Consider the following 168,500-nt stretch of genomic DNA (forward strand, 5'->3'; position numbering starts at 1 on the left):
CGGTGTGTCAATCCGGCTTGTTAGCCGCCGCCTCCCCCGCCGCCGTCGCCCTGGCCGTAACCATTCCAGTCACCGGCTGGCTGCTGCGGCCCCGGCCCGAAGACGAGCGGAACCCGTCCCGGCGCCGGTGCCGGTGGTGCCGGCGCGGTGGTGGATGGTGGCGCCGCCGGAAGCACGCCGCCGCTGTCGGGCGCCGGAATGCTCATTGCGGTAGCGGGGATCGAGAGAAGCGCGGCCACGACCGCTACTTTTGTAACGCTGCCTCGTAATTCGAATGACGTTATGCTGGTCATCGATCACTCCTTTGTGGTCGCAGGCCGCAATAATTTCACTCACATCGTCGAGTCCACCGATGTGAAGCACGCTGTTCACAACACTTATTGCGCCCGTTACAACAAACTCCGCGCGCGGACAACCGAAAACCGCGCGGTGCGCCTAAATGGGGACGGGCCGGGCAAACAAGCCAGGTCAGGTCCGGCCAGGGCGCCGGTGTGCCATCATGTCAGCGGTGGATCTCAATTTTTCGGTGGTCACACGGCCGGTCGAGCGGCTGATCGCGACAGCGCAGAACGGCCTGGAGGTCTTGCGGCTGGGGGGCTTGGAAACCGGTACCGTGCCGTCGCCGTCCCAGACCGTCGAGAGCGTGCCGATGTACAAGCTGCGGCGGTATTTCCCGCCGGACAGCCGGCCGGGTCAGTCGCCCGTCGGGCCGCCGGTGCTGATGGTGCACCCGATGATGATGTCGGCGGACATGTGGGACGTCACGCGCGACGAAGGCGCGGTGGGGATCCTGCACGCCCACGGGCTTGACCCCTGGGTCATCGACTTCGGCGAACCCGACAAGGTCGAGGGCGGCATGCGCCGCACCCTGGCCGACCACATCGTCGCGCTCAGCCAGGCCATCGACACGGTCCGCGACACCACGGGCAGCGACATCCATCTGGTCGGCTATTCGCAGGGCGGCATGTGGTGCTACCAGGTCGCCGCCTACCGGCGCTCGAAGAGCCTGGCCAGCATCGTCACCTTCGGCTCGCCGGTGGACACCCTGGCCGCCCTGCCGATGGGCATCCCGGCAAACTTCGCCGCGCCCGCCGCGAACTTCATGGCCGACCACGTCTTCAGCCGGCTGGCCATCCCGAGCTGGATGGCGCGCACCGGCTTCCAGATGCTCGACCCGCTCAAGACCGCCAAGGCGCGCGTGGACTTCGTGCGCCAGCTGCACGACCGCGAGGCGCTCCTCCCGCGTGAGCAACAGCGCCGGTTCCTCGAACGCGAGGGCTGGATCGCGTGGTCGGGCCCTGCGATCTCTGAACTGCTCAAGCAGTTCATCGCCCACAACCGGATGATGACCGGCGGATTCGCTGTCAACGGTCAGATGGTCACCCTCACCGACATCACCTGCCCGGTGCTGGCGTTCGTCGGCGAGGTCGATGACATTGGGCAGCCGGCTTCGGTGCGCGGCATCCGGCGCGCGGCACCGGACGCCGAAGTCTACGAATCCACCATCCGCACAGGGCATTTCGGTTTGGTAGTTGGATCCAAGGCGGCGCAACAGAGCTGGCCGACCGTCGCCGAATGGGTGAAGTGGCTGTCCACCGGGGGCGACAAACCCGACAGCATCGAGCTGATGGCCGACCAGCCCGACGAGCACACCGATAGCGGGGTGGCGTTGAGCTCCCGGCTCGCGCACGGCCTCGGGGAAGCCTCCGAGGCGGCGGTGGGGCTGGTGCGCGGCGCGGCCAACACCGTCGTCGCCGCCAACAAGTCCATGCGCACCCTGGCCGTCGAGACGGCCCGCACGCTGCCACGCCTGGTCCGCCTGGGCCAGATCAACGACCACACCCGGATCTCGCTGGGCCGCATCATCGAAGAGCAGGCCCACGACGCGCCGCAGGGCGAATTCCTCTTGTTCGACGGCCGGGTGCACACCTACGAGGCGGTGAACCGGCGCGTCAACAACGTCGTTCGCGGCCTGATCGACGTCGGGGTCCGGCAGGGCGACCGGGTCGGCGTGCTGATGGAAACCCGGCCCAGCGCGCTGGTGGCCATCGCCGCGCTGTCCCGGCTCGGTGCCATCGCGGTGGTGATGCGGCCCGACGCCGACCTGGCCGCCTCGGTGCGGCTCGGGGGAGTGACCGAACTGCTCACCGATCCCCCCAACCTGGAGGCGGTGCTGCGGTCCGACCGTCAAGGGCTGCGGCAGGTGCTGGTGCTCGGCGGCGGGGAGTCGCGGGATCTGCACCTGCCCGAAGACTCCGACGTCATCGACATGGAACAGATCGACCCGGACGCCGTCGAGCTGCCCGGCTGGTACCGACCCAACCCGGGACTGGCCCGCGACCTGGCGTTCATCGCGTTCAGCGCGGCCGGCGGCGAGCTGGTGGCCAGGCAGATCACCAACTACCGCTGGGCGGTCTCGGCATTCGGTACCGCCTCGACGGCCGCCCTGGACCGCCGCGACACCGTCTACTGCCTGACGCCGCTGCACCACGAGTCGGCGCTGCTGGTCAGCCTGGGCGGCGCCGTGGTCGGCGGCACCCGCATCGCGCTGTCGCGCGGCCTGGACCCGACCCGATTCGTACAGGAGGTGCGCCAGTACGGCGTCACCGTGGTGTCCTACACCTGGGCCATGCTGCGCGAGATCGTCGACGATCCCGCGTTCGTGCTGCAGGGCAACCATCCGGTGCGGCTGTTCATCGGTTCCGGTATGCCGACCGGGCTGTGGGGGCGCGTCGTCGAGGCGTTCGCGCCCGCCCACGTCGTTGAGTTCTTCGCCACCACCGATGGGCAGGCGGTGCTGGCCAACGTGTCCGGCGCCAAGGTCGGCAGCAAGGGCCGCCCGCTGCCGGGCGCGGGACGAATCGAGCTGGGCGCCTACGACGCCGAGCACGACCTGATCCTGGAGAACGAGCGCGGCTTCGTGCAGATCGCCGAGCCCAACCAGGTCGGGGTGCTGCTCGCCGCGTCCAACGGCCCGATCGATCCCAGCGCCTCGGTCAAGCGCGGCGTGTTCGCCGCCGGCGACACCTGGATCTCGACCGAGTACCTGTTCTACCGCGACGACGACGGTGACTTCTGGCTGGCGGGCCGGCGCGGCTCCGTGGTGCGCACCGCGCGCGGTCTGGTCTTCGCCGAGGCAGTCACCGATGCGCTGGGTTGCATCAACGGCGTGGACCTCGCGGTGACCTACAACGTGCCCGTGGGCGATCACGAGGTGGCGGCGTCGGCGGTGACGCTGTTGCCGGGCGCCTCGATCACCGCGGCCGACCTGACCGAGGCCTTCGCCAAGATTCCGATCGGCCTGGGGCCCGACATCGTGTGCGTGGTGCCGGAGATGAACCTGAGCGCGACGTTCCGGCCCACGGTCAGTGCCCTAAGGGCGGCGGGGATTCCTAAGGCCGGGCGGCACGTCTGGTACTTCGATGCCGACACCAACCAGTACCGCCGCCTGACCAGCGGCATCCGTTCCCAGCTGACCGGAGCGCAGTCATGATCGACGATGCACTGCTGAGCATCCTGGTCTGCCCGGACGACCGCGGCCCGCTGATTCTGGTGGGCTCCGAACTGTTGTACAACCCGCGGCTGCGGCGCGCCTACCGCATCGAGGACGGCATCCCGGTGCTGCTCATCGACGAGGCCCGCGACGTCGATGACGACGAGCACGCCCGGCTCATGGCACAAGGCCGTCCGGCAGATCCCCGGTGAGGTACCGCTGCAGGTTCGGCGCAATGGTTTGCGCGATCTGCTCTGGCGGCAGCGACGCGAACGGCTCCAGTCGCAGGATGTAGCGCGCCATCACCACGCCCACCAGCTGGGACGCGACGAACTGGACGCGGGTGGTACCGCTTCCCGGCGGATTGTCCACGCGCGGGCCGATTTCCGCGGTGATCACGTCCTCGATGAACGTGCGGAACAGGTTGATCTCCTCGCCGGCCAGGATGGACCGCAGTGTGGCGATGAACGCCGCACCGATCTCGGAATCCCACAGCGGCAACAACATTGACGGGATGCGATGGCCGAGCTCGTCAACCGGCATCTCGCGCAACTGGCCGATGATGTCCATCGGATCGATCGGGATGTGCACGGCCGCGGCGAACAGCTTTTCCTTGGTGCCGAAGTAGTGATGCACCAACGCCGAATCCACCCCGGCCGCCGCGGCCACCGCGCGGATCGAGGTATTGCGAATCCCGTTGCGCGCAAACAACTCCCGAGCGCTGTCGAGGATGCGTTCGCGGGTGCCGGAGTTGCCGGCCGGGCGCCCCCGCCGCCGGCGCCCGGCGCTGGTGGCCGTCATGCTAGGGCGTCCGCCGCCGCAGCGTGGCTGCGGCCAGGCACAGGGCCGCCAGCGCGAAGCCCAGCACCACGACGATGTCGCGCACCGCGACGAATGTCAGTTCCGGGTGCGCACCCACCTGCTGCAACGCCTCCAGCGCGTAGCTGGCCGGCAGCACATTGCTGATCCATTGCAGCCAGTGTGGCATCAGCGCCCGCGGCACGATGATGCCGGCCAGCAGCAGCTGCGGCACCATCACCAGCGGGATGAACTGCACGGCCTGAAACTCGGTGCGGGCGAACGCACTACACAACAGGCCCAGGCCGACACCCAGCACGGCGTTGACGATCGCGATGACGAACACCCACGCCGGGCTGCCGGCCGTGTCGAAGCCCAGCAGCCAGAACGACACGATGCACGCCAGAATCGCCTGCGCCGCAGCGGCGATGGAGAAGGCGGTGCCGTAGGCGATCAGCAGATCCAGGCGCCGCAGCGGCGTGGTCAGAATGCGCTCCAGCGTCCCGGAGGCCCGCTCGCGCTGCATGGTGATCGCCGTGATGATGAACATCACGAACAGCGGGAACAGGCCCAGCAGGATCAGGCAGGCGTTGTTGAACGGGGTCGGCCCACCGGGGCGGTGCGGGGCGTTCTGAAACATGAAATACATCAGGCTGATCACCAGGACCGGCACGAACAGGATCATCGCGACACTGCGGTGATCGGCGATCAACTGGCGCAGGATCCGCGCAGAGGTCGCGGTGTAGCCGCGCAGGCTCAGCCCGCTTCGCGCATGGTGCTGCGCTTGATGATGGACAGAAACGCGTCCTCCAGTGACGTGCATCCGGTGTCCTCTCTCAGTTGGGACGGGGTGGTGTGGGCGACCAACCGGCCGTCGCGCATCAGCAGCAGGTCGCCGCAGTGGTCGGCTTCGTCCATCACGTGGCTGGAGACCAGCAGAGTGGTCCCGGTGCGGGCCAGCTCGGCGAACTGCTCCCAGAGATCCGCGCGCAGCACCGGGTCCAGGCCCACGGTGGGCTCGTCGAGCACCAGCAGGTCGGGCTGGCAGACCAGCGCGCACGCCAGCGACACGCGGGTGCGCTGACCGCCGGAGAGGTTGCCGCACAAGGCGGTTCGGTGATCGGTCAGCCCGACGCGGTCGATGGCGGCGTCGGCGGCCTGGCCGTCGAACCCGTACAGCGCCGCGAAATAGCGGACGTTGTCCACGGCCCGCAGGTCGTTGTAGATGGTCGGGTCCTGCGGGAGGTAGCCGATGCGATGGCGCAGTTCGGCGCTGCCGGCCTCCTTGCCGAGTACGGTGACGGTGCCCTTCGAGATGATCTGGGTGCCGACGATGCAGCGGATCAGTGTGGTCTTGCCGCAGCCGGACGGCCCGAGCAGGCCGGTGATGCTGCCCGTGGCGATCCGGACGGAGAAATCGTGCAGAGCTGGGCGTTTGCCGCGGACGACGCGCAGGTGATCGATGTGTACCGCCGGGTCCGAGGGGCCCGCAATTAATTCATCATGAGATGAACTCATCATGCGATGAATAATCGTCCCGTCGCGCGGGGTTGTCAAGGTCTCTCGAGCAGCTGAGGAGGCTCGAGGATTTCTGGTGCGCTAGTTGAAGCGTTCGCCGGTGGCCGGGCGGCGCTGCGGCAGATGTCCGTGCACGCCTTCGGCGTAGGCGGTCTCGGCGTGCTGCGTGAGGTCGACACCGGTGGTCTCGTCTTCGGCGCTGATCCGGAAACCCATCAGCCGGTCGATGACCTTGCCCAGCACGAAGGTCACGACGAACGCGTAGAGCGCGACCACCGCGATCGCCAGTGCCTGCTTGCCCAGCTGGCCGAAGCCGCCCCCATAGAACAGGCCCTGCGGGCCCGCCGTCATCACCGCCGTGGCGAACAGGCCGATCAACGACACCCCGACCACGCCGCCGACGAAGTGCACACCCACCACGTCGAGCGAATCGTCATAGTTGAAGCGCAGTTTCGCGCCCACCGCGAACGCGCACACGACGCCCGCTGCCAGCCCGACGACCGTCGCGCCGAGCGTGTTGACCGTCCCGCAGGACGGGGTGATGGCGACGAGGCCGGCGACCACTCCCGAGGCCGCACCGAACGTGGTGGGCCGGCCGTCGCGGATCTGCTCGACCGAGAGCCAGCCGAGCATGCCCAGGCATCCGGCGACCAGGGTGTTGAGGAAGATGGCCGCGGCAGTTCCGTTGGCGGCCAACGCGGAACCGGCGTTGAACCCGAACCAGCCGAACCACAGCAGTCCGAGACCGACGAACAGCAACGGCAGATTGTGCGGCCGCATCGCGTCTTTCTTGAAGCCGATGCGCGGCCCGAGCACCAGCGCCAGCGCCAGGGCGGAAGACCCGGAGACGATCTCGACGACGAGCCCGCCCGCGTAGTCGAGGACGCCCAGCTTGGCCAGCCAGCCACCCGGCCCCCAGACCCAGTGCGCGACAATCGAATACACCGCGATCGTCCACGCCGGGACGAAGACCATCCAGGCGGCGAACTTGGCGCGGTCGGCGATCGCGCCGCTGACCAGGGCGGCCGTGATGATCGCGAACGTCAACTGGAACGTGGCGAACAGCAGTTCGGGGACCGTACCGTGGGCGGTGTCGGGGGTGATGCCCAGCATGCCCAAATGGCTCAGGCTGCCGACGAGCCCGCTGCCCCCACCCTCGGTGAACGCGATGGTGTAGCCGACCAGCAGCCAGGCCACCGTGACCAACGGGATGGAAATGAAGCTCATCATGATCATGTTGAGCACACCGGTGGTGCGGACCATGCCGCCGTAGAAGATCGCCAGGCCTGGGGTCATCAGCAGGACCAGTGCGGTGCTGGCCAGCAGCCACGCGGTGGCGGCGGGATCGATCGCATGCATGAGGTGGGCTCCTTCTCGCGGCCCTGAGGTCACGGGACACCGGGATACTGCCATGTTCGGCCTGCCGGTAGGTTCGTTGGGTTCAGAAAAGAGGATTCAGGATCTGATGTGGTCGAGGCTCGAGGACGATTTCGCGAAGGCGCGGCTGCTGCCCAGCTGTTAGTCGACCCGGTCGAGGCCGCGCGCCGGTTACTGGGCGCCACCCTCACCGCGCGCGGTGTGAGCGGGATCGTCGTCGAGGTCGAGGCCTACGGGGGAGTGCCCGACGGTCCCTGGCCCGACGCCGCCGCGCACTCGTACAAGGGCCTGCGCGCCCGCAATTTTGTGATGTTCGGGCCCCCGGGGCGCCTCTACACCTACCGCAGCCACGGCATACACGTCTGCGCCAACGTCTCGTGCGGACCCGACGGCACAGCCGCAGCGGTCTTGCTGCGCGCCGCCGCCATCGAGGACGGCACCGACGTCGTGCGCGCCCGCCGCGGCGAGCTGGTGCACACCGCCGCCCTGGCGCGAGGCCCGGGCAACCTGTGCTCGGCCATGGGAATCACCATGGACGACAACGGCATTGACCTGTTCGCGCGGAATAGCCCGGTGACCCTGGAACTGCACGAACCGCTGACCGCGACGGCCGGCCCGCGGGTCGGCGTCAGCCAGGCCGCCGACCGGCCGTGGCGGTTGTGGCTGCCCGGGCGCCCGGAGGTCTCGGCGTACCGGCGCAGCCCCCGCGCGGCCGCGCCGGGCGCCAGCGACTAGCCGAACCGATCTCGGGTGGAAGGATCTTGGATCATGGGCGACATGATCATCGACGAGCTGGACTGGCGCGGACTGATCGCGCAGTCCACCGACCTCGATGCGCTGACCGCCGAGGCGCAGCGCGGGCCGATGACGGTGTACGCCGGATTCGACCCCACCGCGCCCAGCCTGCACGCCGGACACCTGGTGCCGCTGCTGGCGCTGCGCCGCTTCCAGCGCGCCGGCCATCGCCCGATCGTGCTCGCCGGCGGGGCCACCGGCATGATCGGCGATCCGCGTGACGTCGGCGAGCGCACCCTCAACGAGGCGGACACCGTCGCCGAGTGGACCGAGCGGATCGGCGGGCAGCTGCGGCGCTTCGTCGACTTCGACGAATCACCCACCGGCGCCGTCGTCGTCAACAACCTGGACTGGACCCGCCCGCTGTCGGCGATCGAGTTCCTGCGCGACCTCGGCAAGCACTTCTCGGTCAACGTCATGCTGGACCGCGACACCGTCCGGCGGCGCCTCGAGGGCGACGGCATCTCCTACACCGAGTTCAGCTACATGCTGTTGCAGGCCAACGACTACGTTGAGTTGCACCGGCGCTACGGCTGCACGCTGCAGATCGGCGGCTCCGATCAGTGGGGCAACATCGTCGCCGGCGTCCGACTGGTCCGCCAGCAGCTCGGCGCGTCGGTGCACGCGCTGACCGTGCCGCTGGTGACCGCCGCCGACGGCACCAAGTTCGGCAAGTCCACCGGCGGCGGCAGCCTGTGGCTGGACCCCGAGCTGACCACGCCGTACGCCTGGTACCAGTACTTCTTCAACACCGCCGACGCCGACGTGATCCGGTACCTGCGCTGGTTCACCTTCCTGACCGCCGACGAGCTCGGCGAGCTGGAGCAGGCGACGGCCGAGCGGCCCCAGCAGCGCGCCGCCCAGCGGCGACTGGCTCGCGAACTGACCGTGCTGGTGCACGGCGAGGCGGCCACCGAGGCCGTCGAGGACGCCAGCCGGGCGCTGTTCGGGCAGGGCGAGCTGGACCGCCTGGACGAGGCCACGCTGGCGGCGGCGTTGCGCGAGACGTCGGTCGCCGAGCTCAAACCCGGTGGCCCCGACGGGATCGTCGACCTGCTGGTCGCCAGCGGCCTGTCCGAGAGCAAGAAGGCCGCGCGGCGCACCGTCGGCGAGGGCGGCGTCTCGGTCAACAACGTCCGCATCGACAGCGAGGAGTGGGCGCCGCAGCCGTCCGACTTCCTGCACGGCAAATGGCTGGTGCTGCGCCGCGGCAAACGCACCGTCGCCGGGGTCGAAAAGGTCTAGCCCGTTCGGGGCAGGAACGACGTGCGCAAAACGCGTGCGTGCACAGATCTTTACCTCACCGTGTCGTTGACGTGACCCTCGGCGACCACTGTTGTCACAGTGATTTTTGCGACGCGTGTGCGGTGGACCGTCCTGCCGATTCTGGGGGTGATCACCGGCCTGGTGTCGCTGGCGGCGGTCCTGTCGGCGCCGATCCGCGCCGACATGCTGGGCAACGCCTTCCTGTCGGCGCTGACGAATGCCGGGATCACCTACACCCAACCGACCACCACCACGGCGATGGGACAGTCGGTGTGTCCGATGCTGTTCGAGCCCGGCGGGTCGTTCGACGATGTGACCTCCAAGATGGCCGAGGGCAACGGATTGTCGTACGAGATGGCGGGCAAGTTCACCATCGTCGCGATCGCGACCTACTGTCCGGCGGTGATCGCGCCGCTGCTGGGTAACCGGCTGCAAAGCTAGGCGCGGGGCTGCCCGTATTCTCGGCTGCGTGGTCGACGACAGGCAACGGCAGCGCGGCGAACGGCAGGGGCGGCCGGCATCCGACCGCTGGTCGGGTCCGGGCCGTGCGCGCCCGGCCCAGCCGCAGAGCGGCGCGCGCCGGGATGCCCAGGCCGATCGCGCGCCGCACGACGGGCCGCCGATACCGCCCGGCGTGGAAGCCAAGCAGCTGGCACCCGACATCCGCCGCGATCTGAGCACCCTGGACCGCGCCACCGCCGACGCGGTGGCGCGTCACCTGGTGGCCGCCGGCGAACTGCTCGACGACGACCCCGAGGCCGCCCTGCAGCACGCCCGGGCGGCGCGCGCACGGTCTTCCCGGATCGCCACCATCCGGGAAGCGGTCGGCATCGCCGCCTACCACTGCGGCGACTGGGCGCAGGCGCTCGCGGAGTTGCGCGCGGCCCGCAGGATGGGCAGCAAGTCCTCGCTGCTGGCCCTGATCGCCGATTGCGAACGCGGACTTGGCCGCCCGGAGCGGGCGATCGAACTCGCGCGGGGGCCGGAGGCCGCAGAGCTCAGCGGGGACGACGCCGACGAGCTGCGCATCGTCGCGGCCGGGGCGCGCGCGGACCTCGGCCAGCTGGAGCAGGCGCTCACCGTGTTGTCGACGCCGCAGCTGGATCCGACCCGCACCGGCACGACGGCGGCGCGGTTGTTCTACGCCTACGCCGACACGCTGCTGGCGCTCGGCCGCGGGGACGAGGCGCTGCAGTGGTTCCTGCACTCCGCGGCCGCGGACGTCGACGGCGTCACCGATGCCGAAGACCGGGTCAGTGAACTCGGCTGATGACGGAGCCGAATCACACCAAAACCCTTGCGCAGCAATATGACTGCCTGCTGATCGATCTGGACGGCACGATGTTTCGCGGTCGCCGGCCCACCGAGGGCGCGGTGCAGGCGCTGGCCGAGGTGCGCAGCCGCGCGTACTTCGTCACCAACAACGCGTCGCGCAGCGCCGACGAGGTCGCCGCGCACCTGACTGACCTGGGCTTCACCGCCGTCGCCGACGACGTCGCCACCAGCGCGCAAAGCGCCGCGCGGCTGCTGGCCGGCCAGTTGCCGTCCGGATCGCCGGTGCTGATCGTGGGCACAGAGGCCCTGGCCAACGAGATCACGGCCGTCGGCCTGCGGGCGGTGCGCAGCTACGACGACGATCCGGCCGCCGTCGTGCAGGGTCTGTCCCAGACCATCGGATGGCCGGAGCTGGCCGAGGCGGCGCTGGCGATCCGGGCCGGCGCGCTGTGGGTGGCGTCCAACGTCGACCTGACCCTGCCCACCGAGCGCGGGCTGCTGCCCGGCAACGGATCATTCGTGGCCGCGCTGCGGGCGGCCACCGGTGGCGAGCCTCAGGTCGCGGGCAAGCCGGCGCCCGGACTGCTGCGGGATGCCGCGGCCCGCGGCGACTTTCACGCGCCCCTGGTGATCGGGGACCGGCTCGACACCGACATCGAGGGCGCCAACGCCGCCGAGCTGCCCAGCCTGATGGTGCTCACCGGGGTCAATTCGGCGCGGGACGCGGTGTACGCCAAGCCCGCCCAGCGCCCCACCTATATCGGCCACGACCTGCGCTCGCTGCACGCCGGCGGCGAGTCGCTCGCGGTCGGGCCGCAGCCGGGCTGGCGGGTCGAGGTCGCGGACACGACGATCAGCGTCAGCGGTGACGGGTCGGACGACGGGGACGGCCTGTCGATCGTCCGCGCGGTCGCGGCCGCGGTGTACGGCGCGGCGGGCTCCGACGCGGACTCAGAGGCGCTGCGGATCGAGGCCGCCGACGAGGGGGCGCGCGCCGCGCTGCAACGCTGGTCTTTGGTGCGGACCGACTGACGGGTGACTAGCGTAGTAACGCGATGACTATCGATCCCGATGAGATTCGCGCTGAAATCGACGCCCTGCTGGCCCGGCTTCCCCAGCCCGGGGACACCGAAGACCCCGGGAAGTTGCCGTCGCTCGACGAGCTTGAAGAGATAGCACGCCGCCTGTCCGAGGCGCACGACGTGCTGCTGGCTGCGCTGGAGTCGGCGGAGAAGGGCTGAGTGCGCGGATGTCGCGACGCGCCCGCGTTGACGCCGAGCTGGTCCGGCGCGGACTGGCCCGGTCCCGTCAGCAGGCCGCCGAGTTGATCGGCGCGGGGAAGGTGAGCATCGACGGCATGCCGGCGCGCAAGCCGGGCACCGCCGTCGCCGTCACCGCCGCCTTGACGGTCGCCGAGGACGGCGAACGCGGCTGGGTCTCGCGGGGTGCGCACAAGCTCATCGGGGCGCTGGACGCCTTCGAGATTTCGGTCACGGGCCGCCGCTGCCTAGACGCCGGAGCGTCGACGGGTGGCTTCACCGAAGTCCTGCTGGATCGCGGCGCCACCGAGGTCGTCGCCGTCGACGTGGGATACGGTCAGCTGGCGTGGTCGCTGCGCAGCGACGCGCGGGTGGTCGTCGTCGAGCGGACCAACGTTCGCGACCTGACGCCGGACGCGATCGGCGGACGCGCCGACCTTGTGGTCGCTGACCTGTCGTTCATTTCGCTATCGACGGTGTTGCCGGCGCTGGCTGGATGCGCCGCGCCCGGCGCGGATATCGTTCCCATGGTGAAGCCGCAGTTTGAGGTGGGCAAGGGCCTGGTCGGTGCCGGAGGTGTGGTGCACGACCCGGGCCTGCGCGCCGACGCCGTGCTGGCGGTCGCCGGCCGCGCGGGCGAGCTGGGCTGGCACACGGTCGGCGTCACGGCCAGCCCGCTGCCCGGCCCGTCGGGCAATGTCGAGTACTTCCTGCGGCTGCGCGCCCAGGCCGATCGGCCGCTCGCCGGCGACGAGCTGGTGAGCGCGGTGCGGTGCGCGGTGGAAAGTGGGCCACAGTGAACGCACACGCTGCACGCACCGTGCTGATGGTGGTCCACACCGGCCGTGACGAGGCCACCGAGACCGCGCGGCGCGTGCAGAAAGTGCTGAGCGACAACGGAATCACGCTTCGTGTGCTGTCCGCCGAGGCGGTCGACAAGGGGCCTCTGCACCTGGCCCCCGACGACATGCGCGCCCTGGGTGTCGAGATCGTGGTGGTCAACGCCGACCCGCAGGCCGCCGAGGGCTGTGAACTGGTGCTGGCGCTGGGCGGCGACGGCACGTTCCTGCGGGCCGCCGAACTGGCCCGCAACGCCAACATTCCGGTGCTGGGCATCAACCTGGGCCGCATCGGCTTTCTGGCCGAGGCCGAGGCCGAAGCCATCGATCGGGTTCTGGAACATGTTGTCGCACAAGACTATCGGGTGGAGGACCGGTTGACGCTCGACGTGATCGTGCGCCACGGCGGTGACGTCTCCGTGCGCGGGTGGGCGCTGAACGAGGTCAGCCTGGAAAAGGGTCCCCGGCTGGGCGTGCTCGGGGTGGTCCTCGAGATCGACGGGCGCCCGGTGTCGGCGTTCGGCTGCGACGGGGTGCTGGTGTCCACACCCACCGGGTCAACCGCCTACGCGTTCTCCGCCGGCGGACCGGTGCTGTGGCCGGACCTCGAGGCAATTCTGGTGGTACCCAACAACGCTCACGCGCTGTTCGGCCGCCCCATGGTCACCAGCCCGGATGCGACCATCGCGATCGAGATCGAGGCCGACGGGCATGACGCTCTGGTGTTCTGCGACGGCCGGCGCGAAATGTTGGTCCCGGCGGGCAGCCGGCTGGAGGTAAGGCGTTGCGACACGCCGGTGAAGTGGGCCCGGCTGGACAGCGCCCCGTTCACCGATCGACTGGTGCGCAAATTCCGGTTGCCGGTGACCGGGTGGCGCGGGAACTGACGACTCCAACGCAGGTGCCGACTGAATGCTGACCGAAATCCGCATCGAGTCACTCGGTGCCATCAGCGCGGCGGTCGGGGAGTTCGACCGCGGCCTGACCGTGCTAACCGGCGAGACCGGTACCGGCAAGACCATGGTGGTGACCGGGTTGCACCTGCTCGGCGGTGCCCGCGCGGACGCCACCCGGGTGCGGTCCGGGGCCGACCGGGCGATCGTCGAAGGCCGGTTCACCACAACCGATCTCGACGAGGCCGTGATCGTCAAGCTGGACGACATGCTGGACGCATCGGGCGCGGAACGCGACGAGGACGGCAGCGTGATCGCGCTGCGCTCGGTCAGCCGTGATGGACCGTCGCGCGCCTACCTCGGCGGCCGCAGCGTGCCGGCCAAGTCGCTGGGCGACTTCACCGCCGGGCTGCTGACCCTGCACGGGCAGAACGATCAGCTGCGACTCATGCGGCCCGAGGAGCAGTGCGGCGCGCTGGACCGGTTCGCCAAGGCCGGCCCCGCGCTGGAGCGCTATTGCAAACTGCGCGACGCCTGGCTGTCGGCGCGGCGCGACCTTCTCGACCGCCGCAACCGGATGCGCGAGCTGGCGCTCGAGGCTGACCGGCTGAACTTCGCCCTCAACGAGATCGACGCCGTGGACCCGCAACCCGGCGAGGACGACGCCCTGGTCGCCGAGATCCTGCGGCTCTCCGAACTGGACACCCTGCGCGAGGCCGCGGCCAGGGCCCGCGCGGCCCTGTCCTCGGATGAGGCGGACGGCTCCGGACTCAGCGCGACCGAAAGCCTGGGAAAGGCAAGGGCCGCACTGGAATCGACGGACGACGCGAAGCTGGTGGCGTTGGCCGGCCAGCTCGACGAGGTGCTGACCGTGGTCGTCGACGCGGCCGGTGAGCTGGCCGGCTTCCTGGAGGAGCTACCGGCCGATGCCAGCGCGCTGGAATCAAAACTGGCCCGGCAGGCCGAACTGCGCACGCTGACCCGCAAGTACGCGGCGGACATCGACGGCGTGCTCGCGTGGGCCCGGGAGTCGCGGGAACGGCTGGCTCAACTCGATGTTTCGGAGGAAGGGCTGGCGTCCCTGGCGGCGCGGGTCGACGAGCTGGCGCGCGAATTGGCCCAGGCCGCGGTGGATCTCAGCAACATACGGCGCAAGGCCGCCAAGCGGCTCGCCAAGGAGGTCACCGCCGAGCTGTCCGGGCTGGCGATGGCCGACGCGCAGTTCAGCATCGACGTCACCCTCGACGCCGCGGCGAGCGCCGACGACGCCGCCGCGCTGATGATGCCCTCGGGCGAGCTGGCCCGTGCCGGCGCCGACGGCGTCGATCAGGTGGAGTTCGGCTTTGCCGCGCACCGCGGGATGGACCAGCTGCCGCTGGCTAAGAGCGCGTCCGGTGGCGAGTTGTCCCGAGTGATGCTGGCGCTGGAAGTGGTGCTCGCGGCATCCGCGACGGGCACCACCATGGTGTTCGACGAGGTCGACGCCGGGGTGGGCGGCCGGGCGGCGGTGCAGATCGGCCGGCGGCTGGCGCGGTTGGCGCGCACCCACCAGGTCATCGTCGTGACGCACCTGCCGCAGGTCGCGGCGTACGCCGACGTGCACCTGGTGGTGCACGGCGCGGGGCCGAAGGGGACCAGCGTGGTGCGGCGGGTTGCCGACGACGAGCGGGTGGCCGAGCTGGCCCGGATGCTGGCCGGGCTGGGCGAATCCGACAGTGGCCGCGCGCACGCCCGTGAACTGCTGGATGCGGCGCAGAAGGATGAGATCTAACCGCGAGGAACAAGTAATACAGATGTGACTAATGGGACTCTAGATAACTTATGAGGCTGATGTTACGGCGCGCCTCCCGTCCTCGCCGCAGCTTCGCGGACAGAATCGCCCCCATGAAGATGTCAGGCCTGCTTTCCCGTAACCCCGCCCGGCCGGGCCTCGTCGGCACCGCCCGCGTTGACCGGAACATCGACCGCCTGCTGCGCCGCGTCTGCCCCGGCGACATCGTGGTGCTCGACGTCCTGGATCTGGACCGCATCACGGCGGACGCGCTGGTGGAGGCCGACATCGCCGCGGTGGTCAACGCGTCTCCGTCGGTGTCGGGCCGCTACCCGAACATGGGCCCAGAGGTGCTGGTCAACAACGGGGTGACTCTGATCGACGAGGCCGGACCCGACATCTTCAAAAAGGTCAAGGACGGCTCCAAGATCCGCCTGCACGAGGGCGGGGTGTACGCCGGTGACCGCAGGCTGGTCCGCGGGACCGAGCGCACCGACCACGACATCGCCGACCTGATGCGCGAGGCGAAGAGCGGGCTGTCCGCGCATCTGGAGGCCTTCGCCGGCAACACGATCGAGTTCATCAAGAGCGAGAGCCCGCTGCTGATCGACGGCATCGGCATCCCCGACGTCGACGTCGACCTGCGCCGCCGGCATGTGGTGATCGTCGCCGACGAGCCCAGCGCCGCCGAGGATCTGCGCTCGCTCAAGCCGTTCATCAAGGAGTATCAGCCGGCGCTGATCGGCGTCGGCACCGGCGCGGACGTCCTGCGCAAGGCGGGCTACCGCCCCCAGATCATCGTCGGCGACCCCGACCAGATCAGCACCGACGCGCTCAAGTGCGGCGCCCAGGTGGTGCTGCCCGCCGACGCCGACGGGCACGCGCCCGGGCTGGAGCGGATCCAGGATCTCGGCGTCGGGGCGATGACGTTCCCGGCCGCGGGCTCGGCGATCGACCTGGCCCTGCTGCTGGCCGACCACCACGGCGCCGCGCTGCTGGTGACGGCCGGCCACACCGCCAACATCGAGACGTTCTTCGACCGCACCCGCGCGCACAGCAACCCGTCGACCTTCCTGACCCGGCTGCGGGTCGGGGAGAAGGTGGTGGACGCCAAGGCCGTGGCCACCCTGTACCGCAACCACATCTCGGCGGGCGCCATCGCGCTGCTGGCGATGACCATGTTGATCGCTGTCATCGTCGCGCTGTGGGTGTCGCGCACCGACGCCGCGGTGCTGCATTGGGTCACCGACTACTGGAACCACTTCTGCCTGACCGTGCAGAAGTGGGTCACCTAGATGATCTCGTTGCGTCAACATGCCTTGTCGCTGGCGGCCGTCTTCCTGGCGCTGGCGGTGGGGGTCGTGCTGGGCTCCGGCTTCCTGTCGGACACCCTGTTGTCCAGCCTGCGCGACGAGAAGCGGGACCTGTACACCCAGATCAGCGGGCTCAACGACCAGAAGAATGTGCTGAACGAAAAGCTCAGCGCAGCAAACAATTTCGACACCCAACTGGCCGGCCGGATGGTGCACGACGCGCTGGGCGGCAAGACGGTGGTGGTGTTCCGCACCCCGGATGCCACTGACGACGACGTGGCCGCGGTGTCGAAGTTCATCGGTCAAGCCGGCGGGACGGTGACCGGAACGGTGGCGCTGACGCAGGAGTTCGTCGAAGCCAACTCGGCGGAGAAGCTGCAGACGGTGGTGAACTCCTCGGTGCTGCCCGCGGGTCAGCAGCTGAGCACCAAGCTCGTCGACGAGGGTTCGCAGGCGGGTGACCTGATGGGCATCGCGCTGCTGGCCAACGCCAACCCGGCGGTCCCGGCGGTGGACGACATCCAGCGCAACACCGTGCTGGCGGCGCTGCGCGACACCGGCTTCATCAGCTATCAGGCAACCGATCACATGGGCGCGGCCAACGCCGCGCTCGTCGTCACGGGCGGCTCGCTGCCCCAGGACGCCGGCAACAAGGGCGTCAGTGTGGCGCGGTTTTCGGCCGCGCTGGCCCCGCACGGCTCGGGCACCCTGCTCGCCGGGCGCGACGGTTCGGCGACGGGAGGCGCCGCGGTGGCGGTGACGCGTGCCGACGCCGGGATGAACTCCGCGATCACCACGGTCGACGACGTCGACGCCGCGCCGGGCCGCATCACCGCGGTCCTGGGCCTGCACGACCTGCTCAACGGCGGGCACGCCGGGCAGTACGGCACCGGTCACGGGGCGACGTCAATCACGGTGCCCCAGTAGCGGGCGTGTTAGCCGCGGCACAGCGCGGTGGATGTTAGGGTGGGTTTCCGTGGGTCGGCAGGCCCATCTAGTTATTCGCTAGAACAATTTTCACGCCCTGCCCGTCTTCACGGAGGTCGCCTGTGCGAAAGCACCCGCAATCCGCCACCAAGCACCTCTTCGTCAGCGGGGGCGTCGCTTCCTCGTTGGGCAAGGGGCTGACGGCCAGCAGCCTTGGCCAGCTGCTGACGGCCCGCGGGTTGTACGTGACGATGCAAAAGCTCGATCCGTACCTCAACGTCGATCCGGGCACCATGAACCCGTTCCAGCACGGCGAGGTCTTCGTCACCGAGGACGGCGCCGAAACCGACCTCGACGTCGGCCATTACGAACGGTTCCTGGACCGCGACCTATCCGGCTCGGCGAATGTCACTACGGGGCAGGTCTATTCGACGGTCATCGCCAAGGAGCGGCGCGGCGAATACCTCGGCGACACCGTCCAGGTGATTCCGCACATCACCGACGAGATTAAAGCGCGCATCATGTCGATGGCCCAGCCCGACGCCCAGGGCAACCGGCCCGACGTGGTCATCACCGAGATCGGCGGCACCGTCGGCGACATCGAGTCGCAGCCCTTCCTGGAGGCCGCGCGGCAGGTTCGTCACGACGTCGGCCGGGAGAACGTCTTCTTCCTGCACGTCTCGTTGGTGCCCTACCTGGCCCCGTCGGGCGAGCTCAAGACCAAACCCACCCAGCACTCGGTGGCCGCGCTGCGCAGCATCGGTATCACCCCGGACGCGCTGATCCTGCGTTGCGACCGTCCCGTCCCCGAGCCGCTGAAGAACAAGATCGCGCTGATGTGTGACGTCGACATCGACGGCGTCATCTCCACGCCGGACGCGCCGTCGATCTATGACATTCCGAAGGTGCTGCACCGCGAGGAACTCGACGCCTACGTGGTGCGCCGGCTGAGCCTGCCGTTCCGGGACGTCGACTGGACCGAGTGGGACGACCTGCTGCGCAGGGTGCACGAGCCGCACGAAACGGTGCGAATCGCCTTGGTGGGCAAGTACGTTGACCTGTCCGACGCTTACCTCTCGGTGACCGAGGCGCTGCGCGCGGGCGGATTCAAACACCACGCCAAGGTGGAGCTGGTGTGGGTGCCCTCCGACGACTGCGAGAGCCCGGCCGATGCCGCGTCCGCGCTGGCCGACGTGCACGGCGTGCTGATCCCCGGCGGGTTCGGCATCCGCGGCATCGAGGGAAAGATCGGCGCCATCCACTACGCCCGCACCCGGGGGCTGCCGGTGTTCGGCCTGTGCCTCGGCCTGCAATGCATCGTGATCGAGGCCGCCCGGTCCGCGGGTCTGGCCCAGGCCAACTCGGCCGAATTCGACCCCGAGACGCCCGATCCCGTCATCTCCACGATGGCCGACCAGGTTGACATCGTCGCCGGCGAAGCCGACCTGGGCGGCACCATGCGGCTTGGCGCCTACCCCGCGGTGCTGGAACCGGAATCGATTGTGGCCCAAGCCTATGGCGCCACGGAGGTGTCAGAGCGTCACCGCCATCGCTACGAGGTCAATAACGCCTACCGCGACAAGATCGCGGAGAGCGGACTGAGGTTCTCCGGGACGTCTCCGGACGGCCACTTGGTGGAGTTCGTCGAGTACCCACAGGACGTACATCCATTCATCGTCGGCACCCAGGCTCACCCCGAGCTGAAGAGCCGGCCCACCCGGCCGCACCCGTTGTTCGTCGCATTCGTCGGCGCGGCCATCGACTACAAGGCGGGCGAGCTGCTGCCGGTGGAAATCCCGGAGCAGTCATCGAACGGCATCCAGCACCGGGACAGCGCTGCGCGGCCTATACCTGAGCCCGCGACCCGTGGCTGACCACGTCTTCGAGACGGCGTCATCCGAAACGCTGTACACCGGAAAGATCTTCGCGCTGCGCAGCGACCGGGTGCGGATGCCCGGTGGCAAGGTCGTGACCCGGGAGATCGTCGAACATTTCGGCGCTGTCGCCGTGGTCGCGATGGACGACGACGGCAACATTCCGATGATCTACCAATACCGGCACGCGTTCGGCCGGCGGCTGTGGGAGTTGCCCGCCGGACTGCTCGATGTCCACGGCGAGGCGGCCCATCTCACCGCGGCTCGCGAGCTGATGGAAGAGGCGGGGCTCAAAGCCGAGACCTGGGCGGTGCTCGTCGACCTCGACTCCACCCCGGGCTTCAGCGACGAGTCGGTGCGCGTGTATCTGGCCACCGGCCTGACCCGGGTCGACCGGCCCGAGGCGCACGACGAAGAAGCCGACATGACGGTGGAGTGGTACCCGCTGGCCGACGCCGCCCGCAAGGTGCTCAGCGGTGAAGTCGTCAATGCCATTGCCGTGGCCGGGATTTTGGCCGCCCACGCCGTGGCGACGGGGTTCGTGCAGCCGCGTCCGGTGGACAGCCCGTGGCAGGACAAGCCGACGGCGTTCGCCGCGCGAAAGGCGGCGCGATGACAACGGTGGCGCTGGACACGCAGTTGCAGGGCTACCTTGACCATCTCACGATCGAGCGCGGCGTCGCCGCGAACACCCTGAGCTCGTACAGCCGCGACCTGCGCCGCTACACAAAACACTTGTCGGACCGCGGAATTTACGACCTGGCCAAGGTGGGCGAGAACGACGTGAGCGAGTTTTTGGTGGCGTTGCGCCGCGGCGATCCCGACACCGGGGTCGCCGCGCTGTCCGCGGTGTCGGCGGCGCGGGCGCTGATCGCGGTGCGCGGCCTGCATCGGTTCGCCGCCGCCGAAGGGCTGGCCGAACTCGACGTGGCGCGCGCGGTCCGCCCGCCGACGCCGGGCCGCCGGCTGCCCAAAAGCCTGACCATCGACCAGGTGCTGGCGCTGCTGGAGGGCGCCGGTGGCGAGAGCCCGGCCGATGGTCCGCTGACGCTGCGTAACCGCGCGCTGCTGGAACTCCTGTATTCCACCGGCGCGCGGATCTCCGAAGCCGTTGGCCTCGACGTCGACGACATCGACACGCACGCCCGGTCGGTGTTGTTGCGCGGCAAGGGCGGCAAGCAGCGGCTGGTGCCGATCGGGCGTCCGGCCGTGGCCGCGCTGGACTCCTATCTGGTGAGGGGGCGCTCGGAGCTGGCCCGGCGCGGGCGCGGGACGCCGGGCATCTTCCTCAATGTGCGCGGCGGGCGGCTGTCGCGGCAGAGCGCGTGGCAGGTCCTGCAGGACGCGGCCGAGCGGGCCGGGATCACCTCGGGGGTGTCGCCGCACATGCTGCGGCATTCCTTCGCCACCCACCTGCTGGAGGGCGGCGCCGACGTGCGGGTCGTGCAGGAACTGCTCGGCCACGCCTCGGTGACGACGACGCAGATCTACACCATGGTCACCGTGCACGCGCTGCGCGAAGTGTGGGCCGAGGCCCACCCGCGGGCGCAGTAGCCGCTCAGTCGCCGAGGTAGTCGAGGTAGTCGGACTCCAGCACCAGGTCGGACAGCATCGTCTGGTACTCGACGTGCGCCTTGTGCTCGACGGTGTTGAATCGCTTGCCCTGCTGGCGGTGCATGTACTCGCGGTACTTCGGCGCGCCGGGTATTCGGACGTTGTCGGCGACCACGATCGAGCCCGGGTGCAGCCAGCCGCGCTCCATGATGCTCTTCAGGTCGTCGAGGTAGGCGTCCTTGTCGTGGTCGAGGAACACGAAATCGAGTGTGCCTTCGGCGAATCCGTGCTCGTTGGCCAGCGCGTCCAGGGTGCGCCCGCCGTCGCCGATGGTGCCGACCACGCACGTCGCCCGGTCGGCGACGCCGGCGTGCGCCCAGATCTGGCGGGCGTTGGTCGCGTTGGCCTCGGCGAGCTCGACCGAGAACACCTTGGCCTTCGGGGCGGCCCGGGCGATGCGCAGCGCGCCGTAGCCGCAGTAGGTGCCCAGCTCGAGCGCGAGCGCCGGATCGGCGCGCCGGACGGCGGCGTCGAGCAGCAGCCCCTTCTCGTCGCCGACGTTGATCAGCAGCGATTTCTCGTAGGCGAACTTGTCGATGGTGGCCAGCACGTCGTCGATGTCGCCGGCCCGCGCGTTCTGCAGCACGTACTCGACGGCGGCTGCTTCGCGCCCGTCACCGATCTGGCCGGTGGTGGTGATGTTCTGAGCCCCGGCGGCCATGCGCCAGACCGACCAACGCAGTAGTGGTATCCGTCGCTTCAGGTTCATAGACGCCACGATAGGCCGGTGGCGGTGCCGGGCGGTCAAGCCGCGATGCCCCTCGGAAATTGGTGCTGCTGTGACTGGAGTGAATAGGCTGTCGGGATGTGCGCTCTACCACCGATTTTCCCCCATATTGGCTGGTTAATTGCCTGCGGGTCGCCGAGTTTCACGCGATGAACCCGTTAGACTTTCCGACGATGTTCACCTCCCGAACAGCCCCGCCATGACCGAGCAGCCGGACAACGGCGTCGAGCTCGGTCTGACCGGGCGGCCGCCGCGGGCGATCCCGGAGCCACAGCCGCGCACCTCGCACGGCCCGGCCAAAGTCGTCGCCATGTGCAACCAGAAGGGCGGCGTCGGGAAGACCACGTCGACCATCAACCTGGGTGCCGCGCTCGCCGAGTACGGCCGCCGCGTGCTGCTGGTGGACATGGACCCGCAGGGCGCGCTGTCCGCCGGCCTGGGTGTCCCGCACTACGAGCTGGAAAAGACCATCCACAACGTGCTGGTCGAGCCGCGGGTGTCGATCGACGACGTGCTGCTGCAGACCCGGGTAAGGCACATGGATCTGGTGCCCAGCAACATCGACCTGTCGGCCGCCGAGATCCAGCTGGTCAACGAGGTGGGGCGCGAGCAGACGCTGGGCCGCGCGCTGCACCCGGTACTGGACCGCTACGACTACGTGCTGATCGACTGCCAGCCGTCGCTGGGGCTGCTCACCGTCAACGGCCTGGCCTGCGCCGACGGCGTGGTGATCCCGACCGAGTGCGAGTACTTCTCGCTGCGCGGGCTGGCGCTGCTGACCGACACCGTCGACAAGGTGCGCGACCGGCTGAACCCGAAGCTCGAGATCAGCGGGATCCTGCTGACCCGCTATGACCCCCGCACGGTCAACTCGCGCGAGGTGATGGCCCGGGTGGTGGAGCGGTTCGGGGATCTGGTGTTCGACGCGGTCATCACCCGGACCGTCCGATTCCCGGAGACCAGTGTGGCCGGCGAACCCATCACCACGTGGGCACCGCGATCCACCGGGGCCATCGCCTATCGCGCGCTGGCCCGTGAGTTCATCGACCGATTCGGCGCGTGAACGCGACCGAAACCGGTGAGGCGCCACAGCAGAACGGCTACGGAGCTGGCTTCCAAGTCCGCCTGACCAATTTCGAGGGTCCGTTCGATCTGCTGCTGCAGCTGATCTTCGCCCATCGCCTCGACGTGACCGAGGTGGCGCTGCACCAGGTCACCGACGACTTCATCGCCTACACCCGCGAAATCGGTCCGCAGCTGGAGCTGGAGGAGACGACGGCGTTCCTGGTGGTCGCCGCGACCCTGCTGGACCTGAAGGCGGCGCGGCTGTTGCCGGCCGGACAGGTCGACGACGACGAGGACCTCGCGCTGCTGGAGGTGCGGGACCTGCTGTTCGCCCGCTTGCTGCAGTACCGCGCGTTCAAGCACGTCGCCGAGATGTTCGCCGAACTCGAGGCCACGGCGCTGCGCAGCTATCCGCGCTCGGTGTCGCTGGAAGACCGGTTCACCGAACTGCTGCCCGAGGTGATGATCGGCGTCGACGCCGAGCGGTTCGCCCAGATTGCCGCGATCGCGTTCAGCCCGCGACCCGTCCCGACCGTGTCGGTCGCGCACCTGCATCAGGTCCAGGTCTCGGTTCCCGAGCAGGCCAAGAAGCTGCTCGCCATCCTGGAAGCGCGGGGCCGCGGGAGGTGGGCGACGTTCTCCGAGCTGGTCGCCGACTGCGAGGCGTCGATGGAGGTGGTCGGGCGCTTCCTGGCGCTGCTCGAACTGTATCGGTCCCGGGCGGTAGCATTCGACCAGTCAGAGCCGCTAGGCGTGCTCCAAATCTCGTGGACCGGGGAAAGTCCGGCCAGTGAAGCCTTGGTAGAAGTGCGGGACGAATAAGTGACTGAAGACATGCCGGACGTCGATCTCGAAACGGATCTCGGCGTGGGCATCCCGGACATCGCCGAAGTCGCGCCTATGGAATCGGAGGAACTCGGTTCCGTGCTCGAGGCGCTGCTGCTGGTGGTGGACACCCCGGTGACCGCGGAGGCGCTGGCGTCGGCCACCCAGCAGCCGGTGTACCGGATCGCCACCAAGTTGCAGGAGATGGCCGAGCAGCTCACCGAGCGCGACAGCGGCATCGACCTGCGGCAAAACAGCGAGGGGTGGCGGATGTACACCCGCGCGCGGTTCGCGCCCTATGTCGAGAAGCTGCTGCTGGACGGCGCGCGGTCCAAGTTGACCCGGGCCGCGCTGGAGACGCTGGCGGTGGTCGCCTACCGCCAGCCCGTGACGCGCGCGCGGGTGAGCGCGGTGCGCGGCGTCAACGTCGACGCCGTGATGCGCACGCTGCTGGCGCGCGGCCTGATCACCGAGGCCGGGGCCGACGAGGACACCGGCGCGGTGACGTTCGCCACCACCGACCTGTTCCTGGAGCGCCTGGGGCTGACGTCGCTGGCGGATCTTCCGGACATCGCGCCGCTGCTTCCCGACGTCGACACGATCGAGGACCTCACCGAATCCCTGGACAGCGAGCCACGTTTCATCAAGTTGTCCGGCGGTCGATCGTCCGACCAGTCGCTGACGTTCGACGTGGACCAGGATTGATGGACGAAGCTCAGGGGATCCGGCTGCAAAAAGTGTTGTCCCAGGCCGGAATAGCGTCGCGGCGGGCCGCCGAGAAGTTGATCATCGACGGCCGCGTCGAGGTGGACGGCCAGGTGGTGACCGAGCTGGGTACCCGCGTGGACCCGGACTCCGCGGTGATCCGCGTTGACGGCGCCCGGGTGGTGCTCGACGACTCGCAGGTGTATCTGGCCCTGAACAAGCCGCGCGGTGTGCACTCGACCATGTCCGACGACCGCGGCCGGCCCTGTATCGGCGATCTGGTCGAGCGCAAGGTTCGCGGCAACAAGAACCTGTTTCACGTTGGGCGGTTGGACGCCGACACCGAAGGGCTGATCCTGCTGACCAACGACGGCGAGCTCGCGCACCGGCTGATGCACCCTTCCCACGAGGTGCCCAAGACGTACCTGGCGACGGTGACCGGGTCGGTGCCGCGCGGGCTCGGCAAGAAGCTGCGTGCCGGGATCGAATTGGACGACGGGCCGGCCAAACTCGACGAGTTCGCGGTGGTGGATGCCATTCCGGGCAAGACGCTGGTGCGGGTGACGCTGCACGAGGGGCGCAATCGCATCGTGCGCCGACTGCTGGCTGCCGCGGGATTCCCGGTGGAGTCGTTGGTGCGCACCGACATCGGGCCGGTCTCGCTGGGCAAGCAGCGGCCGGGCACCTTCCGGGCGCTGGCTCATCACGAGATCGGCCAGCTGTACAAAGCGGTGGGCCTGTGACCGACGTGGTGGTGGCCATCGACGGCCCGGCGGGCACCGGAAAGTCCTCGGTGTCAAAGGGATTGGCGCAGGTGCTCGGCGCGCGCTATCTGGACACCGGCGGGATGTACCGGATGGTGACCCTGGCAGTGCTGCGCGCCGACATCGACCCGGCCGACGCCGAAGCCGTCGCGCGCACGGCGGAAACGGTCCAGATGTCGATCGACTATCGCCCCGACGGCGACCGTTATTTCCTTTGCGGAGAGGATGTCTCGATGGAGATCCGCGGTGACCTGGTGACCGGTTCGGTGTCGGCGGTGTCCTCGGTTCCGGCCGTGCGCACCCGGCTCGTCGACCTGCAGCGCGAAATGGCCGAGGGCCCGGGCAGTGTCGTCGTCGAGGGCCGCGACATCGGCACCGTGGTCCTGCCCGACGCGCCCGTGAAGATCTTTCTGACCGCATCGGCCGAGACGCGGGCGCGGCGGCGCAACGATCAGAACGTGGCGGCCGGGCTGGCCGACGACTACGAGGCGGTGCTGGCCGACGTCCGTCGCCGCGACCATCTGGATTCCACCCGGGCGGTGTCGCCGCTGCGGACGGCCCCGGACGCGGTGGTCGTCGACACCAGCGAGATGACCGAGGCCCAGGTGATCTCGCACCTGCGGGACCTGGTCAAGCAGCGAAGCGGAGCGGTGCGATGAGTCAAGACGGCACGTGGAGCGACGAAAACGACTGGGATTCCGTCGAATTCGACCTGGACGAACAGGAGGAGGCCGGCCCGGCGCCCGTGGTGGCGGTTGTCGGCCGGCCCAACGTCGGCAAGTCGACCCTGGTGAACCGGATCCTGGGCCGACGGGAAGCGGTGGTGCAGGACATCCCGGGCGTCACCCGCGACCGGGTGTCCTACGACGCGCTGTGGACCGGCCGCCGGTTCGTCGTGCAGGACACCGGGGGATGGGAACCCGACGCCAAGGGGCTGCAGCAGCTGGTGGCCGACCAGGCCTCGGTGGCCATGCGCACCGCCGACGCGGTGATCCTGGTGGTCGACGCCGTCGTCGGTGCCACCACGGCCGACGAGGCCGCCGCCCGGATCCTGCTCCGGTCGGGCAAGCCGGTCTTCTTGGCGGCCAACAAGGTTGACAGCGACAAGGTCGAGGCGGACGCCGCGATGCTGTGGTCGCTGGGGCTCGGTGAGCCGTACGCGATCAGCGCGATGCACGGCCGCGGTGTGGCGGACCTGCTCGACGCGGTGCTGGCCGCGCTGCCCGAGGTCTCCGAGGTGGCGCCCACGTCCGGTGGCCCGCGGCGTGTGGCGCTGGTCGGCAAGCCCAACGTCGGCAAGAGCTCGCTGCTGAACAAGCTCGCCGGCGACCAGCGTTCGGTGGTGCACGATGTCGCCGGTACCACGGTGGACCCGGTGGACTCGCTGATCGAGCTGGGCGACAAGGTGTGGCGGTTCGTCGACACCGCGGGTCTGCGGCGGAAGGTGGGTCAGGCCAGCGGGCACGAGTTCTACGCCTCGGTGCGCACGCGCTCGGCCATCGACGCGGCCGAGGTGGTGATCGTGCTGATCGACGGGTCGGACCCGCTCACCGAACAGGACCAACGGGTGCTGTCGATGGTCATCGAGGCCGGCCGCGCCCTGGTGCTGGCCTTCAACAAGTGGGACCTGGTGGACGAAGACCGCCGCGAGTTGCTGGAGCGCGAGATCGACCGCGAACTGGTGCAGCTGCGGTGGGCGCCGCGCGTGAACATCTCCGCCAAGACCGGGCGGGCGCTGCAGAAGCTGGTCCCCGCGATGGAGACCGCGCTGGCGTCGTGGGACGGGCGGATCCCGACCGGCCCGCTGAATTCGTGGCTCAAAGAGGTGGTGGCTGCCACGCCGCCCCCGGTGCGTGGGGGCAAGCAGCCGCGCATCCTGTTCGCCACCCAGGCCACCGCACGGCCCCCGACTTTCGTGCTGTTCACCACAGGTTTTCTGGAGGCTGGGTACCGCCGCTTCCTGGAGCGACGGCTGCGTGAGACGTTCGGATTCGAGGGCTCGCCGATTCGGATCAACGTGCGGGTGCGCGAAAAGCGGGGAGCCCGGCGGCGCTGAGCTGGTAGGGGTTTCGGGAGGCTGGCGGTCTCTCCGGGCCAATAGGCGCTTCCGATTTTCGCTGGCACCGCAGCTAGCGCGTTTGTGATTCACCTCATGGTCGCCTGCCGCCCGCCAAGCAAAGGTCGCTTGGCGGGTCGGCCGACCATTTACGGTAGGCTTTCGACCTGCTGCCGGTGCATGCATCGGCGCGCGGGCTGTGGCGCAGTTTGGTAGCGCACTTGACTGGGGGTCAAGTGGTCGCAGGTTCAAATCCTGTCAGCCCGACTTCAGGTCAGAGGCACTTTCTGAGAGTTTGGAAGTGCCTCTTTCCATTGTGTACCGCCTTTGCATACCGCCTTCACAGTCCGAGCGCATCGCCGAGTCCCTTCACCGCGGCCCGCGCGGCGTCATCGCTGGTGTGCCCGTATAGATCGCCTGTGATGCTGATCGACGCGTGTCCGAGCAAGTCGGCCGCGGCTTTAATGTGGACGCCGGACTCCAACCAGCCGACGGCCGCGGAGTGGCGCAGCGTGTGCGCGCCGACGTTCTCCATCCCAGCCTTGCCCGCTGCAATCTCGACGGTGCGCAGTAGGTTGCGCGGGTCGAGCCACCCGCCGGCCTCGGTGGCGAACACGGCGCCCGTTTCGACCCATTGGTCGCCAGCGTGCAGGCGCTCGGCGATCTGCGTCTTGCGGTGCTTCTTCAACTCGGCGATGAGCCCGGTCGTCAACGGGATGCGCCGGCGCGAACGATCAGTCTTCGGCGCCGTCCACGCCAACGCGCCAGAGACGCGCACGACGACGCCGGCCACAGTCAACTCACCCTTGGTCAGGTCGACGTCAGCCCAGCGCAGGCCGGCGACTTCGCCGCGGCGCATTCCGGTTGCCGCGAGGACCAGCACCGCTAGCCGGTACCGAAGCCCGTCCAGATGGCTCAGGAGTCGCCGCACGTCTTCGGTGGACAGATAGCGCGCTTCTTTCGGCGTGACAGCGGGACGCTTCACCTTCGCCGTCGGATTGGCCGCCAGCAGTCCGTCGCGGACAGCGATATCGAGCGCGGCCCGCAGCACCGTGTACACCTGTCGAACGGTGCTGTCGGATAAGTCCTTGCCGCGCAGACGCATTACGAGCGATTCGATGTGGGTCGGCCGAATCTGGTCGAGCCTCAGCGCGGCAAGTTTGGTGTCGCCTTCCAAGTGCTTGCGACACAGATTCGCATAAAGCTCCTGAGTGGTTGCTTTGCGCGACGACGCCGGCAGCGCCGTCGTGCGCCAGGACTCCAACCACGACCCGACCGTCTGCTTATCGTCGCGCGGGGGAGCGCCCTCAGCGATCCGCTTGCGCGCGTCGTTTAGCTTGCCGCGCGCCTCAGCGCGGGTCTTCCCGTACACGCTGAGCCGTTTCCGCTCCCCGTCAGCTGTGGTGTACCTGGTGGACGCTTCCCACAGTCCGTTTGGCCGCTGCCGGTAAGAGCCTTCACCGTCGGCTCGTCGTGTGCCCATAACCGCCTCTCCACAGGTCAAGTGGTCGCACGCAGAAGAATAGTCACGAACACGCGCGCTCGTTCGATTACAGGGGCACGTCTAAGCGGTCTGGTACGGTCGGTGCCACGACCGAACACCGACGCTAATCGAGACTTACAGGCGACACGCTGCTACACAGGCAGATTCGACCGGCGCACCACCCACCGGGAACCCCGGACCGGCCGAGATAGTAGGAGTCGAGACGAACGGCGCACGCCCCGAACCGGGGTCCACCCGCTGAGTCCCGCAACGCGGACTCGCTGAACCGGCAGCCGAGCACAGAGAAGGCCCAAACGGCCTATCTGTAGCTCGGCGTTCCCGTTTCAGAAGGGAATCCCCACCGTGCCGAAGAACCCGAAACTCACTCCCGCGCTGCGAAAGCTATGCACCATCCCCAACGTCTGCGAACAGCTTGACGTCGGCCGTACCACCGTTTACCAGCTGATAAACGACGGCACGCTGCGTCGCGTGAAAATTGGATCGCGAACGCTGATTCCGCAAGCTGACGTCGACGCGTTCGTTGCCGGCCTGCTCGACGCCGCGGCTGTCTGATGATCTACGAACGGAAAAGCCGCCGACCCGGGCAGGTATCGGCGGCTTCGAAGCCCCTGGTGGAGGACTGCCAACAGCATAGCGGCGTGGCCGGCTGGGAACGCCGCCGCCGAGCGGCCCGCCGTGTCGAGCCGCGGGATTGTGGGTGCAGCGATCCGTGGACGCACCGCTGCACCGACCCGTCGCCGTCAGACAGGATGGTCGAAGCTGGCCGGGACGCCGCGTTGCACTTGCTCGCGGATGGCTACGTCCCGCTACTTAAAGCCGATGTCCTGCAATCGCTTTCGCGGCGCGGCGGTGACGATCGAAGGCTCGCCGAGCTCCTGTTCGAAGCGGCCGGCGGCAAGATCGCATGACCGAGGACCTATTGGCTCGGGGCCGGGCGATCGCCGAGCGATTGCAGTCCGAGGCCAGCCAGGTGCCCGCCGTGATTGTCGTCGGTCAGGATGCAGAGACGGTGCAGTTGCCCGAGAACGGGGTGAGCGGTGCCGAGTTCGTGCTGGACGCGCCTGCCGGCATTCCCGCGATTTGGGGCCGTGATAACTCGGTGCTTTGGTCGGCGGGTGAGGCGTTGATGCTGGCCGGCGGGCAAGGGCTGGGTAAGACAACGTTGGCGTTGGCGCTGGTGCGGGAGCTTCTTGGGCTGGGCACCGGCAGCTTGCTCGGGCTGCCGGTCAGCGCCGACGTGGGCCGGGTGCTGTATCTGGCGATGGATCGGCCCAACCAGATTGCGCGGGCCGCGGGTCGGATCTTCGGCGAGGCCGACCGCCAAGTTCTGGCCGAGCGTCTGCACGTGTGGCGCGGACCGCCGACACGTGACCTGGCGGCAAACCCCGGCACGTTGGCGCGGATGGTCGAGTACTACTGCGCGGGTGTGGTCGTGGTCGACAGTCTCAAGGATGCGGCCGTGAGCTTGAGTGAAGATCGAGTTGGCGCGCAGTGGAATCGGGCGCGGCAAAACGTGCTGGCTCTGGGCTGTCAGATGTTGGAGTTGCACCACCCCAAGAAGCGCCACCCTCTCACGCCTCGAGCCGCTCCGTCGGTGGACGACGTGTACGGCTCGACATGGCTGACGTCGGGCTGCGGATCAGTGGTGCTGCTCGCAGGCGAACCCGGCGACCCGATCGTCAGCTTCCGGCACGTGAAGCAACCGGCCGACGAGGTCGGGCCGTACCGGCTGCTGCACGACCAAACGGCTGGCGTGATGACTGTCGACCACGCCGTCGATCTCGTTGCGCTGGTGCGCGCGGCGGGCGTCGACGGCCTGACGGCTAAGGGTGCCGCGCAGGCCATCACGGAGAAGCAGGCGCCCACGCGCGCCGACGTCGAGAAAGCCCGCCGCAAGCTCGATCAGCTTGCTGCAGAGGGCGTGCTGGTGCGCATCGAAGGCAGTCGTGGTGGTGGCGAGCTACGCCAGAGCACTGCGTGGTTTCTGGCCGAGAACCAATCACGCCCCGATCACGAATCCAACGAACCCGCTGGTAGAGACGTCACACAGCTATTCACCAATTCTGAATATCACGCATCAATCACCCCCATCACGAGGGACAGAGCGGTGCAGGACGCGCCGTCACGCAAGCAATCACGCCAATCACGCCATTAGCAATCACGCTCCCACCCACCCCTTGTAGGGGTGGTGGGTGGGAAGCGGTGAACGGACGAAAGGAACCCCGCATGACCGAGCACCCAGGAGCGCTGATCGACCACAAACGGACGGCCTGCTTATGGTCGGCCGGCCGGCCCGACTACTGGGCCGCGGTCTGCGTCAACGCATCCGGCGACGATGTGCTCTGGCTGATCTCCGTCGACGAACTCGATGCCGAACACCCGCGGCACGGAAACGGCGACCAGCCGCACGAACAACTTGGCCCGCTGCCGATCGAGTTCGTGCGCCGGCTCACGATCAGCCGGCGCACGAATCGATGCGGCCGGCGCACACAGGCCGGCCGGCCATGCCGGATCCGGGTACCTGCCGAAGGCCAAGCCTGCGAATGGCATCGTACAAAGGTCGACGGATGACCAACTGGGAACACATGTCGGCGCTCGTTGGTGGAATCCCGGACCTTCGAGCGGCCCGCTGTAAGGGCAGGGCGGATCTGTTCGAGGCGACTGTCGCTGTGCGTCGCATCGACGGTGGATCCAGCAGGAATGAAGTGAACGCCGCCAGAGTGGCCGCTCTGCGGCTCTGCGCCGCCTGCACAGCCTTAGAGCAATGTCGCGCATGGCTGGCCACGCTTCGCCCGACACGCCGGCCGCGCGGAGTCGTTGCCGGTCAGGTGATTACATCTACCGGGCTGCCGTTGGGGACCAGGACTATGAGCACCGCCGGCGCAGTCGCAGCAGACGGAGCGGACTCATGAGCCAACCTGGCCTGACGCGAGTCGGCGGGGTCGTCGTCCTCTCCGGGCCGGCGCTGAAAGAGGCGCGGGATGCTGCCCTGATCGCGGCCAAACATCGCAAACGGTCGGGCATTCCGTATTTGAACTACCAGGCGCTGGCCTGCGAATTTGGCGAAGCTATGGCCGCAGACGGTCACTCGGACGTCCGTTCACCCTCGATCAGCAAAGCTGTGGCCATGGACAGACCTGCGTTGCCGCTCGCCGAAGCGGCTGACCGCCTAGGCATCTCACTCAGGCAGGCCCGCCGAGTCGCACCGCAGCTCGGAGGCGACAAGATCGCCGGCTGTTGGTTCGTCGATGAGACCGCACTAAACGAGCACATCGAAGGAAGGCAATGACCAAACAAGAAATCGCCCGACTCGTCGCCAGCCTGACCGACGACGAAGTCCGGCAACTCCGCGACTTTCTCACCGACACGGAGAACTCTGACTCAAACGGCGTGGAAGCTGGGCAGTTCGCAAAGTCGCTGTTCGGCGGCAGCAATGATTAGCGCGGAAGACTTGCGCGCCAAGCTGCCCCTCGTGAAACGCGTCGCCATGAACGTCGACCGCGCAGCTGTGCAACGCGCAGAGCAGGAACGCGCCGCGCAAGCAACCGCCGAACGCATCGCATTCCTCTATGGCCGACTCTTCGGAAATGTCTCTCTCGGTTCGATAGCGGCGGGTCTTCGCGCCGAGGACGCAGCGCTCCAAGCGTTCGGTGGTGCCGTCGACCAGGCCAACAACCTCCTGCAAGTCGAAATCCTGCGCGTCGCCATCGACAAACGATGGACCTCCGTCGTCAAAGCCTTCATCAAGATCTACGACGGCGAGCACCCCATCGCGGCCACCGTCCAAGAACTCTGGAACCTCACCAACCGCCGAGCCCCGGCATAAACCGACACCGAAAAGGAAACGCACGCAATGTCTCTCGCACAGCTCGAATCCCAGATCGACGACCTACGCAAGCAGGCCGCGAACATTCAGAGCCGATGGGCCCGCACCACCGACCTGCTCGACGCCGACAACAACCTGTCCGAAACCGGCAAGCGCGCCAAGCTCGACAGCGAACACGCCCACTTCAGCGCCAAGCTCAGCGACCTCCGCAATAAAGAGAAGGAGCTCATCGCCGCCAAGCGGCAATCGCTCGAGAAGTTCCTGTTCGGACTCACCAGCGTGACCAGCGACCCCGGCCAGATCATCGCGTACCGCGACGCACAAGACCGAGCAGCGCGACTCACCCACGCCGACGAAGCAGGCCAGGTGTTCGCGGCAGCGATCCGCTCCGACGACAAGACCCTCGCCGCAGCAATACTCGGCCGAGCCCTCGAATCCGGTTGGAGCAGCATCGTCGCCGAGTACATCAAGCAAAACCCAAGCGCCAAAGAACAACTCGACGACCTCGCCAAGCTTCGGGAGTACGACTCATTCGGGGCGAACCTGTTGTACGCCATCCTGAGCCCGTCGCTCGGGCGCGTCTGATCGAGCCATGCCACCTGGCGACCTCGCGCCAGGCGGGAACAGAGATCCCGCTCCGCCCCGCGCCGCCGCGCGGCCAAACACCACGGGGGGTGGCCCGGGGGCAGGTGCCCTGCCGCCCCTCCGGCGATAGGCGACATGCCCTCCCCGGAACTCAACTTTTTTCGTTTTCGACAGAGCAGAAGGGCCCCCTGACGTGACCGAGCTGAAGTTGCGAGCGGTGAAGGCGGGTGAGAAGGCGCCAGCGAAGCGGGCGCCCCGGAAGGTGGTCCCTAGGTCGGTTGTAGCTGCGGCGAGGAGTGGTAATCACCGTCAGTTGCTTGTAGCGCTGCGGAATCGGATCGCTCAAGCGATCGACGATCCGAAGGCCGCGGGTCCGGCGTTGGCGGCATTGATCAAACAGCAGCGAGACATCGCCGCAGAGATTGATGCGATTGATGCGGCTGCAAAGGCGAAGTCGGCCAAGCCGCCGAAGTCGGTAATCGCTGACACCCCGAATGAGGCATGGGACGAAGGAGCGATCTGACATGGAGGGCACTTACTGGCTCACCGTTTTACCGGAGACGTCGAAGCTGCGACCGCAGGTCAAGAAGGTGCTGTCGGGCGTCGATTCCGACGCGGTGATTCGGCCGACGATCGACACCAAGGCGCGCAGCGGTGCCGACAAAAAGGCGGGCCCCGGCGCCGAGTCCCAGATGCGGGGCGGGCTGGGCAAATTGCTTCGTATCGAGGGGCCTGCTCCACCGGCCAGAATGCGGGCGGCGAGATTCAACGCCGACATCGAGGGGGTCGACCCCTGACGTCGGGGTGCCCCGTCACTCAGTCGGCACGGGCGTGTGCCAGCAGGGCGGCTAAGCCTGGCTCGATCTGTTCGTGCTGGAACCCGATGGCTTGTCGACGAAGTTCGCGTCGAGAACGGAGCGACGACGCGGCTCTTGGGTGCGTTGAGGCGCCAAGACAGGTGTCTCGCTTCTCTTGCTCTGAGGTTGACCGGATCATTTCGAGCCGCTCGAGACCGTACAGTGGAACGATCTTGCTGCCGGTTCAACGGCCAGTCAGCCGCGAGAAGGAGGCTTCCACAGAGATGCCGAGGCTTAGTCTCAAGGCGGTCGAGGAGCGAGTCGCTCCACTCGGGAGTCGCGAATCGTATGACCGTGAGTTCATCTTCGATCTGCTGCTGGCCTATGGGAAACCGAAGGGCAACGTTACCCGCCTCCGGAACGGGTCGATCAACGTCGCCGTCGATCCCAAGCATGAAGTCGCCCAGAAGAATGTCGTCTACTTCCGCGAAACTGTCGACGAACCCCTCGCCGACATTGAGGAACTACGTACTGCCCCAGCGGTAATCCGGTACAACCCGCGATTCGTAATCGTTACCGACTACCATGAGCTCGTCGCTGTAGACACGAAGACTGGCGAGAATAAGGTGTTCCCGCTTCGGGATATCGACAAGCACTTTACCTTTTTTCTGCCGTGGGCCGGGATGGAGAAGGCGCAATACACGTCCGAGGCGCACGCTGACGTCAAAGCCGCCGAGCGGATGGGGAAGCTTTTCGACGCGTTGGTCACCGCAAACCCGGATCTGCTCAATCATCCGCACGGTCGGCACGCTTTGAACGTCTTCTTCACACGCCTACTGTTTTGTTATTTCGCCGACGACACAGGCATTTTCGATGACGGGCAGTTCTCATCCGCGGTGGGTTCGCACACCCACGTTGACGGATCGGACGTCGCCGAGTTCTTGACTGATCTGTTCAACGCACTTGACACCGAGCGACCTGAGCACAAGCCGAGTTACCTGTCGGGATTTCCGTACGTCAATGGCCGACTGTTTGAGGTTTCAGGCAGGCACGTTGTGCCCGCCTTCACCAAGTCAGCCAGGGATCTCCTATTGGATCTGGGTGCACTGAACTGGAGTGAGATCAACCCCGACATCTTCGGCTCGATGTTTCAGGCCATCGTTGTCCCCGGAAAGCGATCGGACCTGGGGCAGCACTACACGTCCGTGCCGAACATCCTCAAAACAATCGAGCCGCTGTTCCTCGACGGCCTTAAGGAGCAATTCGACGCCGGGTTTGAAAACGTCAAGAAGCTTGAGGTTCTGCTGGAACGGATCGGCCGGATCAAGGTTTTCGACCCCGCCTGCGGCTCAGGAAATTTCCTGGTCATCGCGTACAAAGAGCTGCGTCGGCTGGAACACGCGATCCTCGAACGCCTCGCCGACCTCAGTGTCAAACACCAGGTGCTTTACGCGGTGTCGAAAATTAACATCGAAAATTTCTACGGCATCGAGGTCGATGACTTCGCCGTCGAAGTCGCAATCCTGTCGTTGTGGATCGCCAAGCATCAGATGAACCGCGAGTTTCAAGAAAAATTTGGCGTTGAGATCCCCCTGATCCCGCTCAAGGAGACCGGGCAGATCCGCGCGGGCAACGCGACGCGGGTCGACTGGGACGGCGTATGCCCTAACGACGGACGTTCGGAGATCTATCTAATCAGCAACCCACCGTATGTGGGGTCGAGCATGCAGACCGATGAGCAGAAGGACGACTTTAACGCGGTATTCGGATCGCGATTTTTTTCAAAGAACCTCGACTACATTTCCCTATGGTTTATCAAGGGCGCTGCCTACATAGCAGGGACTCAAGCCCAGCTAGCATTCGTGACGACTAATTCAGTTGCGCAAGGCGAACACGTAAGCCTTCTGTTTCCCGCCCTGTTTGCGACAGGAGTTGAAATAGGTTTCGCGTACACTTCATTCAAATGGGAAAACAACGCGAAACGCAACGCTGGTGTCACGGTATCGGTGATCTCTCTGCGCAATCCTTCGAGTTCCCCGAAGTACATCTTCACTGACGGACTCCAGATCGAAGCCAAGAACATCAACGGCTACCTTGCAGATGCGGCGAACGTGATCGCTGGGAGGCAAATGAGGCCAATCTCCAAGTCTTTTCCGCCGATGGCTTTCGGATCGAAGCCCACCGACGGTGGAAACCTAATCCTCGAACCTAGCGAAGCAAAAATTCTGCTCAACGAGTTCCCCTCAGCCGGAGAAATCATCAAACGTTATGTCGGCGCAGCGGACTACATACAAGACACTGAGCGCTATTGTCTGTGGATCACGGACGCGAACGCGGACGAGGCCGCGAGAATACCGCCAATCGCTGATCGCCTGCGTATGGTTACAGAGTTTCGACGCCGAAGTAAGGCGCAGAGCACTGTTGATTTTGCAGACCGCGCACATCGGTTCAAACAGGTCGCGTACAAACCTACGGATTCAATTATTGTCCCTAGGGTCTCGTCGGAGCGTCGTGAATACATCCCCATGGGCTACCTCAATAAAGACACGGTCATCAATGACCAAGCATTTGCCGTGTACGACGCTGAGCCGTGGCTATTCGGGTTGTTGACGTCACGGATGCATATGGTGTGGACTCGGGCTGTTGGCGGCAAACTGAAGACGGATTACCGTTATTCGAACACGATTGTCTACAACAATTTCCCGGTGCCGTCACTGTCTGATGCGGTAAAGGAGCGGCTGACGGTGGCTGCGTTACGGGTGTTGGATGTACGTGAATATCACTGCGAGAAGACCCTGGCCGAACTCTATGATCCGGACAACATGCCTGCTGATCTGCGGGCTGCGCATGCCGAGGTTGATGCGCTCGTGGATTCGATTTACTCGGCACGTGGCTACGAGACCGACGAGGAGCGCTTGTCAGATTTATTCGCAAGGTATGAGGCGATGACCGCCGATGAACAGGCGGCGAAACCCGGCAAGGGGGCTAGGAAGTGAAGGGCACGGTAAACGTCGTTGATGTGATGTATGCGCAGACTGGTGCCTCAGTAAACACAGACGCGTCGGGGATGCGAGAGATGCAGCAGCGGGTGTTCGCCAAGCGGGATGCCCAGCATTTGTTGATCAAGGCGCCACCGGCATCCGGCAAGTCTCGGGCGTTAATGTTCGTCGGCCTGGACAAGCTCTACAACCAGGGCCGCAAGAAAGTCATAGTCGCAGTCCCGGAGCGCTCGATCGGGGGGTCGTTCGCCTCGACGAACCTAACCGCGCACGGATTTTTCGCCGACTGGGAGGTCAAACCGGAACGCAACCTGTGCACACCAGGCTCATCCGCTGGGAAGGTCAATGCATTCATCGACTTCCTGCGCAGTTCTGATTCAATTCTCGTGTGCACACATGCGACATTGCGGTTCGCCTTCGAACGCCTGGCCCCCGATGAGTTCAACGGCACGGTGTTGGCGATTGACGAGTTTCATCACGTGTCGGCGGATATCGAGGCCAGCCGCCTGGGTGCGTTGCTGCGCGATGTGATGGCTGGCTCGGACGTGCACATAGTAGCGATGACCGGGTCGTATTTTCGCGGAGATTCGGTGCCGGTACTCTCCGCCGAGGACGAGGCCCGATTCACTCCGGTCACGTTCAACTACTACGACCAGCTTAACGGTTACCAGTATCTAAAGTCGCTGGGCATAGGGCACCACTTCTATCAGGGCCGCTACACGGAGGCGATTGGTCAAATCCTCGATCTGGACAAGAAAACGATCGTGCACATCCCCAACGTGAATTCGGGTGAGTCAACGAAGGACAAGATCGAAGAGGTCGGGTTCATTATCGACACGATTGGTGAGGTCATCGACACCGAGCCCGATACCGGGATCATCCGGATTCGCCGCAACGACACCGCGCAGGTGCTGCGCGTGGCTGATCTAGTCGACGACACCGACCTCAAGAAGCGTGCCGACACGCTGCATTACCTGTCGACCGTGGCCGCCAAAGAGCGTGACGGTGTGGATATCATCCTCGCGTTGGGCATGGCGAAGGAGGGTTTCGACTGGCCGTTCGCCGAGCACGCGTTAACCGTCGGGTATCGGGCATCGTTGACCGAGATTATTCAGATCATCGGGCGTGTGACCCGAGATAGCCCCTGTAAGACGCACGCGCAGTTCACCAACCTCCTCGCCGAGCCCGACGCTGAGCGGGGTGAGGTGACGGTGTCGGTGAACAACATGCTCAAGGCGATCACTGCGTCGTTGCTAATGGAGCAGGTGCTTGCACCGAACTTCACTTTCAAAGCCAAGCGCGGCAATGATGACGCTCCCGAGCCGGGAACGATCAAGATCAAAGGCTTCAAAGAGCCTTCCAGTGAACGGGTTAAGCAGATCATCGAGACCGACCTCAATGATCTCAAAGCCAACATCCTGCAGGATGAAACGTTTGCCAAGGCTGCAGCCGGCAGTGTCGATCCGGAGACAACCAACAAGGTCCTGATCCCGAAGATCATCCGGGACCGCTACCCAGACCTGGATGATGATCAGGTCGAGGAGCTGCGTCAGCAGGTCGTCGTGGACTCGGTGATCAAAAACGGCGAGGTCAAGCAGGTCGGCGACAAACGATTCATCAAGATGGCCAGCACATTTGTCAACATCGACGACGTAAGCATCAACCTCATCGACTCCGTCAACCCGTTCCAGCGGGCGTTCGAAGTGATGTCGAAATCGGTGACACCGTCGGTGCTGCGGATCATCTCCGATGCGATCACTGCCACCCGGGTGGAGATTAGCGAGGAGGAGGCGCTCGCATTGTTCCCGAAGATTCAGAATTGGGTGAAGGTCAACGGGCGCCGCCCGAACGTGCGCTCCGATGATCCCACCGAGAAGCGCTACGCCGAGGGTCTGCTATTCCTGCAACGCCTGAAGCAACAGCGGCTCGCCGAGATGCAAACAGCCGAGAGTGCAAATAGCTCATGAGCGAGAACCACGACTTGCCCCCCGTGGCCGGTGACGCCGATATCCCGGGGATTCTCGATCCGTTCCAGCAATTGATCGACTCTGATGTCGAAGGCCTGCTGGACATGCCCGACAAGCCGCAGAAAGTTACCGCCGGCCAGCGGCTCGAACGGGCTTTCGGTGAGGTTGTGGAATTCCGGCGTGCTCATGGCCGGCCGCCAAGTTCGACTACGCGTGAAATCTCCGAACGCAAGCTCGGCGCACGTCTGGACGGCATCCTTGCCGACGATAAGAAGATCCAGGCGCTGCAGCACCTCGACGAGTTCAGTCTGCTCAAGGTGCCTGAGGCGCCGAGCTCCATCGATGATCTTCTCGACGCCGACCCACTCAATCTGCTTGGCGACGACACCGGCGTTCTGGACATGTCGGGGTTACCAGTCCGGAAGAAGCTTGCACCAGCCGACGACGTTGCCCAGCGGCGAAAAGCAATTGGGTTTGAGGAATTCGAACCACTGTTCAAGCAGAAGCATGTCGAGCTCGCTAACGGCTCGATGCGGTTGGTTCCGTTCCCCGGTGTGGAGTCGATCGTTGAGGGCCGCTTCTTTGTCCTCAACGGTGTGATGCTGTTCATTGCCGAGGTTGGTGAAACCCAACACAAGGTTGTCGGCGGCAAGCCAGAGAAGAAGCAGCGCCTCCGGGTAATTTTCGAGAACGGAACCGAGTCATCGATGTACCGGCAGTCGCTGTCGATACGGCTGCACGAACAAGACGGGCTCGCGGTTGGACGCTCAGAAATTAGCGCTTCTGAGATTGGTGATGCCGACGTCGAAAGTGGATTCATCTACGTGTTGCGCTCTCGAAGTGACGACCCGCAGATCGTAGGAATTGCCGACCTGCACAAGATCGGGTTCTCACGCGGCCCCGTCGACAAGCGGATCAAGAACGCCGTGAAATCCCCGACGTACCTCATGGCCCCGGTGGAGGTCGTCGCGACCTACCGCGTCTACAACGTGCGGGCATCAGCGTTGGAGAACCTGCTGCACCGTATCTTCGCCGAGGCTCGTCTCGACCTAACCCAAATCGACCGGCGAGGCCGCGACTACGACCCTTCTGAGTGGTTCGTGGTGCCGCGCAGCACCATCGATCAGGCGATCACATTGATAATGTCAGGCGACATCGTGCACTACCACTACGACACCGCTACACAGCGCATCGTCCCAAATGCCTAGCAATCCCAACGCACCCTGAAGTCGTCAACGGTCTCGTTCCTTTTGAAGCAAACTCACGCTATCTGTGGCAAGCCCGGATAAGACCTACTGATGGCTGCCCGCGGGCTGCCTCTGAAGCAGCGCATGGACGGCCCAGCTGAGCTAACGACATTGGCCACGGCGGCAACTCCCAGGCTTGGGTATCCTGCCGGGTGGCGGCGAGCACGTCGAGCCGGTGACCGACGGCTTCATGCGCGTCTTTGGATCACGGGTTTCGCGGTAGTCGTCGCGCCGGGTTAGCGCTTCCGTGACGGCCCCTATCCGATGGCTGATCTCACTTCTCGCCCCTCGTACTAGCAATGCCGAGAAGGCTATGCGTGCCCTACGGGAACAGAACTCCGTTTCTGGCATGGGATACACAGCCGCAGACCTGAACGGCCTCATGATGACCCGACGAGTAAGTGCGCGGAATACGGCGGTCTGGCTGAACCTGGCGATCGCAACCCGTATGCGGGCCGGTCGCTGGTCCTCACGAAGGTGTGGATGCGGGGCTACATGCGGATGCTGGCGTCCGTGTCAACAGTTCGCCGCCGGTGGTGCGATATCGGAATCCGCCCAACAGCGGTGAGTGTCGAGGTGACCCCCCGAAGCCGCGAGGTTATGAGGTCCATCTGTGATGACGGGGCCCGCCTAGGGGCGGTGAGTTGGTTCTACGCAATTGTCGGTGCGTCAGCTCTCGTCGTTAATCTTTTCGACGTGGGTTGCCTCGTACGTCGTCTTTGTAACACCTGCATTCGACACTGATGTCTTCATCTCTGCCAGGATCCGCAACCGTGCGCCTGTAGCGATTCCGAAAGTCTGATCATGTGGCAAATTGGAGTGCTTTATGGGAACGGTTGAACCGTCAGACTTTTCGATGAGCCACTGTTGATTCTGCACTGTGCTCACAGTCAGGACGGTCCCTTCGATCGCGACTGGCTGAACATCGAGACTCGACTGCTCGATCACCTTGGCAATGCGGTCGGCGGTCTGAGTATTTAAGCGGACTCGCCGAGTAGTCCGGTGTGGCTGTCTCCATTCCAGGTCAATGTCAAAGCCGTACTTGTGCAGACCTTTTGCGAAGTCCCTGGCGCAGGAGGCCGCGCGGGGACCGAGTTCGGTGATCGTTGACAGGAATGCTGAGTCCGTTGGATCTGGTGGAATCTCGAGGCCCGCGGCTATCAGGTCAATTGTTTTCGCAACTGCTTTGTCAACCTGTTGGTCATCGTCCTCGCTCTTTCTAAATAAGGACGCAAGGCCGTCTCTTGGGTGTACTTCCGCGACAGCCTGTACGCCCGGAGTCAACGTGAAGATCAGAGAGCCTTGAGTTGGAGCTCCGGCTATGAGAAGACGCGTGTTGTTGACGACTTGGGTGCTAGCTTGCCTTCCCAATTCGGTGTCGCCGGCATCCGAAGCTGCAACCGCAGTAGCTAATCTCTGGAAGTTATTGAGTGTGCGTGCCACCTCGAAGAGGGGTGCCGCCGAGCCCACTACGCCAGTCCCACTCAGTCTCAGCGACCCCGATGACGGAAGAGTTCGTGCGACGGTTGTGTCAGCCAACAGCGACTCAAAGCTGAGGCGACCCAGGTCGTCTGCCGTTTGCCACACCGACAAGCCGGCAGACGCTTCTAGGAGTCGTCGCTCTAGGTCTTCAATGCTGTCTTCACTTGAAGCCATCGACGATCACCTCCAAGTACCCGCGCCGAGGCAGCGCATCTGTCCGAACCGCGGGCGCTCCCTTGGGTCCGGTTCTGATTCTGGACCAGAAGTCGTCCCAGTGACCACGGCCGCGCCAATATTCCCAGGTCACAGGGGTCGCGACGGAGGTATCAGGGCAGCAATTCCATGGTACGACGAAAGTATCTACCCTGAGGCCGACAGTGTTCCGCACCGCGTCCTTCTGGGCGAACATCCCAATGACTTGGGCGCTGGCCGGCTGCAGGGCCGCGGTGTTCAGTTTCACGTCTTCGGCCCAGTAAACGCTGTCGATGTCGTCTGGCTCGTCTTTCGAGGTGAAGAAACTACCGCTGAGCCACACGGCGCAGATTTCGACGTGCTGTCGCAGTATGGTGGTCGCCTTTTGCCAGTCGCTCCAGACTTCGGCTCGGCGGTTGCTTTTCCCGTCGACAAATCGAGCCTCGATTTCTCCTACGGTTGCTGGGAAACGGCCGACAGGCAGCAAGTTACTCGTCGCATCTAGCGGTGGTATCAAAATCCCCCCTCGGATCCGCGTCGCGTGATCCGTCCAGACGATTCGGCTGGTACGAACTTACAGTCGGCGCGTCTTCACCGAGATTCGCTTCGGTCACAATTACCGATAGTTGCGACGGAACTTCTACGGATCCACCGCCGGCCTCCTCACCGCCCGCGAACTTTCCGGCAACAAAATCCAGGTGGAGACGACGCCGAAGCAACGATCGTGGGCTATGTGAACATCACCAGCTGTGGCAAAGTCCGACAGCACGCAAGCTAGCGACTGCTGCCGTGTTCGGACGGCGGGTTGGGACTGTGGCCGGCAACCGACCGGCGACGGTAGTCGCGGCCCAGGCCCGCTCACATCACTCCCAGAACGGTCGCGGCGGCGTCGAGCGCCTGGGCGACGCCGGCGAGCGCGCACAAATACCGAGGTGAGCATCCTGCCGGACTGTGGCTCGGGCGGGTAGGAATGCGCGGTCTGTACCGCCATTCATACCGCCATTAGGTCGATTTGACCGCAGCTTTCCGTGGATGTTCGCGGCTGTGTCTATGTGTGGTAATCCGCTGTGCTACAAGGGATATTGCACACATTCGCGGACGCCTGCGTATACCGCCGTTAAGCCTGGGGGTCAAGTGGTCGCAGGTTCAAATCCTGTCAGCCCGACACGTGTCATTTCCCGGGACATCGTTGACAGGTGTCCCGAGACGTGGTCTACACCTAGCCGGTTTTCGGGGCTTTTCCGCATTTGACGCCGCCGGGTTGGTAGTCACGGGTTCCCCTGACGGGCAACGCGATGCGGATCGGAGAGTCCTCGGCGACGTCGTCGTCGGCCACCTGGGCCCGCGCGGCTGCGCCCTCCCGTCCGGATCCCGGCGTGACCGGGCCGAAGGCGCCAACTGAGGGGCACCCCCAGCGGGTCGTTCCCGCCCCGGACCTCCCAGATGACGCGCAGGGCGGAGACGAGCAGCAAGACGGTCAGCGTGGTCAGTGCGTGGAGTTGGACGGTGAGTGGGACGGTCGCAGCCATAACGCCCCCGGCCACGAGCCGGTCGACCATGATCTTGCGGTGGTCGCGCCACCGGTAGGCGACGTCGCCTAGGTAGAACAATGCGACGCCGCCGCTGAGGGCGAAACCGGGCAGCGGGTCCATCGGCTCGTCCGGGTGTCCCACGGCCTTGTACAAGCCGAGGGCGAAGAAGACGATGCCAGTGACCAGCACCAGGTGGAGATAGCTGTAGGCGTCGCGGGCGTGACGGGCCCGGCGAGCCGGGCTCAGCCGCCGCAGCCGCGCGGCGGCGCGGGGGCTCGGCTCGAAGTACGTCCACCACATCCCGGCGGCGATAAGCACCGCCGTCACCACCGCGGCGGCGGTCAGCGGCCGGCCGATGCTGTCCTTCGCGCCCCCACCCGCACTCACGATCGACTCGCCGAGGGCGATGATCACGATGAGACCGTGCCGCTCGACGAAGTAACTCGGGGACACCCGCCACCCGGCGCGCCCGGCGATGAGCGGCCCGCTGAGGTCGACCATCGCGGACGTTAGCCATAGCAGCTCCCGGTATGGCGACGTCATGAAGGCTCCCACGACAATGAGCCCGGAGCCGGCCAGCAGGTAGGGCACCAGCTGGAGGGTGGGTGCGCGGAGCTGCTCGTCTCCGCGCGTCGTGCGGAGGAGCAGCACCACATGAAGCAGCCGGACGAACACGTAGGCGGTCGCGAAGACCAGCGCCATTTTCCCAAAGGCGTTCGGCAGCGCCGTCGCCGCGATGAGCATCGCAGCCATCGCGAAGTAGATCAGGATGCGCGCCGGCGGGTCCGCGTGCTCGAAGGTGTTGGTCAGCCAGGCGTAGTTCTCCCACGCCCACCAGATCGCCGTCAGTGCCAGCGCCCCTCGACCGAATCCGGTCCACGAGACATTCGCCAGCATCAGGGTCGTGACTTCCGACATCGCGTAGACGTAGACGAGGTCGAAGAACAGCTCAAGCGTGCCGACCGTACGGTCCTCGTGGTAGGCCGTCCGCTGGCGCGGTGATGCCCTGTCGATCACCGACCCCTCCCATCCACCCGTGACGTCGGCCGCCGGGCGTCGAATCCAGCGTCCCAGCCCGCGCGCGGTCCGGCCTGGACGCGAAGGCACCGGTCGTCACGGGTCGGCTGGTCCTGCCGGTACGACCGCGCCGACCAGGGCGGTGCTGTCACCGCCCGGCGCACCGCTTCCCGGTGGGGCCGACGCAGAGGTTCGGGCAAACCCATCGGAATTTCGCCAGCGTCCCCGACATAGCGTTAATCACCACGACCAAATCTCTTTAAAGTTTGCAGTTTTCGGACTTGAGCATCCACGCTTCCTTTTCGAGGGCGTCGATGATGGCATGCAGCAGGTCAGCAGTTGACGGATCGGCGGCATCGACCTCGTCATGCACAGTCCGGACGGTGTCGACAACGGCGTAGACGCGAGTGGCCATCATGTCCACCGTTTCGGTGGTGCTGAGTTCGGTTGGCGGCGCGGCGGGCACGGTGGTCGTGCGCGCGACCGTGTCTGAGCGCCCGTCGGGAACTGCGTCAAGGGCGCGCATACGTTCGGCGATCGTGTCACTGGCTTCGCGCGCGGTGTCGACGATGCTGTCGAGTTGCAGGTGCAAGTCTCGGAAGTTTGTTCCGACGACATTCCAGTGCGCTTGCTTGCCTTGGATGTGCAGCTCGATCAGGTCGACGAGTACTTTCTGCAGGTTTTGCGGCAAGCTATCCGGGGCGACGAACCTGCGCACCCGGTCGACGTCACGACGGTTCGTCTGTATTGAAGGTGTCACGGCAATCCCTTTCGCGGCCTCCGACAGCCGCAGTTCGGTGTCATGATGCTGCTGCCGGGGTTTTGGCGAACGCCTTCACGACGGCGGCGCAGAACGCCGGCAGATCGTCCGGCGAGCGACTCGAGATGAGGTTTCCGTCGACGACGACTTCCTCGTCGACCACGTTGGCGCCCGCGTTGCGCAGGTCGGTCCGGACGCTGGGATACGACGTGAGGGTTCGTCCCGCGACGACGCCTGCCTCGATGAGCGTCCACGGGCCGTGACAGATCACCCCGACCGGTTTGCCCGACTCCACGAAGTCCCGCACGAATGCGACTGCACGTTCGTCGATGCGCAGCTTGTCGGGATTCACCGTCCCGCCCGGCAGCAGCAGGCCGCCGTAGTCGTCGATCGACGCGTCGGCGACAACCCTATCGACAGTGAACGTGCCCGCTGGATCGAGGTCGTTGTTGCGCATCTGAATCCACCCTTTACGCAAAGACAACAGTTCGGTCTGCCCACCGGCCTGGTGCACCGCCGCGGACGGATGCACAAGCTCGACCCGTTCCACACCATCGGCTGCAAGGATTGCAAAACGTTTGCCCTGCAACAAATTTGACATTACCTACACTCCTCACACTGCCGCCAGTTGTGATCTGAGTACTACGATGTTGCGACAGAATCGAATTCGTTGCGGGAGTCGACCGCGCGCCGCAGTTCCTCTGCGCGGCAGTGCGTTTCGGCCTCGGCGACCATCCGCTCCTCCTCGCTGTTGTAGGGGGTGAATTTCGCTGATAGTGATGCTCCGCTCCGCGTTGGTGTCCTTGTCGCGTGCGGTCACGTTGAGGATGCCGTTGGCGTCGATGTCGAACGTCACCTCGATGTGCGGTTCACCGCGCGTCGCCGCGCCGGATGTTGCCTAACTTTGGACCGGCCCAATACCCGGTTGTCGCTGGCCATTTCGCGTACCGGCTGGTTAGGCCGGACCGTCGAGATCATCTTCGCGGGACTAGCCAGGACCACACCTACGCGTTCACCGTTTGCTGAGAGTCAGACGTGGTTGGAATGGCTTGCGCGCCGGCCTTCGCCGCGCCGATTGCGATCTTGCGCGGCTTGCTGGCCTCCGACACCGGAACCGTCAAAGTCAGCACGCCATGGTCGACTTGGGCGGTCATCTTGCTCGGATCGAGGTTCTCGCCAAGAAAGAGCTGCCGGCGGAACTCACCCTGCGGTCGTTCATCAACGATCACCTGGTCGCCCTCCTGGCGCAGCGGTTGGCGACGGGCGCTGACCTCGACGACATTGCGTTCGACGGTGACGTCCACATCGTTTTCCGTGACGCCGGGCACGTCGATAGCGATGATGAATTGGTCACCCCTGCGTAAGGCCTCTATGGGCAGGGTATGCGCCGTCCAGGCGCCTGCTACTGCCTGATTGGCCAGCCGGTCAAGGTCGCGGAACGGGTCGAATTGCATCAATGTCATGGCTGGCCTCCTAGGTTGGCCACGTTCGCGGCGGTCGCGCGTCGACGCCACGTAGAATTCGTACCGAAAGCGCGGTAATACGCTCCCCAGAGCAGGAGTCTGGCATCTGGCCGCGGTAGTCGCGTGCACCCAGTGGGTCCGAAATCTGGACCGGGATTCGTCCTCCCAGGACGAGCACCAGAGTGTTGGACGGGCAATGTTGAGCGTCACGCTCACCACTGGGATCGTGTCACTGGTATCGCCGGGGGAGTTCCAAATTATTCGTTAGACAAGCGTGCCGTGACCGTGTTCTTCGGTGTCGTGACCGCGGTTCGTAGCCCGAGACGAATAGCGTTGCAGGAGAGGACGATCCGTTGTGCTCACAGCACGAATCGCGAGTGAAATTTTCGACCCGGTGGGTGGACGCGATAACGCTACTGTTGCGACTCCCGGAGAGGCCGCCGAGCGTGGCGCTTATCCGGTAGTGCTGCGCTGTGACAACGGACCTGAATTGGCTTGCGGCGCAATGGCCGGGTGGTGGGAAGGGCAGGTCGGTGAAGTGCCGGCATTCATCTACCTACATTGACAGGCCGTTGCGCCACGGCAACTGCAGGCTCTATACCGCCCGTGGCGGATTAGGCGACGAGAGCAGCCTGGTGAACTCCACAGGGAGCTGCGACATGAAGTCGTTGAACTCCTTCCGGTCAACCGCCTCCCGCAAGGTCAGCAGCACCGCCTCCACACCGGTCAAAGTCTCGGTCGTGGTCAGCCCAGTGCGGCTGCTGACGCGCAGAATCAGGTCATTCAGGTCGAATCGCCCCGGACCTTTGCTGTTCCATCGCACTGAGTCAACAAGCTCCTCGGGGAGCTGTCGGATCAGGTGCCGTACCTCTCCGGCGCTGACTCGCATCGCCAAGACCTCGAGTACCGCGCGGGTCAGATCGGCTGCCTCCCCCTTCGACAGCATGGCGCGCTCGGCGACGTCGCGATAAAACTCGTGAGCATTCATCGGATCATCTCCAACTCTCCGTTCCACAGGACGGCGGTTTTCTCGGACAATGCCCGCTTCAGCGTTGCGGCGCATCAACCTGTGGCTAGTAAGAGTCGATGGACCACCTGTTCTGGCAGATCGAGACCGCTGCAGAGGCCCTCAGGTCTAGCGGAGCCGACAGTTTTCGCCCCTGTGGGTCCAAGACCGTAGGCAGCGTCGGCGGCAGCATGTCGACGAAGACGGTCATGAAGGAGGTACTCAATGGCTCGAATATTGATCGTGCTCTCTGGCAGCGACCACTGGACGTTGTCAGACGGCACCCGCCATCCCACGGGATTCTGGGCCGAAGAATTCGTCGAACCCCACCGCACCTTCCGCAACGCCGAGGTCGACGTCGACATCGCCACTCCTGGCGGTGTCCGGCCGACCGTCGATCAGGTCAGCTTGGCGCCCGATCGCGCCGGTGGCGAAGAACGCGCCGCCGAGCTTCGTAGCTATTTGAAATCGCTGGAGCACGAGCTCGCCGCCCCAATGTCGGTGGAGCACGCCGCCGAAAACCTGGGCAACTACGACGCCGTCTTCATTCCGGGCGGCCACGGGCCGATGGAGGATCTGCCGGACTGTCGACCGCTCGGCCGAATTCTGGCCGGTCTGTTCGACACGGGACGAGTCGTCGCTGCGGTATGCCACGGGCCGGCCGGACTGCTGGCGGCCCGTCGCGAGGACGGCACCTGGCTGTTCGCCGGCCGACGGCTGACCGCCCTCACAAATGAGGAAGAGCGCCAAGGAGGTCTGGCGGACCGTGCCAAGTGGCTACTGGAGACCCGACTGCGCGAGGAGGGAGCGGACTTCGACCAGGGGCAGCCCTGGAGTTCCCACGTGGTGGTGGACGGGCGCCTTGTCACCGGCCAGAATCCGGCGTCCTCGAAGCAGGCGGCCGAACGCACGCTTGCGGTCCTCATGGCGGCACAGTCCCCGCAGTCGTGACGAGGAAGGAGCCAAGGATGCATGTTCGGTACACGCTGATAACCGCCGACCCTGAACGGATTGACGACGCCATCGCATACCTCGCTTCTGATGGCCGATCGCGCCTTGAGTCAGAACCCGGCGAGAAAGGAATGTCGCTGCAGGTATCTCCCGACCTGGCCGTCGCGGTTCTCGAGTCGTTCTGGGTCTCACACGACGCCATGCGAGAAAGCGAACGCGTAGAGGCCGGTGTCCGCGACGAGGCGATCCGTCTTGCGCTCGGCACCGCCTCGGTCGAACGTTTCAGGAGGGCGAGCGTGACTCGGGTGGGGCGAGAAGAGGGCGGAGCGGGCGTGCGCCACACCGTCTATCAGACGAATCCGGCCGCACTCGACGAGGCGATCGCCGGATATGAAGACACAGCGGTGCCTTGGCTGACGGAAACCGACGGGTTCGTCAGTGCAGCCCTGCTAGTCGATCACCGGTCTGGGAGACAACTCAGCCAAACCATTTGGCGCGACATCGACGCGTTGGTAAAAAGCCGTAGTTCTGCCGCAGCGATCCGGGTGGACGCCGTCGCGGCGACCGACAGCGCCGTAGTCGCACTCGACGAGTACGGGCTCGTGTTTCGGTCGGTCCGGACGGAATGATCGACGCTGCGATGCCGCCAAACCCCGTGTGTCGGTTACCGATCAGCAGGCCTGTCGTCAACTGGGCACCCTTCGTCCGGGTCGGCGGCACAACGCGGTTCATCACGTGCATGGTCGAAGTGACTCCTCATGACCAAGTCGGGCGCCAAGAATCGACCTGCTGGATCGTCTACTGCCGGCGAACGAGTGAATACCCTTGACTCATGGCTAAAGACACAGAAACCCAACACAACACCGACACCCAAACCATCACCGAAAAACAAGGCACCACCGGAAACGACTCCACAGACCTACAGGCGCCCGGAGGCAACCCGGACAACCGCGAAACCGTTCAGAACATGGGCGCACCCGAACTCCGCAATGCCGTGATAGAGCTGTTGACGATCATTGACGATTCCGATGATATGAACGTGGTCGTCACCATCTCCGACGACGGCACTGTCGTCGTCGAGGCTGCCTAGTCCGACGAGCACTCGAGAATCCGATGACTGCTGAACGGCGTGTGTTCGGTGAACCGGATCGCGACTCGGCTTTCGTCGACCCTCGACGTCCAATTCCGCGGAGAATGTTTGAACTGCCGGGCCGAGGTCGGGACTGCGGCCTTTGGGCACAGTGGTAACTGAGAAGCGATGGGACACTCCGCCGCTGCGGCAACCGTTCTCCGCTTTTCGGTAAACGACAACGGAAAAAGGGCAACCATGGCGACAAAGGCATTGCTGGTGCGGCTCGAGGCCAAGCCCGGGAAGGAGCGCGCAGTCGAGCAATTTCTTCTGTCGGCGCTGCCGCTCGTCGAGCAAGAACCAGGCACGAAACCATGGCTTGCGGTTCGGTTCAGTCCGTCGGCGTTCGGCATTATCGACGCTTTCCCCGACGAGGCGGCGCTAGAGGCACATCTTGGCGGCCCAGTTGGAAAGGCCCTCGCCGAGAAGGCCGAAGAGCTGTTCGCCTCGCCACCCGCCATCAGCAATCTGGACGTTCTCGCCAACAAGCTCTGAGGCCGTTGCTGACCCCGCGTATCAGGGTGACCCCAGGATAGGGGCCGCGAATCAATCCGGACGCGATCTGTTAGACACCGCGGGACGACCCCTGATCGCCTCGGGCAAAGGAGAATTGAGGTGTGACACGGATAGATGACGGTCTGGCCGCCCATCTCTAGCCGATCGGACAACATCGTGAACTCGTCCATACCACGCGCACGCGCTGCGGCGGCGATGTGCGTGCTGATTGCCGCCGCCGCGGTAAGCGGCTGCAGCGCCGGACAACAGTCGCAAACCGCCAGGATGGAACCAGCCGTCAACGGCTCCATGGCCAACCTCAATAATATCGCGCTGCGCAACATCCGGATCCGTGCCAAGCAGACCGGCTATGCAGTGCGGCCGGGCAGGACCGTCGACCTGGCGCTGGTGGCCACCAATCAATCACCGGACACCGCGGACGCACTCGTCGCGGTCACCTCCGACGTCGGTGCGGTCACTGTGGTCGGAAACACCGCAATACCGGCCGGTGGCATATTGATCGTCGACAGCCCGGATCGGGTGGACGCCGCGCTGGCAGCGGTAAAACCCGCCAACACTGCCACCGCAAACCTGATACTGACCAAACCGATCAGCAACGGGCTGACTTACGAGTTCACGTTCCAGTTCGCACACGTCGGCGAGATATCCGTCCGAGTTCCGGTCTCGGCTGACTAGCGAAATCGGTGTCACGGCCACAGAGACGCCCAGATGCCGTCGCTGGACACGGGTCAGCGCGATGCGGTCGGGTTGCCCTCGCGCCCGGTGGCGCCGGCCGGAAGCTTTGCGGCGAGAACATCGGCTGTTTCGAATACCGGAGTTTCCTCAAAGAGATGAGCATTGGCTTTGAGCGCTGCGGCCACCTTGCCGGCAAGATGAGCCTGTCTGCCGACCTCATCGGGAAACACCATATACAAACCAAATTCGAGGATCCCGAAGCGAACAGCGAACCACGCAGTAGTGCCCGGTTCTTCCTCGACATCTCCAAGGTTACTGGACAGCAAATCCGCAACCTCTTGCGCCTTAGTAGGCTTAGCCTCGAGCCGCGCGGCCAACGCATATGTGGCCTTCATGATGTGCTCCTGAACTGTGAACTACGTAGGGGCCGTGCCCGTGTTCAGGCTAGGTTGGGCCGGGCTTGGGGAAATCACACCGGCAGTAGCAACTGCTCGCGTCCAATTCGGCCTGCCAGGTCGAACCAGGCTGTGAACGCTTGTTGCACAACGAATTCCACCGCTATGCACTGCTCGCGGCGGATCTGCCGGACCCAGGGGTACCCCGTCACATCGTCGCTGTTCATGGCACATGAGGCCGATTCGGCGCCAAAAATTCACCGCGCCAGACGGAGGCATCCGGCATCTGAGCGAGGCACCATGTCGTCCTGCGATAAGAGGCAACGCTTCTAACGGGCTTGGCGCCATCCGAGCAGCGCAAACCCATTTCCCGGAGGTGAGGACTGACATGAATAACACCGCAGATGACGTCGCTCTCGCGCTGTCACTGGCAGACGAGGCCGAATCGATGACCATGCCTCGGTTCACCGCCGCGGATCTCTACGGAAAGGCGAGGCTGGAGGACACGCCGTTGATCGATGCTTACCGCGATGTCGACGTCGCCCTCCGCAGAAGACTGGCCATCAAGAGACCGCAAGATGCAATTTTCGACGAAACGCTCAGCGTCCCAAAGCTGTTCGCCGGACGACTCTGGGTCATCGAGCCGCTCGACGGCCGGAAGAATTTCATCCGCGGTGTACCTGCTTGGGCGACGCTTATCGCGCTAATGGTCGACGGCGTACCAACCGTGGGAGTCGTCAGCGCCCCCGCTCTGCACCGGCGTTGGTGGGCAGCCGCCGGGCAAGGCGCGTACGCAACGCGGTGGACCGAGCCGGCGCGACGGCTGTCTGTCTCGGCGATCGATGAATTGGGGGCAGCCAGCCTGTCCTTCTCCAGCCTGTCCGGCTGGGGGGTTCTGGGCCTGCGTGAGCGCTTCATCGTTCTGACCGACGACGTCTGGTGGGCGCGCGGTTACGGCGACTTCTGCTCGTACTGCCTGGTGGCCGAGGGGGTCGCCGACATCGCGTTAGCAGCGCAGACGTCGGTCCGGCAGCTGGCGGCCGTCGATATCTTGGTGCGTGAGGCCGGCGGCACATTCACAGACCTGGGGGGTTTCCCCGGACCGCACGGCAAGACCGTCGCAGCAACCAATGGCCCACTACACAATGCGGTCCTTGGCCGCTTCCACGGCACCGCAGCGGTGCGTCAGACGATGTGAGCACGGTGGCGGGTGCACCCATCGGCCGGACATGCGCAGTCATCGCCGTTTCGTTTGGTGCACCGAGAAGTACCCCGGCAGACCAGAAGCATCCGAGACGGCGTTTCTTGCCCTGGCGGGTCGAGGTTGCCCGGGCACGCCGTCAATACACTCGACACATATGGCGACGACGCCACGCGACAAACGGGGCTACCACGCGTTCGTCTTCGACATGGACGGCGTGGTTACCGACACCGTGAAGGTCCACGCCGCGGCGTGGAAAGCCTTGTTCGACGAGGTGCTGGCCCGCATCGGAACGCCGGATCAGCCGCCCTTCGATCCGGTGTGCGACTATCTCGTCTACATCGACGGCCGCACGCGCGAGGACGGCATTCGGGCTTTGCTGGCCGCTCGTGGCATCACGCTGCCGGAGGGCAGCCCGGACGACGGCCCGGAGCGGATGACCGTTCACGGCCTCGCCGAACGTAAGCAGCGGCTGTTTGCAGACGCCATCGCCCGGGCCGGGGTCGCGGTGTTTCCCGATGCCGCCGATCTACTCGCCAAACTTCTCGACCGCGGCATTCCCGCCGCGCTGGTCACCGCGAGCCGCAACAGCCAGGCCGTGCTCGACGGCATCGGCCTGTCGGGCATGTTCACCACCATCGTTGACGGGTCCGACGCCGCGCGGCTCGGGTTGCACGGCAAACCCGACCCGGCGATGTTCCTCGAGGCGGTCGACCGCCTTGGTGTGGAACCGGCCGACGCCGTCGTCCTCGATGACGCCGTCGCAGGGGTAAGTGCCGGAGTCGCAGGCGGTTTTGGGCTAGTCGTCGGAGTGGACCGGACGGGACACGGCGTGCAACTGGCCGACGCCGGGGCACATCTTGTGCTCACCAGCCTCGCGCAGCTCGATGCGGTGCTGCCCGACGGCGGGTACGCCGGCAAGTGGATCGGCGGCGCGAATAAGGGCAGTTCGGACCATTGGCACCTGGTATACGAGGACTTCAACCCGCTGCTCGAAGGGACACGCGAGGCGCTCTGCACGCTCGGCAACGGGTACTGGGCCGCGCGTGGCTCGGTTCCGGGCACCACCGCCGACGGCGTGCACTACCCGGGTAGCTACATTGCACGGGTATACAACCGGGTCACCAGCGCCATCGGCAGGCGGACGATCGAAACCGAACACCTGGTCAACACGCCGGACTGGACGTTTCTGACGGTCCAGTCGGCCGGCGGGCCCGCTCTGCGTCCGGGTATACCGGAAATGCTTTCCCATCACCAAGACCTTGATCTGCGCGCCGGGATGCTGACTCGCATCAACAGGTACCGAGATCATGCCGGACGAACGACGAAGATCACCACGCGACAACTGGTCTCGGTGTGCGAAACACATATCGCCGCACTGGAAGTCACGATCGAGGCCGAGGACTGGTCCGGTGAGGCGACTGTTGAGTCGATCATCAACGGCGCCGTCGCGAACCGCAACGTCGCTGCCGATCTTCGACTCGTGTCGCAGCATCTCGAGCCGGTCGGCTCGACGGTCGTCAACGACAAAACGGTGCGCGTCGAAGTGCGGACCAACCAATCGGGCATCGAGATCGCGATGGCGGCGCGGCATCACGTCGCTCCCGCCGCATCCGTCGCCGACCGGCGGCCGATCGCCGACGAAAGCCGTGCCGGCCACACCTTCACAATTCATCTCCGGCCCGGCGTCCCGGTGACTGTCGAAAAGACCGTGGCCGTGGCGACCTCGCGCGACAGCGCGATCTCGACCGCTGCCCTGGATGTCGACAAGCGGATCGCACGCGCGGGGAGGTTCGATGACCTTCTGGAAGGGCAGCGCACGGTGTGGCGGGACTTGTGGCAGCGGTTCGGCATCGGCCTGGAGGTCGGGTTCGAGCAGGCGCTGGCGCTGAACCTGCACATCTTCCACGTGCTGCAGGTGGTAGTCGCCGCTGACACCGACCTCGATGCGGGCCTGCCCGCGCGTGGGTTGCACGGCGAGGGCTATCGCGGACACATCTTCTGGGATGAACTCTACGTTTATCCGCTGCTAACCATGCGCAGGCCGGAACTGACCCGCTGCTTCCTGCTGTACCGGTATCGTCGGCTACCCGCCGCGCGGGATTTGGCGTGGGCCAACGGTTTTGACGGTGCAATGTTCCCTTGGCAGTCGGGCAGCGATGGCCGCGACGAGACCCCGGCCGAGCTGTTGAATCTCCGCAATGGTCAGTGGATGCCGGACAATTCCCATCGACAGCGTCATGTGGGCCTGGCGGTGGCCTATAGCACCTGGCAGTACTACCAGGCGACCGGTGACAAGGGCTTCCTCGAGGACTACGGGGCCGAGCTCATCGTGCAGGTCGCCCGGCTGTTCGCCAGCATGGCAGTTCATGATCCGGTCGATGACCGGTTCAACATCAGCGGCGTGATGGGACCTGACGAGTACCACGACGGCTATCCGGATGCCCCGGGCCTGGGTGTTCGCAACAACGCCTACACAAATGTGTTGGCGGCCTGGGTATTAGCACGGGCAGCTGACACGGTCGACCTGCTGATCGGCCGCGACTGTGTCCCGCTGTGGCGCCGCCTGGACATCAGGCCGGGGGAGCGCGAGCACTGGCAGCGGGTGAGCCGACGGCTGCGGGTGCCGTTCCACGAAGGCGTGATCAGCCAATTCGAGGGATACGAAGCGTTACAGGAGCTCGACTGGGACGGCTACCGCGAACGCTACGGAAACATCGGGCGGATGGACCTGATTCTACAGGCCGAAGGCGACTCCACGAACAGATACAAGCTGTCCAAGCAGGCCGATGTCGTGATGCTGTTCTGTTTGTTCTCCACCGAAGAACTGCGCGAGTTGTTCGACCAGATGGGTTACTCCCTCGACCCAGAGGTCGTGCAGCGAACGGTGAAGTACTACGAGGCGCGGACGACTCACGGCTCGACGCTGAGCAGGGTTACACACAGCTGGGTGTCAGCCCAGAGCGACTGCGCCCATTCTTGGTCGTTGTTCAAGGAAGCCCTCAAGGCAGACCTCCAGGACACGCAGGACGGAACGACTCGCGAAGGGATCCACCTCGGGGCGATGGCCGGAACGGCCGACATGGTGCTGCGCTGCTACGCCGGGGTCGAAACACGGGGCGACGTCCTTCACCTTCACCCGGTGCTGCCGAGCGAGATCGGCCGGGCGTCGTTCGAGATCATCTACCGCGATCAGCCGGTCGACGTCGAGTTGACCCAGCGGTACGCCCGGATTCGGTTATTGCCGTGCGCGGCCGACCCGATCCAGGTGTGTGTCGAGGGCAGCACAAAGACCCTGGGCCCGGGTCAATCGTGGGCGGTGCATCTTCCCGACCGCTAGCCACCTCGCCCGACACCGCGTTCGGCTGACGGCTGGACCCCGTTTTCACGAACTCGATCGTGAACTGCGCCTCCACGCCGAGTTCCCGTGCCACCCAAATGCGTCCAGGACGGCCCACAGGGCGGCTCGCGGCATGGGTGCTCGCGGCTCGCCCCGGTGGTGGCCTCGATCGAATCCTCCGCTTGTTGATGTCGTTAATTGTGGTGTTGGGAAGCTTGACGATCATGGCCGCCGCCACTCCCGGCCCATGCGCCGCAGCATTTCGAACGCCGAAGAGGGTCCCCACTTGCCGGGCTCATACGGCTCGGGCCGACCGTGCTCGGCCCAGTACTCGAGGACCGGATCGAGTATCTGCCATGACAATTCGACCTCCTCATTGACCGGGAACAGCGACGGTTCACCGAGTAGCACGTCGAGGATCAGTCGTTCGTACGCCTCGGGCGAGTCCTCGGTGAACGCGGAGCTATAAGAGAAGTCCATGTTGACGTCGCGGACCTCCATCGCGGTACCGGGCACCTTGGAGCCGAACCGCAACGTGATGCCCTCGTCTGGCTGGATTCGGATCACCAACGCGTTGTGGCTGAGCTCCTCGGTCATGATCTGGTCGAACGGCAGATGCGGTGGGCGCTTGAAGATCAGCGCGACCTCGGACACTCTGCGGGCCAGGCGTTTTCCGGTCCTCAGGAAGAACGGCACGCCGGCCCAGCGGCGGGTGTCGATCTCCAGCGTGATCGCCGCGAACGTCTCGGTGGTGGACGCCTTGGAAAATCCCTCCTCCTCGTGCAGGCCGCGGATGTATTCGCTGCCTTGCCAGCCAGCGCTGTACTGGCCGCGGGCCGTTGTCTCGTCGAGCGGCTCGGCTAGCCGGACCGCCGAGAGGATCTTGACCTTCTCGTTTTTCAGCTCGCGCGCACTGAATCTGATCGGCTCTTCCATTGTGGTAAGCGCCAGCAGTTGCAGCAGGTGATTCTGGATCACGTCGCGGGCGGCTCCGATGCCGTCGTAGTAGCCGGCGCGTCCGGCGAGGCCGACGTCCTCCGCCATGGTGATCTGCACGTTGTCAACATAATTCGCGTTCCAGATCGGTTCGTACAGCTCGTTGGCGAACCGCAGCGCCAAGATGTTTTGGACTGTTTCCTTACCGAGGTAGTGGTCGATGCGGAACACCGACTCCTCGGGAAAGACTTCGTTAACGATAGCGTTGAGTTCGCGGGCGCTCTGCAGGTCACGGCCAAACGGCTTCTCGATCACCACCCGGCTCCAGGCGCCATCCCGAGGACGCGCCAGCCCGGACTTCTGCAGTTGCTCGCACACCACGGGAAAGCCCTCCGGCGGAATCGCCAGGTAGAAAGCGTGATTGCCGTCGATGCCGCGCTCCGCGTCGAGCTTCTCAACGCACTCAGCCAGCCGGCCGTACGCCGCCTCATCATCGAACGTGCCATGCACGAACGCGAAGCCCTCGGCCAGCCGGTCCCACACCTCCTGGCGGAACGGCGTGCGCGAATACCGCTTAACGGCGTCGTAGACGACCGCGGCGAAATCCTCGTCGTCCCAATCTCGCCGGGCGAAACCGACGAGTCCGAACGTCGGCGCCAGCAGCCCGCGATTAGCCAGGTCGTAGATCGCCGGCATCAGCTTCTTGCGGGCCAGATCCCCGGTGATCCCGAAGATCACCATCGTGCAGGGGCCGGCGATAGGCGGCAGCCGCTTATCGCGCCTGTCTCGCAGCGGGTTAACCCAGGCGGCCGCAGCGGCCGGTGTGGACTTGGTCGATTGGAGGGTCGTCATTTCGCCGCGGCGTCCAGCTGGGCTTGCGTTGCCTTCAGCAGCTCATTCCACGACGCCTCGAATTTCTCGACGCCCTCCTTCTCGAGCACGATGAACACATCGCGCAGATCCACCCCCACCGCCGAGATCTTGTCGAACACCGCCTGCGCCTCACCCGCCCGGCCGGTGACGGTGTCACCCGCAATCACCCCGTGGTCGGCGACCGCGTCGATTGTTTCCTCCGGCATTGTGTTTACGGTGTTCGGCGCGACAAGTTCCGTGACGTACAGCGTGTCGGGGTAGTCGGGGTTCTTGACCCCGGTCGAAGCCCAGAGCGGGCGCTGCACCCGCGCCCCGTCGACCTTCAGCGCATCAAATCGCTGGCCGCCGAGGAACACCTCCTGGTAGGCGGCATACGCCAACCGCGCGTTGGCGACGGCGGCCTGGCCGCGCAGTGCGAGCGCCTCCTCGGTGCCGACCCTTTCCAGCCTCTTGTCGATCTCGGTGTCAACCCGCGAGACGAAAAACGAAGCGACAGAATGGATCTTCGACAGATCGTGGCCGGCTTGGCCGCTTCTAGGCCGGCCAGGTAACCGTCCATCACCGCGCGATGGCGCTCGACCGAGAAGATCAGCGTCACGTTAACCGAAACGCCCTCGGCAAGAGCAGCGGTGATCGCCGGCAGACTCGGCCGTGTGGCGGGAATCTTGATCAGCACGTTGGGCCGGTCGACGACCTTGCACAGCTCGATCGCCTGCAGGATCGTCTTGTCGGGGTCGTGGGCGAGCCGCGGATCAACCTCGAGCGAAACCCGGCCGTCGACGCCGTCGGACGCCTCCCACTGCGGCCACAACACATCACAGGCTTCGCGGACGTCGTCGGTCGTGATAGTCCGGACGGCGGCGTCCACGTCGGCGCCACGTTTGGCCAGCTCGGCGATCTGCTCGTCATACGCGTGGCCTTCCGACAACGCCTTTTGGAAGATCGTCGGGTTGGTGGTGACGCCGACGACGCACTTGGTGTCGATGAGCTCCTGCAAATTGCCGGTGCGCACGCGGTCGCGCGACAGGTCGTCCAGCCAGACAGATACGCCTGCCGCCGACAGCGCCGCCAGGTTGGGATTCTGTGACTTTTTCTGAGTCATCCGGGTATTCGCTTCCTCAGTTGTGCAGTGAACGGCCCGGTCGTGATCTCCACGCCCCTGGTGCGGCCGAACTCTGGGTGGCCCGGTGTCTTCGAGCCACACGTGCGCAGCGCCTCGCGGTCGGACAGTTCGAGCCCAAAGCCACCAAGGAACAGCTGGCGGTAGAGCGTCAGGCTGCTGTGTCCGGCGAACCGGTCGCGGCCCAGCCAGTGCACGTCGCTGGGGTCGTGACGCATCTGCCGCTGAAAGAGCGTGTACGTCAGCGGCGCCAGGCTCATCGGGGTGCCGGGATGGCCGTTGTCGACCTTTTGCACGGCGTCGGCAGCGAGCACCCGGATGGTGTCGACCGCACGCCCCCCAGGTTCTGGTAAACCCGATCGCCGATCAGAATGACGCCGTGGCGGCGGTAGGAACCGATAGAGCGCCGGCCCCGACGTGTGTGGGCCGAGCTGGGCGCTAGACATAGTTCTGGTGCACGTAGCACCAGCGCCACGTCTCTCCGGACTCCATGGACTGCACAATCGGGTGGTCAGTGGCACGGAAGTGCGCGTTCGCGTGGCGCATCGGTGACGAATCGCAACAGCCGACGTATCCACAGGTGAGGCATAACCGCAAATGCACCCACTGCGTGCCGTGCCGCAGGCATTCTTGGCAGCCCTTGTGGGTGCGCGGGCTCACTGGGTTGATGGCGACGACATCGGGATCCATGTGCGTCGAGGTCATTGACGGTCCTCCTTGAGGGTTTGTTCTGCGAGTGATTTATCGAACCTTTTTCCTTGCGCCGCAACGGAAGCACCGGCTCGCGCGAACGGTGAAGCGCTGGAAGGTAGCCGGCGCCTCGTCCACTCTGTCAACGTTGCGTCGACAGCGCGTGCGCCCAGCGGGTGGAAATTGTTGGCCCCAATTCGTTACGCCAGCACGACCATTCGGATCGGGACGCGGCTTTGCGCGCAGGGCCGCGGTGTTCCTTTTGAAAGCGTTCGTTGCAGGCTGGTTCGGCAGCTGTCCACGGGTGCGCGTGCTCTGGCCGAGACGTGCCAGCTCTTGCGGGCAGCCTTTCCCTGGTGCTGAGCGAACGGATCAGACAGCGGCACAACTGCAGTGGCGTGGAGAGCCGGCCGAGCCCTAGGGTGCGGTCCTTCTGCACGCCAATGCGTTTCCCGAGAACGCCTTTCGGAATCGAATGATGTCACCGCACCGGCGGAACGTGCCGGGTGACGGCTGCTCACAAGCCGGCCAGTCCGATCGCGGCGCTGTCAACCTCGGGACGCCGCCGCGCTTCAATCACAAGCCAACCAAGCGCTGGGATCTGCGCTCTCGCCGTACGACGCGGGAGCTAACTGCTTGGAAAGGCGAGCAAATTCTTCGACAATGGTGCTGTAGAACGCGCGCAGCGCGTGCGGCGAGGCTGGCTCGCCATCCAATATGGAGGCGCCGGTCTGTCGCAGGGACCGGATCGTCAGATAGGACGGGAGACTTCGGCCCCGGGCCACACCCGCCTCAAGCAGGGTCCAGGTGCCGTGGCAGACGACCCCGACCGGCTTCCCCAAGCTAATGAAGTCACCGACGAATGAGACCACGCTGTCGTGGCTGGAAAGCTGGTGGGATCTCACCATCCCGGGCAGCAGTAGCAACGCCTCGTAGTCGTCGGCCGACGCGTCGGCCACCGCCCGGTCGACGGTGTACACGCGGCTTGGGTCGAGGTCTTCATCGAGCGATTCGATCTGCCCGGCTCGCAGCGACAACAGCTGCGTCTGAGCGCCCGCTCGTCGCACCGCATCGCCCGACCAGTCTAATTCGGTCTGGCCGACGCCGTCCGCCGCAAGCAGTGCGATCCTCAAACCTTGGAGGCATTCGGTCATCTCGGACTCCACTCGGCAACGAGGTGTAAACGGGGACTTCCCGCTGACAAGCATCGCCGTTGCGGACGTCGATATCCTGCTCCCGACCGAGCGAATATGTCAGTCGTTATTCGCCCCGCCGTGACAGGACGGCCGGATCATCGCGGATTACTTCCCCTTCTGGCAGTCATGTACCGCACGACTTCGCTGCGGGTCAGCCCCATGTAGGCACCCTTTTCGAGAATTTCCTCCACCGCGAAACCCTGGCTCTGCAGGGCTTGAACAAACTTAATCCTGTTCGACGAGTACTTCTGCACCCTCGGCTTGCGGAACTCGCCTTTCGGAACATCGAATCGCGCGTGCTGGCGTTCTCGCTTCACCACAACGGGATCACGTCGGTACTTGCCTTCTCTCATGTCCCGAAGGGCTTTTTGCCCGGCTTCACCCCGGAGGATGACATACTCGGCATTCGTCTTATGCTGAGCAATCTCCGCCACCAGCAGACCTGCGGCGTTGGCGCGAACACACGCTCGCTTGGTGCAGTACGCGAACCCCAATTCGGTTCGCTCTCGGAGGATTTCGTCTCCGCAGGTTACGCATCTCATTTTTGTCCTTCGTCCATCGCGCGCCATCGAAGGCGGCCCATTGAGTAACGATCGGTTACGCCCACTAATTCCCGCTTAACTGTGGCGACACCGTCGTCTGGGAGGTAGACGAAACAGTAACGCGCACAGCGTAATTCGTTCGCGTATCTCTCTCGGGGGTCTCGTCCGCACCCGCAGGTGTGGGGGAGTGGCGGCGGCCACACCAACGTGGCGGAACATCGAGGGATGTCGAGAGTGAGTACCCATCGGCGCCAACGGTCTCGAAGCGAGACCGGGTCGCCCTTTATGCGGTTAGCTTCTTCATGGCCGACATGGAGGCCGGTATGGGCCCCTTGCTGGGCGTGCTACTGCAGAGCCGTGGCTGGAGCACCGGCACCATCGGCGCGGTCATCACCTTGGGCGCTGTTTGGCATGCTCGCTGTCACTCCGGCGGGTGCGCTGGTCGACGCCACCAGCCACAAGCGCGCCTGCGTCATCGTCGTCGGGCTTGGTGCCGTGGCGGGCGCGGCGGTCATCCTGACGTCGCAGCACTTCTGGGTGATCGCCGGGGGCCCAGGCGGTGATGTGCATTTCCGGGGCAACGATCGCACCCGGGATGATCGGCATCACCCTCGGCGTCGTTGGGCAAGCAAGGTTCACGGGTCAAAACGGCCGCAACCAGGCCTCGATCACGCCGGCAACATGACTGGAGCGGCCATCGCCGGCCTGCTGGGCTGGCACTTCGGATTGCTGGTCACATCGACCATCACCTCGCCCGCGGGGAGGCGCTCGCCACCGACCAGCCGCGTATCAAGCCGTTGCGGATCCTCCTCAGGTGCCGGCCGCTGCTGGCGGTAGCAGCAGCGGTGATGTCTCCACCTGGGCAACGCCGCGATGCTGCCGCTCTATGGGCTGGCAGTGGTGGCCACAAACGGCAGACAATGGGATTCGCAACCTCATTCACCATGCTCGGCGGCATTTCGCTGGGATCGCTGATTGTCTGGCTGGGTTCCGCTTCGATGCTGCGCCGCGCCGGCGACAGGTAGCCCGCCCCGTCGGCCGGTTTGTCAGGACTGACATGTGCCGGCGTGAAATGTTAATATGGCGAGAGTTTCGGCAGTAAAGCTGCGGGTATTGCATTAGAAACCCTGGTTTCGCCGGACAAGGCCTCAGTCCTTCGAAGCGTGGCAGTCCGGTGGCTGACCGGGGCGTGGGGGAGGTGCGCGACGCGCGACTGGATCCCGTTTCCCCGCGCCATCCATTCTTAATTCGAGCGGAACGCATACGGCCATGAACGCCAATTCGACGATCGCTGACGATTACGAGCCAACCGACACCCCGGGAGGCCTTGCGGCGCTGACCCGAATCAACTTCCATTCGTTGGATCCCGAGGACATCCTCGCCGTAGCTACTGAAGGGGCTGCGGCCCTGTGCCCGTGCCGAGTCGAGGCCAGCTACTGCACTGTCGACGATGAGATGAAGCTGTGCCCATCCTCTCAAACCGAGCGCCCGAGGCTGACAGACATGCTTCAGCGATCGAGCTGGGAGGGCAGGATCGAGTTGCCCCGGGGAGATTGGGGGTGGGCGTTTCCTCTATGCCATCGGGATGCTGTACAAGGTTGCCTTGTGATCGGCGCCAGTGCCGAGCCCACACCTGATCACCATTTGCTACTGCAGCTGCTCGCACAAAATGCCGGTGCTGCGCTGGCATGCGCCAAGCTGCATCAGCGGGAAGTTGTACGAGCCAGCCAACTCGCGGAGACGAATGAGGTTCTCGCCGCAGCGGTGCATCGGCTGAAGACCCGGACGCATACGCATGAGCTGCTGGAGGCGGCGTTGACCGCTGGCGAGGGCCTGCAAGGCATCGCCGACGCACTTCATCGATTGACGGGACGTCCGGTCTGCATCGAAGACAGGTTCGGCAACCTCCGCGCATGGGCAGGGCCCGGACGGCCACTCCAGTACCCGAAGCCAAAGTACGGCCGGCGCGACACGTTCTTGCGTTCGCTCTCTACGCAGGCTGGTCCGGTGCGCTCCGGGGATCGCCTGTGCGTCCTGATAAAGCCACGCGCGGAGATGCTCGGCGTTGTCGCGCTCGTTGTCCGCGACGACGAGGTCGACGAGGACATGTTGTTCGCCCTCGGGTACTGCAGCAATGTGCTGGGCCTCGAGTTATCCCATCAACGCAACCTCGCGGATCTGCAACTAAATCTGCGCCGCGAACTGGTCGATGACCTGCTGGTGGGCACCGACGAGCAAGGGGCCTACGCCCGCGCCGAGGCGCTGGCTCATGACTTGCGCCGGCCGCACTATGTTGTGGTGATTTACAGCGCGCGGGGGCGCGGCGCCGACATCGCCGCCGCGGGCCGTGCCGCAGCCAGCCTCAACATGAACTACCTGGCGGGCCGCCAAGGACGTCTGGTCGTGTTACTCGTCGACAGTCATCCGGCTCCCGATGCACTGCACCTGGAGGTCAGCAGACAGCTTGGCGACTCGGCGTGTGCAATTGGCATCGGATCGCGCTGTGATAGGCCGGCCGATTTTCCGCAGTCTTTACTTAAAGCCCGGCGCGCGCTCAATGTCCGGATGAACTCGGCCCATCCCTGGGGTTTGTCCGACTACTGCGAGCTGGGGTTCTACCACTTGGTCGATGCGGCGCATACCGCCGGCGTCGTCGACGAGTACGTCCGCCAATGGCTGGGGGTGCTAATGGATTACGACGCCGCGAAAAACTCCGATCTGGTAAATACCTTGAGTCACTATGTCGAGTGCGGCGGTAACTACGACGAATCGGCTGCCGCTCTGCATATTCACCGGAGCACGTTGCGGTATCGACTCGGCCGCATCGGGGACCTGACGCATTTGGACCTTCGCGATGTTGATACTCGCTTCAACCTGCATGCCGCAACGCGAGCCTGGCGCTTCCTTACCGCGGGTACGTGATCGCGCTGTAGTCGAAGCCAATGCGTGGCTTAACTATTCACTGAACGGGGCGCATCGCCCGGTGGCGCCGCTCCTGCTCCGCAAGGGCGAATTCGCCGCTCATTTTCGGGTCTCTGGGGCCAGTTTTCGCCGCGCAGCGGACTGGAATCAAAAGCGAAGTGACACGTTACGGCATCAAGGCGGCATCGCCCGCGCCGGTCAACGACAACGCCGCACCGCCCGCCGCAAGAGCCGGTCGCACCGACCAACGCTTGACCGCCGTTTGCTACCCCTAGTCCGTCCCTTGCACCGGGATCCGAGCGTCGGCTGGATCATCGCGCGCCCAGCCGCTGAAACTCCGTGGGCAGCTGGCTTAATAAGTCATCGAACTCTCCTGGTGTCACCGCGTCGTGAATCGTCGCCATGACCGCGTCCACGGCAGTCTCGGCGGTCTCCGCGTCACGCCCGCTCCGTTCAGCCACTTGGTCGATGAACTCGTCGAAACTGAACGCTTCGGCCTCTTCTTCCGTTGGGAGCAAAGCATCTTGTAGCGGTGAGGGCAGTTGAGCGGCCAGATCGCGCGCCTCGCCACCGCTGATGCGCTCCGCGAGGGTGGTCAAGGTGGCGCGGGTGACCGCCACCGCGTCTCCTGCGAACAGGCCGCTACGCTCGGCCACTGACGAAATGAATTCCTCATATCGCATTTTTCCTCCATGGGTTCCGGCTTCCCATATCGTGCCGAGCCTCGAGCGCCGGTGCATCGTTCTCGGGAGTCGGATTCCGGCGCTGGTAATCAGCCTGGCGGGTGAGCTCACGTCGCGGTGCAGGACGGCATTTATCGGCCCGGCAGGCTCTCCGGCTTTAAAAATCGACGCCCCACGGGGCAGCGATCGGCACACGTGGTGCTGCACAGTAATGGGGCACAACGGCTCCGTGTGGCCGCACGACACCGCCATCGCCGTCGCCGGGCTCGCGAATCACGGTTTTGTCCAAGAGGCTCAACAGATTGCGTTGCGGCTTCTCGACGCTTCCGAATACTTCGGGGGTCGGCTGCCCGAGCTGTTCTGCGGCTTTCTCCGTGCCGAGTTCTCTCGTCCCGTGCCGTATCCGACGTCATGTTCGCCGCAAGCCTGGGCCGCTGCGTCCTCACGCCTGGTGCTGCGCAGCCTGCTCCGCTTCAACCCCGACATTCCGCACGGCCAGGTTCAGGTGTGCCCAATGGCTCCGGGTCGGTTCTTGCCTGTGCGCACAACGTCCCCCTCGCCGGCACACGGATCAGCCTCACTGTCGACGCGGAGGGCGGCGTCGACGTGTGCGACCTCCCCCCGGGGAACCGGCTGGTTACAGCCCAGCCCAGGCATTCGCCCGGTCGCGGTTCGGCGCAGCAGCACGATCAAAGTCACTGAGTTAAGTTGCCTTCGTTGGCAGCTCGTCGGCGTCCCGGCGCTCGGCAATTTGCGCTAGCCGCCAAAGGCATTCACGATTCCGCGGTGCGAATGCCGCCGCTTGGAGGGTCTCGGGCAACCAGCTCAAGGGGCCCGACACCGCCAATTCCGACATTGCGACCTGACAGCCCGCGCCATTATTGCTCAACCGTAACGTGATGCGCGCCTCCGTCGCCGGCCTCACCCGGGCGAACAAGACGAGTTCCTTACGCGGATAGCAGGATTCGACGACGGTCTCGTCGTTGATCACCGCCGGCCAAGCTCCGATGGAGTGCAAGATCCGGGTGCCCGGCGAAGGCCATCTCCTACTCACGGCGCGCGTTCGGCTGTTTCCTACCACCCAGCTGGAATAGGTCCAACCGTCGGCCAGAACATCCCAGACGCGCTCGCGTGTGGCGTCGACATCTCGAGTGACCGTCATGTCGCCTCCGGTTCGAACATCCGACGGCCTTGCTCACAGTCTGTCGAGCGTGGGGAAAAGAAGTTCTCGAACGGCCAGTTGAACGGCTGCCGCTATCGGGATGGCAACGAGCGCACCAACTATTCCGAGCAGCGCCCCGCCGACGAGTACGGCCAACAATGTGGCGACCGCCGGCACGTTGACCGCGCGCCCGATGATCTTGGGTACCAACAGATAGTCCTCGGCGAAGCGGAAGAACGTGTAGAACAACAGAGTTGTGATGGCTACCGGAATGGAGACGGTGAGTGCGACTGCGGCGACGATGACACCGGCGACGCTCGACCCGAACGGGATGAGGTCCAGCAAAGCAACGAGTATGCCGAGCAGCAGCGGATAGGGCACATCGAAGATGACGAGCCAGACGAAGCTGGCCACCCCGGCGATGGCCGATATGACGATGTTGCCGAACACATATGCGCCCACTTTCGCGAACACCTGATCCCCGAGGAGGATCGCACGGGGACGGCGGGAGTGCGGCACGAAGCGGTATAAAGTCGCGCGGATCCGGGGAAAATCGGCCAGAAAGTAGACCGTCAGCACGGCGACGACGACAACGTCGGCTACGGCCCCGAAGACCGTCCTTCCCGCCTTGACGGCCTGCCCGACGACCGACCCTCCGGAGCCGTTGACTGTCTCGGTGATTCGTTGTTGGAGGTGGAAGCGGTCATTGAGCCGGCCGATCCAGGACGAATGGTCCCCGATGTGCTGGATATAATGGGGCGCTTGGTCGGTGAACTCCCGCGCCTGCTGCACCAGCGGGGGAATGGCCGCGGCCAGCGATCCGGCCACCACCGCGATCACTACGAATAGCACCGCGGTGACCGCCGCCCAGCGAGCCACCTTCTTCCCGACCAACCACGACACGGCAGGCTCGAGCCCCAAGGCTACAAAGAAAGCTACGCCAATCAAGAGAAGCACCGACGACACCGCCGCAAGACCGCGTACCGCGCTGTATGTCACCGCGACACCGGCCGAAGCGGTCAGGCCGACGAAGAACGGTGAGTGCCAGTCGAATCGGCGCCCGGGAGGCCCCACGGGCTGATCTGGTGTACTGAGCTGCGCCGCAACGTCTTCGGCATCAGCAATGGGCCCTCCGTCTGTGTCGCGGGGCCCCCGGGTGAAGCTACTTGCTGCAGCCGCGCTCAGCTCCGTCGTGTTGCTCATCGCGTCATTGCTTCGCGCAGTGGACAACTCGGGAGGCCACTTCGCGCAGCGGGGTATTGGTCTTTTGCGAGATCGCTCTCAGCATCGCGAAGGCGCGAGCGGCGTCGACACCGAAGCGTTCCATGATCATGCCTTTGGCTTGCCCGATGACGTCGCGGGTGGCAAGCGCCGCCTTGAATTGACGCTCCTGTTCGTCCTGCATAAGTACGATCGCGGCATGGTTGGCGAGCATCGCGCCAACTGCCTCGCAGTCGGGCCCGAAGGCTTCGGCTCGGAACCCGAAAAGAGTCAACGTTGCCCAGTTGTCACCGGAAATGCCTATCGGAGAGGACAAGACGCTGTGCACCCCGGCGGTGGTCGCGGAAGGCGCAAATCGCGGCCATCGGGTATCGGTGCGCAGATCGTTGCAGCAAGTCGCTTTCTTTGCGGTGATCGCCTCCAGGCATGGACCGTGGCCGGCCGCTTGCTGAGCGCTGTCGAGTGATGAGGTCAGCTGCGATGTCGCTGTGATCGATCGCAGATGGCCGTCTTCGATTATCGAAATTTTTGCGCAGTCGGCGCCCGGTATCAATGCCAATGAGGCACCGGTCAGCTTGCTGAGGGCGTCCTCGACGCCCGCTGTGCCGACCATCGCACTGGCCAGTTTTGCGATCGTCGACTGAACCGCTTTACCGCGGCGCCCGTGGCGCGGTTGCCCGGGATCCGCGAAGTGCCCTACCGCGACCACGGCGAAACCATTTCGGGGGAACCGTCGTGACTCATCCCAAACCATTGCCCCATAGCCGGTTTCGTTGTACCCATTCCTCCCCCGAATTTCCCGACGGGTATTGCGTGACTGCCGTACCACTATGCCAACCGGATTGGAGTTCAAGCGTCGACCCAACAGATCAATAAATCGGAAGCGTCGTCGACCTCGCGGAGCCATTTGTGTCCGAGTCTCGGCGACCCGAGGCGTTAAAAACGCCTCATGCGTCGTGTCGGCTCCGCTCACCTGAAAGGGGGCCCCGACGTGCCGTGGGGCGCTTCATCAGTTAAGAATGTTAACTAAATCCCGGAGGCGTGGACGGGCCGACGCGGGAATACAGTGAGATGACCACGATTGGGAAAGGCAATACGGACCCGATAACTTCGCAGGTGGAGGGCGGATGCGGCGGTGAACCAGGACGGTCAGCGACTTGTCGCGAACCACCTCGACGCGTTGACGTCCCATTGGGCGCAACTAACGGACACGACGGATATCGACGAAGCGACGGAGGCCCTGCGGCCCGCGTTTTTCCCTGTCGCGATCACTCCGAGCGGTACGGGCTCGTTACACATTCGCGTCATGGCCAAGCAGCTGCCGCTGCTCAGTATCGGCTACCTCGACTTCGGTGGTGAGGCGACGATGCGGGTAGCGGACATGCCCGGCTATCAGATCGCTGTCGCAGTGTCGGGTCACAGCCTGACGAATTGGCCCGATGGTCACGCAACCACCGTCACTTCGCCCGGGTCGGCGACGGTCTTCAGACCCGGCACCGACGTCGAACATCTATGGTCACCCGATTGCGGCCAGCTCGGCATCAGGATCGCCCCGGCCGAGCTGACTCGCGAGCTAGAACATTTGCTCGACCGGTCGATTGGTAAGCCCGTGGAGTTCGCTCGTCGGCTGGACCTGACGGACAGGGCGTCGCAAAGTTGGCTGAGCCTGGTAGCGGTTCTGGCGCGAGAGGCCGGCAACCATGCCGGAATCCTCACGAATCCACTCGCAGCCGCGAATTTGCAGCATTTGCTACTTGAGGGTCTACTGCTCACGCAGCCGCACAACTACACGCACGCACTCCGTGAGGATGGTCGGCCTACCTCTGCAGCGACGGTGCAGCAGTCAATCGACTTGATGCGCAGCTATCCGGAATCGGAGTGGACGACCGCGGCACTTGCCCGCGCGACGGGTGTCAGCGCGAGGGCACTGCAGAAGGCGTTCGCCAAGGCGGGCGAGCCGCCGCCTATGACGTACCTGCGCCACTTACGGTTGCAACGGGTCCGGGCCGAGCTCGCTGACGCGTCACCGACACGGCCCTCAGCGGTCACTACGGTGGCAAGCCGGTGGGGGTTCGTGCACCTCGGCCGGTTCGCTCAGCAGTACCGTCAATTGTTCGGTGAACCCCCGTCACAGACGCTTCGCGCGGCGGACCGCTAGCGGTGACGTTGCGCTTCGTCGACCGTCGCAAAGATTTCGAACCGCTCGAGCAGATCGGCGGCTGCGAGAACTCTCGCGATGGGACCGGTCGGCGACATGACCAGGCAGAATGATGTGTCCGACTCTGCCGCCAGCGCCATAGCGCCGACCAGGGCCTCGACAGCGGCATCATCGATGGACGTCGCGCCTGAAAGCTCCAGCACCAGCTGTGCCGGCTCTTGTGTCAATTCGTCGGCGATGGTGCGGGACATCCCCGCGTGTGTTTCACCGTCGAGCTCACCTGTCGCGTAGACGATGCTCGTGGTGTCGGGAAGTCGTTGCACGGTGTACGAGAACGACCCCCCCTCTTGACCTGCTGCGTCACGCTCGCTGACTGACTCCACCTCCCTAGTGCTTCTAGAGAGTCAAGCAAGCCAAATGGTTGTCTCGATATCCGTCGAGCGTCCCGGCGCTGTCCGATCTGCGCCGCACCCCCATCACCAGTGGGTCTCGGTGCTGGTCGGTCGGCTGGGGAGCGGGGGAACAACGTTCTACCCATGACAACGAGGGCAACGGAGTCAATGATTAGCGATGCAAGGCGCCCATGGAGCCGACGGGCGGCCGAGCGGCAACCACTATTTTGGCATCCGCTCATCTGAGGGCCCTCGCTCGCCGGCGCTAGTAGCCCGCATGATTGGCTGCGTTTCCCCGAACATCTCGGAAACCTTTGTGGCGAGGTGAAGGTTGAGGCGCGTCTCCACGTTCTGCAGGTCATGGCCCGAAATGTCGCGGATGCGCCCGAGGCGGTAACGCAGGGTACTGCGGTGAATGTTGAGCGCGCGCGCCGTGTGATCGTAATTCCCTCCGGAATCCAGATAGCGCGCCAGGGTGTTGACCAGTTCGGCGCTTTTCTCCTGGTCATATGCCATGAGGGGGCCTAGCCATTCCGCTAAGAATTCACGAACCTCGGGGCTGTTGTCGCTCGGATCGAGGATTCGGCACACGCCTAGGTCGTCAAAGCGACGGAAACCGTGCCGGCCTACCGAAGCTTTCTGCATGCGCAAGGTTCGTCGGGCCTCTGCGAAGGACCGCGGTAGCTCGGAGGGAGTTGTCGCGACCGACCCGATCGCGATCCACCCACGCCCGTTCCCAACAGCCGTGGAGATCGCACGATACAGAGAACGTGGCTCGGGCAAATCCTCGGTGAGCAGGATTGTCATCGACGGGCGGCGCGCGCAAAGCGGGCGCAAACCGGCGGAGGTCGCCCACCGAGTGGCCGACCGGGCGATGAGGGCGCCGTCGATTTCGGCGCTCCATTGCAGGACCGTCACCCGGTGCGGCCTGCGCAGGTTGTAACCCAGGGCCTCACCCCGGGCATATGCCGTCGCATTATCAGTTCCGGCGAGCAGATCGTCGACCAGATCCCGACTCAGTCGCAATTCCGTTTCTGCGAGTGAGCGCTGATGGGCGAATTCCACTGCCAACACCGCCGCCGCGTATTCCAGCGCGAAGATATCGAGCCGATCAGCCCGGCGCTGCGGATCGTGCAGCACGACGACTCCGAGGAAATCTGCCTTTGCGCGGATAAGGCTGAAGATCCGGTTCCCGCAGTCGCTGTGGTGTCCATGCGATCCTGCGTTGCGAATCACGTCTTCGCGGTTGCCCCCGCCGACCGCCCGATATGCGGTGGGAATCGGCGCGGGCGACCATGCTCGCAAGTTTCCAAACGTGTCCTCGACTGAGACTGTCAATGAGGTCAGGTCGTGCAATGCGTCTGCAATTCCGGCCGCATCCGCTGATCCGGACAGGTTGGTCAGGACCTTATGGATGTGCTCCCGTCGCTCGAGTTCGGCCACGCTGCGTGACATCCGGCGAATCGTCTTCTCGTATCTGTCAGTCAGCTCCCTGAGCTGGATGTGTTGGCGTCGTCCCCTTTCGATGACGTCGGCACTTGCCATCGCGGTGGCCGCCTGCTGCGCGAGTGCTTTGAGCAACACCAACTCGTGGCAGGAGGCGGGATCCTGGGCGCGGACAACCAGGACACCGGTTACGGCATCGGTGGTGCGCAGCGTGATCGCATATCGCCAATTCGAGTCGGGGAGCACGATCTCGTGATCGATGCCCAGGCTGGCGGCGATGGCCGCGTCGAGGGCGCTGTCCAGCGGGCGGTCAGGATCGCTGTTATGGATCAGGGATCCGTCGACCAACCGATAGGCGTTTTCAGTGGAGCACTTGCCCAGGCATTGCACTGCCTCCGCGGCCAATTCCAGTACGGCGTCGGCCGGGCGACCGTCGAACATCAATGAAGACAGAATGAAAACGCCGTACAAGCTTGGAAGCTCGGCACGGTGATCGATGCCCGCCTTCGGTCCTGACGTATCCACAGTCATGGCCCCACCTCGTCATTTCCCGACCTGACATCCCCGCTGTACCCGGGACGGCGCCGGTTCAACCAATAGGGATAAGGGCAAACCATAACCGATAGCCGTTGCGGGACAATCGATCTGAGGTGATGGTGCGCGCGAATTCAGCCCACCGCTGCAAATTGTCGTCATCAATTTAGGCCTCGGAGGGTGAAGAGTCCGGGCGCGATGCCGGTGCGAGGGTGGGATGGTGTCGTTTAGCGACGGAAGGAACTTCCGGAATGGAAAGCGCAGTGCGGAGCGCCAGCCTAGCCACGCAGCCTGTTGCCCAAGCATCCGGAACGGCCACAGTCGGCGGCGGTCTGACCGTCAACCGGCTCGGCTTCGGCGCGACGCCCCTCACGGGGAAGGGCGTGCGGGGCCCGCCCGCCGACCGCGCCGAATGCGTGCCCGTGTTGCGGCGCGCCGTCGAGCTGGGGGTCAACTTCGTCGCAGCCGCGGACTCCTACGGCCCGTACATCTGAGAGGATCCTTCACGAGGTGCTGCACCCCCGCAGCTAAAACGGCGACGCGGGGGGAGGGTCGCCGACCCGGTGTCGCAGTGTTTCCGAGGGAGATTCGCCGAACAGCTGATGATACTGACTGGCGAACCTGCCAAGGTGCATGAACCCCCAACGGCCCGCGACCATCGTCACCGTGACCGACTCGGGTGAGCTAGCGGCAAGTTCTGTGTGGACCCGATGTAACCGAAGCCGCCGCAAGTAGGCCATCGGCGAGGGCTGATCGGACCTCTCAAATGCCCGCTGCAGGGCTCGTGCGCTTACCCCGGTTGCTCGTGCGAGGTCGGCAGTGCTCCAAGGTGTTTCCGGGTGTGCGTGCATCAGATCGATCGCGCGCTTTGCGGCAGTGGAGCTTGCCGCCCCTTCACTTTCAGCCAAGGCCTCGGTGTAATTGTGGGGTTGTATTTGCAGCAGGCCCTGGATCAGCAGAAGCTGCAAGTTCGCCACGGCGAGCCGGTGGTTGAGAAGCCCGCCCGGTTGCCCGGCTTCACGTGCCAATAGCCAGACTAAGCGGTACCAATCGTGTGCAGCGTTGGTGCTCAGGTTGAACTGCCGGGCAAACGAAATCCGTTTGCGCACAGGGCGGTTGAGCATGGCTTCCAGCTGCCTTCGCATCTGCGGTTCAGAAACCTTGAGACAGATCTGACCGCAGTCGCCGGACCAGTCAAGCACGCACGGCGTGCCCGGTGTGAACACCGCGACTGACCCGGTCGTCGTCTTGATGAGCTCGCCGTCACGCCACCGGCTCACCGCCCTGCCTGACAAAGGGGCATCGATGTAATAGGCAGTCACGTCGTTTGCCCGGATGGTGATGTCGGCGCCGAAGCCAAGGTAGCCGGCGGTAAACAGCGGAAGTTGCACCGCATTCATCTGCATGTTCACCGATTTGGTCTTGTTCGGAATCAGCTCGGCGGCGACATAGACGCGGCCTAAGGCATTGGCCGCCTCGTCGACGTCCGTTGCCCGGACCTCAGGCGCCAGGTCGAAGGGTAGCTCGGTCAAATTTCGCTCCCAGCCTGGAGTCAGCGGTTCGTGCCTCCCGCTTCAGTCAAACCAGCATGCTACCGCTAGCCGTACCGGCCTGGACCGCGCAGGGAAACATTCAACGCATTCGTGTACACCTCTGCACCGTGCCGGTCGGCAGAAAACATTCGTAGCAGTGGTCCCGTCAGAGCCAAGTTAATCGAGCAGGAACGCCGGGTTCATCTCCAACCTGCGTGCCTCCGGTTGACGGGAAGCGGACAATTTGGGGCCGCTTATCGGATATCACATGGCTGTATCGGTCCGCTTTGCTACAGCGAGGGACCCGACGCGAGGGGAGGCGACGTGAAAAAACCAGGCTCTGGGGCGGACGACTGCTGGCTGCTTCGGCATCGTGGGTGTCTCCAACGGGGTGATCACCGTAAACGTCAAAGTAAAGCGAATGACATCGCGATAAAGCGTGGCGTCATCGCCCCGGCAAGACGCTGCGTGAGGCCACTGAAGCGCCGACCAACTGATCACGCAAGGTCGGAACCCATTTGAGCAAATACTGCGAGAGGCAGCTTTGAGAACCGCGGTCGTCTACCGAACCCATGCCAAGGCGTTGAAGAAAAAGTGTGAGCAGGCCAACTACGGCGAGCCCGATGAAGTCCAGTTCGAGATGTGCGAATTCACCGATGGCAGAGTGGCGCAACGCTGGCGCGTGGGCGCGCGAAGCTGCGTGTGGTGGGACTCGTTAGAAGATCTCTACGCCATCCATGTCTACGCGCACCCCGATTACGGGACGCGCGTCGAATGGTCAGACGGCTACGTAGAGGAACTATAGCCGTGCCTGGTGCCGGGAAACATGGTGGCGGGCGACTGCAGGCTACCCTGCCGATGAACCGAAAGCCAACGGTGGCAGAGCAGTTTGCTCCGAGGAGATCGTAGACCGAGCAACCAACGCCGGGATCCGCGGCAGCCCGAGCGCGATGACGCGATGGCTGGGTGTCGGAAGGGCTCGCGCCGAATAGTCGGATTTTTGGCGCGGAGCTGTCTCAAGGAGAGAACTCAGCGGGAGGTTTCGGCATGTGATGCGCCGAGCCGAGAGGTGTAGCAGCTCATCTGTCTCGTCGGGCCTATTCAGGCCCCAGCATCTTGTGCTGCAGTGCCGAGTTCTGCGGGGGCCCAGTCGGGCAAGGTTAGTCCAGGCCCGGGTGTTCATCTCGGACCCGACAAACCCTCAGGAGCCAGATATGACAACAGCCAACGAGGACAGAGAGCGCGACTTTCTCGCGAAGTGCATCGCCGACGCTTACCAGATGCTCGACATCATTCCCGGGGTGAATCCCAATGGCGCCGCGCTGGTATGGCTTGCCGATCAGTTCATGCAGGTGCGTCGTCGAACCGAGAGCCAACTTGCGTCGACAGCGTGATCACGGCTGATACCGTCAACCGGATCCTGCGGTTCCATGGACAGGGCCTGCCGGTTGTTTCCCTGTACGCCCGAGTGCCCTGCCAGCCGCAAGGGCGCGTTGTGAGCCTGCGCAGCGAGGTGGATAGTCAGCTGCACGTCATCCGGCCGATGGCCAAGGACCGTAGCCTTGGCCACGACGCCAGGATGTCCATACGCGGTGACATCGACCGAATCATGGATGTCGCGGGGCAGGAACGCTGGCCCCCCGGCGCGGTTGCGCTGTTCTCCTGCAGCGGCCTCGGGTTTTTCGAGGAAGTGATTTTGCCACGACAGGTCCGAGAGCGGGTCATCGTCGACGAAACCGCGTGGGTCCGCCCAATGCTGGCCGTGCTCGACGAGTACCACCGCTGTTGCGTCGCCGCGGTCGACCGAGAGGGTGCCCGCATCTGGGAGCTCTATCGCGACGAAATGCAGGAGCGGGGCACGCTGTCGCTTTCCGCCAAGCCGGTCCGAAACCAGGACAAGCTTGAGGAGCTGACCAAAAGGCACTTCCGCGAAGTGATAACCACGATCGACAAGCTCTACCGGGGAGGCGAATTCGAGCTGTTGATCGTCGGCGGCCATCGCCCAGAACTGCCGCGCTTCCTCGACCTGCTCACCCATGAACTGCGGGGGGTGCTCGCCGGCACCTTCCCGGTCGACGACGACGCGAGGAGCGGCTTTGGCGAGCTCAAACGGCAGGCAATCGCGGTTGTGGACCGCTACGAGCGCGCCGGGGAGGAGCGGATGGTCGCAGAAGTCGTTGAGACGTCGGCTGCTGGGGGTTTGGCCGTGCTCGGCCTTGAGCGGTGCCTGTGGGCCGGCAGCGTTTCCGCCGTCGATCGCCTCTTGATTCAAGACGGCGCGATCGCACCCGGGGTGATCTGCGACCGCGATCACTGGTTGGCCCTCGCGGGCGATACATGCCCACTGTCCGGTGGGCCGGTGCGGACTGCGCCCGACGTGATTGACGAACTCGTGCAGGTCGTCATAGACGATGGTGGCGCCATTAAACACGTCTCCGCCGATACGGCCCTCACGGAGTGTGTGGCCGCGGCGTCGTTGCGGTTTCCTCTTCCACCCGAGCCATGACGGGTCTGGAAGATATTGCACGGATGCGCCCAGCAGGACGATTCTGGGTGGCCAAATTCATCTCGTTGGAAGGAAGCATCGCTGGTTGGCGGCAATCACGATGGCAGGGCGGCATGTTACGAACGAGCTGAGGTGAGCTGCGCCATGGAGAACGAACGGGTTCTCGTCACCGGAGGGTCGGGCTTCGTGGGTTCTCACTGCGTCTTCGCACTGCTGAACGCCGGCTATCGTGTCTGCGCGACCGTGAGATCGGCCGAACGCGAAGCCGACGTCCGAAACATGTTCGCGCATGCTGGCTTAACGCCCGGCGATAACCTCACATTCGCTGTCGCCGACCTCACCTCCGATGCCGGCTGGCCCGAGGCGATCGACGGCAGCGGCTTCGTCCTGCATGTCGCCTCGCCTTACCCACCTGATGAGCCCGCCCACGAAGACGAGGTGATCGTGCCCGCTCGTGACGGCACGCTTCGCGTCCTGCGCGCCGCTCGCGACGCGGGTGTCAAGCGGGTGGTACTCACGTCGTCGTTCGTCGCCATCGGCTGCGGCCACCGCGATGTCGACCGCGAGTTCACCGAGGATGATTGGACCGATCTCGGCGGTGAAGGCATCACTGCCTACGTCAAGTCCAAGGTGCTCGCCGAACGTGCGGCGTGGGACTTCGCTGAAAAGGAAGCCGGCCGAACCGAACTCAGTGTCGTCAACCCGACCGCGACCTTCGGTCCGACGCTCAGCGACGACATTTCCGCTTCTCTGGCGCCGATTCTGACTCTGCTCATGGCAGGGGAGGAGCCGGTATTGATGGCGAACCTCCGGTTTCCGGTGGCTGATGTGCGGGACGTTGCCGACCTCCACCTGCGCGCGATGACGCACCCCGCCGCCGCGGGTCAGCGCTTCATTGCCTGCTGCGATGGCGGTCCCATCACGATGCGACAGGCCGCACATATCCTACGTGACTGGGTGAGCGCCGACTCCGTCGCCGCATCACCTGTCCTCGGTCGGGCCGGGCGACCGTCCAACCGAAAGGCCAAGGCCTACCTAAGCTTTAGCCCCCGAGCAATCGACGAAGCGCTTCTGTCAACCGCAGGAAGCCTCGTCCGTCTCGGGCTGGTGCCAACTCCGTGACCATTTACCTGCCGTTGAGTCGCAGTGAGGCAGTCCTACCTGACTGAACCGAACTAGGCTCGACGGAAACACCTGGCGCGCGTCCTATCAGAGGCCAAAACGGCGACCCCTGAATATGCGGAACGAACCGATGCTCACGCGCAGCGGCGAGAGTTGGAGATGGCTAAGACTTTCGAGAGTATGAGACCGCTATTCTGTTGGCCCGCAAGAGATTTCATTAATGACGCGTCCGAGTACCGTCCGCTCGGGCGAGAAAACCCGCGTCGACTGTGTTCACTTTTGACCACGCGCTTGTGGGATCGGCGGCTTCCGCTGACTAAGCATGGACTCAGTACGTAGCGGGAGTGGATTGTGCGCGCACGCCCTGCTTATTCAGGCTAGTGCACACGGTGTCCAGGCGATCGCGAAAGTGCGCAGCCAGGTCGGCGTTGAAGCCTTCGCGAACCACGATGCGCAACAACGCAATGTCTTCGGCGTTGGCCGGCATGGTATAGGCCGGCACTTGCCAGCCGAAGGCTCGTAGCTCGTGGGAGAGTTCGAATGCCGTAAAGCCGGCGTCGTTGACCACTTCGAATGTCAGCACAGGCACCGCCGAGCCATCGCTGACCAGTTGTAGCCCGTGGATGGCCTCGATCTGCTTGCCAAGCCACACTGCGGTGTCGCGCAGTGTCGACATGATGCTGGTGTACCCGCGGCGACCGAGGCGCAAGAAGTTGTAGTACTGCCCGACTACTTCGTTGCCAGGGCGGGAGAAGTTCAGCGTGAACGTCGGCATCTCGCCGCCCAGATAGTTGACCCGGAACACGAGATCCTCTGGCAGATACTCGTGGCCGCGCCACACCACAAAACCGATGCCCGGGTATGTGAGTCCGTACTTGTGGCCGCTGACGTTGATTGAGACCACCCGGTCGAGCCGGAAATCCCACTGCAGTTGTGGGTGCAAAAAGGGCGCGACGAATCCACCGATCGCCGCATCTATGTGCACCGGTACGTCGGGTCCGCCCGCGCCAGCGAGATCGTCGAGCGCGCTGACGATGTCGGCGATCGGGTCCAACTCGCCGGTGAAGGTCGTGCCCAGGATCGCGACCGCTCCGATGGTGTTCTCGTCGGCGGCCTGCCGCACCTGCTCGGGGGCGACGACGTAGCGGCCCTTCTCGATCGGCAGATAGCGCGCCTCGACGTCGAAGTAGCGGCAGAACTTCTCCCACACGACCTGAACGTTGTTGCCTAGTATCAGGTTCGGGCGGGTGGCATCCTGGTTCGCGGCTTTGCGCGCAGCGCGCCAGCGCCACTTCAGTGCAAGCCCGCCGAGCATCACTGCCTCAGAGGATCCGATGGTTGACACCCCGGTCGCGCTGGCCGGGTCATCGGACGACAATCCGGGGGCGTGGAACAGGTCGGCGACGATGTTCACGCAGCGTTGCTCGATCGCAGCGGTCGCCGGGTACTCGTCCTTGTCGATCAGATTCTTGTCGAACGTCTCGGTCATGAGCTGCTCGGCCTCGGGTTCCATCCAGGTGGTGACGAAGGTCGCTAGGTTCAGCCGCGAACTTCCATCGAGCATCAGCTCGTCGTGGATAAACCGGTACGCGACCCGTGGATCCTGCGTAGCTGCCGGAAGTCGCAGCGCCGGAATATGGTTTATCTCAAAGCGTCCGGTGTATGCGGGCATGATGGCCCCACCGTGGTAATGATGACGCGGTTGAGTCATTGCTGCCTCCTGCATGGCCCGCGGCAGAGCTAGCTGTGAGCGGTTTGCGGCGCCGCTACTCTGATCGTCGCCGTCGAAACCCGCGCTTATGGAGCTAATCCCAGCCGGTGTTTGGCGAGGCGCGCACCAACCTTGGAGGACCGAATCACCCAGGTGTTTGTGCCCCATCGGGTCGAAGCGCGTCCTCGACACGTCGCAGTGTTAGACCAGCTAGGTGCCGTGGCTTTCTAATTCGGTGTCGTGACCGGTGTTCGTAGCCCTTACACGGATGGACCAGGCCCGAGGCGACATCCGTTGTACTGCGAGCACGAATCACGCGTGAAATGTTCGGCCTCGTGGGTGGACGCGACAACGATGGGGATTGTCAGACTGTGTAGTGGGCAATGCAATGGTTCGCAGGGCCCTTGTGACTCCGGAGCCGCCGCCGTCACGCCCAAATGGAGAACATGGTGACCGCTTGACCGACGTGCGGCACGTCTTGGCGGAGCCGCGCTGCCAGCAAATCCTTACCAGACGACCAACGAGGTGCAGAAGTGGTTAACTTGGGACACGCGGAAAAGCCTGAGATCGACACGACAAAATTGTGGCCGCACGCATGGAAAGCAGCGCTGGCGTCGGGGCTGGTAGCAGTCATACTCGGCGTGCTGATTTTGGTGTGGCCCGGCATCTCGATACTGGTCGCGTCCGTGCTATTCGGGGTGTATCTGCTCGCAATCGGCTGCGCCCAGGTGTTCGCCGCCTTCACGTTGCCGGTATCTGCGGGAGGTCGGATTCTACTTTTCATCAGCGCCGGCGCGGCGTTGATCGTTGCGATACTGACCTTTCGACACTTCGGCCAGGCGTATGCGGTGCTGTTGATGGCGATTTGGATCGCCATCGGCTTTATCTTCCATGGCGTCGCGACGACAGTCGCCGCTATCAGCCATCCTGGGATGCCGGCACGCGGGTGGCGGGTCTTCTTCGGCATTCTCAGTCTGTTCGCCGGGATAATCGTGCTCGCGGCACCGTTCACGTCGATCGTCACGTTGGCCCTCGCGGTGGGGGTCTTCCTGATTGTCATCGGGGCGTTCGAGATCATATCGGCGGTCCGCATGCGCGGCGAGGTGAAAAGGGTCCGCGTCCGCGTGAGGCCTGCGACCGGCAATGCGGCGTAAGCCATGACTCGCGGCCCTCAAAGGGTTTCGCGCCTGCCGCGGCGCACACGATCACTGGGTGGACGCCTGGTGGAGGGATTTTGTGATCTAGATGCGCTTGCCGTTGCGTGGGCCAATTTCTCCCGGAATCGGTATCGGCGAAAAAACGACGGCTTCCGGCGTCGGTTGCCGTGAGCAGGTTCCGCACATGGATTGTTGTGAGCGGTTTAACCTGCCTCGGGAGATCAATTGGAAGGCGACGTACTCGTACTGGCAGGTTCAGGCGCGACCTGTTGAGCTGGGTCAAGCTAGTCCGGGCGGTGGAGAGATCACCGAGGAGGTAATGGAATGACCCATCCAACGGGAATTCCGCTGTTCGAACGCTTCTTTCGCTCGGCCGCGGGCATCAAGGTCGATAAGAACGACCTGCGACGGTTCCGCGAGTTTGTCGACGAGGAGATCGATAGCATCGCCATCGCCGGACGCGACGCGGCCAAGTGGAACGGCCGCGACGTCATCGTGCCCCAAGACCTCCCGATCACCAAAGGGCTTCAGGAACGCATGCGCGAGTTCGCCAAGCTCGATGAGGCGGATGAGGTCCGGGACCTATTGCGCCAGGTGGTGCGGCGTCCGCCGGCGGACGTGACTTTTAGCGAGGACACCGAACGAACGTTGCTGGAGCTCTTCGGCGGGTTGAGCATCGCCCTGGCGCGGTCGTTCCGCCTGATTGATCCGACTGTAGAAAACCCGTCGACACAGCACTGGGACCGGGCCTGCGACTTCTTCAGGCTGATCTTCTGAGGCTGAGGCGATCCTGAGCCCAGCCGATGAAAGCGGCACTACAACGTTTCGTGCGACGAAACGTTTGGTGCGACGAAGTGTTTAGGGCAAAACGCGGTCATGGAATCTTAATTGGTGCTCGATTCCGACACCTCGATCTTGCTGTGCTTGGTGGTTTGCGCCTTTGGTACATGAACAATCAACAGACCATGTGCAAGAGAAGCCTCGACGTCATCGGCCCTAAGATCACCAGGCAGGGTCACGCGATACTCGAAATTCCCGATGCGACGCGTGCGCCGCCGCAGCAGACCCTCGCGCTTGCGCTCCTTGACTTCGCCGGTCACGACAAGTTCGTTGCCTTCCAGCTCCACGTCGACGTCCTCGGGGCGCACACCGGGCAGCTCGATCTCGACCACGTAGGCGGCCTCAGTCTCTGACACATCAGCGGCGGGCAACCATGCACCCTCACCGCCGGTACCACCAACTAGCGACTGCACGAGCCGGTCGAACTCGGAATAGATGTCATCAAATCCACGGAATGGGCGCCACATCGTCGGGGTAGCGCCGACACGTCGCACAGGCAGAGTCATAACTGAACCTCCTCATTCGTACCGCTTGTGGTTCTAGAGTGCACTGCCGACACGGATGATCGCGTCGTACTGTCAAGCCGAATCCGGCTCCGCCATTTCACTCTCCGGGTCCAAGCTTTTTCGTGGCCGAACGACCGCGGTGATGGCCACAACGACCTTGCCGTCCACCGGGAAGAGCCGTTACAGCCGCTCCAAAGAAAAGATGCGGCACGCACCGCGCGATCGACTCTCGGTGGAGAGGCCGCCCACTTGAGGGCGCAGCTGCCGGCAAGGTTTGAGCATTAACCCTGCCCAGCGGGGGCGGCGCGCACCTGCCGCCGCGATGGCGGGGTGGGGGTGGAAGCAGTTCTGTGCGGGTTGCGTCCACTCGACACGTTGGTCAATGGTTCTGACGCGTTTGTACCTGTCCGCAAATGACGAAGCAGGCCCTCAGGTTTGGCGATGCCAGGGCGATGAAAATTGCGCACTACTGCCGCAGCCTGGCCTCGACTTCCTATATGGGTGCGTCATGTTGGTGTCTGCTTGCGAATCGGATCACGTCCTGCAGTGGTCGAATTCAATTGTCGCTCCGGCGATCCGGTGCAGTTCCCACATGCGCCGTCGCGAGATCTGTTCGGCCTGCCCGGTCCGTCCGGCGTAGCTGCTAACCCCGGCAAAGCAGTTCAGACCGTTGGTTTTCGGCCCATCGGGAGCATGCGCAGGTAATCCCTGACTGCCAGACTTCGTCAATGGTGGCATTTCTCCGACGTACGAGCGGTCGGGGTGGCGCTGGCGGCACCAATTCGTACTGCGCGCTAGGGGATGTCGCGACTCTTTCCCCCGCCGGAACCTGGTTTGCCGAGGGAACTACCGCAGGTGCAGATGATCTTCGGCCGGTCCGCGTCGGCCAGGGGCTGGATCGGGCGCCTTTGATTAATACCAACGACGGCGAACCCATGGAAACCGCCATTTCGACGATCCCGGTCAAAGGCCGCGTCCACGACATCACCGTGAGCCGCGATGGCGAGCATGCCTATGTAGCCCTATCCAAGTCGGTCATGGTCCTCAACAGCGAGAACCGAGTGGTGGCAGGCATTCCGCTGCCCGATCATGCGACAAACCTGTTGATGGACGCCGATGGCAAACAGTTGATTGTCAGCCGGCGCGGGGGATCGGTGTCGGTCGTCGACACCGACATCTACACGGTCAGAGTCCTGCGAGACTGCGTTGTTTCGGATGTGGTGGTCAGCCCGGACGGGCACTACTTGTACGCTGTCCATCGCCAGACCCCCGATAGAGGGGCCGCTGATTTCGTGACGGCAATCGACATTGCCAGCGAGTCAACAGGTTTCAACATACCCATCGACGACGTCGCCGGACTTGCGCTCAACCCCGCGGGGACGCGACTTTATGCGATTTCCTACGACCGCCGCGCCTACTACCAATATCCGCCGGGCCGCCTAATTATGGTCGATGCTGCCAGCGGTACCGTGGCCGACGCCATCGCCATCGGCGCTTGTCCGGGGTCAGTAACCGTGGGTCCGGACGGCACCTGCCTGTGCGTCACCCACTACGACACGCGTTCGGTCTCGATGGTCAACCTGGCGACCTGCACCGTTAGGACGGTCGGCCTGCGGGACGCTCCGCTCGGCACGGTGTTCACCCCGGACGGCACCCACGTCTATGTGACCAATGAGCATTCACTGACCGTGATCGACACGACGACCACTAGCGCATACGAGCTCGTCGCCGGCGACCTACCCAGAGGTCTGCAGCTCAGCCCCGACGGAAAGCACGCCTACAGCACCAATTTCGGCGACGGCACGATCTCAGTGATCGATACCATCACCAACTCGATCACAGCGACCCTCGAGGTGCTTAGCCATCCCGAGGCGGTGGCGGTCAGCGCAGATGGTGAGCGTGTCTATGTGGGCGACTATTGGTCGCGCGCCGTCGCGGTGATCTCGGTGCCAATGCTGCGCGACCTGCACGGCAACATCTGAGAGGCCACGTCATCGGCATCGCTGTCAGTGGTAAAGACCCGCCAGCGCGACCGGACTCGTTCGGCTGTCGAAGGCACTCGTGCTGTCAGGACGAATTCGTACCTCGGTTTTCAACCCGTCGGGCGCTCACGCAGAGCCAATCCGATTGCAAAGCTAGCTATCTATATGCGTACCGATGTGGCCATGACCCACTCGACTTGCGCGCTCCGAACACTCAAAACTTGAGGAGATGCGATGACTCTGATGCGATTCGACCCGTTCCGGGAACTCGACCGGTTTGCTGACCAGGCACTGACAAGCGCTCGGACGCCGCGGACAATGCCGATGGAAGCCTTCCGGCGTGGTGATCAGTTCATCGTCGCCATCGATGTACCGGGCGTTGCCCAGGACGATGTAGACATCACCGTCGAACGCAACGTCATCGAACTCAGCGCTCGTCGCCAGCCTCTGCGGCAGGCGGGCGACGAGGTGATCATCGACGAGAGGCCGCAGGGCGAGTTCCGTAGGCAGCTTTTTCTCGGGGACAACCTCGATCCGGACAAACTGACGGCGCAGTACGACCGCGGCGTGCTGACACTGACAATTCCGGTTTCGGAAGCGAGCAAGCCCCGCAAGATCCAAATCGGCCGGTCGACTGAAACACCGCACGCAGTTGACGCGAAATCCGAAGTCAAGCAACAGGTTAACGCTTAGGTACTACGATGGCTGACACCACGCACGCGGTGGCCCCGGACGCAGTCCGACCAGATGAACCCGCCCGCCGGGTCATCGCGACCTTCGACAACTATGAAGACGCGGAGCGGGCCGTCGACTACCTTGCGGATCAACATTTCGAGGTAGAGCGGGTCACTGTTGTTGGCCGTGATCTGGAGCTGGTCGAACAGGTGACCGGTCGGATGAACTACGGGTGGGCCGCGCTGCGCGGTGCCGCCGCCGGCGCACTGACCGGGGCATTGATCGGCTGGATCTTCGGCCTGTTCAACTGGTGGTACCCGTTGATCGCGGGTTTGGTGCTGGCTTGCTATGGCGCCATTTTCGGTGCGGTCGTCGGCGCGTTGGCCGGTCTTGTGATGTACGCGTTTCAAGCCGGTCGGCGCGATTTCACCGCCGTGCGGTCGCTGCAGCCCAGGCACTTCGACGTCGTCGTCGATGTCGATCAGGCTGACCGCGCGGCGCAGCTGCTGAGTGGCAGCGCAAACCAAAGGGGCAGGTAATGGCAACAGCAGTAGGAATCGACCTCGGCACGACCAACTCGGTAATAGCAGCCTGGCAGGGCGGCGAGCCGATCGTGATCCCCAACGCCGAGGGAGCCCGAACCACGCCGTCAGTGGTGGCGTTCACCGAAAGCGGTGAACGCCTCGTCGGCCAACTGGCCAGACGGCAATCGATAATGAATCCCAAGGGCACCATCTATTCTGCGAAACGGTTCATCGGCCGGCGCTTCGACGAAATCTCCGAAGAGGCCAAGGCGGTCAGTTTCGACGTCGTCAAGGGCGACGACGATGCTGTCCGCTTCGAGGTACGCGGTAAGAAATACTCGCCGGAGGAGATCAGCGCGCTAGTGCTCCGCAAGCTCGTCGACGACGCCAGCAAGTTCCTGGGCGAGCGGGTCAAGGAAGCGGTGATCACTGTTCCGGCGTACTTCAACGACTCCCAGCGCAACGCCACCAAGGACGCCGGGCGGATCGCCGGCCTGCAAGTGCTGCGCATCATCAACGAGCCCACCGCCGCGGCGCTGGCCTACGGATTGGACAAGAAAGGCCACGAGACCGTGTTGGTCTTCGACCTGGGCGGCGGCACATTCGATGTCAGCCTGCTGGACGTGGGCGACGGCGTGGTCGAGGTGCGTGCCACCGCCGGTGATTCGCACCTCGGTGGCGACGACTTCGACCGCCGACTGGTCGACTACCTGGCCGACGAATTTCAACGCGACAACAACATCGACCTGCGCAAGGATCCGCAGGCGTTGCAGCGCCTGTTCGAAGCGGCCGAGAAGGCCAAGGTTGAGCTGTCCTCGGTAGCGCAGACTCAGGTCAACCTGCCCTTCATCACCGCGGACGCAAGCGGTCCGAAGCATCTGACGACGACCATCATGCGGTCTAAGTTCGACGACCTCACCGCCGACCTGGTGGAACGCTGCATGGGTCCGGTGAAGCAGGCGATGGCCGACGCCAAGGTCACGGCGAACGACATCGACGAGGTCATCCTGGTCGGCGGGTCGACTCGCATCCCCGCCGTCCAGGCTTTAGTCCGTCGCCTCACCGGCGGCAAGGACCCCAACATGAGCGTCAACCCGGACGAGGTAGTGGCCCTGGGGGCCGCCATCCAGGCCGGTGTGCTCAAGGGTGAGGTGTCCGACGTCTTGCTGCTCGACGTCACACCGCTGTCGCTGGGAGTGGAAACCCGCGGCGGGGTAATGACCAAGCTCATCGAACGCAACACCACGATCCCGGCCCGCCGCAGCGAGGTGTTCAGCACTGCCGAAGACAACCAGCCCGCAGTCGATGTCGTTGTGCTGCAGGGTGAGCGTGAGCTGGCGAGAGACAACCGCGCCCTCGGCAGATTCAAGTTGGAGAACATCCGCCCGGCGCCACGGGGTGAGCCGCAAATCGAGGTCACCTTCGACATCGACGCTAACGGCATCCTGAACGTGACGGCAGGGGACAAAGACACCGGCGCCGAGCAGAGCATCACGATCAGCGAGCAGTCGAACCTGGACAAATCCGAGGTGGACCGGATGATCTCGGAGGCCGAGGCGAACCGCCGCGAAGACGAGCAGTTGCGCACGACGGTCGAGGCACGCAACGAACTCGATTCGGTTGCCTACCAGGTAGAGCGGAAGCTGAGCCAGCTGGGCGACTCGGTGCCGCCGCACGATCGTGCGCGTGCCGAGATGCTGATCGGCGACGCGCGGCAGGTGATCAAGGAGGAGGCGCCGCTGGAGCGGGTACAGTCGCTGACGTCGGAGTTGCAGCAGGTGCTCTACGGGCTGCAATCCGCGCCGGCAACTGCGGGAGATGGCCACCCCGGCGGTAACGGCCAAGGTTCGCAGGCAGCTGACGACGACGTGGTCGACGCCGAATTCGACCGGGGCTGAACTGCAGTGGGTACCCCCGCAGAACAGTCGACAACTCCGGAGAACCGCGACGGCCCAGTCGAAACGCCGGGTGCCTCATCGTCGGAACCCGTTGTACCGCAGGGTAACTCGGATATCGAGCTGGCGAGGCTGGAGGATCGCTGGAAGCGCGCACTCGCCGACTTGGACAACCTGCGCAAGCGGTATGCCCGTGAACTCGACCGCGAGCGCAAACTCGAACGCTCCAAGGTCGCCGGCGCGTGGCTTCCTGTCGTCGACAATCTGGAAAGGGCGCTGCACCATTCGGGAGGCGATGCCGACTCGGTCATCGCGGGCGTGCGAGCCATCCTCGACCAGGCGGTGCAGGTGCTGGAGGGCCTCGGCTATCCGCGCGACGCCGAGACGGGTGTGCCGTTCGACCCGGAGCGACACGAAGTGGTTAACGTAACCGACAACGGCGACAGCGCACCGGGAACGGTGCTTGGGGTGCTACGGCCGGGTTACGGAAAGGGATCTCAGCAGCTGCGGCCGGCGGCCGTGGTCGTCAGCGGCCGCGAGGGGTGAAAGCGCCGTGGCGCGTGACTATTACGAGGTTCTCGGGGTGTCGCGCGACGCGACGCACGAGCAGATTCAGCAGGCGTTTCGGACGTTGGCGCGCAAATACCATCCCGACGTCAACTCCGCCCCCGGCGCCGAGGATCGGTTCAAGGAGCTCAACGAGGCTTATCAGGTACTCTCCGATCCCGACACCCGGAAACGTTACGACCGATTCGGTGAAGATTTCCGCCGGGTGCCCGAGGATTACGACGAGCGGGTCGGCGCGGGGTTCGGCGGCTTCCGTGCCGGCGCGCCGTCCGGCACCAGGGTGCGCGTCGGTCAGGGCTTCGGCGGCCGCAGCGGCATCAATATCGAAGATCTCTTCGGTGACTTCTTCGGTGGCGGGGGCGGATTCGGGCCGATTCCCGGTGCCGACCAGCAGGCCGAGCTCGAGCTGAGTGTCGAGGAGGCCTATCGGGGCGGTCAGCGTTCGATCACGCTGGACGGTCGCACTTATCAGGTGACTATCCCTGCGGGGGTGGTCGACGGACAGCGCATCAGGCTCGCCGGCGAGGGCGGCAGGGGCAGCGGCGACGCACCGGCCGGGGACCTGTATCTGGTCGTGCGGATCAAGCCGGATCGCCGGTTCCGGCTGGACGGGCGCGACATCGTGACCGATCTGCCGGTGTCGCCGTGGGAGGCGGTGCTGGGTGCCACTGTTGCTGTCCACACCCCGGCCGGCGAGGCGAAAGTCAAGGTGCCGCCGGGTTCGTCGACGGGCAGGCGGCTGCGGCTTCGCGGCGAAGGGATGCCCAATCCGCATGGCAAATCCGGCGACCTCTACGCCGAGGTCAAGGTTGTCGTGCCACCGAAACCCACGAAGTCCGAACGCGAGTTGTTCGAGCAGCTGGCCACGGTGTCCACGTTCAACCCGAGGAGCGGGCGATGACCACGACGGCCCCATCAGCACGCTACGCGTTGGCGCGGCGACCCGGAATGGATCTGGACACGTTTGCCCGGCGCTCCGGCTTGCACCCCGACACGGTGCGCAGATTCGTCGCGCTGGGGCTGCTGCCTTGTCAACGAATACCCCGCGACCAGCTTGGCTTCGACGCGTCGGCGCTGCGCACCGTCGCCCGCATTCAGCGGCTCCGAATAGGTCTCGGGCTCAACTACGCGGCGATCGGGTTGGTGCTCGACCTGTTGGACCGGATCGAAGAACTGGAATCTGCAGCCCGCCAAAGGAGGACATCGCTGTGGACATCAATAAGCTGACCCAGAAGTCGCAGGAGGCGTTGCAGGAGGCGCAGGCCCTGGCTACCCGGATGGGCCACGTCGAGGTCGACGGTGAGCACCTGCTGTTGGCGCTGATCGACCAGCCGCAGGGCTTGGTGCCGCGGCTACTGGACCAGGCGGGCGCCGACACCGCGGCGCTGCGCGCCGATCTGGAACGTGAGCTCAACCGCCGGCCGAAGGTCAGCGGCCCCGGCGCCGAGCCGGGCCGGGTGTCGATCACCGCGAGGCTGGCCAAGCTTTTGGAAGCGGCCGAACGGGAAGCCAAGCGGCTCAAGGACGAATACGTCTCGGTAGAGCACCTGGTGATCGCGCTCGCCGAAGAGGGCAGTTCCACGGCCAGCGGACGGATTCTGGCGTCCCACGGCGTGACCCGTGACGCGTTCCTCGGGGCGCTGACCACAGTGCGGGGCAACCAGCGGGTCACCTCGGCGACGCCGGAAGGATCCTATGAAGCGCTGGAGAAATACGGCCGCGACCTGGTCGCCGAAGCCCGCGCCGGCAAGCTGGACCCGGTGATCGGCCGAGATGCCGAGATCCGCAGGGTGATCCAGATCCTGAGCCGTAAGACGAAGAACAATCCGGTGCTCATCGGCGATCCCGGAGTCGGCAAGACGGCGATCGTGGAGGGCCTGGCCCAGCGGATCGTGCGCGGCGATGTCCCGGAAGGCCTGCGGGACAAGACAATTTTCTCCCTCGACATGGGTTCGCTGGTGGCAGGTGCGAAGTATCGGGGCGAATTCGAGGAACGGCTGCAGGCGGTGCTGTCAGAGGTGAAGGCCGGCGAGGGTCGAATCCTGCTGTTTGTCGACGAGTTGCACACGGTGGTCGGCGCCGGAGCAACGGAAGGTTCGCTGGACGCGGGCAACATGCTCAAGCCGATGCTGGCCCGCGGTGAGCTGCATATGATCGGCGCCACCACCCTCGACGAGTACCGCAAGCACATCGAGAATGACGCCGCCCTGGAGCGAAGGTTCCAGACGGTGCTGGTAGACGAACCCGATGTGGAGGACACCATCTCCATTCTGCGGGGGCTGCGTGAACGTCTGGAGGTATTCCACGGTGTCCGTATCCAGGACGGTGCGCTGGTAGCGGCGGCGACGCTCTCGCACCGCTATATCACCGACCGGTTCCTTCCGGACAAGGCGATTGACCTGGTCGACGAGGCGTGTGCGCGTCTGCGGACCGAGATCGATTCGATGCCTGCGGAATTGGATGAAATCACGCGGCGCGTGACCCGGTTGGAGATCGAAGAGGCCGCACTCGCGAAAGAGACCGACCCGCCCAGCAAGGCCCGTCTGGAGGAACTCCGCAAAGAACTGGCCGATCTGCGGGCGGAGGCCGATGCGCGGCACGCGCAGTGGGATGCCGAGCGACAGGCGATCCGCCGGGTGCAGGAATTGCGGGGACAGTTGGAGCAACTGCGGCATGAGGCCGAGGAAGCCGAGCGCAACTACGACCTGAACAGGGCAGCGGAACTGCGGTACGGACAGATCAGGGAGCTCGAACGTAAGCTGCAAGCGGCCGAAGACCAACTCAAGGCCAAGCAGGGAGAGCGGCCGCTGTTGCGTGAGGTCGTCACCGCCGACGAGATCGCCGAAATCGTGGCAGCCTGGACCGGGATACCCGTGGCCCGCCTGCAGGAGGGCGAACGCGAAAAGCTGTTGCGGCTCGACGAAATCCTGCACGAACGGGTGGTGGGCCAGGACGAGGCGGTGCAACTCGTCGCCGATGCGGTGATCCGGGCCCGATCGGGAATTCGGGACCCGCGCCGGCCGATCGGCTCGTTCATCTTTCTCGGGCCCACCGGTGTCGGCAAGACCGAACTGGCGAAAACGCTGGCGGCCGCCCTGTTCGACAGCGAGGACAACATGGTGCGCCTGGACATGAGCGAATACCAGGAACGGCACACCGTAAGCCGGTTGGTTGGCGCGCCACCGGGGTATATCGGATACGACGAAGGCGGTCAGCTCACCGAGGCGGTGCGGCGCAAGCCCTACTCGGTCGTGCTTTTCGACGAGATCGAGAAGGCGCACGCCGATGTGTTCAACACCCTGCTGCAGGTGCTCGACGACGGTCGGCTCACCGATGCGCAGGGACGTCAGATCGACTTCCGCAACACGGTGGTCATCATGACCTCCAACATCGGATCGCATTACCTGCTCGACGGCGTCACCGCGGACGGCGAGATCAAGCCCGACGCCCGCGACCGGGTAATGGCCGAGTTGCGCGGACACTTCCGGCCCGAGTTCCTCAACCGGGTTGACGACATCGTGTTGTTCACCCCGCTGTCGATGCCGCAGCTCGAACGGATCGTCGAGCTGCAGCTGGCCGAGCTGCGGGATCGCTTGGCGGAAAGGCAAATTGAGCTGGACATCACCTCGGACGCTCGCCGGATGATCGCCGAACACGGCTACGATCCGGTGTACGGGGCGCGGCCGCTGCGCCGCTACATCGCCCACGAGGTGGAGACCAAGATCGGCCGGGCGTTGCTACGCGGCGACATCGCGGCCGGTGGCAAGATCCGCGTCACCGTGGAGAATGGCGAACTCGCCGTGGCCTATTCGGAACCGGCCCTGGCGGCCTGACGGAGAAGGCGCCATGGAAACAGACATCGTGACATGCCCGCACTGCGGAAAACGCAACCGAGTACCCGCGGCGGCCGCGGGGAAGCCCCGGTGCGCCAACTGTCACCAGTGGCTGCCCTGGATTGCTGCGGCCGGTGACAGGGACTTCGCCGACGTTGCCGAAAAGGCTTCGGTTCCAGTACTTGTCGACCTGTGGGCGACCTGGTGTGGACCGTGCCGCATGGTGAGTCCGGCGCTGGAGCAGCTCGCCACCGAACGCGCCGGACAACTCAAACTGGTCAAGGTCGATGTGGACAAGGCACCGGCGATTTCGCAGCGGTTCACGGTGCAGGCAGTGCCGACACTGCTGCTCCTTGACCACGGGCAAATACTGGCACGTCAGTCGGGCGCCGCACCCATTGCTGCACTGCGTGATTGGCTTGACCAGGCGGTGTCAACGACAACCAAGGAGGCGCGATCATGACGTCGACATTCATCGACCCCGACTTGGCGGCCATCCGCCGTGTCACTCCCAGAACTCCCGACGGCTGCGAGGAATGTTTGCGTCTGCATACCCCGTGGCTGCATCTTCGGCTGTGCCTGAGCTGCGGGCACGTCGGATGTTGCGACTCGTCTCCGATGCGCCACGCTCGCAAACACGCCCACACAGTGGGCCATCCCATCGTCCAATCGTTCGAGCCCGGCGAATCATGGCGTTGGTGTTATGTCCATGAAATCTATGTCTGAGGTGGCTGATGTCTGACGTAACGTCCGTTGAGCCACCGGTCGGGGGCACCCAGGAGTGGGAGGAGACCCCGGACCTGTTCGGTGCATACCCACGGTTGACCGAGGACCAGATCGCGACATTGCTCCCTGGTGGTACCAGGCGGCGTGTCGGCGTTGACGAGATCCTGATTCGCGAGGGGATGCGATCCGACGAGTTGTTTTTGATTTTGTCGGGCAAAGTCGCAATCGTCGCCGATGACGAGTCGGGTGAGAGACAGGTGCTGCGCGTGCACGGACCCGGTAGGTTCCTGGGCGAGCTGGGCGATCTGGAAGGGCAGCCGGCGTTCTACACCGCGATCGTCGTGGTCGAGGGTGAGGTGTTGGCGGTTCCCACCAGCCGCGTGCGTGCTCTCGTCGCCCACGACCAAGTTCTGAGCGATCTGATTTTGCGTGCATATCTGGTGCGCCGTTCCCTGTTGATCGGGCAGGGCGTCGGGTTCCGGATTATCGGGTCGTGCTTCTCGCCCGACACCGCCCGTCTGCGAGAGTTCGCCGCCCGCAACCGATTACCACACCGATGGCTGGATCTGGAACGTGACCCCAGCGCTGAGCGGCTGCTGCACCGTTTCGGCATTCGGCCCGAGGACACGCCAGTGGTGATCTTGGGCACCAGGGTGCTGCGCAATCCCAGCAATGTCGAGCTTGCCCGGTTAGTGGGCCTCACCGTGCCGGACGTAATCAGCGACGAACGCGACCTGATCGTGGTGGGCGCCGGTCCGGCCGGTCTGGGTGCAGCGGTGTATGGAGCTTCGGACGGGTTGCGGACGTCGGCGATCGAGCGAATCGCCGTCGGCGGCCAGGCGAGCACGTCGTCGCGCATCGAGAATTATCTGGGCTTCCCGGCCGGAGTCTCCGGGTCTGACCTCGCCGAGCGGGCGTTCCTGCAGGCCAACAAATTCGGCGCGCGAGTCTCGGTGTCCGCGGAGGCCACCCGGCTGGAATCCGACGGCGGACAGCTCCAGATCACGTTCGCCGACGACACTGTGGCCGTCGGCCGTGCCGCGGTGCTGGCCACCGGAGCACGTTATCGCCGCCTGGCCGTCCCGGGGATCGAAGCGTTTCACGGTAACGGGGTGTATTACGCCGCGACCTATCAGGAAGCGCTGCTGTGTGGTGACGGCCCGGTCGTTATCGTCGGGGCCGGTAACTCCGCCGGGCAGGCGACGGTGTTCCTGGCGACTCACGTTTCGCGGGTGTATCTGCTGGTGCGGGGAGACGACCTGGGCAAAAGCATGTCACGCTACCTCGTTGACCAGATAGTCCAGGAGCCGCGGGTGACGGTCCGTCTCAACACCGAAGTCCGCGAAGTCGACGGCGACGGAGCGTTGAAAAGCGTTGTGGCCGAGAACACTCAGACCGGTGAGCGGGAGTCTATCGAGGCGCGTGCACTTTTCGTGTTCATCGGGGCGGACCCGAACACCGAGTGGTTGGCCGGCACGGTCGCTCTCGACGACCACGGTTTCATCGAAACCGGGCAGGCCGCAGCGAATCGCATTGCCGGAGTCGACGGACTGACCGCGGTCCACCGCCCGGTCTTCTTGGAAACCAGCATGCCCGGTGTCTTCGCCGCCGGAGACGTGCGCAGCGGGTCGGTGAAGCGAGTGGCATCCGCGGTAGGCGAGGGGGCCATGTCGATCCGGCAGGTCAACAACTATCTCATGACCTGAACTCCGCCACCGTAGCCCAGCGAATGGACAACGCTGTCACAGAACCTCGAGCGGGCGAGGCCGGGTAGGCGGCGGGAACGCCCGGTCGAGGGCATGCAGGTCGTCGCGGGTGAGCTCGATGTCGCGGGCCGCGGCGTTTTGCCGAACGTGGGAAGGCGTTCCGGCGCGTGGAATAGCGTTGACGCCATCGTGTTGAAGCACCCAAGCTAGCGCGATCTGTGCTGGAGTCGCATTGTGTTGCAGCGCAATCGGTTGCAGTGCCGGGCATTCCAGCAGCCGGCCCTGCTCAATCGGCGAGTAGGCCATGGGCGGGATCCGATGTTGGGCCAGCCACGGCAGCAGCGCGTACTCCGGGCCTCGGCGGGCCAGGTTGTAGAGGATCTGATTGGCCTGAACCTCATCACCGCCTGGGATGCCCGAAAGTTCGATCATGTCGTCGATGTCGAGATTGCTCACGCCCCAGTGGCGGATCATCCCGTTCTGCTTCAAGTCGGCGAAGCCTTCGATCGTCTCGACCAGCGGGATGCGGCCCCGCCAGTGCAGGAGGTAGAGATCGATGTAGTCAACGCCGAGCCTGACCAGGCTTGCCTCGCACGCGCGAACGGTGCCTACCCGGGTCGCATGGTGTGGCAGCACCTTGTCGACGAGGAAAATTTCGCTGCGCCGTCCGGCGATCGCCTCACCTACCAAGGTTTCCGCCGCGCCATCGCCGTACATCTCCGCGGTGTCGATCACCGTCATCCCCAAGTCGACGCCGAGCCGGATCGAGGCCACCTCCTCGGCCCACCGCGCTGGACTTTCGGCAAAATGCCAGGTTCCCTGCCCGAGGGCGGCGATCTTCTCGCCTGAGCGCAAGGGTATTGACCGAGCTGGGTTCATTGTTCAACCGCCTTGTCGCAAAGGTCCGGGCTGAAAGGGGAAACCACCGCTCCGCCGGATTGACCTATTCTGCTTGCGGCATCACACACCGCACTTCGACCTGAGAGTGCACAACTGCGGGACCAGTGTGGTTCTTCGGGGTCCAGGCGTCATAGCCGGTAGGCGTCCGCCTCGCAAACCGCGCAGAGTGCGCGCGTAGCCCAAAATTTGGCCGGCTAAGGCAATTTCCCGATCGACACGACAGTCACCGTGACAGCCGTGCCGAGCTCATTCTGGGCATGCGAGTCGTGGCCGGCGAACATCGGCGATGACAAGACTAAATGGGCATCCATGTTCGACAGCTGGGCTTTGCCCGCGCTAACCATCGCCGCCCAGCCGGTCCCGTCAACACCGGATGACCCCGTTCGGCCCCATGAGTGGCTGATGACGGCCAACCCGTGGAATCTAGCTACTGCCAGTGGTTTCTACGCCCGTCAGTGACGACTTGCAGGCTGGTCTAGCGTCTCGCGGGGCCACACAGACACCGAAAACTCGACCCGGCAGGACGAAGATGTCAGAGCCACCATCTGAGAGCGTGGGTTGCTGGATGTTGCGCAATCGTCTGCGCACGACTTCGGATTTTCGTTGGGAGAGAACATGAAGGCTGTTGTTTACGAAGGGCCCAGGCACGTCGGCGTCGAGGACGTTCCGGACCCGGTCATCTCAGAGCCCACGGATGTCCTTGTCCGGATCACCACTACCAATATTTGCGGATCTGACCTCCACATGTACGAGGGCCGGACCGCGATGGACACTGGCAGGGTCCTCGGCCACGAGAACCTCGGCGAAGTTGTCGACACGGGATCCGCCGTGACCTCGGTAGCTGTCGGCGACCGGGTTTGCCTGCCGTTCAATATCAGCTGCGGTTTCTGTCGCAATTGCGAGAAAGGGCTGACGGCTTTCTGCCTGACCACCAATCCCGACCCGGACATGGTTGGGGCGGCCTACGGGTTCGCGGGTATGGGCCCGTACAACGGCGGCCAAGCCGAGTACCTGCGGGTACCGTTCGGCGACTCGAACTGCCTGAAGCTGCCCGACGACGCGCAGGAGAAGGAAAACGACTACGTCATGCTGTCGGACATCTTCCCGACCGGCTGGCACTGTACCGAACTCGCCGGACTGCAGCCCGGCGACGAGATCGTCATTTATGGCGCGGGCCCGGTCGGTTTGATGGCTGCCCATTCAGCGATGATCAAGGGCGCGGCCAAAGTGATGATCGTCGATCGTCACCCAGACCGACTGAAGCTGGCCGAACAAATCGGCGTCATCACGATCGACGATTCAAAGGGATCTGCCGTCGAGCAGATCCTGGAACAGACCAAGGGCGCTGGCGCCGACTGCGGTTGCGACTGCATCGGTTATCAGGCCCATGACCCCCAGGGCCATGAGGATCCCTCGATGGTACTCAGGGACCTCGTGCGGACAGTAAAATTCACCGGCGGAATCGGCGTGGTGGGCTTGTATCTGCCACAGGACCCAGGCGCGCCGGACGAAGACCGAAAAAAGGGCAGGATCACCTTCGAAATGGGCCAATTCTGGGTCAAAGGCCAACATATGGGAACCGGTCAGGCCAACGTCAAGCACTACAACCGTGAGTTGCGTGGTTTGATCCACGAAGGCAAGGCCAAGCCATCGTGGATCATCTCTCACGAGCTGCCGTTGTCTGAGGCCCCGAGCGCGTACGAGCACTTCGACGCCCGCGACGACGGTTGGACCAAGGTGGTGCTCAAGCCGCAACTTGCGACGGGTTGATAGGACGGATTCCGATGTTGAACACGTTTCAGGGAAAGTTCGTTGGCGAATCGGGTGCGCAATGACTCTCAATGTGACATCGGTTTCTCTTGACGACGCACAACGAGTGGTTGCCGCGGGCAGGGCCAAAGCCGACGAGATTTCTTCCCCGTCGAATATCGCGGTCGTCGACGTCGGCGGCAACCTTGTGACCCACATTCGGATGGACGGCGCCTGGATCGGCAGCGTCGACATCTCCATAAATAAGGCTTTCACGGCCCGGGCATTCGACCTCGCTACCGATGAGCTGGCGGTCGACGCCGGTCCAGGCGGTCAGTTCTACGGAATTCACGTCTCCAACGGGGGCAGGGTCATGATTTTCGCAGGAGGAATCCCCCTACGGCGTGCCGGCCAGATAATAGGCGCCGTCGGTGTCAGCGGCGGGAGCGGCAAACAGGACCTGGCTGTTGCCGAAGCCGCCGCCGCTGCCCTTTGACAACGCATCTGACCACCGTGCAAGGAGGCCATACTTCAAACAAGGCTCACGAAATGCGCTGCAGCGCATTGCTGTCCTCGTCGCGCACCGTAGATTCTTGTTTGCCGCCCCACGCTTCATCAAGGACGTCGGAGTGCTTGCATCTCCATGAGTTCACGCTTGACCGCGTCGAGCGCCGCATCGCGCCGCCCGCTGGTCATGAGTCGTTTGGTAGCCGCCACGGAGTTCACATCGTGCGTGCTGATCAATGCGGCCGCGGACGAGGCCTGCTCGAGGAGTTCGGCATCCGGAACCACGCGCCAGGCCAGGCCAGTTTCGAAGGCGGCCGCTGCGTCGATCCATTCGCTGGAGAGCATCGCCCACATTGCATCCGCCCACCGCATTCTCGTGGGTAGAAGCGCTGAGCTGCCCGCCTCCGGCACGATGCCCAACGCGGTGAACGGAAACCTCAGCCGGGCGGTTTCCGCGATGAGCACGAGGTCGCAGTACAGCAGCAGTGTGCAGCCGAACCCAACCGCGACCCCGTTGACGGCGGCGAGCAAGGGTTTTTCGAATCTGCCGAGAACGTCGAGAAGTCGCAGAAATTCGTCACCGGCATGCTGTCGCACGGTGTCTGGCGCCGCGGCGTCAAGGAGTGATCGGTCGGCGCCGGCAGAAAAAGCTCGTCCACTTCCGGTCAGCACCACCGCTCGTGCCCGGTCATCGTGGGCGAGACGCTGCAGCGCGACTCCGAGCTCGTGATACCCGGTGCCCGTGAATGCGTTGAGGCGCTCGGGTCGGTCGAATGTCAGCCACGCCACAGCGCCGTCGCGCCGCTCGTGAAGCATGTCAACCATCGGCAGGCCTAGACGCCGGTCGATGCGGCAAGTTCACCATCATGCACTTGGGTCCGCAGGATCATCGGGAAGCTCTGCACGGCGCGAACGCCAGGCGTGAAGTCTAGTTCGATACCGGGTTTGGTGTGGTATTCGGGGATACGTTCATGCCAGACGCGCAGGGCGGTTTGCAGTTCGACCCGAGCGAGGTGTGAGCCCAGGCAGCGGTGCACTCCGCCGCCGAAACTGAAGTGCCGGTTGGCCTTCCGGTCGAGTTGGACGGATTCCGCATCACTGATGGTTTTTTCGTCGGTGTTGGCCGAGCCGAGCATGACCAGCACCTGTTCGCCGGCATGTATGGGGCATCCACCAAGTTCCGTGTCGTGCTTCGCTGCACGTACGACCACCATGACGGGTGTTTCCCAACGCAGTAGTTCCTCGACGATGAAGGGAATTTTCGCATGGTCGCCGGCGATCGCAGCGCGAACGTCTGGATGGTCTGCGAGGTAGCTGAAAAAGCAATCCAGCGACGCCGATACGGTGTCCAGCCCAGCGATGAGAAACAGGAAGCAGATGTCGAGGATTTCGTCACTGGTAAGCCGGTCGTCGTCGACCTCGGCCTCAAGGAACCAGCTCAACATGTCGTCACGGCGCTCGCGCTTGCGCTGCTCGATCGCGGCAGTGAAGTACGCATAGATCGACTGGGCAGTGGCTGCCTGATAAGCGTCGGTGTCGGGATGCCCGAGTGGCTTGCCGACCAACTCTTGCGGCCGGATGATGCCGTCTTTCATCGTCAGCAACGCGGGTAGCTCGTCGAGCGGCAGGCCCAGCATGGTCAGAAAGACCTGGGTGGGGAATGGGACGGAGAACTCCTTGGCGAAGTCGATCTCGTCTCGGCCGATGAACCCGTCGATGAGTTGGTTGACCAGTGTCGCGATCGACGTCTCGAGGGCTTTCATCCGTCGCGGTGCGAACAGCGGGTCCAGGATTTTGCGAAACTTTCCGTGCTCTGGCGGATCGATCTGAAGGGGGATGAGCGGCCGGTGGTTCTTCAGGATTCCGGAAGCCAGCGCCGAGGAGTACAGCGCAGGGTTGTGTAACACCTCGTCCACAAGCTCCCATGTGCTGACTAGCACCCCGATGCCGTCCACGCGCATGACCGGAGCGGAATCGCGCAACATCTTGTATGTCGGCTGAGGATGCCGGGTCAGCTCCGGAGCCGCGAGTAGGCCCAGCCCCGACAAGTCCTGTTCTTGCGTCATTGAGCTTCCTTATCGTCCGGTGCCGCTGGGCAGTGCCCAAGCGACCGTTTGTAGTGGCCTGAAGTGACCAGCGTTGACACAGCCCTTTATCGCCAACCGCACCGGTCGCGCCACCACATTCAGCCATCGAGCCGCGACCCCGTATTTACAAATGGTATTTTTATAGTTGCTCTTGCACAAGTGCACAGTCAACGCCGACAGGACGAGACCATGCCCCGGACGCCCCGCGTGCTGCCGTCCATAGACGACCCCGGCGCGTTCTTCTGGACGTCTGGTGCGGATGGTCGGTTGCGCTTCCTGCGCTGTTCGGCGTGTTCGTATTTCATTCATCCGCCCGCGCCGTACTGCCCGCGGTGCGGCGGCCGCCGTGCCGCACCGGAGGTCGTCGCGGGCCGGGGAAAGCTGTACTCCTACACCGTGAATCATCAGCCCTGGGACGGCGTCGGCGAGGTTTACATCATCGGCGTGGTCGCGATGGATGAGCAGCCCGGTCTTCGGTTGCTGACCAATCTCGTTGACGTCACCGCCGATGACGTCCGCATCGGCATGCCGGTGGAGGTGGTCTTCGAGGATCACGCACCCGTGTACCTTCCGCTATTTCGCCCGGCGGCATCATGACCGCAGCCGAACGCCGAGCCGTCATTTCGGGCATCGGGCAATCGCAGGTGGGTCGGCGGCTGGGGCGCGACGGGCTGGACCTGACCATCGACGCCGCGCTTGAGGCAATTGCGGACGCCCGGCTGACCGTCGCCGATATCGACGGGCTGGCCACCTATCCGGGACGCGTCAACGGTTTCCGCGGGTTCTCCGGTCCCGGCTCACCCGAGGTGCAGGACGCGCTGCGGTTGTCGCTCAACTGGCACAGCGGCGCCGCCGAGGGCCCCGGGCAGGTGCAGGCGCTCGTCAGCGCGGTGATGGCGGTGTCGATGGGACTGGCCCGTCATGTTCTGGTGTATCGCACCGTGACGGAGTCGACGGCCCAGGGCAGCGGGCGTCGCCCGGGTATCGGCGTCGGCGGCAGCGAAGTGGGCGGCCCGCAGCAGTGGCTGATCCCGTTCCGCGCGTATTCGGCGGCGAATTGGCTGGCGCTCTATGCGCAGCGGCATTTCCACGAGTTCGGAACGACTCACGAGCAGATGGCGCAGATCGCCTTGAACGGGCGCCGCAACGCCGCACGCAATCCAAAGGCGGTGTTCCGCGATCCTTTGACCCTCGAGGATTACCTGGCCTCGAGGATGGTGTCGTCCCCGTTTCGGCTGTATGACTGCGATGTTCCCGTCGACGGGTCCACCGCGCTTGTGGTGTCTGTTGTCGAGCATGCGTCGGCCGTAGACCACCCGGTTGCGCGCGTCGACGCTGCGGGGACCGCGCTACGGGGACGACCCTCGTGGGAGCAGTGGGAAGACTTGACCACCATGCCGGCGCGAACTTCCGCTGAGCACATGTGGTCGCGCACCGATTTGCGTCCCGCCGATGTCGACGTCGCGCAGCTTTACGACGGATTCAGCTGGTTGACGATGTCATGGCTGGAGGCCCTGGGGTTCTGCGGTCACGGGGAGAGCGGCCCGTTCATCGAGGACGGCACGCGCATCGCGCTCGATGGCGAAATTCCGTTGAACACCAACGGCGGCCAGCTCTCGGGCGGCCGACTGCACGGCTACGGTTACCTGCATGAGGCGGTGCTGCAGCTGCGCGGGGAGGCCGGGGCACGACAGGTCGCCGGGGGACCGGAGGTGGCGGTGGTGTCCAACGGTGGCGGACCGATTTCAGGCTGTGTGCTGCTGACGCGGCTTGCGTGACCGCCGACTCCGGCTGCCAGGGCTGGCCGCAGGTTCGGTGACGCTCAAGGCGGGCCAGATGAATCGTAGCGCTTGTGCCCGTGCCGCTTTGCGGCTACCGCGGTGCCCGTGGGGGGAGGTTGCGGCGCTGCTGACCACGGCGAACATGCTCACGGCGTCTGGCTCCGGCTTGGGTGAGTGCAAGACACCGGCGCGGTGGCCGGCGCGCAACACCTTGACCAGTGGCTGGGAAAGCAACCAGCGCATCTCCATGATCTCGCTCACCTGATAGGCGCTGTGAACCTCTGGCGTCGTGAAAAGAGCTGTGCGCGAGGCCTTCATAGGTTCGAAGAATTGGTCCAGCAGTCCATCGAGCCACGCCTCGAGCGCCGCCACAGGTCCAGGAGCCGCTGCAATCGCGCGCTCCAATGCTCGCCGCGCCGACTCGCCATCGCGCCGAATGATCGCGGCCAGCAACGCATGCTTGGATTGAAAGTGGCGGTAAAAACTGGTCGTCGACAGTTCGGCCTCGGCCAAGATGTCAGCGACGGACATGTCGGCGAAGCCGTTGCGCGCCATCACGCGCACCGCGGCGTCCATCACCAGGCGACGTTCGGTGTCATCGTCAAAGTGCCGCGGCCGTCCCGCCTTATCGGACTCTCGTGCCGGTGACCTGCTCACCGCGCTTCCTCCTCGGACCTGTTCGCGCGCCGTCCATCGTGGCGGTCTCGGACTAGTATCATCCCTCAATCGCCGACAGTTCGAACCGCATCCGACGGGACGGTGGCGCTGCTGTCCTATTGCTGGAAAGCCTCGGTCGCGACTGTTCCGCCGCCAAGCGGCAAAACGGTTATATCGAAGGTTGAACTGGAACAAGGTTCTGAGGGCGGGCTGAGTTAGGCACAAGCGCGCGAACTGGCGGCCTCCAATTACAACCTGGGTTTCCGATGGTCGGCATGAGAAAGCACCGGGGCCGCCGCCACCCCGCCGCGACCGGGGAGACCCGACTCGCGCTGGACGCGCTGTCATTAAGCGTTGGCTGACGCCCCTAGCCGAAGAATCCGACTGTCGGCTGGGCACCGCGCTCGACCACCCGCACCAGCTTCGCGTTGACGAATTCCTTGATGCCCAGCGGACCGAGTTCACGCCCGTAACCGGAGCGCTTGATACCTCCGAAGGGCAACTGCGGTTCTGAGCTGGTGGGGTAGTTGATCCACACCATGCCGGTCTCCAACCGTGCGGCCAGGTTCCGAGCCCGCTGCTCGTCCTCGCTCCACACCGAACCACCGAGTGCGAAGGGTGTAGCGTTCGCGAGTTCGATGGCCTCAGCTTCGGTTTCGACCCGGTACACCTGTGCCGCCGGACCAAACAATTCCGCACGAAAGGCCGGATTGTCCGGTGTGATATCGGTCAGGATGGTCGGCTGGACGTAGGCGCCGGGGCGGTCGATGCGGTTACCGCCGAGCACCAGGGTGGCGCCGCTGGCGACTGCCTGTTGAATCTGATCGATCAGGTGTTGCGCGGCCTGCTCGGAGCTGAGTGGGGCAAGGGTGGTGGCCTCGTCGGTCGGGTCTCCCGGTCTCAGCGCGACCATTCGTTCCCGCATAGCCTGCAGGAAGCGGTCGTAGAGATCGCCGAGGACGATGAATCGCTTCGCGGCAACGCAACTCTGGCCGCAGTTCGCGACGCGGGCGGTCACCGCGAAGTCCAGCGTGCGCTCGAAGTCCTCATCGTCGAGCACGATGAACGGATCGCTGCCGCCGAGTTCGAGCACGCTCTTCTTCACCTCGTGTCCCGCACTCTCGGCGACCGACTGGCCGGCGGCGTCGCTCCCGGTCAGCGAGACTCCGCGCACCAGGGTGTTCGAGATGACCCTTTCCACCGTGCGACTGGGCACGAGCAGGTTCACGTAAACGCCGCGCGGCAGGCCCGCATCGGTCAGCAGTTTTTCGATGGCGATCGAGCATTGCGGACACTGGCTCGCGTGTTTCAGCACGATGGTGTTGCCGGCGGCGATGTTGGGCGCCGCGAAGCGGGCAGCTTGGTATATCGGGAAATTCCACGGCATGACGCCGAGCAGTACGCCCAGTGGCTCGTAGCGTAGCTCCGCGCTGCCCGCGTCCACGTTGAGCCTTTCGGGCGCAAGTAGCTTCGCCGCGTTTTCTGCATAGTAGCGAAGGATCTCGGCGCTCAGTTTCACCTCGCCGTGCGCTTCGTGACGAAGCTTGCCCATTTCCAAAGTCACCAGGCCGCCGAGCTCGTCGATACGTTCCAGCATCAGGTCGGCGGCGCGGGTGAGCGCGGCCGCCCGTTCGCTGATGGGACGCTCGCGCCAGGACAGGAAGGCCTGGTGGGCGTCGTAGACCGCGTGGTCGACCTGTTCGTTACTCATCGGGTTGAACTCGCGCACCAACTCTCCGTTGGCCGGGTTCACGGTGGCAATGGGTGAACGGTGTTCGATTTTGACCGAATGTGAGTCCATGGTCTCCTCCAGCACTTGCGGGCGGCGTTTCAGCTCGTACGACTGGCCCCGCGTTCCCGACGCGGGGGACTTGATCGCACCTTCAACACCCAATTCGCCATGCTCCCTGCATGGCAGCCGACGTCTTCGAAGTCTGGCAATCCGGTATGCGCGAATCTTGGACCCGGTCATACCTATTTCGCGGTGCGCATTCGTCCCGTCAGCACCACGGCCGAGGGCGGCTCGGCACACGACTTTTCACCTATGTCGGGTTGGTCACGGCGACGTGAAGGTGACGTGCAGAGCATTGGGTCCACGCAGCGTGGTACCGACTTGGCTTGTAATCGTTGACGTATGGGCCTGCGCGGGATCCAGGGCAAGGTCAGGCAAACGCCGCACCAGCAACATCAGTGCGGCGACGAGTTCCGTATTGGCCAGCCAGTTCCCGATACAGCTGTGCGGACCCTGCCCGAAGGACACCGTCGGCATCACGTTGCGGGTGATGTCAAATTCGTCGGGCCGATCGTAGACAGCCGGATCGCGATGCGCGGCATTGATAGCGAAAATCATTGGTGTCAGTGCAGGGATCTCGATCCCATGCCACGTGGTCGCCTCCGGGCATGCTCGGGGGAGCATGCCGACCGCGGGATCCCAGCGCAGTCCTTCCCACACCGCCGGTTGCACATACTTTTCGAGATCGGAGCGCAGAAGGTCGAGTTGCTCGGGATGGTTGAGTAGCGCGGACAACGTATTGCCCAGGGCGAGCATTGTGGTGTCGGCTCCCAGCGGGAACAGCATCCTCAAGAAAGTGTGAATCTCTTCGTCGGTAAGGGTTTGCCCGTCCTCTGCGCTGGCTGTGACCAGCATCGAGATCATGTCATCGCTCGGTTCGCGCCGGCGCTCGGCGAGCAACGGAGCCACATATTCGGTGAACTCCTGAGCCGACCGGGTCGCCCAGCCGGGATCGAACGGGTAGTGGATCATCGCCTGCGCCCAGCGATGAACCTTGGCCTCGTCATCGACGGGAATGCCGAGCAGGCGGCTGATGATCAGCAGTGAATATCGATGGGTGAACTCTGCGACCAGGTCGGCCCTTCCTCGGTCGATAAACCGGTCGATCAACTCATTGATGACAGGTTCGATCACCGGCTGCACGTACTGCTGGACACGATTACGCCGCAGCGGAGCGGACACCATCGCGCGGTTGGCTCGGTGTTCGGTGCCCGACATGCTTAAAACCGTTCTGCCGAACACGGGTTCGGTGGTCATCGCATACATGGGTGCAGCGGGAAACGTGGCCTCGTCTCTAAAGGCGGCCCGGACCAGCTCGTCGGTCAACAACAAAACGGCGGGTACTCCGGCGAACCGGACGATGGCATAGGGCCTGCATTCCCGCAGCCGCGCCAGCACGTCGTGTAGGTCGGGTTGATCATCAAACGCGAAATCGACGTTGTCGATGTCCAAGGTTTGCGCCGCCGACATGAGCCCACCATACAGGCGCCGCAACATTCAACGCAATATGTAGCACGTCGAAGATAGCTATGCTCTAGTACTGTACCGTCGCAGCGGCCAGGCCGGCGGGCGACCATGACCCGTCTGTTCGTCGGGTGGCACTTCGCGTGACAATCATCGGATAATCCGCGGGGGCTTGATTTGTGTTACCTCAACCGGTTTCATGCAAGCCATGACATTCTCACCTGACGAACTTGTCACCGAGTTCTGCGGCCTCTGGGCAACCCCCGACGCTGAGACACTGGCCGGCTATTTCACCGAAGATGCGGTATACCACAACATTCCGATGCAGGCGCTATATGGACGCCCTGCGATCAAGGAGTTCATCGAGGGGTTCACCGCCGCACTCGACGGCATCGACTTCCGAATTCATAGGCAGCTCAGCGATGGTCAGCTGGTGATGAATGAACGCACTGATGTGTTGCTACGCAAGGACGGCGGTGAAATACACCTTCCGGTCGCGGGAATCTTCGAGATCCGGGACGAACGGATCGCGGCATGGCGCGATTACTTCGACATGGGCGCGATCACCAGGGCCTTCAGCTGATACTCAGGCGGAGCTTCTTCTCGCCGGGCGAAAGCGGTGCAATCCAAACCAGATAGGCTTCCGTCGATCGGTTGTCCCTCGCGGCGGCGTCTGCCGAGCGTAGCCTGGCCACCAACTCGCCTCGCGGAGCAACGTGGCGATGGCGGGCACCATTAACGTCCGGACAACGAAAGTGTCCAGCAGCAGCCCACATCCGATGATGAAACCCATCTGCACCATCGTTGCGATGGAACCGACCATTAAACCGAACATGCTCGCCGCAAAGATCAAGCCGGCCGAGGTGATGACCGAGCCGGTGCTGGCAACGGTCCGCAGTACCCCCACCCGGATATTGTTGGCCGACTCTTCGCGAAGTCGCGAGATCAGGAGCATGTTGTAGTCGGCGCCCACTGCGACCAAGATGATGAACGACAACAACGGCACTGGCCAGGTGATGTCATGGTGCAGGCCGTAACGGAATACCAATACTCCCGTGCCCATTGCGGCGGCGTAGTTGAGCACCACGGTGGCGAGCAGGTAGAGAGGCGCGAGAACCGCTCGAAGAAGCGCAACCAGTATCAGCCCCACGATGACCAACGTTGCGATCGCGAGCTTGACGAAGTCGCCGACCATCAGATGTTGAATATCGGCATTGACCGCCGGAAATCCGACCATCGAAACCGTGGCGCCGGCCAGCGACGTGTTGGGCGTCGCAGCCACCGCCACGTCGGTGATCTTGTGCACGAGCGCCATCGCCTCGGCCGTATAGGGATCGTAGTACGACTCGATGGCGAACCGGACGGTCTTGCCGTCCGGTGACACGAATTGGCGAGCGACCTCACCGAGTCGCTTGTCCTGCAGCGCGTTCGGTGGCAGATAGAAACCAGCGGCCGCATCCGATCCTTGGGTGGCACGGGCCGATTCCCGTAGTTGTGCGGCGATCTGACTCATACCGCCCAGCAGCGCGATGTTGCTGTCGGCCAGTGTGTGAACTCCCACCGCAAGCGCCCGGGCACCCGAGGCGAGCCGTCCGATTCCGCTCTGCAGCAGCCGAATCTCGGCCGGAAGACCGGCATTTCTGCCCGCGGCGCCGTTGAAGCTTCGGCCAAGGGTGTCCGCCGCCTCCTGTATCTCCGATATCGTTGGTTCGACCGATAACTCGCCCGTCTTGGCGGTCAACTCATCACCAAGCCCGGCGATCTGATCGAAGAAGCCGCCGCCACGCAGCGCAACTAAGGTCGCGAGGTGTTCGCGTAACGTCATGCACTCCGGCGTACCCGCGCACCAGGGTGCGCCGTCGAGCGTTGCGGCCAGGGGTTCGATCGCAGCGATCGCGTCGGACGCCCGCAGGGCCAACGGTCGCAAGCTGGCGCGGTCCGCAAGAGCCCGATCAATGTTGGGTGCCATCGCATTCAGCTGCTTCAGCGCCGCCCGGTAGCCGTCGACCTGCCCTCCTGATCCTTGCATCCGATCCAACAAACCCGTCATCGGGCCCAAAGCCATTCGCACGCCCGTATCGAGCTTGGTCAGTCCGTCGGCCAACTGATCCGCACCGTCGGTCAGCTGCTTGAGTTGATCTTTGTGGCCTTCACCATCGGTGGCCGCACCACCGAGCTTGTCACCGATTTGGCCATTCTGCCAAGCTAATTCAGCCTGTTGCAGGCGTTGACCGGTTGGCCGGGTCACGCCGACGACCTTCGTCACCCCAGCTATCTGAGAGACGCGGGAGGCCAGCTCCTCGAGATCGGCGAGTCCTGTGCCGGTTCGCATATCCTTCGGCGACTCCACGAGCAGAAAGTCCGTCATCGTCGTGTCCTTGGGGAAGTGCCTGTCCAGCAAGCGGTAGCCCTGGTTGCTGGCGGTGTCGGCGGGCTGCGCTTTGCGGTCGTCGTAACTTATTCGCATCGTGAGGCAAACTGCGGCCAGCGTCAGCAGAACCACCAGACTGATCACCAACAACGGCACCGGCTTGCGGACCACCGTCACGGCGATGCGGTTCCAATAATCACGTGTCCGATCCGCGCGAGGTTCACCGATGCCACGTCTGGCGGCCACTACCAACACCGGCGGCAGCAACGTCACCGTGGCAACAAATCCGACTAGCACCGCAATGGCGCACGCTGGTCCCGACGTCGCAAAAATGTTCAATGTAGCGAATGTCATTGATAGCAAGGCCAATGCGACGGTCGCCGCTGACGCGAGGATCACGCGCCCGATCGTTGCGGTGGCGTGGACGACAGCTTGGTCCGTCGCGACACCCTGTCGTCGTTGCTCGTGATAGCGGCTGATCAGGAAGACCGAGTAATCGGTGCCGGCACCGAGAAGAATGACGGTCATGAATGCGATCGTGAACTGGGAGACTGGCACGCCCGCCTCACCGAGTGCCGCCAGTATCCCGCGCCCGACCGCCAAACTCAGGCCGATAACTAGCAACGGAAGCAGCGCGGTGAACGCCGAGCGATAAACGAGCAGCAGGATCGCGGCGATCAGGGCCACGGTGGCCACCGAGATGAGCAACAAGTCATGGTCGGCGGCCACGATCTGATCGCTCATCGTCGCGGCCGGACCGGTTACTTTGGTGACGGTCCCGGTGCCGCTGAAGGCGTTGGCGGCGACCTGGCGAACCGACTGCACCGATTCGGCCGCCCGGGGGCTGCCCAGGGTCCCTGCGATCCCGACCGGCAAGTACCAAGCTTTGCCGTCACGGCTTGTCGCATGTTCCGCGGTCGCCGGGTCGGCCAGCAGGTCCCGCACCAGCTTCACTCGGTTGGTATCAGCGCGAAGTTTGTCGACCATCACCGAATAACGCTGTCGCACTTGCGGGGTCAGCCCGTCCGGATTCTCCATGGCGACGACCACCGTCGTGGTCGACCCCTCTTCGCCGAACGCCTTCGACATTCGATCCAGCGCCTGCAAGGACGGGATGTTCCGCGGAACCGGGTCCACGGACTGCTGCCGGACGACGGTTTCCAACTGGGGGAACGCCAACGCCAGGACAACCGCCAGGCCCAGCCACACACCGACGACGATTGCCTTGTGCGTCACGGCGAACCGGGCCACGCCGGCCAGGAGGGCGCTGTAGTGGTCGGCGTCGCTGGATTGCGTCATCGCCGTTCGCCGTGTGCCAGACAAAACACGGGCCCGGGCCGGCCCCAAATCGTTAGCGGCCACGCAACCCCCTGCAGCAGTGTCAACGGTCCCGCGCCGCTGCCTACTTCAGCGCGCCTGGACAACATACAACAGTTGGCATTGTCTGTTGTATCGAGGATCGGCGTTGGCCGAGCGATGAGCCATCCGGGGCCACAGGTGCGGCACCGCAATACCAAACGGTCCCAGTTGCGGGTCCAATGTGGCGTGTCCGCGAGCCTCACGCGTAGTCGAACGCCGTTAAGAGTTGAACAAGGATGCGGCTGGCGAGTTTACGGTCACCGCGGCACAGGATCACGGGTCGAACGCATGGTGCGGGACTGCTGTGATCTAGACGCGCTTGCCGTTTCGGTGGGCCAACTTCTCATGGGTCGGTTCGCCCCAGCGATGGATAAGGCCGGAATCAAGGTCGAACATGTCCAGTACCCGCCCGATGGTGTGGTTGACGATGTCGTCGACGGTCGCCGGCCGGTCGTAAAATGCAGGTACTGGCGGAAAAACGATGGCTCCGCCCTCGGTTGCCGCGAGCATGTTCCGCAGATGAATGGTGGTGAGCGGAGCTTCACGCACAAGTAGGACGACGCGTCGGCGCTCTTTGAGGCAAACGTCGGCCGCCCGCGTTAACAGGGTGGTGGTAACGCCAGTGGCGATTTCGGCCAGTGTGCGCATCGAGCATGGCGCGATGATCATTCCCTGCGTCCGGAACGACCCGCTGGCAATGGCCGCGCCCACATCACCGATGGGGTAGCTCACGTCGGCCTTCGCCCGCAGTTCTGCTGCCGTGTAGTGGGTCTCGTATGACCTGGTTATTTCGCCGGCTCGGCTGGTGACCAGGTGGGTTTCAACCCCTGCGGCATGCAACTGGTCTAAAAGTCGGATACCGTAGATGATGCCGGTGGCACCGGAGATCCCGACGATGAGGCGTTTCATCTTGCCGGCAGCCGTGCAATCCTGCTGAGCACTTTGCGCCGCAGGAGGATCCGTTAAATCGGTACGTGCCAACATCTTTGACTCCTCACCGACGGAAACGCCGATAATCGGATCACGGCTAGCGCCGGACACGGGTTAGGCGAGCGACGTGGTTACTCCGGCGGGTAGCCGTAGTTTTGCCAGTTTGCGAGGACCTTTTGTTGCAACGCCTTGGGGTAAGCCGTGGTGAACGAGGCGACCTCGGGCAGGGGCCGTCCAATCGCCTGGGGGTGCATTAGACAGTTGTAGAGTGCCTGCCCGCCCCGGCCGGTGTATTTCTCCGACGAGTCAAGGTAGGCGACCCAGAAGCCGAGTTTGGTCTTCGAGAACAAGATTTCGCCCGAACCCGGATGGCACCGGGTCGCAAACGCCCACACGACCTGGGCAAGGTCGGTGGGGTCAATGTCGTCGCCCATGACCAGAATCTTGGGGAATTGCCAACCCGTGTGTGACGCGAAGATCGTCTGCCCGACGCGGTGCAAAAAATCCTCGACGGACAGGCCGGTATCGTCGTGCCAGCTGTCCGGGACAGTGACCACCATCCAGTGCGTCGCCGAGTCCAGCGGAGTCCAGCACGCGGTGACGGGCAACTGGGCCTTGCGGCACAAATCCAGGCTCTCGGCCGAGATTCCCAAACCCCATATCGTGTGCACGTCCTCCACGGGCCGACCGGGCGCGATCACCGGCAGTATCGCGCGGTTGCGGTAGGTCACGGCGGTCACCGTGAACAGCGGCCACGGCTCCGGCTCGCCCATCGTGTACCCGCCGTATTCGCCGAGTGGGCCTTCCATCGCGGTCTCTGTGTCGGAGATGAAGCCCTCTAACACGATCTCGGCCGTGGCCGGCACCTCGAGGTCGACCGTTTCGCATTTGACGAGTTCGACCGGGGCGCCGGTAAGTTGGCTGACGAAGTCGTGCTCGTTGACATAGGCGGGCATCGGTGCGCCGGCGGCGAGCATCGCCGCCGGAGGCGCGCCGAGCGCCAGGGCCCATGGTGTCGGCTTACCCTCTTGCTTCCACATGCCGTGCACGATGCCGATGTGTTGCTCGGGTATCACGAGGCCGGTGAGGTGGTTGTTATCCACCAGCATGGAGCGGTTCACCGACCAGTTTGTCCATGTGCCATCCGGTGAGCGCACGATATTAACGCCGGCCGTTTGGATGTAGCGGCCGCCGTCACCGTCGTGAATATAGGGGACCGGAAACCGGGTGAGGTCGACGTGCTCACCGAGCATGACGTTCTGCTTGCATGGCGCCTTGTCCCTCGATACCAGAATCGGCGCCAGTACAGGGCGTGACTTCGCCTCAACGTAGGCTTCGACGAGTTCGAGACCGGTGGCGTGTGGGTCGTGACCCATCATCATGGCCAAACGTGCCAAGTAGAGGCCGGGTTGGCGGCTCGTCGCCGCGGGCGCGCCCATCGCACGCAAACCCGGGTCGGCTCCGATCACATTGTTGAACAACGGAGCGGCAGCCTTCGTCTCGGTGGAGTGACGAATGATTGCGCCCATCTCCAGGTTCCAGTCGACGGCTTGGTCGATCTCTTGGATTTCGCCGATGTCCTTGAGCGCTTCGACGTAATCGCGGAAGCTGTTGAAGTGGCGACCGATATGCGCCTTAGGGTCGACAGGCCGCGCGGGATAGGGGGCAATTTGCATCAATGTCATGGCGTTTCCTCGTTGCCGTCCTCGGGGCGCTGGCGAGGTGCCGGTCGTGCTGCGTCTTACCGCACTTGCGGAACAAAGCCCTGAATCACTGTGACAATTTCACGTCGTTAACGCGTGCGCCCGGTGGGTTGAAATTGAGAGTCTTTATTCGCCCTGCGATGACGACCGCTCGGATTGGGTGACGCGCCGACGCGCGACTGCCGCGCTCAGCGCTCCGGTCGCGCCCGTATCCCGAGCCGTGTTCAGTAATTATCAGGCTGTGTCGGCAGCTGCCTCAGCGCTCGTGCTCCGGCCGCAGGCTTGCTACACACTGATCTTCCCGTGGGGTCGTAGCGGTAGCCGTGAATCGCCCTGCTGGAGAATGGCTTTCGATCACAGACCACCATTGGTGCGATGACCAACCCGGTACGTTGGTCGTGGTGCGCCCACCAGGATCAAGGCGCCGGCTGAAGCAGGCCGCCCGGCATCCGCGCACCATCGCCTCGGTGCTTGTGTTGTGGTCCGAGGACCGCCCACGACCGTCGTCGGTGATCGCTGCGGAGGGCGACGCCGCGCTGTGAATTTCCCACCACACGCCCGGCAAGAAACGGTACCCAGACGCGCTGCGGCTGTAGCTCCCGTAATCCCTCGCCTGCCGGCAAGGTGGCGAAGCGCGTTAGTCCCTCTTTTCGGCCGGTGTCGTCCTGACAAGAAGCAATCCCGGTCAACGCAGCGGCGGGTGCCCGAGCGTGCACTAGGTCAGGCAGCGGTGGAATGGCGTCGGGAATCAGAACTTACAGAGTCGCGCCATCAGACTTCGGATGCAAGGCGTTGTTCGCTACGTTGTTGTTGTGCGCGTTACTGCCTCGAAGGGAGATCCGTAGCGAGATGCGAATCGATGTGCGCAGCGGCGGCTGTGGACCTGCCTGCCCGGCGCCGCGCAAGCCGAGGTCAAATAGTGACACCTAGTCGACTCCGGGTCACTGAAAAAGCGGCCCGCTCCGGGACTTGGGGCGATCGCCCCCCGATCGATGACGACCAGGCCCGCAGTCGCCTGCTCGATGCGGCTGAGGCGTGCTATGAGCGGCACGGCGTCAGCCGCACTACGGTCGACGACATCGCCAAGGAAGCCTCAGTGCACCGGACGACGGTGTATCGCTACTTCGGGTCGCGCGACGACGTGCTGGCGTTCGTGTTGCTGCGTGAGTCGGCCAGCGTGATCGAGGGGGCGGAGCAGACGCTGAATGGCAACCGGCCATTCGCCAACCGGCTGCTTGACGCTCTCGATGGTGCGATCGCTGCAGTGGAGAAATCACGGTGGCTGCGTGTGCTGTTCTCGGCGGAAAGCCTCACCATGACAGTGGCCGCGGCGGCATCCACAGCCTTCCGGGATCGGATCCGACAGACGCTGCGACCTTACGTCGATGCGGCGAAGGCAAACGGCGAGCTGCGCGAGCAACTCGATCCCGACGCGGTCGCCGACTGGCTGGTGCGGGTTGCGCAAATGCTGCTGATGGATCACCTCGCCGAGGGGCAGCACGATGCCCGCTTGGACAGGCGCGCGACGTTGCGCAACTTTGTCATCCCGGGCGTCCTCAGCCCCGGCGCTGCCGACACCGCTACCCCGCCGACACGAACGAAGAGGGCAAAGCGGTAGTTGATCATTCGGGGTCGGCCTACCTCGCAATGGCCGCTCGACGCGATGAGAGCATGGGCCGGATGACCACTCACACCTGCATGCGTTGTGGCCTCAAAACCCGCTACTCCTATTGGCGCAACTGCACGGGTTGCGGCTTAGAGACCCGCTGCTCGTACGACCGAGATTGGCCGGATCGATATCAGCAGGCCGCGCTAGCATTCGCGGTGCCCGCGAGGATCGTGAGTCTGAGCGAGAAGCATCCGACGGCCGCGTTGGCGTTGATGGTGCCGGGCTCGCTCATCGCCATGGCCGCAGTCGCCGCGTACCCACTGGTGTTCGTGCCGTTGCTGATCCTGCTCGCCCTGGCCATGGTGGCGTCCGTCCGCTACGAGGACGCCCGCACCCCACCGACGTAAGTAGACCGGGCTAAGACTCGAAGGCCGGAAGAACATTGCCGGAGTCGCGAATCTCCCAGATGCTGGCTTTGCTGATGCCATCGAAGTTGATCTTGTTCAGCGTCGCCCACGAATACGTGAGGTCGATCGCCACCTGAGTCGATGTGTTGCCGTACGGGTCGGTCATCGGGAAGGTGCCTTGCACGTTCACCGCGGACGCGTCCGGATAGGTCGCCTTCGCGTACTTCAGGATGTCGATGGTGTCCAGCCGGGCGCCGTCTTTGATCAGCTGCTCGGTGTAGTTGTCACGAATGGCGAATCGGGCGTTGACCACGTCGCCGTTCGGGCCCGGGGCGGTGGTGAACGCGACGCCCTCCGGTTTCTTGGGACCGGCCGGTGTCGACGGCGCCGCCTCCGTCGGGCCCGCCGCGACCGAACTGCTCGATGGGCTCGAGTGGCCGGCGTTCTTCGGGTCGAAGATCCAGCTTTTGCCCACAAGGATCAGGAGGACGAGGACGCACAGGGCCGCCAGGGCCAGGACCGCCTTCCCGGAGAGGCCCTTCTTCGGCGGCTCCGCGGAGAACGCCCATTCGCTGGTCCAGCTGGTGCCGTCGAAGTACCGCTGCAGCCCGTGGCCTACGGCGGGGTCGGGGTACCAGCCCGGCGCCGATTGCGGCGGGGGCGGCGCCTGTTCAGACGGCATCTATCCATTTTGGTCGTGCCAGACAGATCCGGGCTACCCACCCCGGCGGCCGATCGAGACGCACCATTCAGTCCTCGCGGTCCGGCTCGGTGAGTTCCGGCGCGTTCTCACGGGTCGCCATCCCGCCTTCGCGCCCGTGATCCACCGGACCGGGGCGGCCGCCCTTGGGCTCGTCGTCGTCCCTCTCTGATTGCTTGGCCATCGCAACCTCCTTCGTCGACCGACGGACTACCCGCAGCGTGCAATGTGGAGACCCGGAGGACGCAAACTTCGAGTAAGCCGCTCCGCCAAGCCTAGGCTCTGGACGTCTGTGACGGCGCCGCACCCGCGACGCGCCGGAGATGTGAACGCGAGATGGCCCCGGCGTGACAGATCGGCGTTAGACGCGTCGACTCGTCCGGTGCGGGATATGAATCTAGGCGTGAGCACCCACCATGTGAACCTGACCCCGCAGGAAAGCTCGTTGATCGGTGAGAGTCATCCCGAGGCTCTCACCCGCATGGACGAGAAGTCGCTGAAGGACTTGCAGAGCAGGCTGAGGCAAGCGCGCGAGAAGAACGTCAGCCTGTTGCGGCGCCAGGGCGCGGCCCGGGTGGCCGTCAACCGTGTTGTTGGGAAAGTTGCCCGGTCGCGAAGCTGGGATTGAGGATGAACCCGATCACCGCCTGAACGACATGAAAAACGCAGATGATCACCAGCCCGACCTGGGCGAAGGTCCACCTCACATTGCACCCCCTTGTGCGTGGCGAGATGTCCGAATACTACGCCCGGTAGTAGATCGGGGTCAACGCAAGCAGCGGCTACGCTGTGCCGTCCCGTTCGATCCAGCGAGTAAGCGCGTCTTCGAGCGCGGTCGCGACGTCCACACCGGCGCTGACAGCGGCCTGCTCGAACCGCTCGACCAACTCGGTGCGGACCGAGGCGCCCAACCTGGAGAACGGCGGCTTTGGCTTCGGCGGCAGGTCTACGGGCACGTGTCGCGCGACAGACGCGTCGATGAGTTCGCGAAGTGCCGGTATCTCGTTCAGCAACGCGTCGAGGTCGTCGCGTTCTATCCGTAATAACTCGGCCGGCCCCATCGTCGTTACGGTCGCGGAACGCAGTCTGCCACGGTGGAGCGCCGATTCGCCGATCACCTCGCCCGGTCCCAGCGCGGCGACGCGATCCCGCCCGATGTACACGCCCACCTCCCCGCTGAGCAGGATGTAGCAGGAGTCCGACGGGGTCTGCTCATGAATCAGCGGCAATGCCGCCGTTGTCGCAGTGCGATGAGCCACTCGGGCGAGACGCTGTAGTTGAGCATCCGAGAAGTCACCGAATGTGGCATACCCGCGTAGCCGCCGAGCGTCTTCCTCATATTGCTTCGCGTCGGCCTTCATAGCGGGCTCCTGACGTGCGATGTGCCGCTGACATCGAGAAGCGTAACGCGGATTTACGCTACGAACGGCATAACGCTGCGACGTAAACCGCCGGGCCGCAGACGAGACTCACTTCCGACCGGGAAGCTTCGATACCGTCCGCACGATGGGTAACAGCGACTTCTGCCACAGTTTCCCCGGAATGCCAAGGGGCGGATCGAGATTGAACACGCGCGCGGTCGCGATCGTCTGCGATTCGGTGTACTTCAGCAGACCCTCGGGACCGTGCCGGCGCCCGACGCCGGACTGGCCCATCCCGCCCATCGGGGCGCTGAGGCTGCCCCACGCGAATGCGTAACCCTCGTTGACGTTCACCGTTCCCGACCGCAACCGTGCGGCGACCCGCTCGCCCTCGGCCGAGGAACCGGCCCACACGCTGGCGTTGAGTCCGTACTCGGTGTCATTGGCCTTCTCGACGGCCTCCTCCACGTCGGCGACGGGATAGATCGAGACGACCGGCCCGAACGTCTCGTTCGCCGCGCACTCCATCTCCTGCGTGACGTCGGTCAGCACCGTCGGCTCGTAGAACAGCGGGCCGACGTCGGGCCGGGTCTTGCCGCCCGCAATCACCTTGGCGCCCTTGGCTTTCGCGTCGTCGACGTGGTCCGTCACGGTGTCGAGCTGGCCCGCTGAGATCAGGCTGCCCATGTCGATCGAGAAGTCATATGCGGTGCCCAGCTTCATGTTTCGCACCGCAGCACCGAACTTGCCGATGAAATCGTCGGCGATGTCCTTCTCTACGTAGATCCGCTCGATGGAGATGCATAGCTGGCCCGCGTTTGAGAAGCACGCGCGGGTGGCCGCCTTGGCGGCCTTGTCCAGGTTGGCCCCCCGCGTGACGATCATCGCGTTCTTGCCCCCGAGTTCGGCCGAGAAACCGATCAGCCGTCGACCCGCGTGTTCGGCGAGCTGCCTGCCGGTGGCGGTCGAACCGGTGAACATCAAGTAGTCGCAGCTGTCGATGATCGCGGTGCCGACCACCGAGCCCGGCCCGGGCACGATCGCGTAGAGCGCCCGCGGCAGCCCGGCCTCATAAAGCAGCTCGGCGCACGCGAGCGCACAGTACGGGGTCTGGCTGTCCGGCTTGAGCACCACCGCGTTACCCGCCAGCAGCGCCGGCACCGAGTCGGACACGGTCAGCGTCATGGGGTAGTTCCACGGCGAAATCACCCCGACCACGCCCTTGGGCTGGTAAGCGACCGTGGTCTTGCCGATCCCGGGAAGCAGGGCGGGCACCGTGTGGGGTTTGAGCAGGTCCGCGGCAACGCCTGCGTAGTAGTTCGCGTTCGCCATCAGGTCGATGATTTCCTCCTGCGCCGCCCAGCGGGCCTTACCGGCCTCGGCCTGCAGGAGATCCATCAGAAATTCGCGGTTCTGCACGACGAGGTCGCGATAACGGGCGATGACGGCGACGCGCTCGGTGACCGGGCGGTTCGCCCAGGCGGCCTGGGCCGTGCGCGCTTCGGCGAACGCGGCTTCGACGTCTTCGGCCGTGCCCACCGGGATCGTGGTCAGCGGCCTGCCCGTGAAGACCTCGTCGATCGTCTTCGTCTGGCGTCCGGTGATGTCTTTGATCGCGGCGAGCTGACGCAAACGGTCGAAGACCTCGGCTGACGGTACGGGCATGTCGTTACCTCTCGAACGGTGTCCAAAACACCAGCCTATGGGCTTCGGCTCCGGACGAGGCGGCCGTATTCAGTCGGAGCCAGGCGTCTGCAACGTGCGGCACTGGTCCGGGACCGGGAGGTTCGTACCCCGGTTGAGAAATCTGGCAGGACATGTAGCATCGTCGCTCGACGCAAGGCGGCCGGTCCGTCGCGTCACTCAGGTCGGAGGTGAGTGATACGGTTGCGGCCGCGCTCGAAGGTATCGATTGTGATTCGGTGCCGCGGGTCTGCTGTGCCGGTTGAGGTTCTCCCTCTTGGCTGATGTCGCGCTGGTGCGTGTGCGCGGAAACGACGATAGATCGGACGTAACCAAGAATGCTGCGGCTTGCAAACCGTGTCTGGCTGCGTGTCGCGCAACCGCCGCTCACCGCGCGTCAAGGGGGTTGAACGTCGATGGCCATCACCGACATCGCTGAATACGCCCATCTCAGCGAGACGGAACTTGGGGCCTTCGCGGCCGCGCTGGATGCGATTCGCTCCGATGTCGAGGCCTCACGCGGCGCCAAGGATCGCGCATACATCAAGCGCGCCATCGCTTTTCACCGATGCCTCGAGGTTGCGGCCAGGCTCGCCATCGGCATGAGCAAGGGCAGGTGCGGTTGGGCCGTCGGGACCGCCGCTCTGGCCGCCGCCAAGACGATCGAGAACATGGAACTGGGCCACAACATCAGTCACGGTCAATGGGATTGGATGAACGACCCCGAAATCCATTCCAATACCTGGGAGTGGGACATCGCCGGTCTCACATCGCAGTGGCAGCACTCCCACAACTACCGACACCACGTCTTCGCGAACATCGTCGACGTGGACGACGACCTCGGATTCCGCATCATGCGTGTCAGCCGAGACCAGGAGTGGCAGCCCGGCGCCTTGCTGCAGCCGTTGTATGCGGTGCTGCTGGCGCTGGCCTTCGAGTGGGGCGTCGCGATACATGGCTTGATCGCAGTCCAAGAATTCGAAGCCACGGACGCCGCCAAATCCGCCCACAAGACGGCGATGCTTCGCAAGATGGCTCGCCAGGCGGGCAAGGACTATCTCCTTTTCCCGGCGCTGAGCCGCCGGCGGTGGTGGCGCACACTCGCGGCCAACGTGGTGGCCAACGGCCTGCGCAACGTCTGGGCCTACATCGTGATCGTCTGCGGTCACCTGGTGGACGGGGCGGAGAAGTTCACCGAATCGGTACTGGAGGACGAGACGAAGGCCGAGTGGTACCTGCGTCAAATGCTGGGTACCGCGAACATCGAGGCCGGACCGGTACTGGGGTTCATGACGGGAAATCTCTGCTACCAAATCGAGCACCACCTCTTTCCCGATCTGCCGAGTAATCGCTACCGCGAGATCGCGGTACGGGTACGCGAGGTGTGCGCCACCTACGACCTGCCCTACACGACCGGTTCGTTGCTTCGCCAATACCTGCTCACCGTGCGCACGATCTGCAAGTTGGCGCTACCCGACTGGCTTCTCTCCGCCACCTCCCACGATGCACCCGAGACGGCGTCCGAGCGCAGGTTCCGCAACGCCGCCAAGCGATCGCCGAGCGGGGAACACGACATGGAGCGACGCGGATTGGCGACCGCGATACTGGACCGCGGTGACCGCCGGGAGCTCTGGAGACGCTCGGCCTAGGCGCCGAATCACGCTGCAGCCCACTCTGCTGCCTCCGATGCCTGCGCTCAACGGTGGGTCAGACACCGGGGCAAACGGGTAGGCGTCTCCCATTGTGCGCAGGTCCAGACGACGGAGCGCCCGCCGCGTTCGAGCTGAGGCCCGCCGCTCTAGAGGATGTGCAGACCCTGGGCCAGCTGTGACACCCCGACCACCGTGAACAGCGCCACCAGGATTTGCCGGTGGTAGGTCCGCACCCAGTCGTGCAGCACGAGCAAGAGAGATTGGGTTTTCGCCGGCGTGACCACATAACCGACGAGAATGACTTCGACGACGGCGTACATCAGGACGATGAACGCGACGGAAGCGCCGGCCTGCGCGGTGACCGATGCCCCCGAGGCAGCGATGATCGCGACGATGAACAGGACACCGTCGACCGGCACCGAGATGATGCCGATCACCCACGCGACCCACGAGGAGCCGCTCTCCCACGAGTTGTGAATGCGGCCGAGCAGACGCCGGAATGGCGAGGGGTTCTCGGTCGTCTCATCCGGGACCCGGGTCAGCAGCCGCGGCATCGCGATGGGCGTACCCGAGACCATCGACAGTTCCCGGGAGCGCTCGTCCTCGGGCGCGGGTTGCGCCGCCCGTGCACGGGTAAGGAACCGCACCGTCATCACAGCGGCGATCGACAGGCCGACCACACCGAGGCCGATCTGAATCTTGCTGAGGGTTGAGCTCGTCGACGGGGACGCCGAACCGTGCGCAACGTGTCCGAAAATCGCGGTGAAGTTCAGCAGCACCAGCGGGATGAGCAACTCGGGAATGCACACCGTCAATCCGCCGAGCCAGTACGCGAGCAGGCTTGGGCCGGGCCGTGGTCGAGAGATCATCAGTAGGGCGAGCCCGAGACGAACGGGATTGAGCGCAGCCAGGATCCCCAAGCCCAGCACTGACCCCCACATGGTTCGAGGCACTACCCGTGGGAGGCGGGATTCAAACGCCGCCGAACTCCAGTTGAGAACGCGAAAATTTCGCTCGGCAAAGCCGGCTATGAATCAGCTGTGTGCGCCAAATTTGATCTTGTTCAACGGATTCCGGTTATGCCATCGGCGCGAGCTGGCGATCCCCTGGCTCATGCCCCCGTTGTGGGGGTAACCGCGTTAGCGGGCTGACGTGGTTTGGGTGCGCTGGCGAACTCCGCGCCTGCCCTGGGTGCGTGAGATCAATCACAACGGGCCTGCGTGACGGGCTGCCCGGGGGCCGGCCAAAACCCACCGGCAAACGTAGCCGGCGACGGGCCCGCCCGATGAAACCAGCTGGCGACGCGGCCCCGGCACGGAAGCCGCCGCCGGCCCCGGCCGGTGCGGGTAGCTATGGGCCGGGACAGCTCTCGGCGGATTTCCGCGATGACGTCGGCCTATGCCTAGCAAGTGCCCGTACCTTTTCGCATGCTGCGCGTGGGGGATTCGGCAACGGAGCGAACGCGGGTAGTCTTGTGCGGGCACATCCGTGAATGTGCTGCTAGAAGGGTTTTTGGTGACGTAGTTGCGGAATAGTGCTCCGGGTCGCTGTATGCGGTAGTCATCCGCGCCGAGCGAAACCGGAAGTCGCAGGCAAAGATTGGCTGATCACCTGGGCTGCGTTCTGCGCGTCGACTCGGCAAACGGCCAACATCGTTGCGCCGGGATTGTTGTGCACGCGTCGGATGAGCGGGCGGGGCAGTGACATATGCAACACCTGCGCAACATGGTGTTTTGCTGCGCGGCAACGAAACTACGCACCAGTACAATTTGACGCGGATCGGGTTATCTAAGAACGGAATTCACATGTTTCGGGGAGCGACTGTTGGGTACCCGCCGACCGTGGATCGCCTCGTCGAAGGTCGTAGCTGCGCGCATTGGCTGCGCTGCTTGGTAAACGGCGACTGTCGGGGTGGGGTAGGAATGGGTACCGCCACGATCATGTGTCGGCGGCGCCCCTCACGACCGAGCTCGATGACGCTGATTTCCGGCGCGGGAGCTGGTCGACATACTGGCCGGGCCTGACGGCTCAATCCTCAAGCGCTGCAAGGACGCTCGCGTTGCAAGCAGCGCGATTTGTAAATTTTCGTTGATGTAAGGGGGTCCATCCGTTGCCGCTCAATCCGTTCGATGACGACAATGGCCGTTTTTTCGTCTTGGTCAATAATGAAGAACAACACAGTCTTTGGCCAACATTTACTGTCATACCCGCCGGTTGGAGAGTAGTTTTTGGAGAAGCCGACCGCGCTGCATGCCTGCACTACATCGACGAAACCTGGCCCGATATACGGGCGAAAAGTTTGCGCGACACGCTCACCGCGCCGGTTTGTGATCGATAGACAAATGTCGGTATGAAGGGTTTCGGGGTCAAACTTTTAGTGGGGGGCGTGTAGTGGAGCGTGCTGACCGGGCACTTTCTGTAACGCGGGGTCAACTGGATATCTGGCTGGCGCAGCAGACTGGCCACTTCGATGTGGCCTGGCAGTTGGGTGTGCTCGTACACATTGAGGGCGCAATAGACACCAATTTGTTGCATCAAGCTATGCGACACATGCTGAATGAGGCTGAGAGCCTAAGGGCTTCGTTCTTCGAGGTCGATGGCCAGGTCTTCCAGAGGGTCGTCGAATACGACGACGTCGACCTTGTCTTTTACGACCTGACCGAGTCACGTGATCCCGAGCGGGAAGTTCGTGAAACGGCTGCATCGATTCAGAACACGCCGATGCCGCTCACCGGCCCGATGATCAAGTTCGCGTTATTCCGGACAGCTCCCGACGAGTACTACTGGTTCACGACCTGCCACCACATCGCCATCGACGGGATGGGCATTGCGCTGATCGGTCGGCGGATCGCGGCCATTTACTCCGCGCTCGCCTCCGGGAAACCGATTCCGCCCGCCTTCTTCGGCTCGCTGCACGACCTCGTCAGTGGCGAGTTGGAATACGAGGCATCGCCCAAATTCTCTGAGGACCAAGAATATTGGACCGCACACCGCCCCCAGGGCGACGGGGCGGCCTACCCGACGACCGCGGCCGACGATGGCCGCGACCCGTATTCACCCTCTCCGCCAGTGCAACTGGATCAGTCGGTGGTCGGCAAGCTCAAAGAGCTCTCCAAGGCGCTGGGCGTCCGTCGGTCATCGGTTCTGACGGCCGCCTGCGCACTTCTGGTGCGCGGCTGGTCCGCCGACGGCTCGGACGAGGTCGTGCTCGACTTCCCGGTCAGCCGGCGAGTCGATCCGGAGTCGAAGACCCATCCCGGCATGCTTGCCGGGGTTGTGCCACTTGTGTTGAACGCCGCGCCGGACACGACGTTCGCCGAGTTCTGCCAGCACGTCGACACACGATCACGAGAAGCGTTGCGGCACCAGCAATTTCCAACACGCACACTCGACGGCGAAGGCGACTTCAGCGGTCCGAGGCAGGCGCCCAACCGCGTCGTCGTCAACTTCGTCCCGGCCCGCCTCACGCTCAGTCTCGGCGGCGTGCCAGCCACGGCGAAATACACCAGCTATGGCCCGGTGGGCCACTTCGGGCTGTTCTTCCTTGGATTCGGCGACCAGCAGTTCCTGAGCACCGTCGGTACCGGGCAACCGTTCTCGAACTTCGACGTTTCGGACCTGCGGGAGCGGCTGCAGCGGATCCTGGCGGCGATGGTGGCCCATCCCGAAGGGCACCTGTCGTCGTTGGACGTGCTGCATGCAGATGAGCATGCCCGCCTGGAAGAGGTTGGAAACACCGCGGTTTTGACCGAGCCGGTGGATTCGCCGATGTCGGTGCCGGAGTTGTTCGCCACGCAGGTGGCCCGCGTGCCCGACGCCGTGGCACTGGTGTGCGAGGGCGTATCGGTGACCTACCGGGAGCTGGACGAGGCGTCGAACCGGCTGGCGCATCGCCTGCTGACCCTCGGCGCCAGCCCGGGACAGACTGTGGCGCTGCTGTTTTCGAGGTCCACCGAGGCCGTCGCGTCGATCCTGGCGGTGCTCAAGACCGGGGCCGCGTATCTGCCCGTCGATCCCTCGTCGCCCAAGGCGCGGATCGAATTCATGCTTGCCGATGCCCGGCCGGTCGCCGCGGTGACGGTCGGGGATCTGGCTGATCGGTTCGACGGCCACGGCCTGACCGTGATCGACGCCGCCGATCCTGGCATCGATGCCCAGCCCGCCACGGCACTGCCCATGCCGAATCCTGCCGATATCGCCTACCTGATCTACACCTCGGGGACCACCGGTGTGCCCAAAGGCGTTGCGGTTACTCATCGCAACGTCACTCAGCTGATGAGCTCGCTGGATGCGGGCCTGCCGGCCGAGGGGGTGTGGTCGCAGTGTCATTCGTACGCATTCGATGTGTCGGTGTGGGAGATCTTCGGCGCGCTGCTGCGCGGCGGACGCGTGGTGGTGGTGCCTGAGGACATAACCCGATCGCCCGAAGAACTCCACGACGTCCTGGTGGCCGAGGAAGTCAGCGTCCTGACCCAGACGCCGTCGGCGGTCGCGATGCTGTCGCCCGAGGGCCTGGAGTCCGTGTCACTGGCGGTGGTCGGCGAGGCCTGCCCGCCCGAGGTGGTCGACCAGTGGGCGCCCGGACGGCTGATGGTCAATGCCTACGGCCCCACCGAGACGACCATGTGTGTCGCGATCAGTGCGCCGCTGGTGGCGGGATCCGGCGTGCCGCCCATCGGTTCCCCGGTGCCCGGCGCGGCCCTGTTCGTCCTCGACGGCTGGCTGCGACCGCTACCACCCGGAGTGGTCGGCGAGCTGTACGTGGCCGGCGCCGGAGTGGCCGGCGGCTATGTCGGCCGATCCGGGCTGACGGCGACGCGGTTCGTGGCGTGCCCGTTCGGCGAGCCGGGCGCACGCATGTACCGCACCGGCGACCTCGCGTCCTGGGGCCCCGATGGCCAACTGCAGTATCTGGGCCGCGCCGACGAGCAGGTCAAAATCCGCGGGTACCGCATCGAACTCGGCGAGGTCCAGGCCGCGCTGGCCGCACTCGACGGTGTCGACCAGGCCGTGGCGATCGTCCGCGAAGACCGTCCGGGCGACAAACGTCTGGTCGGTTACGTCACCGGGACCGCCGACCCGGCCGAGGCGCGCGCCGCGCTGGCCGACCGACTCCCGACCCACATGGTGCCGACCGCGGTCGTGGCGCTCGATGCGCTGCCCCTGACGGTCAACGGCAAGCTGGACACCCGCGCGCTGCCGGCACCCGAGTACACCGCGCGCGAGTATCGCGCCCCGGGCAACGCCGTCGAGGAGATTCTGGCCGGCATCTACGCCGAGGTGCTCGGTGTGGACCGCGTCGGTGTCGACGAGTCGTTCTTCGAGCTCGGCGGCGACAGCATCCTGTCGCTGCAAGTGGTGGCGCGGGCGCGCGCCGCCGGCCTGACGTGCCGGCCGCGAGACGTGTTCGTCGAACAGACCGTGGCCCGGCTGGCCCGGGTGGCCGGGGTCGCCGACGGGGCAGCCGGTGAAAGCGACGAGGGTGTCGGCCCGGTGCTGGCCACCCCGATCATGCGGTGGCTGCAGGGCATCGAAAGCACCGGCGGTCCGATCGACGAGTTCAACCAGACCGTGATGGTTCAGGCCCCCGCCGGGGTGACCGAGGCCGACGTGGCAATCGTGTTGCAAGCCTTGGTGGATCGGCACGCCATGCTGCGGCTGCGGGTCGACGACGACGAAGCCGGCGGCTGGTCTCTCCAGGTGCCCGAGCCGGGGTCGGTGCGGGCCGCCGATTGCCTGCAATCGGTGGATGAATTGAACGACAAGGTGCTGCTGGAAGCGCGGTCGCGGTTGAACCCGGCCGCCGGGGCGATGCTGAGCGCCCTGTGGCTCGAGTCCACCGGCCAGCTGACGGTGATCATCCACCACCTGGCCGTCGACGCGGTGTCGTGGTGGATCCTGTTGGAGGACCTCAACATTGCCTGGGCGCTGCAGAGCGCGGGGCAACCGGTGGAGCTGCCACCGACGGGCACGTCCTTCGCCCGGTGGGCGACGCTGCTGGCCGACCACGCCCACCGCCCCAACGTCGTGAGCCAGCTGGGCGCCTGGAAGAAGGTGGCGGCGACTCCCGCCGCCCTGCCCGCGGCCGACCCCGAGCTGGATACCTACGCCTCCGCCGGGCGCTTGTCGCTGCATCTCGATGCCGAGACCACCGGGGCGCTGATCGGCGACGTGCCCACCGCGTTCCACGCCGGCATCCAGGACGTCCTGTTGATCGCGTTCGGCCTGGCCTGGGCCGAATTCCTGGGTGAGGCAGCCGATTCGATCGGCATCGACGTCGAGGGCCACGGGCGCCACGAGGAACTCGCCTCGGATGTCGACCTGTCCCGCACCGTCGGCTGGTTCACCACCAAGTACCCGGTGTCGCTGGGCGTGGCCGGGCTGAGCTGGGCGCAGGTGACGGCCGGCGACCCGGCGCTGGGCCCGGTGATCAAACACGCCAAGGAGCAACTGCGGGCCCTGCCGGATCCGCTGACCTATGGGCTGCTGCGCTATCTCAACAACGAGGTCGAGCTGACCGGGCCCGACCCGTCGATCGCCTTCAACTACCTGGGACGTCAAGGCGCAGCTTCCGATCCGGCGGGGGAGGGGTGGCGGATCAGCCAGGAGGGACTGTCCCTGATCGGCGCCGCCGCGGCGGTGCCCATGCCGCTGATGCACACCGTCGAGCTCAACGCCGGCACTATCGACACCGCCACCGGTCCACACCTGCATGCCGAATGGACTTGGGCGACTTCGGTTCTCGACGCAAGCCAGATCACCCGGCTGAGCCGGCTGTGGTTCGAGGCGCTGGCCGGCGTGTGCGCGCACGTGCGTGCCGGTGGGGGCGGATTGACCCCGTCGGACATCGCGCCGGCCCGCCTGAGCCAGCAGCAGATCGACGAGCTGCAACGGCAGCACGACATCGCCGACATCCTGCCGTTGACCCCTCTGCAGCAGGGGTTGCTGTTCCACTCCAGCACCGCGCAGGGCAGCGACGATATGTACGCGGTGCAACTGGATTTCACGCTCACCGGACCGCTGGAACCCGACCGCCTGCGCGATGCGGTGCACACCGTCGTCAACCGGCACCCGCACCTGGCGGCCCTGTTCTGCGAGCAATACGACGAGCCGGTGCAGATCATCCCCGCCGATCCCGTCGTCGCGTGGCGATATCTCGATCTCGGCGACACCGACGAGGCCGAAGCAGGCCAGCTGATCGAGCAGCTGTGCGTTTCCGAGCGCACCGCGGTGCGCGACCTCGCCGGCCAGCCGGCGTTCCGGGTGGCGCTGATCCGCACCGCGGACCGCCGGCACCGGTTCCTGCTGACCAATCACCACATCCTGCTCGACGGCTGGTCGCTGCCGATCCTGCTGCGCGAGATTTTCACCAGCTACTACGGCGAGCGGCTGCCCGCCGCCGGTTCCTACCGGGCGTTCCTCACCTGGCTGGCCGCTCGCGACCTCGATGCCGCCCGCGAGGCCTGGGGTGAGGTGCTGCACGGCTTCGAAACCCCCAGCCTGGTCGCGCCGGACGGCCGATTGGGACAGGGCAGCCGCGGCTTCGAAAAGTCTTGCGTGCCTGAGCAAACCACCAAGGCGCTCACCGAGCTGGCGCGCTCCTGCCACACCACGGTCAGCACCGTTCTGCAGGCCGCATGGGCGGTGGTGCTGACGTCGTTGACCGGTCAGCACGACGTCGTCTTCGGCACCCCGCGGTCCCGCGTCGGCCAACTGGAGGTCGACGACGCCGAATCGATGGTGGGATTGCTGATCAACACGGTGCCGGTCCGGGCCAACATCAGCCCGACGACCACCACCGCGGAGCTGCTGGCCCAGTTGCAGAACAGCCACAACGACGCGCTCGAGCATCAGCATCTGGCGCTCAGCGAGATTCACCGCGTCACCGGTCACGACCAACTCTTCGACACGCTGTTCGTGTACGAGAACTACCCTGTCGAAGACGGCATGACCCTGGGCGCCGACGGGCTGGCCATCGCCGAGATCACCAACCGCGAGTACAACCACTACCCACTGACAGTGGAGGCGCTGCCCGGCAGCGAGCTCGGCCTGCACGTCGAATACGACGCCGAGGTGTTCGACACCGCCGGAATCGCCTCGCTGCTGGACCGATTCCAGCACGTACTGGTGGCGATGACCACCGATCCCACCCAGCGCCTGTCGACGGTCGAGCTGCTGGCTCGCAATGAGCGCGAGCTGGTGCTCTCGCAGTTGTCGGGCGCCGGTGTCACCGGGCCGATCGGCGTGGCGCCGCAGCTGTTGGCCACCGCTCTGGCGACCGCCCCGGATGCGACCGCGGTGGTCGACGGTGATCGGGAATTGTCGTACCGCGAACTCGACGAATGGTCGACGCGGCTGGCGCGCAAGCTGATCGACGCGGGCGTCGGTCCCGAGCGCGCCGTCGGCGTGGCGATGGGCCGGTGCACCGAACTGGTGGTCGCGTGGTGGGCCGTGGTCAAGGCCGGCGGCATCCACGCCCCGGTGGACCTCGACCATCCGGTCGACCGCGTCGCCTCCGTGCTGAACTCCGTTGACGCGGTGTGCGTGCTGACGCGTGGCACCGACGAGGTCGCCGGCGCCGGGTCGCGCCCGGTCGTGCGGATAGACGGGCTGGACGTGTCCGCGCACAGCGCCGCGGCGATCACCGATGCCGACCGTCTGGCACCCCTGACCGCGCACAACTCCGCCTACGTGATCTTCACATCGGGCTCCACCGGCACGCCCAAGGGTGTGCTGGTGAGCCATGCCGGTCTGCTGGGATGGGCTGCGGCGCAATGCAAGTCGTGTGGCTTGAACACCGACACGCGGGTGTTGATGGTGGCCTCGCCGACCTTCGACGCGTCGGTCGGCGAAATGTCGATGGCCGCCGCGTCGGGGGCCGCGCTGGTGGTGGCACCGCCACAGGTGTACGCCGGCGAGCCGCTGACCGCCTTGCTGCAGAGCCAGCGGGTCAACGCGGCATTCCTGACCCCGACGGTGCTGTCGTCGCTGGATCGCGCCCGGCTGCCCGGCTTCGACAAGCTGATGATCGGGGGCGAGGCCTGCCCCAAGGAACTGGTCGCGGCCTGGGCGCCCGGGCGGCGGATGTTCAACGTCTACGGCCCGAGCGAGACCACCGTGTGGGTCACCTCCAGCGCGCCGCTGTCGGCCGACGGCCCGGTTCGCATCGGCACCCCACTTCCGGGGGTGTGCGCGGTCGTGCTCGACGCCTGGCTGAAGCCGGTTCCGGTCGGCGTGGTGGGCGATTTGTATGTGAGCGGGCCGGCACTGGGGCACGGCTACCTGGGGCGGGTGGACCTGACCGCGGAACGATTCGTGGCCAACCCATTTGGCGCTCCAGGTGAGCGGATGTACCGCACCGGCGACCTGGTGCGCTGGACGCGCGAGGGTGACTTGGACTTCGTCGGTCGCGCCGACAGCCAGATCAAGCTGCGCGGCCAGCGCATCGAGCTCGGCGAGATCGAGAACACCTTGCTGGCCTGCCCGCAGGTCACTCAGGCCGCCGTCACGGTGCGCGACGGCGGCGCCGGTTCCCACCTGGTCGCCTACGTCACGCTCGACCACACCATCAGCGCCGACCATGACGAGGACAACGTCGAAGAGTGGCAACACCTTTACGACGACCTCTACGGCGCCGACCTCGAGTCCGGCTTCGGCGAGGACTTCCGCGGCTGGAACAGCAGCTACACCGGCGACGCCATCCCGCGCGAGGAGATGGTCGAGTGGCGCGCCGCCACCGTGGACCGGATCACCGCCCTGCAGCCGCGGCGTGTCCTCGAGATCGGTGCGGGCTCAGGGTTGCTGCTGTCGCAGATCGCCCCCCAGTGCGATGAGTATGTGGCCACCGATTTCTCGCCGGTGGCGATCGAGAACCTGGCCCATTCGATGGAGCGGCTGCAGTTGCCGTGGCGCGACCGGGTTGAGCTGCGAACCCAACCGGCCCACGTCACCGACGGGCTGCCGCGCGGTCACTTCGACACGATCATCTTGAACTCGGTCGTTCAGTACTTCCCCAACGCGGGATACCTGGCCGAGGTCATCGATAACGCCATGGAGCTGCTGGCCCCCGGCGGGGCCGTGTTCGTCGGTGACGTCCGCAACCACAGCCTGCAGGGCGGGTTCCAGACCGCGATCGCGCTGGCCCGCGGCGGCACCGCCGCCACCGAGGCCGCCGAACTCCGCAAGCGGGTGCGCCATGCCATGCTCGGTGAGACCGAATTGCTCTTGGCCCCCGAGTTTTTCACCACCTGGGCTGTCAACTGCCCGTCGGCCGGTGGCGTCGATATCCAAGTCAAACGTGGATTCGCCGACAACGAACTGAACCGGTACCGCTACGACGTCGTCATCCGCAAAGCGCCGGCACCCGTGCGGTCCGTCGCCGACGCACCCACCTGGTCGTGGACCGAATGCGCGGGCTTGGCCGGGCTGCGCGACGTGCTGGCGTCCCAACGGCCCGCCGTCGTCCGCGTCACCGACATCCCGCACGCCGGCGTCATCGCCGACGTCCGCGTCGAAGCGGCGCTCGCCGAGGGGCAACCCGTGGCCGACGCGCTCGCCCAAGCCGACTCCGTCTCCGACACCGCCGTCGCCGAAGAGGTGCACCGCATCGGCGAGTCACTCGGATATCGCGTCGCGGTGACCTGGGGCGCCCAATCCGGTACTCTGAGTGCCGTTTTCGTCGATGCCGCCGACACCACGCCCCTCACGGATCTCTACTTGCCGCCCACCGGGATTCGGCGGCGCACCAGCCACGCCAACGACCCGCGGACCAACACCAAGATCGGCGAGGTGCGCGAGCGGCTGAGCGCGTGGCTGCCGGAATACATGGTGCCGGCGCACATCGTGGCGCTGGAGGAATTCCCGATGACCTCATCGGGCAAGCTCGACCGCAAGGCCCTGCCGGAACCGGAATACCAGGACGTGGACCGTTATCGCGCCCCGGCCACCGCGGCCGAGGAGATCCTGGTGGGCATCTACGCCCAGGTGCTCGGCCTGGAGCGGGTGGGCGTCGACGACTCGTTCTTCGACCTGGGTGGCGATTCCCTGTCGGCGATGCGCTTGATCGCCGCCGTGAACACCAGCATGAACTCGGATCTCAGCGTGCGCGCCGTGTTCGAGGCGCCTACAGCGGCCGAGCTGGCGCTCCTGGCAAGCGGCGACGGCGATCGGCCGGAGCCCTTGGTGGCGGGGGAGCGGCCCGCGGTCATTCCGCTGTCGTTCGCCCAGACGCGACTGTGGTTCATCGACCAATTCCAAGGGCCCTCACCGATTTACAACGTCACCGTTGCATTGCGGCTGCGCGGTGAGCTTGACGCGGACGCGCTGGCCGCGGCGCTGGCCGATGTGGTCGGCCGCCACGAGAGCCTGCGCACGGTGTTCGCGGCAGCCGACGGAGTCCCACAGCAGGTGGTGGTTCCCGCCGAGCAGATCGGCTTCGCCTGCCAGATCATCGATGCCCGTGGCTGGCCGGAGGACCGGGTGCGTGAGCGCATGGCGGCAGCGGCTCAGTACGCGTTCGACCTGTCGAGCGAAAGTCCTTTACACACAGAGCTGTTCACCGTCAACGACGACGAACACATGCTGGTGGTCGCGGTGCACCACATCGCCGCCGACGGCTGGTCGATCACGCCGTTCGCACGTGACCTGGGCGTGGCATACGCCAGCCGGTGTGAGGGGCGCGCCCCCGACTGGTCGCCGCTGGCGGTGCAGTACGTCGACTACACGCTCTGGCAGCGCGCGTATCTGGGCGACGTGGAAGACAGCGGCAGCCGCATCGCCGCGCAGCTCGACTTCTGGGCAGACGCCCTGGCCGGGTTGCCCGAATGCCTGCAGCTGCCCACCGACCGGCCCTACCCGCCGGTCGCCGACCACCGCGGCGCCCGGCTGGCGGTGGACTGGCCGGCCGAGCTACAGCAGCAGCTGCGCCGGGTGGCGCGCGAGCACAACGCGACCAGCTTCATGGTGATCCAGGCCGCGTTCGCCGCGCTGCTGTCCAAGATGAGCGCCAGTGACGATGTGGCCGTGGGCTTCCCGATCGCCGGGCGCCCCGAGCCCGCGCTCGACGAGCTGATCGGATTCTTCGTCAACACCCTGGTGCTGCGCGTCGACGTCGCCGGGGACCCGACCTTCGCCGAGCTGCTGGCCCAGGTGCGCCGGCGCAGCCTGGCGGCCTTCGAGCACCAGGACGTGCCCTTCGAACTGCTGGTGGAGCGGCTCAACCCCACCCGAAGCATGACCCACCACCCGTTGATCCAGGTCCTGTTGGGCTGGGAGAACTTCCCCGGGGAGGTCAGCACCCCCGCGGCCGGGCTGGCCCTGGGCGACCTGCAGGTCACCCCGATGCCTCTGCACACCGACACCGCCCGCATGGACCTGACGTTCTCCCTGGCCGAACGGTTCACTGAGTCCGGTCAGCGCGCCGGCATCGCCGTGACGGCCGAATACCGCACCGACGTCTACAACGCGGACACCGTCCAGGCGATGATCGAGCGGCTGCAGCGGCTCTTGACCGCCGTCACCGCCGAGCCCGAGCGGCGGCTGTCCTCGGTGGATCTGCTGGACACCACCGAGCATGCCCAACTGGCGAAGTGGGGCAACGAGGCCATCCTGGCCGAGCCGATGGAACCCGTAACGGTCGCGGGCTTGTTCGCCGCGCAGGCGGCCCACACCCCGGACGCGGTGGCGCTGACATTCGAGGACCGGTCGATGACCTACCGGGAGCTCGACGAGGCCGCCAACCGGTTGGCGCACCTGCTGGTGGACCGCGGGGCTGGCCCGGGAAAGTTTGTCGCGCTGCTGTTTCCGCGGTCGGCCGAGGCGATCGTATCGATCCTGGCGGTGCTCAAGTCCGGGGCGGCGTACCTGCCGATCGACCCCGCTCTGCCGGCCACCCGCGTCGAGTTCATGCTGACCGATGCCGCCCCGATGGCCGCGGTCACCACCGCCGACCTGGCCGGCAAGTTCGATGGCTTCGACCTGATCGTCATCGACGCCGCCGATCCCGCGGTCGCGACGCAGCCCAGCACCGCGCCGCCCGCACCGGCGCCCACCGACCTGGCCCACATCATCTACACGTCCGGCACCACCGGTGTGCCCAAAGGCGTTGCGGTAACCCAACACAACGTCGCGCAGCTGTTCGACGACCTGCGCCTCGGTTTCGCCCTGTCGGCCGAGCAGGTGTGGACCCAGTTCCACTCGTATGCCTTCGACTTCTCGGTGTGGGAGATCTGGGGCGCGCTGCTGCACGGCGGCCGGCTGGTCGTCGTGCCTGATTCGGTGTCGCGTTCACCCGAAGAGTTCCATGCTCTGCTGGTCCGCGAGGGCGTCACGGTGCTGACCCAAACCCCTTCGGCCGTGGGGCTGCTGCCCACCGACGGCCTGGACGGGACGTCGCTGGTGATCGGCGCCGAACCCTGCCCGCCCGAGCTGGTCGACCGGTGGGCGCCGGACCGGGTGATGGTCAACGTCTACGGCCCGACGGAGACCACGATGTGGGCCTGCAAGAGCACGCCGCTGCAGGCCGGGTCGGGATTCCCCCCGATCGGTTCGCCGGTGACCCGGGCGGCGTTCTTCGTGCTGGACGAGTGGCTGCGCCCGGTGCCGGCCGGCGTGGTGGGCGAGCTGTACCTGGCCGGCCAGGGCGTCGGCGTCGGGTACTGGCGTCGCCCCGGACTGACCGCGTCGCGGTTCATGGCCTGCCCGTTCGGCGAACCCGGCACCCGCATGTACCGCACCGGCGACCTCGTCTGCTGGGGCCCGGACGGACAGCTGCGCTACTTCGGCCGCGCCGACGAGCAGGTCAAGATCCGCGGCTACCGCATCGAACTCGGCGAAATCCAGGCCGCGCTGTCCGCGCTCGACGGGGTCGAGCAGGCCGTCGTCGTCGCCCGCGAGGATAGCCCCGCCGCCTTGCGCCTGGTGGGTTATGTCACCGGGTCGGCGGATCCCGGCGCGGCGCGCGCCGCGCTGGCCGAGCACCTCCCGGCCTACATGGTCCCGGCCGCGGTGGTGGTGCTGGACGCGCTGCCCGTCACGGTCAACGGCAAGCTCGACGCCCGCGCCTTGCCGGCGCCCGACTACCGGGCCGTCGACAACTACCGCGCCCCGGGCACCGCGGTCGAGGAGATCCTCGCCGGCATCTACGCCCAGGTTCTCAACGTCGAACGTGTCGGCGTCGACGACTCGTTCTTCGACCTGGGTGGCGATTCGCTGTCCACCATGCGCCTGGTCACCGCGATCAACGCCGCACTGCAAAGCGACCTTCCGGTGCGCGTCGTCTTCGAGGCGCCCACCGTCGCGCAACTGGCACCGCGCGTCGCGGAGAGCGCTGGCGGCCTGGAGCCGCTGGTGGCCGGCGAGCGGCCCGCGATGGTCCCGTTGTCGTTCGCGCAGAACCGGTTGTGGTTCGTCGACCAATTCCAGGGCCCCTCACCGCTGTACAACATGGCGGCCGCGCTGCGGCTGCGCGGGCAGCTCGACACCGAGGCCCTCGGTGCGGCGCTGGCCGACGTGGTGGGCCGCCACGAAAGCCTGCGCACCCTGTTCCCGGCGCACGAGGGAACCCCCCAACAGGTGGTGGTGCCCATCGAGAGGGCCGAATTCGGCTGGGACGTCGTCGACGCCACCGCATGGTCGGCCGGCCAGCTGGACGACGCGATCAAGGCGGCGACCCGCTACACATTCGACTTGGCAGCCGAAATCCCCATGCGGGCACGGCTTTTCGCGGTCGCTGCGGACGAGCATGTGCTGGTGATCGTGGTGCACCACATCGCCGCGGACGGCCTGTCGCTGACCCCGCTGGGCGCCGATTTAAGCGTGGCCTACACCAGCCGGTGCGCCGGACAGGCCCCCGGCTGGGCCGAATTGCCGGTGCAGTACATCGATTACACGCTGTGGCAGCGGGCCCAATTCGGTGACCTCGACGACACCGCCAGCCGCATCGGCACCCAGCTGGCCTATTGGGAGCAGGCGCTGGCCGGAATGCCCGAACGGCTGCAATTGCCCACCGATCGGCCCTACCCGCCGGTGGCCGATCAGCGCGGCGACACTGTGGTCGTGGACTGGCCGGCCGAGCTGCAGGAGCAGGTGCGCCGACTGGCCCGCGAGCACAACGCGACCAGCTTCATGGTGGTGCAGGCCGCCCTGGCGGTGCTGTTGTCCAAGATCGGCGCGAGTTCTGATGTGGCGGTGGGCTTCCCGATCGCCGGGCGGCGCGACCCCGCCCTCGACCAGCTGGTCGGGTTCTTCGTCAACACCCTGGTGTTGCGCGTCGACCTGGCCGGTGACCCCAGCTTCGCCGAACTGCTGGAGCGCGTACAGGCGCGCAGCCTGGCGGCGTTCGAGCACCAGGACGTGCCGTTCGAGGTGCTGGTCGAGCGGGTCAACCCGACCCGGAGCCTGACGCACCACCCGCTGGTGCAGGTGATGCTGGCCTGGCAGAACTTCGCCGGACACGACGACCCGGCCGCCGGTCTGGCGCTGGGCGACCTCGAGGTCACCTCCGTGCCGGTCGAGGACCAGGCGGCCCGCATGGACCTGGTGTTCTCACTCGCCGAGCGCTGGAACGCCGCCGGCGAGGCCGCCGGCATCGGCGGCCGGGTCGAATTCCGCACCGACGTGTTCGACGCGGCCACCATCGAGACGCTGATCGGGCGGCTGCAACGGGTGTTGACGGCGATGACCGCCGATCCCACGCACCTGCTGTCGTCGGTGGACCTGCTCGACGAGGCCGAGCACGCCCGCCTGAAAGAGCTTGGCAACAACGGAGTTCTGACCGGGCCGGCGAGCGCACCCGCGTCGGTGCCCGAACTGTTCGCCACCCAGGTCGCCGCCGCGCCGGACGCCGTCGCGCTGGTGTGCGAGGGCCTCTCGGTGACCTACCGCGAGCTGGACGAGGCGTCGAACCGGTTGGCGCATTGCCTCGTGGAGTACGGCGCCGGTCCGGGACAGACTGTGGCGCTGCTGTTTTCGCGGTCGGCCGAGGCGATCGCGTCGATCCTGGCGGTGCTCAAGACCGGGGCGGCCTACCTGCCGATCGATCCCTCCTCGCCGGACACCCGGATCGCGTTCATGCTCGGTGACGCCAAGCCGATCGCCGCGGTCACCACCGCCGACCTGGCCGGGCGGTTCGACGGGTATGACGTGTCGGTCATCGACGTCGACGATCGACGCATCGACACCCTGCCCGAAACGGCGCTGCCGCTGCCGACGGCGGACGGTGTCGCCTACCTGATCTACACCTCGGGCACCACCGGTGTCCCCAAAGGCGTTGCCATCACTCACCGCAACGTCACTCAGCTGCTGGGATCGCTGGACGCCGGCCTGCCGGCGGCGGGGGTGTGGTCGCAAAGCCACTCGCTGGCGTTCGACGTCTCGGTGTGGGAGATCTTCGGCGCGCTGCTGCGCGGCGGCCGGCTGGTCGTGGTGCCCGAATCCGTCGCGCGTTCACCGCAAGACCTGCACGACGTCCTGGTCGCCCAGGAAGTCAGCGTGTTGACCCAGACCCCGTCGGCGGTGGCGATGCTCTCGCCCGAGGGCCTGGAATCGGTGTCGCTGGTGATGGCCGGCGAGGCCTGCCCGGCCGAGGTGGTCGACCAGTGGGCACCCGGCCGGGTCATGGTCAACGCCTACGGACCGACCGAGACCACCATGTGTGTGACCATCAGCGCGCCCCTGGCGCCGGGCTCGGCAGCCAACGGGCCGGTGCCGATCGGGTCCCCGGTGCCGGGGGCGGCGCTGTTCGTGCTCGACGAATCGTTGCGGCCGGTGCCGCCCGGCGTCGTCGGGGAGCTGTACGTCGCCGGATCCGGCGTGGCCGCGGGATATGTCGGCCGCCCCCGCCTGACCGCGTCGCGGTTCGTCGCCTGCCCGTTCGGCGGAGCCGGCACCCGCATGTACCGCACCGGCGACCTGGTGCGGTGGAACGCCGACAGCCAACTGCAGTACTTCGGACGCGCCGACGAGCAGGTCAAGGTCCGCGGCTACCGCATCGAACTCGGCGAAATCCAGTCCGCGCTGGCCGGACTCGACGGCGTCGAGCAGGCCGTCGTCATCGCCCGCGAAGACCGTCCCGGTGACAAGCGCCTCGTCGGCTACATCACCGGCAGCGCCGACGCGACCGTGGTGCGCACCGCGCTGTCCGAACGGTTGCCCGCCTACATGGTCCCGGCCGCGGTGATGGCACTCGACGCACTTCCGTTGACCGCCAACGGCAAACTGGACACCCGCGCCCTGCCGGCACCGGAATACACCGCCGGTGAATATCGGGCCCCCGAAACCCCCACCGAAGAAATCCTGGCGGGCATCTATGCAGAGATCCTCGGCGTCGAACCGCCCCAGCTTGTAGGCGTCGACGACTCCTTCTTCGACCTCGGCGGCGACAGCATCTCCGCCATGCGCCTGATCGCCGCGATCAACGCGAGCCTGGAAGCCGATCTCGCGGTGCGCGTCGTGTTCGAAGCGCCCACGGTGGCCCAGCTGGCGCCCCGGATCGGTGAGGGCGGAACCGGGCTGGAGCCGTTGACGGCCGGTGAGCGGCCCGTGGTCGTCCCGCTGTCGTTCGCGCAGAACCGGTTGTGGTTCCTCGACCAATTGCAGGGTCCCTCAGCGGTTTACAACATGTCGGCCGCGCTGCGGCTGGACGGCCGGCTCGATGCCGATGCGCTCGGCGCCGCACTGGGCGATGTCGTGGCCCGCCACGAGAGCCTGCGCACCCTGTTCGCCGCCCCCGAGGGAACCCCGCAGCAGGTGGTAATCCCCGCGAACGAAGCCGATTTCGGCTGGGAGGTCGTCGACGCCGGCGGCTGGTCGGCAAGCCAGCTGGAAGAGGCGATCGGCGCCACGGCCCGCTACACCTTCGACCTGTCGGCCCAAATTCCGTTGCGGGCCCAGCTTTTCCGGCTCCGCGACGACCAGCATGTGCTGGTGGCCGTGGTGCACCACATCGCCGCCGACGGCATGTCCATCACCCCGCTGGTGCGCGACCTGGGGGTGGCGTATGCCAGCCGGGCCGCCGGCCGCGGCCCCGACTGGACGCCGCTGCCGGTGCAGTACGTCGACTACACGCTCTGGCAGCGCGCGCAATTCGGCGACCTGGACGACGGCAACAGCCGCATCGCCGCCCAGCTGTCCTACTGGGAAGACGCCCTGACCGGGATGCCCGAGCGGGTGCAGCTGCCCACCGACCGGCCTTACCCGCTGGTGGCCGACCAGCGCGGCGCCACGGTCGAAATCGACTGGCCGACCGAGCTGCAGCGGCGCGTCGGCGAAGTGGCCCGCCAGCACAATGCCACCAGTTTCATGGTGGTTCAGACCGCGCTGACGGTGCTGTTGTCCAAGATCGGTGCCAATCCCGATGTGGCCGTGGGCTTCCCGATCGCCGGCCGGCGCGACCCCGCGCTCGACGAGCTGGTGGGCTTCTTCGTCAACACCCTGGTGTTGCGCGTCGACGTCGCCGGCGACCCCACCTTCGCCGAGGTGCTGTCGCAGGTGCGTCAGCGCAGCCTGTCCGCGTACGAGCACCAGGACGTGCCGTTTGAGGTGCTGGTGGAACGGCTCAACCCGACCCGGAGCCTGACACATCACCCGCTGGTGCAGGTGATGCTGGCCTGGCAGAACTTCGCCGGCCACGACAGCGGCCCCGCCGCCGGGCTGTCCCTGGGCGACGTCCACGTCACGCCGATGCCGGTGGACACCCAGACCGCCCGCATGGACCTGACCTTCTCGCTGGGCGAGCGCTGGACCGACGGCGGTGAGCCCGACGGCATCGGCGGCACCGTCGAATTCCGCACCGACGTCTTCGACGCGGCCAGCATCCAGGCGCTGATCGACCGGCTGCAGCGCGTGCTGCTCGCGATGACCACCGATCCCGCACAGGCGGTCTCGGCGGTCGACCTGCTCGACGACGCCGAACACGCCCGGCTCGACGAGATCGGCAACCGCGCCGCGCTGACCGGATCGGCGAGCCACACCGATTCCATCCCCGCGCTGTTCGCCGCCCAGGCGGCCCGCACCCCGGACGCCGTCGCGCTGGTCTGCGACGGCCGTTCGCTGACCTACCGCGAGCTGGACGAGGCGTCGAACCGGCTGGCGCACAGCCTGACCGGGCACGGCGCCGCTCCGGGACAGACTGTGGCGCTGCTGTTTTCGCGGTCGGCCGAGGCGATCGTGTCCATCCTGGCCGTGCTCAAGTCCGGGGCGGCCTACCTGCCGATCGACCCGGCGCTGCCCGAGTCGCGGATCGGATTCGTGCTCGGCGACGCCGCCCCGATCGCCGCGATCACCACCGCGGAGCTGGCCGGGCGGTTCGACGGCCACGAGGTCAAGGTCATCGACGTCAACGACCCCGCCATCGACAGCCAGCCCACCAGCGCGCTGCCGGCGCCGGGTCCGGAGAACCTCGCCTACCTGATCTACACCTCGGGCACCACCGGTGTCCCCAAAGGCGTTGCCGTCACGCATCGCAACGTCACCCAGCTGCTGACGTGCGGCGACTCGGGACTGCCGCGCACCGGCGTGTGGTCGCAATGGCATTCGCTGGCGTTCGACGTCTCGGTGTGGGAGATCTTCGGCTCCCTGCTGCACGGCGGCCGACTGGTCGTGGTGCCCGAATCGGTCGCGCGCTCACCAGAAGACCTGCACGCACTGCTGGTCGCCGAACGGGTCAGTGTGCTCAGCCAGACCCCGTCCGCGGCCGGGGCCCTCTCGCCCACCGGGCTGGAATCGGTCACGCTGGTGGTCGCCGGTGAGGCCTGCCCGTCCGAACTGGTGGACCGGTGGGCCCCGGGCGGGGTGATGATCAACGCCTACGGCCCCACCGAGGCCACGGTCTACGCCGCCATCAGCGCGCCGCTGGAGGCGGGAGCACCGGGCGTGGTGCCGATCGGCTCCCCGGTGCCGGGCGCGGCGTCGTTCGTGCTCGACGAGTGGCTGCGGCCGGTGCCCCCCGGCGTGGTCGGCGAGCTGTACGTGGCCGGCGCCGGAGTGGCCTGCGGCTACTGGCAGCGGTCCGGCCTGACCGCATCGCGTTTCGTGGCCTGCCCGTTCGGCGAGCCCGGCGCGCGCATGTACCGCACCGGTGACCTGGTGCGCTGGCGCGCGGACGGACAGCTGGACTACCTCGGCCGCGCCGACGAGCAGGTCAAGATCCGCGGCTACCGCATCGAGCTCGGCGAGGTGCGCGCGGCGCTGGCGTGGGTCGACGGCGTCGAGCAGGCCGTCGTGGTGGCCCGCGAGGACCGCCCCGGTGACAAGCGCCTCGTCGGTTATGTCACCGGCAGCGCCGACCCGGCCGCGGTGCGTGCCGCGCTGGCCGAGCGGCTGCCGGGCTACATGATCCCGACCGCCGTGGTGGTGATGCAGGCCCTGCCGCTCACCCCCAACGGCAAGCTCGACACCGGTGCCCTGCCCGCGCCGGACTATCAGGACGCGGACCGGTATCGCGCCCCCGACAACGCCATTGAAGAAATTCTGGCCGGAATCTTCGCCCAGGTGCTCGGCCTCGAGCGTGTCGGCGTCGACGACTCCTTCTTCGACCTTGGCGGCGACAGCATTTCGTCGATGCAGGTGGTGACGCGGGCGCGGGCCGCCGGCCTGGTTTGCAAGACGCGCGACATCTTCGTGGAGCAGAGCGTGGCCCGGCTGGCCCGGGTGGCCGAAGTGGTGGACGCCGAATCCGCCGTGGCCGACGAGGGCCTCGGGCCGGTGCAGGCCACCCCGATCATCCGGTGGCTGCAGGACGTGGAAAGCGCTGGCGGACAAGTCGATCAGTTCAACCAGACCATGCTGGTGCAGGCCCCCGCCGCGGTCACCGAGGCCGACGTCGTCACGGTGCTGCAGGCCCTGCTGGATCGCCACGCCGTGCTGCGGCTGCACGTCGACAAGGACGCCGCCGGCTGGTCGCTGACGGTGCCCGAGCCCGGCTCGGTGGATGCCCGCGCGTGCCTGCACGAGGTTGACGAACTGTCCGACGAGGCGGTTATCGAGGCCCGGTCGCGGTTGAACCCGGCCGCCGGCGTGATGCTCAGCGCGGTGTGGGCGAGCGCCACCCGCCAACTGGTGGTGATCGTGCACCACCTGGCCGTCGACGGCGTGTCCTGGCGAATTCTGTTGCAGGACTTGAACATCGCGTGGGCTCAGCATCGCAGCGGGCAGCCCATAACGCTGCCCATGGCGGGCACCTCGTTCGCCCGGTGGTCGTCGCAGCTGGCCGAATACGCGCACCACCCGGACGTGGTGGATCAGGCCGACACCTGGAAACGGGTGGCGGCCACACCCGCGGCGTTGCCCGCGGTGCGTCCCGACGCGGACACCTTCGCCACCGCCGGACACCTCTCCATGGAGCTCGACGCCGAGACCACCGGCGCGCTGCTGGGTGACGTTCCGGCGGCGTTCCACGCCGGCGTGCAAGACATTCTGCTGATCGCGTTCGGGCTGGCGTGCGCGGAATTCACCGGCGATCCCGGCGCTCCGATCGGCATCGACGTCGAGGGCCACGGACGGCACGAGGAGCTGGGCCGCGACGTCGACCTGTCCCACACCGTGGGCTGGTTCACCACCAAATACCCGGTTTCCCTTGCGGTGCAAGGTGTTTCGTGGGCACAGGTCACTTCCGGCGGCGCCGCGCTGGGCGCGGTGCTCAAAGACGCCAAGGAACAGCTGCGGGCCCTGCCGGACCCGCTGAGCTACGGGCTGCTGCGCTACCTGAACACCGACGTCGACCTGGACGCCCCGGAGCCGCCGATCGGTTTCAACTACCTGGGGCGCCAGGGCGGCGCGGCCGAGCTCACCGACGACATGTGGCGCCCCGAGCCCGACGGCTGGTCGGTCACCCGCGCGGCGACCGCGATCCCGATGCGGCTGATGCACACCGTCGAGCTGAACGCGGTCACCGTCGAGACCGAGGGCGGCCCGCAGCTGCACGCCAACTGGACCTGGGCGCCGTCGGCGCTGAACGACGAGCAGGTCGCTCGCCTGGGCCGGCTGTGGTTCGAGGCCCTGGCCGGCATCTGCGCCCACGTGCGCTCCGGTGGCGGCGGCCTGACGCCGTCGGACATCGCGCCCGCCCGCCTGAGCCAGCGGCAGATCGATCAGCTTGCTCGCCAATACCACATCGCCGACGTGCTGGCGCTGACCCCGGTCCAGCAGGGCCTGCTCTTCCACGCCAACACCGCACACGCGACCGAGGACCTCTACGCGGGCCAGCTGGACATCAGCATCGCCGGCCCGCTCGATCCCGACCGGCTGCGCGACGCGGTGCAGACGATGATCGGGCGCCATCCCAACCTGGTGGCCCGGTTCTGCGACCAGTACGACGAGCCCGTCCAGGTCATCCCGGCCGACCCGGCGGCGGGCTGGCAGTACCTCGAGCTGGACGACGACGCCGGCGCCGACGCGCGGATTCAGCGGCTGTGCGCCGCCGAGCGCGCCGCGGTCTGCGGCGACCTCGCCGACCAACCGGCCTATCGGGTGGCGCTGGTACGCACCGCACCCGACCGCTACCGGCTGGTGCTGACCAACCACCACATCGTGCTCGACGGCTGGTCGATGCCGATCCTGCTGGGGGAGATCTTCGCCGCCTACTACGGCCAGCGCTTGCCGGCGGCCGCGTCTTACCGCGGCTTCGTCGACTGGCTGGCCGAGCGCGACCTCGACGCCGCCCGCGCGGCCTGGGCCGAGGTCTTCGCCGGCTTCGACGCCCCGACGTTGGTGGGTCCGCAGGACCGCACGGAGCTCGGAGAGCAGAGCGTCGAGTCGTACTCGCTGCCGGCCGCACTCAGCCAGGCCGTCACCGACCTGGCCCGCTCCCGCCACACCACCGTGAACACCGTGCTGCAGGCCGCCTTCGCGCAACTGCTGTGCGGCCTGACCGGCCAGGGCGACGTCGTGTTCGGCACCACCGTGTCGGGCCGGCCCGCCGAGGTCGCCGGCGCGGACACCATGGTCGGTCTGCTCATCAACACCGTGCCGGTGCGGGCGAACATCACCGCGACCACCACCACCGCCGAACTGCTCGACCAATTGCAGGGCGCGTACAACCACACGCTCGACCATCAGCACCTGGCGCTCAACGAGATTCACCGCATCACCGGCCAGGACCAGCTGTTCGACACGCTGTTCGCGTACGAGAACTATCCGATCGACGCCGGCGCATTGTCGGCCGACCAGGAGCTGGCCGTCACCGACATCACCAGCCGGGAATCCACCCACTACCCGCTGACGGTGCAGGCTCAGCCCGGCAAGGAACTGCGCCTGCAGGTCGAATACGACACCGACGTCTTCGACGCGGCACGGATCGCGACACTGATCGAGCGGCTGCGGCGGCTGCTGGTCGTCATGACCACCGACCCGGCGCGGCGCTTGTCGTCGATCGACGTGCTCGACGACGCCGAACACGACCGGCTGGACGCGTGGAGCGACCGGGCCGTACTGGCCCAGCCCAGCACCGAAACGTCGATCCCGGCGTTGTTCGCCGCGCAGGCCGCGCGCAGCCCGCGGGCCAAGGCGGTGACCTTCGAGGGCCGGTCCATGTCGTACCGGGAGCTCGACGAGAAGTCGAACCGGTTGGCGCACTTGCTAATTGAGCGTGGTGTGGGCCCGGGCGAGGCCGTCGCCCTGCTGTTCGGAAAGTCGGCGGACGCGATCGTGGCGATCCTGGCGGTGCTGAAAACCGGTGCGGCCTACCTGCCGATCGACCCGGCGCTGCCGGCCGCCCGCATCGATTTCATGCTCACCGACACCGCGCCGATGGCCGCGGTCACCGTCGCCGAGCTGGCGGACAAGCTCGACGCCCACGACCTGATCGTCGTCGACATCAACGACCGCGCCGTGGCGCGCCAGCCCCGTACGGCCCTGCCGGCGCCGGCGCCGGCGCACGTCGCGCACATCATCTACACGTCGGGCACCACAGGTGTTCCCAAGGGTGTGGCCGTCAGCCACCACAACGTGACCCGGCTGTTCGACGCGCCGGCCGTCGGCGTCGAGCTGTCGGCCGACCAGGTGTGGACCCAGTTCCACTCGTACGCCTTCGACTTTTCGGTGTGGGAGATCTGGGGCGCGCTGCTGCACGGCGGGCGGCTCGTCGTGGTGCCCGATTCGGTGGCCCGCTCGCCCATGGAATTCCACGCTCTGCTGGTCGCGGAGAAGGTCACCGTCTTGAGCCAGACCCCGTCCGCGGTGCGCATGCTGTCGCCGCAGGGCCTGGAGTCCGCGGCGCTGGTGATCGGGGCCGAGCCCTGCCCGCCCGAGCTGGTGGACCGCTGGGCGCCCGGACGGACGATGCTCAACGTCTACGGCCCGACCGAGGCCGCCATCTTCTCGTCGATGAGCACGCCTTTGACGGTCGGGCCCGCGGGCTCGGGCGCGCCGCCGATCGGCTCCTCGGTGCCCGGGGCGGCGTTGTTCGTCCTCGACGGGTGGCTGCGCCCGGTGGCGGCCGGAGTGGTCGGCGAGCTCTACGTCGCCGGTCGCGGCGTCGGCTACGGCTACGTGCGGCGGGCCGGGCTGACCGCGACGCGCTTCGTGCCCTGCCCCTTCGGCGAGCCCGGATCGCGCATGTATCGCACCGGTGACCTGGTGCGCTGGCGCGCGGACGGACAGCTGGACTACCTCGGCCGCGCCGACGAACAGGTCAAGATCCGCGGATACCGCATCGAGGTCGGCGAGGTACGCTCGGCCCTGGCCGCGCTGGACGACGTCGAGGAGGCGGTCGTCATCGCCCGCGAGGACCGGCCCGGCGACAAGCGCCTCGTCGGCTACATCACCGGCGTCGCCGATCCCGCCGAGGCCCGCGCGCAGCTGGCCGAGCGGCTGCCGGCCTACATGGTCCCGGTGGCGGTGGTGGTGCTCGACGCGCTGCCGATGACCCTCAACGGCAAGCTCGACGTCCGCGCCCTGCCGGCACCCGAGTACTCCGCGGCCGGGTATCGCTCGCCGACCACGCCCACCGAGGAGATCCTGGCGGGCATCTACGCCCACGTGCTCGGTGTCGAGCGCGTCGGCGTCGACGACTCGTTCTTCGACCTCGGCGGCGACAGCATCTCCGCGATGCGGGTGATCGCGGCCGCCAACAGCGCCATGGACGTCGGCGTCCCGGTCCGCGTCATCTTCGAGTCGCCCACCGTCGCGCAGCTGGCGCCGCGCATCGGCGAGGACACCGGCCGGCTGGATCCGCTGGTGGCGGGCGAACGGCCGGCGGTCATCCCGCTGTCCTTCGCACAGAGCCGGCTCTGGTTCCTCGATCAGCTGCAGGGACCGTCGCCGGTCTACAACATGGCGGCGGCGCTGCGGATGCACGGACGCCTCGACGTCCAGGCGCTGGGCGCGGCGCTGGCCGACGTGGTGGCGCGCCACGAGAGCCTGCGCACGGTGTTCGCCGCGACCGACGACACGCCGCAGCAGGTGGTCATCCCGGTCGAGCAAGCCGATCTGAGCTGGCGGACCGTGAACGCCCGCGGCTGGTCGGCGGGCCGGCTGCGCGAGGCCATCGACGCCGCGGCCCGCGAGACCTTCGACCTGGCAACCCAGATCCCTTTGCGCGCTTCGCTGTTCAGCGTCGACGACGACGAGTACGTGCTGGTCGCCGTGGTGCACCACATCGCCGCGGACGGCTGGTCGCTGCGGCCGCTGGTCCGCGACCTGGGCATGGCATACGCCAGCCGGTGTGCCGGGCGGGCCCCCGACTGGGAGCCGCTGGCCGTGCAGTACGTCGACTACACGCTGTGGCAGCGCGCCCAGTTCGGCGAGCTCGCCGACAGCGGCAGCCGCATCGCCGGGCAGCTGGCCTACTGGCAGGACGCGCTGGCCGGCATGCCGGAACGGTTGCAGCTGCCCACCGACCGGCCCTATCCGCCGATCGCCGACCAGCGCGGTGCGGCCGTCGAGGTGGACTGGCCGGCCGACCTGCAGCAGCAGGTCGTGGGGCTCGCCCGCGAGTACAACTCGACCAGCTTCATGGTGGTGCAGGCCGCCCTGGCGGTGCTGCTGTCCAAGATCAGCGCCAGCACCGACGTGGCGGTCGGCTTCCCGATCGCCGGCCGGCGCGACCCCGCGCTCGAGGACCTGGTCGGCTTCTTCGTCAACACCCTGGTGCTGCGGGTCGACCTGGCCGGCGACCCCAGCTTCACCGAGCTGTTGACCCGGGTGCGCACGCGCAGCCTGGAGGCCTTCGAGCACCAGGACGTGCCATTCGAGGTGCTGGTGGAGCGGGTCAACCCGACCCGGAGCCTGACGCATCACCCGCTGGTGCAGGTGATGCTGGCCTGGCAGAACTTCGCCGGGCAGGACAGCGAACCGGGCGCCGGGTTGGCGCTGGGCGACGTGCAGGTCACGTCGATGCCGCTGGACACCCAGGTCGCCCGCATGGACCTGGTGTTCTCGCTGGCCGAGCGCTGGGCCGAGGACAACGAGCCCGCCGGGATCGGCGGGCGGGTGGAGTTCCGCACCGACGTGTTCGACGCGGAGACGATCCGGACGCTGATCGCGCGCCTGCAGCGCGTGTTAGAGGCGATGACGGCCGATCCCACCCGCGCGCTATCGACGGTCGATCTGCTCGACCGGCGTGAGCACGCCCACCTGGACGCTCTCGGTAACCGCGCGGTGCTGACCGCGCCCGCCACCACCGACGCGTCGGTGCCGGCGTTGTTCGCCGAGCAGGTGGCGCGCATCCCGGACGCGGTGGCGCTGCGCTGCGACGACCGCTCGTGGACCTATCGCGAGCTCGACGCGGCCGCCAACCGGCTGGCCCACCGCCTGGCCGGGCTGGGCGTCAGCCGCGGCGAGCGCGTCGCGCTGCTGTTCCCGCGTTCGGCCGAGGCGATCGTGGCGATCCTGGCCGTGCTCAAGGCCGGGGCCGCGTACCTGCCGATCGACCCGGGGCTGCCGGCCGAGCGGATCGGGTTCATGCTCGCCGATGCCGCGCCGATGGTCGCGATCAGCACCGCCGAGCTGGCGGAGCGGCTGTACGGCCATCACGTCGTCGTCATCGACGTCGGTGATATCGAGGACCCCGCCGTCGACGCCCAGCCGTCGACCCCGTTGCCGATGCCGGGCGCCGACGACATCGCCTACCTGATCTACACCTCCGGCACCACCGGTGTGCCCAAAGGCGTTGCCGTCGCGCACCGCAACGTCGCCCAGCTGCTGGCGTCGGGGGAGTCCGGCCTGCCCCGCGAGGGCGTCTGGTCACAGTGGCACTCGCTGGCCTTCGACGTCTCGGTCTGGGAGATTTTCGGCGCGCTGCTGCAGGGCGGGCGCCTGGTGGTCGTCCCCGACTCGGTGGTCCGGTCGCCGGACGACTTCCACGCGCTGCTGGTGGCCGAAGAGGTCACTGTGATCAGCCAAACCCCGTCCGCCGCCGACGTGCTGTCGCCCGAGGGCCTCGAGTCCGCGGCGCTGGTGGTCGCCGGTGAGGCGTGCCCGACCGAGCTGGTCGACCGGTGGGCGCCCGGCCGCGTAATGATCAACGCCTACGGCCCCACCGAAGCGACGGTGTACGCCGCGGTCAGCGCGCCGCTGCAGGCGGGATCGCCCACTACCGGGCCAGTGCCCATCGGCTCCCCGGTGCCCGGCGCCGCGGCGTTCGTGCTGGACGAATCCCTGCGACCGGTGCCGCACGGCGTGGTCGGCGAGCTGTACGTCGCCGGCGGCGGCGTCGCGGTCGGCTATTGGCGCCGCGCCGAACTGACCGCGGCGCGCTTCGTGGCCTGCCCGTTCGGGGCGCCTGGCGCACGCATGTACCGCACCGGCGACCTGGTGCGCTGGGGCGCCGACGGGCAGCTGCAGTACCTGGGCCGCGCCGACGAGCAGGTCAAGATCCGCGGCTACCGCATCGAACTCGGCGAGGTGCGCTCGGCGCTGTCCGCGCTGGAGGGAGTGGAGCAGGGCGTGGTCATCGCCCGCGAGGACCGGCCCGGTGACAAGCGCCTGGTCGGCTACGTCACGGGGGGAGCGGACCCGGTCGAGATCCGCACCCAGTTGGCCGATCACCTGCCGGCCTACATGGTCCCGGCCGCGATCGTGACGCTCGACGCGCTGCCGCTGACGCCCAACGGCAAGCTCGACGTGCGGGCCCTGCCGGCACCCGAATACCGCGACGTCGACCGGTATCGGGCGCCCGGCACCCCCGTCGAGGAGACTTTGGCCGGCATCTACGCCCAGGTTCTGGGCGTCGACCGGGTAGGCATCGACGACTCCTTCTTCGACCTCGGTGGCGACAGCATCTCCTCGATGCAGGTGGTGACCCGTGCGCGGGCCGCCGGCCTGGTGCTGCGGACGCGCGACATCTTCACCGAGCAGACCGTGGCCCGGCTGGCCCGGGTGGCCGGCGTGAGCGACGGTGAGTATGGCGTGGCCGACGAGGGCATCGGCGATATCGCCGCCACCCCGATCATCCGCTGGCTGCGCAGCGTCGACGGTCCGGTCGATCAGTTCAACCAGACGATGGTGCTGCAGGCCCCGGCCGCGGTCACCGAGGCCGACGTGGTGACGGTGTTGCAGGCCCTGCTGGACAGGCACGCCATGCTGCGGCTGCGGGTCGACGACGACGCCGGCGAATGGTCGCTGACCGTGCCCGAGCCGGGTTCGGTCGACGCGGCGCAGCGCGTGCACGCCGTCCACGAGCTGTCCGACGCGGCGATCATCGAGGCGCGGTCCCGGTTGAACCCGGCCGCCGGGGTGATGCTCAGCGCGTTGTGGGTGGCCTCTACCCGCCAGCTGGTGCTGATCATTCACCACCTGGCCGTCGACGGGGTTTCGTGGCGAGTGCTGCTGGAAGACCTCAACATCGCCTGGGGCCAGCACCACCACGGGCAACCGATCGCGCTGCCTGCCGGCGGCACGTCGTTCGCCCGGTGGTCCGCGCTGCTCGCCGAGCACGCGTCGTCGCCGGCGGTGGTTGCGCAGGCCGATGCCTGGCGACAGGTCGCCGCGACGCCGGCCGCCCTGCCGGAGGTGCGGCCCGAGGCCGACACCTACGAGACCGCCGAGAACATGGCGGTGACGCTGGACGCGAAGACCACCCGCACGCTGCTCGGCGAGGCGCCGGCGGCATTCCACGCCGGCATCAACGACATCCTGCTGGTCGGGTTCGCGCTGGCCTGGGCCGAGTTCCTGGGCCCCCACCTTGCTGCCGGCACCCCCATAGGCATCGACGTAGAGGGCCACGGCCGCCACGAAGAGCTGGCGCCCGGAGTGGACCTGTCCCGGACCGTGGGCTGGTTCACCACCAAATACCCGGTCGCGCTGAACGTCGGCGGGCTGTCCTGGGAGCAGGTGACGGCCGGTGCGCCGATCCTGGGCGCGCTGGTCAAGGACGCCAAGGAGCAACTGCGTGCGCTGCCGGATCCGCTGAGCTACGGGTTGCTGCGCTACCTGAACACCGAGGTCGACCTCGACGGCGCCGACCCGGCGATCGGGTTCAACTACCTGGGCCGGTTGGGCGGCGCGGCCGCCGAGCTCTCCGACGAGCTGTGGCGGATCAGCGCGGACGGTTCGTCGGCCACCGCCACCAGCACGGCCGTGCCGATGCCGCTGATGCACACCGTGGACCTCAACGCCGGCACCATGGACACCGCGGAAGGCCCGCAGCTGCACGCCAACTGGACCTGGGCGGCCTCGGCGCTGGACCGCGAACAGGTCACCCGGCTGAGCCGGCTGTGGTTCGAGGCCCTGGCCGGCATCTGCGCGCACGTGCGCTCCGGCGGCGGCGGCCTGACTCCGTCGGATATCCTCCCGGCCCGCCTAAACCAGCAGCAGATCGACGAGCTCGAGCGGCGGCTGCGGATCGCCGACGTGCTGCCGCTGACCCCGCTGCAGGAGGGGCTGCTCTTCCACGCCAACACCAGGCGGGGCAACGACGATCACCTGTACGTCGTGCAGCTGGATCTCACCCTGACCGGCCCGCTGGACGGCAACCGGCTGCGCGACGCGATGCACACCGTGATCGGCCGGCACCCGCACCTGGTGGCCCGATTCCGCGACCAGTTCGACGAGCCGGTCCAGATCATCCCGGCGAATCCCGCGATGGTGTGGCGGCACCTCGAGTACACGCCGAACGGCAGCGAGCCCGAAGAGAAGATCCGGCGGCTGTGCGCCTCCGAGCGCGCCGCGGTCTACGACCTGGCCGACCAGCCCGCCGTCCGCGCGGCGCTGGTGCGCACGGGCGACGACCGGCACCGGCTGGTCCTCACCATCCACCACATCGTGCTCGACGGCTGGTCGGTGCCGATCCTGCTGAACGAGACGTTCGCCTGCTACACCGGGCAGCGGCTGCCCGCGCCCGCGCCCTATCGCAGGTTCGTCACCTGGCTGGCCGACCGCGATCTCGACGCCGCGCGCGCGGCGTGGGGTGAGGTGCTGGACGGCTTCGACACCCCGACGCTGGTCGGGCCTCCGCAGCAGCTGGAGTTCGGCGCCCGCGGCGTGCAGTCGTTCGCGCTGTCCGAGGACACCACCCGGGCGCTCAGCGAGCTGGCCCGCTCCAGCCACACCACGGTCAGCACCGTGCTGCAGGCCGCGTGGGCGCAGCTGCTGGCCTGGCTGACCGGCCAGCACGACGTCGCGTTCGGCACCACCGTGTCAGGCCGGCCGGCCGAGGTCGTCGGCGCCGAATCGATGGTGGGTCTGATGATCAACACCGTCCCGGTGCGCGCCAACATGACGCCGTCGACCACCACGACCGAGCTGCTCGGACAGATGCAGCGCGGTCACGCTGAGACGCTCGACCATCAGCACCTGTCGCTGAGCGAGATGCACCGCATCACCGGTCACGACAAGCTCTTCGACACCCTGTTCGCCTACGAGAACTACCCGCTGGACGCCTCGGCGATGGCGGTCGACCACGAACTGGCGATCGCCGACGTCAACATGTTCGAGCGCAACCACTATCCGCTGACCATGCAGGCCGCGCTGTCCGGCCAGGAATTGGGCCTGCGGGTGGAATACGACACCGGCGTTTTCGACACGCCGACCATAAGGGCCCTCAGCGACCGGCTGGAGCGGGTGCTGCTGGCGATGACCGCCGATCCGGACCGGCCGCTGTCGGCGGTGGACCTGCTCGACGCGCCGGAGCACACCCGCCTGGACGAGATCGGTAACCGCGCGGTGCTGGCCCGGCAGCCGCTCGCGCTGCCGTCGATTCCCGCCCTGTTCGACGCCCAGGTCGCCGACCGGCCCGACGCGGTGGCGATCAACTGGGGCGACACGTCGATGACCTACCGAGAGGTCGACGAGGCCGCCAACCGGCTTGCCCACCTGCTCGCCGAGCAGGGCGCGGGGCCGGGAGAGTCCGTGGCGCTGCTGTTTTCGCGGTCGGCGCAGGCGATCGTGGCGATCTTGGCTGTGCTCAAGACCGGGGCGGCCTACCTGCCGATCGACCCGGCGGCGCCCGGCGCCCGGATCCGCTTCATGCTCGACGACTCCGCGCCCATCGCCGCCGTCACCACGGCGGGCCTGCGGTCGCGGCTGAACGGATCCGACCTGACGGTCATCGACATCGAGGACCCACGGATCGAGGACCAGGCGGCCACGCGGCTGCCGGCACCCCCGGCCGACGGCACCGCCTACGTCATCTACACCTCGGGCACCACCGGTATCCCCAAGGGCGTCGCCATCACCCACCGCAACGTGACCCAGCTGCTGGAATCCCTGGACGCCGGCCTGCCGCGGGTGGGCGTGTGGACGCAGAGCCACTCATACGCCTTCGACGTCTCGGTCTGGGAGATCTTCGGCGCGCTGCTGCGCGGCGGGCGGCTGGTCGTGGTGCCCGAGTCGGTGGCGCGCTCGCCGAAGGACTTCCACGCCCTGCTCGTCGACGCAGAGGTCACAGTGCTGACCCAGACCCCGTCGGCGGTCGCGATGCTTTCACCGGAGGGCCTGGATTCGGTGTCGCTGGTGATGGCCGGCGAGGCCTGCCCGGCCGAGGTGGTGGATCGGTGGGCGCCCGGCCGCGTGATGATCAACGCCTACGGCCCGACCGAGACCACCATGTGCGTGGCGATCAGCGCACCGCTGACGCAGGGTTCCGGAACGCCGCCGATCGGGTCGCCGGTGGACGGCGCGGCCCTGTTCGTGCTCGACCCCTGGTTGCGGCCGGTGCCCGCGGGTGTGGTCGGCGAGTTGTATGTCGCCGGCGACGGGGTGGCCGCCGGGTACGTCGGGCGGCCCGGGCTGACGGCGTCGCGGTTCGTTGCGTGCCCGTTCGGCGCGTCGGGAACGCGCATGTATCGCACCGGTGACCTGGTCTGCTGGGGCGCCGACGGCCAGCTGCAGTACTTCGGCCGCGCCGACGAACAGGTCAAGATCCGCGGCTACCGTATCGAACTCGGCGAGGTCCAGGCCGCGCTGGCCGCACTCGACGACGTCGACCAGGCCGTGGTGATCGCGCGCGAGGACCAGCCCGGCGTCAAGCGTCTGATCGGGTACATCACCGGGACCGCCGACCCGGGCGAGGCCCGCACCGCGCTGGCCGGGCGGCTGCCGGTGTACATGGTTCCGGCGGCGGTGGTCGCGCTCGACGCGCTCCCGCTGACGCCCAACGGCAAACTCGACACCCGCGCGCTGCCGGCGGCGCAGTACACCGGCAGCGGGTACCGGGCCCCGTCCACGGCGACCGAGCGGGCCCTGGCGGACATCTACGCCCAGGTGCTCGGTGCCGACCTGGTGGGGGTCGACGACTCGTTCTTCGACCTGGGCGGCGACAGCATCTCGGCGATGCGCGTGGTCGCCGCGATCAACGCCGGACTCGGTGTTGACCTGGCGGTGCGCACCCTGTTCGAAGCGCCCACCGTCAAGGCATTGGGCGAGCGGCTGCAGGCCGGGGCCACGGACGCCGACGAGGTGGTGCCCGTGCAGACCCTGAAGGAGGGGTCCGGCGTGCCGCTGTTCTGCATCCACCCGGCGGGTGGGGTGAGCTGGCCGTACCAGGTTCTCGGGAAGTACGTGGACTGCGCGATCTTCGGCATCCAGCAAATCCCGCAGGCCGGCGAGGCCGTTCCGCGGTCTATCCGCGAACTGGCCGAGATGTACGCCGACCGGATCCAAGAGGTCTATCCCCGCGGGCCCTACAACATCCTGGGCTGGTCGTTCGGCGGCGTCGTCGCCCACGAGATCGCCATCGAGCTGCAGCGCCGCGGCTGCGTGATCGGGCGCCTGATCCTGCTCGACGCTCAACCCAGCATCGACGACGGCATCGCTCTGCCCGAGCACGCGCTGAGCGAGCAGCAGGTGCTCGACGACGTCCTGCGGGCCTACAACATCAGCACCGACTCGCACACCGGGCCGCCCACCGATGAGCAGCTGGCGGAACTGCTGCGCGAGTCGGGGGTCGCGGACATCGCCCGGCACCGCCGGCTCGTCGATTTGCTGGTCGGGAACCTCAACGACAACATCGAGCTGTACCGGCTCCACGAACCGAGGCTCTTCGACGGTGACCTCAGCGTCTTCTCCGCGGTGCGGGATCAAAGCGATCGCAGTTCACAGCTGGCCCGATCCTGGGAGCCCTACGCCTCGGGTGACGTCCTGACGTTCGCGGTGGACTGCACGCACAACGAGATGCTGACCGCCGACTCGGTCGAGATGTACGGCGAACAGCTTCGGCGTCTGGTCCGTTCCGAGCGGCGTCGCGAACTGGCACCGTACGAACGGTTCAACGCGGCATCCGGCGACGACGAGCTGCCCCGGAAGTCATGAGCGTTCTCGCCGGTTCGTCGCGACGGTGCGATCCAGTTCACACATCCGTCGATCGCGGTGATCACCATGCGTTGATCGCCGCCGTACGTGGCCCGTTGCAGCGCGTTTGGCGGAGCTCACGCGCGCTTCGGATCGGACAACGGTAGGGTCGAAGGCGTGTGCGGAGTCACCGGGGAGGTACGGCTCGACGGGCAGGCGCCCGACGTAGCGGCGGTCTCAGCGATGGCCGCGGTGCTGACACCACGGGGCCCGGATAGCGGCGGCGCCTGGTCGCAGGGCCGCGTCGCGCTCGGCCATCGTCGCCTCAAAATCATTGACCTGACCGAAGCCGGCGCCCAGCCGATGGTCGATTCGGAGCTGGGCCTGTCGCTGGCGTGGAACGGCTGCATCTACAACTACAAGGAGTTGCGGCAAGAACTCAGCGGGTACGGCTACCGCTTCTTCTCGCACAGCGACACCGAAGTTCTGATCAAGGCCTACCACCGGTGGGGCGACGACTTCGTCAGCCACCTGTTCGGCATGTTCGCCTTCGCCATCGTTGAACGCGACAGCGGGCGGGTGCTGCTCGGCCGGGACCGGCTCGGCATCAAGCCGCTGTACCTGACCGAGGACAACCACCGCATCCGGTTCGCGTCCACGTTGCCGGCCCTGCTGGCCGGCGGTGGCGTCGACACCCGGATCGACCCGGTCGCCCTGCACCACTACATGAGCTTCCACTCGGTGGTGCCCGCGCCGAACACCATCCTGCGTGGGGTCCGCAAGGTGCCGCCCGCGTCGCTGGTGGCCATCGAGCCCGACGGCAGGCGCACCGTCACCACCTACTGGGCGCCCGACTTCACCCGCCACGCCGACCGCGCCGACTGGTCGGAGCGCGACTGGGAAGACGCCGTGCTGTCCACGCTGCGGCTGGCGGTCAAGCGCCGCCTGGTCGCCGACGTGCCGGTCGGTTGCCTGCTGTCCGGGGGCGTGGACTCCAGCCTGATCGTGGGCCTGCTCGCCGAGGCCGGCCAGCACGGGCTGTCGACCTTCTCCATCGGCTTCGAGTCCGCCGGCGGCGTCAAGGGCGACGAGTTCCAGTACTCCGACATCGTGGCCGAGCGCTTCGCGACCAATCATCACCAGATCCGCATCGAGACCGATCGGATGCTGCCCGCGCTCGACGGCGCCATCGGCGCGATGAGCGAGCCGATGGTCAGCCACGACTGCGTCGCCTTCTACCTCCTGAGCCAGGAAGTGGCGCGGCACGTGAAGGTCGTGCAGTCCGGCCAGGGCGCCGACGAGGTGTTCGCCGGCTACCACTGGTACCCGCCGATGGGCGAGCCCGCCGCGGCGACCCTGGACGGCGCCGTCGCCCAGTACCGCGGCGCGTTCTTCGACCGCGACAACGTGGGGGTCGACGCGCTGGTCGGATCGGGCATCGTCGCGCCCGGTGATCCCAGCCTGCGATTCGTCACCGAGCACTTCGCGCAGGCCGGCGCCGAAACCGGTATCGACCGCGCGCTGCGACTCGACACGACCGTGATGCTGATCGACGACCCGGTGAAGCGGGTCGACAACATGACGATGGCGTGGGGGCTTGAGGGCCGGGTGCCGTTCCTCGACCACGAGCTGGTCGAGCTGGCGGCGACCTGCCCGCCGGAACTCAAGATCGCGCACGAAGGTAAGGGCGTCCTGAAACAGGCTGCGCGACGGGTGATTCCGTCGGAGGTCATCGACCGCCCCAAGGGCTACTTCCCGGTCCCGGCGTTGACCCACCTCGAGGGCCCGTATCTCGACATGGTCCGCGACGCCCTCTACGCGCCCACGGCCAAGGAGCGCGGCCTGTTCAACACCGACGCGGTCGACGCGTTGCTGGCCAACCCGAACGGCAAACTGACCCCGCTGCGGGGGAACGAGCTCTGGCAGATCGCCCTGCTCGAGCTCTGGTTGCAGCGTCATGGTGTAACGGGCCCGGTTGCATGACCAAGGTCGGTCCATCCGGCGACCACACCGAGGCGATCACGCTCGGTCTGCATGACGCTTCGCCGCCAGAGTTGGTCGACGCCATGGCTAAGGATGTCGAGCTCGAACTGGGTTGGGGCCGGCTGATTTTCGGGCAGACCTTCGCGAATTCCCAAGAACTGGTCGAGGCGCTGCGCCGCGAAGGGCCCGGACGTCGCGACATCTGCATCTACGCCCGCGAGTCGCACGTGGTGGTCGCCGAGGCGCCCACCGAGCTGTTCATCGACCCCAGCCACACCTACCGGCTGCGTTTCACCCCTGAGACGACGAACCTCGCACCGGCGCCGCTGGGCATGACGGTGCGCACGCTCAACGACCCGATCGACGCCGACGCCATGAATCGCGTCTACGTGCGCTGTGGCATGGTCCCGGCCGGCGTCGACGTGATCTGGGACAACCATCAGCACGTGCCGGCGGTGAAGTATCTGCTCGCGGTGCGCGACGAGGACGGGGCCGTGGTCGGCACCGTCACCGGCGTCGACCACGAGTTGCTGTTCAACGACCCGGAGGAGGGGTCGAGCCTGTGGACGCTGGCGGTCGATCCGGCCGCCGGGCTGCCGGGCGTCGGCGGCGCCCTGACCAAGGCGCTGGCCGAGCACTTCCGCAGCGCTGGCCGCGCCTATATGGACCTCTCGGTGGCGCACGACAACGCCGCCGCCATCGGGCTTTACGAGAAGCTGGGTTTCCGTCGCGTCCCGGTGCTGGCGATCAAGCGCAAGAACGCGATCAACGAGCCGCTGTTCACCCCGCCGCCGGAGACCATCGACGACCTCAACCCCTACGCCAGGATCATCGCCGACGAAGCGCTGCGCCGCGGGATCTGGGTCGAGGTGCTCGACGCCGAGACCGGCGAGATGCGCCTGACCCACGGCGGGCGCAGCGTTGTCACCCGGGAATCGTTGTCCGAGTACACCTCCGCGGTGGCCATGTGCCGGTGCGACGACAAGCGGCTGACGCGGCGCCTGGTCTCCGAGGCGGGCATCACCGTGCCCCGCGCCCGGCTGGCCACCTTCGACGAGGGTGACTTCGCGTTCCTCAAGGAGGTCGGCGAGGTCGTCGTCAAACCGACGCGTGGCGAGCAGGGCAAGGGCATCACCGTCGGGGTCCTCCCGGACAACGGGCCCGACTACCTCAGCGCCGCGCTGGCGCGGGCCCGGCAGCAGTACCCGGACGTGCTGATCGAGCAGCGGGTGACCGGCGACGATTTGCGGCTGGTGGTGATCGACGGGCGCGTCGTCGCCGCCGCGCTGCGGATGCCCCCGGAGATCATCGGCACGGGGGAGCACAGCGTGCGGGACCTGATCGCGGCCGAGAGCCGGCGCCGCTCGGCGGCCACCGGCGGCGAGTCCCGCATCCCGCTCGACGACCTCACGGAGTCGACGATCGCCGAGGCCGGCTGGAAGCTGGACGACGTGCTGCCGCAGGGGACTCGGCTGCGGGTTCGGCGCACCGCCAACCTGCATCAGGGCGGCACCATTCACGACGTCACCGCGCACGTGAACAGCGAACTGTGCCGCGTCGCGGTGACGGCGGCCGAAGCGATCGGTATCCCGGTGACCGGCATCGACCTGCTGGTGCCCGATGTCACCGGCGCCGACTACGCCTTCATCGAAGCCAACGAGCGCCCGGGGCTGGCCAACCACGAGCCGCAGCCCACTGCCGCGGCCTTCATCGACTTCCTCTTTCCCGGCCACCCCGGCCAGCCGCAGGCCTGGACCCCCGAGGAGTCCCGGTCCGATCGTGGCTGACGCCCGCTGAGTGGGTAAATCTCTGTTAAACCGGAACGGAGACCGCATGACTGCGAGCGCGCAAACCAAGACCATCTCGACGCATGTGCCGGCGCGGCTGGACCGGCTGCCGTGGTCGCGATTTCACTGGCGCGTCGTCGTCGGCCTGGGTGGGGTGTGGGTGCTCGACGGGCTCGAGGTCACCATGGTGGGCAACGTCTCGGCCCGGCTCATGGAGCACAACAGCGGCATCTCGCTGAACGCCGCACAGATCGGCATGGCGGCCGCGATCTACATCGCGGGCGCGTGTTCGGGGGCGCTGTTCTTCGGCCACCTGACCGACCGCTTCGGCCGGCGCAACCTGTTCATCATCACCCTGGCGATCTATCTGGTGGCCACCGTCGCCACCGCGTTCGCGTTCGCCCCGTGGTATTTCTTCCTGACCCGTTTCTTCACCGGCTCCGGCATCGGCGGCGAATACGCCGCCATCAATTCGGCCATCGACGAGTTGATCCCGGCGCGGGTCCGCGGCCGGGTCGACCTGGTGATCAACGGAACCTATTGGCTGGGTTCGGCGGCCGGTGCGGGCGGCGCGCTGGTTCTGCTGAACACGTCGAACTTCCCGCCCAACGTCGGCTGGCGCCTCGCCTTCGGGATCGGCGCCATCCTCGGCATATTCGTGCTGCTGGTGCGGCGCAACGTGCCGGAGAGCCCGCGCTGGCTGTTCATTCACGGCCGCGACGAGGAGGCGGAGCAGATCGTCGGCGAGATCGAAGAGGCGGTCCAGCAGGAGACCGGCGAACCGCTGCCCGAACCGCAGGGCGAGGCGCTGCGGATCCGCCAGCGCACGGCGATCTCGTTCCGGGAGATCGCCGCAGTCGCGTTCAAGCTCTATCCCCGTCGCGCCATCCTCGGACTGGCGCTATTCATCGGACAGGCGTTCCTCTACAACGGCGTCACGTTCAACCTCGGCACGCTGCTCAGCAAGTTCTATGACGTGCGGTCGGACATGGTGCCGGTGTTCTTCGTGCTGTGGGCCCTGAGCAATTTCGCCGGCCCGCTGGTGCTCGGGCACTTGTTCGACACCGTCGGCCGCAAGCCGATGATCACGCTGACCTACATCGGTTCCGGTGTCGCGGTGGTGGCGCTGGCGATCGTGTTTCTCACCCAGGCCGGCGGCATCTGGGCCTTCATCGGCGTGCTGATCGTCGCGTTCTTCCTGGCGTCGGCGGGCGCCAGCGCGGCGTACCTGACGGTCAGCGAGATCTTCCCGATGGAGACCAGGGCGCTGGCGATCGCGTTCTTCTACGCGATGGGCACGGCGATCGGCGGCATCACCGGCCCGCTGCTGTTCGGTCAGCTGATCAACTCGGGCATGCGCAGTGAGGTCGTCTGGTCGTTCCTCATCGGGGCGGTCGTGATGGCCGCGGCCGGCCTGGTCGAGCTGTGGCTCGGCATCGCCGCCGAGCAGCGCCCGCTCGAGGAGCTGGCGTTGCCGTTGACCGTGGAAGACGCTGAGCGCCAAGAAGATTCGGAGCCGGTAACGGACTAGGCCGGATGGGTCAGCCGTACGCGTCCCACCACGTGTGCAGGTCTTCGACGGTGGCCGGGTCGCCGGTGACGTCGCTGAGCATGAGCCTCGCGTCGTTGGACCAGATCACGTTCGGGTGGTTGTTGTAGCTGCCGCACGCGATCAGGCCGGCCATGTCATTGGGGGTCTCGTCGTAGTGCCAGCTGAGGGGTGAGCGTCCCTCGCCTGCTAACCGGTGAGTTTCGTCAACCAGGCCGGATTCTGGTAGTTCACCGCGGTGGTGCCGTCCCACACGAAGGGCGTGGAATTGGCGTTGTCCGCCGACAGCGTCGAGTAGCCGTTCGCCGCTTTCGCCTTGGCCGTGCCGATGTCGTCGCCGGACTTGATGCAGGTGACGACTGAGGCGTCGGCGCCGACCGTCTTGGCCAATTGCGCGAGCTCGCCATCGGTGCGGTCTTCGGCGGCGCCCTCTTGCGGCTGAAAGTTGCTGGCGAACAAGCCGGAATAGAAGTCGGCGTAGAGCTTGGGGTCGTTCTGCGCGGCGACGCAGTAGGTGGCCGCCACCGCGCGCGTGGAGTAGTCCTGGCTGTGCGACTTGTCGTCGAGGAAGTTGAGCAGGTGATAGCGCACGGCGAGCTTCTTGTTGTTCACGGCGGTGTCGATGTCGGTGGCGTTCGACCTGATGAAGCTGCCACACGGCGGGCAGATGGGTTCGTTGAAGATGTCGATCGTGGTCTGGGCCGCCGAACTGCCCACGAACACACCGTCATCAAGGACCCGCAACGCGACGGCATCCGGCGCTGGCGGAGGCGGGGCCGGGGCGGGCCGAGACTTCGATTCCCAGGGGCGGACGACGCCGAGGATCACCCCGAGCAGCACCACCGTGAGGGTCGCGGCGACACCGACCCACAGCCAGGGCTTGCGGCCGGCCCGCGGCGGTGGGCCCCAGGGCGGCGTCGCCGCGCCACCGGCGTTGGTCCAGACCGGCGGGCCGCCCCACGCGGTGGGCTGCAGCCCCGGTGCGCCGGAAGCCAGGAGTTGCCCGGCGGCCGACGGCCCGGGCCAGGCGCCGACGGGCGGTGGTTGGTGCGGCACGGGACCGGGGATGCCGGGCACGAAGGCGCCGGCCCGCTGGCCGGCGAATGCGGCCGGTGGCGTTGCCATTTGGCTGCGTTCCAAGATGTCGGTGGCCCGATCCTGGTCGGGTGCGGCCAGCGCGCCGTACGCGGCGGCCGACAGGTCACCGCAGGTGAGGAAGCGGTCCGCGGGATCCTTGGCCATGCCGCGGGCGATGACCCCGTCGAAGGCGGCCGGGATGCTGGGTCGGGCCGCGCTCGGTCGCGGAATCGGCTGGTGCACGTGCGCGCCCATCACGCTGAGCTGGTCGCCGGTGTAGGGCGGCGAGCCGGTCAGGCATTCGTACAGCACGCAGGCCAGCGCGTAGATGTCGGCCTTCGCGGTTATCTCGGAGTCGCCGAACCGCTCCGGGGCCATGTATTTGACGGTGCCCACGGTGGTTCCGAACTGCGTGAGTTTTTCGTCGGAAGTGGCGCTGGCGATGCCGAAATCGACAAGGTAGGCGAAGTCGTCGGCGCTTACCAGAATGTTTTCCGGTTTCACGTCCCGATGCAGGATCCCGGCGGTGTGGGCGGCATCGAGTGCCGAACCGATCTGGCGGACAATCGCTATCGCCCGCGGCGGGGAGATCGGCCCGTAGCGCTTGAGCATGCCGGCCAGATCTTTGCCGTCGATCAGCCGCATGTCCACGTAGAGTTGGCCGTCGATCTCGCCGAAGTCGTGGATGGGCACGACGTGCGGTTCGTGCAGCCGTCCGGCGGTGCGGGCCTCGCGCTGCATCCGCGAGCGGAAGACCGGGTCGTTGGACAGGGTGCGCGACATCAGCTTCAGGGCCACGATGCGCTCGCGGACGGTGTCCTCGGCCTCGTAGACGTTGCCCATGCCGCCGCGACCGACCAACCGCCGCAGCCGGTACGGCCCGAATTGCGTACCCTCCCGCGAATCCGCGGTCGCGTCACCCATCGAACACTCCTCACCCGCCAGCAGTGCGCCGCAAACCGGCCGCCGGCGCCGGCACCGGGCCGGCGACTGCGCCGAATCCGCGTATGCGGTGGCATGCAGGCATAAGGCTAAGGTTTTCGCGACCGCGGGGCACGGCGAATAGCGAAAGCCAGCTAATTCGACGGTGCGGAATTAACGGTTGTCGTCATCACCCGTGGCGCGTTCGGTGAGCCCTTCTCGGGACAGCGCCCGGACGAAACCGTAGGCCTGCATCCCGGCCGGTCCGGGATTGTCGAAGATCCATTCGTTGATTTTTTCCAGCGCGTTGGCCAGGTCGTCGCGCTTGACCCGCACCAGGTAGGTCTTTCGATCGTCGTCGGGATCCTCGATGGAGTCTGCGACCGCGACGGGGTTCTTGAACGCGTAGGCGATGCCGTGCACCGCATCGTGATTCAGCGCCCATTGAATTTCACTGGGGCGCAGTCGGTTCACCGCCAGATTACGGTAGTCATGGTCGTGGTCTGAACTGCTCACCTGGCCGGTTGATCCTATTCTCGATCGGGTTTGAAACCGGGCATTTTCATCATAGGAAGAGGCGCCGTCGGGTGCATGTTGAGCGCTTTTGCGCACCCGCGTTTCCGGCGAGCGCGGACGGGCTCATCGGCGATATTTCAAATACAGATAGCCTTCGCAGACCAACGCGTGCTCGAGTTGCATGGTGACCGGGGTGGGCAGCCGCGCCGGGTGTGTCCGCTGGCCCACCGGCTGGCTCGCCACCAGCTTCGGGGCGAGCGTCACGCAGATCTCGGTGACGGCATCCGCTTTCACCAACTCGTCGAGCAGTGTCGGTCCGCCCTCGCACAGGATGCGGCGCATGCCTCGCTCACGCAGCATCTCGACCGCGCGCGATACGTCCACCGAGTCCTCCCCGGCGACCATGACATGTTGCCGATCGGCGGGGTCCTGCTGTGCCGCGGTTCGTGCGCAGGTCACCAGGATCGGCGGCTGATCCGGATTGCTGAACAGCCGGGGCGGTAGTTCACCGCTGCGGCTCACCACGGCGATGGGTGGTGGTTCGGGGCGCCCTTCGTGGTGCCGTCGGGCGCGCGCCGCATCGCTCAGCTTTACCGGGCCATAGTTTTCGGCACGCGCGGTGCCGGCGCCGACGAGCACGACGTCGGCGAGGCCGCGCACAATGTTCAACAGCCGCTGATCGGTGGGGCATGACAGCGGACCGGCGCGACCGCCGAACGCGGCGGCGCCGTCGGCGCTGAAGATCATGTTGGCGCGCACGCCATCCGGGGGATCGGCGTAGAACGGGGCGAGTTCGATGATGCTGGGGACGGCACTGATCCTGGGCGACTCGCTCACGCGCTAGGCCTCATGGCCGGGTTCCAGCTCGCGCACGTCGCCGAAGGACACCCAGGTTTCGAGTTCCCTTGGCGGACTGCCGCCCACCGGTGCCAGCAGGTGCCCGACGTGGTCGCCCAGCGAGAAGCGTTCCAGGATCTCGCCGACGAACCAGGCGGCGGCATCGTCGAGGATGGGCAGCTGTTTGGGGCCGGGGTGCCAGGAACATCGGTCGAACTTGTCGACCTTGTCGCTGGTCTGGCTGCCGAAGAGCTCGACCACGTCCAGGTGATCCTGGTCGAACACGTGCACGGCCAGGTGGGAGGCGTCGTGTGCGATGCGAAAGGTGTGGTTGCGCCGGGACAGGCCGACGAGGAAGCGGGGCGGATGGATGCTGGTCTGGCTGGCGAAACCCACCAGGCAGCCGGCCGGGGTGCCGTCGGCCTGTGTGGTCACGACGAACATCGGATAGTTCAGCAGCGCCACCAGCTTGTCGAATGCTTCGGTTCCCGGGTAGGACATCCGGTCAGTCTTCCCCGTTCGGCCGGCGGGGAATCGCGTCGCCGCGAATTCCCCGGCGGCGGTGTGCGACCAACCCCGATCATTTTCGCCGAGGTCAGGTGCGATTCCGGTTGCGCCGCAACGTCATCGGGGCAACGAGGCGCCGAATCAGGTAGGCGGCGACGCCGATGCCCAGCACCACCACACCGGAAAGTACGGACCACGACGGCATCGCGAACGCCAGCACCACGCAGCCCAGCAGCCCGATCACTGGAATGGCGCGGTGCGGGCGCCCCTCGTCGGGGCCGAGGGTGAAGGCCGAGGCATTGGCGACGGCGTAGTAGATCAGCACGGCGAAGGAGGAAAACCCGATCGCGTCCCGAAGGTCGGTGGTGGCGGCCAGGATCGCGACGACGACGCCGATCAGCAGCTCCGCGCGGTGGGGCACCCCGAACCGTGGGTGCACGGCGGCCAGGGCGTGGGGAAGATGGCGGTCGCGCGCCATGGCCAATGTGGTGCGCGAGACGCCGAGGATCAATGCGAGCAGGGAGCCGACCGCCGCCGCCACCGCGCTCACCCTGACGACCGGGACGAGCCAGCCGGCCCCCGCGGCGCGGGCCGTTTCGACGAGCGGGGCGGCCGCCTGGGCGAGGCGGCCCGGTCCCAGCATCGACAGCGCGGCCACGGCCACCAGCGCGTAGACGGCCAGGGTGATGGTGAGCGCCAGCGGTATCGCCCGTGGGATGGTGCGCGACGGGTCGCGCACCTCCTCGCCCAGCGTCGCGATGCGCGCATAGCCCGCGAAGGCGAAGAACAGCAGACCCGCGGCCTGGATGACACCGCCGGCGGTGACATCGGTCGGGCGGAGTTGATCGGCGCCGGGCGCCGCGGAGGTGAACGCGGCGATGACGACCGCGGCCAGCACCACCAGCACCGCGGCGACGATGATGCGGGTCAACCAGGCCGACTTCTGCACGCCGCCGTAGTTCACCGCGGTCAGCGCGGCCACCGCCGCGACGGCCACCGCATGCGCCTGCGCCGGCCACGCGTAGACGCCGACGGTCAAGGCCATCGCCGCGCACGACGCGGTCTTGCCGACGACAAATCCCCACCCGGCCAGGTATCCCCAGAAGTCTCCCAACCGTTTTCGGCCATAGACGTAGGTGCCGCCCGACGCGGGGTAGCGCGCCGCCAGCCGCGCGGAGGAGGTGGCGTTGCAGTAGGCCACCACCGCGGCCAACGCCAGGCCCAGCAGCAGTCCCGAGCCGGCGGCGCCCGCGGCGGGTCCCAGCGCCGCGAAAATGCCGGCGCCGATCATTGATCCCAGCCCGATCACCACCGCATCGAAAACGCCGAGGCTCCGGCGCAATTCGCCGGCCCCCAGTGGAGTGCTCATCGGGGTGCTTCCGGACACCCAGTTTCCTCGAAGTCGGAGTAATGGTCACGCCTGTGTTGCCTGGCGCAACGCCTAACCTATCAAATCTATTTGATGTATTGTGCCGAAGTATGTCGGCGGTCGATAGGGCGGACGTACCACCGCTGATGCAGATGGCGGCGCACCCACTGCGGTGGGCGCTGCTGGCCGAACTGGCATCCGGGGACCACCGGGTGCGGGAATTGGCTGCCGCCGTCGGCGAGCCACAGAACCTGGTCTCGTATCACTTGCGGCTGTTGCGTTCGGCCGGACTCGTCGATGCGCGACGCAGTAGCTTTGACGGGCGCGATACCTATTACTGGTTGGATCTGACGAAGTGCGCCAAGGCATTTCGTGAGGCCGCCGGCGCTTTGCATCCGGCGTTGGCGCCCGGGCTCTCCACCAAGGCGGCACCGCGGTCGGTGTTGTTCTTGTGCACCGGCAACAGCGCGCGGTCACCCATGGCCGCGGCGCTGCTCGAAAAGCGCGGCCAGGGCCGCATTCGGACGGCAAGCGCGGGCAGTCATCCGAAATCTCAGCTCCACGTCAACGCCATACGGGTCATGCGCGACGAATACGACATCGACCTCAGCAACACCCGGCCCCAATCGCTGGCCGCCGTTTCCCGGCGCCGCTTCGACTGCGTGATCACGCTGTGTGACAAGGTGCGCGAATACGCGCGCGACCACGACCTGGCCACCACGATGCATTGGAGCCTGCCCGATCCGTCGGCCGCCGGCGCGGGCTATCCGCAATTTCAACGCGTGGCAGGCGAATTGAGCCGCCGCGTCGACTTCTTCCTGCCCTTTCCGAGCGCCCCTGCGGCCGGGTGCTGACGATGGCGCTCAACAGGCGTCAGTTCGGCAAGTGGGCCGGCGCAGCACTGACGGCCGCGGTGGGAAGCGCCGGTGCCGGGGCGGGGGCCGCGTGTTCGCACCCGTCGCCTGGCGGCCCACCCGGTGGTAAAGCCGATTACACGTTGCGGATAGGCTCCGGGAAGGTCGAATTGGCCCCGGACCGGATCGTGTCGACCCTGACCTACAACGGTCAGTTTCCCGGTCCGCTGCTGCGGTTCAAGGAGGGTCGGCGCACCTGGATCGATGTCTTCAACGACACCGATTCCCCGGAGCAGCTGCACTGGCACGGCCAGCACGTCGGCGTTGACGTCGACGGTGCCGCCGAAGAGGGCACCCCCGACATACCCGCACACGGCATGCGTAGGATTTCCTTCGTCCCCGGCCCGGCGGGCTTGCGCTTCTATCACACCCACGTGGTCCCGCGCGCCGATCTCTCGCGCGGCCAGTACAGCGGCTTGGTGGGCCCGGTCTACATCGAGCCCGCGCAGGACGCCGGTGCATACGATCAGGAAATCTTCTTGACGCTCAAGGAGTTTGAGCCCGCCTTCAGTCGCGGGGGCGACATGGCCAGTGACTTTCTGGCCGGTGGGCAGGACCAAGATCTCAAGGAGAGAGGCGAGGCGGCAATGGCCGCCTCGCTGGGCCGTGGTGAGTCCCCCGGCAACGAGGTCGGGTACGGGGCATTCGCGATCAACGGGCGCATGCTGGGCCACGGCGATCCCATCCGCGTGCAAGCCGGTCAGCGGGTGCTGTTCCATGTTCTCAACGGCAGCGCCACTGAGACACGCAGTTTGGCCTTGCCCGGGCACACCTTCACCATCGTCGCGCTGGACGGCAACCCGGTGCCCACGCGGGCCGTCGTGCCGGTGTTGTGGCTCGGGGCGGGCGAACGGATCTCGGCCAAAGTCAGCATGGCCAACCCGGATGTCTGGGTGCTGGGCGACCTGTCCGACGACGACCGCGGCCACGGCATGGGCGTGGTCGTCGAATATGCGGGGCGCGGCGGGGATCCGCAATGGGCAACGCCTCCGCCCTTCACGTGGGATTACGGGCTGTTCGGCACACCCCAGCGGGCGGACAGTCAACCGCCCGACCGCACCATCGACATGTTGATCGAAAAACGCAACGCCGCCGACAGCGGTTTCAACGTCTGGACGATCAACGGTGCGCCCTTTGCGATGGACACCAACAAGCCCGTGCTGGACATCGAACGGGGCAGGCGTTACCGGCTGCGGTTCCGCAACGCCAGCGACGACCTGCACCCCATGCACCTGCACCGGCACACGTTTGAAATCACCCGGTTCGCCGGGACACCGACCGCCGGCGTCCGCAAGGACGTCGCCATGCTCGGCGGCTACCAGAGCATGGAGATCGATTTCGTCGCCGACCAATCCGGCCTTTCGCTGTTGCATTGCCATCAACAAATCCACATGGATTACGGGCTCATGCTCCTGCTCAACTGCAGCTGATCGGCGCAAGCAATGTCACAACCCAGCGAGCTGGGGGAGCACGTCGGTGGCGAGAAGCTCGAAGTTTCCGGCCAGGCCCGCCATGTTGGTCGGCGCCCGCACGTAGACCCGGGAGACGCCGAGTTCGGTGTAGCGGCCCAGGTCGTCTACGATCTGGGCCGGGAAGCCACGGAATGTGGTGCCGTCGAAGGTCTGTGACCCCAAGTTGGCGGGATCGATTGCCGCCGTAGCCTGTTCGCGGGTGTGCCCGACGCCGATCAGCGCGGTCATCGAAAAGGCGATGCGGGCGGGGTCGCGGCCGATTTCCGCGGCGGCCGCGCGGACCAGTTCGATCTGGCGCGACGGGCTTTTGAGTTCGCTCTTGTGCTGAGGTCGGTGACGATTCGGCATTGCATCGGCTGGCTCCTTACCCCAGCGGGTCGTTCTGGCGCACCCCCCGATACATGCCCCAGCGCACGATCCACGGCATCACCACGCGCTCGACCGACCAGGACGGGAAGCGGAAGGCATGGCCGGTGGGCAGGAAGACCTCCAGCCCGTTGGGCTGTATACCCACTAGCGAGCCCCACCGCCGCGTCGGGGCCCGGTAAGTGCGCAGCGGCCGGCCGGCGAAGTCGGCGAGGACGTTGCGCGCCACCAGGGCGTCGCCACGGTTACGGGCGGAGCTGCGCAACGGATCGGTCGCCGCGACGTCGCCGACCGCGAACACGCCCCGGTGGCCGGGCACCCGCAGCTCCGGCGTGACGCGCACGAACCCCCGCTCATCGAGCAGTTCCGGCGGCAGCCACTCGGTGTTGGGCCGCACCCGCCCGATCGCCCACAGCACGGCGTCGGCGTCGGCCGGGGGCTGCCCTGTGCTCCAGTTGACCGGGCCGCTGGTCAGTTCGTCGCCCGCGAAGCCGTCGGTCACCACCGCGCGGTGTCCCGGGTGCACGCCGACGCCCAGTTGGGTGAGCCGGCCGCGGATCCGCTGCCAGATCCGGGGATGGTGCCCCTCGAGGCCGGACTCGCCGGGGAAGTACAGGTCGATCCGCTTGTCCGGCCACGTGGTCGCCATGTTGAGAGCGCTGCTGACCGCCGCGGCCCCGCCGCCCACGACGACCACCGACGCGGCGGCGGCCAGCCGGTCGTGCGCGGCGCGCAGTCCCGCGCCGATCTCGGCGGCCGACTGCAAGGTCGGCTGGCGCCAAAAGCCGTTGCGGACCCCGGTCGAGATGACCAAAGCGTCATACGGCTCGGTGATGGCCGCGCCGTCTTCGCCTCGGCCCAAGACGGTTTGGGCTGCCAGGTCCACCCCGGTCAGCGTCGCCTGCACGATGCCAACGCCGTCGAGGCGGCGGAACCGGTCGAAGGGAATCCAGTAATCGCGTGCCCAATCGTGCGGGCGCGAGAGCCGGACGCCTAGTTCCTGACCGCTCACCAGCCCGGGTTTGGCCGAGATGCCGACGACGTCGGCCTGCCGGGACAGCCGGATCGCCGCGAGGACGCCCGCGTCCCCGAGCCCGGCGACGATGACACGCTTACGGTTCATCCCGCTATCCTGCCCTGCGTGGATTGCGGGCGAGCCGTCGATCGATCCGAGAGCGAGGGGGCACGTCAGTTGATAGTCTCGCGCAGAATCGATGGCCCGGAGCTGGGGGAGGCCGGGGCGTCAGCGCATCCGCGGGTGCGTGCCGCGCTGCGCACCTTTCGCAGTGCCATGGTGCGTGCGTCTGCCCCTCGTCCCGCCGCGGCCCGGCGCGCCGCCAAGGACTTCGAGAAGCGCCTGATTCCGGCGGTCATCGCCGAGATCCGGTGGTCGTTCACCCGGCCGCGCACCTGGCTGATGGGTGTGGTGGCCAACGTGATCTTCGCCGCCGGCTGGTTGCTGGTGCAGCCGCTGACCCCGGTGGGCCGTCACCCCGATTGGGTGATCCTGGTGGGCACCTACTTCTCCTCGTGGGTCCTCGCCGACGTCACCACCACCAACTTTCTGGGCGCCGACCACTATCGCATCTTCCGTGGGCTATCGGACGGCGTGCCGTTCTGGCGAATCCTGTTGATCAAGAACCTCGCCCTGCTCGCGATCGTCGGGCTGCCCACCCTGGCCGCCGCGGTCGCCTTGACGCTCTGGCTGGAAACCCCTGCGCGGCTTGGCATTACAATCCCCACCGTCGCGGTGCCGATCGTGTCCTGGCTGGGTGTCGGCAACTTCATCTCGGTGCTGCACCCGGTCAGTGTCGAGCCGCTGCTCCGGCGCTGGCGCCAGCGCGGCGATCTGCGCCGCACCCGCAGTTGGGTGCTGGCCCTGACGTTGCCCTATGCGCTGTACTACTTGGCCGATCCGATGAACGGTGTGGAGCACCGCGTCTTGTGGCAGCAGGCACCCGCCCTGATCTGGCCGGTGTTTGGGCGTGACACCAAGAGTCTCGTCCACCTCGCCATCGCCATCAGCGTGTGGGTCGCGGGCAGCGTCGCCGCGGTGTATTGGGTGAGTCGGCGCGGATTGCAGATCCGCTAGGACACCTGGGGTTTGATCTCCTCGACGACCCATTGCGCGTAATCGAGGTATTCGTCCACGCCGCTGACGGCGGGGACGGGGACCGCGGTCACGGTCACGCCCTGCTCGGCGAGCCAGTTCAACCGGTCGACGATCTGTGCGGCGCCCATGCCCGGCCGGTCGCTCGCGCGGCGGGCGACGTGTCCTTCGCCGACCCGGTTGGTGCCCAGCCCGTGCATCACCTCGAATTCCCGGCCGTCGTAGCCGGGCTGGGACTTGATGTAGTCGAGTTTTCCGGCGATCTGTTCGGGTTGCGTGAGGAACGGCCACCACCCGGACCCGAAGGTGGCCGCCCTGCGCAGGGCGGCGTCGGCGTCCCCGCCGATCCAGATCGGAAGATGAGGCTTTTGAACGGGTTTCGGCTCGAAGGCGATGTCGGCGAACGACACATACCGGCCTTCGAATCGGGGCGTGTCGCTGGTCCACAATTCGACGATGGCGGCCAGATACTCGTCGGCGATGCGGCCCCGCTCCTTGAACGGAACTCCGAGCAGCTCGAACTCGCGGGCCAGCCACCCCACCCCGAACGTCACCATCATCCGGCCGCCGCTCATCCAGTCCGCGGTGGCCAGCGCTTTGGCCACCACGATGGGGTGCTGCAGCGGCAGGATGGTGACGCAGGAGTTGATGGCCACCCGCTCGGTGGCCCCGGCGATGAAGGCCTGGGCAGTCGTCGAGTGCAGGTAGTGCGACCCGGACAACTCCACGTGGTCGATGGGGATGACGAGGTGTTCGGGCACCGCGATCATGTCGTAGCCCCACCGCTCGGCGCATTGCATCATGCGGCGCTGTTCGGGCCCGGTGACGGCCGCCTCCCACGGCTGAGTAATCGCCTTGAGGCGCAGCAGGTGCGGAACGGGAAAGGCGAACTTCACGGGCGTCCCAGCCAGCGGTCCATGTCCTTCAATCTAGGGGTTGGTGTTGTTAACCTGGCGACATGGACTCCGAAACGGACCCTGCCAGCCAAAAGCTGACCAACGCGGCGCTTGCCGCCACCAGCTGGGCGCTGCTGGGCATGATGTCCTACGAAGAGGAAGTCTCGGGCTACGACCTCAAGAAGTGGATCGATTGGAGCGTCGATCTCTACTACTGGAGCCCGTCCTACAGCCAGATCTACACCGAGTTGAAGAAGCTGGAGTCGCTGGGACTGGTGACGTCGCGCGTCGAGCGCGACGAGGGCACCCGCAGCCGCCGGCTGTACAAGATCACCCCGGCCGGGATGGACGCCGTCACCGAGTGGACCAACCACGCGCCGGTGGACCCGCCTGTGCTCAAGCACAGTGTGCTGCTGCGCGTCACGTTCGGGCATCTCAGTAACCCGAGTCGGCTCAAGGAGGTACTGCAGGAGCACGTGGCGTCCTCGGAAGCCAAGCACCGCAAGGCGGTCGAGGACGCCGAGGGGGCCGAGGCCGAGCCCGCGTGGGCCTACTCGGTGCTCGCCCTGCGCTGGGCGGCCAAGTATTACGCCGCCGAGCGCGAATTCGCGCTGGAGATGATCAAGGAGATCGACGAGGCCGACGCCATCCTGCAGAGCGCGGCGGCGGGTGGCTTCGGCAAGCCTCGCCCCACGCCCGGTTACTGGCGCGAGGTCGAGAAGCAGGTTCAGGCGAAGCGCGAAGCGGATTAATTCTGACGGTGGCGACCGGATTCGCCCCGCGTGGCCGGCCCGGGAATCCCGACCCGAACGACAACATGGATATCAAAAACGCATAGTGAAATACCTTGTTTCACTTGTGTTTCAGTGGCCCCTGACCGCCGATTTTTGTCGGTGGGTGCGGCTAGTTTCGGGGTGTGAGTTCCAGTG

The 168,500-nt window shown here is 66.0% G+C and carries 134 protein-coding genes, 1 tRNA gene and 4 pseudogenes; 83 read left to right on the forward strand and 56 right to left on the reverse strand.

The genetic code is table 11. From position 1 onward, the window contains the following. Positions 1-20: 20 nt before the first annotated feature. Positions 21-293: a hypothetical protein gene (locus B8W69_RS30240; protein ID WP_133057953.1), complete on the reverse strand. Its 273-nt coding sequence runs from the start codon at positions 291-293 to the stop codon at positions 21-23. Between the two features lie 206 nt (positions 294-499). On the opposite strand from B8W69_RS30240, the gene B8W69_RS02685 reads away from it, so the two are divergent. Next, complete coding sequence (locus tag B8W69_RS02685; protein ID WP_110881817.1) at positions 500-3,493, forward strand: acyl-CoA synthetase; 2,994 nt, start codon at positions 500-502, stop codon at positions 3,491-3,493. Then, positions 3,490-3,705, forward strand: coding sequence for a Trm112 family protein (locus B8W69_RS02690; protein WP_085288450.1), 216 nt, complete (start codon positions 3,490-3,492; stop codon positions 3,703-3,705). The genes B8W69_RS02685 and B8W69_RS02690 overlap by 4 nt, the downstream gene beginning before the upstream one ends. Here B8W69_RS02690 and B8W69_RS02695 read toward each other — a convergent pair. The 4 genes from B8W69_RS02695 to B8W69_RS02710 form a co-directional block, all read right to left on the reverse strand. Further along, complete coding sequence (locus B8W69_RS02695) at positions 3,671-4,294, reverse strand: TetR/AcrR family transcriptional regulator (protein WP_085288451.1); 624 nt, start codon at positions 4,292-4,294, stop codon at positions 3,671-3,673. The genes B8W69_RS02690 and B8W69_RS02695 overlap by 35 nt on opposite strands. Position 4,295: 1 nt before the next feature. Next, entirely contained in the window at positions 4,296-5,114 is an 819-nt protein-coding gene (locus B8W69_RS02700; RefSeq protein WP_085288452.1) for an ABC transporter permease, read from the reverse strand. Then, a complete protein-coding gene (locus tag B8W69_RS02705; RefSeq protein ID WP_085288453.1) occupies positions 5,048-5,812 on the reverse strand; it encodes an ABC transporter ATP-binding protein in 765 nt (254 codons plus the stop codon). The genes B8W69_RS02700 and B8W69_RS02705 overlap by 67 nt, the downstream gene beginning before the upstream one ends. 78 nt (positions 5,813-5,890) lie before the next feature. Then, on the reverse strand, positions 5,891-7,168 hold the full coding sequence (locus B8W69_RS02710; protein WP_085288454.1) for an ammonium transporter: 1,278 nt from the start codon (positions 7,166-7,168) through the stop codon (positions 5,891-5,893). 108 nt (positions 7,169-7,276) lie between these two features. Here B8W69_RS02710 and B8W69_RS02715 point away from each other — a divergent pair, with 108 nt between their 5' ends. From B8W69_RS02715 to xerD, 14 genes are all read left to right on the forward strand, one after another. Then, on the forward strand, positions 7,277-7,921 hold the full coding sequence (locus tag B8W69_RS02715) for a DNA-3-methyladenine glycosylase (protein WP_085288455.1): 645 nt from the start codon (positions 7,277-7,279) through the stop codon (positions 7,919-7,921). 33 nt (positions 7,922-7,954) lie between these two features. Then, positions 7,955-9,226 (forward strand): tyrosine--tRNA ligase, encoded by a 1,272-nt coding sequence (tyrS, locus tag B8W69_RS02720; protein ID WP_110881818.1) that lies wholly within the window; start codon positions 7,955-7,957, stop codon positions 9,224-9,226. A 99-nt stretch (positions 9,227-9,325) separates the two neighbouring features. After that, a complete protein-coding gene (locus B8W69_RS02725) occupies positions 9,326-9,688 on the forward strand; it encodes a DUF732 domain-containing protein (protein WP_181447322.1) in 363 nt (120 codons plus the stop codon). Positions 9,689-9,716: 28 nt separating this feature from the next. Next, on the forward strand, positions 9,717-10,517 hold the full coding sequence (locus tag B8W69_RS02730; RefSeq protein WP_245843049.1) for a tetratricopeptide repeat protein: 801 nt from the start codon (positions 9,717-9,719) through the stop codon (positions 10,515-10,517). Further along, the gene (locus B8W69_RS02735) at positions 10,517-11,554 is read left to right on the forward strand and encodes an HAD-IIA family hydrolase (protein WP_085288456.1); all 1,038 of its coding nucleotides are present in this window, start codon (positions 10,517-10,519) and stop codon (positions 11,552-11,554) included. Before B8W69_RS02730 ends, B8W69_RS02735 begins: the two co-directional genes overlap by 1 nt. 23 nt (positions 11,555-11,577) lie before the next feature. Continuing rightward, positions 11,578-11,763: a hypothetical protein gene (locus B8W69_RS02740; protein WP_085288457.1), complete on the forward strand. Its 186-nt coding sequence runs from the start codon at positions 11,578-11,580 to the stop codon at positions 11,761-11,763. 8 nt (positions 11,764-11,771) lie between these two features. Further along, the gene (locus B8W69_RS02745) at positions 11,772-12,581 is read left to right on the forward strand and encodes a TlyA family RNA methyltransferase (protein WP_085288458.1); all 810 of its coding nucleotides are present in this window, start codon (positions 11,772-11,774) and stop codon (positions 12,579-12,581) included. Next, positions 12,578-13,507, forward strand: coding sequence for an NAD kinase (locus tag B8W69_RS02750; RefSeq protein ID WP_085288573.1), 930 nt, complete (start codon positions 12,578-12,580; stop codon positions 13,505-13,507). The genes B8W69_RS02745 and B8W69_RS02750 overlap by 4 nt, the downstream gene beginning before the upstream one ends. A gap of 25 nt (positions 13,508-13,532) precedes the next feature. Beyond that, positions 13,533-15,284 carry a DNA repair protein RecN gene (gene recN, locus B8W69_RS02755; protein WP_085288459.1) on the forward strand — a complete coding sequence of 584 codons (1,752 nt, stop codon included), beginning with the start codon at positions 13,533-13,535 and terminating at the stop codon, positions 15,282-15,284. Positions 15,285-15,397: 113 nt separating this feature from the next. Beyond that, complete coding sequence (gene steA, locus B8W69_RS02760) at positions 15,398-16,579, forward strand: putative cytokinetic ring protein SteA (protein WP_085288460.1); 1,182 nt, start codon at positions 15,398-15,400, stop codon at positions 16,577-16,579. Beyond that, entirely contained in the window at positions 16,580-17,524 is a 945-nt protein-coding gene (locus B8W69_RS02765) for a copper transporter (RefSeq protein ID WP_085288461.1), read from the forward strand. Between the two features lie 122 nt (positions 17,525-17,646). After that, positions 17,647-19,398, forward strand: coding sequence for a CTP synthase (gene pyrG / locus B8W69_RS02770; protein WP_085288462.1), 1,752 nt, complete (start codon positions 17,647-17,649; stop codon positions 19,396-19,398). Continuing rightward, positions 19,391-20,014, forward strand: coding sequence for an NUDIX domain-containing protein (locus tag B8W69_RS02775; RefSeq protein WP_085288463.1), 624 nt, complete (start codon positions 19,391-19,393; stop codon positions 20,012-20,014). Before pyrG ends, B8W69_RS02775 begins: the two co-directional genes overlap by 8 nt. After that, complete coding sequence (gene xerD / locus B8W69_RS02780) at positions 20,011-20,952, forward strand: site-specific tyrosine recombinase XerD (protein ID WP_085288464.1); 942 nt, start codon at positions 20,011-20,013, stop codon at positions 20,950-20,952. The genes B8W69_RS02775 and xerD overlap by 4 nt, the downstream gene beginning before the upstream one ends. Positions 20,953-20,956: 4 nt before the next feature. On the opposite strand, the gene B8W69_RS02785 is transcribed toward xerD, so the two are convergent. Continuing rightward, positions 20,957-21,721, reverse strand: a complete 765-nt coding sequence (locus B8W69_RS02785; protein ID WP_085288465.1) for an O-methyltransferase — start codon at positions 21,719-21,721, stop codon at positions 20,957-20,959. A gap of 217 nt (positions 21,722-21,938) precedes the next feature. On the opposite strand from B8W69_RS02785, the gene B8W69_RS02790 reads away from it, so the two are divergent. The 7 genes from B8W69_RS02790 (at position 21,939) to B8W69_RS02820 (ending at position 27,421) form a co-directional block, all read left to right on the forward strand. Beyond that, a complete protein-coding gene (locus tag B8W69_RS02790) occupies positions 21,939-22,802 on the forward strand; it encodes a ParA family protein (RefSeq protein WP_085288466.1) in 864 nt (287 codons plus the stop codon). Continuing rightward, positions 22,799-23,626 carry a segregation/condensation protein A gene (locus B8W69_RS02795; RefSeq protein WP_085288467.1) on the forward strand — a complete coding sequence of 276 codons (828 nt, stop codon included), beginning with the start codon at positions 22,799-22,801 and terminating at the stop codon, positions 23,624-23,626. Before B8W69_RS02790 ends, B8W69_RS02795 begins: the two co-directional genes overlap by 4 nt. Continuing rightward, complete coding sequence (scpB, locus tag B8W69_RS02800) at positions 23,627-24,334, forward strand: SMC-Scp complex subunit ScpB (protein ID WP_085288468.1); 708 nt, start codon at positions 23,627-23,629, stop codon at positions 24,332-24,334. It abuts the gene before it with no gap. Continuing rightward, positions 24,334-25,077, forward strand: a complete 744-nt coding sequence (locus B8W69_RS02805; RefSeq protein ID WP_064953323.1) for a pseudouridine synthase — start codon at positions 24,334-24,336, stop codon at positions 25,075-25,077. Before scpB ends, B8W69_RS02805 begins: the two co-directional genes overlap by 1 nt. Next, positions 25,074-25,757: a (d)CMP kinase gene (cmk, locus tag B8W69_RS02810; protein WP_085288469.1), complete on the forward strand. Its 684-nt coding sequence runs from the start codon at positions 25,074-25,076 to the stop codon at positions 25,755-25,757. Before B8W69_RS02805 ends, cmk begins: the two co-directional genes overlap by 4 nt. Then, on the forward strand, positions 25,754-27,154 hold the full coding sequence (der, locus tag B8W69_RS02815) for a ribosome biogenesis GTPase Der (RefSeq protein ID WP_085288470.1): 1,401 nt from the start codon (positions 25,754-25,756) through the stop codon (positions 27,152-27,154). Before cmk ends, der begins: the two co-directional genes overlap by 4 nt. A gap of 193 nt (positions 27,155-27,347) precedes the next feature. Beyond that, positions 27,348-27,421 (forward strand) — tRNA-Pro (locus B8W69_RS02820). Between the two features lie 73 nt (positions 27,422-27,494). Here B8W69_RS02820 and B8W69_RS02825 read toward each other — a convergent pair. Further along, positions 27,495-28,637, reverse strand: a complete 1,143-nt coding sequence (locus tag B8W69_RS02825; RefSeq protein WP_085288471.1) for a tyrosine-type recombinase/integrase — start codon at positions 28,635-28,637, stop codon at positions 27,495-27,497. Positions 28,638-29,000: 363 nt separating this feature from the next. Between B8W69_RS02825 and B8W69_RS02830 the strand changes: the two genes are divergently transcribed. From B8W69_RS02830 to B8W69_RS32165, 14 genes are all read left to right on the forward strand, one after another. Next, the gene (locus B8W69_RS02830; protein ID WP_245843051.1) at positions 29,001-29,210 is read left to right on the forward strand and encodes a helix-turn-helix domain-containing protein; all 210 of its coding nucleotides are present in this window, start codon (positions 29,001-29,003) and stop codon (positions 29,208-29,210) included. Positions 29,211-29,407: 197 nt separating this feature from the next. Continuing rightward, on the forward strand, positions 29,408-29,566 hold the full coding sequence (locus B8W69_RS31185) for a hypothetical protein (RefSeq protein WP_245843052.1): 159 nt from the start codon (positions 29,408-29,410) through the stop codon (positions 29,564-29,566). Then, complete coding sequence (locus tag B8W69_RS02840; RefSeq protein WP_085288473.1) at positions 29,563-30,813, forward strand: AAA family ATPase; 1,251 nt, start codon at positions 29,563-29,565, stop codon at positions 30,811-30,813. Before B8W69_RS31185 ends, B8W69_RS02840 begins: the two co-directional genes overlap by 4 nt. Positions 30,814-30,884: 71 nt before the next feature. Continuing rightward, a complete protein-coding gene (locus B8W69_RS02845; protein WP_085288474.1) occupies positions 30,885-31,229 on the forward strand; it encodes a hypothetical protein in 345 nt (114 codons plus the stop codon). A gap of 337 nt (positions 31,230-31,566) precedes the next feature. Continuing rightward, positions 31,567-31,947, forward strand: coding sequence for a hypothetical protein (locus B8W69_RS02855; RefSeq protein ID WP_085288476.1), 381 nt, complete (start codon positions 31,567-31,569; stop codon positions 31,945-31,947). After that, entirely contained in the window at positions 31,944-32,099 is a 156-nt protein-coding gene (locus B8W69_RS30460; protein ID WP_165762532.1) for a hypothetical protein, read from the forward strand. The genes B8W69_RS02855 and B8W69_RS30460 overlap by 4 nt, the downstream gene beginning before the upstream one ends. A 10-nt stretch (positions 32,100-32,109) precedes the next feature. Beyond that, on the forward strand, positions 32,110-32,484 hold the full coding sequence (locus tag B8W69_RS02860) for a hypothetical protein (RefSeq protein WP_133057954.1): 375 nt from the start codon (positions 32,110-32,112) through the stop codon (positions 32,482-32,484). A gap of 27 nt (positions 32,485-32,511) precedes the next feature. Continuing rightward, entirely contained in the window at positions 32,512-33,069 is a 558-nt protein-coding gene (locus B8W69_RS02865; RefSeq protein WP_085288478.1) for a hypothetical protein, read from the forward strand. 193 nt (positions 33,070-33,262) lie between these two features. Then, positions 33,263-33,592: a hypothetical protein gene (locus B8W69_RS30245; protein WP_133057955.1), complete on the forward strand. Its 330-nt coding sequence runs from the start codon at positions 33,263-33,265 to the stop codon at positions 33,590-33,592. A gap of 1 nt (position 33,593) precedes the next feature. Beyond that, positions 33,594-33,866: a hypothetical protein gene (locus B8W69_RS02875; RefSeq protein WP_085288480.1), complete on the forward strand. Its 273-nt coding sequence runs from the start codon at positions 33,594-33,596 to the stop codon at positions 33,864-33,866. Positions 33,867-34,150: 284 nt separating this feature from the next. Beyond that, the gene (locus B8W69_RS02880) at positions 34,151-36,862 is read left to right on the forward strand and encodes a DNA methyltransferase (RefSeq protein WP_085288481.1); all 2,712 of its coding nucleotides are present in this window, start codon (positions 34,151-34,153) and stop codon (positions 36,860-36,862) included. A gap of 26 nt (positions 36,863-36,888) precedes the next feature. Further along, positions 36,889-38,832 (forward strand): DEAD/DEAH box helicase, encoded by a 1,944-nt coding sequence (locus tag B8W69_RS02885; RefSeq protein WP_085288482.1) that lies wholly within the window; start codon positions 36,889-36,891, stop codon positions 38,830-38,832. Next, complete coding sequence (locus B8W69_RS02890) at positions 38,829-40,040, forward strand: GIY-YIG nuclease family protein (RefSeq protein ID WP_085288483.1); 1,212 nt, start codon at positions 38,829-38,831, stop codon at positions 40,038-40,040. The genes B8W69_RS02885 and B8W69_RS02890 overlap by 4 nt, the downstream gene beginning before the upstream one ends. 459 nt (positions 40,041-40,499) lie before the next feature. Next, the gene (locus B8W69_RS32165) at positions 40,500-40,823 is read left to right on the forward strand and encodes a ribosome modulation factor (protein ID WP_439330580.1); all 324 of its coding nucleotides are present in this window, start codon (positions 40,500-40,502) and stop codon (positions 40,821-40,823) included. On the opposite strand, the gene B8W69_RS30250 is transcribed toward B8W69_RS32165, so the two are convergent. The 8 genes from B8W69_RS30250 to B8W69_RS02930 form a co-directional block, all read right to left on the reverse strand. Beyond that, the gene (locus tag B8W69_RS30250) at positions 40,749-41,735 is read right to left on the reverse strand and encodes a hypothetical protein (protein WP_133057956.1); all 987 of its coding nucleotides are present in this window, start codon (positions 41,733-41,735) and stop codon (positions 40,749-40,751) included. The genes B8W69_RS32165 and B8W69_RS30250 overlap by 75 nt on opposite strands. Then, positions 41,722-42,270: a DUF6932 family protein gene (locus tag B8W69_RS02905; RefSeq protein WP_439330579.1), complete on the reverse strand. Its 549-nt coding sequence runs from the start codon at positions 42,268-42,270 to the stop codon at positions 41,722-41,724. The genes B8W69_RS30250 and B8W69_RS02905 overlap by 14 nt, the downstream gene beginning before the upstream one ends. A gap of 751 nt (positions 42,271-43,021) precedes the next feature. After that, positions 43,022-44,302: a low temperature requirement protein A gene (locus B8W69_RS02910; protein WP_245843057.1), complete on the reverse strand. Its 1,281-nt coding sequence runs from the start codon at positions 44,300-44,302 to the stop codon at positions 43,022-43,024. A gap of 259 nt (positions 44,303-44,561) precedes the next feature. After that, positions 44,562-45,062 (reverse strand): Dps family protein, encoded by a 501-nt coding sequence (locus B8W69_RS02915; RefSeq protein WP_245843058.1) that lies wholly within the window; start codon positions 45,060-45,062, stop codon positions 44,562-44,564. Between the two features lie 40 nt (positions 45,063-45,102). After that, entirely contained in the window at positions 45,103-45,663 is a 561-nt protein-coding gene (locus tag B8W69_RS02920) for a type 1 glutamine amidotransferase domain-containing protein (RefSeq protein ID WP_085288485.1), read from the reverse strand. 12 nt (positions 45,664-45,675) lie between these two features. After that, entirely contained in the window at positions 45,676-45,918 is a 243-nt protein-coding gene (locus B8W69_RS31190) for an Hsp70 family protein (RefSeq protein ID WP_245843060.1), read from the reverse strand. A 148-nt stretch (positions 45,919-46,066) separates the two neighbouring features. Beyond that, on the reverse strand, positions 46,067-46,525 hold the full coding sequence (locus tag B8W69_RS02925; protein ID WP_085288486.1) for an Hsp20/alpha crystallin family protein: 459 nt from the start codon (positions 46,523-46,525) through the stop codon (positions 46,067-46,069). A 595-nt stretch (positions 46,526-47,120) separates the two neighbouring features. Further along, a complete protein-coding gene (locus tag B8W69_RS02930) occupies positions 47,121-47,588 on the reverse strand; it encodes a DUF2267 domain-containing protein (RefSeq protein ID WP_220084539.1) in 468 nt (155 codons plus the stop codon). Between the two features lie 168 nt (positions 47,589-47,756). Between B8W69_RS02930 and B8W69_RS02935 the strand changes: the two genes are divergently transcribed. From B8W69_RS02935 to B8W69_RS02955, 5 genes are all read left to right on the forward strand, one after another. Continuing rightward, on the forward strand, positions 47,757-48,482 hold the full coding sequence (locus B8W69_RS02935; protein WP_085288488.1) for a type 1 glutamine amidotransferase domain-containing protein: 726 nt from the start codon (positions 47,757-47,759) through the stop codon (positions 48,480-48,482). Between the two features lie 17 nt (positions 48,483-48,499). Continuing rightward, positions 48,500-49,111: a hypothetical protein gene (locus tag B8W69_RS02940; protein ID WP_133057958.1), complete on the forward strand. Its 612-nt coding sequence runs from the start codon at positions 48,500-48,502 to the stop codon at positions 49,109-49,111. Positions 49,112-49,314: 203 nt separating this feature from the next. Next, complete coding sequence (locus B8W69_RS02945; RefSeq protein WP_085288490.1) at positions 49,315-49,572, forward strand: hypothetical protein; 258 nt, start codon at positions 49,315-49,317, stop codon at positions 49,570-49,572. A gap of 237 nt (positions 49,573-49,809) precedes the next feature. Then, positions 49,810-50,106, forward strand: coding sequence for a putative quinol monooxygenase (locus B8W69_RS02950; RefSeq protein WP_085288491.1), 297 nt, complete (start codon positions 49,810-49,812; stop codon positions 50,104-50,106). Positions 50,107-50,322: 216 nt separating this feature from the next. Then, complete coding sequence (locus B8W69_RS02955; protein ID WP_085288578.1) at positions 50,323-50,802, forward strand: copper chaperone PCu(A)C domain-containing protein; 480 nt, start codon at positions 50,323-50,325, stop codon at positions 50,800-50,802. 53 nt (positions 50,803-50,855) lie between these two features. Here the strand turns inward: B8W69_RS02955 and B8W69_RS02960 are convergent, their stop codons facing one another. Then, positions 50,856-51,197 (reverse strand): putative quinol monooxygenase, encoded by a 342-nt coding sequence (locus B8W69_RS02960; protein WP_085288492.1) that lies wholly within the window; start codon positions 51,195-51,197, stop codon positions 50,856-50,858. A 388-nt stretch (positions 51,198-51,585) separates the two neighbouring features. Here B8W69_RS02960 and B8W69_RS02965 point away from each other — a divergent pair, with 388 nt between their 5' ends. Together B8W69_RS02965 and B8W69_RS02970 are read left to right on the forward strand one after the other, a co-directional pair. Continuing rightward, positions 51,586-52,395: an inositol monophosphatase family protein gene (locus tag B8W69_RS02965; RefSeq protein ID WP_085288493.1), complete on the forward strand. Its 810-nt coding sequence runs from the start codon at positions 51,586-51,588 to the stop codon at positions 52,393-52,395. 160 nt (positions 52,396-52,555) lie between these two features. Next, positions 52,556-55,738, forward strand: coding sequence for a beta-phosphoglucomutase family hydrolase (locus B8W69_RS02970; RefSeq protein ID WP_085288494.1), 3,183 nt, complete (start codon positions 52,556-52,558; stop codon positions 55,736-55,738). 222 nt (positions 55,739-55,960) lie between these two features. Here the strand turns inward: B8W69_RS02970 and zwf are convergent, their stop codons facing one another. The 7 genes and pseudogenes from zwf to B8W69_RS30895 all read right to left on the reverse strand — a co-directional run bounded on the left by zwf (position 55,961) and on the right by B8W69_RS30895 (position 61,704). Beyond that, positions 55,961-57,526 (reverse strand): glucose-6-phosphate dehydrogenase, encoded by a 1,566-nt coding sequence (gene zwf, locus B8W69_RS02975; RefSeq protein WP_085288495.1) that lies wholly within the window; start codon positions 57,524-57,526, stop codon positions 55,961-55,963. Beyond that, positions 57,523-58,649, reverse strand: a pseudogene (gene tal / locus B8W69_RS02980) (transaldolase). The gene zwf and the pseudogene tal overlap by 4 nt, the downstream one beginning before the upstream one ends. Positions 58,650-58,681: 32 nt before the next feature. Then, a pseudogene (locus B8W69_RS02985) lies at positions 58,682-58,999 on the reverse strand (thiamine pyrophosphate-binding protein); the annotation flags it as partial. Between the two features lie 106 nt (positions 59,000-59,105). Continuing rightward, positions 59,106-59,372: a UBP-type zinc finger domain-containing protein gene (locus B8W69_RS02990; RefSeq protein WP_085288496.1), complete on the reverse strand. Its 267-nt coding sequence runs from the start codon at positions 59,370-59,372 to the stop codon at positions 59,106-59,108. 557 nt (positions 59,373-59,929) lie between these two features. Further along, positions 59,930-60,511: a DJ-1/PfpI family protein gene (locus B8W69_RS02995; RefSeq protein WP_085288579.1), complete on the reverse strand. Its 582-nt coding sequence runs from the start codon at positions 60,509-60,511 to the stop codon at positions 59,930-59,932. Between the two features lie 137 nt (positions 60,512-60,648). Next, positions 60,649-60,987 carry a hypothetical protein gene (locus tag B8W69_RS03000; protein WP_133057959.1) on the reverse strand — a complete coding sequence of 113 codons (339 nt, stop codon included), beginning with the start codon at positions 60,985-60,987 and terminating at the stop codon, positions 60,649-60,651. Between the two features lie 498 nt (positions 60,988-61,485). Continuing rightward, positions 61,486-61,704 (reverse strand): hypothetical protein, encoded by a 219-nt coding sequence (locus B8W69_RS30895; RefSeq protein WP_181447323.1) that lies wholly within the window; start codon positions 61,702-61,704, stop codon positions 61,486-61,488. A gap of 660 nt (positions 61,705-62,364) precedes the next feature. Between B8W69_RS30895 and B8W69_RS03010 the strand changes: the two genes are divergently transcribed. Next, positions 62,365-64,017: a PucR family transcriptional regulator gene (locus B8W69_RS03010; protein ID WP_085288498.1), complete on the forward strand. Its 1,653-nt coding sequence runs from the start codon at positions 62,365-62,367 to the stop codon at positions 64,015-64,017. Between the two features lie 311 nt (positions 64,018-64,328). Here B8W69_RS03010 and B8W69_RS31930 read toward each other — a convergent pair whose 3' ends face one another. From B8W69_RS31930 to B8W69_RS03030, 4 genes are all read right to left on the reverse strand, one after another. Next, positions 64,329-64,952: a DUF2267 domain-containing protein gene (locus B8W69_RS31930; protein WP_085288499.1), complete on the reverse strand. Its 624-nt coding sequence runs from the start codon at positions 64,950-64,952 to the stop codon at positions 64,329-64,331. 451 nt (positions 64,953-65,403) lie between these two features. Continuing rightward, on the reverse strand, positions 65,404-65,862 hold the full coding sequence (locus B8W69_RS03020) for an SRPBCC family protein (protein WP_085288500.1): 459 nt from the start codon (positions 65,860-65,862) through the stop codon (positions 65,404-65,406). A gap of 33 nt (positions 65,863-65,895) precedes the next feature. After that, positions 65,896-67,065 (reverse strand): AI-2E family transporter, encoded by a 1,170-nt coding sequence (locus B8W69_RS03025; protein WP_085288501.1) that lies wholly within the window; start codon positions 67,063-67,065, stop codon positions 65,896-65,898. A 4-nt stretch (positions 67,066-67,069) separates the two neighbouring features. After that, on the reverse strand, positions 67,070-67,792 hold the full coding sequence (locus B8W69_RS03030) for a GAF and ANTAR domain-containing protein (RefSeq protein ID WP_165762534.1): 723 nt from the start codon (positions 67,790-67,792) through the stop codon (positions 67,070-67,072). A 426-nt stretch (positions 67,793-68,218) separates the two neighbouring features. Here B8W69_RS03030 and B8W69_RS03035 point away from each other — a divergent pair, with 426 nt between their 5' ends. After that, entirely contained in the window at positions 68,219-69,241 is a 1,023-nt protein-coding gene (locus B8W69_RS03035; protein WP_085288503.1) for an AraC family transcriptional regulator, read from the forward strand. Here B8W69_RS03035 and B8W69_RS03040 read toward each other — a convergent pair. Together B8W69_RS03040 and B8W69_RS03045 are read right to left on the reverse strand one after the other, a co-directional pair. Beyond that, on the reverse strand, positions 69,238-69,624 hold the full coding sequence (locus B8W69_RS03040; RefSeq protein ID WP_085288504.1) for an STAS domain-containing protein: 387 nt from the start codon (positions 69,622-69,624) through the stop codon (positions 69,238-69,240). The genes B8W69_RS03035 and B8W69_RS03040 overlap by 4 nt on opposite strands. Before the next feature lie 231 nt (positions 69,625-69,855). After that, on the reverse strand, positions 69,856-71,610 hold the full coding sequence (locus B8W69_RS03045) for a helix-turn-helix domain-containing protein (protein ID WP_085288505.1): 1,755 nt from the start codon (positions 71,608-71,610) through the stop codon (positions 69,856-69,858). A 254-nt stretch (positions 71,611-71,864) separates the two neighbouring features. Here B8W69_RS03045 and B8W69_RS03050 point away from each other — a divergent pair. Beyond that, a pseudogene (locus B8W69_RS03050) lies at positions 71,865-72,135 on the forward strand (aldo/keto reductase); the annotation flags it as partial. Positions 72,136-72,140: 5 nt separating this feature from the next. On the opposite strand, the gene B8W69_RS03055 reads toward B8W69_RS03050, so the two are convergent. Beyond that, on the reverse strand, positions 72,141-73,145 hold the full coding sequence (locus B8W69_RS03055) for an AraC family transcriptional regulator (protein ID WP_085288506.1): 1,005 nt from the start codon (positions 73,143-73,145) through the stop codon (positions 72,141-72,143). 583 nt (positions 73,146-73,728) lie between these two features. Here B8W69_RS03055 and B8W69_RS03060 point away from each other — a divergent pair. The 4 genes from B8W69_RS03060 (at position 73,729) to B8W69_RS03075 (ending at position 76,773) form a co-directional block, all read left to right on the forward strand. Then, positions 73,729-73,950, forward strand: a complete 222-nt coding sequence (locus B8W69_RS03060) for a hypothetical protein (RefSeq protein ID WP_133057961.1) — start codon at positions 73,729-73,731, stop codon at positions 73,948-73,950. Between the two features lie 409 nt (positions 73,951-74,359). Then, a complete protein-coding gene (locus tag B8W69_RS03065; RefSeq protein WP_085288508.1) occupies positions 74,360-74,539 on the forward strand; it encodes a hypothetical protein in 180 nt (59 codons plus the stop codon). Further along, a complete protein-coding gene (locus B8W69_RS03070) occupies positions 74,536-75,651 on the forward strand; it encodes a baeRF10 domain-containing protein (RefSeq protein ID WP_085288509.1) in 1,116 nt (371 codons plus the stop codon). Before B8W69_RS03065 ends, B8W69_RS03070 begins: the two co-directional genes overlap by 4 nt. Positions 75,652-75,795: 144 nt before the next feature. Beyond that, positions 75,796-76,773 (forward strand): SDR family oxidoreductase, encoded by a 978-nt coding sequence (locus B8W69_RS03075; protein WP_085288510.1) that lies wholly within the window; start codon positions 75,796-75,798, stop codon positions 76,771-76,773. Between the two features lie 328 nt (positions 76,774-77,101). On the opposite strand, the gene gad is transcribed toward B8W69_RS03075, so the two are convergent. Next, a complete protein-coding gene (gad, locus tag B8W69_RS03080; protein ID WP_085288511.1) occupies positions 77,102-78,484 on the reverse strand; it encodes a glutamate decarboxylase in 1,383 nt (460 codons plus the stop codon). A gap of 581 nt (positions 78,485-79,065) precedes the next feature. On the opposite strand from gad, the gene B8W69_RS03085 reads away from it, so the two are divergent. Together B8W69_RS03085 and B8W69_RS03090 are read left to right on the forward strand one after the other, a co-directional pair. Continuing rightward, positions 79,066-79,638, forward strand: coding sequence for an HdeD family acid-resistance protein (locus tag B8W69_RS03085; protein ID WP_085288580.1), 573 nt, complete (start codon positions 79,066-79,068; stop codon positions 79,636-79,638). Between the two features lie 327 nt (positions 79,639-79,965). Beyond that, the gene (locus B8W69_RS03090) at positions 79,966-80,418 is read left to right on the forward strand and encodes a DUF1931 family protein (protein WP_085288512.1); all 453 of its coding nucleotides are present in this window, start codon (positions 79,966-79,968) and stop codon (positions 80,416-80,418) included. A gap of 107 nt (positions 80,419-80,525) precedes the next feature. Here the strand turns inward: B8W69_RS03090 and B8W69_RS03095 are convergent, their stop codons facing one another. Next, positions 80,526-80,987, reverse strand: coding sequence for an Hsp20/alpha crystallin family protein (locus B8W69_RS03095; protein WP_085288513.1), 462 nt, complete (start codon positions 80,985-80,987; stop codon positions 80,526-80,528). A gap of 728 nt (positions 80,988-81,715) precedes the next feature. On the opposite strand from B8W69_RS03095, the gene B8W69_RS03100 reads away from it, so the two are divergent. From B8W69_RS03100 to B8W69_RS03150, 11 genes are all read left to right on the forward strand, one after another. Further along, entirely contained in the window at positions 81,716-82,969 is a 1,254-nt protein-coding gene (locus B8W69_RS03100) for a YncE family protein (protein ID WP_085288514.1), read from the forward strand. Positions 82,970-83,203: 234 nt separating this feature from the next. After that, positions 83,204-83,662 carry an Hsp20/alpha crystallin family protein gene (locus B8W69_RS03105; protein ID WP_085288515.1) on the forward strand — a complete coding sequence of 153 codons (459 nt, stop codon included), beginning with the start codon at positions 83,204-83,206 and terminating at the stop codon, positions 83,660-83,662. Between the two features lie 8 nt (positions 83,663-83,670). Next, positions 83,671-84,183: a YflT domain-containing protein gene (locus B8W69_RS03110; protein WP_085288516.1), complete on the forward strand. Its 513-nt coding sequence runs from the start codon at positions 83,671-83,673 to the stop codon at positions 84,181-84,183. Continuing rightward, a complete protein-coding gene (gene dnaK, locus B8W69_RS03115) occupies positions 84,183-86,066 on the forward strand; it encodes a molecular chaperone DnaK (RefSeq protein ID WP_085288517.1) in 1,884 nt (627 codons plus the stop codon). Before B8W69_RS03110 ends, dnaK begins: the two co-directional genes overlap by 1 nt. Before the next feature lie 6 nt (positions 86,067-86,072). Continuing rightward, positions 86,073-86,609 (forward strand): nucleotide exchange factor GrpE, encoded by a 537-nt coding sequence (locus B8W69_RS03120; protein WP_085288518.1) that lies wholly within the window; start codon positions 86,073-86,075, stop codon positions 86,607-86,609. Between the two features lie 7 nt (positions 86,610-86,616). Further along, the gene (locus B8W69_RS03125) at positions 86,617-87,531 is read left to right on the forward strand and encodes a DnaJ C-terminal domain-containing protein (protein ID WP_085288519.1); all 915 of its coding nucleotides are present in this window, start codon (positions 86,617-86,619) and stop codon (positions 87,529-87,531) included. Beyond that, positions 87,528-87,857 carry a chaperone modulator CbpM gene (locus tag B8W69_RS03130; RefSeq protein ID WP_085288520.1) on the forward strand — a complete coding sequence of 110 codons (330 nt, stop codon included), beginning with the start codon at positions 87,528-87,530 and terminating at the stop codon, positions 87,855-87,857. Before B8W69_RS03125 ends, B8W69_RS03130 begins: the two co-directional genes overlap by 4 nt. After that, positions 87,839-90,463 (forward strand): ATP-dependent chaperone ClpB, encoded by a 2,625-nt coding sequence (gene clpB, locus B8W69_RS03135; RefSeq protein WP_085288521.1) that lies wholly within the window; start codon positions 87,839-87,841, stop codon positions 90,461-90,463. Before B8W69_RS03130 ends, clpB begins: the two co-directional genes overlap by 19 nt. 13 nt (positions 90,464-90,476) lie before the next feature. After that, positions 90,477-90,926, forward strand: a complete 450-nt coding sequence (gene trxA, locus B8W69_RS03140; RefSeq protein ID WP_085288522.1) for a thioredoxin — start codon at positions 90,477-90,479, stop codon at positions 90,924-90,926. Then, the gene (locus B8W69_RS03145; RefSeq protein ID WP_085288523.1) at positions 90,923-91,189 is read left to right on the forward strand and encodes a UBP-type zinc finger domain-containing protein; all 267 of its coding nucleotides are present in this window, start codon (positions 90,923-90,925) and stop codon (positions 91,187-91,189) included. The genes trxA and B8W69_RS03145 overlap by 4 nt, the downstream gene beginning before the upstream one ends. An 8-nt stretch (positions 91,190-91,197) precedes the next feature. Continuing rightward, positions 91,198-92,895: an FAD-dependent oxidoreductase gene (locus B8W69_RS03150; RefSeq protein ID WP_085288524.1), complete on the forward strand. Its 1,698-nt coding sequence runs from the start codon at positions 91,198-91,200 to the stop codon at positions 92,893-92,895. 36 nt (positions 92,896-92,931) lie between these two features. Here the strand turns inward: B8W69_RS03150 and B8W69_RS03155 are convergent, their stop codons facing one another. After that, positions 92,932-93,774, reverse strand: coding sequence for an aldo/keto reductase (locus B8W69_RS03155; RefSeq protein WP_085288525.1), 843 nt, complete (start codon positions 93,772-93,774; stop codon positions 92,932-92,934). 636 nt (positions 93,775-94,410) lie between these two features. Here B8W69_RS03155 and B8W69_RS03160 point away from each other — a divergent pair. Together B8W69_RS03160 and B8W69_RS03165 are read left to right on the forward strand one after the other, a co-directional pair. Then, complete coding sequence (locus tag B8W69_RS03160) at positions 94,411-95,565, forward strand: glutathione-independent formaldehyde dehydrogenase (RefSeq protein ID WP_085288526.1); 1,155 nt, start codon at positions 94,411-94,413, stop codon at positions 95,563-95,565. A gap of 61 nt (positions 95,566-95,626) precedes the next feature. Continuing rightward, positions 95,627-96,040: a GlcG/HbpS family heme-binding protein gene (locus B8W69_RS03165; protein ID WP_085288527.1), complete on the forward strand. Its 414-nt coding sequence runs from the start codon at positions 95,627-95,629 to the stop codon at positions 96,038-96,040. 119 nt (positions 96,041-96,159) lie between these two features. On the opposite strand, the gene B8W69_RS03170 is transcribed toward B8W69_RS03165, so the two are convergent. Together B8W69_RS03170 and B8W69_RS03175 are read right to left on the reverse strand one after the other, a co-directional pair. Next, a complete protein-coding gene (locus B8W69_RS03170) occupies positions 96,160-96,876 on the reverse strand; it encodes an enoyl-CoA hydratase/isomerase family protein (protein ID WP_085288528.1) in 717 nt (238 codons plus the stop codon). Between the two features lie 8 nt (positions 96,877-96,884). Then, positions 96,885-98,117, reverse strand: a complete 1,233-nt coding sequence (locus B8W69_RS03175; RefSeq protein ID WP_085288529.1) for a cytochrome P450 — start codon at positions 98,115-98,117, stop codon at positions 96,885-96,887. 210 nt (positions 98,118-98,327) lie between these two features. Between B8W69_RS03175 and B8W69_RS31195 the strand changes: the two genes are divergently transcribed. Together B8W69_RS31195 and B8W69_RS03180 are read left to right on the forward strand one after the other, a co-directional pair. Further along, positions 98,328-98,735, forward strand: coding sequence for a Zn-ribbon domain-containing OB-fold protein (locus B8W69_RS31195; RefSeq protein ID WP_245843065.1), 408 nt, complete (start codon positions 98,328-98,330; stop codon positions 98,733-98,735). Further along, positions 98,732-99,916, forward strand: coding sequence for a thiolase family protein (locus tag B8W69_RS03180; protein WP_245843067.1), 1,185 nt, complete (start codon positions 98,732-98,734; stop codon positions 99,914-99,916). Before B8W69_RS31195 ends, B8W69_RS03180 begins: the two co-directional genes overlap by 4 nt. Here the strand turns inward: B8W69_RS03180 and B8W69_RS30470 are convergent. The 3 genes from B8W69_RS30470 to B8W69_RS03195 all read right to left on the reverse strand — a co-directional run bounded on the left by B8W69_RS30470 (position 99,884) and on the right by B8W69_RS03195 (position 103,766). Further along, on the reverse strand, positions 99,884-100,495 hold the full coding sequence (locus B8W69_RS30470) for a TetR/AcrR family transcriptional regulator (RefSeq protein ID WP_245843081.1): 612 nt from the start codon (positions 100,493-100,495) through the stop codon (positions 99,884-99,886). The two genes, B8W69_RS03180 and B8W69_RS30470, sit on opposite strands and share 33 nt — an antisense overlap. 448 nt (positions 100,496-100,943) lie before the next feature. Next, complete coding sequence (locus B8W69_RS03190; RefSeq protein WP_085288581.1) at positions 100,944-102,377, reverse strand: NAD-dependent succinate-semialdehyde dehydrogenase; 1,434 nt, start codon at positions 102,375-102,377, stop codon at positions 100,944-100,946. A gap of 255 nt (positions 102,378-102,632) precedes the next feature. Further along, positions 102,633-103,766 (reverse strand): cytochrome P450, encoded by a 1,134-nt coding sequence (locus tag B8W69_RS03195; protein ID WP_245843069.1) that lies wholly within the window; start codon positions 103,764-103,766, stop codon positions 102,633-102,635. A 274-nt stretch (positions 103,767-104,040) separates the two neighbouring features. Between B8W69_RS03195 and B8W69_RS03200 the strand changes: the two genes are divergently transcribed. Next, the gene (locus B8W69_RS03200; RefSeq protein WP_085288531.1) at positions 104,041-104,415 is read left to right on the forward strand and encodes a limonene-1,2-epoxide hydrolase family protein; all 375 of its coding nucleotides are present in this window, start codon (positions 104,041-104,043) and stop codon (positions 104,413-104,415) included. 3 nt (positions 104,416-104,418) lie between these two features. Here B8W69_RS03200 and B8W69_RS03205 read toward each other — a convergent pair whose 3' ends face one another. From B8W69_RS03205 to B8W69_RS03215, 3 genes are all read right to left on the reverse strand, one after another. Further along, a complete protein-coding gene (locus tag B8W69_RS03205) occupies positions 104,419-107,502 on the reverse strand; it encodes an MMPL/RND family transporter (RefSeq protein WP_085288532.1) in 3,084 nt (1,027 codons plus the stop codon). Positions 107,503-107,871: 369 nt separating this feature from the next. Next, complete coding sequence (locus B8W69_RS03210) at positions 107,872-108,546, reverse strand: UbiX family flavin prenyltransferase (protein ID WP_110881819.1); 675 nt, start codon at positions 108,544-108,546, stop codon at positions 107,872-107,874. A 77-nt stretch (positions 108,547-108,623) separates the two neighbouring features. Further along, positions 108,624-110,177, reverse strand: a complete 1,554-nt coding sequence (locus B8W69_RS03215; protein ID WP_085288534.1) for a UbiD family decarboxylase — start codon at positions 110,175-110,177, stop codon at positions 108,624-108,626. Between the two features lie 419 nt (positions 110,178-110,596). Between B8W69_RS03215 and B8W69_RS30475 the strand changes: the two genes are divergently transcribed. The 3 genes from B8W69_RS30475 (at position 110,597) to B8W69_RS31035 (ending at position 112,211) form a co-directional block, all read left to right on the forward strand. Then, positions 110,597-110,737 carry a hypothetical protein gene (locus B8W69_RS30475; protein WP_165762536.1) on the forward strand — a complete coding sequence of 47 codons (141 nt, stop codon included), beginning with the start codon at positions 110,597-110,599 and terminating at the stop codon, positions 110,735-110,737. A 335-nt stretch (positions 110,738-111,072) separates the two neighbouring features. Then, positions 111,073-111,813: a TetR/AcrR family transcriptional regulator gene (locus tag B8W69_RS03220; protein ID WP_165762537.1), complete on the forward strand. Its 741-nt coding sequence runs from the start codon at positions 111,073-111,075 to the stop codon at positions 111,811-111,813. A gap of 221 nt (positions 111,814-112,034) precedes the next feature. Continuing rightward, complete coding sequence (locus tag B8W69_RS31035; RefSeq protein WP_220084540.1) at positions 112,035-112,211, forward strand: hypothetical protein; 177 nt, start codon at positions 112,035-112,037, stop codon at positions 112,209-112,211. Between the two features lie 10 nt (positions 112,212-112,221). Here B8W69_RS31035 and B8W69_RS03230 read toward each other — a convergent pair whose 3' ends face one another. Together B8W69_RS03230 and B8W69_RS31770 are read right to left on the reverse strand one after the other, a co-directional pair. Then, positions 112,222-112,893, reverse strand: a complete 672-nt coding sequence (locus tag B8W69_RS03230) for a DUF2510 domain-containing protein (protein WP_085288536.1) — start codon at positions 112,891-112,893, stop codon at positions 112,222-112,224. A gap of 67 nt (positions 112,894-112,960) precedes the next feature. Next, the gene (locus tag B8W69_RS31770; RefSeq protein WP_281255197.1) at positions 112,961-113,095 is read right to left on the reverse strand and encodes a hypothetical protein; all 135 of its coding nucleotides are present in this window, start codon (positions 113,093-113,095) and stop codon (positions 112,961-112,963) included. Positions 113,096-113,314: 219 nt separating this feature from the next. Between B8W69_RS31770 and B8W69_RS03235 the strand changes: the two genes are divergently transcribed. Beyond that, positions 113,315-113,539 (forward strand): hypothetical protein, encoded by a 225-nt coding sequence (locus B8W69_RS03235; RefSeq protein WP_245843083.1) that lies wholly within the window; start codon positions 113,315-113,317, stop codon positions 113,537-113,539. Here B8W69_RS03235 and B8W69_RS32170 read toward each other — a convergent pair. From B8W69_RS32170 to B8W69_RS03245, 3 genes and pseudogenes are all read right to left on the reverse strand, one after another. Then, positions 113,517-113,618, reverse strand: a pseudogene (locus B8W69_RS32170) (DUF4383 domain-containing protein); the annotation flags it as partial. The gene B8W69_RS03235 and the pseudogene B8W69_RS32170 overlap by 23 nt on opposite strands. Before the next feature lie 75 nt (positions 113,619-113,693). Then, positions 113,694-114,272, reverse strand: a complete 579-nt coding sequence (locus B8W69_RS03240; protein WP_085288537.1) for a Crp/Fnr family transcriptional regulator — start codon at positions 114,270-114,272, stop codon at positions 113,694-113,696. 108 nt (positions 114,273-114,380) lie between these two features. After that, positions 114,381-115,937 (reverse strand): succinic semialdehyde dehydrogenase, encoded by a 1,557-nt coding sequence (locus B8W69_RS03245; RefSeq protein ID WP_085288538.1) that lies wholly within the window; start codon positions 115,935-115,937, stop codon positions 114,381-114,383. A gap of 434 nt (positions 115,938-116,371) precedes the next feature. On the opposite strand from B8W69_RS03245, the gene B8W69_RS03250 reads away from it, so the two are divergent. Further along, the gene (locus tag B8W69_RS03250; RefSeq protein ID WP_085288539.1) at positions 116,372-117,604 is read left to right on the forward strand and encodes a fatty acid desaturase family protein; all 1,233 of its coding nucleotides are present in this window, start codon (positions 116,372-116,374) and stop codon (positions 117,602-117,604) included. 149 nt (positions 117,605-117,753) lie between these two features. Here the strand turns inward: B8W69_RS03250 and B8W69_RS03255 are convergent, their stop codons facing one another. Further along, positions 117,754-118,548: a GAP family protein gene (locus B8W69_RS03255; protein ID WP_085288540.1), complete on the reverse strand. Its 795-nt coding sequence runs from the start codon at positions 118,546-118,548 to the stop codon at positions 117,754-117,756. Between the two features lie 1,169 nt (positions 118,549-119,717). Between B8W69_RS03255 and B8W69_RS03260 the strand changes: the two genes are divergently transcribed. The 5 genes from B8W69_RS03260 (at position 119,718) to B8W69_RS03280 (ending at position 156,568) form a co-directional block, all read left to right on the forward strand. Then, the gene (locus tag B8W69_RS03260) at positions 119,718-119,945 is read left to right on the forward strand and encodes an MbtH family protein (protein WP_085288541.1); all 228 of its coding nucleotides are present in this window, start codon (positions 119,718-119,720) and stop codon (positions 119,943-119,945) included. Between the two features lie 53 nt (positions 119,946-119,998). After that, the gene (locus tag B8W69_RS03265; RefSeq protein WP_085288542.1) at positions 119,999-151,288 is read left to right on the forward strand and encodes a non-ribosomal peptide synthetase; all 31,290 of its coding nucleotides are present in this window, start codon (positions 119,999-120,001) and stop codon (positions 151,286-151,288) included. 156 nt (positions 151,289-151,444) lie between these two features. Further along, positions 151,445-153,250 carry an N-acetylglutaminylglutamine amidotransferase gene (locus B8W69_RS03270; RefSeq protein ID WP_085288543.1) on the forward strand — a complete coding sequence of 602 codons (1,806 nt, stop codon included), beginning with the start codon at positions 151,445-151,447 and terminating at the stop codon, positions 153,248-153,250. Next, complete coding sequence (gene ngg / locus B8W69_RS03275) at positions 153,247-155,037, forward strand: N-acetylglutaminylglutamine synthetase (protein WP_085288544.1); 1,791 nt, start codon at positions 153,247-153,249, stop codon at positions 155,035-155,037. Before B8W69_RS03270 ends, ngg begins: the two co-directional genes overlap by 4 nt. Before the next feature lie 46 nt (positions 155,038-155,083). Continuing rightward, the gene (locus B8W69_RS03280) at positions 155,084-156,568 is read left to right on the forward strand and encodes an MFS transporter (RefSeq protein ID WP_085288545.1); all 1,485 of its coding nucleotides are present in this window, start codon (positions 155,084-155,086) and stop codon (positions 156,566-156,568) included. Between the two features lie 10 nt (positions 156,569-156,578). Here the strand turns inward: B8W69_RS03280 and B8W69_RS29735 are convergent, their stop codons facing one another. The 6 genes from B8W69_RS29735 to B8W69_RS03305 all read right to left on the reverse strand — a co-directional run bounded on the left by B8W69_RS29735 (position 156,579) and on the right by B8W69_RS03305 (position 161,813). Beyond that, positions 156,579-156,722 (reverse strand): hypothetical protein, encoded by a 144-nt coding sequence (locus tag B8W69_RS29735; RefSeq protein WP_245843072.1) that lies wholly within the window; start codon positions 156,720-156,722, stop codon positions 156,579-156,581. Between the two features lie 53 nt (positions 156,723-156,775). Continuing rightward, complete coding sequence (locus B8W69_RS03285; RefSeq protein WP_085288546.1) at positions 156,776-158,587, reverse strand: serine/threonine protein kinase PknE; 1,812 nt, start codon at positions 158,585-158,587, stop codon at positions 156,776-156,778. Between the two features lie 171 nt (positions 158,588-158,758). Further along, the gene (locus B8W69_RS03290) at positions 158,759-159,100 is read right to left on the reverse strand and encodes a hypothetical protein (protein ID WP_064880396.1); all 342 of its coding nucleotides are present in this window, start codon (positions 159,098-159,100) and stop codon (positions 158,759-158,761) included. Positions 159,101-159,223: 123 nt separating this feature from the next. Continuing rightward, positions 159,224-159,937 carry a pyrimidine reductase family protein gene (locus B8W69_RS03295; RefSeq protein WP_085288547.1) on the reverse strand — a complete coding sequence of 238 codons (714 nt, stop codon included), beginning with the start codon at positions 159,935-159,937 and terminating at the stop codon, positions 159,224-159,226. Between the two features lie 3 nt (positions 159,938-159,940). Continuing rightward, positions 159,941-160,438 carry a flavin reductase family protein gene (locus B8W69_RS03300; protein ID WP_085288548.1) on the reverse strand — a complete coding sequence of 166 codons (498 nt, stop codon included), beginning with the start codon at positions 160,436-160,438 and terminating at the stop codon, positions 159,941-159,943. Between the two features lie 94 nt (positions 160,439-160,532). Then, positions 160,533-161,813 (reverse strand): APC family permease, encoded by a 1,281-nt coding sequence (locus tag B8W69_RS03305; RefSeq protein WP_085288549.1) that lies wholly within the window; start codon positions 161,811-161,813, stop codon positions 160,533-160,535. A gap of 110 nt (positions 161,814-161,923) precedes the next feature. Here B8W69_RS03305 and B8W69_RS03310 point away from each other — a divergent pair, with 110 nt between their 5' ends. Together B8W69_RS03310 and B8W69_RS03315 are read left to right on the forward strand one after the other, a co-directional pair. Then, positions 161,924-162,667, forward strand: coding sequence for an arsenate reductase/protein-tyrosine-phosphatase family protein (locus tag B8W69_RS03310; RefSeq protein ID WP_085288550.1), 744 nt, complete (start codon positions 161,924-161,926; stop codon positions 162,665-162,667). Between the two features lie 2 nt (positions 162,668-162,669). Beyond that, complete coding sequence (locus B8W69_RS03315; protein ID WP_245843073.1) at positions 162,670-164,157, forward strand: multicopper oxidase family protein; 1,488 nt, start codon at positions 162,670-162,672, stop codon at positions 164,155-164,157. 15 nt (positions 164,158-164,172) lie between these two features. Here B8W69_RS03315 and B8W69_RS03320 read toward each other — a convergent pair whose 3' ends face one another. Together B8W69_RS03320 and B8W69_RS03325 are read right to left on the reverse strand one after the other, a co-directional pair. Next, on the reverse strand, positions 164,173-164,547 hold the full coding sequence (locus tag B8W69_RS03320) for an LLM class oxidoreductase (protein WP_085288551.1): 375 nt from the start codon (positions 164,545-164,547) through the stop codon (positions 164,173-164,175). A 16-nt stretch (positions 164,548-164,563) separates the two neighbouring features. Further along, positions 164,564-165,688, reverse strand: coding sequence for an FAD-dependent oxidoreductase (locus B8W69_RS03325; protein ID WP_085288552.1), 1,125 nt, complete (start codon positions 165,686-165,688; stop codon positions 164,564-164,566). Positions 165,689-165,757: 69 nt separating this feature from the next. On the opposite strand from B8W69_RS03325, the gene B8W69_RS03330 reads away from it, so the two are divergent. Then, the gene (locus B8W69_RS03330) at positions 165,758-166,657 is read left to right on the forward strand and encodes a hypothetical protein (RefSeq protein ID WP_181447326.1); all 900 of its coding nucleotides are present in this window, start codon (positions 165,758-165,760) and stop codon (positions 166,655-166,657) included. Here the strand turns inward: B8W69_RS03330 and B8W69_RS03335 are convergent. Then, on the reverse strand, positions 166,654-167,571 hold the full coding sequence (locus B8W69_RS03335) for a TIGR03619 family F420-dependent LLM class oxidoreductase (RefSeq protein WP_085288553.1): 918 nt from the start codon (positions 167,569-167,571) through the stop codon (positions 166,654-166,656). The genes B8W69_RS03330 and B8W69_RS03335 overlap by 4 nt on opposite strands. 62 nt (positions 167,572-167,633) lie before the next feature. On the opposite strand from B8W69_RS03335, the gene B8W69_RS03340 reads away from it, so the two are divergent. Beyond that, positions 167,634-168,323 carry a PadR family transcriptional regulator gene (locus B8W69_RS03340; RefSeq protein WP_085288554.1) on the forward strand — a complete coding sequence of 230 codons (690 nt, stop codon included), beginning with the start codon at positions 167,634-167,636 and terminating at the stop codon, positions 168,321-168,323. Positions 168,324-168,500 lie beyond the last annotated feature (177 nt).

Origin of the sequence: Mycolicibacterium vulneris (genome assembly GCF_002104765.1) — a bacterium.
GTDB classification, from domain to species: domain Bacteria; phylum Actinomycetota; class Actinomycetes; order Mycobacteriales; family Mycobacteriaceae; genus Mycobacterium; species Mycobacterium vulneris.

Bases quoted from the DNA above. Each gene is read 5' to 3' on its own strand.
- B8W69_RS30240 (WP_133057953.1), bottom strand. From the start codon at position 293: ATGACCAGCATAACGTCATTCGAATTACGAGGCAGCGTTACAAAAGTA.
- B8W69_RS02685 (WP_110881817.1), top strand. From the start codon at position 500: ATGTCAGCGGTGGATCTCAATTTTTCGGTGGTCACACGGCCGGTCGAG.
- B8W69_RS02690 (WP_085288450.1), top strand. From the start codon at position 3,490: ATGATCGACGATGCACTGCTGAGCATCCTGGTCTGCCCGGACGACCGC.
- B8W69_RS02695 (WP_085288451.1), bottom strand. From the start codon at position 4,294: ATGACGGCCACCAGCGCCGGGCGCCGGCGGCGGGGGCGCCCGGCCGGC.
- B8W69_RS02700 (WP_085288452.1), bottom strand. From the start codon at position 5,114: ATGCACGTCACTGGAGGACGCGTTTCTGTCCATCATCAAGCGCAGCAC.
- B8W69_RS02705 (WP_085288453.1), bottom strand. From the start codon at position 5,812: ATGATGAGTTCATCTCATGATGAATTAATTGCGGGCCCCTCGGACCCG.
- B8W69_RS02710 (WP_085288454.1), bottom strand. From the start codon at position 7,168: ATGCATGCGATCGATCCCGCCGCCACCGCGTGGCTGCTGGCCAGCACC.
- tyrS (WP_110881818.1), top strand. From the start codon at position 7,955: ATGGGCGACATGATCATCGACGAGCTGGACTGGCGCGGACTGATCGCG.
- B8W69_RS02735 (WP_085288456.1), top strand. From the start codon at position 10,517: ATGACGGAGCCGAATCACACCAAAACCCTTGCGCAGCAATATGACTGC.
- B8W69_RS02740 (WP_085288457.1), top strand. From the start codon at position 11,578: ATGACTATCGATCCCGATGAGATTCGCGCTGAAATCGACGCCCTGCTG.
- B8W69_RS02745 (WP_085288458.1), top strand. From the start codon at position 11,772: ATGTCGCGACGCGCCCGCGTTGACGCCGAGCTGGTCCGGCGCGGACTG.
- recN (WP_085288459.1), top strand. From the start codon at position 13,533: ATGCTGACCGAAATCCGCATCGAGTCACTCGGTGCCATCAGCGCGGCG.
- steA (WP_085288460.1), top strand. From the start codon at position 15,398: ATGAAGATGTCAGGCCTGCTTTCCCGTAACCCCGCCCGGCCGGGCCTC.
- B8W69_RS02765 (WP_085288461.1), top strand. From the start codon at position 16,580: ATGATCTCGTTGCGTCAACATGCCTTGTCGCTGGCGGCCGTCTTCCTG.
- xerD (WP_085288464.1), top strand. From the start codon at position 20,011: ATGACAACGGTGGCGCTGGACACGCAGTTGCAGGGCTACCTTGACCAT.
- B8W69_RS02785 (WP_085288465.1), bottom strand. From the start codon at position 21,721: ATGAACCTGAAGCGACGGATACCACTACTGCGTTGGTCGGTCTGGCGC.
- B8W69_RS02790 (WP_085288466.1), top strand. From the start codon at position 21,939: ATGACCGAGCAGCCGGACAACGGCGTCGAGCTCGGTCTGACCGGGCGG.
- B8W69_RS02805 (WP_064953323.1), top strand. From the start codon at position 24,334: ATGGACGAAGCTCAGGGGATCCGGCTGCAAAAAGTGTTGTCCCAGGCC.
- der (WP_085288470.1), top strand. From the start codon at position 25,754: ATGAGTCAAGACGGCACGTGGAGCGACGAAAACGACTGGGATTCCGTC.
- B8W69_RS02825 (WP_085288471.1), bottom strand. From the start codon at position 28,637: ATGGGCACACGACGAGCCGACGGTGAAGGCTCTTACCGGCAGCGGCCA.
- B8W69_RS31185 (WP_245843052.1), top strand. From the start codon at position 29,408: ATGGTCGAAGCTGGCCGGGACGCCGCGTTGCACTTGCTCGCGGATGGC.
- B8W69_RS02840 (WP_085288473.1), top strand. From the start codon at position 29,563: ATGACCGAGGACCTATTGGCTCGGGGCCGGGCGATCGCCGAGCGATTG.
- B8W69_RS02845 (WP_085288474.1), top strand. From the start codon at position 30,885: ATGACCGAGCACCCAGGAGCGCTGATCGACCACAAACGGACGGCCTGC.
- B8W69_RS02855 (WP_085288476.1), top strand. From the start codon at position 31,567: ATGAGCCAACCTGGCCTGACGCGAGTCGGCGGGGTCGTCGTCCTCTCC.
- B8W69_RS30460 (WP_165762532.1), top strand. From the start codon at position 31,944: ATGACCAAACAAGAAATCGCCCGACTCGTCGCCAGCCTGACCGACGAC.
- B8W69_RS02865 (WP_085288478.1), top strand. From the start codon at position 32,512: ATGTCTCTCGCACAGCTCGAATCCCAGATCGACGACCTACGCAAGCAG.
- B8W69_RS02875 (WP_085288480.1), top strand. From the start codon at position 33,594: ATGGAGGGCACTTACTGGCTCACCGTTTTACCGGAGACGTCGAAGCTG.
- B8W69_RS02880 (WP_085288481.1), top strand. From the start codon at position 34,151: ATGCCGAGGCTTAGTCTCAAGGCGGTCGAGGAGCGAGTCGCTCCACTC.
- B8W69_RS02885 (WP_085288482.1), top strand. From the start codon at position 36,889: ATGTATGCGCAGACTGGTGCCTCAGTAAACACAGACGCGTCGGGGATG.
- B8W69_RS02890 (WP_085288483.1), top strand. From the start codon at position 38,829: ATGAGCGAGAACCACGACTTGCCCCCCGTGGCCGGTGACGCCGATATC.
- B8W69_RS30250 (WP_133057956.1), bottom strand. From the start codon at position 41,735: ATGGCTTCAAGTGAAGACAGCATTGAAGACCTAGAGCGACGACTCCTA.
- B8W69_RS02920 (WP_085288485.1), bottom strand. From the start codon at position 45,663: ATGTCAAATTTGTTGCAGGGCAAACGTTTTGCAATCCTTGCAGCCGAT.
- B8W69_RS02925 (WP_085288486.1), bottom strand. From the start codon at position 46,525: ATGACATTGATGCAATTCGACCCGTTCCGCGACCTTGACCGGCTGGCC.
- B8W69_RS02930 (WP_220084539.1), bottom strand. From the start codon at position 47,588: ATGCGCCGCAACGCTGAAGCGGGCATTGTCCGAGAAAACCGCCGTCCT.
- B8W69_RS02935 (WP_085288488.1), top strand. From the start codon at position 47,757: ATGGCTCGAATATTGATCGTGCTCTCTGGCAGCGACCACTGGACGTTG.
- B8W69_RS02940 (WP_133057958.1), top strand. From the start codon at position 48,500: ATGCATGTTCGGTACACGCTGATAACCGCCGACCCTGAACGGATTGAC.
- B8W69_RS02945 (WP_085288490.1), top strand. From the start codon at position 49,315: ATGGCTAAAGACACAGAAACCCAACACAACACCGACACCCAAACCATC.
- B8W69_RS02950 (WP_085288491.1), top strand. From the start codon at position 49,810: ATGGCGACAAAGGCATTGCTGGTGCGGCTCGAGGCCAAGCCCGGGAAG.
- B8W69_RS02955 (WP_085288578.1), top strand. From the start codon at position 50,323: ATGTGCGTGCTGATTGCCGCCGCCGCGGTAAGCGGCTGCAGCGCCGGA.
- B8W69_RS02960 (WP_085288492.1), bottom strand. From the start codon at position 51,197: ATGAAGGCCACATATGCGTTGGCCGCGCGGCTCGAGGCTAAGCCTACT.
- B8W69_RS02965 (WP_085288493.1), top strand. From the start codon at position 51,586: ATGAATAACACCGCAGATGACGTCGCTCTCGCGCTGTCACTGGCAGAC.
- B8W69_RS02970 (WP_085288494.1), top strand. From the start codon at position 52,556: ATGGCGACGACGCCACGCGACAAACGGGGCTACCACGCGTTCGTCTTC.
- zwf (WP_085288495.1), bottom strand. From the start codon at position 57,526: ATGACGACCCTCCAATCGACCAAGTCCACACCGGCCGCTGCGGCCGCC.
- B8W69_RS02990 (WP_085288496.1), bottom strand. From the start codon at position 59,372: ATGACCTCGACGCACATGGATCCCGATGTCGTCGCCATCAACCCAGTG.
- B8W69_RS02995 (WP_085288579.1), bottom strand. From the start codon at position 60,511: ATGACCGAATGCCTCCAAGGTTTGAGGATCGCACTGCTTGCGGCGGAC.
- B8W69_RS03010 (WP_085288498.1), top strand. From the start codon at position 62,365: ATGAACGCCAATTCGACGATCGCTGACGATTACGAGCCAACCGACACC.
- B8W69_RS31930 (WP_085288499.1), bottom strand. From the start codon at position 64,952: ATGGCGGTGTCGTGCGGCCACACGGAGCCGTTGTGCCCCATTACTGTG.
- B8W69_RS03020 (WP_085288500.1), bottom strand. From the start codon at position 65,862: ATGACGGTCACTCGAGATGTCGACGCCACACGCGAGCGCGTCTGGGAT.
- B8W69_RS03025 (WP_085288501.1), bottom strand. From the start codon at position 67,065: ATGAGCAACACGACGGAGCTGAGCGCGGCTGCAGCAAGTAGCTTCACC.
- B8W69_RS03045 (WP_085288505.1), bottom strand. From the start codon at position 71,610: ATGACTGTGGATACGTCAGGACCGAAGGCGGGCATCGATCACCGTGCC.
- B8W69_RS03065 (WP_085288508.1), top strand. From the start codon at position 74,360: ATGACAACAGCCAACGAGGACAGAGAGCGCGACTTTCTCGCGAAGTGC.
- B8W69_RS03075 (WP_085288510.1), top strand. From the start codon at position 75,796: ATGGAGAACGAACGGGTTCTCGTCACCGGAGGGTCGGGCTTCGTGGGT.
- gad (WP_085288511.1), bottom strand. From the start codon at position 78,484: ATGACTCAACCGCGTCATCATTACCACGGTGGGGCCATCATGCCCGCA.
- B8W69_RS03090 (WP_085288512.1), top strand. From the start codon at position 79,966: ATGACCCATCCAACGGGAATTCCGCTGTTCGAACGCTTCTTTCGCTCG.
- B8W69_RS03095 (WP_085288513.1), bottom strand. From the start codon at position 80,987: ATGACTCTGCCTGTGCGACGTGTCGGCGCTACCCCGACGATGTGGCGC.
- B8W69_RS03100 (WP_085288514.1), top strand. From the start codon at position 81,716: ATGGTGGCATTTCTCCGACGTACGAGCGGTCGGGGTGGCGCTGGCGGC.
- B8W69_RS03105 (WP_085288515.1), top strand. From the start codon at position 83,204: ATGACTCTGATGCGATTCGACCCGTTCCGGGAACTCGACCGGTTTGCT.
- B8W69_RS03110 (WP_085288516.1), top strand. From the start codon at position 83,671: ATGGCTGACACCACGCACGCGGTGGCCCCGGACGCAGTCCGACCAGAT.
- dnaK (WP_085288517.1), top strand. From the start codon at position 84,183: ATGGCAACAGCAGTAGGAATCGACCTCGGCACGACCAACTCGGTAATA.
- B8W69_RS03130 (WP_085288520.1), top strand. From the start codon at position 87,528: ATGACCACGACGGCCCCATCAGCACGCTACGCGTTGGCGCGGCGACCC.
- trxA (WP_085288522.1), top strand. From the start codon at position 90,477: ATGGAAACAGACATCGTGACATGCCCGCACTGCGGAAAACGCAACCGA.
- B8W69_RS03145 (WP_085288523.1), top strand. From the start codon at position 90,923: ATGACGTCGACATTCATCGACCCCGACTTGGCGGCCATCCGCCGTGTC.
- B8W69_RS03150 (WP_085288524.1), top strand. From the start codon at position 91,198: ATGTCTGACGTAACGTCCGTTGAGCCACCGGTCGGGGGCACCCAGGAG.
- B8W69_RS03155 (WP_085288525.1), bottom strand. From the start codon at position 93,774: ATGAACCCAGCTCGGTCAATACCCTTGCGCTCAGGCGAGAAGATCGCC.
- B8W69_RS03160 (WP_085288526.1), top strand. From the start codon at position 94,411: ATGAAGGCTGTTGTTTACGAAGGGCCCAGGCACGTCGGCGTCGAGGAC.
- B8W69_RS03165 (WP_085288527.1), top strand. From the start codon at position 95,627: ATGACTCTCAATGTGACATCGGTTTCTCTTGACGACGCACAACGAGTG.
- B8W69_RS03170 (WP_085288528.1), bottom strand. From the start codon at position 96,876: ATGGTTGACATGCTTCACGAGCGGCGCGACGGCGCTGTGGCGTGGCTG.
- B8W69_RS03175 (WP_085288529.1), bottom strand. From the start codon at position 98,117: ATGACGCAAGAACAGGACTTGTCGGGGCTGGGCCTACTCGCGGCTCCG.
- B8W69_RS31195 (WP_245843065.1), top strand. From the start codon at position 98,328: ATGCCCCGGACGCCCCGCGTGCTGCCGTCCATAGACGACCCCGGCGCG.
- B8W69_RS03180 (WP_245843067.1), top strand. From the start codon at position 98,732: ATGACCGCAGCCGAACGCCGAGCCGTCATTTCGGGCATCGGGCAATCG.
- B8W69_RS30470 (WP_245843081.1), bottom strand. From the start codon at position 100,495: ATGGACGCCGCGGTGCGCGTGATGGCGCGCAACGGCTTCGCCGACATG.
- B8W69_RS03190 (WP_085288581.1), bottom strand. From the start codon at position 102,377: ATGGACTCACATTCGGTCAAAATCGAACACCGTTCACCCATTGCCACC.
- B8W69_RS03200 (WP_085288531.1), top strand. From the start codon at position 104,041: ATGACATTCTCACCTGACGAACTTGTCACCGAGTTCTGCGGCCTCTGG.
- B8W69_RS03205 (WP_085288532.1), bottom strand. From the start codon at position 107,502: ATGACGCAATCCAGCGACGCCGACCACTACAGCGCCCTCCTGGCCGGC.
- B8W69_RS03210 (WP_110881819.1), bottom strand. From the start codon at position 108,546: ATGTTGGCACGTACCGATTTAACGGATCCTCCTGCGGCGCAAAGTGCT.
- B8W69_RS03215 (WP_085288534.1), bottom strand. From the start codon at position 110,177: ATGACATTGATGCAAATTGCCCCCTATCCCGCGCGGCCTGTCGACCCT.
- B8W69_RS03230 (WP_085288536.1), bottom strand. From the start codon at position 112,893: ATGCCGTCTGAACAGGCGCCGCCCCCGCCGCAATCGGCGCCGGGCTGG.
- B8W69_RS31770 (WP_281255197.1), bottom strand. From the start codon at position 113,095: ATGGCCAAGCAATCAGAGAGGGACGACGACGAGCCCAAGGGCGGCCGC.
- B8W69_RS03240 (WP_085288537.1), bottom strand. From the start codon at position 114,272: ATGAAGGCCGACGCGAAGCAATATGAGGAAGACGCTCGGCGGCTACGC.
- B8W69_RS03245 (WP_085288538.1), bottom strand. From the start codon at position 115,937: ATGCCCGTACCGTCAGCCGAGGTCTTCGACCGTTTGCGTCAGCTCGCC.
- B8W69_RS03250 (WP_085288539.1), top strand. From the start codon at position 116,372: ATGGCCATCACCGACATCGCTGAATACGCCCATCTCAGCGAGACGGAA.
- B8W69_RS03255 (WP_085288540.1), bottom strand. From the start codon at position 118,548: ATGTGGGGGTCAGTGCTGGGCTTGGGGATCCTGGCTGCGCTCAATCCC.
- ngg (WP_085288544.1), top strand. From the start codon at position 153,247: ATGACCAAGGTCGGTCCATCCGGCGACCACACCGAGGCGATCACGCTC.
- B8W69_RS03280 (WP_085288545.1), top strand. From the start codon at position 155,084: ATGACTGCGAGCGCGCAAACCAAGACCATCTCGACGCATGTGCCGGCG.
- B8W69_RS29735 (WP_245843072.1), bottom strand. From the start codon at position 156,722: ATGGCCGGCCTGATCGCGTGCGGCAGCTACAACAACCACCCGAACGTG.
- B8W69_RS03285 (WP_085288546.1), bottom strand. From the start codon at position 158,587: ATGGGTGACGCGACCGCGGATTCGCGGGAGGGTACGCAATTCGGGCCG.
- B8W69_RS03300 (WP_085288548.1), bottom strand. From the start codon at position 160,438: ATGTCCTACCCGGGAACCGAAGCATTCGACAAGCTGGTGGCGCTGCTG.
- B8W69_RS03305 (WP_085288549.1), bottom strand. From the start codon at position 161,813: ATGAGCACTCCACTGGGGGCCGGCGAATTGCGCCGGAGCCTCGGCGTT.
- B8W69_RS03310 (WP_085288550.1), top strand. From the start codon at position 161,924: ATGTCGGCGGTCGATAGGGCGGACGTACCACCGCTGATGCAGATGGCG.
- B8W69_RS03315 (WP_245843073.1), top strand. From the start codon at position 162,670: ATGGCGCTCAACAGGCGTCAGTTCGGCAAGTGGGCCGGCGCAGCACTG.
- B8W69_RS03320 (WP_085288551.1), bottom strand. From the start codon at position 164,547: ATGCCGAATCGTCACCGACCTCAGCACAAGAGCGAACTCAAAAGCCCG.
- B8W69_RS03325 (WP_085288552.1), bottom strand. From the start codon at position 165,688: ATGAACCGTAAGCGTGTCATCGTCGCCGGGCTCGGGGACGCGGGCGTC.
- B8W69_RS03340 (WP_085288554.1), top strand. From the start codon at position 167,634: ATGGACTCCGAAACGGACCCTGCCAGCCAAAAGCTGACCAACGCGGCG.